The organism is Sphingomonas leidyi, from assembly GCF_011761945.1.
Taxonomy (GTDB): domain Bacteria; phylum Pseudomonadota; class Alphaproteobacteria; order Sphingomonadales; family Sphingomonadaceae; genus Sphingomonas; species Sphingomonas leidyi.
Map to the genome: position 1 here is coordinate 608,087 of NZ_JAASQV010000001.1, position 225,281 is coordinate 833,367.

209 protein-coding genes and 7 tRNA genes (1 of these 216 cut by a window edge) are annotated in these 225,281 nt (G+C 68.0%); 110 read left to right on the forward strand and 106 right to left on the reverse strand.

All coding sequences use genetic code 11. The annotated features are described in order from the left end of the window. From FHR20_RS03070 to FHR20_RS03100, 7 genes are all read right to left on the reverse strand, one after another. Positions 1–61, reverse strand: partial view of a gamma-glutamylcyclotransferase family protein gene (locus FHR20_RS03070; protein ID WP_167298164.1) — the 5' end (the start) only. The gene continues 278 nt to the left of window position 1, outside the view; the window shows 61 of its 339 coding nt (coding positions 1–61); its start codon is at positions 59–61; its stop codon lies beyond the left edge, outside the window. A gap of 13 nt (positions 62–74) precedes the next feature. Beyond that, positions 75–692, reverse strand: coding sequence for a ribosome biogenesis GTP-binding protein YihA/YsxC (gene yihA / locus FHR20_RS03075; protein ID WP_167299345.1), 618 nt, complete (start codon positions 690–692; stop codon positions 75–77). A gap of 17 nt (positions 693–709) precedes the next feature. After that, positions 710–2,413: a membrane protein insertase YidC gene (gene yidC, locus FHR20_RS03080; RefSeq protein WP_167298165.1), complete on the reverse strand. Its 1,704-nt coding sequence runs from the start codon at positions 2,411–2,413 to the stop codon at positions 710–712. Positions 2,414–2,435: 22 nt separating this feature from the next. After that, complete coding sequence (gene yidD, locus FHR20_RS03085) at positions 2,436–2,648, reverse strand: membrane protein insertion efficiency factor YidD (protein ID WP_137863464.1); 213 nt, start codon at positions 2,646–2,648, stop codon at positions 2,436–2,438. A 34-nt stretch (positions 2,649–2,682) separates the two neighbouring features. Beyond that, complete coding sequence (gene rnpA / locus FHR20_RS03090; protein WP_167298166.1) at positions 2,683–3,015, reverse strand: ribonuclease P protein component; 333 nt, start codon at positions 3,013–3,015, stop codon at positions 2,683–2,685. Positions 3,016–3,032: 17 nt separating this feature from the next. After that, on the reverse strand, positions 3,033–3,167 hold the full coding sequence (gene rpmH, locus FHR20_RS03095) for a 50S ribosomal protein L34 (RefSeq protein WP_086128886.1): 135 nt from the start codon (positions 3,165–3,167) through the stop codon (positions 3,033–3,035). A gap of 87 nt (positions 3,168–3,254) precedes the next feature. Beyond that, on the reverse strand, positions 3,255–3,578 hold the full coding sequence (locus tag FHR20_RS03100; RefSeq protein WP_208413381.1) for a hypothetical protein: 324 nt from the start codon (positions 3,576–3,578) through the stop codon (positions 3,255–3,257). Positions 3,579–3,723: 145 nt separating this feature from the next. On the opposite strand from FHR20_RS03100, the gene FHR20_RS03105 reads away from it, so the two are divergent. The 4 genes from FHR20_RS03105 to FHR20_RS03120 all read left to right on the forward strand — a co-directional run bounded on the left by FHR20_RS03105 (position 3,724) and on the right by FHR20_RS03120 (position 7,650). Then, positions 3,724–5,322 (forward strand): glycoside hydrolase family 18 protein, encoded by a 1,599-nt coding sequence (locus tag FHR20_RS03105; protein ID WP_167298167.1) that lies wholly within the window; start codon positions 3,724–3,726, stop codon positions 5,320–5,322. A gap of 98 nt (positions 5,323–5,420) precedes the next feature. After that, complete coding sequence (locus FHR20_RS03110) at positions 5,421–6,929, forward strand: YifB family Mg chelatase-like AAA ATPase (RefSeq protein WP_167298168.1); 1,509 nt, start codon at positions 5,421–5,423, stop codon at positions 6,927–6,929. Positions 6,930–7,004: 75 nt separating this feature from the next. Next, positions 7,005–7,439: a DUF805 domain-containing protein gene (locus tag FHR20_RS03115; protein ID WP_167298169.1), complete on the forward strand. Its 435-nt coding sequence runs from the start codon at positions 7,005–7,007 to the stop codon at positions 7,437–7,439. A gap of 125 nt (positions 7,440–7,564) precedes the next feature. Next, positions 7,565–7,650: transfer RNA gene (locus FHR20_RS03120), tRNA-Leu, on the forward strand. 61 nt (positions 7,651–7,711) lie between these two features. Here the strand turns inward: FHR20_RS03120 and FHR20_RS03125 are convergent. Both FHR20_RS03125 and FHR20_RS03130 read right to left on the reverse strand, forming a co-directional pair. Beyond that, on the reverse strand, positions 7,712–8,581 hold the full coding sequence (locus tag FHR20_RS03125) for a tyrosine-protein phosphatase (RefSeq protein WP_167298170.1): 870 nt from the start codon (positions 8,579–8,581) through the stop codon (positions 7,712–7,714). 12 nt (positions 8,582–8,593) lie between these two features. Further along, entirely contained in the window at positions 8,594–10,891 is a 2,298-nt protein-coding gene (locus FHR20_RS03130; RefSeq protein WP_167298171.1) for a TonB-dependent receptor, read from the reverse strand. A gap of 121 nt (positions 10,892–11,012) precedes the next feature. On the opposite strand from FHR20_RS03130, the gene FHR20_RS03135 reads away from it, so the two are divergent. Then, complete coding sequence (locus FHR20_RS03135; RefSeq protein WP_167298172.1) at positions 11,013–12,242, forward strand: TetR/AcrR family transcriptional regulator; 1,230 nt, start codon at positions 11,013–11,015, stop codon at positions 12,240–12,242. 40 nt (positions 12,243–12,282) lie between these two features. Beyond that, a complete protein-coding gene (locus FHR20_RS03140; protein ID WP_167298173.1) occupies positions 12,283–13,626 on the forward strand; it encodes an MFS transporter in 1,344 nt (447 codons plus the stop codon). A 62-nt stretch (positions 13,627–13,688) separates the two neighbouring features. On the opposite strand, the gene FHR20_RS03145 is transcribed toward FHR20_RS03140, so the two are convergent. The 3 genes from FHR20_RS03145 to FHR20_RS03155 all read right to left on the reverse strand — a co-directional run bounded on the left by FHR20_RS03145 (position 13,689) and on the right by FHR20_RS03155 (position 21,940). Beyond that, complete coding sequence (locus FHR20_RS03145) at positions 13,689–16,460, reverse strand: TonB-dependent receptor (protein WP_243857198.1); 2,772 nt, start codon at positions 16,458–16,460, stop codon at positions 13,689–13,691. A 213-nt stretch (positions 16,461–16,673) separates the two neighbouring features. Beyond that, positions 16,674–18,158, reverse strand: a complete 1,485-nt coding sequence (locus FHR20_RS03150; protein ID WP_167298175.1) for a DUF885 family protein — start codon at positions 18,156–18,158, stop codon at positions 16,674–16,676. A 14-nt stretch (positions 18,159–18,172) separates the two neighbouring features. Then, on the reverse strand, positions 18,173–21,940 hold the full coding sequence (locus FHR20_RS03155) for a LamG domain-containing protein (RefSeq protein WP_167298176.1): 3,768 nt from the start codon (positions 21,938–21,940) through the stop codon (positions 18,173–18,175). 403 nt (positions 21,941–22,343) lie between these two features. On the opposite strand from FHR20_RS03155, the gene FHR20_RS03160 reads away from it, so the two are divergent. From FHR20_RS03160 to FHR20_RS03200, 9 genes are all read left to right on the forward strand, one after another. Further along, positions 22,344–23,147, forward strand: a complete 804-nt coding sequence (locus FHR20_RS03160) for a 2-keto-4-pentenoate hydratase (protein WP_341786396.1) — start codon at positions 22,344–22,346, stop codon at positions 23,145–23,147. 44 nt (positions 23,148–23,191) lie between these two features. Further along, positions 23,192–24,502, forward strand: coding sequence for an MFS transporter (locus FHR20_RS03165; RefSeq protein WP_167298178.1), 1,311 nt, complete (start codon positions 23,192–23,194; stop codon positions 24,500–24,502). A gap of 16 nt (positions 24,503–24,518) precedes the next feature. Further along, a complete protein-coding gene (gene uxaC / locus FHR20_RS03170) occupies positions 24,519–25,967 on the forward strand; it encodes a glucuronate isomerase (RefSeq protein ID WP_167298179.1) in 1,449 nt (482 codons plus the stop codon). 15 nt (positions 25,968–25,982) lie between these two features. Next, the gene (kduI, locus tag FHR20_RS03175) at positions 25,983–26,825 is read left to right on the forward strand and encodes a 5-dehydro-4-deoxy-D-glucuronate isomerase (RefSeq protein WP_167298180.1); all 843 of its coding nucleotides are present in this window, start codon (positions 25,983–25,985) and stop codon (positions 26,823–26,825) included. Positions 26,826–26,973: 148 nt separating this feature from the next. Further along, positions 26,974–27,729, forward strand: coding sequence for a 2-dehydro-3-deoxy-D-gluconate 5-dehydrogenase KduD (gene kduD / locus FHR20_RS03180; RefSeq protein ID WP_167298181.1), 756 nt, complete (start codon positions 26,974–26,976; stop codon positions 27,727–27,729). Next, positions 27,726–28,733, forward strand: a complete 1,008-nt coding sequence (locus FHR20_RS03185; RefSeq protein ID WP_167298182.1) for a sugar kinase — start codon at positions 27,726–27,728, stop codon at positions 28,731–28,733. The genes kduD and FHR20_RS03185 overlap by 4 nt, the downstream gene beginning before the upstream one ends. A gap of 42 nt (positions 28,734–28,775) precedes the next feature. Next, entirely contained in the window at positions 28,776–30,338 is a 1,563-nt protein-coding gene (locus FHR20_RS03190) for a carboxylesterase/lipase family protein (protein ID WP_167298183.1), read from the forward strand. Between the two features lie 82 nt (positions 30,339–30,420). After that, positions 30,421–31,455, forward strand: a complete 1,035-nt coding sequence (locus FHR20_RS03195) for a LacI family DNA-binding transcriptional regulator (RefSeq protein WP_167298184.1) — start codon at positions 30,421–30,423, stop codon at positions 31,453–31,455. A 433-nt stretch (positions 31,456–31,888) separates the two neighbouring features. Then, positions 31,889–35,215 carry a TonB-dependent receptor domain-containing protein gene (locus FHR20_RS03200; protein ID WP_167298185.1) on the forward strand — a complete coding sequence of 1,109 codons (3,327 nt, stop codon included), beginning with the start codon at positions 31,889–31,891 and terminating at the stop codon, positions 35,213–35,215. A 183-nt stretch (positions 35,216–35,398) separates the two neighbouring features. On the opposite strand, the gene FHR20_RS03205 is transcribed toward FHR20_RS03200, so the two are convergent. Further along, positions 35,399–37,297, reverse strand: a complete 1,899-nt coding sequence (locus FHR20_RS03205; RefSeq protein ID WP_167298186.1) for a potassium transporter Kup — start codon at positions 37,295–37,297, stop codon at positions 35,399–35,401. Between the two features lie 193 nt (positions 37,298–37,490). On the opposite strand from FHR20_RS03205, the gene FHR20_RS03210 reads away from it, so the two are divergent. The 8 genes from FHR20_RS03210 (at position 37,491) to FHR20_RS03245 (ending at position 46,468) form a co-directional block, all read left to right on the forward strand. Next, entirely contained in the window at positions 37,491–37,784 is a 294-nt protein-coding gene (locus tag FHR20_RS03210) for a hypothetical protein (protein ID WP_167298187.1), read from the forward strand. A 108-nt stretch (positions 37,785–37,892) separates the two neighbouring features. Next, positions 37,893–37,982 carry a K(+)-transporting ATPase subunit F gene (gene kdpF / locus FHR20_RS03215; protein WP_086128909.1) on the forward strand — a complete coding sequence of 30 codons (90 nt, stop codon included), beginning with the start codon at positions 37,893–37,895 and terminating at the stop codon, positions 37,980–37,982. A 12-nt stretch (positions 37,983–37,994) separates the two neighbouring features. Next, positions 37,995–39,695, forward strand: coding sequence for a potassium-transporting ATPase subunit KdpA (gene kdpA, locus FHR20_RS03220; protein ID WP_167298188.1), 1,701 nt, complete (start codon positions 37,995–37,997; stop codon positions 39,693–39,695). Positions 39,696–39,706: 11 nt separating this feature from the next. Next, positions 39,707–41,719 carry a potassium-transporting ATPase subunit KdpB gene (gene kdpB, locus FHR20_RS03225; protein ID WP_167298189.1) on the forward strand — a complete coding sequence of 671 codons (2,013 nt, stop codon included), beginning with the start codon at positions 39,707–39,709 and terminating at the stop codon, positions 41,717–41,719. Between the two features lie 113 nt (positions 41,720–41,832). Further along, on the forward strand, positions 41,833–42,432 hold the full coding sequence (kdpC, locus tag FHR20_RS03230) for a potassium-transporting ATPase subunit KdpC (RefSeq protein WP_167298190.1): 600 nt from the start codon (positions 41,833–41,835) through the stop codon (positions 42,430–42,432). Further along, positions 42,429–45,089: a sensor histidine kinase gene (locus tag FHR20_RS03235; protein WP_167298191.1), complete on the forward strand. Its 2,661-nt coding sequence runs from the start codon at positions 42,429–42,431 to the stop codon at positions 45,087–45,089. Before kdpC ends, FHR20_RS03235 begins: the two co-directional genes overlap by 4 nt. Further along, positions 45,086–45,769 (forward strand): response regulator, encoded by a 684-nt coding sequence (locus tag FHR20_RS03240; RefSeq protein WP_167298192.1) that lies wholly within the window; start codon positions 45,086–45,088, stop codon positions 45,767–45,769. Before FHR20_RS03235 ends, FHR20_RS03240 begins: the two co-directional genes overlap by 4 nt. 51 nt (positions 45,770–45,820) lie before the next feature. Beyond that, a complete protein-coding gene (locus FHR20_RS03245) occupies positions 45,821–46,468 on the forward strand; it encodes a Crp/Fnr family transcriptional regulator (RefSeq protein WP_167298193.1) in 648 nt (215 codons plus the stop codon). Here the strand turns inward: FHR20_RS03245 and FHR20_RS03250 are convergent. The 7 genes from FHR20_RS03250 to FHR20_RS03275 all read right to left on the reverse strand — a co-directional run bounded on the left by FHR20_RS03250 (position 46,465) and on the right by FHR20_RS03275 (position 51,770). After that, the gene (locus FHR20_RS03250) at positions 46,465–48,042 is read right to left on the reverse strand and encodes a tetratricopeptide repeat-containing protein (protein WP_167298194.1); all 1,578 of its coding nucleotides are present in this window, start codon (positions 48,040–48,042) and stop codon (positions 46,465–46,467) included. The genes FHR20_RS03245 and FHR20_RS03250 overlap by 4 nt on opposite strands. 21 nt (positions 48,043–48,063) lie before the next feature. After that, a complete protein-coding gene (locus FHR20_RS03255) occupies positions 48,064–48,669 on the reverse strand; it encodes a nucleotide synthetase (RefSeq protein WP_167298195.1) in 606 nt (201 codons plus the stop codon). Continuing rightward, positions 48,666–50,234: a toll/interleukin-1 receptor domain-containing protein gene (locus tag FHR20_RS03260; protein ID WP_167298196.1), complete on the reverse strand. Its 1,569-nt coding sequence runs from the start codon at positions 50,232–50,234 to the stop codon at positions 48,666–48,668. Before FHR20_RS03260 ends, FHR20_RS03255 begins: the two co-directional genes overlap by 4 nt. A 73-nt stretch (positions 50,235–50,307) precedes the next feature. After that, a tRNA-Thr gene (locus FHR20_RS03265) sits at positions 50,308–50,383 on the reverse strand. A gap of 74 nt (positions 50,384–50,457) precedes the next feature. After that, positions 50,458–50,811 carry a YbaN family protein gene (locus FHR20_RS03270; protein ID WP_341786397.1) on the reverse strand — a complete coding sequence of 118 codons (354 nt, stop codon included), beginning with the start codon at positions 50,809–50,811 and terminating at the stop codon, positions 50,458–50,460. 37 nt (positions 50,812–50,848) lie between these two features. After that, positions 50,849–50,974, reverse strand: a complete 126-nt coding sequence (locus FHR20_RS22990) for a hypothetical protein (RefSeq protein ID WP_279589383.1) — start codon at positions 50,972–50,974, stop codon at positions 50,849–50,851. After that, the gene (locus tag FHR20_RS03275) at positions 50,958–51,770 is read right to left on the reverse strand and encodes an AraC family transcriptional regulator (RefSeq protein WP_167298197.1); all 813 of its coding nucleotides are present in this window, start codon (positions 51,768–51,770) and stop codon (positions 50,958–50,960) included. The genes FHR20_RS22990 and FHR20_RS03275 overlap by 17 nt, the downstream gene beginning before the upstream one ends. Positions 51,771–51,933: 163 nt before the next feature. On the opposite strand from FHR20_RS03275, the gene FHR20_RS03280 reads away from it, so the two are divergent. Next, positions 51,934–52,680, forward strand: coding sequence for a siderophore-interacting protein (locus tag FHR20_RS03280; protein ID WP_208413382.1), 747 nt, complete (start codon positions 51,934–51,936; stop codon positions 52,678–52,680). Between the two features lie 102 nt (positions 52,681–52,782). Here the strand turns inward: FHR20_RS03280 and FHR20_RS03285 are convergent, their stop codons facing one another. From FHR20_RS03285 to FHR20_RS03305, 5 genes are all read right to left on the reverse strand, one after another. Continuing rightward, positions 52,783–54,348 (reverse strand): serine hydrolase, encoded by a 1,566-nt coding sequence (locus tag FHR20_RS03285; RefSeq protein ID WP_167298198.1) that lies wholly within the window; start codon positions 54,346–54,348, stop codon positions 52,783–52,785. Then, on the reverse strand, positions 54,348–56,396 hold the full coding sequence (locus FHR20_RS03290; protein WP_167298199.1) for a TonB-dependent receptor plug domain-containing protein: 2,049 nt from the start codon (positions 56,394–56,396) through the stop codon (positions 54,348–54,350). Before FHR20_RS03290 ends, FHR20_RS03285 begins: the two co-directional genes overlap by 1 nt. A gap of 21 nt (positions 56,397–56,417) precedes the next feature. Beyond that, positions 56,418–57,362, reverse strand: a complete 945-nt coding sequence (locus tag FHR20_RS03295; RefSeq protein ID WP_167298200.1) for a hypothetical protein — start codon at positions 57,360–57,362, stop codon at positions 56,418–56,420. A gap of 90 nt (positions 57,363–57,452) precedes the next feature. Next, positions 57,453–59,180 carry a M56 family metallopeptidase gene (locus FHR20_RS03300; protein ID WP_167298201.1) on the reverse strand — a complete coding sequence of 576 codons (1,728 nt, stop codon included), beginning with the start codon at positions 59,178–59,180 and terminating at the stop codon, positions 57,453–57,455. Positions 59,181–59,182: 2 nt separating this feature from the next. Continuing rightward, positions 59,183–59,560: a BlaI/MecI/CopY family transcriptional regulator gene (locus FHR20_RS03305; RefSeq protein ID WP_167298202.1), complete on the reverse strand. Its 378-nt coding sequence runs from the start codon at positions 59,558–59,560 to the stop codon at positions 59,183–59,185. Between the two features lie 185 nt (positions 59,561–59,745). Between FHR20_RS03305 and FHR20_RS03310 the strand changes: the two genes are divergently transcribed. Continuing rightward, positions 59,746–60,075 (forward strand): hypothetical protein, encoded by a 330-nt coding sequence (locus tag FHR20_RS03310; RefSeq protein WP_167298203.1) that lies wholly within the window; start codon positions 59,746–59,748, stop codon positions 60,073–60,075. A gap of 60 nt (positions 60,076–60,135) precedes the next feature. Then, positions 60,136–60,786 carry a DsbA family oxidoreductase gene (locus FHR20_RS03315; RefSeq protein ID WP_167298204.1) on the forward strand — a complete coding sequence of 217 codons (651 nt, stop codon included), beginning with the start codon at positions 60,136–60,138 and terminating at the stop codon, positions 60,784–60,786. 8 nt (positions 60,787–60,794) lie between these two features. Here the strand turns inward: FHR20_RS03315 and FHR20_RS03320 are convergent, their stop codons facing one another. The 4 genes from FHR20_RS03320 to FHR20_RS03335 all read right to left on the reverse strand — a co-directional run bounded on the left by FHR20_RS03320 (position 60,795) and on the right by FHR20_RS03335 (position 63,842). Further along, a complete protein-coding gene (locus FHR20_RS03320) occupies positions 60,795–61,148 on the reverse strand; it encodes a hypothetical protein (RefSeq protein ID WP_167298205.1) in 354 nt (117 codons plus the stop codon). A 119-nt stretch (positions 61,149–61,267) separates the two neighbouring features. Then, the gene (locus FHR20_RS03325) at positions 61,268–62,131 is read right to left on the reverse strand and encodes a hypothetical protein (RefSeq protein ID WP_167298206.1); all 864 of its coding nucleotides are present in this window, start codon (positions 62,129–62,131) and stop codon (positions 61,268–61,270) included. Between the two features lie 29 nt (positions 62,132–62,160). Further along, positions 62,161–62,508 carry a hypothetical protein gene (locus FHR20_RS03330; RefSeq protein WP_167298207.1) on the reverse strand — a complete coding sequence of 116 codons (348 nt, stop codon included), beginning with the start codon at positions 62,506–62,508 and terminating at the stop codon, positions 62,161–62,163. Beyond that, positions 62,505–63,842, reverse strand: a complete 1,338-nt coding sequence (locus tag FHR20_RS03335; protein ID WP_167298208.1) for a replication-associated recombination protein A — start codon at positions 63,840–63,842, stop codon at positions 62,505–62,507. Before FHR20_RS03335 ends, FHR20_RS03330 begins: the two co-directional genes overlap by 4 nt. Before the next feature lie 252 nt (positions 63,843–64,094). Here FHR20_RS03335 and FHR20_RS03340 point away from each other — a divergent pair, with 252 nt between their 5' ends. Then, positions 64,095–64,691 (forward strand): PadR family transcriptional regulator, encoded by a 597-nt coding sequence (locus FHR20_RS03340; protein WP_243857109.1) that lies wholly within the window; start codon positions 64,095–64,097, stop codon positions 64,689–64,691. Positions 64,692–64,768: 77 nt separating this feature from the next. Continuing rightward, positions 64,769–65,086: a DUF2218 domain-containing protein gene (locus FHR20_RS03345; RefSeq protein ID WP_380926292.1), complete on the forward strand. Its 318-nt coding sequence runs from the start codon at positions 64,769–64,771 to the stop codon at positions 65,084–65,086. 45 nt (positions 65,087–65,131) lie between these two features. On the opposite strand, the gene FHR20_RS03350 is transcribed toward FHR20_RS03345, so the two are convergent. Next, on the reverse strand, positions 65,132–66,283 hold the full coding sequence (locus FHR20_RS03350; RefSeq protein WP_167298210.1) for a glycosyltransferase family 4 protein: 1,152 nt from the start codon (positions 66,281–66,283) through the stop codon (positions 65,132–65,134). A gap of 179 nt (positions 66,284–66,462) precedes the next feature. Between FHR20_RS03350 and radA the strand changes: the two genes are divergently transcribed. The 11 genes from radA to FHR20_RS03400 all read left to right on the forward strand — a co-directional run bounded on the left by radA (position 66,463) and on the right by FHR20_RS03400 (position 74,428). Beyond that, positions 66,463–67,833 (forward strand): DNA repair protein RadA, encoded by a 1,371-nt coding sequence (gene radA, locus FHR20_RS03355; protein WP_167298211.1) that lies wholly within the window; start codon positions 66,463–66,465, stop codon positions 67,831–67,833. A gap of 86 nt (positions 67,834–67,919) precedes the next feature. Further along, entirely contained in the window at positions 67,920–68,471 is a 552-nt protein-coding gene (locus FHR20_RS03360; protein WP_243857110.1) for a hypothetical protein, read from the forward strand. Between the two features lie 41 nt (positions 68,472–68,512). Next, the gene (locus FHR20_RS03365; protein ID WP_167298212.1) at positions 68,513–69,076 is read left to right on the forward strand and encodes a lipocalin family protein; all 564 of its coding nucleotides are present in this window, start codon (positions 68,513–68,515) and stop codon (positions 69,074–69,076) included. A 63-nt stretch (positions 69,077–69,139) separates the two neighbouring features. Further along, positions 69,140–69,700 (forward strand): CvpA family protein, encoded by a 561-nt coding sequence (locus FHR20_RS03370; protein WP_167298213.1) that lies wholly within the window; start codon positions 69,140–69,142, stop codon positions 69,698–69,700. Then, positions 69,697–70,173 carry a hypothetical protein gene (locus FHR20_RS03375; RefSeq protein ID WP_167298214.1) on the forward strand — a complete coding sequence of 159 codons (477 nt, stop codon included), beginning with the start codon at positions 69,697–69,699 and terminating at the stop codon, positions 70,171–70,173. Before FHR20_RS03370 ends, FHR20_RS03375 begins: the two co-directional genes overlap by 4 nt. 64 nt (positions 70,174–70,237) lie before the next feature. Then, positions 70,238–70,663, forward strand: coding sequence for an iron-sulfur cluster assembly scaffold protein (locus tag FHR20_RS03380; RefSeq protein ID WP_167298215.1), 426 nt, complete (start codon positions 70,238–70,240; stop codon positions 70,661–70,663). Next, positions 70,663–72,447 carry a monovalent cation:proton antiporter-2 (CPA2) family protein gene (locus tag FHR20_RS03385; protein ID WP_167298216.1) on the forward strand — a complete coding sequence of 595 codons (1,785 nt, stop codon included), beginning with the start codon at positions 70,663–70,665 and terminating at the stop codon, positions 72,445–72,447. Before FHR20_RS03380 ends, FHR20_RS03385 begins: the two co-directional genes overlap by 1 nt. Further along, complete coding sequence (locus FHR20_RS03390) at positions 72,444–72,821, forward strand: diacylglycerol kinase (RefSeq protein ID WP_167298217.1); 378 nt, start codon at positions 72,444–72,446, stop codon at positions 72,819–72,821. Before FHR20_RS03385 ends, FHR20_RS03390 begins: the two co-directional genes overlap by 4 nt. Further along, positions 72,818–73,153, forward strand: a complete 336-nt coding sequence (locus FHR20_RS03395) for a DUF423 domain-containing protein (RefSeq protein WP_167298218.1) — start codon at positions 72,818–72,820, stop codon at positions 73,151–73,153. Before FHR20_RS03390 ends, FHR20_RS03395 begins: the two co-directional genes overlap by 4 nt. Further along, the gene (locus FHR20_RS22760; RefSeq protein ID WP_243857111.1) at positions 73,153–73,794 is read left to right on the forward strand and encodes an energy transducer TonB; all 642 of its coding nucleotides are present in this window, start codon (positions 73,153–73,155) and stop codon (positions 73,792–73,794) included. Before FHR20_RS03395 ends, FHR20_RS22760 begins: the two co-directional genes overlap by 1 nt. A 46-nt stretch (positions 73,795–73,840) precedes the next feature. Then, positions 73,841–74,428: a class I SAM-dependent methyltransferase gene (locus FHR20_RS03400; protein WP_341786398.1), complete on the forward strand. Its 588-nt coding sequence runs from the start codon at positions 73,841–73,843 to the stop codon at positions 74,426–74,428. A 152-nt stretch (positions 74,429–74,580) separates the two neighbouring features. On the opposite strand, the gene FHR20_RS03405 is transcribed toward FHR20_RS03400, so the two are convergent. The 3 genes from FHR20_RS03405 to FHR20_RS23115 all read right to left on the reverse strand — a co-directional run bounded on the left by FHR20_RS03405 (position 74,581) and on the right by FHR20_RS23115 (position 79,487). Continuing rightward, positions 74,581–76,455 carry a M1 family metallopeptidase gene (locus tag FHR20_RS03405; protein ID WP_167298220.1) on the reverse strand — a complete coding sequence of 625 codons (1,875 nt, stop codon included), beginning with the start codon at positions 76,453–76,455 and terminating at the stop codon, positions 74,581–74,583. Between the two features lie 70 nt (positions 76,456–76,525). Then, positions 76,526–78,541 (reverse strand): hybrid sensor histidine kinase/response regulator, encoded by a 2,016-nt coding sequence (locus FHR20_RS03410; RefSeq protein ID WP_167298221.1) that lies wholly within the window; start codon positions 78,539–78,541, stop codon positions 76,526–76,528. A 103-nt stretch (positions 78,542–78,644) separates the two neighbouring features. Then, the gene (locus tag FHR20_RS23115) at positions 78,645–79,487 is read right to left on the reverse strand and encodes a LytTR family DNA-binding domain-containing protein (RefSeq protein ID WP_208413383.1); all 843 of its coding nucleotides are present in this window, start codon (positions 79,485–79,487) and stop codon (positions 78,645–78,647) included. Positions 79,488–79,626: 139 nt separating this feature from the next. On the opposite strand from FHR20_RS23115, the gene FHR20_RS03420 reads away from it, so the two are divergent. Next, positions 79,627–81,561 (forward strand): TonB-dependent siderophore receptor, encoded by a 1,935-nt coding sequence (locus FHR20_RS03420; RefSeq protein ID WP_167298223.1) that lies wholly within the window; start codon positions 79,627–79,629, stop codon positions 81,559–81,561. Positions 81,562–81,564: 3 nt separating this feature from the next. Here FHR20_RS03420 and aroB read toward each other — a convergent pair whose 3' ends face one another. Together aroB and FHR20_RS03430 are read right to left on the reverse strand one after the other, a co-directional pair. Then, positions 81,565–82,653, reverse strand: coding sequence for a 3-dehydroquinate synthase (gene aroB, locus FHR20_RS03425; RefSeq protein WP_167298224.1), 1,089 nt, complete (start codon positions 82,651–82,653; stop codon positions 81,565–81,567). After that, on the reverse strand, positions 82,650–83,189 hold the full coding sequence (locus tag FHR20_RS03430; RefSeq protein ID WP_167298225.1) for a shikimate kinase: 540 nt from the start codon (positions 83,187–83,189) through the stop codon (positions 82,650–82,652). The genes aroB and FHR20_RS03430 overlap by 4 nt, the downstream gene beginning before the upstream one ends. Before the next feature lie 75 nt (positions 83,190–83,264). On the opposite strand from FHR20_RS03430, the gene FHR20_RS03435 reads away from it, so the two are divergent. From FHR20_RS03435 to FHR20_RS03450, 5 genes are all read left to right on the forward strand, one after another. Further along, on the forward strand, positions 83,265–83,402 hold the full coding sequence (locus FHR20_RS03435; protein WP_167298226.1) for a hypothetical protein: 138 nt from the start codon (positions 83,265–83,267) through the stop codon (positions 83,400–83,402). Beyond that, positions 83,383–85,200 carry a hypothetical protein gene (locus tag FHR20_RS03440; RefSeq protein ID WP_208413384.1) on the forward strand — a complete coding sequence of 606 codons (1,818 nt, stop codon included), beginning with the start codon at positions 83,383–83,385 and terminating at the stop codon, positions 85,198–85,200. Before FHR20_RS03435 ends, FHR20_RS03440 begins: the two co-directional genes overlap by 20 nt. Then, positions 85,197–86,105 (forward strand): tyrosine-type recombinase/integrase, encoded by a 909-nt coding sequence (locus tag FHR20_RS03445; RefSeq protein ID WP_279589384.1) that lies wholly within the window; start codon positions 85,197–85,199, stop codon positions 86,103–86,105. The genes FHR20_RS03440 and FHR20_RS03445 overlap by 4 nt, the downstream gene beginning before the upstream one ends. Beyond that, on the forward strand, positions 86,105–86,230 hold the full coding sequence (locus FHR20_RS22995) for a hypothetical protein (RefSeq protein WP_279589385.1): 126 nt from the start codon (positions 86,105–86,107) through the stop codon (positions 86,228–86,230). The genes FHR20_RS03445 and FHR20_RS22995 overlap by 1 nt, the downstream gene beginning before the upstream one ends. A 72-nt stretch (positions 86,231–86,302) precedes the next feature. Next, the gene (locus FHR20_RS03450; RefSeq protein WP_167298227.1) at positions 86,303–87,250 is read left to right on the forward strand and encodes an acetyl-CoA carboxylase carboxyltransferase subunit alpha; all 948 of its coding nucleotides are present in this window, start codon (positions 86,303–86,305) and stop codon (positions 87,248–87,250) included. Positions 87,251–87,252: 2 nt separating this feature from the next. Here FHR20_RS03450 and FHR20_RS03455 read toward each other — a convergent pair whose 3' ends face one another. The 3 genes from FHR20_RS03455 to FHR20_RS03465 all read right to left on the reverse strand — a co-directional run bounded on the left by FHR20_RS03455 (position 87,253) and on the right by FHR20_RS03465 (position 88,304). Beyond that, entirely contained in the window at positions 87,253–87,405 is a 153-nt protein-coding gene (locus FHR20_RS03455; RefSeq protein ID WP_167298228.1) for a hypothetical protein, read from the reverse strand. 411 nt (positions 87,406–87,816) lie between these two features. After that, entirely contained in the window at positions 87,817–87,984 is a 168-nt protein-coding gene (locus FHR20_RS03460) for a Flp family type IVb pilin (RefSeq protein WP_086128950.1), read from the reverse strand. A 131-nt stretch (positions 87,985–88,115) separates the two neighbouring features. Continuing rightward, positions 88,116–88,304 carry a Flp family type IVb pilin gene (locus FHR20_RS03465; protein ID WP_167298229.1) on the reverse strand — a complete coding sequence of 63 codons (189 nt, stop codon included), beginning with the start codon at positions 88,302–88,304 and terminating at the stop codon, positions 88,116–88,118. Between the two features lie 61 nt (positions 88,305–88,365). On the opposite strand from FHR20_RS03465, the gene FHR20_RS03470 reads away from it, so the two are divergent. Further along, positions 88,366–88,800 carry a (deoxy)nucleoside triphosphate pyrophosphohydrolase gene (locus FHR20_RS03470; RefSeq protein WP_167298230.1) on the forward strand — a complete coding sequence of 145 codons (435 nt, stop codon included), beginning with the start codon at positions 88,366–88,368 and terminating at the stop codon, positions 88,798–88,800. On the opposite strand, the gene FHR20_RS03475 is transcribed toward FHR20_RS03470, so the two are convergent. Then, positions 88,797–90,320 (reverse strand): FAD-dependent monooxygenase, encoded by a 1,524-nt coding sequence (locus FHR20_RS03475; RefSeq protein ID WP_167298231.1) that lies wholly within the window; start codon positions 90,318–90,320, stop codon positions 88,797–88,799. The two genes, FHR20_RS03470 and FHR20_RS03475, sit on opposite strands and share 4 nt — an antisense overlap. A 226-nt stretch (positions 90,321–90,546) precedes the next feature. Then, complete coding sequence (locus tag FHR20_RS03480) at positions 90,547–91,392, reverse strand: methyltransferase domain-containing protein (RefSeq protein WP_167298232.1); 846 nt, start codon at positions 91,390–91,392, stop codon at positions 90,547–90,549. Positions 91,393–91,434: 42 nt separating this feature from the next. Here FHR20_RS03480 and FHR20_RS03485 point away from each other — a divergent pair, with 42 nt between their 5' ends. From FHR20_RS03485 to FHR20_RS03500, 4 genes are all read left to right on the forward strand, one after another. Further along, positions 91,435–92,181: a ComF family protein gene (locus FHR20_RS03485; RefSeq protein WP_167299353.1), complete on the forward strand. Its 747-nt coding sequence runs from the start codon at positions 91,435–91,437 to the stop codon at positions 92,179–92,181. A gap of 34 nt (positions 92,182–92,215) precedes the next feature. Further along, the gene (grxC, locus tag FHR20_RS03490; protein ID WP_167298233.1) at positions 92,216–92,473 is read left to right on the forward strand and encodes a glutaredoxin 3; all 258 of its coding nucleotides are present in this window, start codon (positions 92,216–92,218) and stop codon (positions 92,471–92,473) included. Between the two features lie 15 nt (positions 92,474–92,488). Then, positions 92,489–92,959: a DUF1178 family protein gene (locus FHR20_RS03495; RefSeq protein ID WP_167298234.1), complete on the forward strand. Its 471-nt coding sequence runs from the start codon at positions 92,489–92,491 to the stop codon at positions 92,957–92,959. Between the two features lie 46 nt (positions 92,960–93,005). Further along, positions 93,006–93,082 (forward strand) — tRNA-Arg (locus FHR20_RS03500). A gap of 190 nt (positions 93,083–93,272) precedes the next feature. On the opposite strand, the gene FHR20_RS03505 is transcribed toward FHR20_RS03500, so the two are convergent. From FHR20_RS03505 to FHR20_RS03525, 5 genes are all read right to left on the reverse strand, one after another. After that, complete coding sequence (locus FHR20_RS03505) at positions 93,273–94,343, reverse strand: glycosyltransferase family 2 protein (protein ID WP_167298235.1); 1,071 nt, start codon at positions 94,341–94,343, stop codon at positions 93,273–93,275. Continuing rightward, entirely contained in the window at positions 94,340–96,802 is a 2,463-nt protein-coding gene (locus FHR20_RS03510; protein ID WP_167298236.1) for a DegT/DnrJ/EryC1/StrS family aminotransferase, read from the reverse strand. The genes FHR20_RS03505 and FHR20_RS03510 overlap by 4 nt, the downstream gene beginning before the upstream one ends. Before the next feature lie 51 nt (positions 96,803–96,853). Then, positions 96,854–97,312, reverse strand: coding sequence for a YaiI/YqxD family protein (locus FHR20_RS03515; RefSeq protein ID WP_167298237.1), 459 nt, complete (start codon positions 97,310–97,312; stop codon positions 96,854–96,856). Beyond that, positions 97,309–99,009 (reverse strand): DEAD/DEAH box helicase, encoded by a 1,701-nt coding sequence (locus FHR20_RS03520; RefSeq protein WP_167298238.1) that lies wholly within the window; start codon positions 99,007–99,009, stop codon positions 97,309–97,311. The genes FHR20_RS03515 and FHR20_RS03520 overlap by 4 nt, the downstream gene beginning before the upstream one ends. A 277-nt stretch (positions 99,010–99,286) precedes the next feature. Next, entirely contained in the window at positions 99,287–100,132 is an 846-nt protein-coding gene (locus tag FHR20_RS03525; RefSeq protein ID WP_167298239.1) for an NAD(P)H-binding protein, read from the reverse strand. An 80-nt stretch (positions 100,133–100,212) separates the two neighbouring features. On the opposite strand from FHR20_RS03525, the gene FHR20_RS03530 reads away from it, so the two are divergent. Then, positions 100,213–100,605 carry a winged helix-turn-helix transcriptional regulator gene (locus tag FHR20_RS03530; RefSeq protein ID WP_167298240.1) on the forward strand — a complete coding sequence of 131 codons (393 nt, stop codon included), beginning with the start codon at positions 100,213–100,215 and terminating at the stop codon, positions 100,603–100,605. A gap of 99 nt (positions 100,606–100,704) precedes the next feature. On the opposite strand, the gene FHR20_RS03535 is transcribed toward FHR20_RS03530, so the two are convergent. From FHR20_RS03535 to FHR20_RS03550, 4 genes are all read right to left on the reverse strand, one after another. Continuing rightward, positions 100,705–102,075, reverse strand: coding sequence for a methyl-accepting chemotaxis protein (locus FHR20_RS03535; protein WP_167298241.1), 1,371 nt, complete (start codon positions 102,073–102,075; stop codon positions 100,705–100,707). Between the two features lie 248 nt (positions 102,076–102,323). Continuing rightward, on the reverse strand, positions 102,324–103,487 hold the full coding sequence (locus FHR20_RS03540; RefSeq protein WP_167298242.1) for a BaiN/RdsA family NAD(P)/FAD-dependent oxidoreductase: 1,164 nt from the start codon (positions 103,485–103,487) through the stop codon (positions 102,324–102,326). Between the two features lie 53 nt (positions 103,488–103,540). Then, positions 103,541–103,720, reverse strand: coding sequence for a hypothetical protein (locus FHR20_RS03545; protein ID WP_137862246.1), 180 nt, complete (start codon positions 103,718–103,720; stop codon positions 103,541–103,543). 85 nt (positions 103,721–103,805) lie between these two features. Continuing rightward, a complete protein-coding gene (locus FHR20_RS03550) occupies positions 103,806–104,063 on the reverse strand; it encodes an SWIB/MDM2 domain-containing protein (RefSeq protein ID WP_086128965.1) in 258 nt (85 codons plus the stop codon). Positions 104,064–104,346: 283 nt separating this feature from the next. Here FHR20_RS03550 and FHR20_RS03555 point away from each other — a divergent pair, with 283 nt between their 5' ends. The 4 genes from FHR20_RS03555 to FHR20_RS03570 all read left to right on the forward strand — a co-directional run bounded on the left by FHR20_RS03555 (position 104,347) and on the right by FHR20_RS03570 (position 107,411). Next, complete coding sequence (locus FHR20_RS03555; RefSeq protein ID WP_167298243.1) at positions 104,347–104,571, forward strand: hypothetical protein; 225 nt, start codon at positions 104,347–104,349, stop codon at positions 104,569–104,571. A gap of 164 nt (positions 104,572–104,735) precedes the next feature. Continuing rightward, positions 104,736–106,394 (forward strand): 2-isopropylmalate synthase, encoded by a 1,659-nt coding sequence (gene leuA / locus FHR20_RS03560; RefSeq protein ID WP_167298244.1) that lies wholly within the window; start codon positions 104,736–104,738, stop codon positions 106,392–106,394. 118 nt (positions 106,395–106,512) lie between these two features. Further along, positions 106,513–106,854: a hypothetical protein gene (locus FHR20_RS03565; protein ID WP_167298245.1), complete on the forward strand. Its 342-nt coding sequence runs from the start codon at positions 106,513–106,515 to the stop codon at positions 106,852–106,854. After that, positions 106,854–107,411 carry a hypothetical protein gene (locus FHR20_RS03570; RefSeq protein WP_167298246.1) on the forward strand — a complete coding sequence of 186 codons (558 nt, stop codon included), beginning with the start codon at positions 106,854–106,856 and terminating at the stop codon, positions 107,409–107,411. The genes FHR20_RS03565 and FHR20_RS03570 overlap by 1 nt, the downstream gene beginning before the upstream one ends. Here FHR20_RS03570 and FHR20_RS03575 read toward each other — a convergent pair. From FHR20_RS03575 to folE, 4 genes are all read right to left on the reverse strand, one after another. Further along, a complete protein-coding gene (locus FHR20_RS03575; protein ID WP_167298247.1) occupies positions 107,408–108,994 on the reverse strand; it encodes a hypothetical protein in 1,587 nt (528 codons plus the stop codon). The two genes, FHR20_RS03570 and FHR20_RS03575, sit on opposite strands and share 4 nt — an antisense overlap. A gap of 121 nt (positions 108,995–109,115) precedes the next feature. After that, complete coding sequence (locus tag FHR20_RS03580) at positions 109,116–109,466, reverse strand: dihydroneopterin aldolase (RefSeq protein WP_167298248.1); 351 nt, start codon at positions 109,464–109,466, stop codon at positions 109,116–109,118. Then, positions 109,459–110,223, reverse strand: a complete 765-nt coding sequence (locus tag FHR20_RS03585; protein ID WP_167298249.1) for an SDR family oxidoreductase — start codon at positions 110,221–110,223, stop codon at positions 109,459–109,461. The genes FHR20_RS03580 and FHR20_RS03585 overlap by 8 nt, the downstream gene beginning before the upstream one ends. After that, positions 110,223–110,843, reverse strand: a complete 621-nt coding sequence (folE, locus tag FHR20_RS03590) for a GTP cyclohydrolase I FolE (protein ID WP_167298250.1) — start codon at positions 110,841–110,843, stop codon at positions 110,223–110,225. Before folE ends, FHR20_RS03585 begins: the two co-directional genes overlap by 1 nt. Positions 110,844–111,073: 230 nt before the next feature. On the opposite strand from folE, the gene FHR20_RS03595 reads away from it, so the two are divergent. Beyond that, a complete protein-coding gene (locus FHR20_RS03595) occupies positions 111,074–113,752 on the forward strand; it encodes a TonB-dependent receptor domain-containing protein (protein WP_167298251.1) in 2,679 nt (892 codons plus the stop codon). Positions 113,753–113,848: 96 nt separating this feature from the next. Here FHR20_RS03595 and FHR20_RS03600 read toward each other — a convergent pair whose 3' ends face one another. The 6 genes from FHR20_RS03600 to miaA all read right to left on the reverse strand — a co-directional run bounded on the left by FHR20_RS03600 (position 113,849) and on the right by miaA (position 119,912). Then, positions 113,849–114,643, reverse strand: a complete 795-nt coding sequence (locus FHR20_RS03600) for a hypothetical protein (RefSeq protein WP_167298252.1) — start codon at positions 114,641–114,643, stop codon at positions 113,849–113,851. A 114-nt stretch (positions 114,644–114,757) separates the two neighbouring features. Further along, positions 114,758–115,360, reverse strand: coding sequence for a TMEM175 family protein (locus FHR20_RS03605; RefSeq protein ID WP_167298253.1), 603 nt, complete (start codon positions 115,358–115,360; stop codon positions 114,758–114,760). A gap of 138 nt (positions 115,361–115,498) precedes the next feature. Further along, positions 115,499–116,518: a ketol-acid reductoisomerase gene (gene ilvC / locus FHR20_RS03610; RefSeq protein ID WP_167298254.1), complete on the reverse strand. Its 1,020-nt coding sequence runs from the start codon at positions 116,516–116,518 to the stop codon at positions 115,499–115,501. A 115-nt stretch (positions 116,519–116,633) separates the two neighbouring features. Next, a complete protein-coding gene (ilvN, locus tag FHR20_RS03615; RefSeq protein WP_086128979.1) occupies positions 116,634–117,149 on the reverse strand; it encodes an acetolactate synthase small subunit in 516 nt (171 codons plus the stop codon). Between the two features lie 4 nt (positions 117,150–117,153). After that, positions 117,154–118,902, reverse strand: a complete 1,749-nt coding sequence (locus FHR20_RS03620) for an acetolactate synthase 3 large subunit (RefSeq protein WP_167298255.1) — start codon at positions 118,900–118,902, stop codon at positions 117,154–117,156. Between the two features lie 80 nt (positions 118,903–118,982). Continuing rightward, entirely contained in the window at positions 118,983–119,912 is a 930-nt protein-coding gene (gene miaA, locus FHR20_RS03625; RefSeq protein WP_167298256.1) for a tRNA (adenosine(37)-N6)-dimethylallyltransferase MiaA, read from the reverse strand. On the opposite strand from miaA, the gene serB reads away from it, so the two are divergent. Beyond that, the gene (gene serB, locus FHR20_RS03630) at positions 119,905–120,783 is read left to right on the forward strand and encodes a phosphoserine phosphatase SerB (RefSeq protein ID WP_167298257.1); all 879 of its coding nucleotides are present in this window, start codon (positions 119,905–119,907) and stop codon (positions 120,781–120,783) included. The genes miaA and serB overlap by 8 nt on opposite strands. 36 nt (positions 120,784–120,819) lie before the next feature. On the opposite strand, the gene FHR20_RS03635 is transcribed toward serB, so the two are convergent. The 4 genes from FHR20_RS03635 to FHR20_RS03650 all read right to left on the reverse strand — a co-directional run bounded on the left by FHR20_RS03635 (position 120,820) and on the right by FHR20_RS03650 (position 124,849). Then, positions 120,820–122,250 carry a glycosyl hydrolase family 28-related protein gene (locus tag FHR20_RS03635; RefSeq protein ID WP_208413385.1) on the reverse strand — a complete coding sequence of 477 codons (1,431 nt, stop codon included), beginning with the start codon at positions 122,248–122,250 and terminating at the stop codon, positions 120,820–120,822. An 84-nt stretch (positions 122,251–122,334) separates the two neighbouring features. Further along, positions 122,335–123,036 carry a DUF4336 domain-containing protein gene (locus tag FHR20_RS03640; protein WP_208413386.1) on the reverse strand — a complete coding sequence of 234 codons (702 nt, stop codon included), beginning with the start codon at positions 123,034–123,036 and terminating at the stop codon, positions 122,335–122,337. 26 nt (positions 123,037–123,062) lie between these two features. After that, complete coding sequence (locus FHR20_RS03645; RefSeq protein ID WP_167298259.1) at positions 123,063–123,857, reverse strand: MipA/OmpV family protein; 795 nt, start codon at positions 123,855–123,857, stop codon at positions 123,063–123,065. 44 nt (positions 123,858–123,901) lie between these two features. Next, entirely contained in the window at positions 123,902–124,849 is a 948-nt protein-coding gene (locus tag FHR20_RS03650) for an SPOR domain-containing protein (RefSeq protein WP_167298260.1), read from the reverse strand. Positions 124,850–125,026: 177 nt separating this feature from the next. Here FHR20_RS03650 and FHR20_RS03655 point away from each other — a divergent pair, with 177 nt between their 5' ends. The 5 genes from FHR20_RS03655 (at position 125,027) to FHR20_RS03675 (ending at position 128,406) form a co-directional block, all read left to right on the forward strand. Then, positions 125,027–125,740, forward strand: a complete 714-nt coding sequence (locus tag FHR20_RS03655; protein WP_167298261.1) for a ParA family protein — start codon at positions 125,027–125,029, stop codon at positions 125,738–125,740. After that, complete coding sequence (locus FHR20_RS03660; RefSeq protein WP_167298262.1) at positions 125,740–126,315, forward strand: hypothetical protein; 576 nt, start codon at positions 125,740–125,742, stop codon at positions 126,313–126,315. Before FHR20_RS03655 ends, FHR20_RS03660 begins: the two co-directional genes overlap by 1 nt. Before the next feature lie 11 nt (positions 126,316–126,326). Beyond that, positions 126,327–127,697 carry an SPOR domain-containing protein gene (locus FHR20_RS03665; protein WP_167298263.1) on the forward strand — a complete coding sequence of 457 codons (1,371 nt, stop codon included), beginning with the start codon at positions 126,327–126,329 and terminating at the stop codon, positions 127,695–127,697. Positions 127,698–127,837: 140 nt separating this feature from the next. Beyond that, the gene (locus tag FHR20_RS03670) at positions 127,838–128,023 is read left to right on the forward strand and encodes a hypothetical protein (protein WP_167298264.1); all 186 of its coding nucleotides are present in this window, start codon (positions 127,838–127,840) and stop codon (positions 128,021–128,023) included. Then, positions 128,020–128,406 carry a DUF1801 domain-containing protein gene (locus tag FHR20_RS03675; protein WP_167298265.1) on the forward strand — a complete coding sequence of 129 codons (387 nt, stop codon included), beginning with the start codon at positions 128,020–128,022 and terminating at the stop codon, positions 128,404–128,406. The genes FHR20_RS03670 and FHR20_RS03675 overlap by 4 nt, the downstream gene beginning before the upstream one ends. 27 nt (positions 128,407–128,433) lie before the next feature. On the opposite strand, the gene FHR20_RS03680 is transcribed toward FHR20_RS03675, so the two are convergent. Next, positions 128,434–129,624: a dihydroorotase gene (locus tag FHR20_RS03680; protein ID WP_167298266.1), complete on the reverse strand. Its 1,191-nt coding sequence runs from the start codon at positions 129,622–129,624 to the stop codon at positions 128,434–128,436. Next, on the reverse strand, positions 129,621–130,610 hold the full coding sequence (locus FHR20_RS03685; RefSeq protein ID WP_167298267.1) for an aspartate carbamoyltransferase catalytic subunit: 990 nt from the start codon (positions 130,608–130,610) through the stop codon (positions 129,621–129,623). Before FHR20_RS03685 ends, FHR20_RS03680 begins: the two co-directional genes overlap by 4 nt. A 151-nt stretch (positions 130,611–130,761) precedes the next feature. Here FHR20_RS03685 and FHR20_RS03690 point away from each other — a divergent pair, with 151 nt between their 5' ends. Beyond that, positions 130,762–131,550, forward strand: a complete 789-nt coding sequence (locus FHR20_RS03690) for a hypothetical protein (RefSeq protein ID WP_167298268.1) — start codon at positions 130,762–130,764, stop codon at positions 131,548–131,550. 31 nt (positions 131,551–131,581) lie between these two features. Here FHR20_RS03690 and ruvX read toward each other — a convergent pair whose 3' ends face one another. Together ruvX and FHR20_RS03700 are read right to left on the reverse strand one after the other, a co-directional pair. Further along, positions 131,582–132,043 (reverse strand): Holliday junction resolvase RuvX, encoded by a 462-nt coding sequence (ruvX, locus tag FHR20_RS03695; protein ID WP_167298269.1) that lies wholly within the window; start codon positions 132,041–132,043, stop codon positions 131,582–131,584. A gap of 60 nt (positions 132,044–132,103) precedes the next feature. Next, positions 132,104–133,213 (reverse strand): DUF3089 domain-containing protein, encoded by a 1,110-nt coding sequence (locus FHR20_RS03700; RefSeq protein WP_167298270.1) that lies wholly within the window; start codon positions 133,211–133,213, stop codon positions 132,104–132,106. A 172-nt stretch (positions 133,214–133,385) separates the two neighbouring features. Here FHR20_RS03700 and FHR20_RS03705 point away from each other — a divergent pair, with 172 nt between their 5' ends. The 4 genes from FHR20_RS03705 (at position 133,386) to gatB (ending at position 138,689) form a co-directional block, all read left to right on the forward strand. Next, positions 133,386–135,173, forward strand: coding sequence for a DUF4153 domain-containing protein (locus FHR20_RS03705; RefSeq protein ID WP_167298271.1), 1,788 nt, complete (start codon positions 133,386–133,388; stop codon positions 135,171–135,173). Between the two features lie 42 nt (positions 135,174–135,215). Further along, a complete protein-coding gene (gatC, locus tag FHR20_RS03710) occupies positions 135,216–135,503 on the forward strand; it encodes an Asp-tRNA(Asn)/Glu-tRNA(Gln) amidotransferase subunit GatC (RefSeq protein ID WP_167298272.1) in 288 nt (95 codons plus the stop codon). Further along, the gene (gene gatA, locus FHR20_RS03715; RefSeq protein ID WP_167298273.1) at positions 135,500–136,984 is read left to right on the forward strand and encodes an Asp-tRNA(Asn)/Glu-tRNA(Gln) amidotransferase subunit GatA; all 1,485 of its coding nucleotides are present in this window, start codon (positions 135,500–135,502) and stop codon (positions 136,982–136,984) included. The genes gatC and gatA overlap by 4 nt, the downstream gene beginning before the upstream one ends. A gap of 199 nt (positions 136,985–137,183) precedes the next feature. Beyond that, entirely contained in the window at positions 137,184–138,689 is a 1,506-nt protein-coding gene (gene gatB, locus FHR20_RS03720; RefSeq protein WP_167298274.1) for an Asp-tRNA(Asn)/Glu-tRNA(Gln) amidotransferase subunit GatB, read from the forward strand. On the opposite strand, the gene FHR20_RS03725 is transcribed toward gatB, so the two are convergent. Together FHR20_RS03725 and FHR20_RS03730 are read right to left on the reverse strand one after the other, a co-directional pair. Beyond that, positions 138,655–139,203, reverse strand: a complete 549-nt coding sequence (locus FHR20_RS03725; protein WP_167298275.1) for a hypothetical protein — start codon at positions 139,201–139,203, stop codon at positions 138,655–138,657. The genes gatB and FHR20_RS03725 overlap by 35 nt on opposite strands. After that, complete coding sequence (locus FHR20_RS03730) at positions 139,196–140,110, reverse strand: acyl-CoA desaturase (protein ID WP_167298276.1); 915 nt, start codon at positions 140,108–140,110, stop codon at positions 139,196–139,198. The genes FHR20_RS03725 and FHR20_RS03730 overlap by 8 nt, the downstream gene beginning before the upstream one ends. 85 nt (positions 140,111–140,195) lie before the next feature. Between FHR20_RS03730 and FHR20_RS03735 the strand changes: the two genes are divergently transcribed. Together FHR20_RS03735 and FHR20_RS03740 are read left to right on the forward strand one after the other, a co-directional pair. Beyond that, entirely contained in the window at positions 140,196–140,513 is a 318-nt protein-coding gene (locus FHR20_RS03735; protein WP_167298277.1) for a metalloregulator ArsR/SmtB family transcription factor, read from the forward strand. Position 140,514: 1 nt separating this feature from the next. After that, positions 140,515–141,129 (forward strand): peptidylprolyl isomerase, encoded by a 615-nt coding sequence (locus FHR20_RS03740; protein WP_167298278.1) that lies wholly within the window; start codon positions 140,515–140,517, stop codon positions 141,127–141,129. A gap of 9 nt (positions 141,130–141,138) precedes the next feature. Here the strand turns inward: FHR20_RS03740 and FHR20_RS03745 are convergent, their stop codons facing one another. Genes FHR20_RS03745 through FHR20_RS03755 form a run of 3 tightly spaced genes read right to left on the reverse strand, consistent with a single transcriptional unit; the run spans position 141,139 to position 142,236 of the window. Beyond that, positions 141,139–141,858: a Crp/Fnr family transcriptional regulator gene (locus tag FHR20_RS03745; RefSeq protein WP_167298279.1), complete on the reverse strand. Its 720-nt coding sequence runs from the start codon at positions 141,856–141,858 to the stop codon at positions 141,139–141,141. Positions 141,859–141,871: 13 nt separating this feature from the next. Next, positions 141,872–142,042 carry a hypothetical protein gene (locus FHR20_RS03750; RefSeq protein ID WP_167298280.1) on the reverse strand — a complete coding sequence of 57 codons (171 nt, stop codon included), beginning with the start codon at positions 142,040–142,042 and terminating at the stop codon, positions 141,872–141,874. Beyond that, positions 142,039–142,236 carry a hypothetical protein gene (locus FHR20_RS03755; RefSeq protein ID WP_167298281.1) on the reverse strand — a complete coding sequence of 66 codons (198 nt, stop codon included), beginning with the start codon at positions 142,234–142,236 and terminating at the stop codon, positions 142,039–142,041. The genes FHR20_RS03750 and FHR20_RS03755 overlap by 4 nt, the downstream gene beginning before the upstream one ends. A 112-nt stretch (positions 142,237–142,348) precedes the next feature. Between FHR20_RS03755 and FHR20_RS03760 the strand changes: the two genes are divergently transcribed. Continuing rightward, positions 142,349–142,433: transfer RNA gene (locus tag FHR20_RS03760), tRNA-Leu, on the forward strand. Between the two features lie 74 nt (positions 142,434–142,507). After that, positions 142,508–144,100: a trigger factor gene (tig, locus tag FHR20_RS03765; protein ID WP_167298282.1), complete on the forward strand. Its 1,593-nt coding sequence runs from the start codon at positions 142,508–142,510 to the stop codon at positions 144,098–144,100. A 62-nt stretch (positions 144,101–144,162) separates the two neighbouring features. Here tig and FHR20_RS03770 read toward each other — a convergent pair whose 3' ends face one another. After that, the gene (locus tag FHR20_RS03770; RefSeq protein ID WP_167298283.1) at positions 144,163–144,513 is read right to left on the reverse strand and encodes a hypothetical protein; all 351 of its coding nucleotides are present in this window, start codon (positions 144,511–144,513) and stop codon (positions 144,163–144,165) included. 146 nt (positions 144,514–144,659) lie between these two features. On the opposite strand from FHR20_RS03770, the gene FHR20_RS03775 reads away from it, so the two are divergent. Together FHR20_RS03775 and FHR20_RS03780 are read left to right on the forward strand one after the other, a co-directional pair. Next, entirely contained in the window at positions 144,660–145,586 is a 927-nt protein-coding gene (locus FHR20_RS03775; RefSeq protein WP_167298284.1) for a glycosyltransferase family 2 protein, read from the forward strand. Between the two features lie 320 nt (positions 145,587–145,906). Beyond that, positions 145,907–148,495, forward strand: coding sequence for a TonB-dependent receptor (locus FHR20_RS03780; RefSeq protein ID WP_208413387.1), 2,589 nt, complete (start codon positions 145,907–145,909; stop codon positions 148,493–148,495). A 77-nt stretch (positions 148,496–148,572) separates the two neighbouring features. Here FHR20_RS03780 and FHR20_RS03785 read toward each other — a convergent pair whose 3' ends face one another. The 3 genes from FHR20_RS03785 to FHR20_RS03795 form a co-directional block, all read right to left on the reverse strand. Then, positions 148,573–149,910 carry a sensor histidine kinase gene (locus FHR20_RS03785; protein ID WP_167298285.1) on the reverse strand — a complete coding sequence of 446 codons (1,338 nt, stop codon included), beginning with the start codon at positions 149,908–149,910 and terminating at the stop codon, positions 148,573–148,575. A gap of 3 nt (positions 149,911–149,913) precedes the next feature. Then, a complete protein-coding gene (locus tag FHR20_RS03790) occupies positions 149,914–150,627 on the reverse strand; it encodes a response regulator transcription factor (protein WP_425057373.1) in 714 nt (237 codons plus the stop codon). A gap of 87 nt (positions 150,628–150,714) precedes the next feature. Then, the gene (locus tag FHR20_RS03795; protein WP_341786400.1) at positions 150,715–151,773 is read right to left on the reverse strand and encodes an SDR family oxidoreductase; all 1,059 of its coding nucleotides are present in this window, start codon (positions 151,771–151,773) and stop codon (positions 150,715–150,717) included. 182 nt (positions 151,774–151,955) lie between these two features. On the opposite strand from FHR20_RS03795, the gene FHR20_RS03800 reads away from it, so the two are divergent. The 3 genes from FHR20_RS03800 to FHR20_RS03810 all read left to right on the forward strand — a co-directional run bounded on the left by FHR20_RS03800 (position 151,956) and on the right by FHR20_RS03810 (position 154,870). After that, a complete protein-coding gene (locus FHR20_RS03800) occupies positions 151,956–152,612 on the forward strand; it encodes an ATP-dependent Clp protease proteolytic subunit (RefSeq protein WP_086129007.1) in 657 nt (218 codons plus the stop codon). Between the two features lie 120 nt (positions 152,613–152,732). Beyond that, entirely contained in the window at positions 152,733–153,989 is a 1,257-nt protein-coding gene (gene clpX, locus FHR20_RS03805) for an ATP-dependent Clp protease ATP-binding subunit ClpX (RefSeq protein ID WP_137864312.1), read from the forward strand. A gap of 203 nt (positions 153,990–154,192) precedes the next feature. Further along, positions 154,193–154,870 carry a hypothetical protein gene (locus tag FHR20_RS03810; protein ID WP_167298287.1) on the forward strand — a complete coding sequence of 226 codons (678 nt, stop codon included), beginning with the start codon at positions 154,193–154,195 and terminating at the stop codon, positions 154,868–154,870. Here the strand turns inward: FHR20_RS03810 and FHR20_RS03815 are convergent. Continuing rightward, positions 154,839–156,296 (reverse strand): NCS1 family nucleobase:cation symporter-1, encoded by a 1,458-nt coding sequence (locus tag FHR20_RS03815; RefSeq protein WP_167298288.1) that lies wholly within the window; start codon positions 156,294–156,296, stop codon positions 154,839–154,841. The two genes, FHR20_RS03810 and FHR20_RS03815, sit on opposite strands and share 32 nt — an antisense overlap. Positions 156,297–156,431: 135 nt before the next feature. On the opposite strand from FHR20_RS03815, the gene FHR20_RS03820 reads away from it, so the two are divergent. Next, positions 156,432–157,055 (forward strand): hypothetical protein, encoded by a 624-nt coding sequence (locus tag FHR20_RS03820; RefSeq protein ID WP_167298289.1) that lies wholly within the window; start codon positions 156,432–156,434, stop codon positions 157,053–157,055. Positions 157,056–157,153: 98 nt separating this feature from the next. Here FHR20_RS03820 and FHR20_RS03825 read toward each other — a convergent pair whose 3' ends face one another. From FHR20_RS03825 to FHR20_RS03835, 3 genes are read right to left on the reverse strand one after another with little or no spacing between them, the layout of a single operon-like run. Then, a complete protein-coding gene (locus FHR20_RS03825; protein ID WP_243857113.1) occupies positions 157,154–157,759 on the reverse strand; it encodes a methyltransferase family protein in 606 nt (201 codons plus the stop codon). A gap of 2 nt (positions 157,760–157,761) precedes the next feature. Then, positions 157,762–159,474, reverse strand: coding sequence for a M1 family metallopeptidase (locus tag FHR20_RS03830; protein ID WP_167298290.1), 1,713 nt, complete (start codon positions 159,472–159,474; stop codon positions 157,762–157,764). 10 nt (positions 159,475–159,484) lie between these two features. Further along, positions 159,485–161,218, reverse strand: coding sequence for a M1 family metallopeptidase (locus FHR20_RS03835; RefSeq protein WP_167298291.1), 1,734 nt, complete (start codon positions 161,216–161,218; stop codon positions 159,485–159,487). 219 nt (positions 161,219–161,437) lie between these two features. Between FHR20_RS03835 and lon the strand changes: the two genes are divergently transcribed. The 5 genes from lon to FHR20_RS03860 all read left to right on the forward strand — a co-directional run bounded on the left by lon (position 161,438) and on the right by FHR20_RS03860 (position 167,120). Further along, a complete protein-coding gene (gene lon, locus FHR20_RS03840; RefSeq protein WP_167298292.1) occupies positions 161,438–163,834 on the forward strand; it encodes an endopeptidase La in 2,397 nt (798 codons plus the stop codon). Positions 163,835–164,003: 169 nt separating this feature from the next. Next, on the forward strand, positions 164,004–164,276 hold the full coding sequence (locus FHR20_RS03845) for an HU family DNA-binding protein (protein WP_086129015.1): 273 nt from the start codon (positions 164,004–164,006) through the stop codon (positions 164,274–164,276). Positions 164,277–164,360: 84 nt separating this feature from the next. Then, positions 164,361–164,435: transfer RNA gene (locus tag FHR20_RS03850), tRNA-Val, on the forward strand. A gap of 122 nt (positions 164,436–164,557) precedes the next feature. After that, positions 164,558–164,956, forward strand: a complete 399-nt coding sequence (locus FHR20_RS03855; RefSeq protein WP_167298293.1) for a hypothetical protein — start codon at positions 164,558–164,560, stop codon at positions 164,954–164,956. Positions 164,957–165,047: 91 nt separating this feature from the next. After that, on the forward strand, positions 165,048–167,120 hold the full coding sequence (locus FHR20_RS03860) for a M13 family metallopeptidase (protein WP_167298294.1): 2,073 nt from the start codon (positions 165,048–165,050) through the stop codon (positions 167,118–167,120). Between the two features lie 84 nt (positions 167,121–167,204). Here FHR20_RS03860 and bla read toward each other — a convergent pair whose 3' ends face one another. Both bla and FHR20_RS03870 read right to left on the reverse strand, forming a co-directional pair. Continuing rightward, on the reverse strand, positions 167,205–168,104 hold the full coding sequence (gene bla / locus FHR20_RS03865) for a subclass B3 metallo-beta-lactamase (RefSeq protein ID WP_167298295.1): 900 nt from the start codon (positions 168,102–168,104) through the stop codon (positions 167,205–167,207). 89 nt (positions 168,105–168,193) lie between these two features. Then, entirely contained in the window at positions 168,194–168,412 is a 219-nt protein-coding gene (locus tag FHR20_RS03870; RefSeq protein WP_167298296.1) for a hypothetical protein, read from the reverse strand. A 223-nt stretch (positions 168,413–168,635) separates the two neighbouring features. Between FHR20_RS03870 and FHR20_RS03875 the strand changes: the two genes are divergently transcribed. The 4 genes from FHR20_RS03875 to FHR20_RS03890 all read left to right on the forward strand — a co-directional run bounded on the left by FHR20_RS03875 (position 168,636) and on the right by FHR20_RS03890 (position 175,536). Then, on the forward strand, positions 168,636–169,520 hold the full coding sequence (locus FHR20_RS03875) for a DMT family transporter (protein WP_167298297.1): 885 nt from the start codon (positions 168,636–168,638) through the stop codon (positions 169,518–169,520). 71 nt (positions 169,521–169,591) lie between these two features. After that, positions 169,592–170,857, forward strand: a complete 1,266-nt coding sequence (locus FHR20_RS03880; RefSeq protein WP_167298298.1) for a metal-dependent hydrolase family protein — start codon at positions 169,592–169,594, stop codon at positions 170,855–170,857. 243 nt (positions 170,858–171,100) lie between these two features. Beyond that, complete coding sequence (locus tag FHR20_RS03885) at positions 171,101–172,699, forward strand: hypothetical protein (protein ID WP_167298299.1); 1,599 nt, start codon at positions 171,101–171,103, stop codon at positions 172,697–172,699. An 86-nt stretch (positions 172,700–172,785) separates the two neighbouring features. Then, a complete protein-coding gene (locus tag FHR20_RS03890; RefSeq protein ID WP_167298300.1) occupies positions 172,786–175,536 on the forward strand; it encodes a TonB-dependent receptor domain-containing protein in 2,751 nt (916 codons plus the stop codon). Between the two features lie 100 nt (positions 175,537–175,636). On the opposite strand, the gene FHR20_RS03895 is transcribed toward FHR20_RS03890, so the two are convergent. Continuing rightward, positions 175,637–176,308: a prolyl hydroxylase family protein gene (locus FHR20_RS03895; protein ID WP_167298301.1), complete on the reverse strand. Its 672-nt coding sequence runs from the start codon at positions 176,306–176,308 to the stop codon at positions 175,637–175,639. A gap of 155 nt (positions 176,309–176,463) precedes the next feature. Between FHR20_RS03895 and FHR20_RS03900 the strand changes: the two genes are divergently transcribed. The 13 genes from FHR20_RS03900 to FHR20_RS03950 all read left to right on the forward strand — a co-directional run bounded on the left by FHR20_RS03900 (position 176,464) and on the right by FHR20_RS03950 (position 185,936). Next, positions 176,464–177,561: a GspE/PulE family protein gene (locus FHR20_RS03900; RefSeq protein WP_167298302.1), complete on the forward strand. Its 1,098-nt coding sequence runs from the start codon at positions 176,464–176,466 to the stop codon at positions 177,559–177,561. A gap of 57 nt (positions 177,562–177,618) precedes the next feature. Continuing rightward, positions 177,619–177,695: transfer RNA gene (locus FHR20_RS03905), tRNA-His, on the forward strand. A 64-nt stretch (positions 177,696–177,759) separates the two neighbouring features. Next, positions 177,760–178,809 (forward strand): Leu/Phe/Val dehydrogenase, encoded by a 1,050-nt coding sequence (locus FHR20_RS03910; protein WP_167298303.1) that lies wholly within the window; start codon positions 177,760–177,762, stop codon positions 178,807–178,809. A 331-nt stretch (positions 178,810–179,140) separates the two neighbouring features. After that, the gene (locus FHR20_RS22660; protein WP_208413388.1) at positions 179,141–179,599 is read left to right on the forward strand and encodes a carboxymuconolactone decarboxylase family protein; all 459 of its coding nucleotides are present in this window, start codon (positions 179,141–179,143) and stop codon (positions 179,597–179,599) included. Beyond that, the gene (locus FHR20_RS03915) at positions 179,596–180,456 is read left to right on the forward strand and encodes a sigma-70 family RNA polymerase sigma factor (protein ID WP_286712951.1); all 861 of its coding nucleotides are present in this window, start codon (positions 179,596–179,598) and stop codon (positions 180,454–180,456) included. Before FHR20_RS22660 ends, FHR20_RS03915 begins: the two co-directional genes overlap by 4 nt. A 118-nt stretch (positions 180,457–180,574) precedes the next feature. Beyond that, positions 180,575–181,294 (forward strand): heme ABC transporter permease CcmC, encoded by a 720-nt coding sequence (ccmC, locus tag FHR20_RS03920; RefSeq protein WP_167298305.1) that lies wholly within the window; start codon positions 180,575–180,577, stop codon positions 181,292–181,294. Next, positions 181,291–181,425 (forward strand): hypothetical protein, encoded by a 135-nt coding sequence (locus FHR20_RS23000; protein ID WP_279589386.1) that lies wholly within the window; start codon positions 181,291–181,293, stop codon positions 181,423–181,425. Before ccmC ends, FHR20_RS23000 begins: the two co-directional genes overlap by 4 nt. Beyond that, on the forward strand, positions 181,422–181,856 hold the full coding sequence (ccmE, locus tag FHR20_RS03925) for a cytochrome c maturation protein CcmE (RefSeq protein ID WP_167298306.1): 435 nt from the start codon (positions 181,422–181,424) through the stop codon (positions 181,854–181,856). Before FHR20_RS23000 ends, ccmE begins: the two co-directional genes overlap by 4 nt. Positions 181,857–181,866: 10 nt before the next feature. Beyond that, entirely contained in the window at positions 181,867–183,792 is a 1,926-nt protein-coding gene (locus FHR20_RS03930) for a heme lyase CcmF/NrfE family subunit (protein ID WP_167298307.1), read from the forward strand. Further along, positions 183,789–184,316, forward strand: coding sequence for a DsbE family thiol:disulfide interchange protein (locus FHR20_RS03935; protein ID WP_167298308.1), 528 nt, complete (start codon positions 183,789–183,791; stop codon positions 184,314–184,316). The genes FHR20_RS03930 and FHR20_RS03935 overlap by 4 nt, the downstream gene beginning before the upstream one ends. Next, positions 184,313–184,720 (forward strand): cytochrome c-type biogenesis protein, encoded by a 408-nt coding sequence (locus FHR20_RS03940; protein ID WP_167298309.1) that lies wholly within the window; start codon positions 184,313–184,315, stop codon positions 184,718–184,720. The genes FHR20_RS03935 and FHR20_RS03940 overlap by 4 nt, the downstream gene beginning before the upstream one ends. Further along, the gene (locus FHR20_RS03945) at positions 184,720–185,382 is read left to right on the forward strand and encodes a tetratricopeptide repeat protein (RefSeq protein WP_167298310.1); all 663 of its coding nucleotides are present in this window, start codon (positions 184,720–184,722) and stop codon (positions 185,380–185,382) included. The genes FHR20_RS03940 and FHR20_RS03945 overlap by 1 nt, the downstream gene beginning before the upstream one ends. 53 nt (positions 185,383–185,435) lie before the next feature. Next, complete coding sequence (locus FHR20_RS03950) at positions 185,436–185,936, forward strand: GNAT family N-acetyltransferase (protein ID WP_167298311.1); 501 nt, start codon at positions 185,436–185,438, stop codon at positions 185,934–185,936. Between the two features lie 57 nt (positions 185,937–185,993). Here the strand turns inward: FHR20_RS03950 and ald are convergent, their stop codons facing one another. Beyond that, the gene (ald, locus tag FHR20_RS03955; RefSeq protein WP_167298312.1) at positions 185,994–187,100 is read right to left on the reverse strand and encodes an alanine dehydrogenase; all 1,107 of its coding nucleotides are present in this window, start codon (positions 187,098–187,100) and stop codon (positions 185,994–185,996) included. 137 nt (positions 187,101–187,237) lie between these two features. Here ald and FHR20_RS03960 point away from each other — a divergent pair, with 137 nt between their 5' ends. From FHR20_RS03960 to FHR20_RS03975, 4 genes are all read left to right on the forward strand, one after another. Then, positions 187,238–187,708 carry an Lrp/AsnC family transcriptional regulator gene (locus FHR20_RS03960; RefSeq protein WP_167298313.1) on the forward strand — a complete coding sequence of 157 codons (471 nt, stop codon included), beginning with the start codon at positions 187,238–187,240 and terminating at the stop codon, positions 187,706–187,708. Between the two features lie 221 nt (positions 187,709–187,929). Beyond that, positions 187,930–189,819, forward strand: a complete 1,890-nt coding sequence (locus FHR20_RS03965) for a KUP/HAK/KT family potassium transporter (RefSeq protein ID WP_167299358.1) — start codon at positions 187,930–187,932, stop codon at positions 189,817–189,819. After that, positions 189,816–190,328 carry a 2'-5' RNA ligase family protein gene (locus tag FHR20_RS03970; RefSeq protein WP_167298314.1) on the forward strand — a complete coding sequence of 171 codons (513 nt, stop codon included), beginning with the start codon at positions 189,816–189,818 and terminating at the stop codon, positions 190,326–190,328. The genes FHR20_RS03965 and FHR20_RS03970 overlap by 4 nt, the downstream gene beginning before the upstream one ends. Positions 190,329–190,382: 54 nt before the next feature. Next, a tRNA-Met gene (locus FHR20_RS03975) sits at positions 190,383–190,459 on the forward strand. 94 nt (positions 190,460–190,553) lie between these two features. On the opposite strand, the gene FHR20_RS22665 is transcribed toward FHR20_RS03975, so the two are convergent. Next, complete coding sequence (locus FHR20_RS22665) at positions 190,554–190,886, reverse strand: LytTR family DNA-binding domain-containing protein (protein ID WP_208413389.1); 333 nt, start codon at positions 190,884–190,886, stop codon at positions 190,554–190,556. Between the two features lie 419 nt (positions 190,887–191,305). On the opposite strand from FHR20_RS22665, the gene FHR20_RS03985 reads away from it, so the two are divergent. Beyond that, a complete protein-coding gene (locus FHR20_RS03985) occupies positions 191,306–193,648 on the forward strand; it encodes a TonB-dependent receptor plug domain-containing protein (RefSeq protein WP_167298316.1) in 2,343 nt (780 codons plus the stop codon). A gap of 204 nt (positions 193,649–193,852) precedes the next feature. Here FHR20_RS03985 and FHR20_RS03990 read toward each other — a convergent pair whose 3' ends face one another. From FHR20_RS03990 to FHR20_RS04055, 14 genes are all read right to left on the reverse strand, one after another. Continuing rightward, positions 193,853–194,467: a response regulator transcription factor gene (locus FHR20_RS03990; protein WP_167298317.1), complete on the reverse strand. Its 615-nt coding sequence runs from the start codon at positions 194,465–194,467 to the stop codon at positions 193,853–193,855. Further along, entirely contained in the window at positions 194,464–195,552 is a 1,089-nt protein-coding gene (locus FHR20_RS03995) for a sensor histidine kinase (RefSeq protein WP_341786401.1), read from the reverse strand. The genes FHR20_RS03990 and FHR20_RS03995 overlap by 4 nt, the downstream gene beginning before the upstream one ends. Before the next feature lie 146 nt (positions 195,553–195,698). Beyond that, a complete protein-coding gene (locus FHR20_RS04000; RefSeq protein WP_167298319.1) occupies positions 195,699–195,995 on the reverse strand; it encodes a hypothetical protein in 297 nt (98 codons plus the stop codon). Continuing rightward, positions 195,986–198,700 carry a magnesium-translocating P-type ATPase gene (gene mgtA, locus FHR20_RS04005; protein WP_167298320.1) on the reverse strand — a complete coding sequence of 905 codons (2,715 nt, stop codon included), beginning with the start codon at positions 198,698–198,700 and terminating at the stop codon, positions 195,986–195,988. Before mgtA ends, FHR20_RS04000 begins: the two co-directional genes overlap by 10 nt. Before the next feature lie 496 nt (positions 198,701–199,196). Then, on the reverse strand, positions 199,197–199,793 hold the full coding sequence (locus FHR20_RS04010) for a hypothetical protein (protein WP_167298321.1): 597 nt from the start codon (positions 199,791–199,793) through the stop codon (positions 199,197–199,199). Between the two features lie 129 nt (positions 199,794–199,922). Continuing rightward, positions 199,923–200,447, reverse strand: a complete 525-nt coding sequence (locus tag FHR20_RS04015; protein ID WP_167298322.1) for a hypothetical protein — start codon at positions 200,445–200,447, stop codon at positions 199,923–199,925. Positions 200,448–200,481: 34 nt separating this feature from the next. After that, complete coding sequence (locus tag FHR20_RS04020; protein ID WP_167298323.1) at positions 200,482–201,051, reverse strand: hypothetical protein; 570 nt, start codon at positions 201,049–201,051, stop codon at positions 200,482–200,484. A 100-nt stretch (positions 201,052–201,151) separates the two neighbouring features. Continuing rightward, entirely contained in the window at positions 201,152–201,337 is a 186-nt protein-coding gene (locus FHR20_RS04025) for a hypothetical protein (protein WP_167298324.1), read from the reverse strand. Between the two features lie 86 nt (positions 201,338–201,423). Next, on the reverse strand, positions 201,424–202,536 hold the full coding sequence (locus tag FHR20_RS04030; RefSeq protein ID WP_167298325.1) for a DUF2817 domain-containing protein: 1,113 nt from the start codon (positions 202,534–202,536) through the stop codon (positions 201,424–201,426). Positions 202,537–202,539: 3 nt separating this feature from the next. Further along, on the reverse strand, positions 202,540–203,682 hold the full coding sequence (locus FHR20_RS04035) for an MFS transporter (RefSeq protein ID WP_208413390.1): 1,143 nt from the start codon (positions 203,680–203,682) through the stop codon (positions 202,540–202,542). Position 203,683: 1 nt separating this feature from the next. Continuing rightward, positions 203,684–205,159 carry an aldehyde dehydrogenase family protein gene (locus FHR20_RS04040; protein WP_167298327.1) on the reverse strand — a complete coding sequence of 492 codons (1,476 nt, stop codon included), beginning with the start codon at positions 205,157–205,159 and terminating at the stop codon, positions 203,684–203,686. Next, positions 205,156–206,751 carry a GMC family oxidoreductase gene (locus FHR20_RS04045; protein WP_167298328.1) on the reverse strand — a complete coding sequence of 532 codons (1,596 nt, stop codon included), beginning with the start codon at positions 206,749–206,751 and terminating at the stop codon, positions 205,156–205,158. The genes FHR20_RS04040 and FHR20_RS04045 overlap by 4 nt, the downstream gene beginning before the upstream one ends. Further along, the gene (locus FHR20_RS04050; protein ID WP_167298329.1) at positions 206,748–207,944 is read right to left on the reverse strand and encodes an amidohydrolase; all 1,197 of its coding nucleotides are present in this window, start codon (positions 207,942–207,944) and stop codon (positions 206,748–206,750) included. The genes FHR20_RS04045 and FHR20_RS04050 overlap by 4 nt, the downstream gene beginning before the upstream one ends. A 156-nt stretch (positions 207,945–208,100) precedes the next feature. Further along, entirely contained in the window at positions 208,101–209,024 is a 924-nt protein-coding gene (locus FHR20_RS04055) for an AraC family transcriptional regulator (protein WP_167298330.1), read from the reverse strand. Positions 209,025–209,288: 264 nt separating this feature from the next. Here FHR20_RS04055 and FHR20_RS04060 point away from each other — a divergent pair, with 264 nt between their 5' ends. From FHR20_RS04060 to trxB, 3 genes are all read left to right on the forward strand, one after another. Further along, positions 209,289–211,625 (forward strand): TonB-dependent receptor, encoded by a 2,337-nt coding sequence (locus FHR20_RS04060; RefSeq protein ID WP_167298331.1) that lies wholly within the window; start codon positions 209,289–209,291, stop codon positions 211,623–211,625. Positions 211,626–211,643: 18 nt separating this feature from the next. After that, the gene (locus FHR20_RS04065; RefSeq protein ID WP_167298332.1) at positions 211,644–212,783 is read left to right on the forward strand and encodes a DUF3089 domain-containing protein; all 1,140 of its coding nucleotides are present in this window, start codon (positions 211,644–211,646) and stop codon (positions 212,781–212,783) included. Between the two features lie 171 nt (positions 212,784–212,954). After that, on the forward strand, positions 212,955–213,929 hold the full coding sequence (trxB, locus tag FHR20_RS04070) for a thioredoxin-disulfide reductase (RefSeq protein ID WP_167298333.1): 975 nt from the start codon (positions 212,955–212,957) through the stop codon (positions 213,927–213,929). A gap of 32 nt (positions 213,930–213,961) precedes the next feature. Here the strand turns inward: trxB and FHR20_RS04075 are convergent, their stop codons facing one another. Genes FHR20_RS04075 through FHR20_RS04085 form a run of 3 tightly spaced genes read right to left on the reverse strand, consistent with a single transcriptional unit; the run spans position 213,962 to position 215,732 of the window. Next, positions 213,962–214,747, reverse strand: coding sequence for a hydrolase 1, exosortase A system-associated (locus FHR20_RS04075; RefSeq protein ID WP_167298334.1), 786 nt, complete (start codon positions 214,745–214,747; stop codon positions 213,962–213,964). After that, positions 214,735–215,463 (reverse strand): hypothetical protein, encoded by a 729-nt coding sequence (locus tag FHR20_RS04080; RefSeq protein WP_167298335.1) that lies wholly within the window; start codon positions 215,461–215,463, stop codon positions 214,735–214,737. Before FHR20_RS04080 ends, FHR20_RS04075 begins: the two co-directional genes overlap by 13 nt. Continuing rightward, positions 215,460–215,732: an acyl carrier protein gene (locus FHR20_RS04085; RefSeq protein ID WP_086129056.1), complete on the reverse strand. Its 273-nt coding sequence runs from the start codon at positions 215,730–215,732 to the stop codon at positions 215,460–215,462. Before FHR20_RS04085 ends, FHR20_RS04080 begins: the two co-directional genes overlap by 4 nt. Before the next feature lie 71 nt (positions 215,733–215,803). On the opposite strand from FHR20_RS04085, the gene FHR20_RS04090 reads away from it, so the two are divergent. Together FHR20_RS04090 and FHR20_RS04095 are read left to right on the forward strand one after the other, a co-directional pair. Beyond that, positions 215,804–217,297: an acyl-CoA ligase (AMP-forming), exosortase A system-associated gene (locus tag FHR20_RS04090; protein WP_341786402.1), complete on the forward strand. Its 1,494-nt coding sequence runs from the start codon at positions 215,804–215,806 to the stop codon at positions 217,295–217,297. Next, entirely contained in the window at positions 217,294–218,481 is a 1,188-nt protein-coding gene (locus FHR20_RS04095) for a pyridoxal-dependent decarboxylase, exosortase A system-associated (RefSeq protein WP_167298336.1), read from the forward strand. The genes FHR20_RS04090 and FHR20_RS04095 overlap by 4 nt, the downstream gene beginning before the upstream one ends. Before the next feature lie 7 nt (positions 218,482–218,488). On the opposite strand, the gene rnk is transcribed toward FHR20_RS04095, so the two are convergent. The 4 genes from rnk to FHR20_RS04115 form a co-directional block, all read right to left on the reverse strand. Then, positions 218,489–218,887: a nucleoside diphosphate kinase regulator gene (rnk, locus tag FHR20_RS04100; RefSeq protein WP_167298337.1), complete on the reverse strand. Its 399-nt coding sequence runs from the start codon at positions 218,885–218,887 to the stop codon at positions 218,489–218,491. A 207-nt stretch (positions 218,888–219,094) separates the two neighbouring features. Beyond that, positions 219,095–220,252, reverse strand: coding sequence for an MFS transporter (locus FHR20_RS04105; RefSeq protein WP_167298338.1), 1,158 nt, complete (start codon positions 220,250–220,252; stop codon positions 219,095–219,097). A 134-nt stretch (positions 220,253–220,386) separates the two neighbouring features. Next, positions 220,387–220,944 carry a helix-turn-helix domain-containing protein gene (locus tag FHR20_RS04110; RefSeq protein ID WP_167298339.1) on the reverse strand — a complete coding sequence of 186 codons (558 nt, stop codon included), beginning with the start codon at positions 220,942–220,944 and terminating at the stop codon, positions 220,387–220,389. A 102-nt stretch (positions 220,945–221,046) separates the two neighbouring features. After that, positions 221,047–223,461: a TonB-dependent receptor plug domain-containing protein gene (locus FHR20_RS04115; protein WP_167298340.1), complete on the reverse strand. Its 2,415-nt coding sequence runs from the start codon at positions 223,459–223,461 to the stop codon at positions 221,047–221,049. Positions 223,462–223,946: 485 nt separating this feature from the next. Here FHR20_RS04115 and FHR20_RS04120 point away from each other — a divergent pair, with 485 nt between their 5' ends. Continuing rightward, positions 223,947–225,128 carry an FRG domain-containing protein gene (locus FHR20_RS04120; RefSeq protein WP_208413392.1) on the forward strand — a complete coding sequence of 394 codons (1,182 nt, stop codon included), beginning with the start codon at positions 223,947–223,949 and terminating at the stop codon, positions 225,126–225,128. Positions 225,129–225,281 lie beyond the last annotated feature (153 nt).

Sequence of the window (225,281 nt, forward strand, 5' to 3'; positions counted from 1 at the left end):
TGAGTTGCACGCTCGCCAGCTGGAGCGTGCCATAGGAGAAGAGCAGTGCGCTCCCGCTCATCCGGCGACGCCGCTCACCCGATCGCTTCGAGCACCGCGGCGCGCAGCTCGGGGATGCCCATGCCCTTCTCGCTCGACGTCGCGATGATGTCCGGATGCGCGGCAGGGCGCTTGCGGGCCTCCGCCTCGGTCCGTTCGCGGACTTCGACGAGTTCGGTCGCCTTGATCTTGTCCGTCTTGGTGAGGACGATGCGGTAGCTCACCGCGGCGCCGTCGAGCATGTCGAGGATTTCGCGATCGACTTCCTTGATCCCGTGGCGCGCGTCGATCAGCACCAGCCCGCGCTTCAGCGCCTGGCGGCCGCGCAGATAGTCGTTCACCAGATAGCGCCATTTGCGGACCATGTCCTTGGGCGCCTTGGCGAAGCCATAGCCGGGCATATCGACGAGGCGGAAGCGCAGCGGCTCGCCCACGTCGAAGAAGTTCAGCTCCTGGGTGCGGCCCGGCGTGTTCGAGGTGCGCGCCAGGGCGTTGCGCCCGGTCAGCGCGTTGAGCAGCGACGACTTGCCCACGTTCGACCGCCCCGCGAACGCGACCTCGGGCACTTCCTGGCCGGGCAGGAAGGCGAGCGTCGGCGCGGACTTCAGGAACGTGACCGGGCCGGCGAAGGTCTTTCGCGCGGCCTCGATCATATCTTCGTCGAACCCGCTCACTTCGCTGGGGATTCCTTCTTCACCGGCTGTTTCAGCACCGGGTGGCGCGAATAGAGCCATTGCTGCTGGAGGATGGTGATCACGTTGGAGGTGATCCAGTAGACCTGCAGGCCCACCGCGAACGGCGCCATCAGGAACATCAGCATCCACGGCATGATCGCAAAGACCTGCTTCTGGATCTCGTCCATCGGCGCCGGATTGAACTTCATCTGGAAGTACATCGACACGCCCAGCAGCACCGGGATCACGCCGATCGCCAGGAAGGAAGGCGGCGTGAAGTGGAGATAGCCGAACAGGTTGATGATCGTCGCGGGATCGGGCGCCGAAAGGTCGCGGATCCACAGCACGAAGGGCTGGTGGCGCATTTCGATCGTGAGCAGCAGCACCTTGTACAGCGCGAACATGATCGGGATCTGGAGCAGGATCGGGAGGCAGCCCGCCAGCGGGTTCACCTTCTCTTCCTTGTAGAGCTTCATGATCTCCTGCTGCTGGCGCTGCTTGTCGTCCTTGTAGCGTTCCTGCAGCGCCTTCATCTTCGGCTGGATGACGCGCATGCGGGCCATCGATTCGAACTGCTTGTGCGCGATCGGGAAGAGCAGGCCGCGGATGGTGATCGTCAGCAGGATGATCGCCACGCCGAAATTGCCGACCAGGCGGAACAGCATGTCGAGATAATAGAAGATCGGCTGCTCGATCACGCCGAACCAGCCCCAGTCGATCGCATAGCTGAACCGGGTGATGCCGAGCTTTTCCTGATAGGAATCGAGGAGCTTCACTTCCTTCGCGCCGGCGAAGAAGCGGCTGGAATAGCTGGTCTGCTTGCCCGGCGCGATGACGAGCGGCTGATCGAGCTGATAGTCGGCCTGATAGGCCTTGCTGGGGTTCTGGCGCTGGCCGAAGGTGACGCCCAGCCGCTGATCGGGGATCAGCGTGGTCAGCCAATAATGGTCGGTGAAGCCGGCCCAGCCGCCCTTGGTCCTGAATTCCTTGGGCGTGCCCTCGACATCGGCCCAGCCGAGATAATGGGCTTCGTCCGCGGTGGCGGCGATCGGGCCGACGCGGGCGGCCCATTGGCCGGCGTCCTTCGAACGCTCGGCGCGCGAGACCGAGGCATAGGGCGTGACCGAGACCGGCGCCTGGCCGAGATTCGCGACCGTCTGGCGGATCGTGAACATGTAATCCTGGTCGACCGCGAGATCGATGCGGAAGGTCTGGCCGGTGGCGGTCCTGGCCGTCAGCGTCACCGGGGTGGTCGGCGTCAGCCGGGTGCCGCTCGCCTGCCACACGGTATTCGCGTTGGGCGCCTGCACGCCTGCCCCCGACCAGCCGAACTCGGCGAAATAGGCGCCCTGCGTGCCATTGGGCGAGAGCAGGTGGATCGGCGGCGAGTTCTTCGCGGTGGTCTCGTCATATTTGACGAGGACGAGATCGTCGATCCGCGCGCCCTTGAGGTTGATCGAGCCCTTGAGCGAAGGCGTTTCGATTGCGACGCGCGGGCTCTCGGCCAGCACGACGGCGCGGTCGCGCAGCGCCGCGGGGGCATCCGCGGTCGGCAGTGCCTTGGCCACTTGCTTGCCGTTCACCATCTGGGTGGCGGCCGGCTGCTGCGGGAAGAACCAGTGCATGGCGTAGGGCCATGCGAACAGCAGCAGCCCCGCGATCACCGCGAACAGCAGGAAATTCTTCTGATCGTCCTTCACGTAACCGATTCCCCGGAAAAACTTATGGCACTGGGTCGTAGCCGTGCCCGCCCCATGGGTGGCAGCGGGCGATCCGCCGGATGGCGAGCCAGCTGCCTTTGACAGCCCCATAGCGGCGAAGCGCCTCGATTGCATAGGCCGAACAGCTGGGCTGGTAGCGGCAGCTGGGCGGAAGCACCGCCGACGGGCCGATCTGCCACGCCCGGGCGAGCAGGATGAGCAGCCTGGCCATCATGCCGATTCCCCAGGATGACGGACAAGGGCGCAGCTCACCGCCTTATCCTCCCCAAGGCCTTGACCAGCTCGGCCCTGAGATCCTCGAACGGGCGCTCGATGCCGCCATTGCGGCCGATCAGCACATGGTCGGCGCCGGGCAGGCCGGCTTCGGGCAGCACTTCGCGGGCGAGCGTCCTGAACCGGCGCTTCATCCGGTTGCGGATCACCGCGTTGCCGACTTTCTTGGATACGGTAATGCCGACCCGCATGACCGGATCGGCATCGTTGCGCGCATGGACGATCAGGACAAAGCCGGGCATGGGCGCCCGCTTGCCCGCGTTCGCCGCGAGATAGTCCTTGCGCTGCGTGAGCCGGCCAAGGCTCACCGCCGCACCGTCGGCGATTACGCCGACAGCTTGTTGCGGCCGCGGGCGCGGCGGGCACGGATCACGTTGCGGCCGCCCGGGGTCGCCATGCGGCTGCGGAAGCCGTGCCGGCGCGCACGCACCAGGTTGCTCGGCTGAAAGGTCCGCTTCATCGCTCATCCTCAAGTATCTAGAACGTAAAAGGGCCACCACAGGGGCGGCCGCGTGTCGGGTGCCCATAGTGGGGAGATCCGGCCGAGTCAACGCGTTCCATTCCGCAAACCGGGCAGTTCGGCCTCCGCATGCGCGATTTCCGCCGCCCCTTCGCGCAGGCGGCGCCTGCGGGCGCTGCGGCGGCGGAGCGCCATGTCGGCATAATGGCCGAATCGCGGCCAGCGCCGCTTGGCGCGACAGAAGGCCCGCTGCGCCCAGGCCGAGTTCCGCAGCACGAGGACGAGCCCGGCGGCGAAGACGAAGATCCCGCCCGGACCCGGGAGGATGCCGACCAGCGGCGAGACGGCGATCACCAGCACCCCCGCGACGAACAGGGCGGTGCGGACGATCGGGCTGCGCGCGCTTGCCATGCGATCGAAATGGGGAGTGTGTATTGCCTATACAAGACACGTCGGCCGTGGTTCATCGCTGCTTAGCCTTGTTTCGTCGCCCCCCGGTCGCCCCCGGTCGCGCGCGCGTCGCTCCCTTCGGAGGGGAATCGGCATAGGCGCGGCCATGACCCGCTCTTCCTGCCTGCTCGCCCCGATGCTGTTCCTTGCCGCCTGCAGCGGCGGGGGAGGCGATGGCGGTGTCGTCGCGCCGGTGCCCACGCCTTCGCCCAGCCCGTCTCCGTCGCCGACGCCCACGCCGAGCCCCACCTCCGCGGTGGTCGTCGAAGTCGGCCCCACGACCTTCTCGCTGCCCACCCAGGCGACTCGCCACTTCGCCTGCAACGTCACCGGCGCGACCGACACGCGCTGCACCTGGTCGGTGCAGGAGGCGAATGGCGGGGCGATGTCGGCCGACGGCATTTATGCCGCGCCGGCCAGTCCGGGTACCTATCACGTCGTGGCGACGAGCGTCGCCGATCCCGCCAGCTCCGCCAGCACGGCAGTGACGGTGACGGTCCCGGTCACCAACAAGCCCTGGGTGACCGGCTATTATCTCGGCTATTTCTCGCACACCATGTATCCGCCGGCGCAGGTCGACATGACTGCGCTCACGCATTTCGTGTTCGGCCGCGTCGCGCCGGGCGGAGGTTCGCTGGACGGCAATCCGGGCGATGTCGTGCTCGGCGGCGGCAATTCGCACGATCCCGGCCTGTCGCCCGACGGGGTGCGGAGCATCGAGGACTATCTGATCAAGAAGGCGCACGATGCCGGGCGCAAGGCGCTGCTGATGATGGGCGGCGCGGCGGACGGCGACGGCTTCCTGCTCTCTACCACCGATGGCCGCCGGAAGGACTTCGCGCGCAAGATCGTCGATTACATGGTCGCGCACGACTATGACGGGCTCGACCTTGACTGGGAGGACAAGTTCGAAGGCAGCGACGAGATCACGCCGCACGTGAGCGGCGCCGAGGCCAAGCGTCGCGCCTTCGCGCTGATTGCGGATCTCCGCGCCGAATTCGCCCGGCGGCCGCGCTATCAGGGTGCGGGCAGGGCGGCGCTGCTCACGCTGCCGGGCTACACGGTCTCGATCAACGATCTGGAGCCGGGCGGCAGGGTGGAGCAGTGGCAGGCCGATCTGGCCAACAGCGTCGACCAGTATAATCTGATGAGCTACGGCATCGGGACGACCTGGAACGGCAATGGCTGGCTGTCCTGGTTCAGCAGCCCGATCTACGGCGCCACCGGCGTCACCCCGCGCGACCTCAACACCAGCGTCGAGGCCTATGAGCGGAGCGGCGTGCCGCGTGGCAAGATCGGTGTCGGCATCGGCTTCTACGGCATCTATTTCGGCCCGACGATCACCGGGCCGCGGCAGGACACCGAGCGCAACCCGGTCTACGAGACCGATGACGTGGCGCTCAACTATGCCGACATGGTCGGGATGGGGTACATGTCCCATGGCACCTATCATTGGGACGAGATCGCGCAGGTCGGGTATCGCAGCTATCCGAATGGTGGCTATATCCCGACGGGATCGGGCCGGAATCCGGCGGGCTTCCTTTCCTATGAGGATCCCCTCTCGATCGCCGCCAAGGCGCGCTATGTCCGTCAGGCGGGGCTGGGCGGCGCGATCATCTGGGCGATCAACTATGACTATCTGCCCGACGGCACCAGCCCGCTGCTGGGTGCCGTGAAGCGCAACTTCCTCACCGCCACGCCCTGACCGTCACGCCCTGATCGATTGGTCCGTCCGGGGGCATCCCGGTGCGCACCGGGCGCCATCGCCGCTATCGTCCGGCTCCGGTTTGGGGGGAAACGGGCTTGGTCGCGAGCGTATCGACGGTTGCCTATCTGGGACTCGAGGCGCGTGCGGTGGAGGTGCAGTGCAACCTCGTCGCCGGGCTGCCCAAGTTCGTGGTGGTCGGCCTGCCCGACAAGGCTGTGGCGGAGAGCCGCGAGCGCGTCCGTGCCGCCATGGCCGCGATCGGGCTCGCATTGCCGCCCAAGCACATCATCCTCAACCTCTCGCCTGCCGACCTGCCCAAGGAAGGCTCGCATTTCGACCTGGCGGTGGCGCTGGCGCTGCTGGGGGCGATGGGGGTGGTCGATGCCGAGACGCTGTCCGGCTATGTCGTGGTCGGCGAGCTGGCGCTGGACGGACGGATCGCGCCGAGCCCCGGCGTGCTGCTTGCCGCGCTCCACGCCGCCGAGATGGGCAAGGGGCTGGTCTGCCCTGCCGCCCAGGGGCCGGAAGCGAGCTGGGCAGGGCAGGTGGACGTGGTCGCCGCGCCCGATCTCATCGCGCTGCTCAACCATTTCAAGGGCGACCAGCTGTTGCCCGCGCCCATGGCCGGCACGGTCGAACCGCCGGCTCTCGGGCCCGACCTCGCCCAGGTGAAGGGGCAGGAGACGGCGCGGCGCGCGCTCGAGATCGCGGCGGCGGGTGGGCACAATCTGCTGATGTGCGGGCCGCCCGGGGCGGGCAAGTCGCTGCTCGCCTCCTGCCTGCCGGGCATCCTGCCGCCGCTCGATGCCGCCGAGGCGCTGGAGGTGTCGATGGTCGCCTCGGTGGCGGGGACGTTGCAGGGCGGGCGGCTGACGCGGGCGCGGCCCTTCCGCAGCCCGCATCACTCGGCCTCGATGGCGGCGCTCACCGGCGGCGGGCTCAAGGTGAAGCCGGGCGAAGTGAGCCTGGCGCATCTCGGCGTGCTGTTCCTCGACGAACTGCCCGAATTCCAGCGGGCGGTGCTCGATTCGCTGCGCCAGCCGATCGAGGCGGGCGTGGTGAGCGTGGCGCGGGCGAATGCGCACGTTACCTTCCCCGCGCGGGTCCAGCTGGTCGCGGCGATGAATCCGTGCCGCTGCGGGCATCTGGGCGACCCCGCGCTCGCCTGTGCCCGGGCGCCGCGCTGCGCGGCGGACTATCAGGCCAGGGTCTCGGGTCCGCTGCTCGACCGGATCGACCTGCATGTCGAGGTGCAGCCGGTGCGTGCCGTGGATCTGGTGCTCGATCGGCCGGCAGAGGGCTCGGCGGCGGTGGCGGAGCGGGTGGCCGAGGCGCGGGCGGCGCAATCCGCGCGCTATCGCAATGTTCCCGCGCGCACCAATGCCGAGGCGGACGGCGACCTGCTCACCGATCACGCCCTGCCCGACGAGGCCGGCCGCAAGCTGCTGGCGCAGGCGGCCGAGGTGATGCGGCTCTCGGCGCGCGGCTATACCCGGGTGTTGCGTGTCGCCCGCACGATCGCGGACCTGGCGGGCGCGGATGGCGTGGGGCGCATGCACATCGCCGAGGCGCTGAGCTATCGCCGCCAGGCCCCGCGAAGCTGATCGGGATTGTATCGCGGCCGGTCTTGTGTCCTGATGCCGGCGCTTCGCTGGGGATGCGTTCAAAAGGGGGATTGCATGCGCTGGATGACGATGCCGCTCAGGCGCTATTTCGATTTTTCGGGCCGCTCGCGGCGGCTCGAATACTGGATGTTCGTGCTGTTCGTGTTCCTCGCGGCGTTCGCCTGGATAATCTTCTTGTTCCTGCTTGGCGACGTGACCGGGAGCGATTTCCGTTCGTCCCGCGTGTTGAACGGCGCGGAGACGGCCTGGGTGGTGGTGGGCTGCCTCCTCTATCTCGCGATCCTGATCCCGGCCATCGCCGTGCAGGTGCGCCGCTTCCACGATCAGGACAGGACGGGCTGGCTGTGCCTGCTCAACTTCATTCCCTATGTCGGGGGGCTGATCGTGCTGGTCTTCATGCTGCTGCCCGGCACCAGGGGCGAGAACCGCTTCGGCGACGATCCCAAGGATCCGCACGGCGCGGAGCAGGTGGCCGACGTCTTCAGCTAGGACGCATGCATGTGGCGAGCGCCTGGCCGGGCGCTCGCCACAGGGCATCTTAGTATCTGGAAATCCTGCCAGCGCCTTCCTATAGGGGGCGCCAAGTCGATCCATGGCCCCGTGCCGATCGGCATGCGGGTGTGGCGGAATGGTAGACGCAGCGGACTCAAAATCCGCCGTTGGCAACAACATGTCGGTTCGAGTCCGACCACCCGTACCATCGAAATCCCCGGGAAGTGCCGAGGGGGCCGGCGGCGCGGTGCCGCCAGCCCGGATGGCGGTCAGCGCGTATAGGCCTTGCGCAGCTGGGCCAGCTTCGCCGGGCTGAGGCCGAGCGCGTCGTTCAGATAGCCGGCAGCGCCGCCGCGATGCCTGTCCATCACCGCGAACACCGCTTCGATATAGGCGCGATCGGCGGCCATATAGGCCTTGAGCACGTCCATCGGCAGCTTGCGCCACGCCTGCGAGGCCTGGTCGTCGGCCTGCACCGCCTTGCGCGGATCGAAATATCTGTTGGTCAGCAGATAGTCCTGGATCACCGTCTCGCGCGGCACGTCGAGCGCGGTGAGGATCAGCGCGGCGGCGACGCCGGTGCGGTCCTTGCCCGCGGTGCAGTTGAACGCCAGCGGCGCCCGCCCGGCGAGCAGTTCGCCGAACATGCGGCGATACTGGCCGTTGAACTGCTTCAGCAGTTGCGGATACAGCGCGGTCATCGTCGCCTTCGCCTCGGCTGCGCTGGGCGGGCGATCCGGCCGGGGGGCGAGCGCCGCCGTGTCCATCACATAATCGTCGGCAAGCACGCGCGGCGCCTTGCCCGCCGGCCACGCCACCGGCTCGGTGCTGCGCTCGCTGGTGCTGCGGAAGTCGCAGACGGTGCGGATGCCGCGCTTGGCGAGATAGTCGAAATCCGCGCGCGTCAGGAAGTGCATCGAGCCCGAGCGATAGAGCATGCCCCAGCGCACCGTGCGGCCGGTGCGGGTGCGATAGCCGCCGAGGTCGCGGAAATTCTGCCCGCCCTGGAGCGGGAGCAGCCGCGCATTCTCGCCCTGTGCCGCCGGGGCCTGTTGCTGGAGGGCGTTCGCCGCGAGCGGCACCGCCGCGGCGGCCAGCACCGCAAGGCCGATCACGCGGAAGGAAGTGGTGATACGCATGTCGGGTTCTCCTTAGAAACGGACCGTGCCGGTAAGGCCGTAGGTGCGGGGCTCGTTGAAGATCCCGTAGGTGCCGAGCGCCGCGCTGGTGTTGCGCAGGTACAGATACTGGCTGTCGAACAGGTTGCGGGCCCAGACCGAGAGCTCGAGGCGCGCGGCGCCGTCGTCCAGCGCGATGTCCGTCAGCGCCAGGCGGCCGTTGACGATGAACGAGGGATCGCCCAGCGTCGGGTCGCTGGTCGAGCTGTACTGGCTTGAGGCATAGTTGCCGTCCAGATGCGCGACGAGCGTCGCGGCGCCCATCGGCACGCGATAGTCGATCGCGCCGCTCGCCGAATTCTTGGGCGCGAAGATCGGATAGACCGGCACCAGCGGATTGCCGGCGACGAACGGATTCGGCGCCGCGGGCAGGCGGATATGCTGGCGGGTATAGTTGCCCGACAGGGTGAGGTTGGCGACGGGCATCACCGTCAGTTCGGCCTCGAAGCCGGAGATCCGGCCCTTGCCGGCGGTGTTGGTCGTCTCCAGCGTGCCGCGGTTCGAACCGGGGATCACGGCGTTGAAGTCGATCTGCACGTCCTTGTAGGTGCCGGTATAGGCGGCGAGGTTCAGGCGGGCATGGTTGTCGAGGAAGCTGGCCTTCACGCCGCCCTCGAACACCGAGACCGATTCCGGGCCGAACCCGCGATAGGTGAGCGAACGCGAATTGGCGCCGGCCGACTTATAGCCCGTGCTCCACTTGCCGTAGAGCATCACGCCGTCGGCGACGTCGAGCGACAGGTTGACCAGCGGATCGACGCGATCCGAGGTGACGTTCATCGGCACCACTGCGGTGACGCCGTTGACCGTCGGGATCCGGCCGTTGACCTGGTCGAGCTCGCCGGTCTTCTTGTCGTGCGAATAACGGCCGCCGAGCGTCAGGTGCAGCCGGTCGCCCAGCAATGCCGGGGTGTAGGTGAACTGGCCGAACACCGCGGCGCTGTTCGTCCTGGCGATGCTGGCGCGATCGGGGAAGGGCGTGGCCGAGACCGGCGCGGGCAGCACGCTGTAACCCGTGCCGTCGGCGTTGAACTTCAGCGTGTTGGGCGCGAAGGCGTTATCGCCGACATGTTCGTTGTAATAGAAGGCACCCGCCACGAAGCTGAGGCGTGGCAGCTCGCCGAGCAGCTGCACTTCCTGGCTGAACTGGCGCTGCCCGAAATTGGCGATGCTGTAGCGCGCGAAATTGCCGTTGGGGGCGAACACCGAGAGGATCGCCGAGCCATTGTCATACTGGCTCTGGGTCAACGTGCGGTAGCTGGTGATGGAGCGGGCGCGGAGGCCGCCGCCCAGCTTCCAGTCGAGATGGAGCGACATGCCGGTGGTGTCGCCGACGCTGGGCTGGAGCGGCACGCCGACATTGCCGGCCTTGGCGCGTTCGGCCTGGAGCTTGAGGATCGGCGCGAGCGGCAGGCTGCCCTTGCGGAGCAGCTGGAGATAATTGGGCGAGCCCTCGTCATGCGAGACGTCGAACTGCCAGAGCGCGCTGAACTTGTCGCTCGGCTCCCACAGTGCGGCGACATGCGCGCCGCGGCGGTCATGGCTGTTGAAGTCGAGTTGCCCGGCCATCGGATTGTCGATCGTGCCGCCGCGCTTCTGGATCACGCCGTCGAACTTCAGGCTGATATTGCCCGCACGCGGCAGGTCGAGGTGCAGTGCGGTTTCGTAGCCGCCGAAATTGGCGATGCCGGCCGAGGCATTGAGGCGGAATTCGCCGCTCGGCTTCTTCGTCACGATGCTGATCGCGCCGCCCTCGGTATTGCGGCCGAACAGCGTGCCTTGCGGGCCCTTGAGCACTTCGATCCGCTCGATGTCGTAAAGGGCAGTGCCAAGGCCCTGGGCGCGGCCGAGATAGATGCCGTCCATATAGACGCCGACGCCCTGTTCGCGGGCCGGCTGGTTGGCATCGCCCAGGAAGCCCACGCCGCGAATGCCGATCACCAGCGCCGAAGTGCGCGAGAAGAAGGGCGCGACGCGCAGGCCCGGGACCGAGCCGTCGGCCAGGTCGGCGAGGGTCTGGATGTGACGGTTCTGGAGCGCCTCGCCGTTCAGCACCGCGATCGAGATCGGAGTCTTCTGGAGATTGGTCTCGCGGCGCTGGGCGGTGACGACGATCTCGCCGAGGCCGCCGCTCTGATCCTGTTCGTCGGCCGCGACCATGCTGGCCGTATCGGCCTGCTGGGCGAAGGCCGGCGCGGCGAGGAGCAGCGCCGAGGCGGCGGCTCCGGACAAGGCTGCCAGGCGCAGCCGGTGCTTGACGTTCCGTTTCATGATGACCCCCATCTGGCTGATGACGAGCGGGCAACTAGAACGATTGTATGTATCTTCTGTGACGCTTGTATGGAGCTGCGCATTCCGGCATTGGCTTGGGCGCGAAAAGGGGGAGGGCGGGATGTCCGGTCAAGGTATCGCAGCTGCCGGCAAGGGCAGCGGGAGTGCCGAAAAATGGATTGCGGCGGTGCTAAGTGCCTGGGAAGTGAGCGGCCAGGCCGCGGTCTCGGCGCGCGGGCTCGCGCAGGCGACCGGGCTGCCGGCGTCGTCCATTTATCACCATTTTGGCGACCTTGAACGTTTGTATGTATGCGCGCACGAACATGCCCAGGCACTGGCGGCGGAATGGTGCGGGGCGCGGCTGGATCAGCTTGCGGACGTGCCCGGGGGCGCCGAGTCGCTGCCGGCCTTGCTCGCCGCACTGATCGACGATTGGTGCGAGGGGCAGCGCGGCCTGGCCTTTGCCTGGCGCGAATGCCAGCTGCTGGTCGCGCGCGATCCGCGCTATGGGCCGGCCGCCCAGCGCTGGCGCACGCTTTGGGCGGGATTCTGGCGCCATGTCTGCGACCGGCTCGGCATCCCCGGCACCGCGACGATCACCGAACGGCTGTTCGACGGGGAGAGCTTCCTGCACATGATGCGCTGGCGCCGCTCGGTGGATCGCGCCGCGCTGGACGAACTGTGCCGCGGCTGGGGCAATTGGCTGGGCGGCACCTTGGCCGGGCCGTCGCCCTGGCGCGACATGGCGCGCGGCTGCGCCCAGCGTTCCGCGCCGCTGCCCGAGGCGCGCGACGAGACTGCGGAACGGATAGCCGAAGCGGCGGCGGCGATCGTCGCGCTGGGCGGGGTGGCCGGCGTGACGCACCGCGCGGTGGCGGCCGGGGCCGGGCTGACGCTCGGCGTGGTCTCGCACAAGTTCCGGACGAGCGCCGAGTTGCTCGGATCGGCCTTTGAAGTGATCTATCGCCACAACGTGCCGGCCGGCGAACTCGAGGCGGAACTCGCCGCGGCGACCGATGGCGACGGCCGGGCCATGCTCGACAGGCTCGGCGAGCGGCCGGGGGCGGAGGCGTTCCGCCTCGCCACTTCCGAACTGATGATGGCGGCGATGCGCGATCCGGCGCTTGCGCCCTTCGCTGCGCAACTGCGCTATCTGCGCGGGCGCACCTCGCGGCTGTTCCTGCAGGCGATGATCGGTCGCGACCGGCCGGTCGGCGCGCTCGACGCGGCGATCTTCTCGAGCTTCGCGATCGGACAGGGCAATGCGCACCGGGGCCTGCCCGACGACGAGCGCCAGGCGGCGAGCCTGGCCGAGACCGAGGCGCTGCTCTCCTTCCTGCGCGGCGGCTGACGGTCGCATATTTGTCATCCCCCTGGGCCAGAGGGGATTGGTGAGCGGGGATATCCGATCGAGTCGAACCGAGCGGCTGAGCCGGGTGGACCTGTTCGCCTTCTCCTCTCCGGTCATCCTGTTCCAGGCGATCGAGCTTGCCTGGCGAACCTATCTTCCCGCCTTCTTTGCCGCGACGCTGGGGCTGCCGATCGCGGCGGTGGGCATGCTGCTGCTTGCCGCGCGGCTGTTCGACGGGTTGATCGATCCGTGCATCGGCTGGGCAAGCGATCGGTTCCCGACGCGCTTCGGCCTGCGCCGGCCATGGATGGTGATGGGAGCGCCGCTGGTCAGCCTGGGCGCGCTCGGGCTGTTCTGGGCGGTGCCCGGCACCGGCATCGCGACGCTCGCCGCGTGGAGCCTGGTGTTCCATCTCGGCTACACGCTCATCGCCACGCCGCATGGCGGCTGGGGGCTGGAGCTGTCGCGCGACGCGCATGAGCGGGTGCGGGTGATGGGCGCGAAGATCTGGGTGGCGATGGCGGGAATGATCGTCACCCTGGTGCTGCCGAGCCTGCTCGAGCGCGGTTTCGGCCTGGGGCGGGCGGCGCAGGTGGGGGCGCTGGGCGCGGCGATCGTGCTGCTCGCGCCGATCACTGTATTGCTGGTGCTCCGCCGGATTCGGGAGCCGGATGCGCCTTCGACCACGCGCGTGGCCAATCCCTTCGCGCTCTTCGCCGGAATGCTGCGCACGCGGGAGATGCGGCGCATCCTGATCCTCTACGGCCTGGTCGGCATGGCCGATGCCGCTGCGGCCGGCACCTTCCTGTTCTTCGTCGAGCAGGCGCTCGCGCTGCCCGGCTGGGGTAGCACGCTGATGCTCGTCCAGGGCGTGGTGCCGCTCGCATTGCTGCCCTTCTGGGCGCGGATGAGCCGGCGGTTCGGCAAGCGGCGGGTGCTGCTCGCCGGCTATGGCTGGCAGGCGCTGGTGGCGCCGCTGGCGCTGCTGCTGCCCGCGGGCGGGCTGGCGCTCCTGGTCCTTTGGCTGATCGCGCGCAGCCTGGTCTTCGGGGTCGACTACATGCTGCTGCGTGCGATGGTGGGCGATATCACCCGGCGCGAAGTGGAGCAGGGGCAGCGCTGGGCATCGAGCCGCTATGCGTTGTTCAACGTGACGCTCCGGCTGGCGATGGGGCTGGGCGTCGCCGCGGCGCTGGGCGCGCTGGGCTGGGCCGGTTTCGCGCCGGACGAGGCCGGGCAGGCGGAAGTCCTGTTCGCGGTGCGCGCCGCCTATGCGCTGCCGCCGACGGTCGCGGGGCTCATTGCCTGCGCCTTGCTGTTGCGCGGCGGCGAAGCGCGCCCGGCCGGGCCGGCGGAACGGCCGGGCGCGGCCCTGGCGGCCTGATCCCCAAAGGAAAGGGCCGCCGCATCGAATGATGCGACGGCCCCTAGTGGTCGCGGAGGCGATCAGAGTTTCAGGCGCGCGCCGAACAGGATCGTGCGGCCGAAATGATTATACTCGTAGTTCCGGTTCGCGGCCGTGTCGGTGTAGCGGTCGCGATAGGCGTCGGTGAGGTTGGTGCCCTCGACCGACAGCTCGATCCAGTCGGTGAGCTTGTAGCGGACCGAGGCGTCGACATTGGTGATCGCATTATAGCCTTCAAACACGTTGCCGGTGCCCGAGCCGGCATCGACATAGGGCCCGCGATAGCTGACCGAGGCGCGCGCGCTGAACTTCTTGTCCTCATAATAGAGCGTCGCGTTGAACGCCTTTTTCGACACGCCGTAGAGCGTCGAGGTGAAGGGCCGGTTCGGCAGCGTCAGCGAGCCGTTGGCGTTCACCGCCGTGGCCGGGGCGGACTGGCTGTAGGTCGCGGTCGAATCGATGAAGGTCGCGTTCGCGATGCCGCCGAAATTCTTCAGGAACCCCGGCAGGAAGCGGAACGGAGCCTGCACCGCGATCTCTATGCCCTTGAGCGAGGCTCCGGTGCCGTTGACCGTGGTCACCACGGTCCAGATCGGCTGGGCCTGCTGCGCGGGGTTGAGGAAGGCCGGCGACGAGGCGGAGAGCACGGAGGCGGGGAGGCCGGTCGAAGTGAAGGTCTGGCCGGTCAGCGTGGCGCTGACCGGGAAGCTCTTCACGTCCTTCTTGAACACTGCGACCGAGAAGATCGACTGCGGGGCGAAATACCATTCGGCCGCAAGGTCATAGGCGGTGGCGCGATAGGGATCGAGGTTCGGGTTGCCGAACGAGACCCGGTAGTTGAAGCCGTCGGCCGAGCCGCCCGGCGTCAGGCTGCCCAGCGTCGGTCGCGTCATCACATCGGCGATGGCGCCGCGCAGGATGATCTTGTCGGTCGGGAACAGCGCGATGTTCATCGACGGCAGCCAGTCGTCATAGGTGCGCTCGAAGGTGACCGGCAGCGTCCCGTTGATGCCGGTCGAGCTCTGGCGGGTCGATGCATAGCGCATGCCGGCGTTGAGCGCGTAGCGCAGGCCGAGCAGCTCGCCCTTGGCGTCGAACTGCAGATAGCCGCCCTTCACTTCCTCGGTCACGCTGCGATTGTTGCCCACGTCGAGCAGCAGCGGGCGGTTGTAGAGGCCGGTATAGGCTGCCGCCGCGTCGATATTGGCGATCACCCAGCTCGTCGTGGTGCCTGCCGGCTGGCCGGCCTTGCCCAGGTTGACCAGCTCGGTCAGCGCCGGCGTGGCCTGGAAGCCGTACACTGCCGTCGGGCCGAAGGCCGAGGTGGGCGAGCAGGTGATCGTCTTGAGCACCAGATCGAGGCCGCCATTGCCGCACACCGCGGTGTCGCGCTGGAACGCCTTCACGTCATAGTCGAAGCGGCGGTACATCGCGCCGGACTTGATCTGGAAGCCCTCGGCCACGTCCCATTCGGTGCGCAGCTGGGCGGTACGGAACTTGTTGGTGACATTGGACGGGCGATCACGGATCTCGGCGAGCTGGAAGTTCGCCGGATCGGTCACGCTGGTGCCGAAGCTGAGCACCGGGCTGCGCATGTTGGTGTAGTCGTAGCGATAATTCTGCGCATCGCGGTCGTCGAGGACGATGGTGGTCTCGACCGGGATGTCGGCGTTCGACTTGGAGAGGCCGCCGAGCAGCGTGAAGCGGAAGCTGTCGCCCAGCTGCTGGTCCCAGGTGCCGCCGATCTGGTAGAATTCGGTGTCCGACTTGCGCAGATAATGCTCGGTGCGCACCCAGGCGTCGTTGAGCGTCGCCGAGATCATGTTGTTGTTGCCGTCGTAGACCGGATTGACGACATTGATCGAGCGCTCGTTCGAGCGCAGCAGCACCTCGAGCCACTTCTCCTCGCGCGTTTCCTTGAATCGCGAATAGAGGCCGTCGATCGAGATCTTGGTCGCGTCGCTCGGTGCCCATTGCACGCTGCCGGTGAGGCCCAGGCGCTCGCGATCGTGGCGGACGCTGCCGTAGCGCGGGATGCGCGGATGGAAGGCGAGCGCGGCCTTCGAGCAGACCGCGCTGGGGACATAGGTGCCGCCCGAATTCGCCGTGGTCCAGCAATTGGTGCCGTCGACCTGATCGAACGTCGCCTGCGCCCAGCGTACCGAGTTGTTGCCGAGCTCGAGATTGTCGGTCTTCGAATAGGCGCCCGAGACCGCGACGCCGAAGGTGCCGCTGGGCGACTTCCACGAGACCAGGCCGGCGACGCGCGGCCCCCAGTTCTTCGAGAGGTCGTTATAGCTGCCCTGAACCGATCCCACGAAAGTGAAACCGGCCTTGCCGGCGAGCGGATTGCCGGTGTTCAGATCGACCACCGCGCCGAGCGAGCCCTCGTCGAGCGATGCCTCTGCGGTCTTGTGGACGACCAGCGAGCTGAACAGCTCGGAAGCGAACACGTTGAAGTCGAACGCGCGGTCGCGATTGGCCGAGGCGCCGTCGGTTGACGTGGCGACCGTCTCGAGCCCGTTGACCCGGACGCGCGTGAACTGGGCGCCGAGGCCGCGGACGGTGATCGCGCGGCCTTCGCCTGCGTCGCGCTGGATCGAGATGCCCGGGATGCGCTGGAGCGATTCCGCGAGATTCTGGTCCGGGAACTTGGCGATGTCCTCGGCGACGACTGCGTCGACCGACGATACCGAGGCGCGCTTCACGTTGAGCGCCTTGTCGAGCGATTGGCGGAAACCGGTGACAACAATGGCGCCGTCGCTGGTCTGATCCTGTTCCTGCACGCCGGTATCGGCCGGTGCGGCGGGCATATCCTGCGCCAGCGCCGGGGTTGCGATGCCCGCACCGGCGATCACGGCCAGCGAAACGCCGGCGCACCACAGATTCCGCCTCAAAATCCCCTTACGCATCCCAATTCTCCCATGGTCAGTGTTTCCGGGGCCGCACCGTCTTCGCGGCTCGCCCGGCATTTCGGCCGGCTTGCGCCAGCTCTCTGTTGCTTCCTGGCCGGCTCTCGCCCGCCGCTATGCGATCATCGCGAAGCGTCTGCGCCCGTCGGCGAGCAGCCTGCGATGGAATTTCCTGAGCGATTCCGGTCCGTTGCGCTGCGCGATGGACCCCAGACGGGTCAGCCCGAGCCAAGTGAGCGCCTCCGCGGCGCGCATGGCGGGCTCAATGCAGATTCGCTCGATATCCTGCGCCATCGGCGCGAAATAAGCCGCCTCTCCCTGCAATGTCGCGAGCTTGCTGCTCGTCTGTGCCAGTGTTTCTTGTCCGATATGGACACCGGTGTCAACCAGTCCGCGGCCAATCCGGAACAGCAGCCAGTGCAAATGGCCGAGAAGGGCATGGTCGTCGCCCGCGAATGCGCCCCGGGCCGCCATCAGCTGCTCGGCATAGATCGCCCAGCCCTCGGCGAAGGCGGGGGCATATTCGATGCGCAGCGGATGCGGCTCCGACGCCGCCTCGATGGGCAGCTGGATCATGTGCCCGGGCAACAGCTCGTGATGGACGACGGCCGGCAGCGTCCAGGAAGGGCGATCGCGGATGCGCGCGAGGTCGGGGAAATAGGCGCCCGCCATGCCGGGGGCGGGGATGGTGCGATAGCCCTGCTTGCCCTCAGCCTCCTCCTGTGGGGGCATCCGCAACGCCGACACGTTCAGGCATTCGGGCGGCAGCGGGCCGAACAGCGCGGGCAGGTGCGGGCGGGCGGCGGCCAGCGTGGCGTTCATGTCGGCCACCGCGCGGTTCCGCCCGGCATCGTCGTCGCTGTAGAGGAAGCGGCGATCCTTGAACGCCGCGCTGATCCGGGCGCCGACGGTGCCCTGGGCATGGCCCAGGCGCTTGAGCACGGCATCGGCGCGCGCCGTGAGCGCTTCCGCCACGGCGAGCATCTGGCGATGCGCTTCGGCCGGGGCGATGGCGGCGCCGTAATGGCGCTCGAGCAGGAGGGCGAAATAGCGGGCGCCGCCGGGAAAGCGGCTGGTGCCGGGCTCCTTCGGCGCACGCGGGGCGAGGTCGGCAAGCAGCCGGGCCTGCCCGGCAAGCGCCGCCGCGGCGGGACCCGTCGCCTTGCCCGCTGCGGCGATGATGCCGGAGCGGGTCCTTTCGAGCAGCGGCGCCGGAAGGACCACGCCGTACCGGGCATCCGCGGCGATCTGCGCGTTCTCGGCTTCGATGCGCTGGGCGTCGGGTGCCTTTTCGCGCCAGGCGCCGGCATTGGGGGCGATGACATAGGGTGAGCGGCCCAGCCGGCCCACAGGCAGGCTGCGGAGCAGCTCGGCATCGACGGCGAGGCCGGCGCGCACCGTCTCCAGATCGATCCGGGCCGAGGGCGAGAGCGACGCGGGATCGAAGCCCTTCAGCCGCGCGCGCCTGGCGGCGGGCGTGTCGAGCTTCGCCAGGCCGTCGAGCGCTGCGCGAAGATCGGCATCGCGGTTCGGCACGGCCAGTGCGGCGCGGGGAAGCGCGGCGACACTGGCGGCGGCGAGGAATTGACGGCGGTGCATCGCGGCTCTCCGGTTCAGCGGGGCAGCTGCACCACATTGTTGAGCCGGGTCACTTCGGGGGCATTGCCGGGAAGCGCCACGCGGATGCGCGCCGCCCCCTTGGGGAGGTTGAGCTTCACGGTCGTGGCTCTGGGGACGAGGTCGAGCGGGGCGGCGAGGGCCGGGATCGGAGCGGTGGCGAGCGCCTTGCCCGCCGTGTCCTCGATCGTGAGCGTGCCGCCGGCCACATCCTGCGCGCCGAGGCTGTGGACGGTAACCGCCAGCTTGCCGCCCTTCACCACCACATCGTCGCTGCCGATGCCGAGGTCCGGGCGCGTGGCGACATCCTCGCCCGGCGTCTTCAGGGTGAACGCGATCTCGGTCGTCGCATGCGGCGCGAAGGTCACCCGGGTCGCGGCGCTGCGTTCGAGATGGAGCGCGGTGGTGGTGCCGTTTGTCACCATTTCCCATTCGCCGGCAGTGATATTCCACGTGCGCATCTCGGCGGTCTGCGGGGTGTCGCCGGTGTTGTAGGCGATCACCTTGAAGCGGGTCGGCGTTGCCCCAGGCACCAGGATCGCGGTCTTCAGCGCGCCTTCGGGATCGTCGAAGCGCCAGCTCACCGCATTGCCCGGCCAGGTCTGGTTGCGGCGGAGCGCGATGCCGCCAAGCCGCTCGCGCTGGAGGATCTCGTTCGGCTGGTCGACCCGGTCGGACCACCAATGGCCTTCGGTATACATGTATTGGCGCTGCGATTTGTCCGCGATCGCCGCGGCGTGGAGCGATTCCAGATATCCGGTGTCGCCGGTCGCATCCCATGCGGCCCATTGCTCGAAGGCGCCGCCTTTCTTCGCCTTGTCGGCGAGCGTCTTCGACCAATCCTTGTCGGCGCCGAGCAGCTTGATCGCGTTCTCGTTGATGTCCTGCACCGAGGCGGGGCCGCTCTTGCCCACCCGGGCAAGGATCGGGGCCAGGTATTTCGCCTCGCCGGTGAAGCGATAGGCCGCCCATGCCGCCTGGAGTGGGGTGGAGGCGCCGCCGCCATCGCCGGCGCGCTCGGCATCGGTGCGCCAGTTGATCTCGTTCGGCCAGCTCCAATTGCCGTTCGCGTCCTGCTTGCCATGGGCGAGCAGGCCGTCGGTGACGCCGGTGATCAGGCTGCGTGCATCGGGATTGCCGTTATAGAGGCCGAGCAGCGTCGGCGCGTGGAGGACGACGAAGCTATAGGGCTTCTGCCACTCGAACGGCCCCTCGCGGTACATCTTGCGCGCGCCGTACCAGTTGCTCGCGAAGTGGAGATGGCCGGCCGGGTTGGGGAGGATGACGGTCTTGAGCGCCTTCACCGTCGCCATCAGCCGCTCCACTGCGCGCGGCTCGCCCCAGTTGAGATAGAGCCGCTCGGCATCCGAGTTCATGCCTTCCTCATAGGCGTGGAGCTCGTCGGTGGTGATATGGCCCAGGCCGTTCACCATCATGCCGTTCTTGTACACCGCCTCGGACAGCGCGCGGAGCGAGCCGTTGATCTTGTCCGGGTCGACGCCCATCAGCGCCAGGCCCGGCCATTGCTGGGTCAGGTCGGTATCGTCGGAGATGCCGCCGCCGAAATCGCCATAGGGCACCTGGCGATTGTCGATCCACCAGTTCACGAACTGGCGGGTGATCTTCAGGTCCTCGAGCTGGCGGAAGGCCCAGAGCGGCACGCCGGCGGGGGCTTCCGGCTGTTTGAACGCGGGCAGGTTCTGCGGGCCATAGCTGATGTCCGCCCAATAGCGGCGCCCTTCGACATGATCGGGATCGACGCGGAGCAGGTCGCTGACGTCCGCGAAGACGCGGGCATACATGGCGGCGCGCTTCGAGGCGGTGTGCTCCTCTACCAGGAAGCCCCAATTGTCCTTCACCTGGTTGAACCGGTCGGCGACGTGCTCGGGAAGCGCGGCGGCGCGGTCCTTGAAGACCAGGCGGATGTTCATCCCGTCGAGCGATGCCGGACCGAAATCGGGAGCCGCGGAAGCGATGGCGAGATAGAGGCTGTCGTTGGTAAGGATGCGGTCGCGCAGGTCGAGCCAGAGCGTGCGCGCCTCGCCGGGGCGGACCGAGACGGACAGGTCGATCATGTCGCGACCCGGCCAGATCGGGTCCTTCACCTTGATGTTCAGCGGGATCAGCCCGTCCCTGCCGGGCGTCGCCTTGAGCGCGGGAATGTCGATCGCGATGCCGTCGAGCCCGTCGCGGCTGTTCTCCCAGCCATAGTTCCAGGCGCGGGCAAGCGCGCGGCCGGGGAAGGCGTCGCCGAAGCCCGAGGGGATCAGGATGTGGACGATCGGCATCGCCCCCGCGACATGCGTGGCGGCACCGGTCGAGGTGGCGCTGCCCGCGCCCGCGGCGGCCGATCCGGCGCCGGGGGGCAAGGCGAGCACGGTGTTGCGCTCGTCGGCGGGATAGCGGCCGCGGATGAAGCGGTTGAGCCCTTCGAGCGCGGCAAGATCGGCGGAGACCTGGGCATTCACGGTGTAGCCGAGCTTGAAACTGCCCTCGGGCTCCCTGGCGGGGCCGATATCATAGGCCCAGATCTCCTGGATCGGCTGCTCCGGCATCATATTGGTGAAGCGGAGCGCGCCGCCCTGTGCCGTGCCTAGGGAAGTGACGCTGCGAACGGCGCCCTGGGGGCGCTTCGCGAGGTTGCGGAAGCTGGAGCCGTCCGCGCTGTAGTCGAGCGCGCCATAGGCGGCGCCGCGGATCTCGACGCGGTTGAACCGCTCGCCGGCGGGAACGGTCAGCGTGTAGGTCTTGCCGCCTTCGACATAGACGTTCCAGTCGGGCAGCTCGAAATAATCGTCGCGGCCGGGGAGCCTGGAGCGATTATAGACGCCGGGCCAGGTCGTCTCGGCGATGCCGTCCACGCCCTTCCACATCCACTCCTTCAGGTCCTTCGCGTCGGCGAACTCGACCTTGCGGACGCCGGTGACCCTGTCGGCGAGCACCGGCGGGGAGGCGGCGTCCCAGCCGAAGCGATGGAGCCAGGCAGTGCGCTTGCCCGCCTGGTCGGCAGCCGGGGCGGTGGCGGGTTCGGCCTTGGCGGCGAGCGCGGCGATGCCCGCCCCGTCGAGCATGCGATCATAGACGCGGATCTCGTCCAGGTCGCTGCCGCGCATGAAATTGTAGCGGCTCTGCACCTGATGCGGTGCCATCACGCGGCCGGCCATGCCGAACTGGTCGAGCCCGGTATCGAGATCGGCCCTCTGGTCCTTGCGCGCGACTTCCTCGCCGTCGACGAAGAGCCGCACGCCGACGCTTTCGTCCCAGGCGAAGGCGATGTGCTGCCACGCATCGGGCGCGGGGTTCTGCGGCAGCTTGAACGACACCCGGATGCGCGAGAGGTTCGCATCGGTCACGAAGGCGTCGAAACCGTGGCCGTTCCAGTCGATGCGCAGGAACGCCATGTCCCAGCTGGAATGATCGGCATAGCCGACGCGGAAGATCACGAAGGGCGCCTCTCCCACCGGCTCGCGCGAGCGCCAGAAGAAGGAAAGGGTGCCGCGCTGCGCCTGGATGTTGCCCGGCGCGTTCCAGGCGATGTAGCCGTCGTCCGCCCAGCGAAAGGCGCCGCCGATCGCGCCGTCGGGCACGTTGGTCACCTTGGTCTGGAAATTGGGGACCGCGTCGCCGCCGGCCTTCTCGGCCGTGCCGCCCCTGTCGCCCGAGGCGCGGAAGAGCAGGCGCTCGTCCGTGCTCTGGGCCGCGGCGGGGTTTGCGGCGAGCGCGAGCGCCCAGGCCAGGGCGATGCTGGTGGACGTGCGGATCATGACATGCCTCTCTGAACGAACAGGACGGTCTGCGCCGCCGCTTCCGTCAAGCATGGCGACGCTTGACACCGGTGACAATAGCTTTCTCGTTTCCGTGCGATGTCGACGATTGCGTTCGAGGTGCGTTGACGCGCCGATCTGACACCGGTAGCATCGGCGCGACATCTGCGGAACCGCACAAAGCCGGACGCAGGACTTCGGAGAGGAGATCGCGCGCAAGTTACTCGACATGGCCCGGCACCGGTTCCGGCCTGTCTTCTCCCATGGCTCTTGGACCGCAGGAGGCGAGCGGTTCCCGGGCAGGCGAAGCGGGAAGGGGCGGCGTGTCGGGCGACGGCTTGCGCGTGCGCGGGCCGAACATGGCGGGCGGCCCTCACGCGACGGGAACATGGGGAATTTCAAGTTGATCGAAGGACGGGAATCGGCCGAGGCCATCGCCCAAGCATTTGTCGCGGCCCGACAGGCAGGAAATGCACTGACCGACTATCCGGGCGCGCTGCCGGGCACGCTCGAGGAAGCCTATGGCATCCAGGAACGCGCGATCGCGCTGTTCGGCGACCGGATCGCGGGATGGAAAGTGGGCAAGATCCCCGCGCCGCTCGACGCGACCTATGGCACCAACCGGCTGACCGGGCCGATCTTCGCCGATTCGGTGGTGACCGCCGCCAATGGCGAAGTGCCGGAAATGCCGGTGTTCGAGCAGGGCTTCGCCGCGGGCGAGGCCGAATATCTGCTCCGCCTGGGCGCGCTCCCCGAGGATTTCGACCGGCCGTGGACCAATGCGGAAGTCGCCGAATATGTCGATGCCATCCATGTCGGCATCGAGGTCGCCAGCTCGCCCTTTGCGGGGATCAACGCGCACGGCCCGGCCGTGACCGTCTCGGATTTCGGCAACAACAACGGCCTGGTGATCGGTGCGGAAATTCCGCGCGGCACGGATTTCCTTGAATGGCCGGTAGCGCTAACAATCGAAGATGAAGTGGCCGGCGCGGCGACCGCGAGCACCATGCTCGACGGCCCGTTCGGCGCCGTCCGCTTCCTGTTCGAGCTTGCCGCCGACCGGCAGCTGCCGCTCGCGCCGGGCCAGTGGATCTCCACCGGCGCAGTCACGGGCGTCCATCCGGTTCGCGTCGGCGAGCTGGTGGAGGCGCGGTTCGCGGATGACTACAGCGTCCGGTGCCGTATCGTCGGCATCCACGACGCCTGAGGACCGGTCGCGAAACGCGATAAAGAGAGACGAGGGAGAGGATGATGGCGAGTAAGGGAGAGGCGGCAGTCTCCGGCGCGGTTTCGCGCGTCGGGCGCTATCGCTGGGTGATCGTGGGGCTGCTCTTCGCCGCCACCGCGATCAACTATGTCGACCGGCAGATGATCGCGGTGCTCAAGCCCGACCTGTCGAAGGAGCTCGGCTGGACCGAGACCGACTATGCCAACATCGTCTTCTACTTCCAGGCCGCCTATGCGATCGGCTATCTCGCCTTCGGCAAGGTGGTCGACGCGATCGGCGCGCGCTTCGGCTATGCCATCGCGGTAGTGATCTGGACGATCGCGCACGTGGCGCATGGCGGCGTGCACACCGTCATGCAGTTCACCCTGGCCCGCTTCGGCCTGGGCATCGGCGAATCGGGCAATTTTCCGGCCGGCGTCAAGACCGTCGCGGACTGGTTCCCGGCCAAGGAGCGCGCCTTCGCGGTGGGCCTGTTCAACGCCGGATCGAACGTCGGCGCGATCCTCACGCCACTGCTGATCTGGGCGATGGTGCCCGCCTTTGGCTGGCGCATGACCTTCGTGATCACCGGCATCTTCGGCGTGATCTGGCTGGTCGCCTGGCTCGCCATCTTCCGCGACAAGCCGGCGGACCACCCCAAGGTGGGTGCGGCGGAGCTCGCCTATATCACCCAGGATCCCGCCGATCCCGAAGTGAAGGTGAAGAACCTGTGGGGCAAGCTGCTCCGCACCAGGGAGACCTGGGCCTTCGCGCTCGGCAAGTTCTTCATCGATCCGATCTGGTGGTTCTACCTGTTCTGGCTGCCGAGCTGGCTGGGCAAGGAATATGGCCTGAACCTGACCAGCTGGGATTCGCCGACCGCGGCGATCGCGCTGGGCGCGATCTATCTGATCTCCGACGTCGGCTCGGTCGCGGGCGGCTGGCTCTCGGGCAAGCTGATGAGCACCGGCATGAGCGTGAACAAGGCGCGCAAGCTCACCATGCTGATCTCGGCCTGTTTCGTGCTGCCGGTGATGTTCACCACCTTCTACGGCAATCTCTGGCTCAGCGTGTTCGTGGTCGGCGTGGCCGCGGCGGCGCACCAGAGCTTTTCGGCGACGCTCTACACCATTCCCTCGGACACGGTGCCGCGCTTCGCGGTGGGCTCGGTGATCGGGATCGGCGGCACGCTGGGCGCGGTCGGCGGCATGGTGTTCTCGAAATATGCGGGTTATGTGCTCGATGCGATCGGCAGCTATGCGCCGCTCTTCATCGTCGCGGGTGCGGCCTATTTCCTGGCGCTGCTTTCGATCCACCTGCTTTCGCCGCGCCTGGCGCGCGCCGACGTCGCGTAACGGAAAGGACTGGACGATGGCCCGGCCCCTGAAGCTCGATCCCGACCGGCTGTTCCCGGCCGAGGACCGCACGCGGGAGATCGCCCGCGCGCTCTATGCCGAAGTGGCCGGGCTGCCGATCATCAGCCCGCACGGGCACACCGATCCGGCCTGGTTCTCCACCAACGCCAACTGGTCGAACGCCACCGAATTGCTGCTCTCGCCGGATCACTATATCTATCGCATGCTCTATTCGCAGGGCGTGGCGCTGGACGCGCTGTGCGTGCCCGACAAGGCGGGCATGCCGGCGACCGATCCGCGCGGAGCCTGGCGCACCTTTGCCGAGCATACCCATCTGTTCCGCGGTACGCCCTCGGCGATGTGGCTGGGGCATGTGTTCGGCGAGGTGTTCGGCTTCGACGTGGCGCTCGATGCCGGCACCGCCGATCATTATTACGACACGATCAACGCAAAGCTGGCGACCGACGCGTTCAAGCCGCGGGCGCTGTTCGACCGCTTCAACATCGGCTTCCTCGCCACCACCGAGGGGCCGCAGGACGACCTGGCGCCGCATCACGCGATCCATGCCTCGGGCTGGGGCGGGCGCGTCGTCACCACCTATCGCCCCGATGCGGTGATCGATGTCGAGCATGAGCAGTTCCCGGGCGCGATGAAGGTCTTCGCCGAGAGGACGGGCGAGGACGTATATTCGTGGGACGGCTATCTCGCCGCCCACCGCAAGCGCCGCGCCGATTTCCGCGCCGCCGGCGCTACCGCGACCGACCATGGCCATCCGACCGCGGCGACCGCGAACCTGGGCAGGGACGAGGCCGAGCGGCTGTTCCGCACCATCCTGTCCGATCGCTGGACCCCGCAGGACGCCGAGCTGTTCCGCGCCCAGATGCTGACCGAGATGGCGGCGATGAGCGTCGAGGACGGAATGGTGATGCAGATCCATCCGGGATCCTTCCGCAACCACAATGGCGGGCTGTTCGAGAGCCATGGCCGCGACAAAGGTGCGGATATCCCGATGCGCACCGATTACGTCCACGCGCTGAAGCCGCTGCTCGACCGGTTCGGCACCTCGACCGACCTTTCGATCATCCTCTTCACGCTCGACGAGACCGTCTATTCCCGCGAGCTGGCGCCGCTGGCCGGCCATTATCCCTGCCTGAAGCTGGGTCCCAGCTGGTGGTTTCATGATTCGCCGGAGGGCATGCGCCGCTTCCGCGAGCAAGTGACCGAGACCGCCGGTTTCTACAACACCGTCGGCTTCAATGACGACACCCGCGCCTTTCTTTCGATTCCCGCCCGGCACGACGTCGCCCGGCGTGTCGACTGCGCCTTCCTCGCGCGGCTGGTCGCCGAGGGGCGGCTGCTCGACTGGGAAGCGGCCGAGCTGGCGCACGAACTTACCAACGGGCTGGTGCGCAAGGCGTACAAGCTCGATCAACCCGCGCCGGCGCCCGTCGCCGCCGCTGCCTAACCCAACGGAGTCCCCATGTTCGACCGGACCTATTACGCCACGCACCCCGACATGATGGAGTGCGTCTCGAACGAGGAACTGCGCGACCGCTATCTGATCACGGGCCTGTTCCGTGCCGGCGAGTGCGTGCTCAACTATACCCATGCCGATCGCATGGTGATCGGGGGCGTCGCGGTGGCCACGGGCGCAGTGAAGCTGCCCGACCAGACCGAGCCGGCCTCGGCGGCGGGGCACCCGTTCCTCGAGCGCCGCGAGCTGGCGGTGGTGAACATCGGCGGCGTCGAAGGCGTCGTGACCGTGGACGGCGAGGCCTTCACGCTGGGCAACAAGGACTGCCTGTACGTGACGATGGGCGCCCGGGACGTGCAGTTCTCGGGCGACGGCGCGCGCTTCTACCTGGTTTCGTGCCCGGCGCATAAGGGCTTCCAGACCCGCAAGCTCGGCATCGCCGACGCCAACCGGCTGGACCGCGGCACGCTGGAGGAATCGAACGAGCGCTCGATCTATCAGCTCGTCATCCCGGGCGTGTGCGACAGCGCGCAGCTCGTCATGGGCCTGACGGTGCTCAAGCCCGGCAGCGTGTGGAACACCATGCCGCCGCACATTCACGAGCGTCGCAGCGAGATCTATCTCTATTTCGAGCTCGACGATCTCGAGAAGGACCGCGTGTTCCATTACATGGGTGAAGGGGAGGCGACCCGGCACATCGTGATGCAGAACGAGGAGGCAGTGATCAGCCCGCCCTGGTCGATCCACATGGGCGCAGGTACGAAAGCGTACGCGTTCATCTGGGCGATGGCGGGCGAGAACCAGGACTATACCGACATGAACGTGCTGGACATCTGCCAGCTGGCGTAAGGCCGCCTCTCCCCCTCCCCGCAAGGGAGGGGGCCGGGGGTGGGTGGCGTGCTCGCGTTGCTGACGTCGCGAGCAGGACCGTCGCCGTACCGCCCGGACGCTACCCACCCCCAGCCCCTCCCTCGCCGGGAGGGGAGTGAGAAGAGCCATGACCAATCCCTTCGATCTTTCCGGCCGCGTCGCGGTCGTCACCGGCGCCAATACCGGCATCGGCCAGGGCATCGCGCTGGCGCTCGCCGCGGCCGGTGCCGATATCGCCGCGGTGGGCCGCACGCCTGCGCAGGAAACGGTGGAGAAGGTCCGTGCGCTGGGCCGCAGGGCGGAGATCGTCTCGGCCGATCTCTCGACCATCGCGCCTGTGGACAGGGTTGTGGACGAAGCTGTGGATAAGTTGGGCGGACTCGACATCCTGGTCAACAATGCCGGCATCATCCGCCGTGCCGACAGCCTCGACTTCACCGAGGCGGATTGGGACGCGGTGGTCGATACCAACCTGAAGTCGGTGTTCTTCCTCTGCCAGGCGGCGGCGAAGCACATGGTGGGGAACGGCCGGGGCAAGATCATCAACATCGCCTCGATGCTCACGTTCCAGGGCGGCATCCGCGTGCCGAGCTATACTGCGTCCAAGTCGGGCATCGGCGGGCTGACCAAGCTGCTCGCCAACGAATGGGCGGCCAAGGGCATCAACGTGAACGCGATCGCCCCCGGCTACATCGCCACCAACAACACGGCGGCGCTGCAGGCGGACGAGAACCGCAACCGTTCGATCATGGAACGCATCCCGGCCGGCCGCTGGGGCGATCCGGCGGACATGGGCGGCGCGGCGGTGTTCCTCGCCTCGGCGGCTTCGGACTATGTCCAGGGCCATATCCTGGCGGTCGATGGCGGGTGGCTGGCGCGATGAGCATTGCCTTTTTCGGCGAGCTGATGCTGCGGCTCTCGCCTCCGGGGCGCGAGCTGCTGCTCCAGACCCCGAAGTTCGAGGTGAATGTCGGCGGGGCCGAGGCGAATGTCGCGACGGGGCTGGCATGCCTCGGGCACAAGGTGCGGATGATCTCCGCCGTCTCGGACAACCCGCTCGGCGGCGCGGTGATCGGCGAGCTGCGACGGCGCGGAGTCGACACTTCGACGATCGTCTCCGAGCCCGGCCGGCTCGGCCTGTATTTCCTGACGCCCGGCGCGGGGCTGCGCGCGTCCGAAGTGGTCTATGACCGGGCGTATTCCGTGTTCGCCCGGCGCCCGGCCGATGCCTGGGACTGGGACGCGCTGCTCGACGGTGCCACGCGGCTGCACCTGTCGGGCATCACGCCGGCGCTCGGCCACAACACCGCGAGCGCGGCGATCGCCGCGGCGGAAGCGGCGGCCGCCAAGGGCATCCCGGTCTCGTTCGACGGCAACTACCGTGCGAAGCTGTGGGAGAGCTGGGACAGCGACCCCAAGGCGGTGCTGACCCGGCTGATCGGCCATGCCGACCTGCTGTTCGGCAACCATCGCGACATCTCGTTGCTGCTCGGGCGCCAATTCTCGGGCGACGGCGCCGATCGCCGGCGCGAGGCGGCGGAAGCGGCGTTCGCGGCCTTTCCGAAGCTCCAGACGATTGCCAACACCGCGCGCCATGTCGACGATGCCGACAGCCACTGCGTCTCGGCGCGGGTCGATACGCGGGCCGGCGGCTACCAGACCGACGAGGTGCTGATCGCCGGGATCGTCGATCGCATCGGCGCCGGCGATGCGTTCGCCGCGGGCGTGCTGCACGGCCTGATCGAGAGCGGCGGCGACGCGAAGGCGGCGGCGCGGGCGGGCCTGGCGCTCACGGCGCTCAAGCATTCGCTGCCCGGCGACGCGAGCCTATTCACGCGCGAGGACCTGGCGGCGTTCGACGAAGGCGGGCTCGACGTCCGCCGTTGAAGCCTCGCCCGATCCGAGGCGAGGAAATTGGGTCGGGAGAGGATGATGCAGGTTTCGAGGCGAAGCGTGCTGGCGGGTGGCGCGGCATTGGCGGCGGTGCCGCTGGCGGTGCGTGCCGCATCCGGCGAAGCGGTGGTCGCGACGCGAGCCGGGCGGTTCGAAGGCGATCGGCTGGGCGGCGGCATGCTGCGCTTCCGTGGCATCCGCTATGGCAACGCCCCGCGCTTCCGCGCGCCGACGGCCGTCGCGGCGCCCGGCGCCGTCGTGCCCGCCCATGAATATGGTCCGATCTGCCCGCAGGGCAGGGGGGATCAGCGCGCCTCCGAGGACTGCCTGTTCCTCAACATCTGGACGCCCGGTGCCGATCCCGCGGCCAGGCGCCCGGTGATGCTCTACATCCATGGCGGCGCCTATTCGAACGGCACCGTCACCGTGCCGCTGAACGACGGCGCGAGGCTGGCGGCGGCCGAGGACGTGGTGGTGGTGACGGTCAACCACCGGCTCAACGCGCTCGGCTATCTCTATCTCGCCCGCTTCGATCCGCGCTTCGCGGACAGCGGCAATCTCGGCCAGCTCGACCTGATCCTCGCGCTGCAATGGGTGCGGGACAATATCGCGGCGTTCGGGGGCGATCCGCGGCGTGTCTTCGTGTTCGGCCAGTCGGGCGGCGGCGCGAAGATCGCGACGCTGATGGGCATGCCGGCGGCCAGGGGGCTGTTCCATTCGGCGGCGACGATGAGCGGGCAGCAGGTGACCGCATCGGGGCCGCTCAACGCGACGAAGCGGGCCCAGGCCTATCTCGCCAGGCTGGGCGTGCGGGAGGGGGACCTCCAGCCCCTGCTCGATATGCCGGTCGAGAAGCTGGTCGACGCGCTGGACGCGACCGACCCGATCCTGGGCGGCGGCGTCTATTTCGGGCCGGTGCTCGACATGAAGTGGCTCACCCGCCATCCCTTCTGGCCCGACGCCAATCCGCAGGGCCTGGCGATCCCGATGATCCTGGGCAACACGCATGACGAGACACGCGCCTTCATCGATCCCAATTCGGAGAAGGTGCGGGGGCTGACCTGGGACAATGTCGCTGCGCGCATGGCGCCCGAACTGCGCATGGACCTGCTGCCCGAATGGGTGGTCGCCCAGTATCGCGCGCATTTCCCGGCCGATACGCCCGAGCAGCTCTTCTATCGCGCCACCACCGCCGGCCGGAGCTGGCCGGGCCAATGGCTCGAAGCGGATGCGCGGGCGGCGGCGGGGGCCGGGGCGACCTGGGTCTATCAGGTCGACTTCCAGTCGCCGACCAGGCCCGAGCGCGGCGCGCCGCACACGATGGACATCGCGCTGGCCTTTGGCACGCTCGATGCGCCGGGATCCTATACCGGCACCGGCCCGGCGGCGCAGAAGCTGAGCGGGCAGGTGATGGGCGCATTCGCTGCGCTCGCACGCACCGGCCGGCCGGTGGCGAGGGGCCTGCCCGCCTGGACGCCCTATGCCTTGCCGGGCCGGGCGACGATGCTGTTCGACGCGCCCAGCCGCCTGGCCAGCGATCCGCGCAAATGGGAGCGCGAGCTGTGGAGCCGGGTGCCGTACATCCAGCCGGGGAGTTGAGCCGGTAAATTGACACCGATGGCCAATTCGCCCGGCCGATAATATCGTATCGCTTTGTCCTGCAAGCCATTATGTTCGCGGGATGGAGAGAACCGGAAAGCCCACGATCAACGACGTCGCCCGTATCGCCGGCGTCTCGAAGAAGACCGTCAGCCGGGTGATCAATCGCTCGCCGTTGCTCAATGGAGACACGCGCGCGAAGGTCGAGCAGGTGATCAGCGAGCTGGGCTATGTCCCCAATGTCCAGGCGCGCGCGCTGGCGCTGCGCCGCAACTTCCTGATCGGCCTGATCCACGACAATCCCAATGCGCAGATGGTGATGAACGTCCAGGCCGGCATGCTCGAGGCGATGCGCGACACCGAGTTCGAGCTGATCGTCCGCCCGATCGACCGGGGCAGCTCGACCATGCTCGAGGACGTGCGCAACTTCCTCGAGCGCCAGCGGCTCTATGGCGTGATGTTCCTGCCGCCCGTCTCGGAGAACGAAATGGTGGCGGAGCTCTGCCGCGAGCTCGGCATCCGCTATGTCCGCATGGGATCCGCCACGCTGGACGCGTCCGAGCACATGGTCGCCTCGAACGATTGCGACGTGGTGACCGAGGCAGTGAACCATCTGATCTCGCTCGGCCATCGCCGCATCGGCCTGATCGCCGGCCCGCACGGCTTCCGTTCCGCGCGCGAGCGCCGCAAGGGCTTCGAGAATGCGCTGGAGGGGGCGGGGATCAAGCTGCCGCGCAGCCTGATCGCCGACGGCAACTACACGTTCGAGACCGGGCTGGCCGCCGCCGACCGGCTGCTCGACCTGTCGCCGCGCCCCACCGCGATCTTCGCCTCGAACGACGAGATGGCCGCCGCCACGCTCCATGCCGCGCGCCGCCGGGGCATGAGCGTGCCCGAGGACCTGTCGATCGTCGGCTTCGACGATACCGCCATCGCCTCGCACATCTGGCCGCCGCTCACCACGGTGCACTGGCCGATCATCTCGATGGCGCGCTCGGCGGCGCTGAAGCTGCTGGCGGACTTCTTCGGGGACGACGGCAATGCCGTGGAGGAGCCGTCGCTCTTCCCCTCGACGCTGATCCACCGCGCCTCGGTCGCGCCGCCGCGCGAGGGATAGATTCGAGCGCCAATCGGCAAATGCCGTCATCCCGGCGAAGGCGGGATGACGGCGGAGAATGCGAAGGGGGCGCCATCGCCCGCCGGCAACCGGCTCGAAAGGCCGCCTGAAACCCACGCTGCACGGCGGCATTTCCCCGATGTTGCTGAAATGCCGCAATCGTCCGATTGTGACATTTTGTTCAATGACACCGGTTGACACACAGGGGTGGTAGCGCGATCAATGGAGTGAACAAGCGTGGCTGAATACGCTTGCGCCCAAGTGGACGCGAAGATCCGCAAGAGGGGCGTGGGAGGGGGCAAGTCGCGACATGGCTGGATCTTGCGGAACGGCTCGCGTCGTTTTCCGCAGTGCTGCGTCGCACCCTGATTCCAGGCTCCGCCGGGCGCATCGACTCATGCTTGTCGATGAGAGGACTTTGGGGGAGGAAACCATGCTTTCTATCGCTGACACCCTTGCCGCGCGCCGTTCGGCGTTGCGCGGCACGACGGCGCTGGGTGCGCTCGGCATGGCGCTGCTGACGGCGGCGCCGGCCTGGGCACAGGCCACCGAGACCGCCGCCGCGGCGACTGTCGCCGCGCAGGACGATCCGCAAGCCGCGCCGCAGGACCAGACGGAAAGCGGCGACCTGATTGTTGTCACCGGTTTCCGCGCTTCGCTGGCCAGCTCGGTCAACATCAAGCGCAATTCGAACCAGATCGTCGACGCGATCACCGCCGAGGACATCGCCGACTTCCCGGACGCGAACCTGGCGGAATCGATCCAGCGGCTGCCCGGCGTCTCGATCGACCGCGACAATGGCGAGGGCCGCACGATCACCGTGCGCGGCCTGGGCGGCGACTTCCAGATGGTCCGCCTCAACGGCGCCGATGCGCAGAACGTCTCGGGCGGCAACCAGTCCGATGCCGGCGCGAACCGCTCGCGCGGCTTCGACTTCAACACCTTCGCTTCCGAGCTGTTCGGCGGCATCAAGGTGACCAAGTCGACTGCAGCGGAGAATGACGAAGGCTCGCTCGGCGCGATCATCGACCTGACCACCGGCCGCCCGCTTTCCTACAAGAAGAACCGCTTCGCCGTGGGGGCCGAGGCCGAGTATCGCGAGAACGGCAAGAAGTGGAACCCGCGCTTCACCGGCCTCGCCTCGGTGCGGGTGACCGACAATTTCGGCATCCTCGTCTCGGGCGCGTACCAGAAGCAGGAACAGCAGATCGACGCCTATCGCCGCAACATCGGCGTGTTCGAATATGCCTATCGCAACTCGCAGATCGCCGGCGTGACGCCGAACGTGTTCGGCTTCGCCCGCCCGAGCAACCAGGGCACCGGCGCCACCTTCGGCTCGGACCCGGCGGCCTATGCGCTGGTCACGCCGACCACGATCATCCCGGGCCTGCCCTCGGTCGGCCGCCAATATCTGGACTATGAGCGGATCGGCGCCACCGCGACGATGCAATGGAAGCCGGGCCCGGGCACCGAGATCACGCTGGACGGCGTCTTCTCGCGCTACGACCAGAACAGCAACAACACCGGCATCACGCCGATCGGCCTCAACCGCAACGGCACCAATGCGCGCGTGGTGGGGACGGGCACCAACGGGCTGCGCGCGATCGGCACCGCCAATGGCTATGCCGACCGCGTGGCACTCTATGCGAACTGCGTGCCCAGCGCGATCATCGACTGCAATGGCGATCAGGCGGGCAACGGCGTCGGCCAGGCGCCGCTCGCCGGCTATTACAACAGCCTCAACCCGAACAACCTCAATCCGTTCGACTATTACAACAATCCCGCCTCGCCGGGCTATGTCGCGACCGCCAACCAGATCGGCTATTACAACGAGCTGCTCGGCCGCCCGAACACCAAGATCCGCGAGGCGCATGTCAACAGCGCCGGCCAGGCCGATTATCTCGTCCTCGACGATGTCGACTGGCGCAGCTTCGCCGATACCCAGTTCGGCCGGACCGATTTCAAGCAGGTGACGCTGAACGTCCATCAGGAACTCGCGCCGGGCCTTTATGCCGATGCGACCGGCGGCTGGTCGAAATCGCAATTCCGCGCCTATGGCCTGCTTGCCGAGTTCAACGCGATCGACCAGGACGGCTACACGTTCGACGAGCGCGCCGGCGGGAAGATGCCGGTGTTCAAGCCGGGCTTCGACGTGGCGAACCCGAACAGCTGGACGCTGGTGAAGGGCCTGTCGACGATCCGCTACTTCACCAACACCGTGGACAACGAGTTCAAGGTGGCGCGGGTGAATTTCACCTATGAAGCGTTGCCCGAGATGTCGATCCGCTTCGGCGGGACTGCCAAGCAATTCGCCTATTCCGGCGATCAGGGCCGCCGCAACCAGTCGATCGAGGCGATCAACCCGACGCTGGCCGAGGCGCGGCTGGGCATCACCGATCTCGGCCAGACCATTGGCTTCGGCCAGGGGCTGAACGTGACGCAGGGCACGCCGACCAGCTATTATGCGCCCGATATCAAGAAGTTCATCAATCAGTTCGGCATCAACTGCAACTGCGTGAACAAATGGGGCGATTTCCGTGCCGTGGTCGACGGGCGGCAGCGCTCGGGCGTGACCGAGAACGATGTGTCGGGCTATTTCCAGGTCGACTACAACGTCAACCTGCTCGGCCGGCCGCTGCGCGGCAATATCGGCCTGCGCGTCGCCAACACCCGCGTCTCGGGTTCGGGCAATGTCGGCGGCGCCGATGGCGTGGCGGGCCTCGCGGTGACCGCGAAGAACGAATATTGGGACTGGCTGCCCGCGATGAACGCGAACTGGGAAGTCGCCGACAATTTCCTCGTCCGCTTCGCCGCCTCCAAGGTGATGTCGCGCCCGCAGCTCGCCAGCCTGACGCCGGGCACCACTGCCTTCACCACCAGCCTGAACGCGAACGGCACGGCGCCGACGCTGACGGTGGGCAATCCCTATCTCAACCCGTTCCGCGCGACCAATCTCGACCTGAGCTTCGAGAAATATTTCGCGAATAACGGCCTGATCGCGGTGAACCTGTTCAAGAAGAACATCGATACCTTCCCGCAGCAGGTCGCGCTCGAGGCGCCGCTATCGGCCGTGTTCGAGCCCGAGGTGTACCAGCAGGTGCTGACCTTCGTCACCAACCCCGCGCTGCTCGGCTACACCATGGCCGGCGGCACCTGGGGCATCCGCCAGTTCAAGGATGCGCCCGGCGGCCATATCAAGGGCGTGGAAGTCAATCTGCAGACCGACTTCTTCTTCCTGCCCGGCTTCCTGAAGCATTTCGGCGTGATCGCGAACTACACGCATATCGATTCCAGCCTGAGCTACCTGACCGGCACGGGGCTGAGCACCAGCCAGACGGTGTCGGGCACGGCGGTGAACAGCTATGCCGAGGGGCCGTTCCTCAACACCTCGCCGGACGCGTTCAACGCGACGCTCTATTACGAGGACAGCAAGTTCTCGGCGCGCGTCTCGGGGGCATGGCGGGCGCGCTACGTGAACCGCTTCCCGCTGGCGACGGGCACCTGCTCGGTGGGCACCACCACCGTGGGCGGCGGCCCGTGCAACTCGCCGGTGTTCGCGGACTTCGGCTATAACGAGAACCAGCTGAACATCGACTTCGCGATGTCCTATGCGGTGACCGACTTCGCCAAGCTGTCGCTCGAGGGCCGCAACATGACCAATACGCCGCAATATCGCACCATGTATGCGGCGAACCCGGTCAGCCAGACCTATGCCAGCACCGGGCGGATCATCACCGCCGGCCTGCGCATGAGCTTCTGATCGCGTGGGGGATGGGGCGGCGCCGCGGGGCGCTGCTCCTGCCTCGCCGCTCTTGTCTGCACCTATCCATCCCTGTTTCGTCACCCCCGATCCAGGGTTCCTTTGCCGTGTCGCTCCTGACTCTGGATCCCCGTCTGCGCGGGGATGACGGCTATCGGGCGACATAGGGCATGGGATTGCAGGCTAAATCTCCACCTGGCTGCCCAGTTCGACCACGCGGTTGGTGGGGAGCTTGAAGAACTCCATCGCGCTTTCGGCGTTGCGGACCATCCAGGCGAACAGCTTCTCGCGCCAGATCGCCATGCCGGGCCGGGCCGAGGCGATCAGCGTCTGCCGCGCGAGGAAATAGCTCGTCTCCATTGCCTTGAACTTCTCGCCCACGGCCTCGCCCAGCGCATGGAGCGCAGCGGGGATGTCGATCTCGTCCATGAAACCGTAGTGGAGGATGATCCGGTAGAAGCCCTCGCCGAGCGGCTTCACTTCGGCCCGGGCTTCGGGGGCGACGTGCGGCACCTGTTCGATCGCGACGGTGAGGATCACCACGCGATCGTGCAGCACCTTGTTGTGCTTGAGGTTGTGGAGCAGCGCGGGCGGAATGTCGTCGGTGCTGGCGAGGAACACGGCGGTGCCCGGCACGCGCTGCACCGAATGGCCGGCGGACTGGATGAAGATCTGGATCGGCATCGCCCCCTCGTGCAGCCGCGCGCGGACCAGCCGGCGCCCGGTTGCCCAGGTGGTGAGCAGCGTGAAGACGATCGCGGCGACGAGCAGGGGGAACCAGCCGCCATCGGGGATCTTGGTGACGTTCGAGGCGAAATAGAGCCCGTCGATCAGCAGGAAGCCGCCGGTGACCAGCCCGGCCACCACCGGCGGCCATTTCCATACCGCGAAGGTGAGCACGCCCAGCATGCAGGCGGTGATGAACATCGTGCCGGTCACCGCGATGCCATAGGCGGCGGCGAGGTTGCTCGAGCTGCGGAAGCCGAGGACGAGCAGGATCACCATGATCAGCAGCAGCCAGTTGGTGAGCGGGACATAGATCTGCCCCGCCGCCTTGGCGCTGGTGTGGCGGATGCGCAGGCGCGGAAGGAAGCCGAGCTGCACTGCCTGCTGCGTCACCGAGAAGGCGCCCGAGATCACGGCCTGGCTGGCGATCACCGTCGCCATGGTGGCGAGGATGACGAGCGGGAGGCGGGCCCAGTCCGGTGCCAGCAGGAAGAACGGGTTCTCCACGGCTGCCGGATTGCTCAGCAGCAGCGCCGACTGGCCGAGATAGTTGAGCATCAGGCAGGGAAAGGCGATGTAGAGCCAGGAGACCATGATCGCCTTGCGGCCGAAATGGCCCATATCGGCATAGAGCGCCTCGGCCCCGGTCACCGCCAGCACCACCGATCCCAGCGCCAGGAAGGCGAGCATGGGATCGAGCAGGAAGAAGTTGAGCGCGTACCATGGGTTGAGCGCCCACAGGATGTCGGGGCTCCGCGCGATCCCGAGCACGCCGAGCACCGCGATGACGGCGAAATAGAAGACCATCACCGGGCCGAACAGCCGCCCGACCCGCGCGGTGCCGTGCGACTGGATCATGAAGAGGCCGATCAGGATGGCGATGCTGATCGGCAGCACCAGCTGCGACAGCGAGTCCTCGACCGTGGCGAGCCCCTCCACCGCCGACAGCACGGATACGGCGGGCGTGATGATCGCGTCGCCATAGAAGAGCGCGGTGGCGATCACGCCCAATATCGTCACCCACGGCGTCCAGCGCGTCTCGCCCAGCTTGCGCGCGATCAACGCGAGCAGCGCCAGGCTGCCACCTTCGCCCTTGTTGTCCGCGCGCAGGATGATGATGACGTACTTGACCGTCACCACCAGCACCATCGTCCAGAAGACCAACGAGAGCACGCCGAAGATGTGCTCCCGGTCCACCGCCAGCGGATGATGGCCGATGAAGCTTTCCTTGAGCGAATAGAGCGGCGAGGTGCCGATATCGCCGAACACCACGCCGATCGCGCCGACGGCGAGCGTGCCGAGCCGATCCTGATGGCCGGGCGAATGGCCGGTTTCGGCGGTCTGCGTCGCGTTCAAGGCGTGCCTTTCCCTGCCGGCTCCCCCTTCGGCGCCGTCGAGCCTCGCCTAGTATTCAGAGGTTTCGGCCGCTGCCAACGATTTTATGGAATCTTTATGCGGCGCCCGAACTTCCCCGTGGAACCTTAACTGGCCTCCGCCCCACATCGCCGCTCGCGACATCCTGTCCGGGAGATTCATCGTGGGTGCGTTGATGCGCCGTCTGGAAAGCGGAGCCGGGGGCTGGCCGGCACAGGCCGGGTTGCGGCTGGGCGGCGCGCTGCTGCTCGGCGGCTGCGCGCTGGCGGTGTGGGCGCTCATCGTCTCGATCCACCGCCTGCCGCTGCACAATGCCGACCCCGCCGAGTTCGGCGAGGCCGTTTTTTCCGTCATCGCCTGGGCGCTGGGCTGGGCGCTGCTGATCGAGGGACCGGGCCTGTTCCGGCTGATCCCCGTGCCGCCCCGTCACGTCCGCTTCGACAATCGGCGCCGCGATCGCCGCCAATAGGGGAAAGAAGACCATGAACGACCTGATCTGGCTGGGAGCGCTCGCAGGGCTGTTCCTGCTCACGCTCGCCTGCGTCCGCCTTTGCGACCAGGCCTGAGGAGAATCGCCGTGCCGCTGCCGCTCGCGCTCGCCGGGCTCACCGCCCTGGGCCTGCTCATCTACCTCGTGGCCGTGCTCGTCCGGCCCGAGCGCTTCTGATCGGACTACACCATGACCGTACAAGGCTGGATGCTGATCCTCGTCTTCCTGATCCTCCTCGTCGCGCTCGCCAAGCCGATGGGGAGCTGGCTCTTCGCCATCTATGAAGGGCGGCGCACGCCGCTCCACGTCGTGCTCGGCCCGGTCGAGCGCGGCTTCTACAAGCTCGCCGGCGTCGACCCGAACGCCGAGCAGGGCTGGCGCCGCTATGCGCTGCACATGCTGGCGTTCCAGCTGGCGACCTTCGCCTTCACCTATTGCGTGCTGCGCTTCCAGGACGTGCTGCCGCTCAATCCGCGCGGGCTGGCCGGCCAGTCGCCCGACCTTGCCTTCAACACGGCGGTGAGCTTCACCACCAACACCAACTGGCAGAGCTATTCGGGCGAGAGCCTGTCGATCCTCAGCCAGATGCTCGGCCTTGCCATCCACAATTTCCTGTCGGCCGCGACCGGCATCGCGATCGCCTTCGCGCTGTTCCGCGGCTTCGCGCGGCGCCAGGCCGCGGGCATCGGCAATTTCTGGGCCGACATGACCCGGGTGACGCTCTACGTCCTGCTGCCGGCATGCATCGTCTATGCGATCTTCCTGATCGCGAGCGGCGTGCCGCAGACCTTCCTGACCTCGGTCGACGCGACGACGCTGGAAGGCGCCAGGCAGACGATCCTGATGGGGCCGGTGGCCAGCCAGGAAGCGATCAAGATGCTCGGCACCAATGGCGGCGGCTTCTTCAACGCCAATTCCGCGCATCCCTTCGAGAATCCGGGCGCGCTCACCAACTTCGTCCAGATGCTGTCGATCCTGGTGATCGGCACGGGCCTGACCCACACGTTCGGCCGGGCCGTGGGCAATACCCGCCAGGGCTGGGCGATCCTCGCCGCGATGCTGGTGATGTTCGTCGCCGGCACCACCGTCACCTATTGGCAGGAAGCCGCGGGCAACCCGGCGCTCCATCATCTCGGCCTCGCCGGGGGCAGCATGGAGGGCAAGGAAGTCCGCTTCGGCATCGCGGCCAGCGCCCTGTTCAGCGTGGTCACGACGGCTGCGTCCTGCGGCGCGGTCAATGCCATGCACGACAGCCTGACTCCGCTCGGCGGCATGATCCCGCTGTTCAACATGCAGCTGGGCGAAGTCGTGATCGGCGGCGTCGGCGCGGGCATCTACGGCTTCCTGCTCTTCGCCATCCTCGCGGTGTTCGTCGCGGGGCTGATGGTGGGCCGCACGCCCGAATATGTCGGCAAGAAGATCGAGAGCCGCGAGGTCAAGCTCGCCGTGCTGGCGATCGCGGTGCTGCCGCTGATGATCCTGGGCGGCACCGCGCTCGCCTCGGTGCTGCCGGCGGGGCTTGCTGGCCCGCTCAACAAGGGGCCGCACGGCTTCACCGAGATCCTCTATGCCTTCACCTCGGCCACGGCGAACAACGGATCGGCCTTTGGCGGCCTGAGCGCGAACACGCCCTTCTACAACGGCATGCTGGGCGCTGCGATGTGGGTCGGCCGCTTCTTCATCATCGTGCCCGCGCTCGCCATTGCCGGCAGCCTGGCCGCGAAGAAGGTGCACCCGGAAAGCGCGGGCTCGTTCCCGACCACCGGCCTGCTCTGGGTCGGCCTGCTCGTCGGCATCGTCCTGATCCTGGGCGGGCTCACCTTCCTGCCCAGCCTCGCGCTCGGTCCCATCGCCGATCATCTCGCGATGATCCACGGCCAGCTCTTCTGAGGTCCATTTCCATGACGACCGCAACCCTGTTCACGCCCGCCCTGATCGGCCCTGCCATCGGCGATGCGTTCACCAAGCTCGATCCGCGCCAGCTGGTGAAGAACCCCGTGCTCTTCACCACCGCGGTGGTCGCGCTCCTCCTCACCGTGCTGCTGTTCATCGGCGGCACCAGCCTCTCCTTGTCCTTCCAGGTCCAGCTGATCGTCTGGCTGTGGCTCACCGTGCTGTTCGGCACCTTCGCCGAGGCGCTGGCGGAGGGGCGGGGCCGCGCCCAGGCCGCGTCGCTGCGCGCCACCAAGTCGGAGCTCACCGCCCGGCTGCCGAACGGCAAGACCGTTCCGGCCTCGCAGCTGAAGAAGGGCGATATCGTCCTGGTCGAGACCGGCGACCTGATCCCGGCCGATGGCGAAGTGATCGAGGGCGTCGCCTCGGTCAACGAAAGCGCGATCACCGGCGAAAGCGCGCCGGTGATCCGCGAGGCGGGCGGCGACCGCTCGGCCGTCACGGCCGGCACCCGGGTGATCTCGGACCGGATCAGGGTGCGCGTCACCCAGGAGCCGGGCCAGGGCTTTCTCGATCGTATGATCGCGCTGGTCGAGGGCGCCGAGCGCCAGAAGACGCCGAACGAGATCGCCCTGACCATCCTGCTGGTCGGCCTGACGATCATCTTCCTGATCGCCGTCTCGACCATTCCCGGCTTCGCCGCCTATGCGGGCGGGCAGGTGCCGGTGGCGATCCTGGCGGCGCTGCTGATCACGCTGATCCCGACCACGATCGCGGCACTGCTTTCGGCGATCGGCATCGCGGGCATGGACCGGCTGGTGCGCTTCAACGTGCTCGCCAAGTCGGGCCGCGCGGTGGAAGCGGCGGGCGACATCGACGTGCTGCTGCTCGACAAGACCGGCACGATCACGATCGGCGACCGTGCCGCGAGCGAGTTCCGCCCGCTGGGCGGCGTCACCACCGACGAGCTGGCGCGCGCCGCGCTGCTCGCGAGCCTAGCCGACGAGACGCCCGAGGGCCGCTCGATCGTGACGCTGGCCCAGGGCAGATACGCCGTCGAGATCCGCAGCCTGCCCAAGACTGCCGAAGTCATTCCCTTCACTGCCCAGACTCGCATCTCGGGCGTTCGGATCGGCACCACGCTGATCCAGAAGGGCGCGGTCGACGCGGTGCTGCGCGCCAATCCGGGACTGGGCGAGACGGCGACGGGCGGCGACCTGCGCCGCATCGCCGAGGAGATCGCGCGCCAGGGGCAGACGCCGCTTGCCGTGGCCGAGGACGGCCGGCTGTTCGGCGTGATCGCGCTCAAGGACGTGGTCAAGGCCGGGGTACGCGAACGGTTCGGCGAGCTGCGTCGCATGGGCATCCGCACCGTGATGATCACCGGCGACAATCCCCTCACCGCCGCGGCGATCGCGGCCGAGGCGGGGGTGGACGATTTCCTCGCCGAGGCCACGCCCGAGGACAAGCTCGCGCTGATCCGCAAGGAGCAGCAGGGCGGCCGCCTGGTGGCGATGTGCGGCGACGGCACCAACGACGCGCCGGCGCTCGCCCAGTCCGACGTGGGCGTGGCGATGAACACCGGCACCCAGGCCGCGCGCGAGGCCGGCAACATGGTGGATCTCGACAGCGACCCGACCAAGCTCATCGAGATCGTCGGCCTGGGCAAGCAGCTGCTGATGACGCGCGGGGCGCTGACCACCTTTTCGGTCGCCAACGACATCGCGAAATATTTCGCGATCATCCCGGCGATGTTCGTCGCGCTCTATCCGTCGCTCGGCGTGCTCAACGTGATGCAGCTGTCGAGCCCGCAAAGCGCGATCCTCTCGGCGATCATCTTCAACGCGCTGATCATTCCCGCGCTGGTGCCGCTCGCGCTCAAGGGCGTGAAGTACCGCCCGATCGGGGCCGGGCCGCTGCTCGCGCGCAACCTGGCGATCTACGGCCTGGGCGGCGTGCTCGCCCCGTTCGCGGGGATCAAGCTGATCGACCTGGTCGTGGCGGGGCTGGGGCTGGCGTGACGCATTTGCCCGCCTTCCTGATTCGTCATCCCCGCCTGCGCGGGGATGACGGAAATTCCCTTGGCACTCCGACGCATTCTCCCTCCCGGCATGAGGGAAGCAAGGAACTAGAAATGTTGAACGACCTCACCACCGCTCTCCGTCCGGCCATCGTCCTGACGGTCCTGTTCGCCGCCCTGCTCGGGCTCGCCTATCCGGCAGCGCTCACCGGCGTCGGCCAGCTCGCCTTCCCGCACCAGGCGAATGGCAGCCTGATCGTCGAGAACGGCCGGGTGCGCGGCTCCGAGCTGCTCGGCCAGGGCTTTGCCGGCCCGGGCTATTTCCACGGCCGCCCCTCGGCCGCCGGCGCCAATGGGTACGACCCCACCGCTTCCTCCGGCTCCAATCTCGGCCCCACGTCGCAGGCGCTCGCCGATCGCGTCGCCAAGGATGTCGCCGCCAACCGTTCCGCACCAGGAAACTCGGTTCCCGCCGATCTGGTGACCACCTCCGCCTCGGGGCTCGACCCTGACATCAGCCCCGAGGCGGCCTTTTTCCAGGTGGATCGCGTCGCCAAGGCGCGCGGACTGAGCGTCGAGAAGATGCGGGCCATCGTGAACGCGCATGTCGAGCAGCCGCTGCTCGGCTTCCTGGGCGAACCGCATGTCAACGTGCTCGCGCTCAATCGCGATCTCGACAAGCAGGCGGCGCAGGGCGCAAAAGCCGCCGAGTGAGCGACGACGATCAGCGACCCGATCCCGATGCCCTTTTGCGCGTGGTTGCGCAGGAGGGTGTCGGCCGTCTGAAGGTATTCCTCGGCGCGGCGCCCGGAGTGGGCAAGACCTATGAGATGCTCACCGAGGCGGCGGCACGGCGCAAGGCGGGCATCGACGTCGTCATCGGTGTGGTCGAGACGCATGGCCGGATCGAGACCGAGGCGCTCGTCCAGGGGCTGGAGATCGTGCCGCGCCGCCCGGTCGAATATCATGGCCGGACCATCGCCGAGATGGACATCGACGCGATCCTCGCCCGCACGCCGCAACTGGTGCTGGTCGACGAACTCGCCCACACCAACGCGCCGGGCAGCCGGCACGACAAGCGCTACCAGGATATCGAGGAGCTGCTCGCAGCGGGGATCGACGTCTATTCCACCGTCAACATCCAGCACATCGAGAGCCTGAACGACGTCGTCGCCTCCTTCACCAAGGTGCGCGTGCGCGAGACCGTTCCCGACCGCGTGCTCGAGGCGGCGGACCTGGAGATCGTCGACCTGCCCCCCGACGAGCTGATCGAGCGGCTGCGCGAGGGCAAGGTCTATGTCCCCGAGGAAGCGACGCGGGCGCTGGGGCATTTCTTCTCCAAGTCGAACCTGACCGCGCTGCGCGAGCTGGCGCTCCGCCGTGCCGCGCAGGCAGTCGACGCGCAGATGCTCGACTATCTGCGCACGCACGCGCTGGCCGGCACCTGGGCGGCCAGCGAGCGGCTGGTGGTGGCGGTGAGCGAGCTGCCCGGCTCGGCTGAGCTGGTCCGTGCCGCCAAGCGCGTCGCCGACGGCCTGCGCGCGCCCTGGACCGCGGTGCATATCGAGACGCCGCGCACCGCCCGGCTGAGCGACGCGGAGAATGCCCAGATCGCCGCGACGCTGCACCTCGCCAGCCAGCTCGGCGGGCAGGTGGCGACGGTGCCGGCGGAATCGGTGCTGGAGGGCCTCAAGCGCTTCACCGCCGAGGCGCGCGCCACCCAGCTCATCGTCGGCAAGTCGGCGCGCTCGCGCTGGTTCGAGCTGCGGCACGGCTCGGTCGTCGACCGGCTGGTGCGCGAGACTCCCGGCATCGCGGTGCACGTGCTGCCGATGCTCGAAGCGCCTGCGCGCGGCCGGCACCTCCGCCCGCGCGGCCGATGGGGCTCCCCGGTCGACTATATCGTGTCGCTCGGCCTGGTCGTCGCGGTCACCGTGCTGGGGGCGACGATCTTCTCGCTGGGCAACATCACCAATATCGGGTTGCTCTATCTGTTGCCGGTGATGGTCGCGGCGACACGCTACGGCGTTCGCCCGGGCGTGGTGACCGGGCTGGTTTCGTCGCTCGCCTATAATTTCTTCTTCATCCCGCCGACCCGGACCTTCACCATCCAGGACCCGCAGAACATCATCACCGTGCTGGTGCTGATGGGCGTGGCAGTGGTCTCCAGCCAGCTCGCCGCGCGCGTGCGGGCACAGGCGGAGCTGGCCCAGCGCAGCGCCGCGCAGAACAGCACGCTGGCCGGCTTCGCGCGGCTGCTGACGGGGGTGAGCACGCAGGAGGACCTTGGCCAGACGCTCTGCGCCGAAGTCGCCCGGCTGCTCGACGTGAGCGCGGTGCTGCTGCTCCCCGAACATGGCCAGCTCGGGCTGCGCGCGGCCTATCCGCCCGAGGATCGCCTCGAGATGATCGAGCAGGCGGCGGCGCAATGGTCGTTCGACCACAACAGCCCGGCGGGGCGCGGGTCGGACACGCTTACCGCCTCGGAATGGCTGTTCCATCCGCTCGCGGCGGGCGGGCGCGCGCTGGGGGTATTGGGCGTCGCCCGCATCGACGCGGGCAATCCGCTCCGCTCGGATCAGCTGCCGCTGCTGCTCAGCCTGCTCGATCAGGCCGCGCTCGCCTTCGAGCGGATCGCGCTGGAGAGCGAGATGGCGATGGTCACGCAGCTCAAGGAGCGCGACCGGCTGCGTGCGGCCCTGCTCTCCTCGGTAAGCCACGACCTGCGCACGCCGCTCACCACCATCCTCGGTATGCTGGGCGAGATGCGGCCGGCGAGCGAAGGGCAGGGGGAGCAGCTGTCCGCTGCCCGCGCCGAGGCCGAACGGCTCAACCGCTTCGTCGCCAATCTGCTCGACATGGTGCGGATCGAAGCGGGGGCGCTTCACCAGTCGATCGAGCCGGTCGACCTTGCCGAGGCCGTCGCCGCCGCCGTGCACGACCTGCGGCGGGTGCTGGAGGACCATCCGGTGCGGCTCGACGTGCCGCCCGAGCTCCCCTTCGCTTCGGTCGATCCGCAACTCTTCCACCACTGCCTGATCAACCTGATCGAGAATGCCGGGAAATATGGCGATCCGGGCTCGTCGATCACGCTCACCGCGCGCCGCCAGCCGGGCAGCATGACGCTGAGCGTGATGGACGAGGGCCCCGGCCTGCCGCCGGGCGACGAGGCGCGGATCTTCGAGACCTTCACCCGGATCGAGGGATCCGACCGCAAGGGCGGCACCGGGCTCGGCCTGGCCATCGTGAAGGGATTTGCCGAGGCGATGGGGTTGAGCGTCTCCGCGGCAAACCGCACCGACCGGGGCGGGGCGATCTTCACCATCCGCTTCCCGGAAGCCCTGCTTCGGAAAGGAAATCCAGGCGAATGAGCCAGCAGGCGAAAATTCTCGTGGTGGACGACGAACCGGCGATCCGCCGCCTGCTCGGCGCGGGGCTGGGGCGTGCCGGCTACCGGGTGGTGGAGGCGGCGAGCGCGCGCGATGCGCTGAGCGCCATGCAGATCGACAAGCCCGAGGCGGTGCTGCTCGACCTCGGCCTGCCCGATCGCGACGGGCTGGAGCTGGTGCCGCTGCTCAAGGCGGCGGGCGCCTCCGTGCTCGTCGTCTCCGCGCGCGATGCGACCGAGCAGAAGGTCACGGCGCTCGACCTGGGCGCGGACGACTATGTCACCAAGCCGTTCGATACCGAGGAAGTGCTTGCCCGCGTCCGCACCGCGCTGCGCCACCGCCTTTCGGTGGAGGCCGAGATGCCGGTGGTGCGGATCGATGCGATCGAGATCGACCTGGGCGCGCGGCTGGTGCGCAAGGGCGGCGAGGAAGTGCATCTTACCCCCAAGGAATTCGGCTTTCTCGCGGAGCTTGCCAAGCATCCGGGGCGCGTGGTGACTCATGCCCAGCTGCTGCGCACCGTCTGGGGGCCGGGGCACGAGCATGACGTCGAATATCTCCGCGTCGCCGCGCGCGGCGTCCGCCGCAAGCTGGAGGATGACGCGGCGGCACCGTCGGTGATCCGCAACGAGCCGGGCGTGGGCTATCGCCTGATGGCTTGAACCCGGGGCCGGACCCGCCCAATGTGGGCGGGACGGGAACCGGGGGGTGCCTTGGCGCTTAACGACTTCATCGAGCGGGTCTTCGCCTGTTCCGCCGAGACCGCGCGGCAGATCGAGGCGCGCGCACGGCCGCGCGCCTATCCGGCGGGCAGCGCGATCGTTCGACAGGGCGAACGCTGCCACGACGTCCATCTGCTGGTCGTGGGACGGGCGCGCTCCTTCGTCATCTCGCCCGAGGGCCTGCTGATCCGCTTCTACGACTTCGCGCCCGGCGACCTGTTCGGCGCGCTGTCCGGGGCGCAGGACCATTTCAGCGAGATCTCCGCGCTGGAGGACCTCGATTCCGCCATCTTCGGCGGCGCGGACTTTCTGAGCCTGTTGGAGACGCACAGCTGTGTGGGGCTCACGCTTTCGCGGGCGCTGCTCCGCCAGCTGGCGCGGGTATCGGAGCAGATGCTGTCGCGCGCGACGCTTTCCGCCGCAGGGCGGGTGCATGAGGAACTCCTGCGCCTTGCAGGGGCGGACGGCATGACGATCGCGCCGGCACCGGTGCTCTCCGAACTGGCCGCGCGCGTCTACACCACGCGCGAGACCGTGTCGCGCACGGTCAGCGCGCTCGAACGGCGCGGCATCGTGCGGCGCGACGCGGATGCGCTGGTGATCGTCGCCCCGGCGCGGCTGGCCGACATGGTGGTCTAGGGGCCGTATCCGCCCAGGGCATGGAGAGAGAGCGTGGCGCCCGGCAGCTCGCCGATCGGCTCCAGGCGGGCGTTCTCGCCCGTCCCCGTGCTTGCGGCAAGGGCCGCACCGAGAAACTCGGAAAAATAGACTGCAGTCGAAGGGGTTACATCGAGTATCCGGTCGATGCGGCGGGCTGCGGAGCCCAGCACCAGCGTGCCTCCTCCAAAGGGGGCGGGCACGATCCGCAGGACGCCGAGATCCCCGGCGATGCGAACCGGGCCATCTTCGGCGAGTGCGGCACGGAGCCGGGTCGCATCGGCAGCGGCTTCGCGGGCCGATCCATAGTGGAGCACGACGCCGTCCGCGCGCCACGCGGGCGGGGCGATCAGGCCGATCGGCTCGGGCAGCGCCGCCAGCCGTTCGGCGACCCGATCGGCCGCGGTCTCGTCGTCCGGCCCGCAGAGGCTGATCGCGACGATGGCGACCAATTGCGGGGCGTCCGTCTCGCCGCCCGGCGTCGCGGCACCGGCGGGGACCCGGCCCGCGTCCAGCACATGTTGCGGACGGCCGGTCGCCGCCCAGCTCCGCGCGAGGCGTGCGCTGTTCGGGGCGGCCGGCGCGCCTTGCGACATCTCGCTGACGATCAGTTGCACGGCCTGTGTCTGCAGCTGGCGCGCGCGCATCACCGCGCCGCCCATGGCGAGCGCGTCGGCGAGTTCGCCCGTCAGCACAGGGTCGGCGTCGCGCTCCTCGCCGATCTCGCGCACCGTTGCCGCCTGCGCCAACAGGGCCTCGAAGCGCCCGGCGTTGCCGTCAAAGGCTTCGACCGACCGGCGGAGGAATGCCATGCGGTCGCAGGGCAGGGTGACGTGCAGCTCCGCGCCGCGCGCGAGCAGCCGCTCGGCGATCAGCATGTCGGCCCCGGCGGCCAGCGAACCATGGCCGAAGCCGATATTCTCGGCCGCCAGCACGCCGTCGATCGCGGCTGCCCGTGCGGCGTCGTCGTCGATCCGCATCTGTCCGGCATAGTGCAGCGTGCGCGGCGGGCGATAGGCATCGAGCCAGGCCGGATCGAGCGCCAGCTCGGCGAGGATCGTTGCGAACTGGCGCAGCGTGGAGGCATGATCCTCCCAGGCACGCGGCGCCAGCGCGATGGCGGCGCGGAGCGCGACCTCCGCTGCCTCGCGCTTGCCGCCGAGCAGCAGCGCTTCGGCACGGGTCGCCTCGAGATAATAGGGCGTGTCGGGCTCGCCGGTGCCGGCATCGAGCAGCGCGATCGCCGCGCCCGCCAATCGCCGGGCCGCCTCGCGGTCGCCCGCGATCAGTGACAGCGTCGCCGCGTTGATCAGCGGGTAGGTTGCCGGGCGAAGCTGCGCTGCGGCGGCATAGGCGTCCGCGGCACGGGCAGCGGCCTCGCGCCGCGCCGCGCCGGTCAGGCCCAGCGCGCGATCCTTGCGCAGCCGGCCGTGCAGGGCGAGCACGGCCGGATCGTCCCCGATCCGATCGAGCCCCGCGGAGCGGAAGAGCCGCCATGCCAGCTCCTCCGCTCCGGACCGCGCCAGTGCGGTGATCGAAAGCAGCGTCGGCGTCATCGGATGGATGCGCGCATCGGACTATCGGCCTCCGTTTCCGCGATTTTCCACATCGGGATCGATGATCACCGGCAGGCGGCGGATGACGCTGCCGTCCCGCGCGCGCTCGACGAAGTCGACATGGAGATTGAAGCCATGTTTCACGCCGGTCCCGCCCTGGTCCCACAGCCGGAGCGGCGTTCGCGCGCAGAAGGAGACTGCCGAGATCCGGCCGTCGCTGTCGCGGCTGTGCGTCCGCAGGTTGTAGTAGCGGGCATTGGCATGCTGCTGCTTGGTGGTGACGGCGTTCTCGCGCGCGAATTCCCAGAACTGCCCCTCGAGACGGATGACGACATAGCATTTGTAGACGAGCCCGAAATCCAGCGGGCCGCCCACGGGCTCTGTCGCCGGCGGGTTCCGTCCGATGAAGCCGCTTATCGCGGCCTGGATCGCTTCCGGGTTCGCGCCGACATGGGCGCCGGCGCCATCCTCGCCATCGTCATAATATTGCGGAACGAATTGCAGCGCCTGGACCACCGGCGCGATCGCGCCATCCTTGCCGGTGATTGCTTCGAGTTGAATGGATATCTTCTTGACGTGTGCGATATCGGATTCGGGATCGCCTTCCGGTAATTCGAAGAAATTCATTGTCCTTCTCCCTTTCTGGTACGCGCCTCACCGAGTTCCTGCTTCATCTCCGCCAGCGTCTGCGCGAGGCTGCGATTGGCCGGGTCTCCGGCAACGATCGCCTCCAGGTCGTGGATCGCCTGCGCCAGTCGCGTCTCGCCGCGTGCGACGGCACCCGTCTCCAGTTCGATCAGTCCGAGCGCGCGTTGCGACCAGATGCGCTTGCGGCGCAGCTGGGCATTGGCGGGGTCGGTGCGGAGCAGGTCCTCGATGATCGCCGCCTCGCGGTCGCGGTGCCGCCTCGCCGTGGCGGGGTCGTGGAGGCGGTGGAAATAGACGTCGGCGACCCAGGCGTGCCGGTTGGCGAGGCCGCGCAGCGCGTCGGCGTCACCGGGGCGCATCGCCGCGACGCGTTCCATCGCCTGCAGCGCCCGCATGCACAGGTCGAGCAATCCGTCCGTGCGGCGCATGTCGTAGCGGGCACTGCACAGGCTGCCATTGGCGAAGGCGACTTCCTGCAGGCTGCGCGCATCGTTCGGCGCGACGCGCGCCAGCCGATCGGCGAGCGCGATATAGGCCTGGAACGCGGTTTCCGCGCCGCGCAGGTCGTGGCGCTTGATTGCCAGGTCGCCGATCCAGAATTCGCTCTGCGCATGGGTGAAGAGCATCTCGGGATCGTCCGGCGTTCGCGCGAGCAGTGCGCCGGTGGTACGGCGCGCTTCGGCGAATGCCGCGGCCGCGGCCGGATCGTCCTTGCGGTCGAGATCGTCCTCGCCGATCGCGTGCAGGATGCGGGCGCGCCGGGCCAGGGCATCGGGCGGCAGCTCGGCAAGGTCCTGCGTGGAATAATAGGCCAGCGTGCGCCGGTTGGCGGCGGTGAGCACGTCGAGGCGGTTCACCGCCTTCAATCGCTCGCGGAGATCGGTTTGCATGAACTCGACCAGCCCTTCCGCGGCCTGTCGCCGCTGTTCCGCCTCGTGCCGCGCGCGAATCGCAACGACGCTCGACGCCGTCAGCGCTAGCAGGGCGATCAACGCCGCGACCGTGACGGCCGTCACGCGCCGCAGCCGGCGCTGGGCATCGCGCTGGACGAGTTCGCCGAGCGGCACGCCGGCCAGGCCGGCGAGCAGCTTGAGCAGGCCGAGCCGGCGCCCGTCGCCCCGGGCGCGGAAGTCTGCCGCCAGCGGTTCGTTGTCGCCGGCCCGGGCGAGCGCGGGAAATGCCGCATCGGGTTCACCGTCGACAAGGGCGAGCAGGAGCGGCGCCTGGGGATGCGCCGCGCGGAATGCCGCGATCTCGCGCGCGACCCAGGGCGAGGCGGCCGCGGCGGGCGAGCAGACGACGATGAGCGCTTCGGATGCCGCGATCGCCCGGGTCACGGCATCGCTGAGGCTCGTCGCTGCGGCGAACTCCTCCCGATCGCGGAAGATGGGCCCGAGCCGCGCCGGAACCGGGCCGAACGGCCCCGGCCTGCCGATCAGCCGGCGGGGGAAGCGATAGGATTCGAGCTTCCGGTGCAGCCAGCGCGCGATCTGCGCGTCCCGATGGCTGTAGCTGATGAACGCGCGATAGCGTTCCCCGGTCATGCCACGCTCCCCCTCGACCCCGCTCCCAAGCTGCCAGAGCGGGATGGCGTGTCAACGGGGGACTGGACCGTGCTGGTGCCGAGTGCAGGGATCGAACCCGCGACCTTCGGTTTACAAAACCGCTGCTCTACCAGCTGAGCTAACCCGGCACCTGCCTGAAACCCGCGGTGATCCGCAGGTCGCCCGCCCCTTGGTCGGCTTCGCCCGGGCGGTCAAGACCGAACTATGCCGGGCCGATGGGCGCGGGGCGCGTGACGATCCACAGCGCGCAGGCAGCCATCGCCGCCGCGACGCCGAGCGCCAGCCCGACATGGGGGCGCACCGAGATCCAGAACAGCACATAGCCCAGCGCGATGCCGGCACAGGCCGCGACCTTGCCGCGGCGCGGGATCGCGCCCTGCTCGCGCCATTGCCGGATCGGCGGGCCTATCCCGGGATGATCGAGCAGCCAGGCCTCGAGACGGGTGGAGCCGCGGGCGAAGCAGCCCGCCGCCAGGATCAGGAAGATCGTGGTCGGCATGACGGGCAGCAATGCGCCGATCACGCCGAGCGCGACGAAGAAGAAGCCGAGCGCCACCCAGAACAGGCGCGCCGCGCGGCTGCCGAGGCGCGGCTCAGGCGGGATGGCGGGCGACCCGGAAGGGGGCGGGGATCATGCGGTTCTCCTTGGCGGGCGGCGGCAGGGTGGCGCGCGCGGGGGCCGGCGTCCAGCCCCCGCGCGGATCAGCGCCGGCTGGCATGGCGTTCCGCCATGTAGCGGCCGGGCGACGTGCCCAGCGCCTTGCGGAACATGGTCACGAAGCTCGGTACGCTCTCATAGCCGAGATCGGCCGCGACCTGCTGGATCGAGGCGCCGCCCGCCAGCCACTTGATCGCGAGCATCACGCCCAGCTGCTGGCGCCAGCGGCCGAAGCTCATGCCGGTCTCGCGGTGGATCAGCCGGGCGAGCGTGCGCTCGCTCAGGCCGGCGCGGCGGGCCCAGGCATCGAGCGTCCCGCGCTCGGCCGGGGCGGCCATCATCAGGTCGACCACGCGGCGGAGGCGGGCATCGGCGGGCATGGGGAGGTGAAGATCCTCGATCCGGGCCGCGGCGATCTCGTCGAGCAGGACCGAGACCAGCCGGGCATTGGCGCCACTCTCCTCGTAGAGGGCGGGCAGGGCCGCGGCGCGGGCGAGCAGCTCGCGGAGCAGCGGGCTGACCGAGAGGGCGCAGCAGCTTCCGGGGAGGCCCGCCTCGGCGTCCGGGGCGATGAAGGCGTTATAGCCTTCCAGCGCACCCGTCGCCTTGACCGAATGGAGGGCGCCGCCGGGAATCCAGATGGCACTGCGCGGCGGGACGATCCACAGGCCGCCGTCCACCTCGCAGCTCAGCGCGCCGCGCTGGGCCAGGATGATCTGGCCCTTGGCATGGCGGTGCGGGGCGAGTTCGATGCTGCCGAACACCTCGGTGATGAAGCCATAGGTGACGACCGGGCGAGGCACCTCGTCCGGATCCATCCAATCGCTATCATGGCCCAGTTCGTTCAGGATCGGCATGCTTGCTTCCACGCGGATTGGCGGAATTGAATAATATTCTGTCCGTACTTCGCAATGACGACAATAATGCGAGCCATTATCAGTTGTTTTCGAACCCGTCGAGCCCGGAAGGATGGCGCAAGCGGCGGGGCCGTGACGAGGAATTCAGCGTGAGGACCATGTGATGCTGCCGATGGAATCGCCCGAACGCCCCGTAGCCAAGGCCCCCGGCCGGATCGGCCAGGCGTTGATCCGGCTGCTGATGAAGCGCGCGACCGTGACCGCCAGCGAGCGGCTCGCCCGGGACTTCCGGCTGATCACCCTGGAAGGCCCGGCGCTGGAGGGGGTCGCCTGGACGCCGGGGCAGAAGATCCAGATCGCGATGGGATCGGCGTTCACGGCGCGGACCTACACGCCGATCGAGTGGAATCCCGGGACCGGGCGCGCCTGTATTCTGGGCCATGTACATGGCGACGGGCCGGGCAGCGCCTGGGTGCGCGACGCGGCGCCGGGCGACATGTGCGACATCTTCGGGCCCCGCGGCTCGCTCGATGCCAGCCGGATGAACGGCCCGCTGGCGGTGTTCGGCGACGAGACCTCGATCGGCCTTGCCCATGCGCTTGCCTATCAGGATCCCGGGCGCATGGTTGCCGGCTATTTCGAGGTCGGCGACGTGGAGGGCAGTTGCCGGGTGGCCGAGCAGCTGGGTCTCGTCCGCGTCGCGCTGTTCGAAAGGACGGCGGACGATGCGCATGTCGGCGAGATGGAAGTGCGGCTTGCGACGCTGGCGGCCGGCGGCACCGGCTTCGTGCTGACCGGCAAGGCAGGCACCGTCCAGCGGCTTCGCCAGCGACTGAAGCGGCTGGCGGTACCGGCGAGCCGGATCGCGACCAAGGCCTATTGGGCGCCGGGCAAGACCGGGCTGGATTAGAGTTCAGCCTCGACCAAGCCCGTCATCCCCGCCTGCGCGGGGATGACGAAGGAAAACGTGAAGATGGCGCGGGAAAATCAGATACTTGTTTGAGTCCCCGCCCTACCGCTCGAGCTTCTCCAGCTGGCGCTTGGCATTGGCGTTGGTTGGATCCAGTGCGAGCGACCGCCGATAGTCGCGGATCGCGGCTTCCCGGCTGCCGGCGCGTGCATTGCCCTCGCCCAGGCTGTCCCAGGCATTGGCGTCCTGGGGATAGAGCACCGTGTTGCGCGCGAAGACGCGAACCGCATCGGCGATCTGGTTCTGGCGGAGCAGGCGGTAGCCGAGCAGGTTGAGGACCGATGGATCGTCCTTCCCGTTCCGCGTGCGGTCATATTGCGCCAGCGCCGCATCCACGCCGCGCCGGGCGGCGACGACGAGAAGCAGGTCCCCGGCGCTCGGTGGGCGGGCCGGATATCGCCAGCCCTGGGCATCGCCGACGACTTGGACGATGCGGTCGTAGATGGAACTGAAACTGTCCGAATTGCCGAGCAGGGCGATGCCCCAGCCCTTGTCGGCATCCATGAACATCAGCCCCTGAAAGCCTTCGTTCGCGCCGCTGTGGCGGAACTGGCCGGGATGGCCGCCATAGCCGACGCCGAAGCCCAGGCCGATGCCGCCGGGATTGCCGGGATCGTCGGGACAATGCGGGGTGAGCATCTCGCGCGTCATCGCCTGCGACAGGACATGGTTGGCCTTGCCTTCGCGGGAGAGCGACACTTCGATGCCCAGCCGGGCCAGGTCCTCCGCGGTGGTCCACAGGCCATCGGGGGCGAGTTCGGGATAGACATGCCATTTGCCCGGGGTGACGGCGCCGTCGGGCCCGGTGCCGCTGGCGGCGCGCGCCGCCAGTTCGGGGGGCAGGGCCTGGGCGAAGCTGCTGCTCGTCATGCCGGCGGGGCGCAGGACGCGTGCGGCCATGAAATCCTCGAACGACTGGTCCGCCGCCTCGCGGATCATCAGTCCCTCGATCGTCACGCCGCCGCCCGAATAGAGGCACTTGCTGCCGGGCTCCGCGATCACGCGGACCGCCGGGCTGTTGGCGGGTGGCTTGCCGTCGAGGATCTGCTCGATGCCCGGCACCGCGGTGCCCTGCGCATAGCCGGCAAAGCCATGGACGTTCAGGCCGGCATTGTGAGTCATCAGCCGGCGCAGCGTGACTTTCCGGGTGGCCGCGAGCGGGCTCTCGGGCAGTTTCCAGCGCTTGAGCTGGGTGTTCACATCGACGTCGAGGGAGAGCCTGCCCCGCTCGACCAGCCACAGCGCCCCCATCGCGGTGACCGGTTTGCTGATCGAGGCGGCCTGGAACAGCGTGGCCGGGGTGACCGCGGTGGTGCCACCGGTCTCGGTCACGCCGAAGCCGGCCGAGAAGGCGATGCGATTGTCCTGCACCACCGCAACGCTCATGCCCGGCACGCGAAAGGCCTGCATCAGCTCGGCCAGCGTCACGACGAGCGGCGGCTCGCCAGGCGCCATGTCGATGGTCAGCATCACCGTTTCGGGCGTGAGCAGCGGAGCCTGCCGGGCCTGAGCCTGAGCCTGGGCCTGAGCGGGGGCGGTCGTCGCGAGAAGGGCCAGGGCAGCGCCGGGGATTGCGACGGAGCACAGGGCTCGGTCTATCAATTGCATCAGAAGCTCCCGCGTATGGTGAAGGTGAAGATCGGCCCGATCAGCTGGTCGTTATGTTGCCGGAACACCAGCGGAGTCGCATTGCGTCGCCCGGCATAGACCTGGCGATCATAATAGTGCCTGCCGTTGAGGACATTGCCCACCTGCGCGCGCACGGTGAGGCCGAACACGTCCTTGTGCTCGACAAAGACGTTGGCGAACCAGGGGCCTTCGTTCTCGCGGTTCACTTCGGTGAGATAATAATAGGCTGTATTGTGATTGAGGCCGGCCGTGGCGCCCCAGGCGAAATCGCTGTTCGGCAGGTCGTGGCGGAAATCGAGTTCGGCCCAGCGATCCTGCGTCCCGCTGATCGGGCGCATCTCGCCGGTGAGCGGATCGCGGACCCGGGCGATCTCGAAGCCCAACGTGGCGTCGAGCCGGGCGCCGGGCAGGCCCAGGGGCGCGAACTGGATCGTGCTGGTGCTCTCCATTCCGAAGCGCGTCGCCCGCGGCAGATTGCCGACGCCCTCGCCATCCGCGCCGATCGGCACGATGTCGACGATATCCTCGACTGCGTAATAATAGGCGCGCAGCCGGGTCTTGCCCGCGTCACCCAGCGTGCGGCCGACCTCCATTTCCGCTTCCCAGCTCTGCGGCGGGACGAGTTCCGCGTTGCCGGCATTCTGCCGCTCGGACTTGAGGTTGGGCTGGGCCAGGAAGTCGTAGAAGCTGATCTGGCCGACCCGGCGGCGCAGCTTGAGGCTGAGATCCCACTGCTTGTCCGGCCGCCACCCGAGCGTGACGCTGCCCTTGGGCCGGAAGAAGTGCCGTGCGGGCAAGTCGCCATCGACTCGCTCGAGCGTGCTGAACTCGCCGCCGCCGGCGACCTGGAGGCTGATTCCCGCGCCGAGCGGGCGGCTGAACGTCACCATGCCCTCGTGGCGGACTTCGCGCACGATCCCGCTGCCGCCGGGGAAGGGAACCGGCACGAAGCTCCCCTGCGGATCGAGCTTCGCGAGCGAGCCGCGCTGATCGAGGCCGTTGGCCGCGCGTTCGAGCGACACTTGCCAGTCGCTCCCTCCCATCTTCCACCCATATTCGGCACGGGCGATGGTTTCGGTGATGTACGAGTTGCGCCCGAAACGGGTGCCCTGATCGGGCGCGCCGCTCGCGAAGCTGTCCACCTGGGTGGAAATGAGCGGCTCATGGTCGAAATGGCGCAGGCCGATGATCTTGAACCGGCCGGGCCCGAGCGGGAATTCATAATCCGCGTTGACGTCGTACATCCAGCCGTCGAGCCGGTTCAGGCGCAGGCGGGTGCCGTCATTGCCGTCGGCACGATAGCGCCGCTCGAAATCATAGACCGGGCCCCAATAGGGCGAATAGTTGAGGATGAGATGGCCCTTGGCACCGCCCGGCCCGTCGAAGCCGAGCCTGAGCTTGGCGACGAGCGTGTCCGATTCCGAATGATACACTTCCTCGCGGCGCTCGATCAGCGATCCGTCGGCGGCATGGAACAGCTCCGGCCCGCCGAGCCCGCCGCGCCCGGTCTGGTCCTCGAGCGATAGCGTATAGTCGATCCCGCGCGCCCTGCCCGTGTAGCTGACATTGCCACGGAACAGATTGGGGCGCGAATAATGGGCGCGGAAGTCCGGCCGCCATTCGAACTGGCCGCCGGCCTTGCGGGCCTGTTTGAGGATGATGTTGGCGACCTGGCCGGCAAGCCCGGCGATGCCGAGGGTGGAGGCGTCGACGATCTCGATCCGCTCGACATTGGCGGCGACGATGCGCTGGAGCTCGGCGATCGCGCCACCGGTCTTGTTGGCGATGCGCTCGCCGTTGATCAGCACATTCTCCGACGCCTGGCCGAGGCCGCGCTCCTGGTCCGCGCTGCGGATGGTGAAGCCGGGGACCCGGACGAGCATGTCATAGGCGGTCCGGGGAACGAAATGGGCGAAGTCCTCGGGAGCGAAGACCTGTTTGGCGACGGGCGGCGCGGTGGTGGTCTGGGCAGCCGCGCTCACGGGGAGGAGCGCGGCGCCGGCGAGAAGCAGCGCAGCTGGACGCATGTGGGGGAAGCTGCGCGGCGATCAGTTGCGCAGTGTGCGCAGCTGGACGAGCTGATCGGGCGTGGGCTGCGTGATCCCGATCTTGCGGGCGCGGCGCACGTCCTCGGCGGTGACGCCCACCGCCTTCATCTCGACCAGCCGGTTCGCCGGCAGATCGGCGTAGCCGATCGCGGCCAGTTCGCGAACATAGGCGGGCGTGACGCCGATCGCCTTGAGCTGCACGGCCTGGTCGGCGGTGAGGTTGCGCAGCCCCGCGCCCGCCATGTCCGAGAGAAACTCGGGCGAGACGCCGAGTGCCTTGAGTTCGATCAGGTTCCTGCCGCGGAGCTTGCCCAGCCCGGCGCGCAGCATCTTGCCGGCATAGTCGGCATCGATGCCGAGCGCGGCGAAAGCGGTTAGGTCTTCGAGATTGTCGGGGCGGAAACCCTGGTGCGCAAGGTCGGCGACATAGGCCGGAGTGACGCGAAGTGCGGAAAGGGCGACGAGCTGGTTGATCGTCGGCTTGGGATAATCGGCCTGGGCCAGCGCTTCGACCAGCGCCTTGTTGGCGCCGACGAGCGTCAGGTCGAGCGATTCCTTGAAGCTCGGTTGGCCGATGCCGCGGCCGGCGAGATAGCGCGCGAATTCGGCGGCGGGCGTGAAGGTGCAGTTGCCGGTGGCGATCCGCTTGTCGGCATCGCCGGCACAGTCGAGCCGGCCGGGCTCGCGGGCCATGGCGAAGCGGACCGGGCCATTGGCTTCGAGCGCGCGGCCGTCGAGCCCGAGCTGTTCGTGGCTGACCTGGGTGTTCATGTTGCTGCGCGGGCCGAAGGTAAGGCGCAGCTCGAAACGGGTGCCGCTGGCTTCGAGCTGGAGCTTGAAGCCGATCGGCGTGGACGCAGTGACCGGGTCGCGGGCACGATCGCCGGCGATGGCGGTGGTGGCGAGCAGGGTAACGGAGGCGATGACGGCAAGAACGCGGTTCATGGCATTTCTCCTAGTGCAACGGGCAAGCCGGGGGCGTCCGCCCCGGACGGGGCGTTGGCGCTTCGGCAATGGGCAGGTGAAAGGGCGGGCTTAGTTGTCGGGATTGGGGTCCGGATCGGGATGCGGATTCGGATTGGGCCGCGGATTGGGGTTGGGACCGCGCTTGCGGCCGTTGCGGGTGAGAGCGAGCGTGTCGATCTCGACCGGCATGCCGGCGCTGCGCAGGCGGCGGACATCGTCGGCGCTCACGCCCATGCCGGCGAGCGCGACATAATCGTCCAGCTGGCCGCGGAAGCCGGCCGACACCAGGCTGCGGACATAGTCGGGATTCACGCCCACCGCCCGGGCCGAGACGATGTCGTCGAACGATCGGATGCGCAGGCCGGTGGACATCATCGCCTGGACATATTCCGGCGTCACGCCGACGGCGCGCATGCTGGTCGCGTCGTCGAGGCTGATCGGGCCGAGCTGCGGCGCGGCGCGGCGGATCGCCTCGATATATTCGGGCGTGACGCCGACCGCGCGGGCGCCGATGATCGCATGGAGTTCGCGGTCGCGGCCGTCGTCGTTCCGGGCGTCGCGATCCTGGCGGGGATCGGCCTGGGCGAGGGCGGCTACCGGCGTGGGAGTGGCCGCGGCAAGGGCGGGCGCGCGTTCGGTGGCCGCCGGAGCCGGGGTCGGGGCCGCATGGGCGGCAGGCGACGTGGCGGGCGCGGCGACCGGGCTCGCCGCCAGGCGCGTGCCGGCATTGCTCTCCCGTACGGGCTTGGCGGCGTCGTGGCTTTCGGCGGCGCCGACGGTCAGCGCGGCAAGCGGGGCGGCCATCACCAGCATGCCCGCGCCGAAGCCGGCGATCCACGAGCCCTGGGCGCGGCCGCGCGGCAGCGTTGCGTCGAGGACGCGGCCGACACGGCGCTTGAGGCTGCCCTTGCCGGGCGCGACGCCATGCGCGCCGAGCAGCAGTCCCTTGCTCTCGTGCCGGGCGACGCGGACGAGCAGCTGGGCATAGTCGGGCGCATCGATGTTCGCCGCGAGCACGGCATCGTCGGCGGCTTCCTCGCGCAGCTGGTGCGCTTCGCGTGCCAGCCGCCAGGCGAGCGGGTTGAACCAGTGGATTGCGGTGGCGACGCGGGCGAGCATCAGCTTGGCCCAGTCGAGCGCGGAGACGTGCGCCAGCTCGTGCGCGATGATCGCTTCGGCCTCGTCGGTGGCGGCGAGCGCGTCGGCGCTGAGCAGGATGGTGGGGCGGGCAAGGCCCCAGGAGATGGGCGAGGGCAGGGCATCGCTCACCAGCAGCGCGGTGCCGCTCTTCATCCCCATGCGGCGCTGGGCATGGGCGAGCGCGCTCAGCCAGACCGGGTCGACAAGGACTTCGGCATCGGCGCGTAGGCGGACGAGGCGGAGCAGCGCGACGATGGTGAGCAGCAGCAGCGCCAGCACGGGCAGGGCATAGGCATAGCGCTCCCAGCCCTGCGGCAGCGTGAGCCAGGGCTGAGCGGCGGCAGGGGCCCCGGCGGCGCTGGTGGGGGACGACGGCAATGCGGCAGGCGCCCCGTCGGCGATCGACGGCTTCGCGGCCAGCGGGCGCGTGACCTGGGCGGCCGGCGCCTCGAATCCGCTCTGGACAAATTCGGGCATCGGCAGGCGCATGGACGGCAGCACCAGCGTGGCCAGCGGCAGGATCACCAACCCGGCCAGGCCAAGATGCGCGATCAGCGAGCGTTCCGCCGCCGAACGGCTGCGGGTGAGGCGGAGCAGGATCAGGGTGATGCCGGCGATCACCAGCGACTTGAGCACGAGGCCGAGCAACGCGGTCATGGTCAGGCTCCCTTCTTGGCGCGCGCCGCGGCGATCATCGCCTCCAGCTCGTCGAGATCGTTTTCGTCCAGCTTCCCGCTCATGCCGAGCAGGGCGCTGGCGGCATGGGTGGTCGAACCGTTGAAGAAGGTGCGCACGACATGACCGAGCGCATTGACGCTCGCCTTGCTCTCGGCCTCGACGGGCGAGAACAGATAGCCGCGCTCGCTCTGTTCGCGCCGCACCGCGCCCTTCTGCTCGAGCCGGGTCAGCATCGCGCGGACCGCCGAGGCGGAGAGCTTGTCGGGCAGGGCGTCGCAGACGTCGGACACCGCCATCGCACCCCGCTCGTAGAGCAGGTCGACGATCTGGCGTTCGCGGGGCGGCAGGTTGTTCAGCATGAGAATCCCTTTACGCTACATTTGTAGTCTACGCTACATTTGTAGTGCATGCAAGCCCCTTCGGCGACATGCGCAGGGTGCCGGGATATGCGATGGAATGGCGCCCCCGAGCGACCATTGCTGCCCGGAAACCTTCGCTTTTGCGCAAGGTCTCGTAGAATTGCATTCGCGCAGCGGGGACAGCGATGAACAAGCAGCACGACTATTACCAGGCCCGCGCGGCGCTCCAGCGCGAAATGGCGGCGGAACTGACGGGTTCCGCTCGCGAACAGCACCTGACCCTGGCGGCGATGTACGAGGCGCTGGCCACCGAGCCGAAGCGCGGGGCCGTGGCCGAACTGCCGGCGAAGGTGGCGGAGCCGGAAGTGGCGGAGGATGAGCGCGCCTATCTGCAGCGCCGGGCGCGGGAGGAGCGCGCGCGGGCAGCCGACAGCGACGATCCCGGCGTACGGCGCATCCGCTTCGAGATGGCGGACGAATATCTCCGGCGGGCGGACGCGCTGAAGCGGGGCTGACATTGGCATCGGGACGCCCGGCTCCCATCTTGGCGGAACATGCCGACACAAGGATTGCCGATGCCCCGCTCCCTAAAGATCGATTTCGTCTCCGACGTCTCCTGCCCCTGGTGCGTCATCGGCCTGAAGGGCCTGGAAGAAGCCCTGGCCCGGACCGGCGACCTGGTCGCCGCGCAGATCCGGTTCCAGCCGTTCGAGCTCAACCCGGACATGGCGCCCGAGGGCGAGAATATCGGCGAGCACATCGCGCGGAAATATGGCTCCACGCCCAAGCAATCGGCGGCGAACCGCCAGATGATCCGCGACCGCGCGGCGGCGCTGGGCTTCACGATGAACGGTTCGGCCGACAGCCGCATCTACAACACGTTCGATGCGCACCGGCTGCTCCACTGGGCGGCGATCGAGGGCGGCCAGGCGGCGCTGAAGCATGCGCTGTTCGAAGCCTATTTCACCGACCAGCGCGACCCGTCGGACCATGACGTGCTCGTTGCCGCGGCGGAGAAGGCCGGGCTGGACGGCGCGGCCGCGCGTGAGGTGCTCGCTTCGGGCCGCTATGCCGCGGAGGTTCGCCAGGCCGAGCAGCTCTGGCAGGGACGTGGCATTCACTCGGTGCCCGCGATCGTCATCGACGACCGATGGCTGATCTCGGGCGGCCAGCCGCCCGAGGCTTTCGAGCAGGCGCTCCGCCAGATCGCGGCCGAGCCCGTCTAGGCGGGCGCCTATGAGCCGGGTGCGCCCGGCGGGTTCTGGCCGCGTGCGCGGAACTGCGCGGCGGTCATCCGCAGCCGCACCACATCGCCGTCCAGCCAGGCCTCGCGGGCATAGATGCGCCGTTCCATGAACGGCCGCTCCTGCGCGGTGAAGAAGCTGGCGTTGGGCTCGTAGAAGCCGACAGGCGAGGGAATGTGCGCCGTCTCCGCGACGAGCACGCCGTCCGACGAATAGACCTTCATGCCGGTGCGCAGCTTGAGCACGGTCGGGGCGGGCGGCGTCTTGGCGGCCGGTTGCGCCGGTCTGGCCGCCTGTTGCGGCGCCGCCGCGAGGCAGGAGAGGATGAGGAGGACGGCCTGCATGCAAATGCTCCCTGGAGAACGGCCCCGCGACGGGTGCCCTTTGGGGGACGCTGCTGGCTCGGCGGCGCACGCACATCGCCCATGCGACGAAAATGCGCCTGGCCGCGATCAATGACGGCTCAGGGGACGCCGAAGGTCCAGCCTTCGGTGCGGGCCAGTTCCGGCGTCAGGCCGGCAGGCGTCCAGAGTTCCGGCCGGCCGGCGACATGCCGCAGCCAGGCCGCGCCGAGCATCGCATCGGTGGCGTGATCGTCATAGCGGGTGAGCGGCGCATGGGCTCGGGAGCCGAGCGCGGCCAGCATCCCGTCCAGCGTCGCGGCGTCGCGGATCTTGGAGATGCCCTTGCGCATGCCTGCGGCCCGGGCCGCGAGCGCGGTGTAGATTTCCACCAGCACCGGGCCTGTCTCCGGCAGCGGATCGAAGGGCCAGATCGGCACCTGCCCGCGGAGGCGGTGCAGCACGCGCATGCCCGTCAGGCTCGACTTCCCGACCTGGCTCGCGCCGACCAGGTTGAAGCAGCTATAGGGCGATAGCCGCATCGCGGCCTGGCCATGCTCGCACACCCGAAAACGGCCGCGGCCGGGCGGGAAGAGGTCGCCGCAATCGCCCTTCCGGCGGAAATGGCGGCGCGCCTCCGGGTGGCTCACGAAGCTGCTGGCGGCAAGGTGCGGGTCTTCGGCGGAGAGTTGGTCGACCAGCTTCCACAAGGCGGGTCCGTCGGGCGGGGAGCGTTCCCAGCCGGGAAAATACGCGCCTTCGTCGACCAGCGGGAAGGCGGGGGACAGGTCGAGCCCGATCAGCGCCCGCGTGCCGCCGTCCGCCAGTTCGGCGAGCCAGTCGGCAGTGTCCTGGCGCGACCAGGCGCGCTCGACCAGTTCGGGCGGACCGGCGCCGGCCCCGGCGCGCGCCACGGCGAGCCCCCTGGGCCGCTCGACTGCCTGGCCCGACCAGTCGATCGCGATGAAATCGGTGAAAGCGGGCACCTAGTTCCTCGGAAGGAAAGGAGGAGCGCTCATGGCCGCTCCGCCATTCCGGCCGCGATGCGCTGGGGCTTCTTCGCGCGGTCCCACCAGGCGCGCTGGATATAGAGTTCGATCCGCTCGCGACTGTCGGTTCCGTAGCGCACGAGCAGCATCGGATAATTGGCGTAGTGAGCGGTCTGCCAGAAGGTCTCCGGATCGGTTTCGAACAGGATCTCCTTCTCGGGGCTGGTGACCATCAGCCCGAAGCTGCCCTGCTCGCGCCCGGGCGACATGAAGCCCTTGCCGTTGATCTTGGGGCAGGGCGTGCCCCACCATTTCTCCATCACCACGTCGGGCAGCGTGAGGGCATAGGCAGTGGCGTCTTCCCAGTCCTTCATTCGCCCGATTTCCTTCCGTCGTCCCGCCGCCGCTCGCGCATCTCGTTCCACCAGGCGATGCGTTCGGCGATGCGTTTCTCATGGCCGCGATCGGTGGGGGTGTAGAAGGTCTGCGGCGCCATCTCCTCGGGCCAGTAATCGTCGCCCGAGAAGCCGCCCTCGGCGTCGTGATCATAGGTATAGCCCTTGCCATAGCCGATGTCCTTCATCAGCCGGGTGGGGGCGTTGAGGATGTTCTGCGGCGGCATCAGCGAGCCGGTCTCCTTCGCCGCGCGCCACGCCGCCTTCTGCGCGGTATAGGCCGCGTTCGATTTGGGCGCGGTGGCGACATAGAGACAGGCCTGGGCGATCGCCAGCTCGCCTTCGGGAGAGCCGAGGAATTCATAGGTGTCCTTGGCCGCGAGGCACTGGACCAGCGCGTTGGGATCGGCGAGGCCGATATCCTCCACCGCCATGCGCACCAGCCGGCGCAGCACGTAGAGCGGTTCCTCGCCGGCAGTGAGCATGCGGGCGAGATAATAGAGCGCCGCCTGGGGATCGCTGCCGCGCACCGATTTGTGCAGCGCGGAGATCAGGTTGTAATGCCCCTCGCGATCCTTGTCGTAGACCGCGACGCGGCGCTGGAGGAAGTTCGACAGGCCGGCGGGATCGAGCGGCGCCTCGAACCGTACCGAGAACAGAGTCTCGGCCTGGTTGAGCAGGAAGCGCCCGTCGCCGTCCGCGCTTGCCACCAGCGCGTCGCGCGCTTCGGGGGTCAGGGGCAGGGGGCGCGCCTCCAGCGCCTCGCCGCGATCGAGCAGCAGCGTGAGCGCCTCATGGTCGAGCCTGCGGAGGATCAGCACCTGCGCGCGGCTGAGCAACGCCGCGTTCAGCTCGAACGACGGGTTCTCGGTGGTCGCGCCGACCAGGGTGACGGTGCCGTCCTCGACATAGGGCAGGAAGCCGTCCTGCTGCGAGCGGTTGAACCGGTGGATCTCGTCCACGAACAGAAGCGTGCGCCGGCCGAGCCGGGCATATTCCTTCGCCTCGGCGAACACCTTTTTGAGATCGGCGACGCCCGAGAAGACCGCGCTGATCGCGACGAAGCGCAGGCCCACCGCATCGGCGAGCAGGCGCGCGATCGTGGTCTTGCCGGTGCCGGGCGGGCCCCAGAGGATGATCGACGAGAGCTTGCCCGCCGCGACCATCCGCCCGATCGCGCCTTCGGGACCGGTCAGATGCTCCTGCCCCACGACATCCTCGAGCCGTTGCGGGCGCAGCCTGTCGGCCAGCGGGCCGGCGGCACTTTCGGGGGCGTGCGGCGCCTGTTCCTCGGTCGCGAAAAGATCAGCCATCGTCGGCACAGATAGGCCCGGCGGGCCCGTTTTCCCACTGCGGATATCGGCGCCGGAAAGTCACGAAAGCCCCGACATCATCGCGCGCGGCTCGGCGCTTCCCTGTCTTCCCGCGCAGGGCGGTCGCGGGGAAGGAAAGGTTGACAGGCATAACGGAACAATACGGGAACAAGCAGGATTGTCAACGTCGAGGCTTGTAAAGAGTGATTTAAGATATATCTTAGAGCAATCACGAGTCGTACAGGAGATATTATGCGACATCATCATTGCGGCCATCGCGGCATGCATTTCGGCCGCCGCGGCGGCTTTGGCGGCGGCGCGCCGGACTTCATCATCGGATGGGGCATGGGGCGCGGCGGCTTTGGCGAGCGCGGGGAACGGGGCGGTCGACGCCGCATGTTCGACGGCACCGAGCTGCGCCTCATCCTCCTCAAGCTGATCGAGGAACAGCCGCGCCATGGCTATGACCTGATCCGCGAGATCGAGGAGCGTTCGGGCGGCGCCTATGCCCCCAGCCCGGGCGTGGTCTATCCGACCCTCACCATGCTCGACGACATGGGCCTGATCGAGGAGAGCAAGAGCGAAGGCGCCAAGAAGCAGTTCGCGATCACCGAGGCGGGCACGGCGCATCTCGCCGAGCGGACCGAGGAAGTGGCGGCGCTGTTCGAGCGGCTCCAGCAACTGGCGGGGCTGCGCGAGCGGTCCCATGGCGGCCCGATCCGCCGCGCGATGGGCAATCTGCGTGCCGTGCTGCAGGAACGTCTTGCGGGTGAAAGCGTCGATGCCGACATGCTGCACGGCGTCGCGGAGATCCTCGACGAGGCGGCGCGGAAGATCGAGCGGCTCTGAGCCCGGTGCCGCGGATTGAAATGCTGAGGCGGCGGCTCGGGATCGTGCCGCCGCCGATGGAGACGAAGCGCATGACCATGACTCTGTTTTCGGCCGAGACGCTGGCCCCCACCGCACATGCCAGCCGCTATCTGCAGCAGCTGTGCAAGCATTGGGAGCACAGCCTTCAGGTGGAGTTCACGCCGGAGAACGGCACGGTGATCTTCCCGAAGGATGCGCGCGGCGCGGACCATCCCGGCGACGCGGTGGTGACCTTCAACGTCGCCGAGACCGGGCTCGACATCCGCATCGACGCCAGCTCGCCCGAGCAGCTCGAGGGGCTGAAGGGGGCGGTGGAGCGCCATCTCGACCGGTTCGCCTTTCGCGAGGACGGGCTGCGATATGCGTGGAAGTGACGCCTGAGGCGGGGACTCGCATCGCTTCCGCGTCCCCGCACTTTCTCACCCTCGCCGCGCGATCGCCTCGAGATAGGCGTCGAGCACCTTCTGGTTGATCGCGTCCCATTGATAGGTCTCGGCGATCGCATGCCCGGCCGCGCCCGCGGCTTTCCGCGCGGCATGGTTCTCGCAATAATGCTGGATCGCATCGGCATAGCGGCCCACCGCGCCCTTGCCGGGATCGACCAGCAGGCCGCTCACATTCTCCTCCACCATGCCGACCGGACCGACCGCGTTGGCGGCGACCACGGCCACGCCGGCGGCCATTGCCTCCAGCGTGACGTTGCCGAAGCTCTCGGTGAGGGAGGGGTTGAAGAAGACGTCCATCGAAGCGACCGCACGCCCCAGATCGTCGCCCGCCTGGAAGCCGGCGAACACCGCGTCGGGCACGCGATCGGCGAACCATTGCTGCGCGGGGCCCTTGCCGATCACCAGCACGCGATGCTTCACGCCGCGCCGCTGCAACTCGCCGACCACTTCGGCGAAGATGTCGAGCCCCTTTTCCAGCACCAGCCGGCCGAGGAAGCTCACGGCGACTTCGTCATCCGCGATGCCGAGGGCGCGCCGCCATTCGAGGCTGCGCCGGCCCGGATTGAAGCGATCGTGATTCACGCCGCGCGACCAGATCTGCATCGGCCGCTCGACGCCCCAGCTGCGCAGCAGCTCCTCCATGCCGCGCCCCGTGGGCATCACGGTGTCGAACCGGTTGTAGAAGCGCGTGAGCGTCCAGATCAGCAGCGGCGTGACGAAGCCGATATGATAATAAGCGGGATAGGTCTCGAACCGGGTATGGACCGAGGCGACCGAAGCGATGTTGTTCCGGCGCGCCCAGGTGACTGCGCGGTGGCCGAGTATCTCGGGCGCGGAGACATGGACGAGATTGGGGGCGAAGGCCTCTAGGTCGGGCAGCACCGCCTTGATGCCCTTGGCGAACTTGTACTCGTCGCGCCCGCCCGGCACGGGCAGCGCGGGCACGCTCACCAGATCGCCCGTCGGCGGGAAGGCGGGCGTGTCGGTGGTCGGCGAATAGACGCGGACCTTCACGCCCTGATCGAGCAGATAGCCGACGAGCAGGTTGAGCGCCTGGTTCGCACCGTCGCGGACGTAGTTATAGTTGCCGCTGAACAGCGCGACGCGGAGGTCGGTAGGCTTCATGGCGCGCGCGATACCGCCCGCGGGCCCGGGGGGCAACCTTGGCGCATAGTTCTCCCTTGTGGAGGAGGGGTGGAGAAACCGTCGGTATTGCGTGCAGGGTCCCGGCCCCGCCCCCGTCGCCCGGCGAACGGGCGTTTCCAGGCTTGTTCCTATCTTGTTCTCTCGCTAGTCTCGCGGGCATGGCGAAACTCAAGAAGCGTTATGTCTGCCAGGCCTGCGGCTCGGTCTCCTCGCAATGGGCGGGGCAATGCGGCGATTGCGGCGAGTGGAACCAGATGGTGGAGGATGCCGGGGCGGTGGTGACGCCGTTCCAGGCCCGCCACAACCTCCAGTCCGGCGGGCGGGCGATCCAGCTGACCGGGCTCAACACCGATATCGCGCTGCCCGAGCGCACCTCGACCGGCATCGCCGAGTTCGACCGCGCGCTGGGCGGCGGCTTCGTCGAGGGCTCCGCCACGTTGATCGGCGGCGATCCCGGCATCGGCAAGTCGACGCTGCTGCTCCAGGCGGCGGCCAAGATCGCTTCGCGGGGGCTCTCCGTCGCCTATGTCTCGGGAGAGGAAGCGGCCGACCAGGTGCGGCTGCGCGCGCGGCGGCTGGGCCTGGGCAAGGCGCCGGTGATGCTCGCCGCGGCGACTTCGGTGCGCGACATCCTGACCACGCTGGGCGAGGGCGCGCCGCCCGCGCTGCTGATCATCGATTCGATCCAGACGATGCATTCGGACCTGATCGAAGGCGCACCGGGCACGGTGAGCCAGGTGCGTGCCGCCTCGGGCGAACTGATCCGCTTCGCCAAGGAGCGCGGCACCGCGCTGGTGCTGGTCGGCCATGTCACCAAGGACGGCAGCATCGCCGGCCCGCGCGTGCTCGAGCACATGGTCGACACGGTGCTGGCGTTCGAGGGCGAGCGCAGCCACCAGTACCGCATCCTGCGCGCGGTGAAGAACCGCTTCGGCGGCACCGACGAGATCGGCGTATTCGCGATGCAGACCGAGGGGCTGGAGGAAGTCTCCAACCCCTCGTCGCTGTTCCTCACGTCGCGCAACGAGAATGTGACCGGCACGGTGGTGTTCCCCGCGCTGGAGGGAACCCGGCCGGTGCTGATCGAAGTGCAGGCGCTCACCGTGCGGCTGGCGAGCGGCGCGACGCCGCGGCGCGCGGTGGTCGGCTGGGACAGCGGGCGGCTGGCGATGATCCTCGCGGTGCTGGAGGCGCGCTGCGGGCTCAGCTTCTCGACCTGCGAAGTCTATCTCAACATCGCCGGCGGCTACCGGGTGCAGGACCCGGCGGCGGATCTGGCGGTGGCGGCGGCGCTCGTCTCGGCGCTGGCCGAACGGCCGATCGCGGCGGACGCCGTGGTGTTCGGCGAGATCGCGCTGTCGGGCGAAGTGCGCCCCGTGGCACATGGCGCGCTGCGCTGCCGCGAGGCGGCGAAGCTGGGCTTCGGCCGCGCGCTCGCCCCCGCCGTGCAGGCGAAGGACAAGGGAGGGCTGCAACTGGCGGGGTTCAAGTCGCTCGGCCAGTGCGTCGATCATCTGCTGGGGCGTTAGGGCGCGGCTCCGTCAATTGCCAAGGGGTTGCAATCGCTTGCCAGGCTATAGAATATCGTATCGCAAGCAGATTGGCGGGGCGATCGATGTTGCGAGAATTGGCCGGCGAATGGGCGCGCCCCGGGATGCTGGTGCCGACATCCTGCGCCGTGGCGCTGATGGGGGCGATCCTGTGGGCAGGCGCCGAGCCCGCCCGCACCCCGCCGCCATCGCTTGCGTTCGAAGGCTTGCCGGTGAGCGGCAGTGCGGCGGATGCGCGGCGCGCCGGCTTCACCGAATGCGTCAAGATCGACGCGTTCCGCGCGCGCTGCCGCCGCGCGGGGCTGATGGTGGCGGGCGAAGGCCCCTATGACGCGGCCATCGACCTGATCGGCAGCGACGGGCGCGGCGGCTTCGACCACCTGACCCTGTGGCGGAACGGGGACCAGAAGGAGATCTACAAGCTGGTCGAGGCACTGCAGCGGCGGGGCTGGATGCATTGCGAGACCGGCAACGAGCGATGGGGCGACCAGGACATCTACACCCGCAAGGGCGTGCCGGTGCGCGTGTCGATGGACCTCAGCTATTACGGCAAGCGCCGGGTGCGGATCATCCCGCCGTGGAACCAGAGGGAGCGGAGCTGCACGCCCTATCATTGAGAGGGCTATCCTTTCCGCGCCTTACGCCCCACATTGACGGAATGAAGCGAAGCACTGCCATTTCCATCGCCTCGGGAGTCGCGGTCGCCGCGATCGGCGGCCTCTTCCTCTATTCGCGCGCCACCCGCCCGCCGGTGATCAACAAGAAGGTGCCCGAGCCGGCGCGGCCGGTCGATCTCACGCGCTATCTCGGCAAATGGTACGAGCTGGCGCGGCACGAGAACCGCTTCGAGAAGGGCCTGGACGCCGTGACCGCCGAATATGCGCTGCTCGAGGACGGCAAGATCAGCGTGACCAACAGCGGCACCCAGGGCTGGCCGGCCGGCGACCGCAGCGTCTCCGAGGGCAAGGCCGTCGTCGCCGACGAGGCGACCAACGCCAAGCTCAAGGTCTCGTTCTTCGGTCCGCTCTACACCGGCGACTATTGGATCCTCGATCATGACGAGGAGTATGCATGGTCGATCGTCGGCGAACCGAGCGGGCGCTATCTATGGGTGCTGTGCCGCGAGGCGGTGCCCTCCTCGGCGCTGGCGCAGGCGATCATGAAGCGCGTCGAGGAGCTCGGCTATGACCGCTGGGCGCTGCGGATCACCCGGCAGGGCTGATTTCCTCTCCCGTTTCCCATCCATCCTCCGCTATAGGCCGTCCCCGGGGAGGGACGTGTTCCAATGACTTTGACCGGGCTCGACATCATCGTGCTGTTCGCGATCGGCGGCGCCGCCGTGCTGGGCTTCCTGCGCGGCTTCGTCACCGAAGTGCTGGCGCTGGTCGCGTGGCTGCTGATCGTGCTCGCGCTCAAGCTGTTCCACACGCCGCTCGCCGCGGCGCTGGCCGGGGTGGTCGGCACCGAGCAGGGCGGGGCGGTGCTCGCCTTCGTGATCCTGACCGGCGTCACCTATTTCGGCGGACGGCTGCTCGCCCGCGCGATCGGCTCGCGAACCCGCGAGAGCTTCCTTGGCCCGATCGACCGTGCCCTGGGCCTGGGTTTCGGCGCGCTCAAGGGCCTGATCCTGGTCAGCATCGGCTTCCTGCTGATCGTGCTGCTGTTCGACACGGTGAGCGGCGGCCCGGCCAATCGGCCGCAATGGATCACGAAATCGACCACCTATCCGCTGCTCAACGCCACCAGCGCCAGCATCGCCGATTTCGTCGATCGGCGCCGCAAGGGCGAGCCGGTGTTCGGGGATGAGGTCGACAACGGCACCGGAGCCGCCGGCAACGCGCAATGAGCCGGCGGGCGGCCGCGGCGCTGGCGCTGCTGGCGCTCGCTGGCTGCGACTCGCCGCTCGATTTCTGCCGGGCGTGCATCAGGACTCCGCCGGCCGACGAAGTGGCCGATGCGGATCGCGCGCGTATCCGCTTCACCGGCCCCGGCACGCTGCCGGCGGATGCCCGGCACCTTCATTACTACGAGCAATGCGGCGTCGATTGCCGGCACTGGATGCGTTTCGAGCTGCCCGAGGCGGAAGCCCGGCGGTTTGCCGCCACGGTGCTGGGTGGAGGGACGCTGCGGCCGGGACGCGATCCATTCGACGGGAGCGCAGGCGGCCCCTTGTCGCCGCCCATGCCGTGGTGGCCGGCCCATCTGCCGACCGATGCCGAGGGCACGAAGATCGAGACGCAGGAGGCGCGCGGCGGAGCGCTGGTGCTGCGGGCGGAGAAGGGGCTGGCCACGGTCTGGTTCTTCGAATTCGACATGTGAACCGGGCGAATTCCATGCATCAGGGGGTCGCACTTCGCGCGCCTCTCCCCTAAGTCGGAACGAGATGAACGCGCCGCTCTACAACACCGAGATATTGCGCCTGGCGGCTTCCGTGCCGTTCGAGGCGCGGCTGGAAGGCGCGATGGCGTCGTCCGAGAAACGCTCCCCGGTCTGCGGGAGCCGCGTCACCGTCGACGTGAACCTGGACGAGGACGGGCGGATTGCCGCGATCGGCATGGTAGTGCGCGCCTGTGCGCTCGGCCAGGCATCGGCGGCGCTGATGGAGGCGCATGCCGTCGGCCGTTCGCCGCAGGAGCTCGAAACCGCGCGCGACGATCTTGCCGGCTGGCTGTCCGGCGCACGCGCCACGCCGCCCGACTGGCCGGGGCTCGACCTGTTCGCGCCGGCACTGGAGCATCGCGGGCGCCATCCGGCGATCCTGCTCGCTTTCGAGGCGGCGGCCGAGGCCGCCCGGCGGGCGCGCGGCTGATGGAGCACGCCAACGAGGCTTCGCTGCTCGGCGAATATGTGCCGCTGCTCGGTTTCGCGCTGGTCTTCGTGCTGGTGTTCCGCCGGTTCGGGCTTGGCGCCACGCTGGGCTATCTGGTCGCCGGTGCGATCGTCGGGCCGCAGGTGCTCGGGCTGGTCGGCGATGCCGAGAGCAAGATGGGCATCGCCGAACTGGGCATCGCGCTGCTGCTCTTCCTGGTCGGCCTGGAACTCAGCCCCTCGCGATTGTGGCGGATGCGGCGCGACATCTTCGGGCTCGGCCTGCTCCAGGTGGTGATCTGCGGCCTGGTGATCGCGGGCATGGTGTGGCTGGCTACGGGCAGTTCGATCGGCGCGGCGCTCGCGCTCGGCCTGCCGCTGGCGCTGTCCTCGACCGCGCAGGTGCTGCCGATGCTGCAATCGGCGGGGCGCCTGCGCACCCCGCTCGGCGAGCGCGCCTTCGCGATCCTGCTGTTCCAGGACCTCTCGATCGTCCCGCTGATCACCATCGTGGCTGCGCTCTCGCGCAACCCGCAACATCAGAGCAGCACCCCCGGCTGGCTGCTCGGCGTCTATACCGTGCTGGCGATCATCGGCCTGATCCTGGCCGGCCGCTATCTGTTGCGCCCGCTGTTCCGGCTGATCGGCAATCTCGGCGAGCGCGAGATGTTCATCTTCGCCGGGCTGTTCACGGTGATCGCGGCCGCGGCGATCATGGAGGCGCTGGGGCTTTCCGCGGCGCTGGGCGCATTCATCGCGGGCGTGATGCTGGCCGATTCGCCCTATCGCCACGAGCTGGAGGCGGATGTCGAGCCGTTCCGCTCGATCCTGCTCGGGTTGTTCTTCCTCGCCGTGGGCATGACGCTGAACCTCCACGCGATCGCCGAGCGGCCGTTCTTCGTCGTCGGCATGGCACTGGCGCTGATTGCCGCCAAGGCCGCGATCATCATGGGGCTGGGCATGGCGTTCGGCATGCCGCGGCGCCAGGCCTTCGCATTGGGCGTCCTGCTCAGCCAGGGCGGCGAGTTCGGCTTCGTCCTGTTCGCCCAGGCCCAGTCGGCGATGCTGATCGAGGGGCAGGCGGCGAGCATCTTCGGCGCGATCGTGACCCTGTCGATGGCGACCACGCCGTTCCTGATGATGGCGACCAAGCGGCTGCGGACCGAGCCCGCGCCGAGCGTGGAAGGCGTCGAGGGGCCGCAGCACGAGGGCGCCAATGCCGTGGTGGTGGGCTATGGCCGTTTCGGCCAGACGGTGGCGCAGATGCTGCTCTCGCAGGACATCCCCGTCACCATCATCGACACCGATGTGGAGATGATCCAGACCGCAAATGATTTCGGCATGAAGGTCTATTATGGCGACGGCCTGCGCATCGACATGTTGCGCCAGGCGGGCGCGGCCGAGGCGGAGCTGGTGCTGTTCTGCAACGATGGCGACAAGATCGACACCGAGTTCCTCGAAGCGGTCCATTACGCCTTCCCCAGGGCGACGGTGTTCGTGCGGGCCTATGACCGGCGCAGCGTGATCAAGATGAAGGGCGCGCCGGTGGGCGGCGTGGTGCGCGAAGTGCTCGAGAGCGCCGTGATGATGGCGCGCCAGGCGATGCAGGCGGTGGGCGTCGACCAGATGGAGATCGACAGGACCGAGGCGGAATATCGCCGCCGCGACAATGCCCGGCTGGACGTGCAGCGCGAGACCGGCGACCTGCGGGCCGGAATCGACGGCATGGTCACCCATGCGAGCAGGGCGGCCGCGATCGAGATCGACCTCGAGTCCTCGGGATGAAGGGGCGGCCCTTCCGCGCGCGGATGGGGTTCGCGCTGGCCGGCATCCGCGCCGGCTGGGCGCGCGAGGCGAGCTTTCGCAGCCAGGCGCGCCTCGCGGCGATGGCCCTGCTCGCGCTGCTCCTGCTCAGGCCGGCGCCCGTCTGGTGGGCGCTGGTCGCGGTCTGCTGCGCGATCGTGCTGGCATTGGAGCTGGTCAATTCGGCGATGGAAGCGGTGATCGACCTGCTGCATCCCGGCGTCCATCCGTCGATCAAGGCCGCGAAGGACATGCTGGCGGGCGCGGTGCTGGTGATGAGCGCCGCGGCGCTCGCCGTGGCGGTGGCGATGGTGGCGGCGAGCGGGCCGCATTTCCTGGAGGAGATCGGGCTGTGAGGATCGTGACGGTGCTGGCGGCGCTTTCGGGCGCGGCGGCGGTGGCGGCGGGGGCGTTCGGCGCGCACGGCGCGAGCGGCGAGGCGGCGGAATGGCTCAAGACCGGCGGGCATTACCAGCTGGTCCATGCAGTGGCGGCGCTGGTCGCGGTGCGGATGGGCGAGCGGATCTCGCCCTGGCTGTTCGTGATCGGCGGCGCGGTGTTCGCGGGGACGCTCTACCTGATGGCGCTGGGCGGTCCGCGCTGGCTGGGCGCGGTGACGCCGCTTGGCGGCGCGGCGCTGATCGCGGGGTGGCTCTGCCTGGCCGCGGGCGCGTGGAGGGCACGCTGATGGCATTGCTGCTGATCCTGGCGCTGGGCGCGGCCGATCCCGGGCCGCTGGTGATCGATGCAGGCGCGGATCTCTATCCCGCCGACGCACTGGCACAGAAGCTCGAAGGCGATGTGGCGGTGAAGCTGAGCGTCTCGGCGGATGGCGCGCTCCGATGCAGCGCGCCGGGCGGCGGAGCGATGGCGCCGCTGAAGCGGGCCAGCTGCGAGCTTGTCGCGGCGCGCGACATCTTTCCACCGCGAGTCGAGAAGGGCCAGGCAGTGTCGGCCGACTATTCGGTGATCGTGCGCTGGAAGCTGGGGTCCTCCAACCGGCAGTTCGGCGGTGCCGTGCCGATTGGGCGTGCCGGCTGGATCCGCTATTCGGACTATCCGCCGATCGCCTGGAGGCAGGTGAACACCGGCAAGGTGCGCATCGCCTATGACATCACGGCGCAGGGCCGGCCGCAGAATTGCCGGATCGAGAGCACCAACACCACCCAGGCCCTGGCCGGCAACATGTGCCCGCTGTTCGTGGAGCGCGCGATCTTTCTTCCCGCGCTCGATCCCGGCGGCAAGCCACGCCCGACCCGCGGCTGGTTCAATCTCGACTGGCGCTGGTGCGAGACCGCACGCTGTCCGGCGCCCGACACTGGCGAATAGGAAGACCCGCCTGAACCCGAGCGATTTCATCCGGGCACGCCTCCCCGTGCTGCCGGTGCCGGGCATTGCAGGGATCGCGCTGCACAAGGCGGTGCCCGCCAGCGGGCTTGGCCGGCTGGCGGCGGCGGATCGGGACTTCGGCTCGCCCTATTGGGCCTATTACTGGCTGGGCGGGCTGGCGCTGGCGCGGTTCGTGCTCGACCGGCCGGAGGTCGTGGCCGGGCGGCGGGTGCTCGACCTGGGCTGCGGCTCGGGGCTGGTGGCGATCGCGGCGGCGAAGGCCGGGGCGGCGAAGGTGCTGGCGGTGGACATCGACCCCTATGCGCTGGCGGCCGCTGCGCTGAATGCGGCGGCGAACGGCGTGGCAGTCGAGACGGTGCACGCCGATCTGACCGGGGGGGCGGCGCCGGAGGTGGATGTCGTGTTGGCCGGGGACGTGTTCTACGATCCCGAGCCGGCGTCGCGGGTGGAGCCCTTCCTTGCCCGCTGCCGGGCGGCTGGGGCGGAGGTGCTGGTGGGCGATCCCCGCCGCGCGCCATTGCCGCTGGAACGGCTGCGGGCACTGGCGGAATATCGATTCGCCGAGACGGATAGCGGCGCGATGCGGATCACCGAGGTGTTCGCGTTCGACTGACGCTCGACCGTCCTCCCGGCCTTGCGCGGGGATCCGCCGGAAGGCGGGCCATGGACAAGGCGCGGCAAGTCGGTGGGCGCGGCACCGTCGACCCCGGCACGGCCAGGGTGACAGGCCGGGGCAACGGATTTGCATCAGGATAGTGGCGGAGGCTATTCCGCCCCGACGATCTTCGCCACGCCCGCTGCCGCATTCGGGTGATAGCCTGCCTTGGCACCTTCGTAGAAGCGCAGGGCGATCGGCTTGCCCCAGTCGCCCTGGGCCATCAGGTCCTTGTAGATCGGGTAGATCAGCAGGCCACGGCCGACCCGCTTCACGAATTCCTCGATCCCGGGGAGTGCCGGCTCGTAGCGATTGGCAATGGCCAGTTCGGCCCAGGCCGACCGGACATAGGCATTGTTCGAGGTGGAGAGGCCGAGCGCTCCATCGAGTTCCGCAAGGCGCGCGGGCGGCTGCTGGCGCGGGAGGCCGTTCAGGAAGCGCAGCCATTGCTGGGTCGCCCAGCCGGCGGGCTGCACCGCGCTCGCCGGGCCGCCGGCGTTGAACGCCGCGAGCTTCGCGTCGACGGCGGCAAGCGTTGCCGAAGTCACGTGCACGGCATTGTCGGGCAGCCCCGGGCGATAGGCCCAGCGATCGAGCTCCAGCTTCGCCTCGAGCGCCTTGTCGCCCCTGATCAGGTTGGCGCGCAGGTCCGCCAGGAAGCCGGCGGTGGTCTGCGGCTGGAAGGCGTGGCGATCGAAATAGGCGCGCAGATAGGCGTCCCATTTCGCCCGGCCCACCGCCGCCTCGATCGTGCGCAGGAAGGTGGAGCCCTTGAAATAGTCGAGCTGGCCGAAGGTCGCGCCCGGATCGCCGTGGAGGCGCGTGGTGGCCGCGTCGCCGCCGCCGGCATCGCGGATGTCGCGCTGCAGCCCGTCCCAGTCGAGATCGGCGTACATGGCGGCGCGCTCCTTGCCATAGACCGCCTCCATGATCCGATTCTCGAAATAGGTGGTGAAGCCTTCGTTGAGCCAGCTGTCCGACCAGGTCGCGTTGGTGACGAGATTGCCCGACCAGCTGTGCGCCAGTTCGTGCGCGACGACGTCGGTGTTCGAGCGGTCGCCGGTGATGATCGTCGGCGTCAGGAAGGTGAGGGTGGGGTTCTCCATGCCGCCATAGGGGAAGCTGGGCGGCAGCACGAGCATGTCGTAGCGGCCCCAGCGATAGGGGCCGTAAAGTGCCTGTGCCGCGTCGATCATCTTCTCGACATCGCCGACCTCATGCGCCGCGGCATCGAGCATCGAAGGCTCGGTCCACACGCCCGATCGCTTGCCGGTCGCCTTGAAGGCGAGGTCGCCCACGGCCATCGCGACGAGATAGGGCGGCACCGGCTTGTCCATCCGGAAGCGGAACCTGCGCCTGCCGTCCGGCGCGGCCTGGCCCTTCTCGCCGTCGAGCCGGTCGCCGCTCATCACCGCGACGAAGCCGGCGGGCACGGTGAGCGTGGCCGACCAGGTCTGGCGGATGCCCGGGCTGTCCTGGGTGGGAATCCAGCTGCGGTTGTTGATCGGCTGGCCCTGGCTGAACAGATAGGGCTTGCGCTTCCCGGCGGTGAGCTCCGGTGCGAGCCACTGGAGCGCCGATGCGCCCGGCCGCGTCTTGTAGCGGATCAGGATCTGCTTGTTGCCCTCGAGCTGCACCGTGAGCGCCGAGCCCAGTTCCTTGTCGCGCGGGCCGATCGCGAAGGGGAGCGGCTTACCCTTGGGGCACGTGACCGAGATCACGTCGAGGTCGTCGACGTCCAGCACGATCTCCTTCGCGCCCGCAGCGGCGAGCACGTCGAGCGTCGCGACGCCGGACAGCGTCTTGCCGGCGAAATCGACGTCGAGGTTCAGATCGACATGCGTGACTCGCGCCACTTCGGGCACGGCATGGGTCCACGCGTCCTTCGCTTCGGGCGCGGTCAGGATCGGGGCGGGCTTGCCGGTCTGGGCGGCGGCGGGCGCGGCGATCACGATCGCGGCGGCGAGAGCGGGGAGGATGCGCATGCCGATGTGCTAGGCGGATCGGGGACGAACGGCAACCGACGCGCAGCACCTCTCCCTTTCATGCGGGGAGTCACTGGTCGAGCATCTCGCGAACCTTTGCCGCCAGGTCGGTATAGGTGAAGGGCTTGGGCAGCAGCTGCACGCCGGGATCGAGCCGGCCGTGATGGACGATCGCGTTGCGGGCATAGCCGGTAGTGAAGAGGATCTTGAGATCCGGCCGCTTCGCATGCGCCTCGCTGGCGAGCACCGCGCCGGTCATGCCGCGGGGAAGCACGACGTCGGTGAACAGCAGGTCGATCGATTCCGGCGCGGCGTCGATCGCGGCGAGCGCGGTGGGGCCGTCCCCCGCCTCGATCACGCGATAGCCCAGCTCGCGCAGCACCTCGACCGTATAGGCCCGGACATTCTCGTCGTCCTCGCACACCAGGATCGTCTCATGGGCATTGCCCTGCGGTGCGGAGGGGGCCGGGGCACGGGCCGCCGTGTCGCGCGCCGTGCCGTGGAAGCGGGGCAGGTAGATCCGCACGGCCGTGCCGTCGCCGCACGCCGAATGGATGCGGACATGCCCGCCCGACTGCTTGATGAAGCCATAGACCATCGACAGGCCCAGGCCCGTGCCGCGTCCCACTTCCTTGGTGGTGAAGAAGGGCTCGAAGGCATGGGCGAGCGTTTCCTCATCCATGCCGGTGCCGGTGTCGGATACGCAGATCAGCACATATTGGCCGGGCGACACCTCGGCATCGAGCGCGGCATAGTGGCTGTCGAGATGGGTATTTGCAGTCTCGATCGTCAGCTTGCCGCCCTGCGGCATCGCGTCGCGCGCGTTGATCGCCAGGTTGAGCAGCGCATTCTCCAGCTGGTTCGCATCCACTTCCGCCGGCCAGACGCGCGCGGCCTGCACGATCTCCACTTCGATCCTCTCGCCCAGGCTGCGGTGGAGCAGGTCGGACATGCCGGCGATCAGCCGGTTCGGATCGATCCGCTTCGGCGCGAGCGGCTGGCGGCGCGAGAATGCCAGCAGGCGCTGGGTGAGCACCGCGGCGCGCTGCGCCCCGTTCATCGCCGCGCCGACTGCGCGCACCAGCCGCGGTTGCTCGGGCGGCAGGTTGCGCTGGAGAATGTCGAGATTGCCGGTGACGATCTGAAGCAGGTTGTTGAAATCGTGCGCGACGCCGCCGGTCAGCTGGCCCACCGTCTCCATCTTCTGGGACTGGCGCAGCGCCGCCTCGGCCGCGGCAAGGGCCTCGGCCGCCTGGCGCTCGGCAGTGATGTCGCGAGCCACGCAATAGAGCAGGTCGCCTTCGGGCACTGCGGTCCAGCTGAACCAGCGATAGTCGCCGTCCTTGCCGCGGAAGCGGTTCTCGAAGCGCAGCGTGGGTGCGCCCTGCTGCAGCCCGGTCAGCTCCGCGCGGGTGCGTTTGCGGTCGTCGGGATGCTCCATCCATTCCGAGGTGCGGCCGACCAGCTCGTCGGCGTTCCAGCCGAGAATTTCGGTCCAGGCGGGGCTGACGTTGCGCCATACGCCGTGGCTGTCCGCGATCAGGAACGGGTCGCGCGCCAGCGTCCATAGCCGGTTGCGATCGGCGATCGCCTCGCGTTCGGCGAGTACGCGGGCCGTCGTCTCGCTGACGATGCACAGCACGCCGCCCACCGTCCCGTCGTCGTCGAACACCGGTGAATAGCTGATGTCGAAATAGGTGGTCTCGCCGCGCCCCTGGTCGCGCTCGATATAGAAGGGGCGGTCCTTGGCCCAGAAGGTCTCGCCGGTGTCGCGCACGCCCTGAAGCAGCGGGCCGAGATCGTCCCAGAGCTCGCCCCACCATATCAGCGCCGACTGGCCGAGCGCGCGCGGATGCTTGTCGCCGATCGTCGGTGCATAGGCCTCGTTGTAGAGTGCGCAGAATTCGGGGCCCCAGAACATCACGATCTCGGCGCGCGCGGGGAGCATCATGCGCAGCGAGGCGAGGAGCGCGTTCGACCAGCCGGCGGCGGGCCCCAGCGGCGATTCGTCGCCGATCGCGGCCGTCAGTCGGCCCAATTCTCCAAAGGCTGCTAGCGAAGTGGCTGGAGAGATCGCGGTGGCCATCCGTCCCCCGGAGAGTGTCTGTTTCGTTGCGCGAACGAAATCGCCGTCCGCCGTCAAGTCAACGCGGCAGGCGCCATTCGGCTCCCGAAAAGCTGGGGATGATTCACTGCGCGAAAGCGGCGAGGGCAGTGCGATAGCTGCGGCCGAGCGGGACGATGGCGCCGCAGCTGAGCTGCACGGCGAGCCGGCCGCTCGCCTCGCGATAGATTTGCGAGACGTGGTGCTGGTTCACGACGATCTGGCGATGCACGCGGATGAACCCGAACGCCGCGAAGCGCCCCGCCAGCTCGGACAGCGGCGCGCGCACGAGGTGCACGCGGCCATGGGCGAGGATCTCGCTATAGTTCCCCGCCGAGCGGATCTGCGCGACGTCGCAGGCGCGCACGCGCAGGAAGGGTGCCTCGGGCAGGCTGAGCCATTGTTCGGCGCTCGCCGGTGCGGGCGGCGCCGGCGGCTGCTCGGCGAACGGCGCGTCCGCCGCATCGGGATCGTGCCGGTTGGCGAGGTGGCGTCTCCAGGCCATCAGCGACAGCCATGCAGTCGAGCCCAGCGCGATCGCGCGGGGAAGGAAATTGTCGACCGGTACCGGCGGCGGTCCGTTGGGCCCGCAAAGCTGATAGGGAGAAATGGCGATCGCGAAGCGCGATGCGGCCAGTTCCGTGAGCATTACCGGCACGAAGGCGAATGCGCCGAGCAGCAGGGGCGATCGCTTCGGCGCCTGCAATATCTCCTCCATCGGCTTGCGGCTCGCCCAGGCGATGGTGAGCATGGCGCCCCAGACGAGCAGCCGCGCCAGCCGTGCCTCGTCCGGATGCTCCGCGGCGAAGCTGCCCGTATTCGCTTCCAGCCCGCCTATCCCATAGCCGAGCAGGAAGGCGAACAGCGCGAACGCGGTCGCCGCGCTCAACGGGATCCTGATGTTCCAGATCGACTCGCGCGCCGTCACTTCCATGCATGCACGATAGCCCGCGAACGCGCGCGCGCGAACTGCCGTTCGTCACGCCCGCGATCCATTCGTCCCAGCCCGCTCCACGCGCCGCAGCCGCGCCGGCCAATCCGGCCGGGTTGGGAAGAGGGTTCGTGTCATGCGTCATTCGATATTCTGCCTGCCGCTTCTGGCGGCGCCCGCCGCCCATGCGCAGACGGTGCGGGCACCGCAGCCGCCGGCGAGCGGCGATGTGGTCAGCGCCGCCGACGATGCGTTCGGCCGGCGGATCGGGATCGAGGAAGTGGGGCTCTATTCGGAGAGCGAGGTGCGCGGGTTCGACCTGCAGGCCGCCGGCAACTACCGGATCGAGGACCATTATTATGTTCGCGTGGCCGGCATGCTCCAGCCGCTGAACGGCGGCACCGCGATCCGTGTCGGCGCCAACGGCCTGCGGACCGATTTCGCCGCTCCCTCCGGCGTGGTGCAATATACGATGCCCGGCGCCGCGCCCGGCGTGCGCGCTTCGATCGAGGCGGGCTGGTGGGGCGGTTCGGGGCCGGTGGCGATGCTGCGCGGCGCGGCGGGCACGGCCGACGGACGCTGGTCGTTGGCGGGCGCCCTCCAGCTCACGCCCGCCCAGCAATATACCGACGGCACGACCGGCGACTTCACTGCGATCGGCCTCGTTCCGCGCTGGTCGCCGGCGCCGGGCGTGCGGATCACCGGCGTGTGGAGCCACAACTGGTTCCCGCGCGAAGGCGATACCTATTATGCCAATCCGGCCGGCGCGCCCCGCGAAGTGAAGCGCTGGACCAACCGCACCCAGAGCTGGATGGACGCGCGCAACGAATCCGACCTGATCGGCGCCTTTGCGGATGTGGATGCGGGCAAGGATTGGCGGTTCGGCGCCTCGCTGTTCTACAATGCGCTACCCTATGACCATAGCGCCTACAGCGTGCTGCGCTTCACCGGCAATGGCCGCGAGGCGGTGGCGAGCGGCCTGTTGTTCGGCGCGGAGACGCGCCACTCGATCTCGGCCGAAGTCACCGCGGCCAAGCAGTTCGTCACGGGAAATCTCACCCACCGCATCATCGCCATGGCCCGCCGGCGGGATTCGATGGTGGAGAGCGATCCCGGCGTGCCCTTTGCGCTCGGCACCTATGCCGATGTGAACGACCGGCCGCGTATCGCCCGGCCTGCGGTCGCGCTCGGCACGGCCCGCAAGCGCGACGATGTCGGGCAATGGACCGGCGGCCTTGGCTATCGCCTGTCGATCGGCTCGCTGGCGGAACTGCGCCTGGACGCGCAACGGGTCGAATATGCCAAGCGCGTCCGGGCACTCGACGGCACGGTGACCGAGCAGACGACCCGGCCCTGGCTCTATGGCGGCGCGCTGTCGGTGGGGATCACTTCCCGGCTCACCGGCTTTGCCAGCTATGCGCGCGGGCTGGAGGAAGCGGGCGTGGCGCCCGCCAATGCCAGCAATCGCGGCGCCGTGCTTCCCGCCGCCATCTCGCGCCAGGCCGAGCTGGGGCTGAAATACGGCTTTGCCGGCGGGCCGACGCTGATCGCCGGCCTGTTCGACCTGTCCAAGCCGACGCCCGGCATCGATGCCGCGGGCGCGTTCGATTTCGTCGGCACGGTGCGCCATCGCGGCGTGGAGCTGTCGCTGGCCGGGCCGCTCACGTCGCGGCTGAATGCGGTGCTGGGCGCGACCTGGCTCGATGCCAGGATCGACGGCGAGCTGGTGGATCGCGGCGTGATCGGCGTCCGCCCGATCGGCCGGCCGCGCGTGACCGCGCTCGCCAACCTCACCTGGCGCGTGCCCGGCGTGGAGGGGCTGACGGTGGATGGCGGCGTGAACGTCCGCGGCGCGCGCTATGCCGATCGCGAGAACAGCGTCGCGCTGCCCGGCTATGCGCTGTTCAACCTGGGGCTCCGCCAGGCCTTCGCGGTTGGCGGCCATCCGGTGACGCTGCGCGCGCGCGTGACCAACCTGACCGATCGCTTCGCCTGGAACCCGGCCAGTTCGGGGCTGATCACGCCGATCGCTCCGCGCACGCTGACCTTGACGCTGACCAGTGCGCTCTAGGGCCTAGCGGGGCTGGGCGTCGAGGAATGCCGCCACCTCGCCAAGGTCGACATTCCTGTCGAGATATGTCTGCCCGATCCCGCGCGCGAGCAGGAAGGGCAGGGCGCCCCCACTCATCTTCTTGTCGTGGAGCATGTGCTCCACGAGCCGCGCACCGGAGGCGGTGATCCCCGCCGCCTTCAGCCCATTGGGCAGGCCCGCAGCAGCCAGGTGCGCGGCAACCCTTTCCGCTTCCTGGCCGGGGCAGATGCCCTTGGCGGCGGAGAAGCCGAAGGCGAGCGCCATGCCCGCAGCCACGCCCTCGCCGTGCAGCAGCCGGTCGGAGAAGCCGGCCTCGGCCTCCAGCGCATGGCCGAAGGTGTGGCCGAGGTTGAGCAGCGCGCGCATGCCGCTGGTCTCGCGCTCGTCGGCCGCGACGATCCGCGCCTTGGCCGCCACCGAATGGGCGATGGCATGTTCGCGCGCGGCCGGGTCGCCCGCGAGCAGCGCGGCGGCATTGGCCTCGCACCATTCGAAAAAGGCGAAATCGTCGATCAGCCCGTATTTCACCACTTCGGCATAGCCGGCGCGCAGGTCGCGGGCCGGCAGCGTGTCGAGCACCCGCGGATCGATCAGCACCGCGGCCGGCTGGTGGAAGGTGCCGACCAGGTTCTTGCCGGCGCGCGTATTGATCGCGGTCTTGCCGCCCACCGAGCTGTCGACCTGGGCGAGCAGGGTGGTGGGGATCTGGACGAAGCCGCAGCCGCGCTTGAGCACCGAAGTGGCGAAACCGACCAGGTCGCCGATCACCCCGCCGCCGAGGGCGATCACATGGTCGCCGCGCTCGACGCCCAGTTCGAGCAGCCGGTCGAGCAACGCTTCGAGCTGCTCCCAGCTCTTCGTGCCTTCGCCGGGCGGCAGGACGATCGCCTCGCTCGCGCCCAGGCTAGCCTGCAGCGTGGCGAGGTGCGGCAGGAGGTTCCGGTCGGTCACGACGACGCGGCGTCGACCCTTGTCGAAGGGGGCGAGCGCTTCGTCGGCGCGGCCGAGGAGCCCCGCTTCGATGCGGATGTCGTAGCTGCGGTCGCCAAGCGCGACGGGAACGATTGTCACGGGTGCAGGGCCTTCAGGATCGCGTCGACGGTGGTGTCGTGCGGCGCTGCTATGCTGGGCACCCGGATCGGCGCAAGCGCGTAATAGGGATTGCGGATCGCGGCGAGCTCGGCGAGCACCGCCTCGGGGTCGCGCCCACGCAGCAGGGGGCGGGTGTCGCGGCGGCGGACCCGGTCGGCCAGCACCGCCGGTTCGGCATCGAGCCACACCGCGATCGCATGTTCGAGGATCAGCGCGCGCGTGCTCTCGTTCATGAACGCGCCGCCGCCCGTGGCGATGATCTTGGGGGCGCCATCGACCAGCCGGGCGATCACCCGGCGCTCCCCGTCGCGGAAATGCGCTTCGCCGAAACGCTCGAAGATGTCGGCCACGGTCATGCCGGCGGCCGCCTCGATCTCGTGATCGGCGTCGACGAAGGGCAGGCGCATGCGCTGCGCCAGGCGCCGGCCGACCGTGGTCTTGCCCGCACCCATGAGGCCGATCAGGACGATGGCCTTGCCCGTCCACGCGGTATTCGCTGCCTGCGTTTGTAACATGTTCGGAAGGGCTATACAGCGAGGGCGGGTCTCGGGCAAAAGGCCCGCGAAGTCACAATTTCCGGACCCGTTTTCATGTCCCGCTTGATCGTTGCGCTGATCGTCATTCTCGTCGTCCTGGTTGGCGGCCTCTTCTTCCTCGCGGGCCGCGAGACGAAGAAGGAGCCGGTGCGCATGGAGAAGGTGGTCCCGCTTGACAATCTCGCGAATTAAGCGCCGCCACATCGCCCTCGGGGCGTTGCTGCTGGCCGGCGCGGCGGTGCCTGCGCTGGGGCAGCAGGACAAGCCCGAATCGCTGCTGCCGCCGGGCTTCGACGAGCCGGCGCCCACGCCGGCGCCGCGTCCCGCGCCTGCTCCGTCCGCAACGGCGCCCGCCGCGACGGCTCCCGGCGCGTCCGGCACCGCGCCGATCCCGAGCGTACCCATGCCTGGCGGCGACACGTCGCTCTCCAATGTCAGCGCGGCCGAGGAAGTGGCGGCCACCGGCCCGGTCGATCTCTCGCGCTACGAACTGCCCGACTTCGCGAAACATTCGCTGAACCGCGTCGGCGTGCTCGCCGCGGGCAATACGCCGTTCCCCGCCAAGGGCTTCGGCAATGCCGACGGCCGCACCCTCGCGGTGCTGATGCAGCGCCTGCGCGCGCCGGTGGCCTCGCGCTGGGCGTCGATCGCGCTCCGCCGCGCGCTGATGTCGCCGCTCGACACGCCGCGGCATGTCAACGGCGCCGATTTCGCCGCCGAACGCGCCTGGCTGCTGCTGCGCATGGGCGAGGCCAATGCCGCGCGCGCCGTGGTGAACGACGTCGATGGCGACAATTACACGACTCGCCTGCTCCAGGTGGCGATGCAGGTTTCGCTCGCCACCGCCGACCCGGGCGGCATCTGCCCGATCGCCGAGCGCGGCAATCAATATATCCAGCAGCGCGGCTGGGCGCTCGCCCGGGCGATGTGCGCCGGGCTCGCCGGCAAGCCCAACGAGGCGGGCCAGTTGCTCGACCAGGCGCGCGGCGGCACGCCGGCCAGCGATATCGACAATCTTCTGGCCGAGAAGGTGCTCGGCACCGGCGCGCAGGGGCGCCGCGCGGTCACGCTCGAATGGGGCGGCATCACTCGGCTGACCGCCTGGCGCTGGGGCCTCGCCACTGCGACTGGCCAGGAAGTCCCCGCTTCGCTTTACGGCACCGCCGGCCCGCAGGTCCGCTATTGGCAGGCGCTTGCCCCGCAGCTTTCGCCGCGCCAGCGCGCCGCCGCCGCCGAGCTGGCCGCCACTGCCGGCGTCTTCTCCAGTGCCGGCCTCGTCGATCTCTACAGCGAGATCGCGGAGGGCGATGATGCGAACACCACCGAGGGCGGCGTCGCCCGCGACTTGCGCACTGCCTATACCGACGGTGACGTGGGGGACCGGATCAAGGCGATCCGCACGCTCTGGGCCGAGGCCAGCACGCCGCGCACCCAATATGCCCGGCTGATCCTCACCGCGCGCGCAGCCTCCTGGATCCCGGCCGACGCCAAGGTGGAGGAACCCGAGAAGCTGATCGCCTCGATGCTTTCCGCCGGCTATGAATCGAAGGCGATGGAGTGGCGCCAGGTGGTGCCGCGCGGCAGCGTCGCATGGGGCCTGCTCGCGCTTGGCGATCCGGGGGCGCAGGGGCCGGTCGCCTATGGCGATTTCGATGCGTTCAAGGATGCCGCCGGCCAGCGCCGCGCGCAGCTGGCCTTTGCCGGCCTCGCCGGCCTCGGCCGTTTCGAGAGCAGCGACGCGCGCCGCGGGGCCCAGGCGCTCGAAGTGCAGATCGGTGCGCAGAACGACTGGACCCGTGCGATCGACGCCGCCGGCCGGCGCGGCGATTCGGCGATGGTCGCGCTGCTCGCCGCAGTCGGCATGCAGTCGCGCGTCTGGGACAATGTGACTCCCGAGGCGCTGTTCCACATCGTCGCGGCGATGCGCGCCGCGGGAATGACCAGCTATGCGCGGATGATCGCCGTGGAGGCGGTCACGCGGTCGGCTTGAGCGCCTCCGAAGATCGGGCGCTGATCGAGCGCTTCCTCGAGATGATGCAGGCGGAGATGGGCGCCGCCGCCAACACCATCGCCGCCTATGGCACCGATCTGCGCCTGGCATCGGAGTTCCTCGGTGGCGGGCTCGGGGGCGCGGAACGGCCGGAGCTGGAGCGGCTCGGCGCCGAGTGGCAGCCGCTCGCGCGCGCCACCGTTGCCCGCAAATCGGCGGCACTGCGCCGCTTCTATGCCTTTCTTGCCGATGAGGGCCTGCGCCGGGACGATCCCTCGGCCGCGTTGCCGCGCCCCGGCACTGCCCGGGCATTGCCCAAGGTGCTCAGCATCGAGGATGTCGACCGGATGTTCGCCGCGATCGCCGCGCGCATCGCCCGGGTGCCGCCCGATCCCAACGACTTGCGGCTGCTGGCGCTGATCGAGTTGCTCTACGGCTCGGGCCTGCGCGCTACCGAACTGGTGTCGCTTCCTCGCAATGCCGTGTCGCCGGACCGGCCCTATCTGATCCTCAAGGGCAAGGGCGGGCGCGAGCGGCTCGTGCCGATCTCGGACCGCGCCCGCGCCGCCGTCGCCGCCTGGCGCGCGCATGTCGCGCCGGACCGGCCCTTCCTCTTCCCTTCGGGCAAGGGGCATCTCTCGCGCGTTCGGCTCTACCAGCTCGTGCGCGCATTGGCGGGGGAGGCGGGCATCCCGCCCGACCGCGTCAGCCCCCATGTCCTGCGCCACGCCTTCGCCACGCATCTGCTCGAGGGCGGCGCCGATCTGCGGGCGCTGCAGGCGATGCTCGGGCATGCGGACATCGCGACGACCGAGATCTACACCCATGTCGACAGCCGCCGGCTGGTCGAACTGGTCAACCAGCGGCATCCTCTGGGCGAGGCGCTGGGGAAACGAGGCCAATGATGCGACTGACCGGCCCGCTGGCTTGCGCGGTACTGCTCGGCGGCGGCGTCTCTGCGATCGTGTACAAGCGCGGCGCCGACGGCCGATGGCGGCTGGTTGAACGGGACATGCTGGCGATCAGCTGAAGCACGGCCCGTGCGCCCTTGCCGCGCCGCCCTCGTTGACGCGGGCAGCCTACAAGGTTAGCCCGCGCAGCGATGACCACTTTCCTCGACTTCGAGAAGCCGATCGCCGAGCTTCAGACTCGCATCGACGAACTGCGCCAGACCGCAGAGGGCGGCGCCGTCGATATCGATGCGGAGATCGCTCCGCTCCAGGCCAAGGCCGAGAAGCTCCTCAAGGACACTTATGCCAGGCTCACGCCGTGGCAGAAGACCCAGGTCGCCCGCCACCCCGAGCGCCCGCACTTCAAGCATTATGTCGCCGGGCTGATCGAGGAGTTCATGCCGCTGGGCGGCGACCGCGCCTTTGCCGACGACAATGCGATCCAGGGCGGCCTGGGCCGCTTCCGCGGGCGCCGCGTGATGGTGATCGGCCATGAGAAGGGCGACGACACCGCCAGCCGGCTCAAGCATAATTTCGGCATGGGCAAGCCGGAGGGCTATCGCAAGGCCATTCGCCTGATGGCGCTTGCCGACAAGTTCCATCTGCCGGTGATCACCCTGGTCGACACTTCGGGCGCCTTTCCGGGCGTGCAGGCCGAGGAGCGCGGCCAGGCCGAGGCGATCGCCCGTTCGACCGAGGCATGCCTCAACCTGGGCGTGCCGCTGGTCGCGTCGATCCTGGGCGAGGGCGGCTCGGGCGGCGCGATCGCGCTCGCCGCGGGCAACACCGTGCTGATGATGGAGCATGCGGTCTATTCGGTGATCTCGCCCGAAGGCTGCGCCTCGATCCTGTGGCGCACCGCCGACAAGGCGGCCGAGGCGGCGGAGGCGATGAAGGTCACCGCGCAGCATCTGAAGGAGCTGAAGGTGATCGACCGGATCGTCAGCGAGCCGCTGGGCGGCGCGCACCGCGAGCCCGGGGCAGCCATCCATGCGCTGGGGGATGCGATCGAGGAATCGCTGAAGAAGCTCGACGGCATGTCGCCCGAGAGCCTGCGCCAGGCCCGCCGCGCCAAGTTCCTGGCGATGGGCCGGATCTGACGCTAGCGGACCGGGGCGATGTGTTCGGCGGCGGCCATGCTCGCGCCGATCATGCCCAGGCCCTGGACGACCGCCAGCACCGCGCAGAGCGCCAGGAACGCGACCACCGCGACCTCGATCGCCGTCACTGCCTTTTTGGAGGAAAGCTGCTTCATTCCTTCCTTATAGGAGAGTCGGCTGTACGCCGGGTGAAGCGGCCCGTTTGCCGGGGTTCAGGAAATCTACCGGGGTGCGCCCGAAGGTGGCGGCCCCGAACCCGTCGGGGTTCGCAAGCGCGAACGCGCGCCCGAGCTTATGCGAGGCTCTGGTTCAGGAAGTCTACCAGGGTGCGCCCGAAAGTGGCGGCCCCGAACCCGTCAGGGTTCGCAAGCGCGAACGCGCGCCCGAGCTTATGCGAGGCTCTGGTTCAGGAAATCTACCGGGGTGCGCCCGAAGGTGGCGGCCTCGAACCCGTCAGGGTTCACAAGCGCGAACGCGCGCCCGAGCTTATGCGAGGTTCTTCTAGCAAGAAAAGAGCGGCGGAACCGAGGTTCCGCCGCCCGTTTTCGTTCGCTTCGGCAGAAGGCTTACGAGACCTTCATGCTCGCCGAAACGTTGGTGAAGGTCGACTTCAGCGAGTTGCCGAGGCCCTGCATGGCGGCAATCGCGGCGACGGCGATCAGAGCGGCGATCAGGCCGTACTCGATGGCGGTCGCACCCTTCGAATTCTTCAGGAAGTTGCGAATCTTCTGCATAACCGGTCTCCAGTGTTCAAGGATTGCTTCATTCACCCGGCCTCACCGGAGACTCCGGTTCGGCAGCTTGAAACTACGGAGGGGAAGTAAAGAAACGGCTAAGACCGAGTGTTACGATTCCGTAACCAAGATCAGGATTGCGTGGCTGCCTGCACCTTGTTGGTGACGTTGCTCCACATGTCCGTGGTGGTGTTGGCAACGCTCATCAGGCTGGCCATCATTGCGATGACGATGAGCGCGAGGATGAAGCCATATTCCACTGCGGTCGCTGCGCGGCGGTCATGCATCACATCGCGGATCGCTCGTACAAGGGCTCGCATTGTGGGCGCTTCTTCTCCAATGATGGCAACAATCTAGCCGAAGAGGCTTAACGAAAAGCTGATGATCGCTTCCGATATGTTGTTCGTCGTGGCGGCCGCCCTGATCGATGATCGCGGCCGCGTGCTCCTCCAGCAGCGCCCGCCGGGCAAGCCGATGGCGGGCCTCTGGGAGTTTCCGGGCGGCAAGGTCGAGCCCGGCGAACGCCCCGAAGCGGCGCTGGCGCGCGAACTCCACGAGGAGCTGGGGATCTCGCTCGACCCGTCCGGCCTGAAGCCGCTTGCCTTTGCCAGCGAGCCATTGGAAGGGCGGCACCTGCTGTTGCTGCTCTACACGCTGCGGGCATGGGAGGGCGAACCGGCGGCCCATCACGCAACCGCGCTGCGCTGGGTGACGCCGGCGGAGATGCGGGGAATGGCGATGCCGCCGGCCGACGTGCCGCTGGTGGAGGCGCTGGCAGGGGTGGGTAGCGTCGCGAGCGCATCCGGGACGGCCTAGCCGAACCATCGCTCCGCGGCCCGCGCCGCCTCGCTCTCGTCCGGCGTGTCTTCGCTCGCCCAGGCGACGACGCCGTCGGGCCGCACCAGCACTGCGCTCAGGCCGAGCCGCTCCCGCACATCGCATGCCGTATAGCCGATCCGCCCGTCCCAGCGCGCCGCCACCGCGCGCAGCGATGGGCGCGTATCGAAGTCCAGCAACAGGCCCGCGCTCCCGCGCAGCAGTTCGCCGGCCCGCCGCCCGTCGACGAGCGCGAAGTCCGGAAGGCTTCGGCCGGTCAGTGGATGCGCGCCGCCCAGCGCGTAGCGCAGCGAGACGCCGGATACGCGCTCGGCGAAATAGGTGGCGCCGTCGCGGGTCGCGGTCAGGTCGCGGACGATGGCCGCAAGTGCGCGGGTGCCGGGGGAGGGCCGCATGAGGGCCACTTGCGCCCGCGACCAGTCGAGCACCTGCGCGCCCACCGGGCGGCGCTCGGCCTCGTAGCTGTCGAGCAGGCCGGCGGGTGCCGTGCCCCGGATCGTGGCGGCCAGTTTCCAACCCAGGTTCATCGCGTCGCCGATCCCGAGGTTCAGTCCTTGCCCGCCCAGCGGCGAATGGATGTGCGCGGCGTCGCCCGCGAGCAATATGCGCCCCTTGCGATAGGCGGTCGCCTGATGGGCGCGGTCCGTCCAGCTGGTGGCGAGCCGAAGCGCGCGCAGCGTCACCGTCGTGCCGGTCACCCGGCGCAGCACCGCTTCCACATGTTCGCGCGTGATGGGCCGGGTGCGGTAGAAGGCGCCTCCGTCGAAATCGACCATCGCGATCGTGCCCGGCAGCGCATAGGTGTACATGCCGGCCGCAGTATAGTGCCGGCCGGGCGGCAGCGCTTCCGCATCGGCCATTTCGACTTCCACCGAATAGCCCGTGAACTCGGGATCGGTGCCGGGGAAGTCGAATCCGGCGGCCTTGCGCACCGCGCTGCGCCCGCCATCGCAGCCGATGAGCCAGCGCGTACGGAACGTCTCGCCGCCGGCATGGACCGCCACTTCATCCTCGGACGGAGCAAGTCCCTCGACGCTGCAGCCGCGCCGGATGCAAACGCCCATCGCGCTTGCCCGTGCCGCCAATACGGTCTCGAACGCCTCCAGCGTCACCGCCATGCCGGTGCCGGCGGGACTTGGCAGATGCCAGGGCCAGGCCGCCGGGTCGACATCGTCCTGATAGAATTGGATGCCGGCGAAATGCCCCGCCGGCCGGCGCGGCTGCTGCGCCCAATGCGCGGCGGCAGGGGACGCGGCATCGGCGCGCTGCGCCGCGACGACATCGTCCAGCAGGCCGCGCCGATAGAGCGCCTCGAGCGTCGGCGCCGACAAGCCGCGCATCCCGAAGGGGAGCTGCTTCAGCGGAGAATGCGGGTCCTCCGCCTGCTCCAGCACCAGGACGGACAGGCCGGCCAGGCGCAGCTCGCAGGCGAGGAACAGGCCGACGGGCCCGGCTCCGGCAATGATGGCATCATGAAGGGCGATATGGCGGTGCGGCATGTACTGCTCCCAAGTCGATGATTCGACCGGAGCGTTTCTCGCGCTTGAGAACCACACGGACGAACCGCGGAGCGCCCGGTGGCGTCCGATGTTCGTCGTGGGGATCCCGGGCACGAGGCCAAAGACCAGAGCTTTCGTTACCGAAAGGACTTGGGCTTACCAAACCAAGTCTGCCTTTTCCGACGCGGGCGCCCTTAGCGCCTTGGCCGCGAAACTGCAACCGCGCTCATTGCTTCGGGCGCAAGGCCTCGGCCAGGCTCGTCGTCGCGCTGCCGCGCCGTGCCGGCCTGGGCTGCGATTCGTCCGGTGCCCAGCCGGTCAGGTAGACGATCTCGAAGCGTTCCGCCGTCCTGCCGTCCGGATCGGCGCGCTCGGCAAAGGCCTCGGCGGCCCGGGCCAGCGTATCGCGCGTGAGGGGCGGCGTGCCGGGCAGCAGGTTGGTCGCCGCCATGCCGCGCAGGTCGTGGAGCAGCGAGAACATGCTGCCATAGCGCACCGTCAGCGTCTCGACATCGGCGACCGGCAGCGCGAAGCCGGCACGGGTGAGCAGATCCCCGGCGGCGCGCACGTCGATCTGCGGGTGGAAGCGCGCGGCCGGCCGCTCCGCTTCGGCCTTGAGGAAGGCGCCGCGCAGAGTCGCCAGCGTGCCCGCGCCCAGGAATGCGCCGAGGAACAGTCCGTCGGGCCGGAGCGCCCGGCGCGCAAGGGCGAGTGCACCCGGCACGTCGTTGATCTGATCGAGCACGCCCACGCTCACGACCAGGTCGAAGCTCGCCTCGGGAAAGGGGTGGCGGTCCTCATCGGCCTGGATGCCGCCCGCCATCGTTGCGAAACGCGCGCCGGCATCGATCCGGGTGATGCGCGCGCCCGGCAGCGCGAAGCCGCCGCCGAAGCTGCCCAGGTCGAGCACGTCGCCGAACGCGCGCGTCACCGCCGCAAGCCGGTCCTGGATCCCTTCGAGCATGTGCTCGCGCACGAACCCCTCATAGCGGCGGGCGGCGCGGTCCCGGCGCTTGCGGCGCAGGGCGCGGTCGAAAATCTCGGAGGAATCGCTGGGTCCATTATGGGGCATGGCGCGCTTGTGCGCCGCCGTGCCGCCGGGGACAAGGCGGGCATGGCCCGGTTCCGCGACTATTGCGCTCCCATGCGCCACATCGCGGATCTCGCGCTGCCGCCGCGTTGCCCGGGCTGCGGCACGATCACGCCGGCGGACCACCGCTTCTGTGCCGCCTGCTGGGCCAGCCTCCGTTTTCTCGGCCCGCCCTGGTGTGCTGCCTGCCACGCACCCTTCGATCACGACCGGGGCGAAGGCGCACGCTGTGCCGCCTGCATCGCCGATCCGCCGCGGCATGACGGCGTCCGCGCCGCAGTCGCCTATGGCGAGGTGGCGCGGGCGATCGCGCTCAAGCTCAAATATTCGGGACGGCTCGCCTGTGCCGCCACCATGGCGCGCGCCATGGCCCGGCTGATGCCGGCAGAGGCCGAACTGCTGGTCCCGGTGCCGCTCCATCGCTGGCGGCTCTGGTCGCGCGGCTACAACCAGGCCGGGCTGATCGCCGCCTCCCTCTCCCGTGCGCATGGCGTGCCGTTCGCCCCCGATCTGCTGCGCCGGACAAGGGCCACGCCGGTGCTGCGCGGCCTCGGCGGGGCGGCCCGTGCAAGGGCGGTCGCCGGTGCCTTCGCGCTCGCGCCGGATGCCCGCGCGCGCCTTGCCGGCAGAATGATAGTGCTGGTCGACGACGTCCATACCAGCGGCGCCACTGCCGATGCCTGTGTCCGGGCGCTCAAGCGCGGCGGCGCGGCGCGGGTGATCCTTCTGTGCTGGGCGCGCGTTCTGGCAGACGGAGAGGGTGCGGATTGACAAGCGCCCGGCACGACCACAGGTGTATTCCGCAATGCCCAAGATCGAAATCTATACCAAGGCGTTCTGCCCTTATTGCTACCGCGCCAAGGCGCTGCTCGACGGCAAGCACGCGGAATATGAGGAGATCGACATCTCGATGGGCGGCCCGCGCCGCGCCGAGATGGTCGATCGCGCCCAGGGCCGCACGACCGTCCCCCAGATCTTCATTGCCGGCAAGCATATCGGCGGATCCGACGACCTGGCGGCGCTCGACGCGCGCGGCGGGCTCGATCCGCTGCTCGCTGCCTGACGCGATCGGGCGGCCATGATCGTCTTCGACCTCAAATGCGGTGCCGGCCATGTCTTCGAGGCATGGTTCGGATCGAGCGCGGCCTATGAAGGCCAGCGCGCCGCCGGGCTGGTCGCCTGCCCGATGTGCGGGAGCGCGGAAGTCGCCAAGGCAGTGATGGCGCCCAATGTCGGCGCCAAGGGCAATCGGGTGCCGATGCCAGCGCCGGCATCCGCGCCGGCCGCACAGGGGCAACCGGCACTTTCGCCCGAGATGCTCAAGGCCGCGATGGCTGCGCTGGCGGGCGCGCAGGCGAAGCTGCTCGAGGGCTCGCAATGGGTCGGCACCGCCTTTGCCGACAAGGCGCGCGCGATGCATCTGGGCGAGGCGCCCGCCGCTCCGATCCACGGCCAGGCCTCCCGCGCCGAAGCCGAGGCGCTGATCGAGGAGGGCGTCCCCGTCGCCCCGCTGCCGCTGCCGGTGGTCCCGCCCGAAGCGTGCAATTGACCGGCCGCGCGGGGCCCGATACGACGCGCCTCCGAAACCCAATTGTGCCCCGGTAGCTCAGCAGGACAGAGCAACGGTTTCCTAAACCGCAGGTCGGGAGTTCGAGTCTCTCCCGGGGCACCATTCCTCTCACCGATCCGACTCGGCGGTCCGCCAGCGACGGGACCGGCACATTGCGCTTGCGATGTCGGATCCGGCCGCCCTTCTCGCCCGTCGCCGGGGCGGGAATATTCTCCAGCATGGTGGCTGTGCGGGGAGGGCAAGGAGCGCCCCATACCCTGAGCGTCGCCGACTTCCGCGCTCCGGAGCTGCCCTACAGCGCCACGCCGAGCCCGCGTCCGATCGCCCGCACCCGGCCGATCAGCGGCGAGATCAGCCGGTCCGGGTCCTTGGCTGGCAGGCTCACGCTCTCGGGCAGCACGCCCATCGCTTCGCGCAGCGTCACCGCGCCCTGGCGGAGCGCGGGGCGGGCGACCAGCCACCAGAGGCGGGCATGTTCGCCGTCCACTTCGATCCGCTCCTGCCGGGTGAGCGGCGTGCGAGCGACATGGTCGGCATGGAGCGTGGCAAGGATGCGCGAGAGGCGGCTCAGCGTGCCGAGGTCGGGCACCGGCTCGCGCGCCATGAAATAGCGCACCACCAGCTCGGCATTGGCCTGCACCGCATCGGGTTCGAACACGCCGGCATAGCGCCCGGCGAGCACGCGCGCGGCGCTGGCGGCCATCATCTCGGCATAGCGTTTCGAGGCGCCGCCGGGATGGCAGCGATAGAGAAGCTGGGCCGCGTCGAGCCGGGCGATCTGCCCGAAGCGGCCGAGCCGGTGATAGAGGTCGAAATCCTCGGCGTAGCGCACCTGCGGGCGCTCGAACGGTTCGAGCAGCCGCGCGGCCTCCGCGCGGAACATGACGGTGGACCAGACCAGCGGGTTCTGGGTGAGGAGCAGCCAGTCGATGGTCGCCGGGGTGAGCGGTCGATCGCCCGGCCAGGGCGTGAGACGGCCGTCCTCGAGCAGTTCGGCCGCGGTGGCGACGAGCACGGTGCCGGGATTGGCGTCGAGATGGGCGACCTGCGCGGCGAAGCGGCCGGGCTTGCACAGATCGTCCTGGTCGAGCCCGGCGATGTAGCGCCCACGCGCCGCGGCGAAGGCCTGGTTGCGGGCGAGGACGGGGCCGCCATTGGCCTCGGCATGGAGGATGGTGATGCGCGGATCGGCGAAGCTGGCGAGCAGGGCGCGGGTGTCGTCGGTCGAGCAGTCGTCGACGATCACCAGTTCCCAGTCGGCAAAGTCCTGTGCCAGCACGGAGTCGATCGTCGCGCCGATCCATGGCGCACCGTTATAGGCCGGCATGATGACCGAGATTGCGGGGGCGGGCAGGCCGTTCATGCCGCGAGACTCACGGCCTGGCCGAGCAGCTGGTCGACGATCAGCTGGCCGACATCGTTCTGCCATTGCCACAGGCCGTTGGCCTTGCCCTTGAAGCTCTTCTCGCCGCCCAGCCGGCCTTCGGGGACGAAGCCGGCGGCGAGGCCGATGCCATAGGCGCCGGGCAGCGGCTGTCCCTCCGCGTCGCTGACGCGGCAGAGCTGGTCGGCCAGGCGCGGGCGGCCCGGCGCATGGGCGGCAAGGGCGATACGCTGGCCTGCCGCGTCGAGCAGCGGCAGGGCGTGCGGGCGATAGCCGAGCGCGGCGACGATGACATCGGCTTCGGCAAGGATGCGGGCGGCGTTGGAATCCGGGCCGGCGAGCCGGTGGAGCCGGACGCGCGGATCGGGGGTGCGGCCGCCGATGCGGAGCATGCGCAGCACCAGCTCGCGCGCTTCGAGCCGGAAGCCGGCCAGGCGATAGACGAAACCCGAAAGCGGGCAGATGTCGTCGGGGCCGAAATCGGTGAAGCCGTCGGCATGGGCAGCCTCGGCATTGGGATACCAGGGGCGCAGCGCCTCGCGATGGAGCAGGCTCAGGCTCTCGGCGCCGAACGGGATGTCGGATTTGAGGAGGAGGACCGCGGAGGCGATTGCCGAGGTGGATGCGCCGATGATCGCGATGCGCGGCGCCCGGCTATGGGCGATGCGGGCGCGCAGCCGCTCCATGCCGCCCGTGCGCAGCATGTCGTCGCACAGCATCAGCCGTTCGCCGGCCTGCTCGCCCAGTTGCGCGCCGGCGACGGTGGCGGCGGCAATGTCGCTGGCCGACTGATAGCCGCCGGTGGCAAGGACGATGTTCTCGGAGAGCAGTTCGTGTTGCGCCCCGCTGGCGAGGTCGCGGATGCGGGTCTGCCACAGCCCGGCGGCGGTGCGGCGGCTGTCGAGCACTTCATGGCCGGTGTGCACGCGGCCGCCGCTCTCGGCCAGGATCGCGCCGACGCGCTGGCCCATCGCTTCGAGGAAGGGGCCGGTGCGATGGAGGGGGACGCCGAGCTTGCCGGCATAGCGGGCGATCTCGCGGGCGGCGGGGTGATCGATCAGCGCGGCGATGCCCGGTTCGGGATTGTCCTTCACTGCACTGAGGAAGGTCTCGGCCGTGCTGTCCGAGGTGATGGCGTAGTTGGGCAGCTGGCCGGCGCCGAGGCTCGGCCCGCGCTCGATCACGGCGAGGCCGGCGCCGAGTTCGCGCAGCTTGCCTCGCTTGCTCGCCGAGATGAGGAAGGCGATGCCGGCCGGGCCGCCGCCGACCAGGACCGTGGAAAGAATCCGGGGCTGCGGGGCCGGGACGACGATGTGCGGCTTGCGGAGCGCGGCATGGAGGGCGCCGCAGACGGTGGCGACATCGGCTTCGGTCATGGCGTCGGTGACCGGAAGCGAGAGCATCCGGGCGGCGAGATCGTCTGCAACAGGCGTGGGATACAGCAGGCTCTCGCGCTGGAAATAGGGCTGCTGGGCGAGGTGCGGTGCGAAATAATGGCCGCTGCCGATGCCCTTGCCGGCGAGCTCCGCGATCACCGCGGCACGGTCGATGCCCCGGGGCAGGAGCATCGGCATGAACTGTGCGACCTGGCGGACGGCGCTGGTCGCCTGCAGCGTGACGGCGTCGCCGAGACAGGCGCGATAGGCGCGGTCGAGCGCGGCGCGATGCTCGGCAACCGCGTCGATTTCGTCGAGCTTGGCGAGCGCGAGCAGGCCAAGCACTTCAGGCAGCTTGGCGTTGGTGCCCGGCTCGGTCGCCGAGCGGGGGAGGCCGAAGCCGAAATTGTGCATGCGGCGAAGCGCATCGATCCGCTCGGCATCGGCGCTATAGATGAGCCCGCCCTCGGCCGTCGCGAAGGTCTTGGTCGCGTGCATCGAGAAGACGGCGGCGAAAGGGGCGCCGGTGCCGAAGCCGCGGCCGGCGGCGTCGATGCTGCCGAGCGAGGCGGCGCCATCGACCACGACGCCGACGCCATGCTGTTCCGAAAGCCGGGCGTAGCGGGCCAGATCGGTGCAGGTGCCGAAGGTGTCGTACGGGACGAGCACCGCGATCTCGCCGGCATGGCGGGCGAGCATAGCCTCCTCGGCTTCGGCGCTTGCCGCCCAGTCGGTGGGGGCGCTGTCGATGAGGATCGGCGTCAGCCCGGCCCAGATGGCGGCATGCGCGGTGGCGGCGAACGTGAAGCTCGGGATCAGGGCGTATTTGCCCCTGCGGCCTTCCGCCGCCTGGCGGATCGCCAGGATCAGGCCGATCGTGGCGTTGTTGACCGCCAGCGCGGCGCCCTGGCCGCCGAACAGTTCCGCGACTGCGCGGCTCTCGAATTCACGGACGACGGGGCCGCCATTGCTGTAGACGCCGCGTGCCTCGATGGATCGCAGCGCCTCGGTCAGCTTGCTCAGCCGCGGTGGCCGCGGTGCGATCAGCGGAAATTCGTGCATGTCCCCGGCAAGGTCCCTCATCCCGATGCCGAAACTATGCGCGATGGTCTCCTAATATTGCGTAAGGGCCCGCTTCAGCGCCACCAGCTCGCGATCGAGCGCTTGGAGAAAGGCCGAGCGGTCGGCGGGGGAGAAGGGCCGGGGGCCACCGATCTGGTCGCCGCCGGCGCGCAGATCGGCCATGATCGCCCGGGTCGCGATCGCCGCGCCGATGGAGCTGGTGGTGAACGGCTTGCCGTTCGGGGCCAGCACCTTCGATCCCGCCTTGAGCGCGCGGTCGGCCAGCAGGATATCGGCAGTGATCACCACCGTGTCCGCGCCAGCCTGTTCGGCGATCCAGTCGTCAGCGGCATCGAAGCCGTCGCTCACGACCTGGCGGCTGACGAGCGGGTGCTGGGGCACGCGCAGCCAGGCATTGCTCACGATCACCACCGGCACCGCGTGCCGCCAGGCGACCTTGTAGACCTCGTCCTTCACCGGGCAGGCATCGGCGTCGACGAGGACCCTCACCTGGGCGCGTGACCCCGGGGCGGGCCCTTGCGGTGCGGTTTGGCCTGATAGTTGGGACGGTTCGGGCCGTTGCGCTGCGGCCGGGCGCCCTGCACCGGACCTTCCGACGGCTCGATGCGGACATCGTCGTCACCCTCGGCGGAACGGGCGACGGCGCTGAGGAACTTGGCCGCGAGCGCCCGCGGTATCTGGAAGGCGGTTTCGTTCGGCCCGATCCGGATCGCGCCCACTTCGGCCTTGGTGATGTGGCCGCGGCGGCAGATCAGCGGCAATATCCAGCGCGGATCGGCGTTCTGGCGGCGGCCGATATCCATGCGGAACCAGGCGACGTCGTCGAAGCCGGGGCGGTGCTGGCCGGCCTGGCGCTCCTCGCGCCTGTCCGAATGGCTGCGGTCGCTGAGTTCCTCGGGCGCGGGCAGCGCGGCGCGATGGGCGCGCACCAGCGCGGCGGCGAGTTCCTCGGGGCTGCGCTCGGCGAGCAGGCGCTCGGCGATGGCGGCATCCTCTTCCTCGATCTCCACGGGTGCGAGCAGCGCGGCGATCAGCCGCTCGCGATCCTGCGCGCGGATCGCCTCGGCACTCGGCACCTCGACCCATTCGACCGGGATGCGCGCGCCCTTGAGCATCATCTCCACGCGGCGCCGGCGCGGATAGGGGACGATGAGCACCGCGGTGCCCTTCTTGCCGGCGCGGCCGGTGCGGCCCGAGCGGTGCTGGAGCGTCTCGGCATCGCGCGGCAGCTCGACATGCACCACCAGAGTGAGCGTGGGCAGGTCGATGCCGCGCGCCGCCACGTCGGTGGCGACGCAGACGCGCGCGCGCTGGTCGCGCAGCGCCTGGAGCGCGTGGTTGCGCTCGTTCTGGCTATGCTCGCCCGACAGCGCCACGGCGGCGAAACCGCGCTCGACCAGGCTGGCATGGAGATGGCGGACATTGTCGCGCGTCGCGCAGAACAGGATCGCCGTCTCCGCCTCGTGGAAGCGCAGCAGGTTGATCACCGCATGCTCGATGTCCGAGGGGCTGACGGTCATCGCCTGATAGCTGATGTCGCCATGGCCGCGATCCTCGCCCACGGTCGAGATGCGCAGCGCGTCCTTCTGGTAGCGCCTGGCGAGCGCCACGATCGGCTTGGGCATGGTCGCCGAGAAGAGCAGGGTGCGGCGCGTCTCGGGCGTGCCGTCGAGGATCGCCTCCAGATCGTCGCGAAAGCCCATGTCGAGCATCTCGTCGGCTTCGTCGAGCACCACCGCGCGCAGCGCCGAGAGATCGAGCGCGCCGCGTTCGAGATGATCGCGCAGGCGGCCCGGGGTGCCGACGACGACATGGGCGCCATAGCTCAGCTGGCGGCGTTCCTTCGAGGCGTCCATCCCGCCTACGCAGGTGGCGATGCGCGCGCCGGTGGGGCCGTAGAGCCAGACGAGCTCGCGGCTCACCTGGAGCGCCAGCTCGCGGGTAGGGGCGATGATCAGTGCATGCGGCTCGCGGGTCGGCTCGATGCGGCCATCCTCGCCGAGCAGTTCGGGATGCATGGCGAGGCCGAAGGCGACGGTCTTGCCCGATCCCGTCTGGGCGGAAACGATGAGGTCGCGGCCCGCGGCCTCGGGAGCGATGACGGCGGCCTGGACGGCCGTGGGCGCGGCATAACCACGCGCTGCGAGCGCTTCGGCGAGAAGCGCAGGAAGATCGGCAAATGACATGAGGCCCCGCACATGGGCTCGCCGGGCCCGCATCGCAAGGGAAAAGAGGGTTGATCTCCGGCGGCGTCCTATTGTGTCGTTCAACCGCGTGGTTGAGCAACTAAATGGCGGATTTCGCCGGATCTCGGTTGCGGCTCGTAAATTCGTTGCGGCGAAAACATTGCCTTCGCTGAATCGCCCGCACGTGCGTGGAGCACCGGCGAAGGCACCGGAGTCGGGATTGTCTCGCCGACATTGCCGCTCTTTGCTCCCCTCCCGAAGAGGGGAGCAAACGCGGTCAGCCGATCAGTGCCCGCACGCCGTCCGCCAGGCCGGTGGTAGGCCGGCCGATCAGCTGCGAGAGCTGGCGGCTGTCGTCGAACAGCGCGCCGTTCGCGGTATCGATGTCCCAGGCGGCGAGCATTTCGGCGAAGGGCGCGGGGACGCCCGCGCCGGCGAGCGCGGCGGCATAATCGGCCTGGGCAAGGTCATGATAGGGAATGGCGCGGCCGGCCTGGCGCGAGACTTCGGCGGCGAGCCCGGCAAGGGTGAAAATGGTGTCGCCGGCCAGCTCATAGGTCTTGCCGTCATGTCCGGTGCCGAGCAGCACCGCGACTGCGGCGTCGGCATAGTCCGCGCGGGACGCGGCGGCGATGCGGCCTTCCCCGGCGGCACCGATCAGCGTGCCGTGCGCCAGGGCACCCTGTACCGAGGCGGCATAGTTTTCGAGATACCAGCCGTTGCGCAGGAAGGTGTGCGGGATGCCCGAGGCGGCGATCGCCCGCTCGGTCTCGGCGTGCTCTATGCCCAGGCTCAGCGGCGTGGTGTCGGCCCGCAACAGGCTGGTATAGACGATGCGGCCGACGCCGGCTTGCCGGGCCGCCGCGACGATTGCCGCATGCTGCGGCGCGCGCTTGCCGACTTCGCTCGACGAGATGAGCAGCAACGTGTCGACGCCGGCGAGCGCGGGAGCGAGCGCCTCCGGCCGGTCATAGTCGAAGCGGCGCGCCTCGACGCCGAGATCGCCGGCCCTTTCCGGATTGCGGGCGAGCGCGACGATCTCGCTGGCGGGCAGCTTCTCCTTGAGCTTTTCGACGACGATGCGGCCGAGCTGGCCGGTGGCTCCGGTGATGGCGATGGTCATTGGATCCGTTCCTTCCTTGGGGACGGACATCCAGATATTGGCCTTGCTTACTAATCGTAAGTACATACATAAATGTAAGTATGGAAAATCCTGCAGAACCCTTCTCGGTCCGCGTGCGGCGCGGCGACCTGATGTCGCCCGATTGCCCTTCGCGCGAGGTGCTGCGGCACCTGACCAGCCAATGGGGCGTGCTGATCCTGATCGCGCTGGAAGGCGGCACGCATCGCTTCAGCGAACTGCGCCGCAAGGTGGGCGGGGTGAGCGAGCGGATGCTGGCGCAGACGCTGCAATGGCTGGAGGGCGACGGACTGGTCGATCGCGTCGCCTATCCGGTGGTGCCGCCGCACGTCGAATACAGCCTGACGCCGATGGGGCGCGAGGCGGCGGCGCATGTGCGCGGCCTGGCCGATTGGATCGAGGCGAGCATGCCCCGTATCGCGCAGCGGCGCGGGGCGCGGCTGGCGGCGGAATAGTCCCTGCGACCGAACGAGGGCGGCGGGCGGGTCTCGTCGCCGGACGATGTGGGGCCGGCAGGGGCGAGGGCGCCGAGTGCGGGCGCCCTCGCGGCTGGATCAGAAGCTCGCCCAATCCTTGGCAGGCGCTGCCGGCGCCGGCCTGGTGGGCACGCCGCCGGTACGCGGCTTCGGCTGCGCCCGGGGACGCGCGGGCAGGCCGGCGCGCGGCGAGGCGCCGACGTCGAACTTCGCCGCTTGTTCGCCGAGCGCGCCGACTTCGCCGGTGAGCTTGCGCGCCGCCGCCGAGGTCTGCTCGACCATCGCGGCATTCTGCTGGGTGCCGCGATCCATGTCGCCGATCGCGGTGCTGATCTGGGTGATCGCGGCCGCCTGGGCCTGATTGTCGCCGGCCATCTGGCCGAGCAGCGCATGGACCTCGCCCACATCGCCCGAAATGTCGGCGAGCGCGCCGTCGACCCTGCGGACCATCCCGACGGCGGTGCCGATATCGGCCTGGGTGGCGGTCAGCTGGTCGCGGGCGCGGCCGGCTTCCTCCTCGGCGCGCATCGCGAGCGCCGAGACCAGATCGGCGACCACCGCGAAGCCGCGGCCCGCCTCGCCGGCGCGGCCCGCTTCCACCGCGGCGTTCATCGCGAGCACCCGCGTCTGGAAGGCGATCTTGTCCAGGCCCTCGATCACGCTGTCGATGCCCTTGGCGCTGTCGCTGACGCGCGTCATCGCCTGCACCGCCTCGTCGGCGATCGCACGGCCGCCCGCCACGGTGGCGGTGGCGTCGTCGGCGCGCGCGACGGTGCGGCCGGCGGCTTCGGCGGTGGTCTTGAGCCGCACATCCATCTGGCCGACCGCGGCCGAGGTCTCCTCCAGGCTGGCGGCATTGGCTTCGGTGCGACGGGCGAGATCCTCCGCGGCCTGGGCGATCTCGCTCGAGCCGGTCTGGATCGTCGCGGCGCTTTCCATCACCGCGCCGATCAGGCCGCGCAATGCGGCGAGCGCGTCGTTGAAGTTGGTCTTCAGCTCGGCATAGCCCGTGGGGAAGCCCTCACCGATCTCGGCGGTGAGGTCGCCGCGGGTAAGGCGCGCAAGGCTGGCGCCGAGATGGGTGACCGCGATCGACTGTTCCTCGGCCTGGCGGGCCTGTTCGAATGCGTTGTCGCGAAAGACCCCCATCGCCTTGGTCATGCGGCCGACGCAGTCCTGATAGTCGCCGAACAGGATCGGGCTGGCGAGGTCACCGGCGGCGAGCGCTTCCATGCGGACCACGGTGGAGACATAGGGGTCGGCGATCGCGGCGCGATAGCGGGCGCACTGGATCGCGGCGCCGCCGATCAGCAGCACCGAGATCGGCACCGCCGCCAGAGGCGGCGCGAGGAAGGCGACGAGCGCGATCAGCGCCATGACGCCGATCAGCGAGCCGAAGGCGACGTACAGCTTGAGACGGATAGGCGCGATGGCCTGGAACCAGTGCATCGAGAATCCTCCTACACGGCCTCCGGGCGATACGGCCCGGGAAGCCAGTTGCTCGGCCGGCCGCGCGGGAAGCGGGATCGGACAAGCCCTTTGTAGGAGACACATGATGGAAACATTATTTTGCTTGTGAAATTCGACATGGGGAGTGTTGTAATATTTCCGACCTGGTCGACGAGATCATGCGTCGCGTGCCGGGTGTGCCGGGAAATCATGTCCGGGCGGGTTTCCGGCAGCGCCTGAACCGGACCCTAGAGCGCGAGCCCCGCGGCGCGGCCGCTCGCCCAGGCCCATTGGAAATTGTAGCCGCCGAGCCAGCCGGTTACGTCCACTGCTTCGCCGATCGCGTAGAGGCCGGGCACCTTGCGGGCTTCCATCGTCTGCGAGCTGAGTTCCGCGGTGCTGATGCCGCCGATGGTGACTTCGGCTTTCGCAAAGCCTTCGGTGCCGCCGGGCGCGAAGCGCCAGTCGGCGAGGCGGCGGGCCGCGTCCTCGAGCTTGCGATCGGGCGTGTTGGCGAGTTCGGCGGGCAGGGCGAGCTTCTCGGCCAGCGCCTCGGCCAGGCGCGTGGGCAGCGCCTCGCCGAGCAGCTTGCGCAGGGTGGCGCGGGGGCGGGCGCGCTTGGCGGCGGGCAGCCAGCCCGGCCCGGCATCGGGCAGGAAATCGACGCCGATGCTCTCGCCGTGGCGCCAATAGCTCGAGATCTGGAGGATCGCGGGCCCGGACAGGCCGCGATGGGTAAACAGCGCGGCCTCGCGGAAGCGTGCCTTGCCGGCGCTGGCGGTGACTTCGGTCGAGACGCCCGAAAGCTCGCGGAACAGCGCTTCCTCGCCGCTCAGCGTGAGCGGGACGAGGGCGGGGCGAGGCTCGACGACCTTGAGGCCGAAGCGGCGGGCGAAGTCATAGGCGAAGCCGGTCGCCCCCAGCTTGGGGATCGAGGGGCCGCCGGTGGCGAGCACCAGCGCGGGCGCCGTGGCGATGCGCCTGCCGCAGGCGATTTGCCAGCGGGCATCGGCGTGCTCGACCCGCGGCGCGTCGCCCAGCCAGATCTCCACCTGGCCGCGGGCGCATTCGTCGAGCAGCATGTCGACGATCTGGCGCGCGGAGCCGTCGCAGAAGAGCTGGCCCAGCGTCTTCTCGTGCCAGGCGATGCGGTGACGCTCGACCAGGTCGAGGAAATCCTGCGCGGTGTAGCGGCCGAGCGCGGACTTCATGAAATGCGGGTTCTGCGAGAGGTAGCGATCGGGCGCGGTGCCGAGATTGGTGAAGTTGCAGCGGCCACCGCCCGAGATCAGGATCTTCTTGCCCGGCGCATCGGCATGATCGACGAGGAGCACGCGCTTGCCCCGCTGGCCGGCAGTGAGCGCACACATGAGCCCCGCGGCGCCGGCTCCCAGGATGATCGCGTCGTACATTGCGGCGGGCCTAGCAGGTGTTCGGCCTGCGGCAAGCGGCAGCGCTCCCCGGGCTAGTGCAGCTTGGCGATGCTGAGCCCGTCCAGCTTCGCGCGCTCCTTCACCGATTCCTCGCTGCGGGTGAGCGCCTTGGCGATGGCCTTCAGCGCCATGCCCTTCTTTGCCAGCGTGTGGAGCTTCTGGACTTCGTCGGGGCGCCAGGGCTGGCGATGGCGTTCGAAACGTTCGGCCATTGGTATCTCCTGAAGCAAAAGGGCGGGCTCCCTCGGGAACCCGCCCTTCGCATGTTCAGCGGCAGGGCCCATGGCCCCGGCCGGCTTACTTGACGTGCTTCGCGATGTGCTTGTTCATCTCGAACATCGTCACCTTGTCGGTGCCGAAGATCGGACGCAGCGTGTCATCGGCGAGGATCTCGCGCTTGTTCGCCGGGTTCTGCAGGTTGTTCTTCTTGATATAGTCCCACAGCTTGCTGACGACTTCGCTGCGCGGAAGGTCCGCGGAGCCGGTGATCTTGGCCAGCTCGGGCGAGGGGGTCACCGGCTTGGCGATACCGCCGCGTGCTTTGGTCTCGGCCATAAAGTCTTCTCCTGTTCCTGCCCTGGACGGGCTATGCCTTCGTGGGCGCCAGCGGCGTGTGCGAACCCTTTCGCCGCTTTTCGTGCCTACGATGTACCGCGGTGAGAGCATTCGTCCTCACCTGCAACCCTTTGATCGTGACAAAACGCGTCTGTCTAGAGAGCAGATGCGCCGAGACGGGCTCCGAGAGCGATATTTCGGGGATAACTGGGGTTAAACGGCCGGTAGGAGAGGGGAATTTGCCGTGCTATCGTGCGATTTCATGGCGAAAGGGGAGAGCGGGATGCGCGGTCTGGTGCTCGGCGGGTTGCTGATTCTGGCGGGCTGCGGCGGCGGCGGAACCACCGGCACCAACTATTCCGATCCGCCGCCCATGGCCGAGATCGTCGCCACGCCGAGCCCGAGGGCGAGCGAGACGCCCGAACCGGTGGTGGTGAGCAACAATGTTACGGATGAGGCTCCCGCGGCGACGGAAAACGAAAATACGGCAGCGACAAACGCAATGTAAGGTGGACAAGGCCGCGCGGGCTTGTCTAAGGGGAACCCATCATGACGGCTCGCGCGCTTCTCGGACTGCGACTTATCCGCCCTTAGGGGCCGGACGCGCACGCGCACGCCCCTAAGGGCAATTCACAGGTCTGAACCCAAGTCTCCAGCCGAGAGAGAGCTGTCATGCTGCGCGATCCGAGTATCAAATATCGTCCGTTCCCCCAGGTAAACCTGCCCGGCCGCCAATGGCCGAGCCGCACCATCACCAAGGCGCCCCGCTGGCTGTCGACCGACATGCGCGACGGCAACCAGGCGCTGATCGACCCGATGGATGCCGAGAAGAAGACCCGCTTCTTCGAGCTGCTCTGCAAGGTGGGCGTGAAGGAGATCGAAGTCGGCTTTCCGAGCGCGGGTGCCACCGAGTTCGATTTCATCTCGAGCCTGGTCCGGCAGGACAGGATCCCCGACGACGTGATCGTCCAGGTGCTCACCCAGTCGCGCCAGGACCTGATCGAGACCAGCTTCCAGAGCCTGAAGGGCGCGAAACAGGCGATCGTTCATCTCTACAATGCCGTCTCGCCGGCATGGCGCCGCATCGTGTTCGGCATGAGCCGCGAGGAGATCAAGGGCATCGCGATCGCCGGCGCCAAGGTGCTGCGCGACGAGGCCGCCAAGCAGCCCGATACCGACTGGCATTTCGAGTATAGCCCGGAGACCTTCTCGACCGCCGAGCTCGATTTCTCGGTCGAGGTCTGCGAGGCGGTGATGGACATCCTGCGCCCGACCACCGAGCGCCCGCTGATCCTCAACCTGCCGGCCACGGTCGAGGCGGCGACGCCCAACATATATGCCGACCAGATCGAGTGGTTCTGCCGAAACATCCGAAGCCGCGAGACGGTGGTGATCAGCCTCCACACCCACAATGATCGCGGCACCGGCGTCGCCGCGTCCGAACTGGGGCTGCTGGCGGGCGCGGACCGTGTCGAGGGCTGCCTGTTCGGAAACGGCGAGCGCACCGGCAATGTCGACATCGTCACGCTGGCGCTCAACATGTACACGCAAGGCGTTGATCCGGGGCTGGATTTCTCGAACATCGACGAGGTGATCCAGACAGTCGAATACTGCAATCAGATCCCCGTCCATCCGCGGCATCCTTATGCGGGCGACCTGGTGTTCACGGCATTCTCCGGTAGCCATCAGGACGCGATCAAAAAGGGTTTCGCCGCACAGGAAGCGCGCAACGACGAGATCTGGGACGTGCCCTATCTGCCGATCGATCCCAAGGATCTGGGGCGCGATTACGAGGCGGTGATCCGGGTCAATTCGCAATCGGGCAAGGGTGGCGTCGCCTGGGTGCTCGAGCAGGACAAGGGGCTGAAGCTCCCCAAGCGGATGCAGGCCGATTTCTCGCGTCACGTCCAGGCGCTGGCCGACGAGACCAGCCGCGAGCTCAATGCCGCCGACATCTGGGGCCGCTTCGAGCAGACCTATCTGCCGGGCGCCGGGGATCGCTTCGCGCTGGTCGATTACGAGGAGACCGGCGCCGCCGGGCAGCGCGTGTTCGTCGGCCGGATCGCGGTGGACGGGGAAGCGCGCTCGATCTCCGGCCGCGGCAACGGCCTGATCTCGGGCGTGATCGACGCGCTGGCGGGCACGACCGGGCCGGCGCTCGACGTCGTCGACTATAGCGAGCATGCGATCGGCCATGGTGCCGATGCGCAGGCGGCCGCCTATGTCGAATGCCGTACCGCCGAGGGGCGCACGGTGTTCGGCGTAGGCATCGATGCCGACATCGCGACGGCTTCGGTGCGCGCGGTGCTCAGCGCGGCGAACCGAGCCTGAGCGCGCCCGGCAGCGGCACCTTGCGGCGCCGGGATTCGTTCCGAATCGGCAACGGTTTGCGATTGTCCCGAATCGCGCGGCGGACCTAGGATGCGGGCAGCGATCGCAGGGGGGATGCATGATCCTGACGTTGATTGTTGCCCTGATGGGCGACGGCGAGCCGGTTGTTCAGCGCCGTGCCCAGCCGGTGCTGCTCGAGCGCCGCGCCTATCGGTGCCTGATGCGGCATCTGGACGAGGTGCGCCTGGCCTCCGGAAAGGTGGTGATCGACCTCACCACCTGCCCGCCCTCGCTGGTGCAGGGTTCCTATCCCGTGCCGCCGGGCGAGCGCATCCTGCCCTTGACCGTTCCCGAGCTGAAGTGCCTCCGGCAGGCGAGCAGGCCGAATATGGGGATCGCTGACTTCTCGCGGCCAGGTAAGGTTGCGCTCTATCTCTCGCCCTGTGGGGGGCGCCGCTGATGACGACTCCGGCGACCGGCGCGATGCATGCCCCGCCTGCACGGCGAGGCTGGGCGCCGGTGATCGACTGGATCCGGATCGGTGCCGACATCGCCGTGGTGGTGACGGTCGCCGTGATGGTCTGGATCTATTTCGCGGGGCGAAGCGATGCCGAGCATATGCGGCGCCAGGAAATGACCGCGTCGCTGCTGGCGATGAAATATGACGAAGCCCTGCGGGGTCCGCAGCAGCGCGTGAACAAATACTTCACCGACGCGCGGGGCATTTACGACAAGGCGTATATCGCACGCATCGCCGGCAAGCCCTATCCGGCCCAGGACATCCCACCGGAGATTCGCGCGGATCTGCAGAAGCTGACCGACTATTATGCCGACATCGCGAGTTGCGCGGCCAACAATCTCTGCGATGCGCAGATGGTCGAACTCTGGTTCAAGAACGATATCCACGCCTTTGCCTGCCATGTTTATCTGGTCGGCCTGCCCGAGCTGCGACAGAGCCTGGGCGACAGCTATGGCGCGGCGCTGGTGGCCTATGCCGGGAAATGCGGCCCGAATTAATTCGCGGTCCAGCCGAACTCCTTCACTTGCGACGCGATCGAGGAATTGCGGAGCTCGACACAGGCAGCGGCGCGATCGGCACCGACCATGGCGGGATTGATGGCCACGAAGGGCTTCATCATCCTCTCGGGGTCGCCGCATCCCTCCGCGATGATCCGGGCCAGCGAGAAGCTGAGCGCCGCCATCACCACTCCCATGGCGGCCAGATCCTTGTTGGCGACGCCAACCCTGGCCATTTCCAGGACAGGCCCGTCCAGGGGCAGATATCGCTGCGCGACGTTGAAGCGGGCCACCAGTTCGCGGGCATTGGCCACCGCGCTCGTTCCGGCGGGCTGGCTCATGTACCGGGACATCGCGCGCAAGAAAGCGAGAGCCGCATAGTTGTTGGGCGCGAGGCTGGTCAGGTCGACCTTGCCGAACAGGGGTTCCATCTTCGCAAGATACTGGCGCCCGCCTGCCAAATCGAAGGAGCCGGTCATCGATCCGCGCATCGCGCTCATGAACAGCATGACGGTCTTCCATTTCATCCCGTCGGGCGTGCCCGGGGAGAATGCATCCAGCGCCGCGGCGAGGTCGTAGGGGGTGCCGGCATTGACTGCCTCGACGGATCGCTTGGATATCACCAGCAGGGCATCCAGGTCCCGCTCCATCGCATCGAAGCGCCCGGGCGAATAGGTCGTGCACTGCCCGGCGGGAGCCATCAGCAGGCTGGTGGAGTCGCTGAGATCGGAATTGGCCTGCGCGGCCCGGAACTTCTCCGGCTTGATCAGCGCCACGGACAATAGCAGCACCTTGGGCAGCAGGCGCTTGGTGAGTTGCTGCGAGCGCAGGGCGCGGCAGGCGCTCGATCCATGAAGATCGGCCGATACCACCTCGTCGATCAGGGAAGTGGTGGCGAAGCCCGACAACAGGCCGATCGGCAAGGTGCCGTTGCTGATCATCGATTGGAGCCCGAGCAGATCGGCTTCCAGCTCGGCGCTCTCGCCCTGCTTCGGCAGCACGAGATGGGCTGCTTCGTGCGCCATGAGGAACTGTACGCTCAGCCAGGGCGCGTTGGCGAGGAACTGTTCGATCGTCAATCCATCGGCATCGCTCGGTTCCCAGGGCACTGGGCTGGCCTGTGCGAGATGGGCGGTCACCGCTGCATCGAGGCAGCTGGCCCATCCTCCGCCACGGCGGATACAGGCCTGGGCGGCGGGTTTTACCTTCTCTTCGCCACGCGTGTTGCCGGACAGGTGATAGGCCTGAAGGAGCAGCATTCGGCACTGCCGGGGAAGGAAGGCCGCCGGGACGATGATCTTGGGCGCTCCCTGTCCGCCCATCGGGGCGCCTGCCTGCGGTCCCAGCAGATATTCATTGACCGTCTCTTCGATCCGGACCCTGGAAAGCGTATCGAAATAGCGGACGGGGAAGCTCTCGGTCAGCGCCTGTTTCAGTCGCCATTTTTCCTGCTCGCCCAGATGCTGGGGCAACTGGTTGCAGAGTTCGAGCTGCGGATTGCCTGCTGCATGCGCGGGGCTTGCCGACAGGAGCGACAGGGCGGCCGCGATCGGCGGCAAAGCCAGCTTGCACCAGGATAGCATTGCGATTCCCCCTTGCGGACCGCCGGTGACGGCCAGCGCAATGGAGACTATCAAAGCGCACGGGATCGCGAAACGGAGAGGTTCCGGAAATTGGGTCCAGAACGAGGCTATCCGCGGGGGGCTAGCGTGTCCGGACGATCTCGCAGCCGATGCGCGCATCGGGATAGATGTCGAGCTTCATCGAGCGGACAGTGACGCGGATCACCCGCGGATCCTTCAGCGCCAGGGCTGCGACCTGCTCGCAAAGCGTCTCCTGCAGCTCGAAATGCCGCGATTCCACAAGCTTGCGGATGCCGGTTCGCAGGAAGTCGTAATCCACCACCGCGTCGATCCGGTCCTCCGGCGGCGCGGGATAGCGGCAGGTCATCGCGACGTGCAGCGTCACGCGCTGGGGGGCGGCCCGTTCCTCGGGATGGATGCCCAGGCCCATCGCCACTTCGAGCCCGTCGAGCAGGATGGCATACTCAGCCATGCGGGCGCTCCCGCCCCTCGAACATCACGTCGCCGTCGCGCTGCAGGAAGCGCTGGCCGCAATCGACGAAGACATTCTGGCCGGTGATGCTCCGGGCGGTGAGCAGATGCTCGACCGTGGCGGCGATGTCGGCCAGCGCGACGGGGCGCTGGAGCAGGTTCTGGCGGGCATGCCCGGCGAATTCCTCGGCAGTCTGGTCGAGGCTGGGGAGCGTGAGGCCCGGCGAGACCGCGTTCACCCGGATGCGCGGCGCGAGGCCGCGGGCGAGCAGTTCGGTCGCAGTGGCGAGCGCTGCCTTGCTGAGCGTGTAGGTCAGGAAATCGGGATTGAGGTTGGCGAGCTTCTGGTCGAGCAGGTTGACCACGGCGCCCTCATCGAGATCGTCCTGCGCCGCCAGCGCCGAGGCGAGCGCGACGGGAGCGCCGCAATTGACGCGCATGTGCCGGTCGAGCAGCGCGAAATCGGTGAGGGGCAGGGCGTCCCAGGCGAATTGGGAGGCGTTGTTGACCAGCCCCTCCACCGCACCGCCCAGCCCGTTCCGCGCCGCCGCGATCAATGCGGGGGCGGTCTCCGCCTCGGCCAGTTCGCCGCTCACTACGCAGGCGGTGCCGCCCTCGGCTTCGATCTGCGCGCGCAGCGCCGCGGCCTCGCCGGGGGCATGGTGATGGTGGATCGCCACGGCATGGCCGCGCAGCGCCAGCCGGCGGGCGATCGCCGCGCCGATCCGTCTTGCCCCGCCGGTGACCAATATCCGCATCAATAGCCCATCAGCTTGAGCACTTCCTGGCGGCTGCGCTCGTCGTCGCGGAACACGCCCATCATCCGGCTGGTGACCATGCCGACGCCAGGCGTGCGCACGCCGCGCGCGGTCATGCAGCCATGCGTCGCCTCGATCACGACGGCGACGCCCTGGGGCCGCAGCTTGTCCCAGATGCAGTCCGCCACCTGCGCGGTGAGCCGTTCCTGCACCTGGAGCCGGCTGGCGAAGCCGTGGAGCACGCGCGCCAGCTTGGAAATGCCGACGACCCGGTCCTTGGGCAGATAGGCGATCGACGCCTTGCCGGTGATCGGCGCCATGTGATGTTCGCAATGCGACTGGAACGGAATGCCGTTCAGCAGGACGATATCGTCATAGCCGCCCACTTCCTCGAACACGCGGCCCAGGTGATGCGCGGGGTCCTCGTCATAGCCCTGGCAATATTCCTTCCAGGCGCGGGCGACGCGCTGCGGCGTGTCGAGCAGCCCCTCGCGCCCGGGATCGTCGCCGGCCCAGCGGATCAGCGTGCGGATCGCGTCCGAGACTTCGGCGGGGACCGGAATTTTGGCCGACGGCGCAACGATGTCGCCATCTTCGGGCCCCTCGTGATCATGCACCATTTTCTTCTCTTCCTCGCGACTTTCGGTCTTTACGCTACGGCATCTGCGGTTCTTGCAGAAACCGAGTGTGGCTCAACTGTATCTCATCGAGAAAAACGGCGGGAAACTGCGGAGTTCCGGCCCTTATCCCCGTTGACGGGCTGAAAAATGCAGCGTTAGTTTCGCTGGCGATAAAAGCAACGCCGTGACCGGTAGGAGCCGGCCGGCGCCCAAGGAGGGGGATGCACCCGATGAAGAAGCTCGACCTGCTCGCGGCGACTGCGCTCACGCTGTTCCTCGCGACGCCCGCCTTTGCCCAGCAGAAGACGACGACCGCACCCGCCGCGGACGACAGCCAGGAATACACCTCCGCCAACGAGATCGTCGTCACGGCCACCCGCCGCAACGAGACCGTGCAGGACGTGCCGATCGCGATCACCGCCATCGGCGCCGCGGAGCTGCAGAATGCCGGCGTCGACAATATCCGCGACCTCGAGCAGCTCGCGCCGTCGATCCAGAGCTCGACCGGCCAGTCCTCGGCCACCGGCACCACCATCTATCTGCGCGGCATCACCACGGGCGGCGACAATCCGGGCTTCGAGCCGGCGGTCGGCGTGTTCATCGACGGCGTGTTCCGCGCCCGTGCCGGCGTGGCCATCTCCGAGCTGCCCGAGCTGGAGCGCGTCGAAGTGCTGCGCGGCCCGCAGGGCACGCTGTTCGGCCGCAACACCTCGGCCGGCGCGCTCAGCATCTACACTGCGCTGCCGCAGTTCGAGACCCATGGCTATGTCGAGGGCACCTACGGCAACTACAATGCCTATGGCGTCAAGGGCGCGATCACGGGCCCGGTGAGCGAGGGCCTCGCCCTGCGCCTCGACGGCAGCTACCGGAAGCGCGACGGCTATATCAAGGACGCCAATAGCGACCGCCGTTTCAACGACATCGATCGCTGGGCGCTGCGCGGCCAGGCGCTGCTCGACAAGGGCGACGTGACCTTCCGTCTGATCGCCGATTATTACCAGACCGACGAAGTCTGCTGCGCCACCGTCTCGGTGGTGCGTGGCGGCCTTGCCCAGGTGATCAACGGGATCGCGGCGTCGCAGGGCCGGGTCGGCATCTATACCGGCCAGCCCAGCGACCGCATCCAGGCCGCTTCGCCCAATCGCAACTATGGCGAGAAGGTGAAGGACTGGGGCCTTTCGGGCGAGCTCAACTGGGATCTGGGCGGCGCCAAGCTGACTTCGATCACCGCCTATCGCGACTGGCGCGCACTCCGCAGCCAGGACATCGACTTCTCGGGCATCGATCGCGCCTATCGCGATGGCTACAAGACCCGGCTGAAGGACTTCACCCAGGAAGTCCGCCTCCAGGGCTCGGCGTTCGGCGGCGTGCTCGACTGGCTCGTCGGCGGCTTCTACCTGCACGAGCAGAACGACCTGACCGACACGGTGCGCGTCGGCAACGACGCCAATCTGTACGTCGATTCGGTGTTCAATGCGCTTGCCGGCCCGTCCTTCGGCGGCAAGGTGCAGTTCTACGGCTCGCTCGGCCCGGCGGTACCGACGCCGGGCGCCGTGTTCCTCAATCCGGCGGTGCCCAATTCGCTGCCGGCGCTCCAGGCAGTCTATGGCGCCACGCTCGCGCCGCTGGTGGGCTGCTTCCGCGCCCAGGCCGGCACGGCGCCGGGGAGCCTCTGCGTGATTCCGGGCTTCCCCTCCACGCCGATCCCGGGCCTTGCCGCGCTGGCCGCGTCGCCGCTGCCGGGCGCCGTTGCCGGTCAGGGCAACAACAACGACCAGTTCGGCGTGAAGACCGATGCCTTCGCGCTGTTCACGCACAACATCATCAATATCAGCGACAATTTCTCGCTGACCCTCGGCGCGCGCTGGAACCATGAGCGCAAGGCGATGAACGCGTCGATCAACAACAACACCGGCAGCTGCACCTTCTTCAACCAAGTGCGCGCGGGCAATCCCGCGGCGACCGCCTATGCCAACCTGCTCAAGCAGCTCGGTATCTTCAACAACCTGTACCTGCTGAGCTGCAACCCGGCGATCAACACCGAGTTCAACGGCAACTACGCCGACAGCTTCACCGACGACAAGATCACCGGCACCGTGAAGCTCGCCTACAAGCTTTCGAACAAGCTGCTGATCTATGGAAGCTATGATCACGGCTACAAGTCGGGCGGCTATAACCTCGACCAGGCGACCTTCGACTCGGTGCTGCTCGGCGGCAACGGCCCGCAGGGCCGCGACCTGCGCTTCGGCGCGGAGACCAACGACGCATTCGAGATCGGCACCAAGTTCAGCCCGAACCGTGCTTTCTCGCTGAACATCGCTGCCTTCTACATGAACTTCTACAACCTGCAGTCGCTGGTGTTCTCGGGCAACAATTTCGTCGTCCAGAACGTGCCCAAGAGCGTTTCGAAGGGTGTGGAGATCGAATCGACGATCCGGCCGTCCAAGAACCTGACCTTCCAGCTGGGCTACAGCTATATCGACGCCCAATATTCCAAGTCGAACAACTTCACCGGCACGCCGCTGCAGGGCCAGGAGGGCCGCCAGTTCCAGAACCAGCCGAAGCACACGGTGACCGGTTCGGTGACCTGGGAGCCGCAGATCACGAGCGGGCTCAAGGGCCTGATCCATATGGATGCGCGCTACAACAGCGAAGTCGACATCCCCTCGAGCAACCCCGATCCGGTGACCGGCCACACGGCGATCCGCAACGAAGGCTATGGGTTGATCAACGGTTCGATCGGCCTGCAGTCGAACGACGGGAAGATCCGCGGCGAGGTGTTCGTCGAGAACCTGACCAACACCTTCTACTTCATTTCGGGCTTTGCGGTGCCGGAGCAGACCGGCAACTATAACGGCTATCCGGGCTATCCGCGCTTCTATGGCGCGCGGCTGCGCTTCGGCTTCTAGAAGTCAGGCTTCGGCCAGGGATGGGGGCGCTCCGGGAGACCGGGGCGCCCCTTTCGTATGCGGCACCGGGTGGGCGCCTCGAAGCCGCATGCCCCTTCAATGGGTAGCGTGCGGCCTGACCGGGCTGTACGCGCCGCTCTCCTGTCCGAAGATCACCCGAATGTCCTGCGGATCGCCCTTGCGATCGCAATCGAGCACCACGGCCCGTTCGCCGGTCCAGAGAACGCGTCCGACGCAATCCGGCATGGCGGGCATGCGATAGAGCGGAACCGTCCCGGAATAGCCGCCGACCTGGTATTTCTGCACGGTATAGGCGATGGTCTGGAAGAGCGTGAACGCTGCGAGCGCGAGCGTTGCCGCGGCGGTGATTCCCGCGCGCGCAGTCCGGTTCCGTCGAACGCGCAGCGCGGCCTGGCTGAGCAAGCCCACGATCACGACGCCGCCCGTCGAAGCCGCCGCTGCCGCGCCCTGGTCCGCCTGAGCCCGCGACAGACCCCAGATGCCGAGGACGAACACGAAGCCGGCCAGGCCGAGCGCGATGCGCCACAGCCAGCGCAGCCGCCCCTGGAAGCCGCCCACGAACCATGCCGCAAGGAACGCGATGGCGAGGGGAATGGTGAAGAACAGAAGCGACAGGCCCGACATCGCGACATCGGCGAATGTCGCGAGCTGGAGGAAGTTCAAGCCCCAGCGATCGAAGACCGCCTGGTTCGCGAGGATCGACAGCGCGAAGGAAGCGGCTGTCACGACGGAGAAATACTCGGTCAGCCGCTTGCCCAGCCGAATGCCTTCGGGCCTTGCGGGCGCGGTGTCGAGGGCGGATCCCGCTTCGATATCGTCCAGCCGCTTCGCTGGAGGCGCGGCGCGGCGTCGGCGTGCTTGTTCCGTCATGAATCCCCCGAAATAAGTCGAGACCCCTAGCCGGAAGCGCGGGTGCGGGTGAAGCCTTGCATCGGGATCGCCTACCCGCCTCGAAGATGCGCTACCCGGCGTTCCTTGGGCCCCTCACTCCCCGAACAGCGCGTCGATCGGGCTCTTCGGCAGGAACCACAGCACCGCCACCAGCGCCGCGCAGGCGAGCCCCGCCCAGGGAGAGGCGAAAGTGAGGGCAATGCCGCTCGCATAGATGGCGGAGGCCACCGCGCCCTTGCGCAAGGTGCGGTGGTGATAGGCCTGCGCCGCCTCGTCCTGCCGGCCCGTGCGGCGGATCACCGCCTGGAGCCAGACATAGGCAAAGCTCGGCAGCATCATCACGCACATATAGACGAGCGCCGCGTCGTGCGTGAAATGCTGCTCGCCCAGATAGGCGGTGGCGAAGGGCACCAGCGAGAGCGTGAAGAGCAGGGCGATATTGGCCCAGAGCAGATCGTTGGTGATTCGGGTGGCATGGGCGAACATGCGGTGGTGGTTCACCCAGTAGATCGCGACATAGGCATAGCTGAGCACATAGGCGGTGAAGACCGGCCACAATGCCCAGAGACGTTCCAGGCCATGTTCCTCCGGCGCCTTCATCTCGAGCACCATGATCGTGATGATGATCGCGATCACGCCGTCGGAGAACGCCTCCACCCGGTTCACGCCGCCACGGCCCTCGTCGGTATCGCTCATGCTGTGCCCTCATGAAAAAACCCTCTCCCGCATGCGGGAGAGGGTTGGGGGAAGGCAATCCCGGCCCGCGCACCATGCGGCCCGTCATGCCCTCCGGATCCTTGCCCTCCCCGCGGACGGGAAGGGACCAAGATTGCCTTAGTTCTTTTCCTTGTCGACCAGCTTGTTGGCGCCGATCCACGGCATCATCGCCCGCAGCTCGCTGCCGACCTGCTCGATCGGGTGGCGCTTGGCGGCGATGCGGCTGGCCTTGAGCTCGGGCTGGCCGGCGCGGTTGTCGAGCACGAAGTCCTTGACGAAGCGGCCCGACTGGATGTCGGCCAGCACCCGCTTCATCTCCTTCTTGGTCTCTTCGGTGATGATGCGCGGGCCGGTCTTGATGTCGCCATATTCGGCGGTGTTCGAGATCGAGTAGCGCATGTTGGCGATGCCGCCCTCATACATCAGGTCGACGATCAGCTTGAGCTCGTGGAGGCACTCGAAATAGGCCATTTCCGGCGCATAGCCGGCCTCGACCAGCGTCTCGAAGCCGGCCTGGACCAGCGCGGTGGCACCGCCGCAGAGCACCGCCTGCTCGCCGAACAGGTCGGTCTCGCATTCCTCGCGGAAATTGGTCTCGATGATGCCCGAGCGGCCGCCGCCCACGCCCGAGGCATAGGCGAGCGCCAGGTCGTGCGCGTTGCCCGAGGCGTCCTGGTGGATCGCGATCAGGCAGGGCACGCCGCCGCCGCGGACATATTCCGATCGCACGGTGTGGCCCGGCCCCTTGGGCGCGATCATGATCACGTCGATGTCCGCCGGCGCCTCGATCAGGCCGAAATGGATGTTGAGGCCGTGCGCGAAGGCGAGGGCGGCGCCGGGGCGCAGATTGCCCTTGATGTCGTTCTCCCAGATCGCGGCCTGATGCTCGTCGGGCGCGAGGATCATCAGGATGTCGGCCCATTCGGCCGCTTCCTTGTTCGGCAGCACCTTGAAGCCGGCGCCCTCCGCCTTGGCGGCCGAAGCCGAGCCGGGGCGGAGCGCGATGGCAACTTCCTTCACGCCGCTGTCACGCAGGTTCTGCGCATGGGCATGGCCCTGCGAGCCATAGCCGAGGATGGCGATCTTCTTGCCGGAGATCAGGTTCAGATCGGCGTCGCGATCGTAATAGACACGCATTTCTCTTCTCTTCCCTTTGTGATCGTCATCCCCGGCGAAGGCCGGGATCCAGGGCAACAGGCAGAACCGCTCGTGACTCTGGCCCCCGCCTGCGCGGGGTGACGGAATGAAAACCTCAGGCCGCCTCGGCCCCTCTCGCGATCGCGACGATGCCGGTGCGCGCCACCTCGACCAGGCCGAGGTCGCGCATCAGCTCGACGAACTTGTCCAGCTTCTCGGAGCCGCCCGTCACTTCGAAGACGAAGCTCGACGTGGTCGCGTCGACCACCCGGGCGCGGTACACCTCGGCCAGGCGCAGCGCCTCGATCCGGTGCTCGCCGGTGCCTGCCACCTTCACCAGCGCCAGCTCGCGCTCGACATGCGGGCCGAAAGCGGTGAGGTCGGTCACCTTGTGCACCGGCACCAGCCGCTCGAGCTGGGCGATGATCTGCTCCATCACCGGGGCCGAGGCCTCGGTGACGATGGTGATCCGGCTGATCAGGTCGTCGTCGCTGATTTCCGACACGGTGAGCGAGGAGATGTTGTAGCCCCGTGCCGTGAACAGGCCGGCGATCCGGGCGAGGATCCCCGGCTCGTTGTCGACGATGACGGCGAGCGTGTGCCGCTCGACTGCTTCTTCCTTGATGTGCATGGGATCAGACCAGCGCCTTGGCTTCGTCGTCCATTTCGCCCGAGACTTCGGCCGATTGGAGCAGCATTTCGGTATGGGCGGCGCCCGACGGGATCATCGGGAAGCAGTTGGCGAGCTTGGCCACCCTGCAATCCACCAGCACCGGCCCGTCATGCGCGAGCATCTCGGCGATGCCGGCATCGAGCTGGTCGCGCGTCTCGATGCGGACGCCCTTCCAGCCATAAGCCTCCGCGAGCTTCACGAAATCGGGCAGCGCGTCGCTGTAGCTCTCCGAATAGCGCGACTGATAGGTCAGCTGCTGCCACTGGCGGACCATGCCCATATATTCGTTGTTCAGGATGAAGATCTTGACCGGCAGGCGATACTGGGTCGCCGTCGCCAGCTCCTGGATGTTCATCTGGATCGAGGCTTCGCCGGCGATGTCGATCACCAGCGCGTCCGGATGGCCCAACTGGGCGCCGATCGCGGCCGGCAGGCCATAGCCCATCGTCCCCAGGCCGCCCGAAGTCAGCCATTTGTTGGGGTCCTCGAAGTCGAAATGCTGGGCGGCCCACATCTGGTGCTGGCCGACTTCGGTGGTGACGATCGGCGCCCTGTCCTTCGTGGCTTCCCACAACGCCCGGATGGCACGTTGCGGCATGATGACCTTCGGATCGGCCTCCTGGAAATCCAGGCAGTGGGTCTGGCGCCAGCCCAGGATGCGGTTCCACCATTCGGACAGGTCCGGACGGGGGTGCTTCCGGCGTTGATACGCATCGATCATCGCCTGGATCGCCCGGCCGACGTCCGCCACGATGGGCAGGTCGACGCGGACGTTCTTGTTGATGCTCGACCGGTCGATATCGACATGGATCTTCGCGCTGTTCGGCGAAAAGGCATCGAGGCGGCCGGTGACGCGGTCGTCGAAACGGGCACCCAGGGCGATGATCAGATCGGCCTTGTTCATCGCCATATTGGCTTCGTAGGTGCCGTGCATTCCCAGCATTCCCAGCCACTTCTCATCCGAGGCGGGGAAGGCGCCGAGGCCCATCAGCGTCGAGGTGACCGGCGCGCCGGTGATCTCCGCGAGCTGGCGCAGCAGGCGCGCGGCTTCGGGGCCCGAATTGATGATCCCGCCGCCGGTGTAGAAGATCGGGCGCTCGGCCGCAGCCAGCATGTCGACCGCCCTCTCGATCGCCGCCGCATCGGGCTCGACCTGCGGGCGATAGGTCTTGTGCGAGATCGGGGCGTTCTCGCCGCGCCGCGCAGTCGCGACCTGGACGTCCTTGGGGATGTCGATCACCACCGGGCCCGGGCGGCCCGAAGTGGCGATGTAGAAGGCCTCGCGGATCGTCGGCTCGAGCCGGGCGGGGTCCTTCACCAGATAATTATGCTTCGAGCAGTGGCGCGTGATGCCGACTGTGTCCGCTTCCTGGAAGGCATCGGTGCCGATCAGGCCCGTCGGGACCTGGCCGGTGATGACGACCATCGGGATCGAATCCATCAGCGCATCGGTGATGCCGGTGACGGCGTTGGTCGCGCCCGGGCCCGAAGTGACGAGGACGACCCCCGGCTTGCCGGTGGCGCGGGCATAGCCCTCGGCCGCATGGGTCGCCGCCTGTTCGTGGCGGACAAGAATATGTTTGATGCGATCCTGCTTGAAGATGGCATCGTAGATCGGAAGCACCGCGCCGCCGGGATAGCCGAACACGACTTCCACACCGAGATCGCACAGCGTCTCGATCAGGATGTCTGCTCCACTCTTCTCGGTCACATCGGCCTCCGTTGGTTGCAGTGCAAAACGCACCGCCGAAGGGCGCTGCTACCTGCACGAAAACTACGCGTCAAGCCGCATTATAGCAATTTTGTTTCGAATCGCTCAACGAGTCTGTTCGTTTGTGTCTCTCCCGTGCGTTCCCATTCGGGTGGGGGCTGGCGGCGGAACCAGGTGTACTGGCGCTTGGCGTACTGGCGGGTGGCGAGCGAGCCGGCGAAATGCGCCTCGTCCATGTTGCTCTCGCCCTGGAGCGCCAGGCCGATCTCGCGCACCCCGATCGCGCGCAGCACCGGTGCGTCGTCCGGCACGTCGGTGCGGGCGAGCAGCGCCTCGACCTCTCGCTGCGCCACCTGGACCATGTGGCGGAAGCGGCGGTCGATCCGGTCGGCAAGCCAGGTCTTGTCGGGCAGCAGGATCAGCGCGGCGATGCGCACCTCGCCGCCGATGCCGCCGTGACGCTGCGCCTGCCATGCGCCGAGCGACTTGCCGGTGGAGCGGACGACTTCGAGCGCGCGCGACACGCGGGCGGTATCGGCGGGCTTGAGCCGTGCGGCGGTCTCGGGGTCGAGCCGCGACAGCTCGGCATGCGCATCGGCGACGGCCATGGCGCGGACCGCGGCGCGGACTTCCGGATCGATCTCGGGCACCGGCGCGATCCCTTCGATCAGGGTGCGCAGATACATGCCGGTGCCGCCGACCAGGATGGGGAGGCGGCCCGCCGCATGCGCCTCCGCGATCGCGCCGCGCGCCTCGGCCGCCCAGCGCGCGGCGGAATAGGCATCGGCGCCATCGACATGGCCGAACAGGCGGTGCGGCGCGCGCTTCTCCTCCTCGGCGGTGGGGCGGGCGGTGAGCACGCGCAGATCCGCATAGACCTGCATCGAATCCGCGTTGATCACGATGCCGCGATGCTTCTCGGCCAGCGCCAGCGCGAGCGCGGACTTGCCGCTCGCGGTCGGCCCTGCGATGAGCGCCACCAAAGGCAGGTCAGGGGATCCGATGTTCATTGCGACGCTTATAGCAGAGGGTTTGACCGCGGGGCAGCTTTCCGAGGCGGGTGACCGGCTGGCGGCGGTGGGCTGCGCCCCGGGGGCGTCGCGCTGGATCGACGAGGGGCGCGCGGCGGACCTCGAATTCGCCATGCATCCCGATGCCGCGCGCGCCGCGCTGGAAGGCGCGTTCCCCGCTTGCGACGTGGCGGTGCAGCCGATTGCCGGGCGGGAGAAGAAGCTGCTGGTCGCCGACATGGATTCGACGATGATCACCGTGGAGTGTATCGACGAGCTGGCCGACTATGCCGGGATCAAGCCGCAGATCGCCGAAGTGACCGAGCGGGCGATGCGCGGCGAGCTGGATTTCGGCGCGGCGCTCGATGCGCGGGTGGCGCTGCTGATGGGGCTGTCCGAAGGGGCGATCGAGCAATGCCTGGCGGAGCGGGTGAAGCTGATGCCGGGCGCGAAGGCGCTGGTGCGGACGATGCGCGCACGCGGCGCGACTTGCGTGCTGGTCTCGGGCGGGTTCACGCGTTTCGCCGAGCCGGTGGGGGCGGAGATCGGCTTTCACCGGGTGATCGCCAATCGGCTGGGGATCGCGGACGGCGCGCTGGACGGCACGGTCGAGCGGCCGATCGTCGACAGCAACACCAAGCTGGAGACGCTGGTGGCGGTGCGCGGCGAGTTGGGGCTGGCCGCGGCGGAGACGCTGGCGGTGGGCGACGGCGCCAACGACCTGGCGATGATCCGCGAGGCCGGGCTGGGCGTGGCCTATCACGCCAAGCCGATCGTCGCGGCGGCGGCGGGGGTGCGGATCGACCATGGCGACCTGACCGCGCTGCTCTATACCCAGGGGATCGCGGCGAAGGATTGGGTTCGAGGCTGAGGCTCCCGCGCCAGAAGGCACGGGAGCCGGGCAGGATCAGCCGTTCTTGGCCGATACGTACAGGAACTGCGGATCGGCCTGGGCGAGCGGGCCGCCGGCATCGATATAGGTATAGAAGCGCGCATTCGCTTCGGTCTGGCTGCCGAGCGTGATCGAGCCCGGATGGCCGGAGCTATTGGTGTTGAGCGATGCCGAAAGCGCATAGTCGTCGCTGCGGAACGGCTTGTCCCAGTTGACCAGATAGTCGCCCACGCCGACGCGGATCACCGAGGCGCCCTGGCCGCCGTCGATCACCACCTGGGTGCCGTCCCAATGGAACTTCACCCAGGGCTCGGCATGTGCGCCGTCATAGAGCGTGAAGGCCGGGCCGAACGAAGCCTTGGACGTTTCCACCGGCGGCGTGGCCGGATCATCGTCATGGTCGGTGAACTGCGGTTCGGCTTCGTATCCGGTCATGATGTTCCTCCGCCCATTGTCCACCATCTGCGCGGCGAGCGACGCATAGGCGAAATAGGGAAGCGCGATCCGGTTGTTGTGCGAGCTGGTGCCGAGATAGAGGAGATAGTCGAGCTGGGGCACGTTGCCCGTCCAGTCCTGGCCCTCGATATAGCCATCGGCCAGTTGATTGTTGTAGCCCTCGACGCGGAGCAGGAAGCTGGAATTGGCGTTGCCGGCCTGCTTGACTACGGCCTGCAGGGTGTTGCCGCGCCATGCATTGCCGGTGGCATAGGGGCTCTCCTGGACGAGGATGTGGTGGCCCGCCTGAAGGTCGCAAGTGTCGATGGTCGTCGCATGCGCCGCGGAGAGCGGGCAGAGATCGCCATCATCCTGCGTGATGAGCTTGTACGCCCCCCAGACCGCGCAGTTGCGGATCGTGTTCACTTCCCCGCCGGCATAGGGCTTCAGCTTGTCCGGCCCGGGCAGCGTGACGCCGCTGCTGATATTGCCGATCACCATGCCGTAACCCTGGACGTCATATGCGTAATTGGGCGTCTTGGGCTTGGTCAGAACACCGTTTTCGGGCGCGAGATTGCCGACATGCACGCGCTCGACGATCGAGCGGGTGATGTTGCGCAGATCGATGCCGATCTGGATCTGCGTGGTGGTGATGCCGTTGTCCGGATGGGTCAGGACGACGCCGAAGTCGCGCAGCACCACATCGGTGACATAGGCGTTCGTGCTGTTCGGGTTGAAGGACCGGCGGATGATCGAGCCGCCGCCATAGCCGGCGAGCTGGGCGATGGAGCCGCCGCCGGGCAAGGCCTGCAGGATGGTGGCGCCGCGGCCCTCGCCGACGATCTGACTGCCCGTCCGCAGCACCAGGCCGACCGATGGATCGATCCGATAGATGCCGGCGGGAATGAAGATCCGGTGGTGATCGTTCAGCGCCGCCTGGATCGCGGCAGTGTCGTCGGTCACCCCGTCGCCCATGGCGGAATAGGGGGCATCCTTCACATTGACTGTCATGAATCTGGTCCTCGTTGCTCGACGGGTCATGTCGTCGAACAAAGCAAGAACATGTGGATTTCCTACATTGCAAGCGCTGGTCGGCTAGACCCCCAGCCAGCGAAAGGCGCGCGCGACCACTGCATGCGCGTCATGCGCGATCGGGGGTCCGTGCGCGATCACCAGCCGTTCCGCCGGCCACGCCAATACGCGCCGCATCGCGGCCCGGGCGGCGGGGCGATCGGAAAAGGCGTAGCGAAACTTGCGCGGGACCCGCGGCTCGGGCGCAGTCATCCCGTCGAGCCGGGCGACGATCGCGCGCCAGCCGGTGAACCAGCTCGGGGGGAGGTGCTGGATCAGGTCGGTGAACAGCAGCGTGCGGCTTGGGCGGTGGAAGAAGGCCAGCTCGGTCGCGATCCGGTTGCCCGGGATCTCGACCTGGTCGATCTGGCCGTCCCAGGCGAAGCCGGGGCTGTCCGCCAGGTCGCGGCCGAAGCGCAGATCGGGGTGTCGGGCGGCCAGGCCGGGCGGGGCGTGCAGAGTCGCTTGCGGAAAGGCATGCTGCCATTCGCCCAGGAAGCGATCGTGCAGCGTGTTGGGCGCGACGAGATGGCGGACCTCGCCCAGCGCCGCGACTGCGCCGCGCAGGCCATCGGAAAGTCCGATCGGCGACCAGAGGAAGAGTGCGCCGCCCGGCAGCCGCATCACCGCCATCCGCGTCGGGTAGCGAAAGCCGGCGACCGCCACGACCGGGCCGTCCGCCAGCCAGATATCCTCGCCAAAGGGATGCAGCGTGCCTTCCGTCACCACGGGTCCCTTCCGGTTTGAATGGCTCAGCGCACGCCCTTGCCGAAGGTGAAGCTGAGGCCCAGGCCGCCGGAAAGCTGGTCGCGGCTGCCGATCGGCCCGCGCGAAAGGGGCGAGTCGGCGCCGTCGCCCACCAGGCGATCATAGCGGGCATAGCTGTACAGGCCCCAGCGGCGCGAGAATTGCCAGGTCGCGGTCGAGCTGATGCCGAGCGCCTGCACCGCGCTGCCATCGGCCCGATAGACCGGCAGGCCGGTGCGGGCGGCGACGGCGGGTGTGACTTCGAAATAGGCGCGGCGATATTTCGCATCGGACAGCGTGATGCGCGGCCCGATCGAGACCAGCCATTTGTCGCCGTCGCGCGCGACATAGTCGAGCCCGACGCCGCCGATCAGGCCCTTATGGCCGTTGATCCCCTTGCGCAGCTCGGTGTGGAGGCGCAGCGACTTGGCGAGCCAATATTGCGCATAGCCGCCCAGCTCGATCGTGGTGCCGACCTCGTCGACCGGGGCGCCGGCTTCGCTGCGGCGCCGCGAGCCTTGGAAATTGGCGGCGGGGCCGATCTCGAACCCGCCGCCCTCGAATGCAGCGAAGCCGAAGCTGTCGTCCGCTGCGACGAAGGGAAAGGGCGCGTCGCCGCGCGCGATGGCAACGTCGACCATCGGGGTGAGCTGCAGCTTGTCCGCCCCGGGATAATTGGGGGTGAGCTGGGGGCCGAGCGAGACGCGGTAACGGCGCGGCGGCTTGGGCTCGTCATCCTGCGCATGCGCGGGCAGGGCGATGGCGAGCAGGGGCGCGAGCGCGAGGAAACGGATCATCATGCTCGAACGCCCCTACACGCATCTCTGTTGCAGGCGCGATATGACTATTGGCTCACCGGCACGCAAGGGCTCACGCCGCGGCAGGCGCTCGCCGCCTCGCCGCGGTTGGCAAAGGGGCCGACCAGCACCTTGGTGAGGGTGCCAGCCTTCACATAGTAAACCTGCCGGCCCGGGAAACGCGCGCCGACCTGGCCCCAGAGCTTGCGGGCATTGCCGGGGTCGCCGAACGCGCCGAGCTGGAGGCGCCAGCCGCCGTCGCGCATCGCCGCGGGAGGCGGCGCTGCCGTGGCGACCTTGACCGGGACGGGCGGCGGGGTGGCGCTGCCGGTGCGCGGCGGAGTGCGGACGGGCGTGGTGCGCGGCGGCGCCGTGCCCGCGACTTCTGCCGGGGGCGATGCCTTGCCGGGCAGGGGCGCGCGGTTCGCCTCTTCCTCATATTTGCGCGCCAGGCTCAGGCCCGCCTGGCGGTCCTGCACCGTCATGTACTTGTCCATCTGCGCAAGCGCGCTCGAGGCTTCGGCCAGGCCGGACTGCGAGGCGCGCGTGACCAGCGCATAGGCGCGTACCCAGTCCTTCTGGACCGCGTCGCCGTTGAAATACATCGTGCCCAGGACGTACTGCGCACGCGGATCGCCGCGGCCGGCGGCGCGCTGGAGCCAGGGGGCGGCCTTGTCACGCTTGCCGTTGGCGAAGAGGGCAAGGCCGTAGCTCGCCTCGGCCTGCTCATGGCCCTGCGCGGCTGCCTTGCCGTACCAGAGCTCGGCCTGGTTCAGATCGGCGGTGACGCCGCGGCCGAGCTTATAGGCCTGGCCGAGGTTGAACTGCGCATCGGCATCGCCCTTCATCGCCGGGCTGCGCCAGCGATCGACCGCGCCCTTATAGTCGCCGCGCTCCCATGCCTCGACCCCGGCCTTGACCGGATTCTCCTGCGCGAGCGCAAGCGGGGCGGCGAGCGCCATCCCGGCAACAGCGATCAACCCGAGAAGCTTCATGCGACCTTCGACTCCCGCCCCGGCAAGATTGGATAAATGCCAGTTAACCATCGTTTGTGAAAGAAATCCTTACCCGGCCGCACGTACGGAGAATCCCGGGGCGGAACGCCGTTAACGCATTCTTAGACGCCGGCATGGCATCCCCACCCTCGGGTAACTGGTATTTCGAGGGGGTTCATGCGCGTTCTCGCGATGGCATCGCAGAAGGGCGGATCCGGCAAGACGACCTTGTCGGGCCATCTCGCCGTGCAGGCGGAACGGGCCGGGTGCGGCCCGGTCGTGCTGATCGACATCGATCCGCAGGGCTCGCTCGCCGATTGGTGGAACGAGCGCGAGACGGATCTTCCGGCCTTTGCGCAGACCACGGTTGCGCGGCTGGCCTCGGACCTCGAGATCCTGCGCCAGCAGGGCTTCAAGCTCGCGGTGATCGACACGCCGCCGGCCATCACCATGGCGATCCAGAGCGTGATCGCGGTGGCCGAGCTGATCGTGATCCCGACGCGCCCGTCGCCGCACGACCTGCGTGCCGTGGGCGCCACGGTCGATCTGTGCGACCGCGCGGGCAAGCCGCTGATCTTCGTCGTCAACGCCGCCACGCCCAAGGCCCGGATCACCAGCGAGGCCGCGGTGGCGCTGTCGCAGCATGGCACCGTCGCGCCGATCACGCTGCATCACCGCACCGATTTCGCCGCCTCGATGATCGACGGGCGCACCGTGATGGAAGTCGATCCGAACGGCCGCTCGGCCGGTGAGGTCGCCGCGCTGTGGACCTATATCAACGACCGGCTGGAGAAGAATTTCCGCCGTACCGTCTTCGCTGCGCCGACCGCGGTCAATCAATTCGGCGTGCCGCGCCCGGCTGGCGGCTTCGGCCGCAGGGTGGTGAGCTGATGTTCGGCACTCCCAAGCCCACTGCCTCGCTCTCCTCGAGCCTGCTCGCCCGCAAGGGCCAGGCACGCCCGGCGATGCGCCCGCAGGGTTTCGTCGGCCTCAATCCGGCGACCGCCCAGGAGGATCTCGGCTGGAACGATATGGGTGACGATCACGCCCATGCGCACCATGCTCAGCAATTCGCGCCCGAGCCGGCGCCGATGCCGGCACCCAAGCCGCAGGTACTGCGCCAGATCGAGCAGCTCGACGAACGGTTCAGTGCGCCCGAGCCGGTTGCCGCTCCGCCGGTACCGGCGCCCGTGGCCGCGACCGCGCCGTCGTCCGCTCCGGTCGCGCCGCGCGCCGCGCTGGCTCCGGCTGCCGCCGAACGGCTCGCCCGCGAAGTGGCGCGGAAATCCAAGGCGGCGTTCACGCTCCGTCTCGACAATGACCGGCATCTGCGCCTGCGCCTCGCATCGGCGGTCACCAATCGTTCGGCGCAACAGCTCGTGACCGAGGCGCTCGACGCCTTTCTCGAATCGCTGACCGAGGTCGAGACGCTCGCGCGTCAGGTCGACCCGGCCGGGAACCGTTGAAGGAACGGATGATGAAGACCCGTAGCAAGCTCGTGATCGGCCTCTCGGCGCTCGCGGCCGGCGGCACGCTGGCAGCCGGCATCGCGACCCAGGGCTTCGTGCTCTCGGCCTTCGCGACCGACGCGCCCAATGCGAAGAAGGCGGCGCAGGAAGCCGGCCAGGCGCGCAAGGCGATCGCCCGGCGCAAGGCCGGCGACGCGGTTGCGCACGCCGAGGCGGCGGTGGCCAATGATCCGCAGAATGCCGAGTATCGCGCGCTGCTGGGCCAGGCCTATCTGCTCTCCGGCCGCTTCGCCTCTGCGAACCAGGCGCTGGGCGACGCCCTGACGCTCAACCCCGGCGACGGCCGGGTGGCGCTCAACCTCGTTCTCGCCAAGATCGCGGGCGGCGACTGGCCGGGCGCGCGTGCGATGCTGCAGGCGCATGAAGGTACGATCCCCGCCGCCGATCGCGGCCTTGCCTTCGCGCTGGCCGGCGATCCGGTGAAGGCGGTCGAGATACTGGAGCCCGCCGCCCGGGCCGAGGACGCCACTGCCAAGACCCGCCAGAATCTAGCGCTCGCGCTGGCGCTCTCGGGCCGTTGGGCCGAAGCCAAGCAAGTCGCCGCGGTCGACGTGGCGCCCGACCAGATCGGTGCGCGCATGATGCAATGGGTGAACTTCGCCCGCCCGACCAACGCCTATGACCAGGTTGCGTCGTTGCTCGGCGTGACGCCGGTGCAGGACGCCGGCCAGCCGGTCCGCCTCGCGCTCGCCCAGCAGAACGTGATGCTCGCCGCCGCCGCGACTCAGCCGGTGCAGACCGTGCCGGCGCAGGACGCGGTCGACAGCTACATGCCGGGCGTTCCGGCCAATGCCCAGGCAGTCGCAGTCGAGACCGGCGGCGCCGCCGCGGCCGCTTCCGTAACCGCGACGGCCGCGGTCGAGGTCGCGCCGGTCGCCGGCACCAATGGCGGCGTCGTATTCGGCCCGCGCGAGGAAGTGGTGCAGGCGGTTCCCGCCGCCGCGGTCCGCGCGCCCGTCGCCATCGCATCGCCGAGTGCGCGCGCACCGGCGATCGAGAAGGTCGCGTCGGCCAGGCCGTCGCGCGGCAATTTCTTCGTCCAGCTCGGCGCCTATGCGAACCCGGCGGTAGCCCGCGACGCGTGGAGCCGCTTCGGGGCCCGGGTGCCGGCGCTTTCGGGCCAGACGCCCTATGGCGCCAAGGTCTCGACCCGGGCCGGCAGCTTCTATCGCCTGTCGGTGGGCGGCTATGGCCGCGGCGACGCCGAGGCGCTGTGCCGCCAGGTGAAGGCGAGTGGCCAGACCTGCTTCGTGCGCGCCGGCGCGGGCGACGCGCTGGCGGCCTGGGCCAAGTCGGGCACGCGCCTGGCTTCGCGCTGAACGAGTTTCCCTCTCCCATCGGGAAAAGAGAGGCCGGGGCGGCAACGCCTCGGCCTTTTTCTCGCGCTTGACGAACGGATAACCTGATGGTTATGAGAAATGCATAGCCGAATGGTTATGTATTTTACGGAGAGGCAGTCATGATCCGCCAGATTCATCGTTGGACCGGAATCGTCTTCAGCATCGCTGCGATCGTGAACATCGTCGCGGTGATCATGGGGAGCAATGCGATGTGGCTCGGGCTGGTCGCGGTGATCCCGCTGCTGGTGCTGCTGCCGACGGGGCTCTACATGTTCGCCCGGCCCTATCTCGCGAGGAACGCATGAGCGAAGACAAGACCGCCGCCGAGCAGATCGACGCCCGCATCGCCGCCCTGGACGACTGGCGCGGCGCGACATTGGCACGGGTGCGGGCAATCATCCGCGAAGCCGATCCCGAGGTGGAAGAGGCGTGGAAGTGGCGCGGCGTGCCGGTGTGGGAACATGCCGGCATTCTCTGCACCGGCGAGACCTACAAGGCAGCGGTGAAGCTGACCTTCGCCAAGGGCGCGGCCCTGGCGGATCCCGGGGGGCTGTTCAATGCGAGCCTGGACGGGAATGTCCGCCGCGCGATCGACATCCATGAGGGCGAGACGATCGATGCGGAGGCGCTCAAGGCGCTGATCCGCGAGGCGGTGGCGGCGAACCTGGCCAGGCCGGCGAGGGGGTGACGGTCCAGGAGCGGGGCTCCGGCGCCTCTATTCGATCTCCCGCCCGCCCTTGAAGACGCGGCGGACCTTGCCCTGCACCGGCAGTCCGTCGAACGGCGTGTTGCCGGCGCGCGCCTTCATCTGCGTGGCGTCGATTGCCCAGGGTGCTTCGGGATCGAACAGGATGAAGTCGGCCGGCTTGCCGGCGTCCAGCGTGCCGACGTCCAGGCCGAGGATGCGTGCCGGGTTGGCGGCGAGCAGCTCGAAGAGGCGTTCCAGCGTAAGCACTTCGTCGCGGACCAGGCCGAGCGACAGGGCGAGCAGCGTCTCGGCACCCGACATGCCTTCTTCGGCATCGGCGAAGGGAAGGCGCTTGCCCTCGGGCCCGCGCGGATCATGGCCCGAGGCGATCACGTCGATCGTGCCGTCGGCGAGCGCGGCGCGAACCGCCTGACGGTCGCCATCGCCGCGCAGCGGCGGCGAGAGGCGGGCATAGGTGCGATAGTCGCTGACGTCGATGTCCGAGAGCAGCCAGTGCGCCGGAGTGACGCCGCAGGTGACCTTCACGCCGCGGCGCTTGGCCTGGCGGACCAGGTCGAGCCCGGCGGCGGTGGTGACCTGGCGGAAATGGATGCGGGCGCCGGTGTCTTCGGCGAGCATCGTGTCGCGCGCGATCGCCAGTGCCTCGGCAATAGCGGGGGCGGCGGCAAGGCCCAGGAGCGTGGCGGTGAGGCCTTCGGTCGCGACCGCGTCGCCCGCGAGCCCGCCATCCTCGGCATGGGCGATGACGGCAAGGCCGCAATCGCGGGCATAGGCGAGCACCTTGCGCATCACGCCCGCGTCCGCGATCCAGCGGCGGCCGGTGGCGACGGCCCTGGCGCCCGCCGACGCGTTGATCGCCATCTCGGCCAGGTCGGCACCCTGGAGGCCGCGCGTGGCAGCGGCGAGCGGATGGACCCACAGGTCAGGCTTCCCCATCAGCGCGGCGCGGCGGATGATGCCGGGATCGTCGAGGATCGGCGACTGATCGGGCATCAGCCCGACTCGAGTGATGCCGCCGGCCCGGCAGGCGGCGCGGTCCACGGCGAACACGCCCAGGTCGACGATGCCGGGGGCGAGGGTGAGGCCCTTGCCGTCGATGGTCTCGGCGCCGGCAGTTTCGGTGGCGACGGTTTCGCCGTCAAAGGCGAAGCTGGCGCCGCCGCCAAGGACTTTGACGTTCTCGAACACCCGGCTCATGCCCAGCCCTCCACGCCGCGCTCGGCTCTGGTGAGGACGTCCAGACAGGCCATGCGGACGGCCACGCCCATCTCCACCTGCTCGGTGATCGCGCTGCGCTCCGGATGGTCGGCGATCGCGCTGTCGATCTCTACGCCGCGGTTCATCGGGCCCGGATGCATTACCAGCGCATCGGGCCTGGCCAGGGCGAGCCGCTCGGGCGTGAGGCCATAGCGGGCATGGAACTCGCGGGTGGAGGGGATGAAGCCGCCGGCCATCCGCTCGTTCTGGACGCGGAGCATCATCACGACATCGGCGCCTTCCAGCGCGGCGTCGAAATCGACGAAGGGCGTGACGTAGAGTCCTTCGATCGCCGGGGGCATCAGCGTGGAGGGTGCGACCACGCGGACCTCCGCGCCCAATGCGGTCAGCGCCAACATGTTCGAGCGGGCGACACGGCTGTGGAGCAGGTCGCCGCAGATCACCACGCGCTGGCCGGCGACCGCGCCGCGGCGGCGGCGGATGGTGAGCGCGTCGAGCAGCGCCTGGGTCGGGTGCTCGTGCCAGCCGTCGCCGGCGTTGAGCACCGGGCAATCGACCTTGTCGGCGATCAGCTGCACCGCGCCCGAGGCCATGTGGCGGATCACGATCACATCGGCGCGCATCGCGTTGAGCGTGACGGCGGTGTCGATCAGGGTCTCGCCCTTCTTCACCGAGCTTTGCGCTGCGTGCATGTTGACCACGTCTGCCCCCAGGCGCTTGCCGGCGATCTCGAAGGAGAGGAGCGTGCGAGTGGAATTCTCGAAGAAGGCGTTGATCTGGGTGATGCCCTCGAGCCGCCGGTCGCTGCGCGCGCGGGTGCGGTTCGCTTCGATCCACTGCTCGGCCTCGTCGAGCAGGAACATGATCTCATGGGGCTGGAGGCCCGCAATCCCGGTGAGGTGCCGGTGCGGGAAGACGGCGCGGCCCTTTATCTGGGCTGCGGGGCGATGATCGGAGGCTTGCATTAAAGCCGTCGCCTAGACCCGCCGGGCCGGCGAGGCAAGCCGCGAGGCGGCGGAGTCTCGCATCTGCCGCAAATGCCGGATAGGAAGTCCGCCGCGTTGCGTTTCGGGGGGAGCGTTCGTGCAGGGCTGGTGGGCTGTCTTTGTTGGTTGGATGACGCGCGATCCCGCGTGGCTGGCGGCGTTCCAGGCCGGGGCGTTCTTCTTCGTGCTGGGGCTGGTGCTCGTTCTCGTGCTGCTGCCCTGGTGGCTGGCGCGGGTCGAGCGGGCGCGCTGGCGGCCGCTGCGGCGGATGCTGGCGCTGGCCGCGTTGCAGGCGCATCGCGATTGCGGGGAGAATGTCGTGGCGCTGTCCCGCCAGTTCTTCCGCGAGAATGCCGGGGCGCCGCTCGATCGGCTGATCCGCGCGCGGCGGGCGATCGAACGGCAGCAATCGGACGGCGCGCGTTTCGCCCGGATGGTGTCGGTCTATGCGCCGGCAGTGGACGCGCGCCACGCCGCGCTGCTCGCCGATACCGCGGCGCTGGCCGAACTGGCCGAGCATACGCTCGCGGGGCTGACCCGGCTCTATCTCGGCCAGGCGACGGTGCGCGTGGGCGCCAATGCCGTGCATGGCGACGATCAGCTCGGCTATGCGTCCGCGCAGCTCGTCTCGCTGTCCTATATTGCCGAGATGGAGGCGCTGGCGGACGGCTTTGCCGATGCGGCGGCGGAGCATCGCGGGCGGATGGAAGGCGCGCTCGGGCGCAAGGCGCGCAAGGCGGCCCGCGCGGATCTCGACCGGATCGGCGCGGACGTGGCGATGCTGGGCGCGGACGTGCGCCGGTTCTGCGGCAGGCTGCAGGCGGCGGACGCCGGGGATTCGACTTACAAGACGCGGGAACGCGGCGAGCGCGGTGCGCGCACGCTGGACGGGCTGATCGCGCGGTTCGACCGGGGCTGAGTCGCCCTCCCCTCCGGAGAGGGGAAGCCGGTCAGGCGTTCACCAGCGCGTCGATCGCCGCCTGGAGGATATGGGCGGCGGCCATGTTGTCGATCATTTCCGCACGACGGGCGCGGCTGAAATCCTGCTCGATCAGCGTACGCTCCACTGCGACGGTGGACCAGCGCTCGTCCCAGAGCAGGATGGGGAAGCCCAGATCGGCCATGTTGCGGGCAAAGGCGCGGGTGGACTGGGTGCGGGGGCTGTCGGTGCCGTCGAGGTTGAGGGGCAGGCCGATGACGATGCCCTTCACCTGCTGCACGGCGATCAGCGCCTGGAGCGCGGTCTTGTCCTTGGAGAATTTCGTGCGGCGGACCAGCTCCGCCGGGCTCGCGAAGCTCCAGCCGGCATCGCAGAGGGCGGTGCCGATCGTCTTGGTGCCGACGTCGAGGCCGATCAGGCGGCCGCCGGCGGGGAGGGTGGCGCGAAAGTCGGCGGGGGCGGTGGTGATCATCGGGCCGTTCTAACCAGAATCGTCATTCCCGCGAAGGCAGGGATGACGGGACAGGGGACTTTAGAACGGCCAGAGCTTGCGCCGGGCCTTCAATCGCCGCTCGGCATCGGCGCGGACGTTCGCCCAGAACAGGCTGTAGTCGAACACGTGATAATTGTTGCCCGGCAGCACATAGGGACCCAGTTCGGGCGGGCTGTTGCCGATCATCAGGAAGCCGCGCCCGTCGCAGCGCGCGGGAACGAGGTTCTTCTGGAGCACGGCGCTGCTCAGGTCCCTGCTCGGCAGCAGGCCGCCCAGATTGGCCTCCATTGGCGCGCCGTCGTTGGGCTTGCCGGTGAGCGGATTGGTGCAGACCATCGGCGTGCCCTTGCGCGGCTGGCCGGTGAAGCCGTTCGTCTGGTCGAAGGTATCCAGGATCAGCGAGGGATCGGCGGGTTCGGCGAAGCTCTGCCAGGAGAGGATGCAGCCGGTCTCGTCCGGGCCGGAACATGCGGGCAGGCCCATCTTCGGCAGGTCGGCGGTGATCGAGACCGGCCAGCCGACCACATAGGCGGCGACGATTCGTTTCGCCAGCGGCTTGCCCGCGACGCGGTCGACGAGCAGGCGGCTGAGGTGGAGCGCGCCCTGGCTGTGGCCGGCGAGGATGATCGGGCGGTTGCCGGCTTCCTTGAGGAACTGGTCGAACGCCGCGAGCACGTCGCGATAGGCGAAGTCGAGCGCCTGCTGCGCCTGCGCCTTGCTGGTGAGGAAGGCGCCGAAGGTCGCCTGGCGGTATCGCGGCGCCCAGACCAGGCCCGAGGAATTGAAGGCGCTCGCCTGGCCGCGCAGGAACAGTTCGGCCCGGGCATTGGCGGCGACGTCGTTCAGCGGGGCGTTCCACTGCGTGCGATCGAGGAACGAAGTCGGGTGGACGAAGAATACCGCGGCGGGCGGGTTCTCCGCCGGCTGGAAGCCGTCCGGAGTCCATAGCGCCGGATTGCCGGGCTTGTCCGGCCGGGCGAGCCAGAGATCGGCCCTGCCATAGTCGCCGGGCGCGGAGAGCCGCGCCACTTCCGCGCTGGGCACCAATGCCTGGCGGAGCAGCTCGATGCCCCAGAATCGATAGGCGAAGTTGGCAGCCAGTGCGAGCACGATGAGTCCTACTACGAGATAGAGAAACTTCCGGGCCAAGCCCATCTCCATTGTGCAATGCAGCATAGAGCCGATTTGTTGCAATCGCATTCCCGTGGGGCACGATTGCCGGGGATGCAACCTTGCATGCGCGATGCAGCCATTCTGCACCGGAAATCCACTTTACCGCCTCGGCCGGATGCGGGAGCATCGTCGGCGAGGGGAGAGGGGTATGGACGAGATCGAGACGCGGGCGGAGTTCGGGGAGGCGGCGGCGCCGGAAGGCTGGGCGGCGCGGCCCTTGCTGCTGGCCGGGCTGGGGCTGGCGACCGGCGTCGCCGCGCACCTGATCCTGGGCGGCAGCCTGAACTACCGCATGGAATGGAGCGCGCTGCAGGCGGCGGCGCTGATCGGCGTGACGCTGTTCGCGGCGATGATCGGCTTCACGATCGAGCGGCGGCTGTGGTGGACCTCGATCGCGTTCGGGGCGGTGATCGGCGTGGCGGCGGGTTTCGTCACCTGGTGGAACGGCGCGCCGGGCGGGTGGAGCGCGAGCGAGGGCTGGCGCACGATGAGCCTGTTGCTCGCCGTGGCCGTCGCCGCGCCGCTGTTCCAGGCCGCGCGCGATGAAGGTGCGCCACGCACCCCCTATGCCGCGGTCCATGACTATGCCTGGCAGAATGTGGTGCTGTGGTTCGCCTGCTGGCTGTTCGTGGCGATCGTGTGGGTCATGGCCTGGCTCCTCGCCAGCCTGTTCCAGCTCATCAAGATCGAGCTGCTCCACGAACTGCTGATGAAGAACTGGTTCGTCCGCGCGCTGATCGGCCTGGCGTTCGGAGCGGCGCTGGGGCTGCTGCGCGAGCATGACGCCGTGGTGCGGCTGCTCCAGCGCGTCGTCGCCACGGTGCTCGCGGTGCTGGCGCCGGTGCTCGCGATCGGGCTGGGGCTGTTCCTGCTCGCGTTACCCTTTACCGGCCTCCAGGCGCTGTGGGACGCGACTTCGGCGACCACGCCGCTGCTGCTGAGTTGCGCGGTGGGGGCGCTGATCCTCGCCAATGCGGTGATCGGCAACCGGCCGGAGGAGGAACGGCGCAACCGGCTGCTCCGCTATGGTGCGATGCTGCTGGCGATGGTGATCCTGCCGCTCGCGGTGTTGGCGGCGGTGGCGACGGGACTTCGTGTCGGCCAATATGGCTATACGCCCGAGCGGCTCTGGGCGATCGTGTTCGTGGGGATCGCGATCCTCTATGGCGCGGCCTATCTGGGCTCGCTGGTGCTGGGGCGGCTGGCCTGGACCGTGCGCGTCCGGCCGGCGAACCTGGCGCTTGCCTTCCTGCTCTGCGGCCTGGGGTTGCTGCTTGCCACGCCGCTGATCAACTTCAACCGGATATCGACCGACGACCAGGTCGGGCGGCTCGAATCGGGCAGGATCTCGGCGGCGAAGTTCGACTGGCGGGCGCTGGCGTTCGACTTCGGCAAGCCCGGGCGCGATGCGCTGGAACGGCTGCGCAGGTCGAAGAATGCCGGGATCCGGGGCAAGGCGGCGGAAGCCGCCAAGGCGGAGAGCCGCTGGGATCTCGAAATGGGCGATGTGAAGAGCTCGCCGCGTTCGGGCCCGAAATCCGCAGTGCTCGACAATGCCCGCGTCCTGCCGGAGGGGGCGAGCGTGCCCCGGGGGCTGATCGATCTGCTCGCCGACAAATATCAATGCCGCCAAGGCAATCTGTGCACGATACTCGTCGCGAACCCGGCCGAGGCCGTGGTGTTCGCCGACAGTTGCTATGCGGGAATGCTGGACAAGGACGGCAAGGCCCGGAGAATCGTCACCTATTGCGGCGGCGGCGATCGTTTCGTGCTCGCGGACGGCGCGTGGAAGGATGCCGCCGATCGCTTCGTGCCGAGCGCGGAGCAGCGCGCGCAGATCGCGGCCGGCTATCCGGCGGGGAGAGTCGAGATTCGCCCCGTCGAGCGGCGCCAGGTCTTTGTCGGCGGCGTGCCCGTGGGCGAGCCCTTCGAATAAGCGGCGCTTGAAGGCGGGAGGCGCGGCTGTTAGGCGCCTCCCATGTCCGTCGATACCGCAACCGTGAAGAAGGTGGCGAGCCTCGCACGCATCGCGATCAGCGATGCCGATGCCGAGCGTCTCGCGCCCGAGCTCAACAACATTCTGGGCTGGATCGAGCAGCTCGGCGAGGTCGACACCTCGTCGGTCGAGCCGATGACCGCCGTTATCCCCAATGTGCTGCGCCTGCGCGAGGATGTGGTGACCGAGGGCAACCAGCGCGACGCCGTTCTCCGGAATGCGCCGCAGGGCGAACACGGCTTCTTCACCGTGCCGAAGGTGGTCGAATGAGCGACATCACCGATCTGGGCGTCGCGAGCCTTCGCGACGGCATCCGCACCGGCAAGTTCTCGGCACGCGAAGTCGCCGACGCGTTCATCGTCAAGGTGAGCAAGGGCAAGGCGCTCAACGCCTTCATCGTCGAGACTCCCGAGCACGCGCTGGCCGCCGCCAAGGCTGCCGACGAAGCGATCGCCAGGGGCGAGCCGCTCAAGCCGCTTTCCGGCGTGCCGCTGGGCATGAAGGACCTGTTCGCGACCAAGGGCGTGCAGACCACGGCCGCCAGCCACATCCTGGAGGGCTTCGAACCCGTCTATGAATCGACGGTCTCGCAGAAATTGTGGGACGCGGGCGCCGGCATGCTGGGCAAGCTCAACATGGACCAGTTCGCGATGGGTTCGTCGAACGAGACGAGCTATTTCGGCAACGTGATCTCGCCCTGGCGGCGCGGCGGCGGCGACAATGCCCCGCTGGCTCCCGGCGGTTCCTCGGGCGGCAGCTCAGCGGCGATCGCCGCGCGGCTCGTGCCCGGCGCGACCGGCACCGACACCGGCGGCTCGATCCGCCAGCCCGCTGCCTTCACCGGCATCAGCGGCATCAAGCCCACCTATGGCCGCTGCTCGCGCTATGGCGTGGTCGCCTTCGCCTCGTCGCTCGACCAGGCGGGACCGATGGCGCGCGACGTGCGCGACTGCGCGATCCTGCTCGAGAACATGGCGGGCTTCGATCCGCGCGATTCGACCTCGCTCCAGCTGCCGGTGCCGAAATGGGAGGAGCATCTCTCCGGGGACCTGAGCGGCAAGAAGATCGGCATCCCGGCCGAGTATCTGATCGACGGCACGCCGACCGAGATCGCCAAGCTCTGGGAAGCGGGCATCGCCTGGGTGAAGGACGCCGGCGCCGAGGTGGTGGAAGTGTCGCTGCCCCACACCAAATATGCGCTGCCGGCCTATTACATCATCGCGCCGGCCGAAGCTTCGTCGAACCTCGCCCGCTATGACGGCGTGCGCTACGGCCTGCGCGAACTGGCCGAGGGGCAGAACCTGCAGGAAATGTACGCGGCGACGCGTGCGGCGGGCTTTGGCGACGAAGTGAAGCGGCGTATCCTGATCGGCACCTATGTGCTCTCGGCGGGCTTCTACGATGCCTATTACACGCAGGCGCAGAAGGTCCGCGCGCTGATCGCGCGCGACTTCGAGAACGTCTTCAGCATGTGCGACCTGCTGCTGACGCCGACCGCGCCGAGCGCCGCGTTCGCGCTGGGCGAGAAATCGGCCGATCCGATCGCCATGTACCTCAACGACGTGTTCACCGTGCCTTCGAGCCTCGCCGGCTTGCCGGCGATGAGCGTGCCGGGGGGGCTCGACGCGGGTGGCCTTCCGCTCGGATTGCAGATCATCGGCCGTCCGCTCGACGAGCAGGGCGTGCTGAATGCCGGCCTGGCGATCGAGCAGCGCGCGGGATTCGCAGCGCGGCCCGAGGCATGGTGGTGAGCGTGGCGGCCGGCGTCGATTATCTCGAGGTCGGCCGAAAGGCGCATGAGCTGGAGACGCGGCACGGTATGGACGGAGCCCTTCGCTACGCTCGGAAGATTTCGGAATAGGCCCTGGCCGACGGGGATTTGGACGACCATCAATTTTGGAAAGCCGTCGCAGCCATGCTGACGCCGCGCTGAGCCTGAGAAGAAGCAACATGACTGATTCCACCTACCGCATCCAGGGCGAAACCGGCGAATGGGAGGTCGTGATCGGCCTCGAAGTCCATGCGCAGGTCACTTCCAACGCCAAGCTCTTCTCGGGCGCGGCGACCACGTTCGGCGCGGAGCCGAACAGCCAGGTGAGCCTGATCGATGCGGCGATGCCGGGCATGCTGCCCACGCCGAACAAGGAGTGCATCCGCCAGGCGGTGCGCACCGGCATGGCGATCGGCGCGGTGATCAACAAATGGTCGCGCTTCGACCGCAAGAACTATTTCTACGCCGATCTGCCGCAGGGCTATCAGATCAGCCAGCTCTTCCACCCGCTGGTGGGCGAGGGGCAGATCGAGATCAGCCTGGACGACAAGGATCCCGAGGCTGCGGTCAAGACGATCGGCATCGAGCGCATCCATGTCGAGCAGGACGCCGGCAAGCTGATGCACGACCAGCATCCGTCGCGCTCCTATGTCGATCTCAACCGTGCCGGCGTGGCGCTGATGGAGATCGTGTCCAAGCCCGACATGCGCTCGCCGCAGGAAGCCGGAGCATATCTGAGCAAGCTGCGCGCGATCCTGCGCTATGTGGGCAGCTGCGACGGCAATATGGACCAGGGCTCGATGCGCGCGGATGTGAACGTCAGCGTCCGCAAACCGGGCGCCGAGTTCGGCACGCGCACCGAGACCAAGAACGTCAACTCGGTCCGCTTCGTCATGCAGACGGTGGAAGTCGAGGCGCGCCGCCAGGTCGAGGTGCTGGAGAGCGGCGGCCGGATCGTCCAGGAGACCCGGCTGTTCGATCCCGATCGCGGCGAGACCCGTTCGATGCGCTCGAAGGAAGATGCGCACGACTATCGCTATTTCCCCGATCCCGACCTGCTGCCGCTGGAGCTGGACGATGCGTTCCTGGCGGAATGCCGCGCCAGCCTGCCCGAGCTGCCCGACGCCAAGCGCCGTCGCTACGAGCAGGCGCTGGGGCTGAGCGCCTATAATGCCGCGACGCTGACTGCCGATGCGGACACCGCGCGCTGGTTCGAGGCGCTGCTCGCCGAAAGCGCACGGGTGCAGAAGAAGGGCGAGAACGAAGTCGCGCGCGCCGCGGCCAACTGGCTGCTCTCGGATCTCTATGGCGCGCTCAACCGGCTCGGCAAGGATCTGGACGCGAGCCCGGTCAGCCCCGAACAGGGCGCCGAGCTGCTCGCGCTTGCCGCGGACGGCACGCTTTCCGGGCCGCTCGCCAAGCAGGTGTTCGAGATCATGCTCGAGACGGGCGAGCCGGCAGGCAGGATCGTCGAGGAGCGCGGGCTGAAGCAGACCAGCGACACCGGCGCGATCGAGGCGGTGATCGCCGAGGTGCTGGCGAAGAATCCCGGCCAGCTCGAGCAGTATCGCGGCGGCAAGGAGGCCCTGTTCGGCTTCTTCGTCGGCCAGACGATGAAGGCGATGGGCGGCAAGGCCAATCCGGCAGTGGTCAACGAACTGCTGAAGAAGGCGCTGGCGGGGTAGGCGGGAGGTCGTATCTCGCCTTCTCGGCGGGATTGACCGCATAGCCTGACGGTGTGCGGATCAGGTCGGCGGGAAGCGGGATCGCTCCCGTTGGCATTATCGGGAGCGATAGCGTTCCCGGCCAGCGCCGAGCCACGCTTTGCATCAGGTGCTGCCGGAACCGGGCGAAACCTTTCGGATCTTCGCCTTTGGCGAAGCTGATCCAGATTCGGCCGAGATTATCGCGATAGTCCATGGCCGAGGCAACGATCTCCCGGTCCTCCTTTCCCCGCCAGATCGTCGCGTTCAGGGTGATCGGCGATACTTCGGACAAGCGCTGAAGCTCTTCCGGCGTGGCGGCGTCGAGGTGAAACCCGCTTGCTTCGGCCTCGTGGCGCAGCAGGGCCAGAAACGCATCTCGTTCGGCGGCATCGGGCAGCGGGACCTCGAACGCCGCGACGGTGCGCCTGCTTTCGCGCTGAGGCGCAGTATCGCAGGCGGCGCACGCCAAGAAGAGCATTATGATGTTACGCATGCAGCTTCTCCTGGCGCAGCAGCTTGTTGCTGCGTTCCGGCGCGAACTCGGGCGTCCGCACGTCCCAGGCCAGGCCGGCGCGCTCCAGCAGGCGGATGAAGGCGTAGCCGAGGTCACTCTGGCCCGGATAGAGCCCGATCTTCGCCGAGCCGGGGAAGGCGTGGTGGTTGTTGTGCCAGGCCTCGCCCATCGTGATCAGCCCGGCCCAGGGCACGTCGTGCGCCTGGACGCCGGCATCCGCAACGATCCAGCGCTGCGGCCCGCGATTATGGGCCAGATGGCCGACCAGCCAATGGCCGTGCACGCACACGAAGACGCGGGCACAGACGCCCCACACGACGAAGCTCCAGCCGCCCGCCCAATAGAGCAAGGCCGCGACGGGCAGCTGCTGCGCCATCCAGCTGGCTTCGAGGAAGCGGTAGAAGGGATCGCGGCCGATGCGGCCAAGATCGAAGCGTGGCGGCGAATCGAGCTCCAGGCGGCAATGGAGCTGCCACCAGGCATCTCTTGCTGGGCGGCTGGCGTGGCTGAGATAGGGGTGGCAATCGGCGCGGCGCTGCGCCCAGTCGCGCAAATCGTGCGTGCGGATGATCGCGAACGGGCCGCTCATGCCGACCAGCGCGCCGAACCAGACGAGCAGGCGCTCGAGCCAGGGCGCGCAGCCGAAGCTCTTGTGGATCAGCCGCCGGTGATAGCCGACCGAATGGCCGAGCAGCAGCGTGGCGCCGGTCGTGCCGATGAACACCGCCAGCGCGGCGGGCGAGCAGGTAAGGGGGGCTAGGACGAGCGTCGTTGCCGCCATTCCGCCGTTCCACAGCGACTGGACCGGCGCCCAGCGCACGCGCCCCTCCACGGGATCGGCTCCCGGCGTCTCGACGAGATGGTTCACTGCATGCGGATCCGTCATGGCGCGACTCAAAGGTATTTAAGCAACTACTTTATTATCGCCTTTGGACTGGCAGGCAATGAAGAAATTTCTTAAATACCTTCCCATGCAACGCGTCTTCGAAGCCCTGTCGTCCACCGTGCGCCGCAAGATCCTGGCCTATCTGGCCCATGCCGAACTGACTGCCGGAGAGATCGCGGCGCGGTTCGAGATATCCAAGCCGGCGGTGTCGCAGCATCTTGCGGTGCTGGAGAATGCGGGGCTGGTCACCAGCGAGAAGCGCGGACAATATGTCCATTACCGGCTGGTGCGCGAGCACCTGGCCAATGTGCTGAACGACTATGTGCAGGAAGTCTGCCCGGTATCGCGCCCGCTCAAGCGGGAGAGCGTGGCGCTGGGGGAGGGTTCGGAGGAGAAGGAATAGGATGCGCTGGATCGCCGCTTGCCTGCTGAGCCTGGTCGCCCTGCCCGTCCTTGCGCAGACCGCGCCCGCGCCGAGTCCCGCGGCGCCGCTGCCGCGCGTGGCGCTGACCACTGCCGCGGGCACGATCGTCGTCGAGGTCGACACCGTCCACGCGCCGATCAGCGGCAACAACTTCCTGCGCTATATCGATCAGAAGCGGCTCGACGGCGCCCCCTTCTACCGGGTGGTGAAGGTGCAGGACCATTTCGGCTTCGTGCAGTTCGGAGTGAACAATGCGCGGGGCAAGGTGTTGCCGCCGATCAAGCATGAACCGACCACGCTCACCGGCATCAAACACACGGATTTCACGCTTTCGACGCCCCGCCGCGCGCCCGGCACCGCCGCCGGCGATTTCACCATCCTGCTGGGCGACCAGCCTTCGTTCGACGCCGATCCGACCAAGCCCGGCGACAATCTCGGCTATGCGGCCTTTGCCCATGTCGTCGACGGCAAGGACGTGGTGCTCAAGGTCTTCGACGCCCCCAATTCGCCCACCGCCACGCTGGGCGGCTATTTCAAGGGCGAGATTCCGGCAGCGCCGGTGAAGATCCTGACGGCGCGCCGGGTTGCGAACTAGAGGCGGACGCTAGTTCGCCGGCCGGTCGAGATACAAATAGAGCGGGTCGAACTCGGCAAGCGATTCCAGCCTGGGCCGGTCGTGGATCGTCACCCGCCCGCTGCGAAAATCGGCCAGGCCCGCCTCGCGCAACTCGCGCAGCACGCGGTTCACATGCACCCCGGTGAGGCCGAGGCACTCGGCGAACTGGTTCTGCGTGATCGGCAGGCCGAAGCCGTTGCCTTCCGCCGCGCCGACGGCGAGCAGCCGCGACTGCAGCTCGCAGAGCAGGTGCGCGGCACGCTCGATGGCGTTGCGCCGGCCGAGCGAGACTTCCCATTCGCGGTGGATGCTTGCGTCGAGATTGGTCGAGAACCAGAAGGCACGGGCAAGGTTCGGGAAGCGGCCGGTGATCTCCGTCACCTTGGCGTGCGGCGCGCGGGCGATCCGGCAGGGGGTGAGGGTGATCACATTGTGATCGAGATAGCCCAGCGTATAGCCGTGCAGGTCGGCGAAATCGCCGGGCACGTGCAGGTGCGTGATCTGGCGCTGGCCGTTGCTGAGGTCCTTGTACCGCGCGAGCAGGCCGTCGAGCAGCAGGATCGAGCTGTTCAGCCGCTCGCCGCGGCGCACGATCACCTGCTCCGCCGCATGGACGAACGGACCCTGCACCGCGGCACGCAGCGCTTCCTCCTCCGGAGCGCTGATTTCGCAGCGCAGCCGGAGCCTTTTCAAATGTCTGTCGATCATGGATGGCCGGGGTTTACTGCTGATCCAAGTCCTGGTGCCGCACGTCGCCGGTACGGCCCGATAGCGCTAGGGGCTCCGGCGGCGCATGACCGTTGCCGGTTTCGCCCGGTTTGACGGCGTCGGCGCGGGGTTCGCCGATCCGCGTGCGATCGGAGCGCGGGTCTTCACGATCATTGTCGTTCATCCTCTCTCTCCCTGTCGGGCAATCGGCTGGCCGGGCGCGGGCACCGTCGGCGTGGCCGGTTGCGGTGCGGGCACATCGATGTCCGGCACCGGCGGATCAAGTTCGGGAGGCGGGCTCGCCGGCTGGCCCGGAAGCGGCGCGGGAGGCTGCTCGGCGGGCGGCACGGTGGGCTGGACGGGCGGCTCAACGGGCACGAACGGTCTCCTTGTTTCGGTAGACCAACGCTTCGTGTCGCGATGAAGTTGCCTGCGCCCTTGCGATGAAGGCCCCGACTGTTATAGAGCCCGCCGACCGGCGGTGCCCTGTGCGGGCGTGGCGGAACTGGTAGACGCGCCAGATTTAGGTTCTGGTATCGAAAGGTGTGGGGGTTCGAGTCCCTTCGCCCGCACCAGCATCGCCGCTCGTTTGCCCGCGTCACCGGACGCCTGCCAATTCCTTTTCTTGAAGTTTGGAAGCCTGAGAAAAATGCAGACTGTCGAGACGTTGAACGAGGGCCTGAAGCGCGCCTACACGCTCAAGATCACTGCCAAGGACATCGACAAGAAGGTCGATGCCGAGGTCAAGCGGGTTGCCCCGCAGGTCCGCATGCCGGGCTTCCGTCCGGGCAAGGTGCCGACCAACCTGATCCGCAAGATGCATGGCGAGGCGATCGCGCAGGACGCGCTCAACAGCTCGATCCAGGAAGGCGTGCAGAAGCTGATCGCCGACAACAAGCTGCGCCCGGCCGTGTCGCCGTCGGTGAGCCTGGAAGGCGAATATGCGCCCGGCGGCGATGCCGAGATCAAGGTCGAGCTGGAGGTCCTGCCGGACGTCCCGACTCCCGCGATCGACGGCCTGAAGCTCGAGCGCCTGACCGTGCCGGTGAGCGATGACGAAGTGAACGTCCAGCTCAAGCAGCTCGCCGGCCAGCAAAAGGCCTGGACCGATGCGCCGGCCAAGCACAAGGCCGCCGAGGGCGACCAGGTGACCATGGACTTCGCCGGCAGCGTCGACGGCGTCGCATTCGACGGCGGCACCGGCACCGACATGTCGGTCGAGATCGGCACCGGCCGCCTGATCCCCGGCTTCGAGGACCAGCTCGTCGGCGTGAAGTCCGGCGACGAGAAGACGATCGACGTCACCTTCCCGGCCGATTATGGCGTGCCCGACCTGGCCGGCAAGCTGGCGCAGTTCGCCCTCAAGATCACCGCCGTGAAGACTGCCGGCGAGACCGTGATCGACGATGATTTCGCCAAGACGCTGGGCCTGCAGAGCCTCGAGCAGCTCACCGGCCTGCTCAAGGGCCAGCTCGAGCAGCAGCTGAACGGCCTGACCCGCACCTATATGAAGCGCAAGCTGCTCGATCAGCTCGCCGCGGGTCATGACTTCGAGGTTCCGCCCTCGATGGTCGATGCCGAGTTCGAGCAGATCTGGCACCAGCTCCAGCACGAAGCCGAGCATGAGGCGGACCCCGAGGCGGCCAAGGCCGAGCTCGAGGCCGAGCGCGCCGATTATGTGAAGATCGCCGAGCGCCGCGTGCGCCTGGGCCTGCTGCTCTCGGAGATCGGCACCGCCAACGGCGTCGAGGTCACGCCCAACGAGATGAACCAGCTGATCACCCAGGCGGCGGCGCAATATTCGCCGAACGATCGCGAGCGCTTCTACCAGTATGTCCGCAACGAGCCGATGGCCGCCGCCCAGCTGCGCGCGCCGCTGTTCGAGGACAAGGTGGTCGATTTCCTGTTCGACAAGGCCGACATCTCGGACCGCGAAGTGACTCGCGAGGCGCTGGAAGCCGCGATCGAGAGCGATGACGGCTTCGACACCGGCACGCACACCCACGACCACGACAACCACAAGCCGCGCAAGTCGAAGAAGGCGGAAGCCGGCGAGGGCGAGGCCAAGGCCGAGAAGAAGCCTGCCGCCAAGGCGAAGAAGGCAGACGCCGAGCCGGCGGAAGCCGAGGCCGAGCCCGCCAAGAAGCCGGCCGCCAAAAAGGCTCCGGCCAAGAAGGCGGAGGGCGACGAGGCCGAAGCCAAGCCCGCCAAGAAGGCGCCCGCGAAGAAGAAGGCCGACTGAGGCTTTCTCCTTCGGGACAAGTTCAGGCCCTCGTTCCTTGTGGAGCGGGGGCCTTTGCTTTGTCAGCTGAAGATGTCGGTGAGCGCCGGGCCGCGCTGCGCGGCCTGGGCGCGGGCGATCCTCCACAGCATCGGGATGACGGTGGCGGCGAGGGCGATGCCCGTCACCGACTGGATCCAGATGATCGTCATCAGCGCGAACGGGCCGGCGAACACGCCCAGGATGATCAAGTCGAAGAAGCTGAAGAGCCACAGGTCCCACGAGGCGAAGACGCACATCGTGAGGAGCGTCGGGATCAGCATGTCCATCCTGACCTCGACGGAGGCCAGCTCGGCAAGGGCGTGCAACTCATAGAGGTCGGGCCACAGGTGATAGGCGATCAGCAGCACTGGGTTGGTGGCGGCATCGATCATCACCCTTGCGATGGTTGCCGATGTCAGTGGTCAGAGCCTGTGCGTTTTCATTCTCGCTCTCCCGCCGGGAAGCATGCTCGGGGCACCAATCCCCGCCAAGTGAAATTGATATCGAACCGTAACCGTTTCGGCCCTATGGCTGGCGCATGAGCAAGCCGACCGTCGCCGTGATCCTGCCCTGCTACAATGAAGAAGCCGCGATCGCGCAGACGATCGAGGGGTTCCGCAAGGTGCTGCCGGATGCGGCCATCTACGTCTATGACAACAACAGCCGCGACCGGACGATCGAAGTCGCGCGAGCGGCCGGTGCCGTGGTCCGCAGCGAACGGATGCAGGGCAAGGGCAATGTCGTCCGCCGGATGTTCGCCGATGTCGAGGCCGACATCTATGTGATGGCGGACGGCGATGCGACCTATGATCCGGCCTCGGCCCCCGCCATGGTGGCGCGCGTGGCGGAGGAGGGGCTCGACATGATCGTCGGCACCCGCGTGCACGAGGCGGCGGAGGCGTATCGCCGCGGGCATGTGCTCGGCAACCGGATGATGACCGGCATCCTCGCCAAGCTGTTCGGCCGCAGCTTCACGGACATCTTCTCGGGCTACCGCGTCTTCTCGCGCCGCTTCGTGAAGAGCTTCCCGGTGCTTTCCGCCGGCTTCGAGATCGAGACCGAGATCAGCGTTCATGCGCTGGAGCTGAAGATGCCGGTGGGCGAGGTGGAGACGCGCTATTTCGCCAGGCCCGAGGGATCGGAGTCCAAGCTAAGCACCTATCGCGACGGCTGGCGCATCCTGAAGACGATCGCGGTGCTCTACCGGATCGAGCGGCCGATGCTGTTCTTCGGCTGGATCGCCACCGTGTTCGCCGCGCTGGCGGTGGGGCTCAGCATCCCGCTCGCCGTCACCTGGTTCGAGACCGGCCTCGTGCCGCGTTTCCCCACGGCGATCCTGGCGACGGGATTGATGATCCTCTCCTTCCTGAACCTGTTCACCGGGCTGATCCTCGACACGGTGGTGCGCGGGCGGCGCGAGGTGCGGCGGCTCGCCTATCTGGCGCAACCTGGGCCGCTCAAATAGGCGGTCGCCGCGAATCGAGGCTTGCAGCGTTGCTCGAATATTCGATCTGATAAGGTCTACCTTGTCGGATCGGCCATCCATGGGCGTATGTCTTCAAAGGTTCGCTCGATCGAAAAAGAAACTTCGATCATCACTGCCCGATGATCGGGTATGATTATTGAAGATTTCATAGACTTTACTGAATTCATTGTTTGATTCTCGTTAAATGAAACGAAAATGAAATAAGCATTACTTATATGCTGCTATCGTTGTAACAATAATGCCAACTGCAATGCGTAGGGGCGCCTCGATCAGGAATAAACCTGAAGGGGGTTACCCATATGCAGAATGTTTCCCGCTTCCGTCTGTCGCTGCTCGCGGGCGCGACCTTGTTCGCGTTGTCCGCGATGCCCGCGCTGGCGCAGGACCAGACGGCGACGACGACGTCCGCCCAGGCCGACGGCAATGATCAGGGTGGCCTCGGCGAGATCATCGTCACGGCGCAGCGTCGCGAGACCAATCTGCAGCAAACGCCGATCTCGATTTCGGTGCTGAGCACCGAGGCGCTGCAGGATCGCCACGTCCAGAGCCTGTTCAACCTGGCCGACGGTACGGTGCCGTCGCTGCGCGTCGCCACGTTCGAGGCACGCCAGTCGGCGCTGACCATCGGCATCCGCGGCATCGTCCCCTATGACCAGAACCAGACGGCCCGCGACGGCGGCGTCAGCGTCTATATCGACGGCGTCGCCCTCGGCAAGACTCAGGGCCTCAACGCCGCGCTGTTCGACATCGAGCGCATCGAAGTGCTGAAGGGCCCCCAGGGCACGTTGTTCGGCCGCAACACCGAAGGCGGCGCGCTCTCGATGGTCACCAAGGCGCCCACCGGCGAGTTCGGCGCGCGCATGACCGCCGGCATCGGCAATTATGGCAGCCGCAACGCGGACATCCATCTCGACCTGCCGGCGTTCTTCAACATCGCGCTGAAGTTCGACGGGGTGTACCAGCATCAGGATCCGACGGTGAAGGATCCGCTCGCGGGCTCGGTCGGCTGGAACTATTACGATCGCAAGGGCGGCCGCGCGGCGGCGCGCTGGACCCCGTTCGAGGGCCTGACCGCGGACTTCTCCTATGATTATGCGAAGGACGAGAACACCCCGCAGTTCAGCCAGCTGATCAACTACAATCCGAACAACTACACCGTCGGCACCTATACGCCGGCGGGCGGTACGATCGGCACCACCCTGTATCTGCCGGGCACCGCTACCGCTTGCGGCGGCACCATCACCGCGGCCCAGGCCGCGGCTGGCCGTCTTCCCTGCGTTGCGCCGCTTGCGCCCGCGGTCGGCGTGCACCCGGAGCGTCAGAAGGTCGCCGATGTCGGCGTGCCGCAGCAGCCGAGCGTCGACATCACGCACGGCTTCACGTCGAACCTGAAGTACAAGGTCGCCCCGGGCCTCGAACTGCGCTCGATCACCGCCTGGCGCGGCGTCAGCACCGATCAGTGGGACAATTCGGGCGGTCCGGAGCGCAGCACCTATGCGCCGAACGCCAATTTCAGCCGCTACAGCCTCTCGTTCCTGAAGCAGCACCAGTTCAGCCAGGAATTCCAGGCGGTGGGCAGCTTCGATCAGTTCGATTTCGTCCTCGGCGCCTATTATTTCACCGAGCATGCGACCGAATATGCCGCGACGCCGCTCAGCAACCTGTGGAACGCGGACGGCACGGCCTACACCATCCGCAGCCCCATCGTCACCGGCACCGTCACCAGCGCGAATTCGGGCTACCAGCCCTATGCCGCCTCCTGCGTGAACACCCTGGCGGCCACCGTCCCGCAGTTCACGAACAGCTGCCAGTTCATCACGCGCGCCAGCAAGGCCTGGGACCACAACTACTCGGCGTTCGGCAACCTGACCTTCTCGCCGGAAGGCACCGGGCTGCACTTCACCGCCGGCGGCCGCTTCACCAAGGACAAGCGCCACGGCGCGCTCTACGTGGTGAACAACGCGGTGCAGGGCTTCACCTTCGAGAACAGCATCAGCCGCTTCGATCCGATGTTCAACATCGCATATGACGCGACGCAGGACGTCCATCTCTACGCCAAATATTCGACCGGCTTCCGCGCCGGCGGCGCCAACGACCGTTCGCAGAGCTTCAACGCCTTTGGTCCGGAATCGGTGAAGTCGTACGAGATCGGGGCGAAGATGGACTTCTTCGACCATCATGCCCGCTTCAACATTGCCGGCTACATCATGGATCGCAGCAACACGCAGTTCGACTTCGACCTGTTCGACACTGCCGCGACCATCACGCTGCCCAACGGCACCGCGGTTCCGAACCCGACCAACGGCGCGCACATCGAACAGACCCAGAATGCCGGCAACACCAAGATCCGCGGCATCGAAGCCGATCTGACGGTGAAGCCGACGGCCGGCCTGACGTTGTCGGCTTCCTATGCCTATACCTATTGGAAGGCGCCTTCGGCAGTGAACCCGTTCACCGGCGGCCTGCCGCAGCAGCTCTACATCGTCTACACGCCGAAGAACGCAGCGTCGGGCGCGATCGACTATGTGCTGCCGCTCACCATCGCGAACGGCGCCAATCTGCGCCTGCACCTCGATGCCAACTATGCCAGCAGCCAGTACAGCTTCCAGCTCGAGCCGACCAAGACGGATCCGAGCTTCGTCGTGAACGGCCGCATCGCGCTGGCGGATATCAAGATGAACGACAGCGCGCAGGTGACTCTGTCGCTGTGGGCGCGCAACCTGTTCGACAACACCTATATCTATCGCCGGTCGAATGCGAACTCGTCGCCGGTGTACAACTATAATGGCGCCACCCTGGTCTCGACCAACTATGGCGGCATCCTGGGCGACTATGCCAATTTCAACCCGCCGCGCACCTTCGGCGCGGAAGCCAGCGTCAAGTTCTGATCCCCGGTCCCCGGCGGCGAGCCGGGGAGCGGATCGCGGGAATGGCGGCCCGGACGGTCATCCGTCCGGGCCGTTTCTCATGGGGCGAGCGGCAGGCGGACGCGGACGCGCAGGCCCGGCCGGTTGTCCACCAGCTCGAGCGCGCCGCGATGGAGCGCGGCGATCGCCTGGACCAGGGGCAGGCCGAGGCCGTGCCCCGGGCGGTTCCGGCTATGTTCGAGCCGGCCGAAGCGGCGGAGCGCGAGCGCATGCTCGGCCGGGGCGATGCCGGGGCCGTCATCGGCGACGGTGAGGACGGCACCGTCGCTCTCTCGCGTCACCGACACCGCGAGGGTCGAGCCCGGCGGAGTGTGGTTGACCGCATTCTCGATCAGGTTGACGACGAGTTGGGTGAGCAGCCGCGCGTCCCCCTCGATCGGTGCGGAGTCCCAGGGGCCGAGGCGCAGCTTCTGTCCCTTCTCGTCCGCCAGGGCCTCGATCGCCTCGGCAGCGCCGGCGGCGATCTCGGCCAGGTCCAGCCGGCGGAACATCGCCCGGCGATCGCCACCCTCCACTTCGGTGATGCGCAGGATCGCGGCGAACATCGCCAATATCTCCTCGCTCTGCGCCATCGCTTCCTCGACCTGGGGGCGGAGCGCATCGGCGCCGGGCTCGGCAGCGAGCCGAGCCAGCTGGCCGTGGAGCCGGGCCAGCGGCGTGCGCAGGTCATGCGCGATGTCGTTGGATATCTGGGAGAGGCTGGTCATCAGCGCCTCGATCCGGTCGAGCATGTGATTGAAGGCCTCCGCCTGCCGGCCAAAGGCGGAGCCCGCCCGCTCGACCGGCACGCGCGCGCGCAGGTCGCCGTCGACGATCGCCTCCGCCGCATGGCGTACCGCGCCGATGTTGCGCCGGATGGCAAGGCCGAGGGCCAGCGTGCCCAGCGCCACGAGCAGCAGGATCGTGCCGAAGCCCGATGCGAGGATCAGCATGCGATGCGAATCGTGATGATCGATCGGCTCGCTCTCTGCCGCCAATGCCAGCGTCAGGCCGTTCGGCAACGCGTGCACCAGCGCCCGCCCGCGCGTGAGGCCGTGGATGCCGGCACTCCGATCGATCGTCGAGAGGCCCTGGGGAAAGCCGTGCGCGGGCGCGATGTTGCCGGCCAGGTGCCGGCCTCGTGCATCGATCAGCAGGAAGCCGATGTCGCCGCTGTCGCGTCGCCGCGTTTCCTGCGCGATCCGGTGCATCAGCAGCGGCTGGTCCGGATTGTCGGCGAGCAGTTCGGCGGCTTGTCCCTGCAGCCGCTTGTCCACTTGCCGGTCGATCGCGCCGACGAGCGCCAGATAGACACCGGCGCAAGTCAGCACCGTGGCAAGCGCTATGGCGGTGAGGAAGGCGAGCGCGATCGCCCGTAGCGAGCGAGGCGACGTCATGGCTCAGGCGCGGAACATGTAGCCGACTCCGCGCACGGTCACGATCGGATCGGGCAGGCCGGGCAGCTCGAGCCGCTGGCGCAGGCGCCGGATATAGGCGTCGACGATGTTGGTGGTGGGAACGAAATCATAGCCCCAGACGCGCTCGAGCAGCAGCGGCCGGGTGAGCACCGTGCCCGCCTCGCGGACGAGCTCGGCGAGCAGCTTGATCTCTGTCTTGTGCAGCTCGATCGGCTGGCCCGCGCGCGTGACCCGGTGCCGCGCGACGCTCACCGTGACGTCACCCGCCGTCACCGTCGCGCTATCGGTGCCATTGGCCTGGCGGCGGCGGAGCAGGGCGCGGATGCGGGCGTGGAGCTCGTCGGTCTCGAACGGCTTGACGACATAGTCGTCGGCGCCGGCCTCCAGCCCTTCCACCCGCTCGGGGAGGCGGCCCAGCGCGGTCAGCAGGATCACCGGCGTCAGCACTTCCTGCTCGCGCAGCCAGCGCAGCACGTCGACTCCGTCGACGAAGGGAAGCATCCGATCGAGGATCACGATGTCGAACGGATCGTCGCCGATCGCCGCGATCGCCGCGCGCCCATCGGCAACCGCCTGGACGGCATAGCCCCGTTCGCTCAGCTGGTCGCCCAGCAGGCGGCGCAGCGGTTCGTCATCTTCGACGAGGAGGAGGCGCACGGGGTCGTCGGACATCGATTGGCTGGCCAAGGTTCGCATCCAGGCAAGGTTCGTGCCCCTGTAAGGGGAAGGCAGGCAAAGGTCGATCCGAAACAATGGGGCCGCGAGCGTTCGGGCCCGGAGCGCTCAGGCCCGGGTCTCCACCAATCCCAGCGCGATCAGGCTGTGCGCAGTGGCGAGGATCGCCTCCGCATTGCCGCGGGGCTGCCAGTCGAGCAGCTTGCGTGCCTTGACGTTGCTGGCATTGGCCCGGATGCCGAGCCGCGGCGCCGCCTCGCGCGCCATCGGATTGAAGAGGGCGAGGATCCGCACCAGCCAGCTCGGGATGCGGCGGCGCGTGATGTTGCCGGCCGCGTCGCCCAGATCGGCGCGCAGGATATCGGCCATTTCGGGAATCGAGACTGCCTTGCCCGCCACGGCGAGGAATCGCTCGCCCGCCGCGCCGGCATGCGTCATCGTCTCGATCTGCAGGCTGGCCACGTCGCGCACGTCGACCACGCCGAACCACAGGTCGGGCAGGCCGGGCATCCTGCCCTCGATCATCGACTTCACCAGCCAGATCGAAGTGGAAAGATCGTCGTTGAGCGCCGGGCCGAAGATGCCGACGGGATTGACCACCGCCAGCTCGAGGCCGTTGCCCTCGGCCGCGATGAAGTCCCATGCCGCGCGCTCGGCGAGGGTCTTGGACTTCATATAGGGCTGGACGGCGGGGCCGTTCACATCGGTCCAGTCGGCCTCGGTATAGTCGCTGTGGCGCTGGCCATGGCCATAGCCGATCGCGGCGAAGCTGGAAGTGAGCACCACGCGCTTCACGCCCGCGTCGCGCGCCGCCCGCAGCACCCGGAGCGTGCCGTCCACGGCCGGGCGGATCAGTTCCTGTTCGTCGGCGGGCTGGCTCTGCGGGAAGGGGGAGGCGACGTGCTGGACATAGTCGCAGCCGGCCACGGCCTCGGCCCAGCCTTCGTCCCTTTCCAGATCCGCGGCGACGAAGCTCAGGCGGCGCGTATCGGCGCCGGCCCGCTCGAGCGTCGCGCGGACCTGTGGCTCGCGCGCGAGGCTGCGGACCGTGGTGCGGACATCGTGCCCCGCCGCCAGCAACTGGAGGATGACATGGCTGCCCACGAAGCCGGAGCCGCCGGTGACCAGGACCTTGTGCGTCGTCATGATGCCATCATGGGGCAGCACCGTTGCGCCTTCAAGGCAGCGCGGGCGTGGAGGGCGTGCAGCCCTGGCCGGCCATCCGCGCGTTCCCGGGCGGCGGCCCTCCGTGAAAGCCCTTGTCGCGACTAACCATAACCAAGGCTTGAACTCCGCTCGCCAAGCGCCGATGTTGGGTCGGGCAAACAGACATAACGAGATTTTCACCCATGCATCCGCTTTCCGGTCAGATGACCATTGACCCCGTCACCGGCGGTCTCGTCCCCATCGTCATCGAGCAGTCGAGCCGCGGCGAGCGCAGCTTCGACATCTATTCGCGCCTGCTGCGCGAGCGCATCGTTTTCGTGACCGGCCCTGTCGAGGACCATATGGCCTCGCTGATCACCGCCCAGTTGCTCTTCCTCGAGTCCGAGAACCCGAAGAAGGACATCTGGATGTACATCAACTCGCCGGGTGGCGTGGTGACCGCCGGCATGGCGATCCACGATACCATGCAGTATATCCGCCCGCGCGTCGGCACGGTCTGCATCGGCCAGGCGGCGTCGATGGGCAGCTTCCTGCTCGCTTCGGGCGAGCCGGGCCTGCGCGTGGCGCTCACCAATGCCCGGATCATGATCCACCAGCCTTCGGGCGGCGCCCAGGGCATGGCCTCGGACATCGAGATCCAGGCCAAGGAGATCCTGCGGATTCGTGCGCGGATGAACGATCTCTACGTGAAGTACACCGGCCAGCCGCTCGACAAGATCGAGCGCGCGATGGACCGCGACACCTTCCTGGAGGCGAACGAGGCCAAGGAATTCGGCCTGGTCGACGAAGTGTACGAGAAGCGGCCGATGCCGACCGACGGCGAGGCTGCGGCCGCCTGATCGTCAGGAGCTGTTTAAGGAGTCTGGCGTAATAGCCAGATTCCGGGTTTGCCGGATAATCTCCCGCGTGTAGGATGGCGGGTGGCGTAACGTGCGCGCGGCGCACCAAGGATGGATTGAATGACCAAGCTCAGCGGCGGTGACTCGAAGAGCACGCTCTATTGTTCGTTCTGCGGCAAGTCGCAGCACGAAGTGCGCAAGCTCATCGCGGGCCCGACCGTGTTCATCTGCGACGAGTGCGTGGAGCTCTGCAACGACATCATTCGCGAAGAGACCAAGTCCGCGCTCGTCAGCAAGAAGGACGGCGGGGTCCCGACGCCGCAGGAGATCTGCGACGTCCTCGACGATTATGTGATCGGCCAGAAGCGCGCCAAGCGCGTGCTCTCGGTGGCGGTGCACAACCACTACAAGCGGCTGAACCACGGCGCCAAGGGCGCGGACGTCGAGCTTTCGAAGTCGAACATCCTGCTCGTCGGCCCCACTGGCTGCGGCAAGACGCTGCTGGCGCAGACGCTGGCGCGCATCCTCGACGTGCCGTTCACCATGGCGGACGCCACCACCCTCACCGAAGCCGGCTATGTCGGCGAGGACGTGGAGAACATCATCCTCAAACTGCTCCAGGCCTCCGACTATAATGTCGAGCGGGCGCAGCGCGGCATCGTCTATATCGACGAGATCGACAAGATCAGCCGCAAGGCCGAGAACCCGTCGATCACGCGCGACGTGTCGGGCGAGGGCGTGCAGCAGGCGCTGCTCAAGCTGATGGAAGGCACCACGGCGAGCGTTCCGCCGCAGGGCGGGCGCAAGCATCCGCAGCAGGAATTCCTGCAGGTGGACACCACCAACATCCTGTTCATCTGCGGCGGCGCCTTTTCGGGGCTGGAGAAGATCATCGGCGATCGCCTGCAGGGCAAGTCGATCGGCTTCGGCGCGCATGTCGCCGCACCGGACGAGCGCCGCACCGGCGAGATGCTCAAGCAGGTCGAGCCGGAGGATCTCCTCAAGTTCGGCCTGATCCCCGAGTTCGTCGGCCGCCTGCCGGTGATCGCGACGCTCGAGGACCTCGACGTCGAGGCGCTGATCAAGATCCTCACCGAGCCGAAGAACGCGCTGGTCAAGCAGTATCAGAAGCTGTTCGACATGGAGGGCGTGAAGCTGGGCTTCAACGACGACGCGCTCACCGCCGTTTCGAAGAAGGCCATCGAGCGCAAGACCGGCGCGCGCGGCCTCCGCTCGATCCTGGAGGGCATCCTGCTCGACACGATGTTCGACCTGCCTTCGATGGACGGGGTGGACGAAGTCGTGGTCGACAAGGACGTGGTCGGCGGCACCAAGGAGCCGGTGCGCGTCTATGCCAAGAAGGAAAAGGCGGGCTGAGCGCAGCGCGCCGGCTCCGGCTGGATTTCAGGAGGCCCTTTCCGCGAGCGCGGGGAGGGCCTTCTGCTTTTCGGCACCCTCGAGCCAGCAATCGTCATTCCCGCGAAGCCGGGGATCCAGCGGCATGAAGGCGAACCCCCTGCCGCTCCGGACCTCGCCTTGGCGGGGATGACGCGCAAGGGATGCTCTGCCATCATTCCCCGATGCGGGGGGCAAGGAGCAGAACGGACAGACTCGCCGCCGCGCAGGCGCGCCGCCGGCATGTCCGTTTCCGGCACGCCCTTATCTGGCTGCTGGTCGGCGCGGTCGTCTATGCGGTGGCGCTGGCGCTTGCGATCCTGCTTCATCCCGATCCGAAGGTCGTGCTGGCGCCGGTGATCGGCCCCAGCCTGTACCTCACGCCGCTGTTCGGCATGCCCTATCTCTTCGCCAGCGCGCGGCAGCGCGGATGGGCGCGCCGGCTATTCTATTTCACCGCGGTGCTCACCTTCGTCCATGTCGCGGCCAATTATCTCGCCTGGCGGCACGCCTCGATCAGCTTTGCGCTCGAGCCCGATCCCCAGGCCTATGTCCAGGATCTGGGCACCGGCGCGGTGGGCGGTTTCGCGGGCGGGGCGCTGGCGCTGATGCTGCTGGTGCCGCTGCGCCTGGCGCCTTTCCACGCGGGCAGTCGCGCGATCATCCTGCTCGGCATCGCCGCGCTCACCCTGCTCGGCGCGCTCGGCATGGCGCAGGGGCTGCTGCTCACCGGCGCCCATGGCTACCAGTTGAAATCGGCGGGCTTCGTCTTCTGGCTGGAGTGCGTGCACTTGCCCTGGCAGGCGTGCCTGGCGTTCTTCCTGGCCTGGCTCATGCGGCTCGGGCGGCGACCCGCGGGCTGAGCCGCATCAGCGCGAGATAGACCAGCAGCGCAACGGCCAGGCCGACGAACCAGGCCCAGGTATAGATCGCCATCCATACGGGCCCGGCGGCGAAGGCACCGGGCGCGGCGGTGGCGAGGAAGCCGGGCAGGTTGGGCAGCACGCCGGCCGCGAAGGCGATCAGCGCCGCCGGGTTCCAGCCGCGGCGATAGGCATAGGCGCCGTCCGCGCGATAGAGGTCGTCGACCTGCAGCCGCGTGCGGCGGATCAGCCAGTAATCGGCGATCAGGATGCCGGCGATCGGCCCGAGCAGCGCCGAATAGCCGGCAAGCCAGACGAAGATATAGCCGCCGGTGGAGGCGAGCAGCTTCCACGGCATCATCAGGATCGCGATCGCCGCGGTGATCATGCCGCCGGTCCGGTAGCTGATCCGCGCCGGCCACAGCGAGGAGAAATCATAGGAAGCGGAAACGAGGTTCGCGGCGATGTTGCACGAGATGGTGTCGACGCTGATCACGATCAGCCCGAGCAGCACCAGCGGCCCCTCGAACCGGCCGGAAAGCGCGACCGGGTCCCAGATCGCCTCGCCATAGATCACGACCGTGGCGCTGGTGGTGATCACGCTGGCGAGCGCGATCAGCCCCATCATCGGGGGCAGGCCGAGGGACTGGCCGATCAGCTGGTCGCGCTGCGAACGGGCGAAGCGCGTGAAGTCGGGAATGTTGAGCGCGAGCGTCGCCCAATAGCCGATCATCGCGGTGAGCGCGGGCCAGAACACGGCCCAGAACTGCCCGGCCTTCGGGCCGCCCGGCACGAAGGCGGAGGGCGCGTGGAAGATGGGGCCGAGCCCGCCTGCCGCCTCCACCGCCCACCAGACCAGCGCGATGCAGACCAGGATCTTCGCCGGCGCGGTCCAGGTCTCCAGCCGGCGAATGGTAAGCAGCCCCTTGCGCACGAAGAAGAGCTGGAGCGACCAGAAGAGGAGGAAGGCGACCAGCTGCCCGCTCCCGATGTCGAGCATCGGGAGCGGGGCGCCGCGCAGGTCGGCGCGGACCAGCACGCCGAACAGGGTGAGCAGTGCCTCGCCGCCGATCCAGGTCTGGATGCCGTACCAGCCGCAGGCCACCAGCGCCCGGGCCAGGGCGGGCAGCCGCGCGCCCGCGGTGCCGAACGAAGCGCGCACCAGCACCGCATAGGGAATGCCGTGCCGGGCGCCGGCATGGCCGATCAGCAGCATCGGCACGAGGACGATGCCGTTGCCCAGCAGCACGGTGAACGCCGCCTGGCCGGCGGACATGCCCTGTTCGACCAGCCCCGCGGCGAGCATCCAGGCCGGCACCGCGACGATCATGCCGCTCCACAGCGCGGTATAATGATACCATGCCCAGCTGCGCTGCCCGGGCCCGGTCGGCGCGAGGTCGGTGTTCCAGAGCGCTTCGTCCGCCATGCTTCCCCCCAAGATGCCGGCCCAACGGATTGGAATGTCGCGCGAAGCCGGCGGCGCCGCAAGGCCGACTTTGTGTTGACGCGACTCAAGATGAGGCGCACCCTAGGTGTATTGGCCGGATAGAGGAGTGTTCCTATGTCTGATGCTGCTATCCTCGCGGATGAAGATCCCCGCGAGTATCATTCGTCGTTCAATCTTGCCCTCGATTCCGCCGCGGGCACGGCATTCAAGTGGCTTATCCTCGGCCACCTGTTCTTCATCGCCGGGTTGTGCGTGCTGACCCTGGCGAATGTCGCCAACGCGGCCGTGTGGCTTACGCCTCTGCTTACCTTGCCTCTGGTCTGGGCCGGGCGGGGCCACAAGCTGGCGATGAAGGTCGCCGTGCTGATCGTCGGCCTCACCTTTGCGCACTGGGCGGGCGCCCAGCTGGCGAACCAGGTCAATGCCTCCACGGATCCGATGCGGTTCGGCCTGATCGGCGGCGGCGTGGGAGCGGGCCTCGCCCTGCTGTTCGTTCTGGGCAGTGGGCTTGGCCGTCGCGGGATCGCGCCGGTGATCTTCGCCGTGTTCGGCACGGCGATGCTGGCGGGCCTCGGCGCGCTGGTCGTCTATCTCTACATAACGACCGGTTCGACCAGCGAGACCTTCCCGGGCAACTGGGTCCAGCTGCTCAAGATCTACACGCCCTGGCAGATCGGTTTCGCCTTCGTGCTCGCCAAGGTGCTGCGGCCGGACGGCGCGGTGATCGAGGAGGAATAGGGCTGCGTGCCGGGGGCAGTCCCCCGGCACCTGCTCCAGGGGCGTTCGTCTTCCCTGCCTGCGCGGGGAGGACGGGGCTTGCCGATTGCGGCTCGACCCTAGATCAGCCCCGGCACGAAGCGCTTCACGCGCGCGGCATAGGCGTCATAGGCGGTGCCGAACTGCGCGCGGAGGAGCCTCTCTTCGCGGCGCACGCGCATCCAGGTGCCGACCCAGTAGAGCGGCACCCCCAGGATCAGTCCGCGCCAATGGCCGAGCGCCAGCGCCATCACGAGTATCCAGACGAACAGCGCGACATAGATGGGATTGCGGACCACCGCGAAGGGGCCCCAGGTGACGAGCTGATGGTCTTCGCGCGTGCGCGCGACGATCGCCCAGTTTCGCCCCATGGCGCGCGAAGAGGCGACGAACAGCCCGATCACCCCGGCCATCAGCACCAGGACGGCGGCAAGCTGGCCGATCGCGGCTGGGTCCGGTGCTCCCACGACCATCTCGAGCGGGCCGAATCCCACCGCAAGGAACCCGAGCGCCTGCACGGCGACGCCGATCATCGAGCCCGAATCGCGCTTGCTGGTCACTTCGGTACCTGCCGTGCCGCGCCTGGCCTTGGCGGCGAGCAGCACCGCGACCCAGACGATCATGCTGCCGCAAAGCGCGGCGACCGCATAGACGCTGGTGGGTTCGGGATGGACGAGTGCGATCATGATCACCTCCGATAGGCATTGGCCTGATAGGCCTCGACGGCAGCCGAATATTTGAGAACCCGCGCGTTCGGATCGACGACGACATGCGCGTCGGCGGGCACGTTCACCGTTGCGATGCCGCCCGGCATCTCGACCAAGCGCACCTTGCCGTCGACCGAGACTTCCACCGGCAGCGGGAACGGCTTGTCGTTCGCCACCTTCCAGCGCAGCGTCAGCGTGTCGCCCTGGCGCGCCTCGACCAGTTCCGGCAGCGGTGCCTGGTAGAGATAGACGTCGAAGAACCATTGCATGTCGCGGCCGGTCACCTCGTTCACGATCTTGATGAAATCCGGCGTGGTGGCGAAGCGCGGGGTGAAATTGCCCGGCCTGGGATCGGGGCGACCATAGACCAGCCGGCGCGTCGCATCGAAGAACCTGTCGTCGCCGATCAGGTTGCGCAGCGTGTGGAGGATCCAGGCGCCCTTGACGTAGATGTCCTGGCCCGGGCCGCCCTTCTCCTCCTCATACACCTGCTCCTCGGTGCGGATCTTGCCGGAGACGATCGGCGCATGGTTGGTGATCTGGAGGCGGAACTCGTCCATCATCACCGCATAGCGCGCGTCGCCCTCGCGCCAGCGGCCGTAGAGCGGCTGCATGTACTGCGCGAAGCCCTCGTGCAGCCAGTAATCGTCCCAATTGCTGGCGGACATCTGGTTGCCGAACCATTCATGGCCCAGCTCATGCTGGAAGATCTCGTCGAAGCCCGAGGGATATTGCTTGTAGTTGTTGCCATAGGCGTTGATCGTCTGGTGCTCCATGCCGAGATGCGGGGTCTCGGCCACGCCCATCTTCTCGTCGCTCCAGGGATAGGGTCCGATCACCCGCTCGTAGAAATCGAGCGCGGGGGCGAATTCGGCGAACAGCGTCCGCGCCTTCTCGTCGCGGCCCGGAATGTACCAATATTCCATCGGGATCACGTTGCCGAAGCGGCTTTTATAGTCGGCCTGGATCAGCTTGTAGGGGGCGATTTGCAGCGTCACCGAATAGGGATTGGGGCTGCGTGCACGCCAATGCCAGGTCGAGCGGCCGTCGGGCAGCGTGTCGGTGCCGACCAGCTTGCCGTTGCCCGCGACCTTCAGGTCCTTGGGCACCGTGACGTGCAGGTCGACCATGTCGGGCTCGCCCCTGGGGAAGTCGAGACAGGGCCAGAACAGGTCGCAGCCATAGCCTTCGGCAGTGCTGGCGATCCAGGGCTGGCGATCGGGCCCCGGCGTCCTGGCCCAGACCATGCCGTCGTCCCAGGGCGGGCGGACCGCGACGTGCGGCGTGCCGCCATAGCTGATCGTCACCACCGCCTTGCCGCCGGCCGCGAGCGGGCGGGGCAGGGCGACCGTCAGCCGGCCCTCGGGGTTCGACCAGTCGACCGGTGCCAGCGCCTTGCCGTCGACGCTGATCGCAGTGACCGGCAGGTTGCGGTCGAGATCGATCTGGAGCGCCTTCTGCGCGATCGCGCTGGTGATGGTCAGCGTCGCGATGGCGGCGATGCGCTGCGTCGCCGGGAACACTTCGATGGCGAGGTCGGCATGGTCGAGGTGCAGCGCGGCGCGCTCGGGGCTGATCGGGCCGCCCGATTCCTGCGTCGTGGGCGTGAGCGGCGGCTCGCCGGGCTTGACCTGGGCCTGGGCGGTGGTGGCCGAAAGAGCGAGGGCGGAGGCTGCGAGGAGATATTGGTGCATCGGAACCTCCCTAGCGCGATGTCTGGGCCGCGCGCCACGCCTGGAACGCGTCGATATCGGCGGAGCGCTTCAGGATCTTCGACCAGGGATCGACGACGTAATGCGCACCCGCCGGCAGGTCGATCGTGTCGCTGCCGTCGCGCATCGCCAGCGTGACCAGCCTGTCGCCCAGCTGCACTTCCACCGGCATCGGAAAGGGCCTGTCTCCGGGCGCCTTCCACCTGAGCGTCAGCCGATCGCCCGTCTGCTCGGTCAGCAGTTCGGGCAGCGCCGCCTCGTACAGATAGACATCGAAGAACCATTGCAGCTTGCGGCCCGAAGTCTGCTCCATGAAGGCGATGAACTCGGGCGTGCTCCGGTAGAGCGGTTTGAAATTGCCGGGCCTGGGATCGGTGCGGCCATATATCGCCAGGCGCAGCCCGTCGAAAAAGGCCTTGTCGCCGATCAGGTTGCGCAGCGTGTGCAGCGTCCAGCTGCCCTTGGTGTAGATGTCGCCGCCGCGCCCGTTCCTGTCCTCATAGACGTCCTCGGCCGATTGCGGCTTGCCGCTGACGATGGCCGACCTGGCGCGGATGCCGATGCGCTCCTGGAGCAGCATCGCGGTATAATCGCCCTTGCCGCCTCGCCATTCGGCATAGAGCGGCTGCATATAGGTGCCGGTGCCCTCGTGCAGCCAGAAATCGTCCCAGTTGCCCGCGGTCAGCTGGTTGGCGAACCATTCATGGGCGAATTCGTGCTGGAACAGGTCGTCATAGCCCCAGGGGGTCTTGGCGTATTTGTTGCCATAGGCGTTGACCGTCATGTGCTCCATGCCCTTGTGCGGCGTCTCGACCACGCCGAGCTTCTGGTCGCCAAAGGGATAGGGGCCGATCATGGTCTCGAAGAAGTCGAGCGTCGGGGCGAATTCCGCGAACAGGCCCTTCGCCTGCCGTTCCTCGCCGGGCAGGTACCAATAGAACATCGGGATCGTGTTGCCGAAGCGGCTCTTATAGTCGCCCGAGATCACCTCATAGGGTCCGACATTGAGCGCGATGCCGTAGAGCGTCGGGTTGGTGACGTGCCAGTTCCAGGTCGAGCGGCCGTCGGCCAGCGTGTCGGTGCCCTTGAGCACGCCGTTGGAGATCGCCTTCAACCCCTTGGGCACGGTGATGTGCAGGTCGATGAAATCGGGTTCGTAGGTGGGATAGTCGATGCACGGCCAGAACAGGTCGCAGCCCTCCATCTGCACCGCGGTTGCCACCCAGGGCTGGCCCTGCGGCGTCTTCGTCCAGACGAATCCGCCGTCCCAGGGCGCCCGCACCGCGACGTGCGGCGTGCCGCCATAGGTGATCGCCGCGGTCACCGTGCCGCCGGCGCGCACCGTCTTGCCGAGCTGGATGGTCATCCGGCCCTCGGGATTGCTCCAGGCTCCGGACCGGAGCGGCCTGCCGTCGATCGCGATCGCGCTGACCGGCAGGTTGCGATCGAGGTCGATCACCAGCGTCCGGATCGGCGCGGTGGCGGCGAAGCGCAGCGTGCCCACGCCCTTGATCGACTGGCTGTCGGGCAGCACTTCGATCCTGAGGTCGGCGCTCTGGAAGCGCACCAGCTTCTGCACCGGATCGAGCGGGCCGCCCGAGCTGCTCGTCTGCGCGGTCAGCGGCGGTTCGCCCGGCTTGATCGTCTGCGCGGCGGCGGGAGCCGTGGCGAGGGCCAGGGCCGAAGCGGCGAGGAACGGGGACGTGCGGATGCGGGCCTCCTTCATGCGGTGAGCGCGCCGGGCGCGATGCGGAATTGAACTGGCCCTGGAGCGCGGCGGCAAGGGAAATCCGTGGCGCGGCGGACCGATGCGGTCGCAAAAACCCTTGTCCGTGCCGCATTGGGAAGCAACACTCCACAACCTAACCGCGTTCGGCGATTGATGCAGGCAGCCCGGCCCCCATATAATGGTGCTGAGGAGCCCTGTGCGGGCTCAGGAGTATCCATGAAGCATTCCTACCCCGTTCTTCCCCTCCGGGACATCGTCGTCTTCCCGCACATGATCGTGCCGCTGTTCGTGGGCCGCGACAAGTCGGTCGCTGCGCTCGAGGCAGCAATGGCCGACGACAAGGAGATCTTCCTCGTCGCCCAGCTCGATCCGGCCGAGGACGATCCGGGCCGCGAGGATCTGTACGATACCGGCGTCTCCGCCGAGGTTCTCCAGCTGCTCAAGCTGCCCGACGGCACCGTGCGCGTGCTCGTCGCCGGCAAGGAGCGCGGCGTGCTCGTCTCGATGGAGGAGGGCGGCGCCTATCTGACGGCGAACGTCGCGCCGGTCGAGGACGATGCCGCCGAAGGTGCCGAGATCCAGGCGCTGATGCGCTCGGTGGTCGACCAGTTCGAGAATTACGCCAAGCTCAACCGCAAGCTGCCGGCGGAGACCGCGGTGCAGCTCGCCGAGCTGGAGGACGCCTCGCGCCTTGCCGACGCGGTTGCCGCCAACATTGCGGTCAAGGTCGCCGAGAAGCAGTCGCTGCTCGTCGAGACCAATCCGATGAAGCGCCTCGAGATGGTGTTCGCCTTCATGGAGGGCGAACTGGGCGTGCTGCAGGTCGAGAAGAAGATCCGCAGCCGCGTGAAGCGCCAGATGGAGAAGACGCAGCGCGAATATTATCTGAACGAGCAGCTCAAGGCGATCCAGCGCGAGCTGGGCAATGAGGGCGAGGAAGGCGATGGCGACGAAGTCGCCGAGCTGACCCAGAAGATCGCCACGCTGAAGCTCAGCAAGGAAGCGCGCGCCAAGGCCCAGGGCGAGCTCAAGAAGCTCAAGACCATGGCGCCGATGAGCGCCGAGGCGACGGTGGTGCGCAACTATCTCGACGTGCTGCTGGGCCTGCCCTGGGGCAAGAAGTCGAAGCTGAAGAAGGACATCGCCGAGGCGCAGAACGTGCTCGACGAGGACCATTACGCGCTCGAGAAGGTCAAGGACCGGATCGTCGAATATCTTGCGGTCCAGGCGCGCACCAACAAGCTGAAGGGGCCGATCCTGTGCCTGGTCGGCCCGCCGGGCGTGGGCAAGACCTCGCTGGGCAAGAGCATCGCCAAGGCGACGGGGCGCGAGTTCATCCGCCAGTCGCTGGGCGGCGTGCGCGACGAGGCCGAGATCCGCGGCCATCGCCGCACCTATATCGGCTCGCTGCCGGGCAAGATCGTGTCGAACCTGAAAAAGGCCGGCACCTCGAACCCGCTGTTCCTGCTCGACGAGATCGACAAGCTCGGCCAGGATTTCCGCGGCGACCCCGCCTCGGCGCTGCTCGAGGTGTTGGATCCGGAGCAGAACAACAAGTTCAACGACCATTATCTGGAGATCGACATCGATCTCTCGGACGTGATGTTCGTGTGCACCGCGAACTCGCTGAACCTGCCGCAGCCGCTGCTCGACCGCATGGAGATCATCCGGCTCGAAGGCTATACCGAGGACGAGAAGGTCGAGATCGCCGAGCGCCACCTGATCGAGAAGCAGATCGAGGCGCACGGCCTGAAGGAAGGCGAATTCACCCTCGCGCCCGAGGGCCTGCGCGCGCTGATCCAGAAATACACGCGCGAGGCGGGCGTGCGCACGCTCGAGCGCGAGATCGCCAAGCTTGCCCGCAAGGCGCTGCGCAAGATCCTGGAGGGCAAGGCCGAGAGCGTGACGATCACGCCGGACAATCTCTCCGAGTTCGCCGGCGTGCCCAAATATCGCCACGAGCTTGGCGAGGAGGAGAACCAGATCGGTGCGGTCACCGGCCTGGCCTGGACCGAGGTGGGCGGCGAGCTGCTGACCATCGAGAGCGTCACCGTGCCCGGCAAGGGCATGATCAAGACGACCGGCAAGCTGGGCGACGTGATGAAGGAATCGGTCGAGGCCGCGTTCAGCTTCGTCAGGGCGCGCAGCCCCGCCTATGGGATCAAGCCCAGCCTGTTCGGGCGCAAGGACATCCATGTCCACTTGCCCGAGGGCGCGGTGCCCAAGGACGGCCCGTCGGCGGGCATCGGCCTGGTGACGGCGATCGTCTCGACGATGACCGGCGTGCCGGTGCGGCGCGACATCGCGATGACCGGCGAAGTGACCCTTCGCGGACGCGTGCTGCCGATCGGCGGGCTCAAGGAGAAGCTGCTCGCGGCGCTGCGCGGCGGCATCAAGACGGTGCTGATCCCGGAGGAGAACCAGAAGGACCTCGCCGAGATTCCCCAGAACATTCGCGACGGGCTCGAGATCGTGCCGGTCAAGCATGTCGACGAAGTGCTGCGCCTGGCGCTGACCGAGGCGCTTACGCCGATCGACTGGAGCGAGGCCGACGAGCTGGCAACCCAGCCTCCCGCCGGCAGCACGGGCAGGGGAGATGCCGTCCATCATTGATGGGCGGCACCATCCTTAACGCGCCAGTCATCGTAACCTTTTCGTCATTTCGAGGGAAAAGCGGGCTGAATCGTTTTGACAGCGCGGGCGGGGGCGTGCTGACGTGATCGCTCGGCCCGCCGCCGCGACTCGCGCATTTCTGCGTATTCATGAGGGGGAAAATCACGAAATGAACAAGCAAGAGCTGATCGGTCAGGTCGCCGACACCTCCGGGCTGGGCAAGGGCGATGCGAGCAAGGCCGTGGAGGCCGTGTTCGATGCCATCCAGGCCGCGCTCAAGAAGGGCGACGAAGTTCGCCTGGTCGGCTTCGGCACCTTCTCGGTCAGCAAGCGCAAGGCGTCGACGGGCCGCAACCCGCGCACCCGCGAACCGATGACCATCAAGGCGTCGAACCAGCCGAAGTTCAAGGCAGGCAAAGGCCTGAAGGATGCGGTGAACTAAGCCGTATCTAATGGGTCTTTGGGGCTGGACAGCAGGGGCTGCGCCGCCTAAAGGCCCGCTTCCCATTTTGGCCGAACGGCCAATGGGCGCGTAGCTCAGTGGTAGAGCACACCCTTCACACGGGTGGGGTCGTAGGTTCAATCCCTACCGCGCCCACCATTGCAAAGGCCCGTCGGTCCCGGTGACCGGCGGGCCTTTTGGTTCGCTTCGGCCGAACGGGGACGAAGCCTGCATCATGGCTGCATTTGCGCGTGCCATTTCCTTTCCGGCCGGGGAGGGGGATGTCCGTGTTTCACCGTTTCGTCATGATGGCTGTGCCGCTCGTGCCGCTGATGGCCTGCTCCGATGACTGCGGGAACCGGATCGTCTCCAGGATCGATGCGCCCGGCGGCGCCCGGAGCGCGGTGCTGTTCCAGCGCGACTGCGGCGCGACCACCGGCTTCTCCACCCAGGTCTCGATCCTGTCCGGGGGCCAGGCGCCGGCAGGAAGGGGCAATGCCTTCATCGCGGATGCCGATCACGGCGCAGCGAGGCGGGGTGCCTGGGGCGGCCCATGGGCCGAGATCCGATGGCTGCGCGCGGATCATCTCGAGGTCCGATACGCACCCGGATCGCGCATCTTCCTGAAACGCGAAACAGTGTCCGGCGTGCGGGTCAGCTATCGGCCGGCGAACGAATGATATGCGCTCGCGCAAGGATGTTGCGCGGCTGCCGGTGTCGTGACACACCATCCCCCGACGCGCCTAACGTCTCGATATCGGGGGACCTCCATTGAAGAAATATCTGCTGCTCGCATCGGCCGTGGCCGTGCTCGCCGTACCTGCGATCGGTTTCAGCCAGCAATCCGCGGCACCCGTCGCTGCCGGCGCCACCGCCGATGCAGGCGCGACCCGCTACGGCGCCTGGGGCTTCGACCTCACCGGCATGGACAAGAGCGTGAAGCCGGGCGACGACTGGTATCGCTTCGTCAACGGCGCCTGGACGGATCGCACGGCGATCCCCGCCGACCGCTCCTCCTATGGCGCCTTTGCCGTATTGCGCGATCTTTCCGAAGTGCGGATGCGCAGCCTGATCTCGGGCTATAGCGCCACCGACGCCGCGCACCCGGACCGGATGAAGGCGGCGATCCTCTATTCCGGTTTCATGGACGAGGCGCTGGCCGAGAAGCTCGATGCCCAGCCGCTGGTCGAGCGTCTGGCGCCGGTGAAGGCGGCGGCGAGCAAGGACGACCTGGCCAGGCTGATGGGCGCCTCGGTCGGCGGCTTCGGCAGCAGTTTCTTCGGCGTGGGCGTGAACGATGACGCCAAGAACCCGGACGTCTATGCGCTCTATCTGCGCCAGTCGGGCCTGGGCCTGGGCGATCGCGACCTGTATCTCGACGCCAAGTTCGCGCCGCAGGTGGCGCGCTATCAGCAATATGTCGCGCAGCTGCTCGGCATGGCCGGCTGGGCGGATGCCGATGCGGCGGCAGCCAGGGTGGTCGCGATGGAGACCCAGATCGCCAAGGCGCACTGGACGCGCGCGCAGAGCCGCGACCGCGACAAGACCTATAACCCCACCGGCATCGCCGAGCTCAAGGCACAGGCGCCGGGCTTCGGCTGGGACGCGTTCTGGGCGGCCGCGGGCCTCGGCAAGGCCGATCGGGTGATCGTCGCGCAGAACACCGCGATCCCGGCGATCGCCAAGATCTTCGCCGACACCGATCTCGATACGCTCAAGGCCTGGCAGGCCTTCCGCACCACCGATGATATCGCGCCGCTGCTCTCGAAGCGCTTCGTCGATGCGCAGTTCGAGTTCCGCGCGAAGTTCCTCAACGGCCAGCCCCAACAGCGCGAGCGCTGGAAGCGCGGCGTGGCGTTCGTCGAGCGCGGCGTGGGCGAGGGCGTGGGCCGCGACTATGTCGCGCTCTATTTCCCGCCGGCTTCCAAGGCGAAGATGGATACGCTGGTGGCGAACCTGCGCGTCGCGCTCGCCGGGCGGATCGACAAGCTCGCCTGGATGAGCCCCGCCACCAAGGCCCAGGCCCAGGCCAAGCTCAAGGGCTTCACCGTCAAGATCGGCTATCCGGACAAATGGCGCGACTATTCCGCGCTGGAAGTGAAGCCGGGCGATCTGGTGGGCAATGCCGAGCGTTCCGGCCGCTTCGAATGGGACTATCGCCGCAACCGCCTGGGCGGACCGGTCGACAAGGCCGAATGGGGCATGACCCCGCAGACGGTGAATGCCTATTACAACTCGGTGAAGAACGAGATCGTCTTCCCGGCCGCGATCCTGCAGGCGCCCTTCTTCGATCCCCAGGCCGACGATGCGGTGAACTATGGCGGCATCGGCGGCGTGATCGGCCACGAGATCAGCCACGGTTTCGACGATCAGGGCCGCAAGTCCGACGGCAACGGCGTGCTGCGCGACTGGTGGACGGCGGAGGATGCCGCCAAGTTCGAGGCGCAGGCCTCGCGGCTCGGCGCGCAATATGAAGCGTACAGCTTCGACGGGCTCCCCGGCGTCCATATCAACGGCCGCGCCTCGATGGGCGAGAATATCGGCGATCTGGGCGGCGTGCTGATCGCGCTCGATGCCTATCACCAGTCGCTGGGCGGCAAGAAGGCGAAGCTGATCGACGGCTATACCGGCGACCAGCGCTTCTTCCTCGGCTGGGGCCAGGTCTGGCGCACGCTGTTCCGCACCGAGGCGTTGCGTCAGCAGCTGGTCAGCGATCCGCACTCTCCGGGCCAGATCCGCGCGGTGAACCCGTTGCGCAACGTCGATGCCTGGTATGCGGCGTGGAAGATCGGGCCGGACCAGAAGCAATATGTCGCACCGGCGGAGCGGGTGCGCATCTGGTGAGGTGATCCGCGAGGATCGCAGAGAATATTGCATGAGGGCCCGCTGGTCACCTGACCGGCGGGCCCCTTCATGCGCACCGGGCGGCTAGCGTGCCTTCCCTGCCTTCTCGTCGGCCAGCCGCTTGGCGAGCGCCGTCTCCGATCGGGCGGCATAGGCGCGACAGGCACCGGGATCGATATAGGGGTTCGGCCGCGCGCCCTTGGCGAAGCGCGCATATTTCTCGACGCCGCCCGAATTGTCGGGATGCGCGCTGAACATGATGTCGCAGGGCATGGCGCGGAACCTGGCCTGAGAGGCGCGGAAGCTCGCGACCACTTCGGGATGGCGGGTGAAGCGATAGCCGTCGGCGGCGACCGGGTTGAGGCTGGCGGCGAAGACCATCGTCCTGCACGCGCGGCCCTCGCAGCTTCGCCAGGTCCAGCTCATGCTTCCCGGCGTGTGGCCCGGCGTGGCGCGCGCGGTGACGGTGACGTTGCCCAGCCGGATCGCCTCGCCATCCCGCACCACCCGCACCCGGGAGACGGCGGGGAAGGGCACCAGCCAGGCCACTTGCGGATCGTCCGCGCTGCTCATGCCGCGCTTGAGCGATGCCGCGGCCCAGGCGCTCGCCAATATCGTGGCGCCGCTGTCGCGCGCCAGGGCGGCCAGCCCGCCGGCATGATCGAAATGCGGCTCGGTGCTGAGGATCAGCTTCACGTCCTCGATACGATAGCCGAGCGTCTTCAGGTTCGCCTCGATCGCACGGACCGATTGCGGCACCGCGCCGTCGATCAGGATCAGCCCCTTGCCGGTGTCGATCAGGCCGACATTCATCCCCTGGAAGCCGACCAGATAGCTGTTGCCATGAACCCGGATCGGCGCTTGCGGACCGATCCACTTGGCGGCGGCCTGGGGTTCGATCGGGCGCGTGAGGGGATCGTCCTGCTGCTGCGGCGCGGGCGCGGCGGCGAGCAGGGCGAGCGCGGCGAGGTGGATCGGCTTCATCCTGGGCTCCTTGGTTTGATGCCCGGCGAAATGATCCGCCGGGCACCGCGCGCGCAAACCACCATTTCTCGGAAGAGCCATTAGCTGGATTAATGGATGAAGGCTCGGAGCCATTTCCCGATCATTGCCATCCCGGCCCTTGCGAGGACGACGGGAGAGGGCGAGGCGGCACGAAGCGAGCGGGCCGGGCGGGGCAGGCGCTTGCCTTGGGCAGTGGCGACCGTGGCGGCGGCGGCGGGATTCTGCTGCTGCGGCGGCGCGGGCGCTGCGGCGAGCAGGGCGAGCGCGGCGAGATGGATCGGCTTCATCCTGGGCTCCTTGGTTCGATACCCGGCGAAATGATCCGTCGGGCAGCGTGCCCGCAAGCCATCATTTCTTTTGAAGAACGATTGGCTGGATTGATGGCTGAAGACCTGACCCCGCTTGCAGGCCATCGCCATCGCCATCCCGGCCGTGGCGAGAATGCGGTTCGCGAGGGTGCGGGAAGCGGGTAAGGCGGCGCGAATCTAGGGGATCGGGTGGAGTAGGCGCGTGCTCTGGGCGGTGGCGACGGTGGCGGCGGCGGCATTTCAGGTGGGCCGCAACGCGCTTCAGCGCGGCATGATGTCGAACACCGGCCCCTGGGGCGCGACGCTCGTGCGTTTCCTGTTCGGCCTGCCCTTCTCGCTCGCTTTCACCGCGATCGCGGTGGCGGTCACGCCGCATGTCGCCCCCCAGTTCGGCTGGGCGTTCTGGTGGCCGGCGCTCGCCGGGGCATTGGCGCAGGTGATCGCCACCGCCGCGCTGCTGCTTGCGATGCACCATGCCGGCTTCGCGGTGGGCACTGCGCTACAGCAAAGCTCGGTCCCGCTTGCCGCCACCGTCGGCCTGCTCGTCTTCGGCGACAATCTTTCCGCGCTCGGCTGGTCGGGCGTGGCGGTGACGACGCTGGGGCTCGCGGTGCTGGTCTGGCCGAAGCGAGTCGAGGGCGCGCATCATCCGGTGCTCGGCATTGCGTTCGGCGTCGCCTCGGGCCTGTTGTTCGGTTTCGCGCTCAACGCGTTCCGCCACGCCGGGCTGCGGCTGGAGCCGCATCACCCCTTCTTCTCGGCGATGGCCTGTGTCGCGATCGTCCAGGCGGTGCAGGCGGCGGGGCTGGGGGCCTATCTCGCGCTGCGCGATCGGGCCGCGCTCGTCGCGGTGGTCGCCGGCTGGCGCGGGTCGCTGGGCGCCGGCCTGTTCGGCGCGCTTGCCTCCTCGGGCTGGTTCCTCGCGCTCAATCTGGCGCCGGCCGCCGCGGTGCGCGCGCTCGGCGTGATCGAGATGCCCATCGCCGCGGCCGCCGGCCACCGGCTGTTTCGCGAGGCGCTGAGCGTGCGTCAGGGGCTCGGCGTGATCCTGATCACCGCGGGCGTGGCGATGACGGCAATGTACTGAAGGCCCTCCTCTCCGGGGAAGGGCCGAAGGAAGGGCTGGCGCGGGCCTGCCGCCTTTGCCAGTCTCGTGGCATGACCAAGCCCTGCCGCCTGCTCGCCGCGCTTCTGCTGCTCGTTCCCGGGATTGCCTTCGCGCAGAAGGCGGCGGTGCTGCTCGTCCCCGACCGCGTCTTCACGGCAACCGATCGCGCGATGCACGAGGGCTGGAAGGTCCTTGTCGCCGACGGCAGGATCGTGGCGGTCGGCCCCGATGTCGCCGCGCCTGCCGGGGCCGAGACGCGGGCGCTGCCCGGCACGACGCTGCTGCCCGGCCTGATCGATCTCCACGTCCATCTCTTCCTCCATCCGTATGACGAGACGAGCTGGAACGACCAGGTGATGAAGGAGCCGCTGGCGCTCCGCACCGCCCGGGCCGTCGCGCATGCCCGCGCGACGCTGATGGCAGGCTTCACCACGGTCCGGGATCTCGGCACCGAAGGCGCGGGGGAGGCGGATGCCGGCCTCAAACAGGCGATCCAGCAGGGGATCGTGCCCGGCCCGCGCCTGTTCATCGCGGGTCGGGCGCTGGTCGCCACCGGCGCCTATGGTCCCAAGGGCTATGCCTATGACGTTCCGCAGGGCGCCGAGGAAGCGAGCGGAGAGGGGATAGTCGCGGCGGTCCGCCGGCAGATTGCGCATGGCGCGGACTGGGTGAAATTCTACGCCGATTATCGCTGGGGCCCGGGCGAGCCCAGCCGCGCGACCTTCAGCATCGACGAACTCGCGGCCGGCATCGCCGCCGCGCACGACGCCGGGCGCAAGGTCGCGGTGCATGCCAGCACGCCCGAGGGAATGCGCCGCGCGATCCTGGCCGGGGCCGACACGATCGAGCACGGCAATGACGCCACGCCGGCGGTGTTCGCCCTGATGAAGGCGCGCAATGTGGCTTTCTGTCCCACGCTTGCCGCCACCGACGCAATTGCCCGTTATGGCGGCTGGAGCGGGGGCGCGCCCGAGCCCGAGCCGGTCCGCGCCAAGCGCGCCAGCTATGCCGCCGCGCTCGAATCGGGCGTGAGGATGTGCGTCGGGGGCGACACGGGCGTGTTCGCGCACGGCGCAAACGCGCGCGAGATCGCGCTGATGGCCGCATGGGGGATGAAGCCGCTCGACGCGCTCTGGACGGCGACGGCCGGGAACGCGGCGCTGCTCGAGCTGGGCGACGAGATCGGCGCCATCGCCCCCGGGCGAATCGCCGATCTGGTTGCCGTCACCGGCGATCCCGCCCGGGACATCGGCGCGCTCGAACGGGTGGCCATGGTGATGCAGCGCGGCCATCTTGTCCGGGCGCCCGGCGAGTGACATGATGCTTTCATCAGCACTTCATGAAACGGAAGTGCGAGCGTTCGGTCCTCGACGCATCGCCTGGCCGGCATTGCCGGGTATGTCGTAATATTATTGTCGTTTTTCTGTAATCAAACAGACGCTCATGACTCATGTACGTGTCATTATCCCGGCCTAACCCCGGCCCGGGCGCAAAGGGGGCAATCGTTTCGATAGCCGCGCGCCCGGATCAGCAACGATACGACCGGGAGTTTTTGCGCGATGGCGAGCTTCAAGCGCTTCGGCCTCATTCTCATGACGACAGCCGCCTCTGCGGCACTCTCCGCGTGTAACGGCGCGGGCAATGTGGCATCCCCGGGCGCCGGCAGCGTCGTCATCGTGACGCCGACGCCGACTCCGCCGGCGACGCCCACGCCGACGCCGACGGCGCCGATCACCGCGGCCCAGTTCGCGGCGGTCACGACGCAGAACGGCCTCAGCGTCACGGCGCAGGAGCAGCTCGACATCGTCAATGCGGGCTCGAACAACAACGTCAACGGCACCAACCAGCTGAACGGCATCTTCCCGGTCAGCGCGACGTCGCTGACGCCGGCCTTCAACCCGGCTACGCTCAACCCCTTCTTCGTCAGCACCAATTATGTCGGGGCGCTCAACGGCCCGACCGACACGGCGTTCGACGGCTGGACCTGCAACTCCACCACGGCCAATTTCGGTGCGACCAGCGCCAATTGCACCGCCGTTCCCGCGATCGGCAGCGGCGGCTCGAGCGCCGTGTGCCCGGCCGGCACCACCGATGACGGCCTGACCCAGACCTTCCGCCTGTGCCGCCTGCCCCAGGCGATCACCACCGATCTGACGCTGCCGAAGATCGCCGGCGTGGTCTATCGCCTGCGCGGCCAGACCGAAGTCGGCACCGATCAGGGCGCGACCGGCGGCGCGGGCGTGACGCTCACCATCGCGGCCGGCGTCGTCATCGCGGCCGACTCGACCGAGCCGACCAACGACCTGCTGCTCGTCAATCGCGGCTCGAAGATCCAGGCCGTCGGCACGGTCACCCAGCCGATCATCTTCACCTCGCAGCAGAACCTCGCCAACAACGGCGTCAGCGACGTGACCCAGGGCCAGTGGGGCGGCATCATCCTGCTCGGCCGCTCGACCACCGCGGTCTGCGCCTCGGGCACCGGCGGCAGCAGCGGCACGCCCTGCCAGCAGGCGATCGAGGGCGTGACGGGTCGCTTCTATGGCGGCACCAACGAAGCCGACAGCAGCGGCCAGATGTCCTTTGTCCAGATCCGCTATACCGGCATCGCCATTTCCGATGGCAACGAGCTCCAGGGCCTGACCCTGGGCGGCACCGGCTCGGGCACGATCATCGACCATGTCCAGAGCCACAATTCGGCGGATGACGGCGTCGAGATCTTCGGCGGCACCACCAACCTGAAATATTTCGCGGTGACCGGCGCCGACGACGACGGCTTCGACGTCGACAATGGCTGGCGCGGCTTCATGCAGTTCATCATCGCCGCGCAGAAGGTGTCGGGCGCGACCGCCGACTCCTTCTCGACCGAGATCGACTCGAACGGCGCCGAGGACCTGCTGCCCCGCACCTGGGGCCGCTACGCCAACTTCACCTTCATCCAGACCGCGCTGGCGCCGGCTGCCATCCGCATCCGCGGCGGCGCCGACTTCAACTTCGTCAACGGCATCGTGAAGACTCCGGCCAACGTGGCCTGCGTCAACATGGTCGCGGGCGAGACCAGCGCCAGCGATCGCTCGACGATCCGCCCGGCCAACCCGGCGCTCCAGGATCAGGGCCCGCCGGTGTTCAACTCGGTCTATTTCAGCTGCAACGGCCGCTGAGGCCCCTGCAGCTCGTGCGGAAACTGTCGGGGCGGCGAAATCCGCTGCCCCGACATTGCTCATAAATTCTACTGGGTGACACGGCCATGCAGCGACGCCTTGCTTACGCCACGCTTCTTCTCCTGACGTCTCAACTCGTCTCTCCGGCCGCGCTCGCCCAGACGACGGGGCAAACGGCGCCCGCGCCGTCCACCACCGATGCGCAGGCGGAGCAGAAGACCCCCGAGGTCTCCGCGCCGGGCGTGGACATGGACGTGACCGACATCGTCGTGGTCGGGCGCCATATCCCGAACGTCGTGCGCGCCACCCCGCAAGTGGTGTCGGTGCTGTCGAGCGAGGACATCGCGCGCACGGGCGAGGGCGATATCGCCGGCGCGCTGACTCGCGTCACCGGCCTCAGCGTCGTGGGCGGCGGCTTCGTCTATGTCCGCGGCCTCGGCGATCGCTATTCCTCGTCGCTGCTCAACGGTTCGGCCCTGCCGAGCCCCGAGCCGCTGCGCCGCTCGGTGCCGCTCGACATCTTCCCGACCTCGATCGTCGGATCCGCGCTCGTCCAGAAGACCTATTCGGTCAACTATCCGGGCGAATTCGGCGGCGGCGTCATCAACCTCACCACCAAGGCGATTCCCGACAAGGACTTCGTGACGATCGGCGGGTCGATCTCGGCCGACACGGCGACGACGAGCGAACTCGGCTATACCTATTTCGGCAGCAAGACCGACTGGCTGGGCTTCGACAAGGGCACGCGCAGCGTGCCCGATTTCATCCGCAACGCCCCGGCCGGCTCGGGCCTGATCCCCGCCGGGCAGGTGCTCCAGCTTTCCAATGCCTCGACCACGCTGCTCCAGCGCAACGATCATCTTCCGGCCAATTGGTCGGGGGAGATCAGCACGGGCATGGCGTTCGATCTGGGGTCGGACCGGCTCGGCGTGATCACCTCGGTCGGCTACAGCAATACCTTCCGGACCCGTTCGATCCGCCAGCAGGACAGCGTGACCGAGAATGGCGCGATCCGGAACGACTTCCACACATTGATCACCGACAATCGCATCATCGGCAACGCGCTGCTCGGGCTCGGCTATTCGTTCGGCGACAGCACCATCCGCTGGACCAACGTCTATATCCGCGACGTGCTGAAGCAGGGCCGCGGCTCGGCGGCGACGATCTACAACAATGCCAGCGGGCTGCGATTCCAGCAGAACACCAACTGGTTCGAACGCCAGCTGTTCGAGAGCCAGCTGGTGGGCGAGCTTCGCTTCTCGCCCGCGCTCAGGCTCGATCTGCGCGGCGCCTATGCCAATTCGAAGCGGAACGCGCCCTATGAGCGCCAGTTCGACTATCTCTGCTCGCCGACGACCACGACCGGGGCTCCGGCCAAATATGACGGCGGCAATGGCATCGGCGGCTTCCAGTGCGATGGCGTGTACCAGGTCACGCAGCGCTTCTCGCCCTTCGCCTCGATCATCTTCTCGGATCTGAACGAGGATCTTTGGACCGGCCAGGCGGATCTGGTCTACAAGCTCGATCCGATCCCGCTCACCCTGTCGGCGGGTTATTTCTATTCGGATACCAGTCGCTTCTCGCGGCGCCTGCAGTTCAACTACCAGACCAGCGCCGGTGGCGGCACCGCGCCGGGCTATCCGTACAATCTGCTGCGTCCGGACTATCTGCTCAGCCCCGATGTGGTGAACAACGCCTGCCCGCAGGTCGGCCGCGGCGCCTGCACCATCGAGATGCAGTTCAACACGCCGCTCGGCGCCTATGCCTATGATGCGAAGCTGCGCATCAACGCGGGCTATTTCCAGGCCGAGACCGAGGCGCTGGACGGGCTGCGCGCAGTGGCGGGCGTCCGCTACGAGAAGGCCGAGCAGAGCGTCACGCCGGTCGGCACGATCGGCAAGCGCCTGAACAACGACTATTTCCTGCCGGCGATCACGGTCACCTGGAACTTCGCGGAGAACATGCAGCTGCGCAACAGCTTCTCGAAGACCATCTCGCGCCCGCAGTTCCGCGAACTGGCGCCGCAGCAGTTCCGCGATCCGGACTCGGATCGCCTCTTCTTCGGCAACCCGCTGCTGCGCGACTCGGAACTCTATAATTTCGAGACGCGCTTCGAGTGGTTCTTCGCGCGCGACCAGCGCTTCACGCTGGCGGGCTTCTACAAGCGGATCTCGAATCCGATCGAGCAGGTGGGCTTCTACACCGGTGCCGACGATCGCTTGCAGACCGGCTTCACCAACCTGCCCAAGGCGAAGCTCTATGGCGGCGAAGTCGAGGTGCAGAAATATTTCCCGCTCGATACGCTGGGCGGCTTCTTCAGTACCCGTCGCGCGCTGGTGATCGCGAACTACACCTATACCCATTCGTCGATCACCGCCGACAGCAGCTGCGCGCCCAACGTGCTGAACCAGACGCTGGCGGGTTGCCCCACCGGCTTTGGCCCGGCCAGCCTGCAGTTCCGCGACGGGGCGCCGCTCACCGGCCAGTCGGACCATCTGGTCAACCTGCAGCTCGGCATCGAGGACACGCAGAGCCTGTCGCAGCTTACGTTCCTGTTCAACTATGCGAGCGACCGCGTGACCAATCGCGGCCCGTCGAACCTGTCGGGCAACGGGTTCCAGCCCGACATCATCGAGCGTCCGGGCATCCGGCTAGACATCGTCGCGCGTCAGGGCTTCGAACTGGCCGGCGGCAAGTTCGAGCTCAAGCTGGAGGGGCGCAACCTTACCCGCACCCGCTTCGACGAGCGGCAGACGTTCCCGAACGGCAATGTCGTGCTGGTGAATCGCTACAATCTGGGCCGGGTCTTCACGCTCGGCGTCAGCACGACCTTCTGATCCGAAGTCCGGAAACGAAGCGGCCGGCGGGGTGCGAGCCCCGCCGGCCGTTCCTCACTCCGCGTCTCTCGACTCCCTTCGAAGCGCGGCGCCGTGCGGCTCACCAGCCCCAGGGGCGCTCGCGATACCATTGGGTGACGACATATTTCAGGCCCGCGCGCACCTTCATCGCATGGTGGAGAGTGGAGGGGTTGGGCGTGCCGTCCGGGCGCAGATTGTTCCAGGCGATCACCTTGCCGGTCTCGGGCTGGATGATCTTGTCGATTGCCTTGAACCGCGTTGCGCCGCCGGCTTCGACTTCGTTGAGATAGAGCATCACCGTCCAGGTCCGCTGCCCGGCAACCGCGCAATATTTCTCGAAATCGCGGCCCTGTGGCTCGAAATAGTCGGTGTGCGCCTTGAACTCCTGACCGATGTCGTAGCGCTGGCCCTGCATCGGCTCGCCATGGGTGGGATCGAGCCCGGTGAACGCCGTCATGCGCCGTTTCAGCTCCATCACCACCGGATCGTTCGAATTGAAGTCGCAGGTCTCGCTGGTGCGGAAGGCATAGTCGTCGTTCGCGTCGGCAATGGTCGAAGGGCGCCGCTCCGCATCGATCTTGATCATGAGGAGCTGGCAGAGCTCGGGTTCGAGGAAGTTCTTGGCGATGAACATCGCGATCTTGGGATGCGGCACGCGCTGTACGCCGGGCCAGCGCATGATATGTTCGACGACCGGCTCGGACGGGTGGCCGGCGCCGAGATTGAGGAGCGGGGAGGCGGCATCTTGCATCGCGGCTTTCTGCCAAAAGCCATGCCGCGGCGCCAGTATCATGCCGCGGCGCCAGTATCATGCCCTGGCGCTAGTATGACGCGAAATCGTCATAAAAGCGCAAGCGTCATGTCACATGATATGCCTAGCGCATGACGCTTCGCAGTGGGGACCCTATGGACATGGAAACCGAAGCGCCGGTGCCGGTGGCGGATACGCCCCAGCCGCCGGTCTTTCCGGCCCCCCATGCCGAATCTCCGGCGGAAGCGCTGATCGCCGAGGGGCGCCGCCGCCGCGCCTCGCACATCCATCTCGAGATCGGTCCCGCCGGCGCCACGGTGCGCATGCGCGTTGCCGGCCAACTCACCGAGCCGCGCCGCCATCACGCCGATCGCACGCTCGCCGCCGCGCTCCGCAGCCTTGCGGAGGTGTCGGTGCTGGCGCAGGGCGAAGCGGAACGCTTCGTGCTGCGGCTGGACGGCGGCGAGCGGCGCGAGCGGGCGTTCGAGGCGATCGGGATGAGCCGCGCACTCGTCGACACGCTGCTGCCGGCACTGCGCCGGGGCGGCCTGGTGCTCGTCGCGGGGCCGGCGGGCTCGGGCCGCAGCACCACGATCGCGACGTTGCTCAAGCATTTCTCGGGCTCGACTCGCCACATCGCGACGATCGGCACCTTGCCCGTCGAAGGCGCGACGCGCATCGAGGGGTGCGCCGGCGCCGCCGCGATCCGCGCCGCGCTGGAGCAGGATCCGGACGTGATCGCGCTCGACGGCCTCGACGGGCGCGAAGCCGCCGCCGCGGCGGCCGAAGCGGCGGAGGCCGGGCATCTCGTCCTCGCTGCGATCGATGCGCCCGATGCCGTTTCGGCGATCCGGCGAATGCGCGACTGGCGCGTCGAGCCGTTCCGCCTCGCTTCCACCGTCGCCGCGGTGCTCGCCCAGCGCCTGGTGCAGCGGCTTTGCCCGGATTGCCGCCGCCCGGTGCAGGCCCAGGGATCGGTTTCGGCGCTGCTCGGTTTCGATTCGGGCGCGATCGTCTATGCGCCGGTGGGTTGCGAGAGCTGCGAGGGCACGGGCTTCGCGGGCGAGACCGGCGTGTTCGAGGCCATCGTCGCGGATGGCGCGATCCGTCGGCTGATCAACGACGGCGGAGACGAGGCCATTCTCGCGCGGCATGCCTTCCTGCGCGCGCCCAACCTCGGATCGGCGGCGCGGGCGCTGGTGCGCGAGGGGCTGACCACGCCGGAAGAGGCCGTGCGAATTTCACGCGGATAATTGCCCGCAATTATCTTGCGCTTCGCATCGGCCCCCGCTAAGCGCGCCTTCTTCACGGCGGTTGTAGCTCAGTTGGTTAGAGCATCGGTTTGTGGTACCGAGGGTCGCGGGTTCAAGTCCCGTCATCCGCCCCATTTCTTCCCCTCGTGACCGCGCGCGGCACATAGACGTGCGGCACTCTCCGCAGGAATGTAGCGCGTGATCACCGACTGGGGCTTCCCCGATTTCGACGACCATGAGGGCGTCCACCTGTTCAGCGACCGCGAGTCGGGGCTGAGCGCAATCATTGCGGTCCACTCGACCAAGCTTGGCCCCGCGGCCGGCGGGGTGCGTTTCTGGCATTATGCCGACACCCGCGCCGCGATCACCGACGCGCTGCGCCTGTCGCGCGGCATGAGCTACAAGAATGCGATGGCGAATCTGCCGCTCGGCGGCGGCAAGGGCGTGATCCTGGCGAGCCAGCCCGGCGCGACCGTAACCACGGCGCAGCTCGAGGCGTTCGGTCGCGCGGTCGAATCGCTGGGCGGCCGCTATGTCACTGCCGAGGATGTCGGCATGTCCGAGGCGCGGATGAAGGTCGTCGCGACTCAGACCCGCCACGTCTCCGGCCTGCCCGTTGCGGAAGGCGGGGCAGGCGGCGATCCCGGTCCGATCACTGCGCGCGGCGTCTATCTGGGCGTGAAGGCGGCGGCGAAGCGCGGCCTCGGCGCCGATTCGATGGCCGGGGTGCGCGTGGCGATCCAGGGCGTCGGCTCGGTGGGCGGCGGCGTCGCCCGGCTGCTCGCCAAGGAGGGCGCGAAGCTGACCCTCGCCGACGTCAATGCCGAGCGTGCCAAGGCGCTTGCGGCGGAACTCGGCGGCACGGCGATCGACGCGGCGGACATTCTCGGTATCGAGACCGACATCCTCAGCCCCAACGCGCTCGGCGCGATCTTCACCGAACAGTCGATCGCGGCGTTGAAGACCACCGTGGTGGCCGGCGGCGCGAACAACCAGCTCGCCACGCGGGCGGACGGCCAGCGGCTTCATGATCGCGGCATCCTCTATGCCCCCGATTATGTGATCAACGCGGGCGGCATCATCAATGTCGGCCTCGAATATCTGGGGCAGGGCAACATGGCCGAAGTGATGGCGCGCGTGGAGAAGATCCCCGAGCGCCTGGTCGAAGTGTGGGACGAGAGCGCCCGCACCGGCGACCCGCAGAGCGAAGTGGCCGATCGCATCGCCCAGCGGCTGATCGGGCGCTAGGGCGCAACCCGGACGGCGAATATCGGCGTTCCCGCAGGCGGGGATCCAGGGCAATATCGGAAGGCGATGCCATCGCGCGAACGCCTTCCGGAGCGGGTGTGACGTGCCACGCCCGCTCGGCGCTTGGCCCTGGACGCTCGCCTGCGCGGGGACGACGAAGGAAATCGAGGGCCAGGCCGGGTTTTGATCCCGGTCCAGCCGCCGCCTCGGCGAACGCCCGGATCGCGGTCCGGCCGGGATGATTTTTCCCCGGGGCCAGAAAAATGGCATGGGCATGTCACATCCGGAGCGCCCGTCTCGTCATGCATGCGTCCAACCAAGGAGATGCATGATGACTGCCCGACTCGACCTGTTCGCCGCCGCCCCCGCCGAGATGAAGGCGTGGTACGAGATGTCGCTCAAGATCGCGCCCAAGCTCGAGCATGGCCTGCTCGAACTGGTGAAGATCCGGGCGTCGCAGATCAATGGCTGCGCCAATTGCCTCAACATGCACGTTGCCGATGCGCGCAAGGCCGGTGAGACCGAGCAGCGCATCTATCTGCTCAGCGCCTGGCATGAGGCGCCATGCTATACGCCGCGCGAGCGCGCCGCGCTGGCATGGACCGATGCGCTCACGCTGGTATCCACGGCGCGGGCGCCCGAGGATCTCTATCGGGAGCTCGCCTTCGAATTCAACGAGGAGGAGCAGGTGCAATTGACCTTGATGATCAACGCGATCAACGGCTGGAACCGGCTCGCGGTGGCCTTCAACCTCTTCTACGAGGGCAAGCCCGCGGTGGCGGCGGCGTGAGCGGCGCGGACGCAGCGGCGAGCTTCGATCCGCTGCGTCCGCGGCTGGCGCGCATCGCCTATCGCATGCTCGGCTCGGTCGCGGACGCGGAAGACGTGGTGCAGGATGCGTTCCTGCGCTGGCTCGCCACCGATCGCGACGAGATCCGCGAGCCCGAGGCGTTCCTCCGCCGCGTGGTGACGCGCCTGTGCCTCGATCAGCTCAAGTCCGCCCGTGCCCGGCGTGAAACCTATGTCGGCCCCTGGCTGCCCGAACCCGTCGTCGAGGCGGAGGAGGAAGTGGAGGATGTGACGCTGCCGCTGCTGATGGCGCTGGAGCGCCTCTCGCCGCTGGAGCGCGCGGCCTTTCTTCTCCACGACGTGTTCGGCGTGAATTTCGACGAGGTGGGCGAGACGATCGGCCGGGATCCCGCCGCCGCGCGCCAGCTCGCCAGCCGGGCGCGCACCCATGTCCGCGCCGCCCGGCCGCGCTACGATCTGCCGAAGGAGAAGGGGCTGGAGATCGCCGCCGCCTTCTTCGCCGCGTCGCGCAGCGGCGACATGGGGGCGCTGCGCGGCCTGCTGGCGGCCGATGTGTCGCTCTGGTCGGATGGCGGCGGCAAGGTGCCGGCGGGCCTGAAGCCGATCCATGGCATCGAGGACATGATCAAGCTCCACAGCTCGCTCGCACGCTTCTTCGCCAAGGAGATGTCGCGCGTGGTGCGCTACGGCAGGATCAACGGCCTGCCGGGCTTCGTCACGATCGAGCCGGGCGGCGTGCTCCAGACGACGGCGCTGGCGATCGAGGACGGCCGGATCACGGGCATCTACGTGATGCGCAACCCGGACAAGCTGGGGCATCTGGGCGCGGTGCACTAGGTCGATCCCATCCCGCTCCAGGTGCGGTATTTGCGACCCCTCGCGCGGCCGGCGGGATCCTGTCGCTGGATATCGCGAGGCCATGGATTCCCGCCCGGAACCTCGCTAGTCATCGCGCGTGCCCGTCTTGCATGCCTTTGCCAATCCCGCGCGCTTCCTCAAGATTGCGCGGCCGCTGACGCCGATCCTGTTCTGGCTCGGCGTGGCGCTGGTGGCGTTCGGCTGCTGGGCCGGGCTCACGCTTACGCCACCCGACGCGGTGCAGAAGGAAAGCGCGCGCATCCTCTACATCCATGTGCCCAGCGCCTGGCTGGGCATGGGCGGGTGGAGCGGGCTGGCGATCGCGTGCCTGAGCTATCTCGTCTGGCGGCATCCGCTGGCGAGCGTCGCGGCGCGGGCGATCGCCCCGGCGGGGGCCACTTTCGCGGCGCTCTGCCTGCTCACCGGCTCGATCTGGGGGCGTCCGACCTGGGGCACCTGGTGGGAGTGGGACGGACGGCTGACGAGCATGCTGCTGCTCTTCTTCGTCTACATTGCCTGGATCGCGCTGGATCGCGCCGATGCCGAGCGATCGGGCGACGGGCGGGTGCCGGCGCTGTTCGGCGTGGCGGGCAGCGCGCTGCTCCCCATCGTCCATTATTCGGTGATCTGGTGGAACACGCTCCACCAGGGCGAAAGCGTGCTGGCGGGCAAGATCCACCCCTCGCTGCTCTGGCCGCTCTTCTTCACGCTGGGCGGCTTCACCCTGGTCTTCGCCGGGGTGGTGCTGATGCGGATGCGGGCTATCCTGGCGGCGCAGAAGGTCGAGGCGCGGCTGCGGCGGATGGCGGCGGCATGAACCATTGGCCCTTCATCACTGCCGCCTATCTGCTGGTGCTGCTCGGCACCGGCGGGCTGGCGGCGTTCAGCTATGCCGCGATGCGCCGCGCCGAGGCGGCGGCCGCGGCGCTGCGGGGCGGCCGCGAATGAAGCCCAAGCATCAGCGGCTGGTGCTCGTGCTGCTCGCGCTGGGGGCGATCCTCGGCGCGTCGGCGCTCGCCATGTCTGCGCTCCGCGACCAGGCGGCGTTCTTCTATGCGCCGGGCGACGTGAAGGGAAAGCCGCTGCCGCTCGACCGGCATGTCCGCCTGGGCGGCATGGTCGAGAAGGGTTCGATCCGGCGTGCGGCCGACGGCGTTTCGATCCGGTTCGCGGTGACCGACGGCCAGGCGGTGGTCCCGGTCGCGTTCCGCGGAGTGACGCCGGACCTGTTCAAGGAGGGATCGGGCGTGGTGGCGGAAGGGCGGTTCCAGCCGGACGGCAGCTTCGTCGCCGACAATATTCTTGCCAAGCATGACGAGCGCTACATGCCGCCCCAGGCCGCCGGCAACATGCACGAGACGAAGACGCTAGCCCAATGAGGATGTGGCAATGATCGCCGAAGCCGGCCTTGCCGCGCTGTGGCTCGCGACGGGCTTCGCGCTCGTGCAGGTGCTGCTCGCCTGGGGCGCGGCCAAGGGCGCCGACCAGGCCGGCGGGCCGATGGTGATGGCGGCGCTTCGCCGCGTCGCGATCGTCCAGGGCCTGCTGGCGCTCGCCGCCTTCTTGCTGCTGGTCACGCTGTTCGTGCAGTCGGACATGTCGGTGCTGCTCGTCGTCGAGAACAGCCATTCGATGAAGCCGCTGATCTACAAGATCGCCGGTGCCTGGGGGAATCACGAGGGCTCGATGCTCCTGTGGGTCACCGTGCTGGCGATATCGGGGGCGGGCGTGGCGCTGTTCGAGAAGCGGCTGCCCCGCGGCACGCTCGCCGCGACGCTGGGTGCCCAGGCGGCGATCGCGATCGGCTTCTATGCCTTTCTCGCCTTTGCCTCCAACCCGTTCGTCCGGGTGAGCCCGCCGCCGCTCGACGGGCAGGGGCTCAACCCGCTGCTGCAGGATCCTGGGCTCGCCTTCCACCCGCCGACGCTCTATCTCGGCTATGTCGGCCTGTCGGTGGCGTTCAGCTTCGCGGTGGGCGCCCTGCTGATGCGCGACGTTGGCCCCGCCTTTGCCCGGGCGATGCGGCCCTGGGTGCTGGCGGCCTGGATATTCCTCACCATCGGCATCACCGCCGGCAGCTATTGGGCCTATTACGAGCTCGGCTGGGGCGGCTGGTGGTTCTGGGACCCGGTGGAGAATGCCTCGCTGATGCCGTGGCTGGCGGCGACGGCGCTGCTCCATTCGGTGAGCGTGCTCGCCACCCGCGACGGCCTGCGCGCCTGGACGGTAATGCTGGCGGTGGTCGCCTTCTCGATGTCGATGATCGGCACCTTCCTGGTTCGTTCGGGCATCCTGATCAGCGTCCATGCCTTTGCGGTCGATCCCACCCGGGGCGGCTTCATCCTCGCCCTGCTCGGCCTCTATATCGGCGGGGCGCTGGCGCTGTTCGGCGCGCGGATCGGCACGGTGAAGCAGGGCGCCACCTTCGAGCTGGTCAGCCGCGAAGGTGCGCTGGTGCTCAACAACCTGCTGCTCTCGGTGATCCTCGGCGTCGTCTTCATCGGTACGCTCTACCCGCTCGTCGCCCAGGCTGCCGGCGTCCAGCTCTCGATCGGCGCGCCCTTCTTCGAGAAGGCGGCGGTGCCGGTCGGTCTCGCGCTCGTCGCCGCCACCGCGGCGGGGCCGCTGCTCAAATGGCGCCGCGACCAGTGGAACGCGCTGTTCGGCAAGCTGCTCGTGCCCGTCGGCGTGGCGGGCATCGCCTTCGCCCTGGTCTTCGCGCTGGGCGGGGCGCAGTGGCTGCCGGCGCTGGTGCTCGGACTGGCCGCCGGCCTGGCCGTTGCCAGCGTCCTCCCGCTCATCCGTCGCAACCTGCGCCGCACGCCGCTGCACCTCTACGGGATGGCCGTCGCGCATCTCGGCATCGCGGTGAGCATCGCCGGCATGGCCGCGGACGGTGCGTTCAAGGTCGAGCGGCTGGCGGCGATCGCGGTTGGGCAGAACGTCTCCGTCGGCCCATATCGCGTCGAGCTGCTCGGGGTGCGGCCCGCGGTGGGGCCCAACTGGTCGGCGCTCGAGGCGCATCTCAAGGCGACGCGCATCGGGAGTGCGCCCTTCGACCTCTTCCCGCAGCAGCGCTTCTTCGCCAACCCGCCGACCAACACCAACGAGGCCGCGATCGCGACCGAGCTGGACGGCCAGCTCTACACCGTGATCGGCCAGGGCGACGGCGAGGGGCGCTGGCAGATCCGGGCGTGGTGGAAGCCCTTCGTCACGCTGATCTGGGCGGGCGGGGCGATGATCGCGCTGGGCGGGCTGCTCTCGCTGATCGGGCGAGTGCGGCGGGAACGGCGCGATGCGGAGGAGGCGGCATGAGGCGATTGCTGATCTGGGCACCGCTGGCGCTGTTCGCCCTGATCTTCGGGCTGGTCGCGGCCGGGCTGATCAAGCCGGCGGACCGGACGATCCGCTCGGGGATGATCGGCAAGCCGCTGCCCGAGCTCGCGATGAAGCCGCTGCTTCCCGGGCGGCCCGGCATCGCCACTGCCGACTTCGCTACCGGCAAGCCGCGCCTGCTCAATGTGTTCGCCAGCTGGTGCATCCCCTGCATCGCCGAGGCGCCGCAGCTGCTGAAGCTCAAACAGGCCGGGTTGGAGATCGATGCGATCGCGATCCGCGACACGCCGGACGCGGTGCGGGCCTTTCTCGCGCGGAACGGCGATCCCTATGCCCGGATCGGCGATGACCCCACCGGCAAGGCCCAGATCGCGCTCGGCTCGTCGGGGGTGCCCGAGACTTTCCTGATCAACGGCCGGGGCGAGATCGTCGACCAGCATATCGGCGATATCCGGGCGGACGATATTCCAGCGATACTGCGCAAGCTCGAGGCGGCGAAATGAGGCTTGCGGCCTTCCTTCTGGCGCTGCTCCTGGCGGCCCCCGCGGCGGCGGATTCGAACCGGCCGCCGGCGGCGCTGGCCTATACCCAGCTGCCCGACGCGGCGCAGGAGGCCAGGGCCAGGGCGCTGATGGAGACGCTGCGCTGCCTCGTCTGCCAGGGCCAGTCGATCGCCGATAGCGATGCCGAGATGGCCGGAGACATGCGCGCGCTGGTTCGCGAGCGTATCGCCAGGGGCGAGCAACCTGCGGCAATCCGCGGATACCTGATCCAGCGCTACGGCGACTATGTCACCTATGATCCGCCATTCAGCTGGGTGACCGCACCCCTCTGGATGGCGCCGGTGCTGCTGCTGGTCATCGGCCTGTTGCTGGCGCGGCGCCTGTTCCGCAGAAGGGGGGCGTGATGGGCTGGGCGATGCTCGCCTCGATGGCCGTCGTCGCGGTGCTGGCGCTCGTGCTGCTGCGCTATCCGCGCAAGCTGTGGACCGTCCCCGCCACGGCGCTCATGCTCGGCGCCGCAGGCTATGCCTGGCAGGGCAGTCCGGGCCTTCCCGGCCATCCCGTCGTGCCCGGCGGGCAGCGGGTCGCGGTCGACCAGGGGCTGATCGACTTGCGGGACGCGATGTTCGGCAAATACGGCACCTATGCCTGGAGCTATGGCAATCTGGCCGACGGCATGCTCCGCCAGGGCGATCGGGAGCGGGCAGTGAAGGTGTGGCAGGGCGCCGTGCGGCAGGTGCCCGGGGATGTCGCGCTATGGACCGGCTTCGGTTCGGCGCTCGCCGAATATGATGGCAACCAGATATCGCCGGCCGCGCAATTCGCCTTTGACAAGGCGCTGGCGCTGAGCCCCGAGCATCCGGGGCCGCCCTTCTTCTACGGGCTCGCGCTGATCCGTGCGAATCGCTTCGCCGAAGCCGAGCCCTGGTGGGAGAAGGCCGTGGCGCTGACGCCGGAAAAGGCAAGCTACCGTCCGGCGCTGGTGGCGCGGCTGCTTACGCTGGAGATGTTCCTGCAGGAGCAGGCCCGGCGAGAAGGGCGGCCGGCGGCCGGTCCGGCCCGCTAGGACATCAAGGGCTCGATCCCGGTTCCGGACCGGGCTAGCTGGCCGCTATGAATATGATCCAGCCCATCCGGATTCGCCGCGCGCATGCAGGGGATGCGCCGCGCCTGAAGGCCATCTTGCAGGACAGTTTCGAGAGCACCTGGCTACCGGTTCTGACGCCGGCCGCCGCGGCGAGCTATCGCATCGAGGCGCGCGGGGCACGCTATGTCGAGGACAGCCTTGAGGCGTTCCGGGTTGCGGAGGTCGAAGATGTCGTCGCCGGCTTCGTACATTGGCAGGACGATTTCGTCGAAGGCCTCCATGTTCATGGGGACCATCGGCGACAAGGAGTCGGCAGGCTTCTGATGGATTGCGCCGAGCGGGCGATGGCCCTGGAGGGTTTCGCGGCGGCGCGCCTAGAGACCGACAGCTTCAATGTTGCCAGCCAGGCATTCTATCTCGGCCGCGGTTATGCCGAGCAGGCGCGCTATCCCGACGAGGAATGGGACAGCGGCTTCACGACCATCCTCTACGTCAAGCGGCTCGATCGCGGTCGGGACCCCGGGGCCGAATGAAACGAGCCGGGAAACGACGATCGTTCCCCGGCTCCGTGATCCTGTCCGAAGGCGCGATCAGCCCGCCCAGGCCTGGTAGGGCAGGTCGAGATCGTCGGCGACCGCCTTGAACGCGATCTTGCCCTTGTAGACGTTGAGGCCGTTGGCGAGATGCTTGTCGGCCTTCATCGCGCCCTCGGCGCCGAGGTTCGCCAGCTTGAGCACGAACGGCAACGTCGCGTTGTTGAGCGCGAAGGCCGAGGTGCGGGCGACTGCGCCCGGCATGTTGGCGACGCAATAATGGATCACGCCGTCGACTTCATAAACCGGGTTGTCGTGCGTGGTGGCATGGCTGGTCTCGAAGCAGCCGCCCTGGTCGATCGCGATGTCGACCAGAACCGAGCCGCGCATCATCGTCTTGAGCATGTCCTTCGTCACCAGCTTCGGCGCCGCGGCGCCCGGCACGAGCACCGCGCCGATCACGACCTGCGCGGTCTTCACCGCCTCGGCGATCGCGGCCTTGCTGGCATAGGCGGTCTTGATCTGGCTGCCGAAATGCATGTCGAGCTCGGCCAGCCGCTCGTTGTTGATGTCGTAGATCGTCACGTCGGCGCGCTGGCCGGTGGCCATCTGCGCCGCGTTGATGCCCGATACGCCGCCGCCCAGGATCGCGACCTTGCACGGCGCCACGCCCGGCACGCCGCCGAGCAGTTCGCCGCGGCCGCCCTGTTCCTTCTCGAGATAGTGCGAGGCGACCTGGATCGACATGCGGCCGGCAACTTCGCTCATCGGCTTGAGCAGCGGCAGCGCGCCCGAATTCGACGTCACCGTCTCATAGGCGATGCAGGTCGCGCCCGAGGCCATGAGGCCCTCGGCCTGGGGCTTGTCGGCAGCCAGATGGAGATAGGTGAAGAGGATGTGGCGCGGCTCGAGCAGCGCGATTTCCTGGGCCTGCGGCTCCTTGACCTTCACGATCATGTCCGAGCCCGCGAACACCGCGGCGGCGTCCGGCGCGATCTTCGCACCGACCCTGATATAGGCTTCGTCGTCGAAATCGATGCCGGTGCCGGCCTTGGTCTCGACCAGCACTTCGTGGCCGGCATGAACCAGTTCGGCCACGGAAGCCGGGGTCAGGCCGACGCGATATTCGTGATTCTTGATTTCCTTGGGAACGCCGATGCGCATGGGAACCTCTCCATGAATGCTATTGGCGCGCAGAATATAGCATGGCGAGCGGGGAATCCCTGCAAAGATATGACAGGGATGTGCGTTGCGTGCATGGAATTGCTGCAACGGGCATGGAAATCGGCTATCCATGCAACATGGACAGGATCGACGCAGCTATCCTCAAGTCGCTGGCCGCCGATGCGCGAGCGCCGGTGAGCGCCGTCGCCGCACAGGTGGGGCTGTCGCAATCGGCCTGCACGCGCCGGATCCAGGCACTGGAGGCGTCGGGCCATGTCCAGGGCTATGGGGCCCGCCTGGGGCATCGCCGGCTCGGCTTCCGGATCACCGCGCTGGTCGACATCACGCTGGGCACGCAGGTGGAGGAGGACCTGGCGCGGTTCGAGGCGGCGGTGGCGCAGATCGACGGGGTGGTGGAATGCGCACTGGTTTCGGGCGGGCAGGACTATCGGCTGAAGATCCTGGCGCGCGACCTGGACGATTATGAGCGGCTGCACCGCGAGCATCTGGGGAGACTGCCCGGCGTGGTGACGATCAATTCGAGCTTCGTGCTGCGCGCGGTGCCGACGCGCAGCGAGGCGGAGGCGCTGTTCGGGGGCGGGCGGTAGCCGGCTTGCGAGAGTCCTCCGCCCGGGAACCCTTCAACCCCTTGCGCGCCCGCCTGCGCGTAACGACATTCGTTGATTGCCGATGCTGCGCGTGCTAACCGCCCGCGCACTTTGAAGATCGAGAACGCAGGTCGCATGACCAGGTCCGTTTCCTCTCTGACGCGACACCCGCGCCCGTGAACACCCCTTCCGAGGGAGCCGCCGAGTCGGCTCCGGCACAGATCGACGCGCCCGCCGCGCATGCCCACAGCCATGACGCGACGTGGAAGCTCGCGATCGGCGCGATCGGCATCGTCTTCGGCGATATCGGCACGAGCCCGCTCTACGCCTTTCGCGAGACGTTCGACGGCCATCACAAGCTGGCGCTCGACACGCTCCACATCATGGGCGTGATCAGCCTGATGTTCTGGTCGATGATGGTGGTGGTGACGCTGAAGTACGTCACGATCATCATGCGGGCGGACAACAAGGGCGAGGGCGGCAGCCTGGCGCTGCTGGCGCTGATCTCGCGCAGCAGCGGCAATCCCAAGCGCTGGACGCAGGGCATCGTGCTGCTCGGCGTGTTCGCCACCGCGCTCTTCTATGGCGATTCGATGATCACCCCGGCGGTGTCGGTACTTTCGGCGGTGGAGGGACTCGCCGTCGCCGCGCCGGGATTCGGCAGGCTGGTGCTGCCGATCGCGGTGGTGATCCTGGTGCTGCTCTTCTCGATCCAGCGGACCGGCACCTCGCGGGTCGGCACGTTGTTCGGGCCGATCATGCTCCTCTATTTCCTGACGATCGCGACGCTCGGCACGCTCAGCCTGGTCCAGACGCCGACGATCCTCAACGCGCTTCTCCCGCACCATGCCTTCCTGTTCTTCGCCGAGGATCCGGTGCGGGCCTTCCTGGCGCTCGGCTCGGTCGTGCTGGCGGTGACCGGCGCCGAGGCGCTCTACGCCGATATGGGCCATTTCGGACGCAAGCCGATCCGCATCTCCTGGCTGTGGTTCGTGCTGCCGGCGCTCATCCTCAACTATATGGGGCAGGGCGCGCTGCTGATGCGCGAGGGCCATGCGGCGCTGCGCAGCCCGTTCTACATGCTCGCGCCCGAGGTGCTGCAGTTCCCGCTCGTCATCCTGGCGACGATGGCCGCGGTCATCGCGTCGCAGGCGGTGATCTCGGGTGCCTTCTCCGTCACCCAGCAGGCGATCCAGCTGGGCTTCGTGCCGCGCCTGCGCATCGAGCATACCAGCGCCTCCACCGCCGGCCAGATCTACATCCCGCTCATCAACTGGGCGCTGATGATCATGGTGATCCTGCTGGTGCTGGTGTTCCAGACCTCGTCGAACCTCACCGCGGCCTATGGCATCGCCGTCACCGGTGCGATGTTCATCGACAATTGCCTGCTCGCGGTCGTGCTGTTCGGGCTGTGGAAGTGGAAGAAGCGCTATGCGATTCCGCTGCTCGCGGTGTTCTTCACCGTCGACCTGGCCTATTTCGCCGCGAACCTGACCAAGGTGCCCGATGGCGGCTGGTTCCCGCTTTTCGTCGGCTTCGTCGTGTTCACGCTGCTGACGACCTGGTCGAAGGGCCGCCAGCTGATGATCAATCGCCTCCGCGAGAGCGCGATGCCGATCAAGATCTTCATCACCTCCGCCGCCACCACGGCCACCCGGGTGCCCGGCACCGCGGTGTTCATGACCTCCACGCCCGAAGGCGTGCCGCATGCGCTGCTCCACAACCTCAAGCACAACAAGGTGCTGCACGACCGGGTGATCCTGCTCACCGTGAAGATCAAGGACGTGCCCTATGTCTCCGACGAGAACCGGATGATGATCGAGGATCTGGGCAAGGGTTTCCACCGCATGATCCTGGCCTATGGCTTCATGCAGGAGGCGGATGTTCCCGCGGCGCTCAAGTCGGTCAACGCCTGCGGCGCCGAGTTCAAGATGATGGAGACCAGCTTCTTCCTCGCGCGCCAGACGCTGCTGCCCTCCGCCCGGCCGGGGATGATGATCTGGCGCGAGAAGCTGTTCGCCTGGATGCTGCGCAACGCCGAAAGCGCGATGGAGTTCTTCCGTTTGCCCACCAACCGCGTGGTCGAGCTGGGCAGCCAGGTGGAGATTTGAGCGAGAGGCCGGCGCCGCTGGTCGTCACCGCGCTGTTCGGGCGCCAGGATCAGGCCTGGTTCAACGCGTTGCGCCGCGCGCATTATCCGCCCGAGCGTAACGTGCTCGATGCGCATCTGACGTTGTTCCACCAGCTGCCGCCTTCGGCGGCGGAGGAGCTCAAGCACCGGCTTTCGGTGGAGACCCGCGGCGTGCGCGCGCCGCGGGCCAAGGTGATCGGGCTGATGTCGCTGGGCGGCGGCGTCGCCTATCGAATCGAGGCCCCCGAGCTGGTCGCGATCCGAGAGGGGCTGGTCGATGCGTTCACCGGGCTGCTGACGCCCCAGGATGCCGGCCGCTGGCGACCGCACGTCACCATCCAGAACAAGGTGCGGCCAGTGCTGGCCAAGGCGGTGCTGGCCGCGCTGGCGCGCGATTTCACGGCCCGCGAGGTGGAAATCGCGGGGCTGGCGAGCTGGCATTATCGCGGCGGACCGTGGGAAATGCATTCGCGTCACATGTTCGCTTGACCTGCGATGAGGGCGGACCTATTGGGCCCCCTCGCTTCGGCGACAGCCTCTTGGGGCGGAGTAGCTCAGCTGGTTAGAGCAGCGGAATCATAATCCGCGTGTCGGGGGTTCAAGTCCCTCCTCCGCTACCATTCTTGGTAAGTCATTGAAAATAAATGACTTCATTCGTCGCGGCGGCTGCTGCGGCATATCCGGCGATATGCTTAAGTACCTGAAATACGGCGGCTATTGGGTGGGAAGCGGTCGTTCGGTGCCCGGCTTGCCGAGCGCCCTCAGGCGCTCCAGCGCCTGGGGAAAGCGGCGCGACAGCGGCACGGTCAGGGCGTCGATCTCGACTGCATAGTCGCCGGAGCCTTCCGGCCTCAGCCCCGTAACCTGCGCTGCGTTGACGACCCAGGATCGATGGGTGCGCACGAAGCCGCGTGAGCCAAGCTCTTCCTCGAGGACCGAGCGCGGCGAGCGCATCATCAACCTGCATCCGTCGCGCAGGATGACGAAGTTGCGCGGGTCGCCCGATAGCGCAGCTATACCATCGTAGCGTTGAACCATACCGATCATCCGGAATAGTCCGCGGTGCAGGACAGGGACGGTCGAACGGCTCGCCTCCTGCCTGTGCAACCAAGGGGATCTGATGAACCCGCGAACCGGCAACCCGTCGGACGATTGCGAGGGCAAGCCTATGCCTTGCCCCGCGTCGCCCGGCCCCGACCATGTTCGGGATGGCGGCAGATCGAGAAACCTCGACGCGGCGGTGCCGGCGGCGAGCTGATCGCTGTCGCCTCCCGGGCTGCTCCCGAGGAGGCAAGGATGAATCCCTGACCATTCGATCGGCCGCCCGGGACGGCGCGCCGACGATATCCGCACGGACCGCGCAGCCGGGCCGTTGCCGAGCAAGAAACATTCTCGACCGCGCGCCACCTCCCGCTGCTTCGCCGGCGGGAACGGTGCAGCGCGCCCGTCTTCAGAAAGCGATTCCCGTGATCCAGTTCCCGAAATTCCATGTCGGCTGCACCACATCCGCGCTCGCCATGGCCCTGTTTGCCGGCATGGCCGTGCCGCCTGCCCGCGCGCAAACTTCCGATACCGCCGCCACGCCAGACACGGAAACGCCGCCGGCCGCGGAAATCGTCGTCACGGCGGCCCGCCGGGAGCCTGCCGGCGCCCTGCATCCGCTCGACACCGGCGGCTATGCGCTGACCAGAAGCGACTGGTCCGACGTGCTTTCGGGAACCAGCGCGCTGGCGCTGGTGAAGAACCTCCCCGGCGTCACCTTCACTTCCACCGATGCCTATGGCCTCGATCTCTCGGACGGGTTCCTGCTGGTACGCGGTTTCCGTCAGAACGAACTTGCGATCACCTTCGAGGGCATTCCGCTCAACGATGGCAGCTATGGCAGCGTGACCGGCACCGCCCCGCTCAACATCGGCGTCGCGACCGACATCGCTTCGGTCAACATCTCGCCCGGCTCGGCGAGCGTGAGCACCTTTTCGAACACGGTGAACGGCGGCGAGATGCGCTATGCGATCGCCGATCCCAAGCCGCAATTCGCGCTGGATGTCACCCAGGGTTTCGGCGCCAACAACAGTTTCGTGACCAGCGCCACCGTCAACACCGGCCGGATTGGCGAGGCGGGGCCGCGCATGCTGTTCGGCATCGAGCGGATTTCGAAGGACAAATATACCGGCGCGGGCACGCAATACATGCTGCGCGCGAACGCAAAGCTGGTTCAGGACGTCCCATGGGGTGATTTCACCGCATTCCTCTCCTTCGCCCGTGCGGAGATCTGGGGCTACAACAACACCTCGTTCGACATGCTGTCCAAGCTCGGCTGGAACGGCACCGACATCTCCTATCCCGATTATGCGCGCGCGGTGTTCGTCGCATCGCCCGAAAATGCCGGTCGTTCCTGCGGCGCCTATAGCTGCGGCGAGCTGGCATCGCTCATCCCCTATGACACGGGCCAGGCGACCGACGATTTCGTCGGCAATGTCACGCACCACTTCAATCTGACCGACCGGCTCTCGGGCAGCGTGATGGGCTATGCCGCGATCAGCAAATCGAACATCGAGATTGCCGATGTCTCGACGCCCTCGCAAACCGGCGCCCCCTTTTCCGCGCAGGTATGGCAAACACGGCCACGGCGTTTCGGGGGGACGATCGAACTGACCTGGAAGGGGGACCGCCACACCCTTTCCGCCGGCGCGTGGATCGAGCGCATCTCGTCGACCTCGCGCTTTGCGTCGTATAACGAGCCGATGCCGGGGCAAGGCGCGCCGCTCAGGGCGATCGGACCGTATGATGTCTACGGGGCGGCTTTCCAGATCGCCAATGATTCGCGCTGGAGGACCCATTCGCTCCAGGCCTATGTTCGCGACGTCTTCAAGCCGAGCGAGACGCTGACGATCGACGCCGGGTTCAAGGCGGTGGACTTTTCGACCGACGGCGGCGGCATCGGCCCCGATCGCGCGCCGAGCGGGCGGCTGGCGACCACCGATCTGTTCCTGCCGCGGCTGTCGATCGACTGGCGGCCGAACGCGCGCACCGCCCTCTACCTCGATATTGCCAAGACGGCGGTGGGCTATCGCGTTTCCTCGCGCGGCAATATCGGCCCGGTGTCATCGGCCTGGGCGGCGGATAGCCAGGAATTGTTCGACGCTGCGCTCGGTACGCTGAAGCCGGAGAAGGACTGGAACTTCACCGTCGGCGGCTATCGCCGTTTCGGCCCGTTCAGCATCAATCTCGACGCCTATTACGGGATCATCCTCAATCGCCTGCTGAATGGAACGAGCGGGCCGCAATTCAATCCGGTGCGCACCGTCGGGATCGTGCCGCGATCGGAGTTGATCGGCGCGGACGCGATCATCGGCTGGAAGCCCTTCGCGTGGTTGGATATTTCGCAATCGGTTTCGGTCAGCAAGCTTCGCTACCAGAGCGATCTCGTCCTGGCCGGGGACGTCACGCCGCTGAAGGGCCATTTCCAGCCGGGCTATCCGGGCGTCTCGCTGGTCACCCAGATCGGCGTGAAGCACGGCCGGTTCGACGCGGGCGCGACGAGCACGCTCTATCTCGACAATCCCTTCACCTATGGCAACGACATCTATGTACCCAATTACTGGCAGGTGAACGCGCACGCTTCCTATCGCCTGCCGAAATTCGGGCGCATGCCGGAACTAACTTTCCGTATCGACGCCAACAATGCGTTGAACCGCAACAATATCGGGTCGGTGGGAATCGGCGGCTATTCGGTTTCCGGGGACTATCAGACCTTCATGCGGTCAGCTCCCCGTCAATTCCTGCTCAGCATCAGCGCCAGAATCTGATCCTTGGAGGAAAATGATGTCACCGAATCATTCCCATGCCTCCATCCGACTGTGGCTTCGTCTATATTTGCGGCTGCTCACGCGGCTGGAGGCGGCGCTCCCCCGTCGCCGAAACCATATGGTCGCGGCGAAGGTGCAGGCATGGATCGACGCCGAACACGCCCGCATCCATCGCGCGGTCCATCGCGACGAGAATGGCCGGTCCTAGGCGTGGATGCGATCAAAGGCGCGGACGAGATCGGGCAGCGTCCGCGCCTCCATCTTGCGCATCATGTTGCCGCGACGGACCTTTACGGTGATCTCGCTCAGTCCGAGCTCGGCGGCGACCTGCTTGTTGAGCAATCCGCGCACCACCAGCCGCGCCACTTCGCGCTCGCCCGGGGAGAGCGCTTCCCACAATTGCCGCACATGCCGGGTTTCCGCCGCCGCCGCACGGCGCGCGCGATCGATCTCGATGCCGCGATTGACCGCGTCGAGCAGATCCTGGTCGCGAAACGGCTTGGTGAGAAACTCGATCGCGCCATCCTTCATCGCACGGACGCTCATCGCGATGTCGCCATGGCCGGTGATCATCACCGTCGGCAGGGCGATGCTGCCCTCCGCCATATGGGCGAGAAACGCCATCCCGCTATGCCCCGGCATCCGCACGTCGAGCACGAGGCAGGACGGGGCATCCGCGTGTGCCGCGCCCACGAATTCCTGCACCGAGGCGAACGACCGTGAGCCCAGCGCGACGGAGGAAAGCAGATCCTCCAGCGCCTCACGCACGGCGCCGTCGTCGTCGACGATATAGACGATCGGGGATTCGGGATCGGTCATGCTCCGGTTTCCTCTTCACCGTCGACAGGCGCGACCGGCAAGGTGAACAACAGGGCCGCACCGTCCAGCTCGCTTTCCTCGGCCCAGATACGGCCGCCATTGGCCTCGACGATCGCACGGCTGATGGTGAGGCCGAGCCCGATGCCGTCCTGCTTGGTCGTCCAGAAGGCATCGAACAGCCGCTCCGCTTCCTGCTCGCGAAAGCCGACGCCGGAATCGGCAACCTCGAGCGCAACGCTCGACCCGTCCTGGGTGAGGGAAGCGATCACCTCAATCTCATGCCCGCGGGCCGGATCCGCCATCACGGCATCGATGGCGTTGAGCAGCAGATTGCCGATGACCTGGCCGATCTGCACCCGATCGCCAAAGACCCGCGGCAGGTCTTCCGGCAGGTAAAGCCGCAGCAATATGTCGTTGCGATCGATCTGTCCGCGCGCCAGCCCGACGATCTCTTCCACCAAAGTGCCGAGATCGAATGCTGCCCGTATCGGCGACTTGCCGCTGGCAAGGCCCCGCACCCGCGCTATCACCTCGCTGGCGCGGCTGGCTTCCGCGGCGATCCGCTCGGCGGCGCGCTCGGCCTTCTCGATATTGGGTGGGTCGGTGGCCAGCCAGCGCCGGCAGGCCCCTGCGCTCGTCATCACCGCGGCGAGCGGCTGGTTCACTTCGTGCGCGATCGAGGCAGTGAGCTCCCCGAGGCTGGTGACCCGCGCGATGCGCGTGAGCCGCTCGCGCGCGTCATGGATCGCGGCCTCCGCCGCGACCAGCTTGAGCGAGAGATAGGTGGTCACCGCGATCGCGACGAGGCTGATGCCGGTATTGATGATGCCCACCTCGTACAGCCCGGAATGGGTGAGCGTGAAGCTGATCACCGTCAGCGTCCCGCAGGCCGATGCCAGGATGACGACCGACCGGGGGCGCATCCAGCGCGTGGCGAGCAGGATCACCGCGACGTAGAATACCGCCGCCGCAATGGCGTAGTTGGTCACGGTATCGACGGCGAAGATCGCGGCGATGGCGGCGACCAGCAGGGCGATCCTGGGCGCCTGTCCGCGCTCCAGGCCGTTGCCGAGCCGCCGCGTCACGACATTGTGCCTGAGTTCATCGCGAAGCCTTCGGGTATGCCTGTGTCGTGCGTGCCGACTTCCCTCCCTATGCCGCGCGGATCGCCTGCCGTCGATCATTCTGCGCTGCCCGCTGCGGCGGCGCCCTGGAAAGCCCGCTCGCATGTTCATCCGCTCCTGCGCAGGATGCCGAGCGCCGCCCGCTGGAGGCGATGGCAGAGCCGCGAGGCATATAGCCATTGCCGCCGGGAGATCGCTCCGTGCCGGGCGAGCATCGCGGCCATCGCGAGCAGGCGCATCGCGCCGGTGGCCATCGCCCAGGCGACCAGCCGCGCCAGAAACACCCGCCACGAGGGCTCGGGCGGAGGGCTGGCTCCCTCGGGTGGTCTGCCCCTGCCATCGCCGTGCCAGCCTTCCGGCGGGGACGGCGGCAGGAACGCCAATGCGTCGCGCTTCAGAACCATTGCCCGAACCGCCGGATGTAGAGCGTCTTGATCGATTGGGCGACGACGCAATAGCTCAGCAGGATGCCGGCCAGCCAGGGGAAATACTGCCAGGGCAGCGGCTGGAATCCCACCATCGGTCCGAGCGGGGAGAAGGGTAGAAACACGCCGAGCGCGCAGATCAGCGCCGTCATCGCCAGCACCGCCGGCGCCGCGACGCTCTGGAGGAAGGGGATGCGCTGGGTGCGTAGCATGTGCACCACCAGCGTCTGGGACAGCAGTCCCTCGACGAACCATCCCGACTGGAACAGCGACTGGTGCTCGGGGGAATTGGCGCCGAATACGAACCACAGGAGCGCGAAGGTGGTCACGTCGAAGATCGAGGAGGTCGGCCCGATCCAGATCATGAAGCGCCCGATGTTGCGCGCATCCCATTTGCGCGGGCGCATGAGGAATTCGCGGTCCATCCTGTCCCACGGCAGCGCGAGCTGCGACACGTCGTACATCAGATTCTGGATCAGGATCTGAATCGCCAGCATCGGAAGGAAGGGGATGACGGCACTGGCGAGCAGCACCGAGAAGACGTTCCCGAAATTCGAGCTGGCCGTCATGTTGAGATATTTGATGATGTTGCCGAAGGTCTCCCGCCCTTTCAGCACGCCTTCCTCCAACACCATCAGGCTCTTTTCGAGCAGGATGATATCGGCCGATTCCTTCGCGATATCGGTGCCGCTGTCGACCGAGATGCCGACATCGGCGTCCCGCAGTGCCGGGGCGTCGTTGATCCCGTCGCCGAGGAAGCCGACGGTATGGCCATTCGCCTGCAATGCCTTGAGCACCCGCGATTTCTGAAGCGGGGTGAGCTTGGCGAAGATCGTCCGCTCGTCGACCAGCCCGCGCAGCCGCGCATCGTCGAGCGCTTCGATCTCGCGCCCGAGCAGGGGCTGCCCCGGCTCGAGCCCCACTTCGCGGCAGATGCGCGCGGTGACCACCTCGTTGTCGCCGGTCAGCACCTTCACGGCCACGCCATGCGCGGCGAGCGCGGCGAGCGCCGGGGCCGCGCTTTCCTTCGGCGGGTCGAGGAAGGTGAGGAAGCCCTCGACGATCAGATCCCGCTCGTCGGCGATCCCGTAGAGAGGCTTGCGCGCATCCCCCGTCACCGTCCGCGTCGCAACCACCAGCACGCGAAACCCTTCCGCATTCATGGCGCGGGCGCGGGCGACCAGCGCATGGCGCTCCGCATCGCCGAGCGGATGCACCGTGCCGCCATCGCGGATGGCGTGGGCAATGCCGAGCATTTCCTCCACCGCGCCCTTGCAGACGATCAACTGCCGGCCCGCGGCATCCTCGACTACCACCGAGAGGCGGCGGCGGACGAAATCGAACGGCAGCTCGTCGATCTTGCGATAGCCTTCGACCGGGCGAATCACTTCCGGCAATTCGCTGGCGAAGCGGACCACCGCCTGATCCATCAGGTTGCGCACGCCGCTCTGATGGTGGCTGTTGATCCAGGCATAGCGCAGCACGGCGTCGTCGCGCTCGCCATGGATATCGAGATGCTGCTCGAGGATGATGCGATCCTGCGTCAGCGTGCCCGTCTTGTCGGTGCACAGCACGTCCATCGCGCCGAAATTCTGGATCGCGTTGAGCCGCTTCACCACTACCTTGCGGCGCGCCATCGCCACCGCGCCCTTGGCGAGATTCGACGAGACGATCATCGGCAACATCTCGGGCGTGAGGCCGACCGCGACCGCGAGCGCGAACAGGAAGGCGTTGGTCCAGTCGCCCTTGGTGAATCCGTTGATCAGCAGCACCACCGGCACCATCACGAGCATGAATCGGATCAGGAGCCAGCTGACCGAATTCACGCCGCGATCGAACGCGGTTTCCGCGCGCGAGCCCATGATCGCCTTGGCCAGCGAGCCGAAATAGGTCCTGGCGCCGGTCGCGACGACGATTGCGGTGGCGGTGCCGCTAACGACATTGGTGCCCATGAAGCAGATCGTCGGCAGGTCGAGCGCATTGGCGTCATCGTTGGTCGCCGCGGTGGCCGATTTGCCGGCCACTGCGCCCAGGGTGTCATATTTCTCGACCGGCAGCGCTTCCCCGGTCAGCGCCGCCTGGCTGACGAATAGATCGCGCGATTCGAGCAGGCGTATATCGGCGGGAACCATGTCGCCGGCCGAAAGCTGGACGATATCGCCGACAACGATCTCCGCCATGGGAATCTCGCCGGTGCGTGGCGCGGCATCGTCGTCCCTGCGCCGCCGCACCGTGGCAGTGGTGCGCACCATCGCCTTCAATGCATCGGCCGCCTTGCCGGAGCGATACTCCTGCCAGAAGCGCAGCAACGCGCTCAGCATCACCATCGTCACGATGATGACGACGCCGGTATAGTCCGCAGTCTCGCTCTCGCGCAGCGGAATGATGATATCGGTTATCGACGAAATCGCCGCCAGGGTCATCAGCACCGCAATGAATGGATTGGCGAAGGCATGCAGCAGTTGGAGGGATATGGGCGGGCGGCGATCGTGCGCGACTTCGTTCGGCCCATCCTTGGCCAGGCGGGCTGCCGCTTCCGCCTCGGTCAGGCCGTCACCGCTGGCGCGGAAGTTGGTGAGGGTCGTCCCAACGCTGTTCCGCGCCTCGCGGATTGCGCGCACCGACAGCGTGAGGTCGCGGGAGCGCTTGGGAGCGGCTGGTATAGCCTTGGTCATCGGGTTCATGTCGCTTCTTCCGGATAGGATCGGAGACGGGGCCGCGATCAGCGCGGGGCCCTTTGCTGGCGTTCGGTGGTCGGCGCCGGACTCTCTGCCGCCGACGCGATCCCGCGGCCTGCAACCCAGGGAATGTTCCCGTGGATGGAGCGACGGAGCAGTGGCGTTCGGGATTGCGTCTTTTCTGGGCGGCGGGATGGCGGCGCGTGATATTGCGCTTCTGTCGGTATAGTCATGGTGTACCTCGCTGCAGCGCCGCCGCGCTGTCAGCGAGAAGCCGGAAGGTCAGCTTCTGTTGAACAGCGATGGCGACGCGGATTCTCGACTACTGTCGCATGGCATGTTCGTTGGCTCCTCAAGCAACCGAGGGCGGTTGGCTCTGAAGTTTCTGAAGTCTTCCTAGATCAACGGAAGGGTTTCGACATCGATACGTCCGTTTCCGTCGACATATCCTGGTATCTTCTGCATATACGAAGGTATGCGCCGGCCGTGGAGCGGCCCGGCCTCAGTCCGCCTGGGGCAGCGCATCGAGCTGCGCCTGATAGTTCGCGATCAGCGCGGGATCGGCGTCGTTGCGGCGCTTGGCGATGAATGCCGCCAGCGCGCGCCGATATTCCGCGATAAAGGCCTTGTTGTTCGGGCTGGCCGCGAATTGCGCCGCGGCCTTCTCTACCGGCCTGCGATCCTCCTCGAGGAGATACTCTTTCCCATAGGGCGACAGGTCGCGCATGATCACGAAATTGCGCGGAAGCCCCGGAATATATCGGATCGCGAACATCTCGCCCTTGGGTGGGATCATGATGGCGTTCGTGATGGGATAGATGCTGGCGGACATGGTATCGAAGCGCGTTACCACGTCGTTGCCCTCCGCCGTCTTCACCACCGCGTCATAGGCCCAGATACTCTGATCGTTCAGGGTGGAGCTGGTTTCCTCGGACTGGGTGATGACCGCCGTTCCATCGACTCCGAATGCTTCCAGAAACAGTGCATTGAAGATATGCGCGGTGAAGAGGTTGATCGGGCCATAGATGAAGAAGACCAGGATCAGCCCGTACCAGCCGCCGCTTCCGCGCCATTTTGCCAGCAGATGGGCCAGCAGCACCCCGATGAGGACGAGGACCAGCTAGGACCAGAAGGGGTGATGGGTGAGAAAATATGAAATTGCCGAGAGGATGACCATGGCGGACCTTGTCGGGGGAAGGGAGCCGGTGCCGTACGTCGTGCGGCAGCGCTATGGGGTGCGCGACTTCTCGTAGCGATCGAGCGCTTCCTGATCGGCCTTGAGGACGAACTCGCACATGAGCAGCGTCTTGCCGGGCAGTGAAGGGCTCTCGCGCGCGACGATCGAAACAATGCCCAGATCGGGCTGCGGCTGCTGATCCTGGGGCAATGCGCGGGAATAGCCCTTGGTCGCGGTGCCGAGCAGCGTGGAGCGCTCCTTCGTCAACCGATAGCGCTCGGCCAGCGCATCGGCCTGGAGCCCTTCGATCAGAACGCCCACAGCAGTGCCCGCGAAGATGACCTCGCTGCTCCTGAAGCCGTCCTGCCCGAGTGCGTGCGGCAGCTTGTAGACATAGGCGCCCAGCATCGAGCCATCGGGCTTGGCAAGCTTCTCGGCGGCCTCATAGAGTGCCGTGGCCGTGTCCGTCGTATAGGGCGGCTTGCAGAGCGCGGCGTCGTAGAACGGGTCCGCCGATGCGGGCGTGGCGAGGAGGGCTCCCCACAGGATCGGGGCGGCGAAAAGGGTGCGAAGCATCGATACTCCCATGCTTGATACGGGGTTGAGGGCGTCATTTCGGCCAGGGATTCGGCTCTGCCGGGCAGGCATGCTGTCTCACCTCGAGCCGGACGATGTCGTTGTGCCCGCGCATGTCGTCCCGGACATAGCCGACCCGGACCCAGGAATCGGCATGGACCAGGCCGCCGCTCGGCTCGACCCGATGATAGCCGAGCCGAACCTCGTCTGCGGCATAGAGGAATTCCTGTCCCGCGACACTCCAGTGCTCGAGGCCGGAATCCGCTTCGCTCGGGTTTGCCAGTCCCGGATGGAACCGATCGAGGCACCCTTCGACGCTGGCGAACTGGCCGCTCCGGACCAGGGCTCTCACGGCCTGGGTGTGCCGGATATCGTGCCAGGTCATCCACGCCGCCCCGGCCGCCCAGGCCAGTGCGATCGGCAGGTAGAACAGCATCCGCCATGGCCTGCGCCAGCAGACGTACAGCACTATCCCGACCAGGCTCAGGCCGGCCGTCAGGAAGAGCAGGTCGAAGGCATAGGCCGGCTGGATCAGATCGGGCTGCCTGGTCAGATCGAAAACGTCCAGAACCCCCCATCTCCCCTGCGGCGCCGCGGCAGCCATCGGTCCCAGCCCATATGAAATCGCGACGCGGCGATCGGTTGCAGGCGACGGCCAAAAAACCGACGCTCCCGGATTTGGCCCGCGGGGAGGGAGCGGCTGCCTATAGCAATGCCTCCAATGCCTGGATGATCGGCCGGTCGCCGAGGCGCGGTCTGTCGCCATAGCCGGCGACCGCACGCTGCAAGACCCGCTCGTGGAGACCTGGATCGGTCTCCCGCAGCTCCGCGACCAGCGCGCGCAGATAGGCATAGGCAGCCAGGCCGTAGGTTTCCGGGGCGTGCGACATGGGCGGTCTTCCATCGGCTCTGAAAGGGGACGGGGATCGGTAATGCCGATGCGAGCCATTGTCGAAGCCCGTCGCGACGGGCCGGCCTAGGCTTCGGCACGCGCTTCCCTTTGCCATGCGCGCAGGCCGCGCAACGCGGCGACGTGCATCGAACGGCCGATCTCCACTACCTGCGCGCGCCATGCCGGATCCGCCGGATCATAGGCCGCGCGCAATCTCGCCCGCAGCGCCGAACGCAGATCCGCACTCCCCAGTTCGAGCCCCAGGCGCAGCCACCGGTCGATCATCACCGCTTCGAATGCCTCGAAATTCGAGACGGTGCCGATCTCGATCGGCGCGCCTGCGATCTCGATATGCGGTGCCAGCCGGCGCAGGCCCGGCAGGAGCAGCCCGGACCAATCCGGCGTCTCGCCCGAATCGAAGGCCTCGTCCTCGCCTTGCAGCCCCTGATCGGCCCACCAGCGCGCCATCCGGTTTCGCGGCGCCGTGCGGGGCGCATCGAGCGCGACGACCAGCGGGCGGCCATAGTCGCCGAAGCCGGTGTGCCATTCGAGATAGGCCATGCGGCGACAGGCGGAGAGTTCGCTCTCGACGATCCGCGCGAATGCCGCGTGCGACGGCGACGGCCGGACGCCGCCAAAGCCGATGCCGTTCGGATGGCTGTGCTGCCCGCCGGTGAACGCCGTCAGCGCCGCCGCCGCGCCCAGTTCCTCGGTCATCGACTGGAACAATGCCCCGACCCGGCTCGACAGGCCGTCGTCCCAGCGATCGGGACAGATGGTGTCGTGCACGCGGGCGTAATGGGGGTTGGATCGCAGCGGCGCATCGAAATCGCAGAAGTTGCGTGAGAGATCGACATTGTCGGCATCGGTCCGGTGGCCATGCGAAACGCCCCAGGGGTTGAGCGCGTGGATCATCACCAGGTTGCAATCCTCCCCCAGCTCGCGCGGATCGAACATCGCGGCAAAGGCGCGCTGCGCGGCGGACCCGGCATGGCCTTCCGCCCCGTGCACTCCCGAGATCGACAACAAGGTGCCGGACGCGCCCGCCGGCCCGACGACCGCCCAGTCGACGCTCAGCGCTTCGCCCTGGGCGCCGACCCCGGGGAGGGATGCGGACCCCAGCCGCCCGCCCAGTCGCTTCATCGCGGCCCGGAAGGCGCGCCGTGCCTCCGCATAGCTCTCGGCGAACAGCGCCATGGCTCAGCGCGGCGCCGCGGATCGATCGGCAGCGAACAGCGGCACGGTGAACAGGAAGCTCATCAGATACAGGCCGGCCGCGAGGAAGCCGATCATGTGCGCGCCATAGCCGGCCAGGGTGGCGCCGATCGCCGGCCCGATCGCGGAGCCCAGCGCGAGCAGGGCGGCTCCCATGCTGCTCCAGCGGCCGCTGCGGTCGAGCCGGGCCAGTGCGCCCAGGATGAAGGGCAGGCCGAAGAACCAGGCGGTCTTGACGATGATCGCGCCTGCCACATAGGCGGCCATCAGCGGCATCGCGAGCAGCAGCGCCGAGGCGATCAGGCCGGCAAAGGCCAGGGCATTCGGCCCGCGCTGGCCGAAGCGGTGCCCGGCCGCCATCGACAGCAAGGCGCCGGCGATCGCGCCGAGCACCGAAATGCCGAGCAGCACGCCCACCTGGCTGCGATCGAGACCGACCGTCAGCCCCATCCGCTCCTGGAACGACCATAAGGTGGTATGGCCGGCATAGAGGCAGAGCAGCGCCAGCGCGCCGCAACTGGCTGGAACGTTGATGGTCAGGCCGCGCGCGATGGGGCCGGCATGCGCCTCTTGCGCCGGGCGGGGCGGTGGCGGGATCAACCGCGTGCAGGCGAGGCCGATCGCCGCGACGACCGCCAGGATCGCGACGATGCCCGTCAGGCCGAAGGTCTGGGCGATCCATCCCGACAGGGCGAGGAGCAGGGCGGCATAGGCCAGGTTGACGAAGGTGGCTATCGCCCAGACCCGCTGCGGATCGGCACGCCCGGCATAGGCGGCGAACACCGTCGATGCAGTGAAGCCCATCGCCAGGCCAAAGGCAGCGCGGATCGCCAGCAACGGCACGAAGCCGCCCGCCCTGGCGGTCAACAGGCTGGTGACGATCATGACCGCGAGCCCGATCGCGGCGAGCATCGGGCGCCGCGCCCGGTGCAGGACGAGGTAGAAGAGCAGCAGCCCCAGCGCATAGGCGCCGTTCTCCGCGGCCAGCGCCAGGCTCGCCTGCGAGGCAGTGAGGCGAAGTTCGTCGATATAGAGGCCCAGCATCACCGGGCTCAGCGTGGCGCTGGTCATCGCGCCGGTGCCGATGACGATCAATGCGGCCAGGCTGGTCCGCGATTCCCTGGGCATGTCAGACTGCATGCGCGATCGCCTGGGGCGTGGTGAAGGCGGCGAGGCCGGCGAGCCCGCCCTCGACTCCGAAACCGGATTGCTTGCGCGGCTCGAACGGAGTGCCCAGCGCCACGCCCGGCCGTGCTCCGGCCGTGGCGATCACGTCCACCGATCCCACCCGCAGACCGGCGGATATCCGCGCGGCCGCGTCCCGATCCGCGCCCCAGATGGTCGCCGCAAGGCCATAGGGGCCATCGTCCGCAAGCCCGATCGCTTCGTCCAGATCGGCATATTCCTGCAGCGTAAGCAGCGGGCCGAATATCTCCTGCTGGACCAGCGCGCCATCCTGTGGCGGGCCCAGCACCAGTTCGGGCGCGGCATGGAAGCCGTTCGCCGGCAGGCCCTCGGGCACGGTCGACAGCGGCACCACCCGGGCCGTGCGGCGCGCAATCTCCCGAAAGCCCTGGACGGTGTCATATTGCTTGCGGCTGGCGAGCGGCCCCAGCCGCGTCGCCGGATCGCGCGGGTCGCCCACCGGCCAGTCGGCAGCCGCAGCGCGCAGCCCTTCCACCGCGGCGTCCAGGCCGCCCCTGGGCACCAGCAGCCGGGTCCGCGCCGAACACCATTGGCCGGTGTTCCAGAAGGCGGCGGCAAAGACGCCCGGCCAGATCTCGGGCCGGTCGATCATGTCGGGCAACACCAGCTGGGGCGACTTGCCGCCGCATTCCATCGTCAGCGGCTTGAGCGACCGCGATGCCGATGCCCGGATGATCGCCTGGCCCGTCGATGTCGAACCGGTAAAGGCGATCATGTCGACGCCGGGATGCGCCGCGAGCGTCGCGCCGGTCGTGTGTCCGGCCCCCGGCACCACGTTGAATACGCCGGGCGGCAGGCCCGCTGCGCTTGCCAGCTGGGCGAGCAGGACGGCGGACCGCGGCGACAGTTCCGACGGCTTGAGGACGAGCGTATTGCCGGCCGCCAGGATGGGGACCGCGCGGATCAGCACATTGGCGGTGGGGAAATTCCACGGGGTGATCGCCCCGATCACTCCGCGCGGTCGCCGGATCGCGCCCTCGGCGATCTCCTCGAGCGCGGGGATCATGCTGGCATAATGGCCGATCAGCAGCGGCCCCTGTGCGATCAAGGTCCTGGCATCGGCCACCGGACGACCGACTTCCAGCGTTTCCAGCCAGGCGAGCTGCTCGACTTCCTGGGCAATGCGCGCGGCCCAGGCCAGCAGCAGCGCGGCGCGCTCGGCGCCGTCGATCCTGCCCCAATCCCCCCGCAAGGCGGCGCGCGCCGCGACCACCGCCGCTTCGACCGCGGGCGCGCCGCCATCGCTGAAGTCTCCGGACACCGCGCCGGTCGTCGGATCGACGCTGACGATCGGATTCCCGCCAAATGCCCGGGCCTCGCCCCGGATCCAGGCGTGACCCAGCGCTTTCGGCAGGGGCGTATCCCATGCCGGGATATTCCGGGCGGCCGGAGAATTCATGAAGACGTTCCGATCAGGTCTGCGGCCTTGTCGCCGATCATCATGGCGGCGGCCTGGGTGTTCCCGCTGATATGGCGGGGCATGATGGAGGCATCGGCGACGAAGAGCCCCTCGACGCCGCGGACCCTGAGCGCCGGATCGACCACCGAGCCGGCATCCGATCCCATCCGGCAGGTGCCGACCGGATGATAGAGCGGTGTCGCGAGGCCGCGGATCTGGCGCTCGGCCTCGGCATCGTCGGCATTCAGGTCGGGCCAGCCGATCCGTTCCTCGACATAGTCGCGGAATGCCGGCGCATCGACGATCCGGCTGCACAGCGCCACGCCGCGACGCAGGGTCGCGACATCCTCGGGCGCGTCGAGCAACCGGGGAAAGATCAGCGGTGCGGCGGTAGGGTCGCTGCTCGCCAGGTCGATCCGGCCCTTGCTTAGCGGATGGTTCACGCTGGCGACGACGCTGACCATCGGAAACGGCGCCAGCTTGCGTTCGGCGTCGCGGCCGAACGGCGTGAAGTGGATCTGGATGTCCGGCGACGACAGCCTGGCCAGGGTTCGCGCGAAGCCGACCGCCTGGGCCGTCGGTGCGGCGGCAGGGCCCTTTCCCGCCAGCCAGAGCAGCAGCGCGCGTGCCATTCCAGCCAGATTGGCCTGCTGGTTGAGGGTGGGGACCGATACCCTGAGCCCCATCCAGATGCCGGCATGCTCCATCAAGTTGCCGCCGACCTGGGGCGCGTCGACAAGCACGGGAATGCCGAGCGCGCGCAGCCGGGCGGCCGGGCCGATTCCCGACAGCATCAGCAGTTGCGGCGTATGGATCGCGCCACCGGACAGAATGACCGCCCTGCGCGCGAAGACGCTGCGGACCATGCCGCCCTGTTCGAACTCCACGCCGATCGCCCGGCCATTCTCGAAGATCACCCGCCGCGCCCGTGCCCCTTCCAGCATCCTGGCGGCGCCGCTCGAAATCGCGGGCTTCAGAAAAGCCGTGTAGCTGTCGTGGCGGCGGCCCCTCCTGGCCGAGCTCTGCACATGGCCGATGCCGTCCTGCCGCACGCCATTGGTGTCGGGATTGAACGGCAGGCCCGCTTCGCCGGCCGCTTCGATGAAGCGCGGCGTCAATGCATGGACATAGGGCAGGGGAGACACGTGCAGCGGCCCGGTGGCGCCGCGAACCTGGGATTCGGCATCGCCAACGGTTTCGATGCGCCGGAAATAGGGCAGCAGGTCGCGATAGCCCCAGCCTGGCGCGCCGAGATCGCGCCAGGCATCGAAATCCTCGGGCGCGCCGCGGACGAAGATCATCCCGTTGATCCGCGTGCTGCCGCCCGGGCCGAGCCCCCGGGGCCAATCCTCGGCCCGGTCGAGGCGGCTTGGATCCGGCTGGGAAACCAGCTTCCAGTCGTAGAAGGGGTGGCCGTTGGTATGGATCGTCGCGGCGGGGATCGCTTCGATCCGCAGCCGGCCGGCGCGCCCCGCCTCCAGCACCGCGATCCTGGTTCCCGGCAGGTTCGCCAGCCGCCCGGCCACGGCGCAACCGCTCGCGCCGGCGCCGACCACGACATAGTCGAAATGCTCCCCCGCGGCCTCGGTCATGCCGGTTCGCGGCGCGTGCGGAGCTTGAGGTCGACCAGCTTGAGGAAGAAGCTGGCGCCGATCGGCAGCAGCCGATCCTCGAAGTCATAGTCCGGGCTGTGGAGCATCGGCGTGTCCTTGGTACCGCCGGTGCCGAGCAGCACATAGGCGCCGGGCAGGCGCTCCAGCATATAGGCGAAATCCTCCGAGCCGGTGACCGGCGGCATATCGCGGATCACTGCGGCATGGCCCAGCATCTCGCTCAGCGCTGCCGCGGCGATCCCGGCCTCGCCGGCATGGTTGACGGTCGGCGGGAACAATATCTCGAAGCGCATGTCGCAGGTCACGTCGTGCGCCCGGTCCACGCCCGCGCAGCAGCGGCGGATCTCCGCCTCCAGCGCCTGCATCGTCGCTCCGTCGAACGCGCGCGCGGTTCCGGTGAGGGTCACGGCATCGGGGACGACGTTGAACGCGTCGCCGCCATTGATCGAGCCGATGGTGACCACCGCCATGCCGCTTGCCTGGATCCGGCGCGCCGGTATCGCCTCGATCAGCGGCACTAGCGCCGCCGCGGCCGATATCGGGCTGGCCGTGAGATGCGGCGTCGCCGCATGGCCGCCCCGTCCGCGCACCTCCACCTGGAAGCGTGCGGCGCCGGCGCAGGCCGGCCCCGCATGCACTGCCGCCGTGCCGAGCGGCAGCGGTGGCGCATTGTGCAGCGCGAACACCGCGTCGCAGGGAAAACGCTCGAACAGGCCCGCGTCGATCATCGCCCGCGCGCCGCCCAGGCCCTCTTCCGCCGGCTGGAAGATCAGATTGACCGTTCCGGCGAAGTCGCGCCGCCCGGCCAGTATCCGTGCCGCTCCGAGCAGCATGGCGGTGTGGCCGTCATGCCCGCAGGCATGCATCAGCCCGGGCCGGGCCGAGCGATGCGGCGCCTGGCCCCGCTCCTCGATCGGCAGCGCATCCATATCGGCGCGCAGCCCGATGCTCGGCGCGGCGGCGCCTGGAGCGGGCTCCTCGCCCCGGATCACGCCCACCACGCCGGTACCGCCCAGCCCGACATGGGTTTCGATGCCCCAGGCGCGCAGCCGGTCGGCGACGAAGGCCGCGGTTTCCACTTCTTCGAAGCCCAGCTCCGGATGCTGGTGAAAGTGCCGCCGCCAGGCCGTCATCTCGGCCACGAGCGGGGCGATCTCTCGATCCAGAAGCATGGCCGGGTTCATGATGGCTCCAATCGTCGAACCTCCGCCTGTGGGAAGGCACGATGCGACCCTAGGCCCGAATGGCGGCGGCATGCTTATGGCGGCGGCGGATGGATTATGCCGGGCGCACTATTTATGCGGCACTGCCTTCATGCCGTACTGCCTTCATGCCGTACTGCCGCGCGCGACCGACGGGCTCATTCCGAAATAGGCCTTGTAGGCGAGCGAGAAGTTGCTGAGATGGCCATAGCCGCATCGCTCCGCGATCTCGCTGATCGACAGCGTATCCTCGCCCAGCAGGAAGCGGGCGCTTTCCATTCGTTCCTTCTGCAGCGCCTGGCCGATCGTCTCGCCATAATAGGCGCGGAACGCGGTGTTCAGCCGGGTCCGGTTGGTGCCGACCGCCCTGGCAAGTTCCGCGACGCCGAGCGGCCGGTCGAGATGCTCGGCGATGATCGCGCGAACCTGCTGCACGCGGCGGACTTCGCGCTCGGTGAGGCCGTGATTGTCGGGATGGTTGAACTGGCTGATGAAGAAATCGAGCAGCAGGCAGGTCAATTCGTCGATCTTGGCGCGCTTGAACCGTTCCTGCGTCCAGGGCGAGCGGCGGGCGTCGAGGATCTCGGCGGCACAGAGCGCGGCGGCGCGCGGCAGCTGATAGCGCCGGAACAGCAGGCGCTGGGCCAGGAACGCACTGGCGGCCCGGACTTCCCGTGCTTCGTCGTCGAAGCCCGCGATCCGGCCATTGTCCAGGCGGGGAAGGAACAGAGTCACCGAGCGTTCCTCGGTATCGTCGAGAATGATCTGCCGCTTGACGACGCCCAGGGGCTGGTGCGCGATCACCAGGCACTCCCCGGCGATCTCCGAGGCCGGCGCGTCGTTGAACTGATATTGTCCCGCGCCGGTCAGCTGCACCTTGAAGGTCAGCCGGCCGTCGCCGACCAGCTGCTCGTCGATCCGGCCGCGGGAACGGCCGTCGATCACCACGCCACTGATCTCGTCGTCGCGGAGGAATTGTTCGAAGCGCCCATTTACATAGTGCGGAACCTTTCCCGGCGGTTGTGCTCCTTGCAGCTCTGCGGTCGCCATGGTCTTGCCTCGATTGGCGGCATGCCAATGCCCAGCTTCGCACGGAAGCCGGTTCCTGCCAAATCGGACCGATCGCGCATGGGGCGCGTCGCTCCCGGTCGATTTTCTGCGCGCGCCATAAGCGATCCGGGTCCGCGCATAACAACGTCTCGTCAAAAGGGGTGAAGAGTGATCGGGTTGATTTCCCATAGAGGCGACGCGACCCCCAACAAGGCGCGGCGCGCAGGGCAGGGGACGCCCGGTTGGGAGGGAGGGTAGGACATAATGCGACATCATCTCCACGGCACTGCCTGGACGGCACTAGCGCTCGCGACGATCGGCAGCGCCATCCCCTTGGCATCGGCGCGGGCGCAGGCGCACCTGCCGGAGCAATCCAGGCCCCAGGAAGAGGGGGCCGCGCCGCCCGACGAGATCGTGGTCACCGCCAGGAAGCGCAACGAGCGCCTGCAGGATGCGCCGCTCTCCGTGAACGCCGTTTCGGCGGCGGAACTGCGCCAGGGCAATGCCCGCGACTTCAAGGACGTCCTGCGCAAGGTGCCCGGCGTGTCCTTCTCGGGCGCCGAGCTGGGCCAGAGCCGGTACAGCATCCGCGGCGTCAGCACGACGTCGCCAAGCCCCACCGTCGGCATCTATCTCGACGACATATCGCTGCTCGGGGCGACCAATGCCTTCAGCGGCGCGGCCGACCCCGTGTTCTTCGATTTCGGCCGGGTGGAGATCCTCAAGGGGCCGCAGGGGACGCTCTATGGCGGCAGCGCAATGGGGGGCGCGATCAAATATGTCAGCCGCGCGCCGGAACCGGGCAACACCACGCTGGATACCGCGGCGGGCATTTCGAGCACTGCGCATGGCGGCATCTCCTATCAGGGCGAGGCGGTGCTCAATCTGCCGCTGTCCGACAAGCTCGTGCTGCGCACCGGGGCCCTGTATCGCGACAATGCCGGCTTTATCGACAATGTGGCGAACGGAGCCGCCGTCGATGTGCGGACCAGCACGACGGCGCCGCCCGCCGCGCTGACGCCGCTCGTGCGTCCCTCGCTGAGCATGCTGGCCGACAGGAACCAGAATTCCGACCATGTGCTGGCCGTGAAGGCGGCGCTGCTCTGGCAACCCGATCCGTCGCTGGACATCACGCCGGCATTGTTCCGCCAGGCCTATCGGCAGAAGAATAGCGGCGTCTTCTGGACCAATCTTCCCGATCTGCAGAGCTCGTTCCGCCTCGCGCAGCCGACCGACGACGATCTCGGCGTCTATTCGCTGAACATGGTCAAGCATCTGGGCGAGGTCGATATCACTTCGCTCACCGCCTATGTCGATCGGTCGGTCCGCTTCGACCGGGACTATTCCTTCTATATCGCGACGCTGGTTCCCGCGCTGTACGACGTCAACTCGCCCAACGCGTCGAACAGCAGCACCAGGACGTTCAGCCAGGAGCTGCGGGCGGCGTCGGCCAATCCCGCGGCGCGACTGCGCTGGACCGCCGGCCTCTATTATGCGCGGCAGCGCGACGAACTCGACCAGACCGTCAATTCGATCGGAGTGGGCGCGCTGCTCGGGACCGGCACCGACAAGGTCTATCACGGCAATACCGTCAGCAAGCTGACTCAGTTCGCGGCCTTTGCCGACCTCACCTTCGAGATCCTGCCCGGCCTGGATGCCACCGCCGCGTTGCGCTATTTCAACCTCAGGCAGACGATCGACACCCGCGGCGACGGCGTGCTGAACGGCGGGGATACCCACGGGGCGGCCAGCACGCGCGAAAGCGGCGTCAATCCGAAGTTCGGGCTCGCCTATCGCGCTAGCCGCGACAATCTGATCTATGCGAGCGCGGCCAAGGGTTTCCGCCCCGGCGGCGGCAACCCGTTCGCGGTGGCGCCGGGCCAGTGCCAGGCCGATCTGGCCAATCTCGGCCTGTCCGCGGTGCCGGTCAGCTTTCGTTCGGACTCGCTATGGACCTATGAAGTCGGCAGCAAGAACCAGTTCCTCGGCCGCCGCCTGACCCTGAACGGCGCCGCCTTCTATACCGACTGGAAGAATATCCAGCAGAACGTCTTCCTGCCGGGATGCGGATTCTCGTTCAGCGGCAATGTCGGCGGCGCGGAGATCAAGGGAGCGGAACTGGCGGCCCAGTTCGCGACGGGCGGCCTGACGCTCGGCGCCGCCGCGAGCTATACCGATGCCAAGATATCCAGGAGCGCGCCCGGGGTTTCGGCCAAGGTGGGCCAGCCGGTCCTCGATACGCCGAAATGGATCGCCAATGCCAACATGGCTTATCGCGTCGCGCTTGGCGGCGGCGTCAGTGCGACGGCGCGGGCCGACTATCAGTATCGCAGTTCGAGCCTGCGGGGGTTCGAGGACAGCTTCATCGTCAACACGCCGGCCGGCCCGGTCGCGGCCAACAACTTCACCCGGCGGCAAAGGGCCTATGACCTCGTCAATCTCGGCCTGCTGATCGATACCGGCGCATGGCAGGTCGATCTGTTCGTCAACAACCTGCTCGATAAGGCGCCGCTGCTCGACCATAATGTCGTGAGCGGGATCGAGGCGGCCATCACCCTGCGGCCCAGGACGATCGGCATGAGCGTGCGCCGGCAATTCTAGGTGCGTCGGAGGCTGCTCTTGAAGCGGGCGGCGCTGCTCGCGCTGGCCGGGTGCGGGGCGATCGTTCTGCTGGGGCTGCTGGGCCTGGGTCCGGTCGCCACCGTCATCGCGACCTTCGGATCGCCGTCGCGGCCCTTCGATGCCGCGCAGGTGCCGCCCGAACCCGATTATGCCAAGGCCGATGCCTGGCTGGCGTTTCCGGGCCGCAACGGGCTGGAGCGCTCGACGCCGCCGGGGATGGCCGCGGTGGAGGAGGGCGCGGCGCCGGCCGATGTCTTCTTCATCCACCCGACGACCTATCAGCAGAGCGATGTCTGGAACGTCGCCTATACCGTGCCGTCCGAATTCGACCCCGCCGTCCTCCTCGGCCAGGCCAGTGCGTTCAACGGCTGCTGCCGCATCTTCGCCCCGCATTATCGCCAGGCCTCGCTGCGTGCGCTGGAGAAGAGCCGCCCGGCGGTGGCGCTCGCCTATGCCGATGTCGCGCGGGCCTTTCGCCATTTCATCGCACATGAGAATCACGGGCGGCCGTTCCTGATCGCCGCGCACAGCCAGGGCGCGATGCACGCGGTGCGGCTCCTTCAGGCGGAAATACTGGGCACGCCGCTCCAGGCCCGGCTGGTCGCTGCCTATGTGATCGGGGCCTATGCGCCGTCGGATTTCGGAGCGATCGGCCTGCCGGTCTGCGACGATGCCCGCCAGACCGGCTGCATCCTGTCCTGGAACACCAGCCAGAAGGGCCGGACCGGCGCGTTTCGCCTGGTGCGCGACCAGACCTATTGGTGGCGCGGCCGCGAGAAGGACAAGGGCCAGCCGCCGGCGATCTGCGTCAATCCATTGACCTGGCGCCGCGAAGGCGCGGCCCCCGCTGTCGCCAATCCCGGCAGCCTGCCTTTCCCCACGGAGCGGGCCGGCGCGCCGGGGAGGACCCTGGCGGCACTGACGCCGCATCTCACCGGCGCGGCGTGCGCGGCTGGGCTGCTCGACGTCGATATCCCATGGTCCGCGCCGCGCGGCTTCCAGGATGTCCTGAGCGTCCTCTTCGGCAGCTATCACCTTGGCGACTATGGCATCTTCTACGCGGCGATCCGGCGCAACGCGGCGGAACGCGTCGACGCCTGGAGGGTGGCGCACCCGGATCGCGTCGCCGGAAGCTAGGCCAGGCGCGCCGGGAGGCGCGTCTCCCGCGGTCGCCCGGTACTAGCCGGGCTTTGGGCCGCCGAGCCAAAGCTGTTGTCCACAGCCATTGCGGACGGTGCGACACTACCCATGTTGCCTCGACCCTCGCCGAGCCCCTAGATGCGGGGCTCAGCCATTTCGGAAACCATGATGACCGCCACCCATTCGACTCGCATGCTGATCCTCGGCTCCGGCCCCGCCGGCCTGACCGCCGCCATCTATGGCGCGCGCGCCGGCCTGTCGCCGATCGTGGTGCAGGGCATCCAGCCGGGCGGCCAGCTGATGACCACCACCGATGTCGAGAATTATCCCGGCTTCCGCGACGTGATCCAGGGGCCCTGGCTGATGCAGGAGATGCAGGCCCAGGCCGAGCATGTCGGCGCGCAGATGATGTGGGACACGATCGTCGAGGTCGATGTCTCGCAGCGGCCGTTCCGCATGGTGGGCGACAGCGGCACCGTCTATCTGGGCGATGTGCTGGTGATCGCCACCGGCGCCCAGGCCAAATGGCTGGGCCTCGATTCGGAGCGGCTGCTCCAGGGCAAGGGCGTGAGCGCCTGCGCGACCTGCGACGGCTTCTTCTTCCGCGGCAAGAAGGTGGCGGTGATCGGCGGCGGCAACACCGCGGTGGAAGAGGCGCTCTACCTCACCAATCACAGCCATGACGTGACGGTGATCCACCGTCGCGATTCGTTCCGCGCCGAGAAGATCCTGCAGCAGCGCCTGCTCGCCAACGAGCGGATCAGCGTGCTGTGGAACAAGAAGGTCGAGCGCTTCATCGCAGGCGGCCAGCCCGAAGGGCTGGTGGGGATCGAGCTGAAGGACATGGAGACCGGCGAGCTGTCGCAGATCGAAGTCGATGGCGGCTTCGTCGCGATCGGCCATCATCCGGCGACGGAGCTGTTCCGCGGCCATATCGACCTCGATGACGATGGCTATATCCGGGTCGAGACCGGCACCACCAAGACCAGCGTGCCCGGCGTGTTCGCCTGTGGCGACGTGATGGACAAGCATTATCGCCAGGCGGTGACCGCCGCAGGGACCGGCTGCATGGCCGCGCTCGACGCGGAGCGCTTCCTGGCCGAGGCGGACTTCGAGACGGTGGTGCAGCACGCGGCGGAGTGAGTTCCCGTTCCCCTCCCTGGACGGGAGGGGAATCAGAGCGCCTTCAGCACCTTCTCCAGCAGCCAGTGCTTGTCGGCCGCGCTCGCGAAGCTGTGGCTGGCGCTGTCCAGCTGCTCGATCGTCACCTTGCCCCGCGCCGCATCGAATGCCGGATCCCTGAAGGCATCGGCAAAGGCGATCGCGGTATTGTCGCCCTTCGCCAGCAGGATCGTCACCGGCACCTGCGCCTCGGGCAGCGCGGCGGCGAGGCGACTGGCGAGCGAGGCCGCGGGCCGCGGCGGGCGCTTCGAGATCTTGGCGAGGCCCCTGGCCAGCTTGGCGATATCTACCCCGCCCCGAGCGGCGCGAAGCCATTCCCGGGGGTCGCGCAGCCTGGCGGCATAGTGCGAGCGGATCGCGGCGGCCGGCGGCATCTCGTCGCTCGGCTCGACGGCCCAGGGGTTGGCGAGGATCAGGGCATCGATGCCTGCCTGGGCGTGGAAGAAGGCGAGGGCAGTCGCGGCGTCGCAATTGCCATAGGCGACGATCCGCTCGACGCCGGTCTCGCGAAAGGCGGCGGCGGCGGCGGCGATGTCTTCGGCGCTCGACTCGAACCCGCGATTCTCGCCGGTGGAATCGCCGATGCCGCGGCGATCGAAGCGCAGGACCGGATAGTCGGCCCGGGCGACACGCTCGGCCAGCAGCGCCATGCCGCGATGCGCGCCGATGCGAATCTCATTGCCGCCGGAAACGATGAGCAGCCCGGTAGTCCCGGCGGCATCGTCGAGCGTGCCGACCAGAGTCTCGCCGGCGCAGGGGAATGCGATCAGCTTTCGCATGTGCGGACCCAGGTGGCGATATCGTCGGCGAGCAGGGCGGTCAGCGCGGGATCGTTGCCGGGCTCGGCGCGGCGCCAGAGCGGGGCGGCATCCACCTTGCGGTCGGCCGGATTGGGGTCGGTATCGAGGCGCACCACGCGGCGTGGAATGCCGGGCTCGTCGAAGGGCGTCTTCACCTGCAGATCCGTCAGCAGGTCGGTCGAGATCGGCGTGCCGGCAATCTCGACGGGCGGGTCCCCCGCCTCTTCGGGCAGGGCATTGTCGAAATACCAGGAGTCACCGAGCGGCCTGCCGCCCAGCTCGACCTGCTTGATCCGCGTGAGCTCGCGGAAAAGTTGCGGCCCGTCCTGTGGCGCCAAATGCCAACGCCCGACAGCAAGGGCCAGCGCATCGAGCAAGGCGCCGCTGCGCAGCCCGATGGCATAGCAGTTGCGCCCCTCGCGATCGAACTTGTCGCATGCGAAGCCGAACGCGTCCTGCATCTTGAGGATGGAGGTCTTGTGCGTGGGAATCAGGCTCTCGCCCTGGCCCGGCAGATCGGGCAGGGCGCCGGCGATGCCGCGCGCGGCGAGCAGGCGCAGGATCGTCACCACGAAGGCGCGGGTGCGGTTGGCTTCCTCGAACAGCGGGAGCGCGGCGACCACGACCGGGCCGGTGGCGGGGCCGAAGCGCAGCATCGCCTCCCGCCCGCCGGCCCAGTCATAGTGATCGATCACCGGAGCGCCTTGGCCGCCGCGAAGCGCGTGAGGGCGCCGAAGCTCTCGAGCATCTCGCCATCCACCTCGTCATCCTCGATCAGGATACCGAGCCGGTCCTCCAGCTCGGTGAGGACGCCCGCCACGGCGAGCGAATCGAGCTCGGGCAGCGCGCCGAAAAGCGGCGTGTCCGCACGGAAATCGGCCACGCGCTCCGCGCTCAGGCCCAGCACGTCGCGGAGTACGCCGCGGACGGTATCTTCGACTTGGAGCGACCCATCGGGCTGCAATGCACTTCCCCTGCCGGTTTTTCGCTCCCGTAAGGGTTGGCGCGGGCGCTGCCAAGTATAAGGGTGTGCGGGTGATAGCGCTCGACCCCGTTCCCCGGCCTCTCGATGCCCTGCCGTCGCGCGGGAAGCCCCAGGCCGTGGCGCTGGAGGACAAGGCGGGCACGCTCACCTATGCCCAGCTGGAGGCGGCAGTGGGCGGCATGGCCCATGCCCTGCGGGCGCTGGGGCTGGAGCCCGGCGACCGGGTGGCCAGCTGGCTGCCCAAGACGCGGACCGCCTGCCTGATGCCGCTGGCCGCAGCGCGGGCGGGGCTGGTGCATGTGCCCGTGAACCCGGTGCTCAAACGGGCCCAGCTGGCACATATCCTGGCCGATTCGGGCGCGCGGGCGCTGGTTTCCCAACAGGCGCGTCTTGCTGTCCTCGAAGCTGGCGATGTCGGTGCCGACTGCCGGGTGGTGGACGAGGGCGCGCTCGCCTCGGAGCGGACGCTTCCGCCCTCCGAAGCGGACACCGATGCGCTCGCGGCGATCCTCTATACCTCGGGATCGACCGGCAGGCCGAAGGGCGTGATGCTGAGTCATGCCAATTTATGGCTGGGGGCCATAAGCGTAGCCCATTATCTTGAGATTGAATCTGAAGATCGCGTGCTCGGCGTGCTGCCGCTCAGCTTCGATTATGGGCAGAACCAGCTCCTTTCCACCTGGGCCGCAGGCGCCCGGGTGGTGCCGCTCGACTATCTGACCGCGCGCGACGTCATAAAGGCAGTCGAACGCTTCGGCATCACCAGCCTGGCCGGGGTCCCGCCGCTATGGGTGCAACTGCTCGAGGCGGAATGGCCAGTTGAGATCGCATCGAAGCTTCGTCGGCTAACCAATTCGGGGGGCGCGCTTACTCCCAGGATGGTACGTGACCTGCGGGCGCGTTTCCCCAATGCCGACCTCTATCCGATGTACGGGCTGACCGAGGCGTTCCGATCGACCTATCTCCATCCTGCACTGGTCGATGCGCACCCCGATTCGATCGGAACGGCCATTCCGTTTGCCGAGATCGTCGTGGTCGGCCCGGACGGTGCGCGCGCCGCTCGGGGCGAACTGGTCCATGCGGGCCCGCTCGTCGCCCAGGGCTATTGGCGCGACCCCGAGCGGACGGCGCAGCGCTTCCGTCCCGCGCCGGCCTTTGCCGAGAGCGGCGGCATGGCGGTGTGGTCGGGCGACACCGTGCGGCTGGGCGATGACGGGCTGCTCCGCTTCGTCGGCCGCGACGACGAGATGATCAAATCGGCGGGCAACCGGATCAGCCCCACCGAAATCGAGGAAGCCGTGCTCTCGGGCGGCGAGACCGGCGAGGCGGTGGCGTTCGGGGTGGCGGACGAAAGGCTGGGCCAGGCGATCCTGGTGATTGCGCGCGGCGACGGCAGCCGCGAGACCGCGCTGCGCGAGCGGCTGCGGCGCGAACTGCCGAGCTTCATGCAGCCGGCGCGCTACGATTGGCGCCCGGAGCTCCCGCGCAACGCCAATGGCAAGCTGGACCGGACGGCGCTCAGGGCGAGCTTGGGGGACAAATGACCGTTACCGCGAAACCGCATGGCCCGATCCCGCCCGAATTTGCGGCATTGCGCGCACTTCCATGGCCGGACGTCCAGACTCCAGCCTATGTCTACGACTTCACGGTGGTGGCGGCGCGCATCGCCCGCCTGCGCGCGGCGCTGCCTGCCAATATCGGCGTCCATTATGCCATCAAGGCCAATCCGTTCCCGCCGCTGCTCGAACGCATTGCGCCGCTGGTGGACGGGATGGACGTGGCCTCGGCGGGCGAGCTGGCCCGGGCGCGTGACGTCATGGCGGCGGCGGACATCAGCTTCGCAGGGCCCGGCAAGCGCGATACCGAGCTGGAAGCGGCGCTGGGCGCGGGTGTGACGCTGAATCTCGAATCGGAGGCCGAGGCCGAGCGCGCCTTCGCGATCGCGGGCCGGCTGGGCGTGACGCCGCGGCTCGCGGTGCGGGTGAATCCGGATTTCGAGTTGCGCGGATCGGGAATGAAGATGGGCGGGCGCGCCTCGCCCTTCGGCGTCGATGCGCGCCGGGCGGCGGCGCTGGTGCGGCGCGTGATCGAAGCCGGCGCGGAGTGGCGCGGTTTCCACATCTTCGCCGGATCGCAGGCGCTGGACGCCGCCTCGGTGATCGAGACCCAGGCGGCCACGGTGGCGCTCGCCGCGCGGCTGGCGGACGAGGCCGGCGCGCGGCCGCCGCTGGTGAACCTGGGAGGCGGCTTCGGCATTCCCTATTTCCCCGGCGACGCGCCGCTCGATGTGGCGGCGGTGGGCACGGCGCTGGGCGCGGCGATCCAGGGGCTGGACACCGAATATGCCGTGGAGCTCGGCCGCTGGCTGGTGGGCGAGGCGGGCGTGTACCTCGCCCGCGTGATCGACCGGAAGGAGAGCCAGGGGGAGACTTTCCTGGTGGTCGAGGGCGGCCTGAACCATCACCTCGCCGCCACCGGCAATTTCGGCACGGTGGTGCGCCGCAACTATCCCGTGGCGGTGGCGCACCGGATGCAGGATCCGGCGGAGGAAGTGGTGACGATCGTCGGCCCGCTCTGCACGCCGCTGGACCGGCTGGCTGACCGCGTGGCGCTGCCCCGCGCCGAGGTGGGGGACAGGATCGCGGTGTTCGCCTCCGGGGCCTATGGCGCCAGCGCGAGCCCCAGCGCGTTCCTGGGGCATCCGCCGGCGGCCGAATTGCTGGTTTGAGCCGGGGTCAGCCCGGTCCGGCCCGGCGCACCTGCAGCACGGTGAGGTGGCGATCGGGCCACAGGATCGACTGGCCCGTCCGCAACCCGATCAGCGCCGCGCCGACGGGCGTGAGGATCGAGATTCGTCCCCGGGAGATATCCGCGTCGGGCGGATAGACGAGCGTGACGGTGCGCCGCGTGCCGTTGCTGTCGTCGACGAACTCCACCGTGGAGCCCATCGTCACCGTGTCGGGTGAGATGGCGGCCGCGCTGTGCAGCCTTGCGCGTTCGGTCTCGCGGAGCAGCAGCGCGCTGACCGCGGGGAAGCGGCGCTCGACGCTGAGCGCCAGGCCGGCGAGCCGTTCGGCTTCGGAATCGATCATGTCGATCGGCGGCCGGCTGGCCGCCTTGCGGGTCTTGCTCATCCTTTGGAACTCCCAGGCAAAGGCGGCGATGCCGCCGGGGCGCCGAACGGCGCGCTGCTTGGCCCCGGATCTCCGGGACATGCCTGAGGAGAACCCGGGGCTAGTTGCCTGCCAGGGACTGTCCCGCATGAATGCGGTATCGCAGCATGGGCACGCGAAACGTCATGGTGGGAGGATGGGGCCTGGGCCGGGTGTTGTCAAACCGCGTCAGAGGCTTTCGGCGACCAGCAGGCAGGCCAGCATCGCCAGGACCAGCGCGATCAGCGCGATGCCGAGCGCCGGCCAGCCCCAGGTGGCGACGACCATGCCGGCCAGTGGCGGGCCGAGCAGCGCACCGCCCGCGCCGAACTGGGTGATCAGGCCGTTCGCCGCCGCGATCCGCGGATCGTCGGGCGTGGTGGCGCCGGCCTGGGCCGGCAGGCGGGCGAACATCAGCGGGGGAACGAGGCCGCTGACGAGCGTGGCGCCGACGGCGAGGACACCGCTTTCGACCAGGCTCGCCCCGGCACCCCGATAGAGCCAGAGGACCAGCGGCAGCGTGGCGAGCAGGGCAAGCGTCGAGACGAGCATCATCCGGCGCCGGCCAAGCGCACCGCCCCGCATCATCCACATGGCGGCGGCCGAGCCGGGCAGGGCGGCGAGCGAAGCCAGAGCGGTGATCAGCCCGACCTGCTCGATCGGGGCGCCGCTGCGCTCGACCAGGAAACTCGGCAGCAGCATGAGCAGCGCGCACACGAACAGCGTGTAGAGCCCGAAGGCGAAAGTGGAGATCCAGGCGGCAGGGGCGGGAAGCCTGATCCGCCGGCTGCTCGCGCCGGGGAGCGGGAAGCGCGTGAGCAGCGCCGTGATCGCGGCCAGTGCCGCCGCCCAGACCAGCATCACGCCGCGCGGCCCCGCCAGCGTGACCAGCGAGGCGGTGACCGCGCTGCCCAATGCCAGGCCGACGGGCACGAATGTGCTCCACAGGGCGAGCGCGCGGCCGCGGCTCCGGTCGGTGGCGAGGGCGGCGATGGCGGTGGGCGCGACGATGACCATCAGCAGATAGCCCACACCCTCCACCGCGCGGGCGGAGAACAGGATGGCGGGATTGGGCGCGATCGCCTCGACCAGGCTGGTGCCGGCGAGCGTCGCGCCGCCGAGCAGCAGGAACGCGCGCATGCCGAAGCGGGCAAGGCCCAGGCCGGCGACGAAGCCGAACAGGGCACCGCCCACTTCGAGGAGCGAGATGAGCAGGGCGATCTGGGGAAGCGACAAATGGAAGCTCTCGCGCAGGATCGGCGCGATGGCGGAGATCTTGGCCAGCTGCGCCGCGGCGAGGATTCCGACCAGCCAGAGCGTGATGATTCGGGGCCAGGGCGTGCGCATGCGGCCCTGCTAGGGGCGGTGGCGGCCGATGGCCACGAATAGATTATACGGGCCCCGGGGTGCTGACCTCCATTCGATCCTCCGTCATCCCCGCCTGTGCGGGGATCACGGGATCTTCCGATCGGGGCGTGGCCCTATGCCGGATCGCACGCGATCGTGGTGGTGATGCGGCCGACCCGGCCATCGGCGAGCGGCACGGTCTCCCAGCGCATCGTGCCCGGCAGCACGGCGATCACCGCGCTGCCGTTATGCCCGGTGTGGAACTCCAGCCGCTGGAACGGGCGATCATACCAGCCGCGACCGGCGAGCCCCTCTTCGGCGGCGACGATCTCGGGGCTGGCAAAGGCCCAGAGCGAGCGGTTCAGGAAGCTGTCGGCGCTGTCCGCCCACGCTATCGCCCGGGCGGGTGAGGCGGCGAGCAGGCGATGGGTGGCATCGCAGACGAGATGCACCGGGGCGCTCGACGTTTCGATCAGGCGCTTCAGCGCCGCGTCCGCGTCGTTGCCGGCACTGGCGGCGATCATCGCCAGGATGCGCTCGCGCATCGCCGTCTCCGGCTCGTGCATGCCGCTTTCCCAGCGCGACACGCTCGCCTGGGTCACCGCCAGGTGCTCGGCGACATGACCCTGCTTGATCCCGTTCAGGATACGGAAGCGGCGCAGGGCCCTGCCCACGGGGAGATCGTGCAGCATGGGGTGGAAAATAGTCCCCCCGGACCTGGGGTCAATGCGAGGCCCGCTTGCGGGCGGCGGCGGCAGCGGGAGCGGCCGGGCGGCCGCTCCCCCGGAGGTGGTTCACCAGCTCAGGCCGAGCCGCGCATAGACGTAGCGCCCGCCAAAGCCGAAGGGCGAGTAATAGGGGAAGCCGACCACGCCGGTGCTGTTGTTCGCAGCGATGGTATAGTCCGGATACACGTCGAACAGATTGTTAACGCCGAGTGCGAACTGTGCACCCTTAAGCGCTTGATAACGCAGCTCTAGATCAGTGATGGTGTGGCGGCCGCTATGGATGTCCGCCGCCGGCGTGGTGCCCGGCTGGTTGACGTCGCCATAATAGCTCGCCCGCGCGGTGATCGCGAGCTTGTCCAGCGACCAGTCGATCGAGCCCGTCACCTTCTGGCCCGGCGTGCCCTGCTCGATCGTGAGGATGCGGCTGCGGGCGAACAGGACCGGCGCGGGGTTGATCGTGCCGGTCGAGGTGGGGATGCTGCTGCGGTCGACCTTGGTCTGGTTGAGATTGCCCGCGATCGTGAAGTCGAACGTGCCGGCATCGCCGGTGGGCAGGCGGTAATGCGCCACCGCATCGATGCCGCGGACGCGCGAGCGCAGGCCGTTGATGAAGAAGCGCGCGGCCTGGGCGCCGGTATTGGTGCTGGCGAGCAGTGCCGCGACCTGGGGACTGAAGCTCGCCTGGATATTCTCCGAAAGCGCGAGCTGGTTGCGCAGGCGGATCTGATAGGCATCGATCGTCAGGTCGAACCCGCCCGAACGGATCACCGTGCCGACCGAGAGGTTGGTGGAGCGTTCGGGCTCGAGCGGCAGGCCGCCCAGCGCGGCGCCGACGACGCTTACCGAGGGGAAGGTGCCGGTGAGGACCGGCGACCCGTTCTGGACCACCGAGGCGATCGACGTGAAATATTGCTGCTGCAGGCTCGGCGCGCGGAAGCCGGTCGAGGCGGTGCCGCGCAGCGCGAACCAGGGCGCGATGTCGTAGCGCAGCGAGACCTTGCCGGTCGCCGTGTCGCCGAAATCGGTATAATGTTCGCCGCGGCCGGCCAGGCCGATCAGCAGCTTGTCGGTGATCTGGGCCTCGATATCGAGATAGCCCGAGACGTTCTTGCGGCTGCGCTCGATGGCGTTGAGCGGGGAGAAGCCGCCAAAGCCCTGCGCACCCGGCGCCTGGCCCGGCACGGCGCCGGTGGCGGGATAATTCCAGGAAGCCGGCTCGCCCGGCGTGATCTTGAAGCCCTCGCGGCGCCCTTCGATGCCGAAGGCGACGTTCAGCGACTGGAACACGTCGAACTTGCGCGACACGTCGAGCCCGGCCACCCACTGGTCGTAGATCAGCGCGCCGTCATAGAAGCTGGTCGGCGAGGCGTTGCCATAGGCATAGTTCGCCGAATTGCGAGTGTAATAGGCGATCTTGTTGCGGCCATATGCGACGTTGAGATCGACATCCCAGCCGGCGAGGTCGCCCTTGATGCCGAGCGCGCCGTTCGCGTTGGTCGACTTGGTGTTGATGATCGGCAGGAAGCCGTTCGGGTAGATGCCCGAGACGGCGCCGGCGGCGGCGGGCAGGCGCGGGAAGGCGGCGCTGCGGCTGTCGCGGTCCTGATAGCCGAACCAGCCATAGAGCTTGAAATTGTCGCCGATGCCGGTGCCGGCGTTGATATAGCCGGTATATTGCTCGACCGCGGGATCGCCGAAGCGGCCGGTGACGCGGCTTGGGGTGACGCGCGGATCGAAATCGGCGCGATTGGTCGCCTCGCGGTTGAGATACTCGCCCGAGAGCGTGACATAGCCGTCCTCGCCGAAGCCGATGCCCTGCCAGGCCGAGGCAGTGAAGGCAGGTTCGCCGGTGACCGAGCGGCTGCCGCGCGCAGTGTCGATGTCGGTGGCGTAGAAGCCATAGGTGGCGGTGGCGCCGCCGCCCGAGCGCGCCTCGCGCAGGCGGACGTTGATCACGCCGGCGATCGCGTCCGAGCCATATTGCGCCGAGGCGCCGTCGCGCAGCACTTCGATCCGCTCGAGCGCGGTGGCGGGGATGGTGTTGAGGTCGACGGCGGCGGCGCCGCGCCCGACCGAGCCGTTGATGTTGAGCAGCGCCGAGGCGTTGGCGCGCACGCCGTTGATCAGGACCAGCGTCTGGTCGGGCGAAAGGCCGCGCAAGGTGGCGGGGCGGATCGCGTCGGTGCCGTCCACCGCCGAGGGGCGCGGGAAGTCGATCGAGGGGGCGATGGCGGCAAGGGCGGCGCCGAGCTCGGTCGTGCCCTGGTTGCGCAGCGCGGTGCCGCTCAGCACGTCGACCGGCGAGGCGGTGTCGAGCCGCGAGCGGCCCTGGGCGCGGGTGCCGGTGACCACGATCTGCGTGTCTTCGGGCGGCGGTGCCTGATCGGCCTGCGGCTCGGCGGTATCCTGCGCGAAGGCAGGCGGCACGGCGAACGCCAGGGTGGTGGCGATGGCGAGGAGCGACGAGGAACGGAAACGCATGGGATGCCCACCTTTTCTTATGGTGTGCAAAATCTCTACCAACTCACTGGGAATTGATACAAAGGAAAGCTTGGCGCAGGCAAAAATGGAGTTGCGTGTTGTTGCGTCAGTGCAACATATCCCGCCCCGGAACGCGCCGTTGCGGAAATGGTTCCGCGGTCGCCGGCGCATCCGTTCATTCCGGTCCAAAAATTCCCCGTGGCGGCCATTGCCGCGACTCCGACGGCCATGGTTAGGCGGGGCAACGCCTGGGCAGAGTAAATATGTCGGATAACTTCAATTACATAGCTTTCGGTAACCCCGATTATGTCGAGGGGAAGATCAAGACGATCGGGATGAACCGGGCGCGCATGTTCGAATATACGCCCACCGACATCGAGGAGCGGCTTGGCGATCTGGACGCAAGCGCCGTCGCCTTCCTGGAGAAGCTGCCCACTTTCCTCTGCAGCGAGGTCATCCGCAAGGGCAGGGGCGAAGGCGTCTCGATGCTCGTCAAATATGGCCGGATCGACGAGACCGAGGCGGGGCGGAGGGAAGTGTCCACCCGGTTCGAGACGCTCATCGATTTCGGCGAGGTCGACTTTGCCGACCTCGACCAGGCCCGTGACCTGTTCGGCGCCGATGCCTATCAGCTCTTTCGCACGCATTGGGCCGTCAGGGCGGGGGATGCGCAGGCGATCTTGGCCGAGTTGGCGAAACTGAAGCCGGGCCTCAAACCTGTTCTCGCGAAACTGGTCGCGCAGCAAGTCGAGCCGGGGGCCGCGGCACCGCCGCCGCGTATCCGGGAGACGCTCGGCGTCGCCGGCAGCGTCGAGGCCTTCCTGCAACTGCTGTACAAGCTGTCCGGCGATGGGCAGGCCGACGGCGAGCCGTCCAGCGACGAAGACACCGAAAGCTTCTTTCGCGGGCATGACGATGCGCGCTTCGAGCTGACGCCGTCTCTCTTGCGGAAATCGGCGGATGGCGCCTGGCAGTTCATGCCGAACGAGGACCGGCTCTGCAAAGAGTTGCTCATTGCCCATTATGACGAGTTCCAGGCCGATCAATATTGCTTCGACCGCCTGGTCCGCATGCAGCATTACGGGCTGCCGACCCGGCTCCTGGATATTTCGAGCAATCCGCTGGTTGCGCTGTTCTTCGCCTGTCACGGGAGGGACGGGCCGAGCGACGTCGACGGTGAAGTCATCGTCTTTCGCGTGCGATCGGACGACGTGAAATATTACGACTCCGATACGGTGAGCTGCCTGGCCAACATCTCCAACCTGACGTTCGAGCAGAAGAACGCCATGAACTTGAACCTCGCTATGGAGGCGTTCAACAGAACCGAGGTCGCCGGGAAGCTGTTGCATCACATCAAGTCGGAAAAGGGCTTCTTCGAGCCTCGCATGGTCCCCGACGATCTCAGGTCGATCGTTTGCGTGAAGGCGAAGCGAACCAACACGCGGATCAAGTCGCAGGCGGGAGCCTTCCTGCTCTACGGGCATGACGCGACGCTTTCCGAGGATGGCCAGGAGGGCATGGCGATTTCCCGGATCACGATCACCGACAAGGCGCACATCCTGCGCCAGCTCGACAGCATCAACGTCAATGCGACTACCGTGTATCCGAGCATCGACCAGACGACCGTTCATCTTCGGGAGCGATATCGGGGAGGGCGTTGCGCCTGAGCGGGCGCGGTCCCGCTCCGGGAATGCGTGCCCCAACGGGATAAGGCGACGAACGGTCCGCAAGGCCTAACCCGATATTTACCTCTCGCCCCCATAGCTGAGCGTGATCCTGTGCGGGTTGCTGCCGAGACGTCGGCGGCGCGTCTGCCCGCC

Bases quoted from the DNA above. Each gene is read 5' to 3' on its own strand.
- yihA (WP_167299345.1), bottom strand. From the start codon at position 692: ATGATCGAGGCCGCGCGAAAGACCTTCGCCGGCCCGGTCACGTTCCTG.
- yidD (WP_137863464.1), bottom strand. From the start codon at position 2,648: ATGATGGCCAGGCTGCTCATCCTGCTCGCCCGGGCGTGGCAGATCGGC.
- rpmH (WP_086128886.1), bottom strand. From the start codon at position 3,167: ATGAAGCGGACCTTTCAGCCGAGCAACCTGGTGCGTGCGCGCCGGCAC.
- FHR20_RS03100 (WP_208413381.1), bottom strand. From the start codon at position 3,578: ATGGCAAGCGCGCGCAGCCCGATCGTCCGCACCGCCCTGTTCGTCGCG.
- FHR20_RS03105 (WP_167298167.1), top strand. From the start codon at position 3,724: ATGACCCGCTCTTCCTGCCTGCTCGCCCCGATGCTGTTCCTTGCCGCC.
- FHR20_RS03115 (WP_167298169.1), top strand. From the start codon at position 7,005: ATGCGCTGGATGACGATGCCGCTCAGGCGCTATTTCGATTTTTCGGGC.
- FHR20_RS03125 (WP_167298170.1), bottom strand. From the start codon at position 8,581: ATGCGTATCACCACTTCCTTCCGCGTGATCGGCCTTGCGGTGCTGGCC.
- FHR20_RS03130 (WP_167298171.1), bottom strand. From the start codon at position 10,891: ATGAAACGGAACGTCAAGCACCGGCTGCGCCTGGCAGCCTTGTCCGGA.
- FHR20_RS03135 (WP_167298172.1), top strand. From the start codon at position 11,013: ATGTCCGGTCAAGGTATCGCAGCTGCCGGCAAGGGCAGCGGGAGTGCC.
- FHR20_RS03145 (WP_243857198.1), bottom strand. From the start codon at position 16,460: ATGCCCGCCGCACCGGCCGATACCGGCGTGCAGGAACAGGATCAGACC.
- FHR20_RS03150 (WP_167298175.1), bottom strand. From the start codon at position 18,158: ATGCACCGCCGTCAATTCCTCGCCGCCGCCAGTGTCGCCGCGCTTCCC.
- FHR20_RS03155 (WP_167298176.1), bottom strand. From the start codon at position 21,940: ATGATCCGCACGTCCACCAGCATCGCCCTGGCCTGGGCGCTCGCGCTC.
- FHR20_RS03165 (WP_167298178.1), top strand. From the start codon at position 23,192: ATGGCGAGTAAGGGAGAGGCGGCAGTCTCCGGCGCGGTTTCGCGCGTC.
- uxaC (WP_167298179.1), top strand. From the start codon at position 24,519: ATGGCCCGGCCCCTGAAGCTCGATCCCGACCGGCTGTTCCCGGCCGAG.
- kduI (WP_167298180.1), top strand. From the start codon at position 25,983: ATGTTCGACCGGACCTATTACGCCACGCACCCCGACATGATGGAGTGC.
- kduD (WP_167298181.1), top strand. From the start codon at position 26,974: ATGACCAATCCCTTCGATCTTTCCGGCCGCGTCGCGGTCGTCACCGGC.
- FHR20_RS03185 (WP_167298182.1), top strand. From the start codon at position 27,726: ATGAGCATTGCCTTTTTCGGCGAGCTGATGCTGCGGCTCTCGCCTCCG.
- FHR20_RS03190 (WP_167298183.1), top strand. From the start codon at position 28,776: ATGATGCAGGTTTCGAGGCGAAGCGTGCTGGCGGGTGGCGCGGCATTG.
- FHR20_RS03195 (WP_167298184.1), top strand. From the start codon at position 30,421: ATGGAGAGAACCGGAAAGCCCACGATCAACGACGTCGCCCGTATCGCC.
- FHR20_RS03200 (WP_167298185.1), top strand. From the start codon at position 31,889: ATGCTTTCTATCGCTGACACCCTTGCCGCGCGCCGTTCGGCGTTGCGC.
- FHR20_RS03210 (WP_167298187.1), top strand. From the start codon at position 37,491: ATGCGCCGTCTGGAAAGCGGAGCCGGGGGCTGGCCGGCACAGGCCGGG.
- kdpA (WP_167298188.1), top strand. From the start codon at position 37,995: ATGACCGTACAAGGCTGGATGCTGATCCTCGTCTTCCTGATCCTCCTC.
- kdpB (WP_167298189.1), top strand. From the start codon at position 39,707: ATGACGACCGCAACCCTGTTCACGCCCGCCCTGATCGGCCCTGCCATC.
- kdpC (WP_167298190.1), top strand. From the start codon at position 41,833: ATGTTGAACGACCTCACCACCGCTCTCCGTCCGGCCATCGTCCTGACG.
- FHR20_RS03240 (WP_167298192.1), top strand. From the start codon at position 45,086: ATGAGCCAGCAGGCGAAAATTCTCGTGGTGGACGACGAACCGGCGATC.
- FHR20_RS03250 (WP_167298194.1), bottom strand. From the start codon at position 48,042: ATGACGCCGACGCTGCTTTCGATCACCGCACTGGCGCGGTCCGGAGCG.
- FHR20_RS03255 (WP_167298195.1), bottom strand. From the start codon at position 48,669: ATGAATTTCTTCGAATTACCGGAAGGCGATCCCGAATCCGATATCGCA.
- FHR20_RS03260 (WP_167298196.1), bottom strand. From the start codon at position 50,234: ATGACCGGGGAACGCTATCGCGCGTTCATCAGCTACAGCCATCGGGAC.
- FHR20_RS22990 (WP_279589383.1), bottom strand. From the start codon at position 50,974: ATGCCAGCCGGCGCTGATCCGCGCGGGGGCTGGACGCCGGCCCCCGCG.
- FHR20_RS03275 (WP_167298197.1), bottom strand. From the start codon at position 51,770: ATGCCGATCCTGAACGAACTGGGCCATGATAGCGATTGGATGGATCCG.
- FHR20_RS03280 (WP_208413382.1), top strand. From the start codon at position 51,934: ATGCTGCCGATGGAATCGCCCGAACGCCCCGTAGCCAAGGCCCCCGGC.
- FHR20_RS03285 (WP_167298198.1), bottom strand. From the start codon at position 54,348: ATGCAATTGATAGACCGAGCCCTGTGCTCCGTCGCAATCCCCGGCGCT.
- FHR20_RS03290 (WP_167298199.1), bottom strand. From the start codon at position 56,396: ATGCGTCCAGCTGCGCTGCTTCTCGCCGGCGCCGCGCTCCTCCCCGTG.
- FHR20_RS03295 (WP_167298200.1), bottom strand. From the start codon at position 57,362: ATGAACCGCGTTCTTGCCGTCATCGCCTCCGTTACCCTGCTCGCCACC.
- FHR20_RS03300 (WP_167298201.1), bottom strand. From the start codon at position 59,180: ATGACCGCGTTGCTCGGCCTCGTGCTCAAGTCGCTGGTGATCGCCGGC.
- FHR20_RS03305 (WP_167298202.1), bottom strand. From the start codon at position 59,560: ATGCTGAACAACCTGCCGCCCCGCGAACGCCAGATCGTCGACCTGCTC.
- FHR20_RS03310 (WP_167298203.1), top strand. From the start codon at position 59,746: ATGAACAAGCAGCACGACTATTACCAGGCCCGCGCGGCGCTCCAGCGC.
- FHR20_RS03315 (WP_167298204.1), top strand. From the start codon at position 60,136: ATGCCCCGCTCCCTAAAGATCGATTTCGTCTCCGACGTCTCCTGCCCC.
- FHR20_RS03320 (WP_167298205.1), bottom strand. From the start codon at position 61,148: ATGCAGGCCGTCCTCCTCATCCTCTCCTGCCTCGCGGCGGCGCCGCAA.
- FHR20_RS03330 (WP_167298207.1), bottom strand. From the start codon at position 62,508: ATGAAGGACTGGGAAGACGCCACTGCCTATGCCCTCACGCTGCCCGAC.
- FHR20_RS03335 (WP_167298208.1), bottom strand. From the start codon at position 63,842: ATGGCTGATCTTTTCGCGACCGAGGAACAGGCGCCGCACGCCCCCGAA.
- FHR20_RS03340 (WP_243857109.1), top strand. From the start codon at position 64,095: ATGCGACATCATCATTGCGGCCATCGCGGCATGCATTTCGGCCGCCGC.
- FHR20_RS03345 (WP_380926292.1), top strand. From the start codon at position 64,769: ATGACTCTGTTTTCGGCCGAGACGCTGGCCCCCACCGCACATGCCAGC.
- FHR20_RS03350 (WP_167298210.1), bottom strand. From the start codon at position 66,283: ATGAAGCCTACCGACCTCCGCGTCGCGCTGTTCAGCGGCAACTATAAC.
- radA (WP_167298211.1), top strand. From the start codon at position 66,463: ATGGCGAAACTCAAGAAGCGTTATGTCTGCCAGGCCTGCGGCTCGGTC.
- FHR20_RS03360 (WP_243857110.1), top strand. From the start codon at position 67,920: ATGTTGCGAGAATTGGCCGGCGAATGGGCGCGCCCCGGGATGCTGGTG.
- FHR20_RS03365 (WP_167298212.1), top strand. From the start codon at position 68,513: ATGAAGCGAAGCACTGCCATTTCCATCGCCTCGGGAGTCGCGGTCGCC.
- FHR20_RS03370 (WP_167298213.1), top strand. From the start codon at position 69,140: ATGACTTTGACCGGGCTCGACATCATCGTGCTGTTCGCGATCGGCGGC.
- FHR20_RS03375 (WP_167298214.1), top strand. From the start codon at position 69,697: ATGAGCCGGCGGGCGGCCGCGGCGCTGGCGCTGCTGGCGCTCGCTGGC.
- FHR20_RS03380 (WP_167298215.1), top strand. From the start codon at position 70,238: ATGAACGCGCCGCTCTACAACACCGAGATATTGCGCCTGGCGGCTTCC.
- FHR20_RS03385 (WP_167298216.1), top strand. From the start codon at position 70,663: ATGGAGCACGCCAACGAGGCTTCGCTGCTCGGCGAATATGTGCCGCTG.
- FHR20_RS03390 (WP_167298217.1), top strand. From the start codon at position 72,444: ATGAAGGGGCGGCCCTTCCGCGCGCGGATGGGGTTCGCGCTGGCCGGC.
- FHR20_RS22760 (WP_243857111.1), top strand. From the start codon at position 73,153: ATGGCATTGCTGCTGATCCTGGCGCTGGGCGCGGCCGATCCCGGGCCG.
- FHR20_RS03405 (WP_167298220.1), bottom strand. From the start codon at position 76,455: ATGCGCATCCTCCCCGCTCTCGCCGCCGCGATCGTGATCGCCGCGCCC.
- FHR20_RS03410 (WP_167298221.1), bottom strand. From the start codon at position 78,541: ATGGCCACCGCGATCTCTCCAGCCACTTCGCTAGCAGCCTTTGGAGAA.
- FHR20_RS03420 (WP_167298223.1), top strand. From the start codon at position 79,627: ATGCGTCATTCGATATTCTGCCTGCCGCTTCTGGCGGCGCCCGCCGCC.
- FHR20_RS03430 (WP_167298225.1), bottom strand. From the start codon at position 83,189: ATGTTACAAACGCAGGCAGCGAATACCGCGTGGACGGGCAAGGCCATC.
- FHR20_RS03435 (WP_167298226.1), top strand. From the start codon at position 83,265: ATGTCCCGCTTGATCGTTGCGCTGATCGTCATTCTCGTCGTCCTGGTT.
- FHR20_RS22995 (WP_279589385.1), top strand. From the start codon at position 86,105: ATGCGACTGACCGGCCCGCTGGCTTGCGCGGTACTGCTCGGCGGCGGC.
- FHR20_RS03450 (WP_167298227.1), top strand. From the start codon at position 86,303: ATGACCACTTTCCTCGACTTCGAGAAGCCGATCGCCGAGCTTCAGACT.
- FHR20_RS03455 (WP_167298228.1), bottom strand. From the start codon at position 87,405: ATGAAGCAGCTTTCCTCCAAAAAGGCAGTGACGGCGATCGAGGTCGCG.
- FHR20_RS03460 (WP_086128950.1), bottom strand. From the start codon at position 87,984: ATGCAGAAGATTCGCAACTTCCTGAAGAATTCGAAGGGTGCGACCGCC.
- FHR20_RS03465 (WP_167298229.1), bottom strand. From the start codon at position 88,304: ATGCGAGCCCTTGTACGAGCGATCCGCGATGTGATGCATGACCGCCGC.
- FHR20_RS03470 (WP_167298230.1), top strand. From the start codon at position 88,366: ATGATCGCTTCCGATATGTTGTTCGTCGTGGCGGCCGCCCTGATCGAT.
- FHR20_RS03475 (WP_167298231.1), bottom strand. From the start codon at position 90,320: ATGCCGCACCGCCATATCGCCCTTCATGATGCCATCATTGCCGGAGCC.
- FHR20_RS03480 (WP_167298232.1), bottom strand. From the start codon at position 91,392: ATGCCCCATAATGGACCCAGCGATTCCTCCGAGATTTTCGACCGCGCC.
- FHR20_RS03485 (WP_167299353.1), top strand. From the start codon at position 91,435: ATGGCCCGGTTCCGCGACTATTGCGCTCCCATGCGCCACATCGCGGAT.
- grxC (WP_167298233.1), top strand. From the start codon at position 92,216: ATGCCCAAGATCGAAATCTATACCAAGGCGTTCTGCCCTTATTGCTAC.
- FHR20_RS03495 (WP_167298234.1), top strand. From the start codon at position 92,489: ATGATCGTCTTCGACCTCAAATGCGGTGCCGGCCATGTCTTCGAGGCA.
- FHR20_RS03505 (WP_167298235.1), bottom strand. From the start codon at position 94,343: ATGAACGGCCTGCCCGCCCCCGCAATCTCGGTCATCATGCCGGCCTAT.
- FHR20_RS03510 (WP_167298236.1), bottom strand. From the start codon at position 96,802: ATGCACGAATTTCCGCTGATCGCACCGCGGCCACCGCGGCTGAGCAAG.
- FHR20_RS03520 (WP_167298238.1), bottom strand. From the start codon at position 99,009: ATGTCATTTGCCGATCTTCCTGCGCTTCTCGCCGAAGCGCTCGCAGCG.
- FHR20_RS03525 (WP_167298239.1), bottom strand. From the start codon at position 100,132: ATGACCATCGCCATCACCGGAGCCACCGGCCAGCTCGGCCGCATCGTC.
- FHR20_RS03530 (WP_167298240.1), top strand. From the start codon at position 100,213: ATGGAAAATCCTGCAGAACCCTTCTCGGTCCGCGTGCGGCGCGGCGAC.
- FHR20_RS03535 (WP_167298241.1), bottom strand. From the start codon at position 102,075: ATGCACTGGTTCCAGGCCATCGCGCCTATCCGTCTCAAGCTGTACGTC.
- FHR20_RS03540 (WP_167298242.1), bottom strand. From the start codon at position 103,487: ATGTACGACGCGATCATCCTGGGAGCCGGCGCCGCGGGGCTCATGTGT.
- FHR20_RS03545 (WP_137862246.1), bottom strand. From the start codon at position 103,720: ATGGCCGAACGTTTCGAACGCCATCGCCAGCCCTGGCGCCCCGACGAA.
- FHR20_RS03550 (WP_086128965.1), bottom strand. From the start codon at position 104,063: ATGGCCGAGACCAAAGCACGCGGCGGTATCGCCAAGCCGGTGACCCCC.
- FHR20_RS03555 (WP_167298243.1), top strand. From the start codon at position 104,347: ATGCGCGGTCTGGTGCTCGGCGGGTTGCTGATTCTGGCGGGCTGCGGC.
- leuA (WP_167298244.1), top strand. From the start codon at position 104,736: ATGCTGCGCGATCCGAGTATCAAATATCGTCCGTTCCCCCAGGTAAAC.
- FHR20_RS03565 (WP_167298245.1), top strand. From the start codon at position 106,513: ATGATCCTGACGTTGATTGTTGCCCTGATGGGCGACGGCGAGCCGGTT.
- FHR20_RS03570 (WP_167298246.1), top strand. From the start codon at position 106,854: ATGACGACTCCGGCGACCGGCGCGATGCATGCCCCGCCTGCACGGCGA.
- FHR20_RS03575 (WP_167298247.1), bottom strand. From the start codon at position 108,994: ATGCTATCCTGGTGCAAGCTGGCTTTGCCGCCGATCGCGGCCGCCCTG.
- FHR20_RS03580 (WP_167298248.1), bottom strand. From the start codon at position 109,466: ATGGCTGAGTATGCCATCCTGCTCGACGGGCTCGAAGTGGCGATGGGC.
- FHR20_RS03585 (WP_167298249.1), bottom strand. From the start codon at position 110,223: ATGCGGATATTGGTCACCGGCGGGGCAAGACGGATCGGCGCGGCGATC.
- folE (WP_167298250.1), bottom strand. From the start codon at position 110,843: ATGGTGCATGATCACGAGGGGCCCGAAGATGGCGACATCGTTGCGCCG.
- FHR20_RS03595 (WP_167298251.1), top strand. From the start codon at position 111,074: ATGAAGAAGCTCGACCTGCTCGCGGCGACTGCGCTCACGCTGTTCCTC.
- FHR20_RS03600 (WP_167298252.1), bottom strand. From the start codon at position 114,643: ATGACGGAACAAGCACGCCGACGCCGCGCCGCGCCTCCAGCGAAGCGG.
- FHR20_RS03605 (WP_167298253.1), bottom strand. From the start codon at position 115,360: ATGAGCGATACCGACGAGGGCCGTGGCGGCGTGAACCGGGTGGAGGCG.
- ilvC (WP_167298254.1), bottom strand. From the start codon at position 116,518: ATGCGTGTCTATTACGATCGCGACGCCGATCTGAACCTGATCTCCGGC.
- ilvN (WP_086128979.1), bottom strand. From the start codon at position 117,149: ATGCACATCAAGGAAGAAGCAGTCGAGCGGCACACGCTCGCCGTCATC.
- serB (WP_167298257.1), top strand. From the start codon at position 119,905: ATGTTCATTGCGACGCTTATAGCAGAGGGTTTGACCGCGGGGCAGCTT.
- miaA (WP_167298256.1), bottom strand. From the start codon at position 119,912: ATGAACATCGGATCCCCTGACCTGCCTTTGGTGGCGCTCATCGCAGGG.
- FHR20_RS03635 (WP_208413385.1), bottom strand. From the start codon at position 122,250: ATGACAGTCAATGTGAAGGATGCCCCCTATTCCGCCATGGGCGACGGG.
- FHR20_RS03645 (WP_167298259.1), bottom strand. From the start codon at position 123,857: ATGATGATCCGTTTCCTCGCGCTCGCGCCCCTGCTCGCCATCGCCCTG.
- FHR20_RS03650 (WP_167298260.1), bottom strand. From the start codon at position 124,849: ATGAAGCTTCTCGGGTTGATCGCTGTTGCCGGGATGGCGCTCGCCGCC.
- FHR20_RS03655 (WP_167298261.1), top strand. From the start codon at position 125,027: ATGCGCGTTCTCGCGATGGCATCGCAGAAGGGCGGATCCGGCAAGACG.
- FHR20_RS03660 (WP_167298262.1), top strand. From the start codon at position 125,740: ATGTTCGGCACTCCCAAGCCCACTGCCTCGCTCTCCTCGAGCCTGCTC.
- FHR20_RS03665 (WP_167298263.1), top strand. From the start codon at position 126,327: ATGAAGACCCGTAGCAAGCTCGTGATCGGCCTCTCGGCGCTCGCGGCC.
- FHR20_RS03670 (WP_167298264.1), top strand. From the start codon at position 127,838: ATGATCCGCCAGATTCATCGTTGGACCGGAATCGTCTTCAGCATCGCT.
- FHR20_RS03675 (WP_167298265.1), top strand. From the start codon at position 128,020: ATGAGCGAAGACAAGACCGCCGCCGAGCAGATCGACGCCCGCATCGCC.
- FHR20_RS03680 (WP_167298266.1), bottom strand. From the start codon at position 129,624: ATGAGCCGGGTGTTCGAGAACGTCAAAGTCCTTGGCGGCGGCGCCAGC.
- FHR20_RS03685 (WP_167298267.1), bottom strand. From the start codon at position 130,610: ATGCAAGCCTCCGATCATCGCCCCGCAGCCCAGATAAAGGGCCGCGCC.
- FHR20_RS03690 (WP_167298268.1), top strand. From the start codon at position 130,762: ATGACGCGCGATCCCGCGTGGCTGGCGGCGTTCCAGGCCGGGGCGTTC.
- ruvX (WP_167298269.1), bottom strand. From the start codon at position 132,043: ATGATCACCACCGCCCCCGCCGACTTTCGCGCCACCCTCCCCGCCGGC.
- FHR20_RS03705 (WP_167298271.1), top strand. From the start codon at position 133,386: ATGGACGAGATCGAGACGCGGGCGGAGTTCGGGGAGGCGGCGGCGCCG.
- gatC (WP_167298272.1), top strand. From the start codon at position 135,216: ATGTCCGTCGATACCGCAACCGTGAAGAAGGTGGCGAGCCTCGCACGC.
- gatA (WP_167298273.1), top strand. From the start codon at position 135,500: ATGAGCGACATCACCGATCTGGGCGTCGCGAGCCTTCGCGACGGCATC.
- gatB (WP_167298274.1), top strand. From the start codon at position 137,184: ATGACTGATTCCACCTACCGCATCCAGGGCGAAACCGGCGAATGGGAG.
- FHR20_RS03725 (WP_167298275.1), bottom strand. From the start codon at position 139,203: ATGCGTAACATCATAATGCTCTTCTTGGCGTGCGCCGCCTGCGATACT.
- FHR20_RS03730 (WP_167298276.1), bottom strand. From the start codon at position 140,110: ATGACGGATCCGCATGCAGTGAACCATCTCGTCGAGACGCCGGGAGCC.
- FHR20_RS03735 (WP_167298277.1), top strand. From the start codon at position 140,196: ATGCAACGCGTCTTCGAAGCCCTGTCGTCCACCGTGCGCCGCAAGATC.
- FHR20_RS03740 (WP_167298278.1), top strand. From the start codon at position 140,515: ATGCGCTGGATCGCCGCTTGCCTGCTGAGCCTGGTCGCCCTGCCCGTC.
- FHR20_RS03745 (WP_167298279.1), bottom strand. From the start codon at position 141,858: ATGATCGACAGACATTTGAAAAGGCTCCGGCTGCGCTGCGAAATCAGC.
- FHR20_RS03750 (WP_167298280.1), bottom strand. From the start codon at position 142,042: ATGAACGACAATGATCGTGAAGACCCGCGCTCCGATCGCACGCGGATC.
- tig (WP_167298282.1), top strand. From the start codon at position 142,508: ATGCAGACTGTCGAGACGTTGAACGAGGGCCTGAAGCGCGCCTACACG.
- FHR20_RS03770 (WP_167298283.1), bottom strand. From the start codon at position 144,513: ATGATCGATGCCGCCACCAACCCAGTGCTGCTGATCGCCTATCACCTG.
- FHR20_RS03775 (WP_167298284.1), top strand. From the start codon at position 144,660: ATGAGCAAGCCGACCGTCGCCGTGATCCTGCCCTGCTACAATGAAGAA.
- FHR20_RS03780 (WP_208413387.1), top strand. From the start codon at position 145,907: ATGCAGAATGTTTCCCGCTTCCGTCTGTCGCTGCTCGCGGGCGCGACC.
- FHR20_RS03785 (WP_167298285.1), bottom strand. From the start codon at position 149,910: ATGACGTCGCCTCGCTCGCTACGGGCGATCGCGCTCGCCTTCCTCACC.
- FHR20_RS03790 (WP_425057373.1), bottom strand. From the start codon at position 150,627: ATGCGAACCTTGGCCAGCCAATCGATGTCCGACGACCCCGTGCGCCTC.
- FHR20_RS03800 (WP_086129007.1), top strand. From the start codon at position 151,956: ATGCATCCGCTTTCCGGTCAGATGACCATTGACCCCGTCACCGGCGGT.
- clpX (WP_137864312.1), top strand. From the start codon at position 152,733: ATGACCAAGCTCAGCGGCGGTGACTCGAAGAGCACGCTCTATTGTTCG.
- FHR20_RS03810 (WP_167298287.1), top strand. From the start codon at position 154,193: ATGCGGGGGGCAAGGAGCAGAACGGACAGACTCGCCGCCGCGCAGGCG.
- FHR20_RS03815 (WP_167298288.1), bottom strand. From the start codon at position 156,296: ATGGCGGACGAAGCGCTCTGGAACACCGACCTCGCGCCGACCGGGCCC.
- FHR20_RS03820 (WP_167298289.1), top strand. From the start codon at position 156,432: ATGTCTGATGCTGCTATCCTCGCGGATGAAGATCCCCGCGAGTATCAT.
- FHR20_RS03825 (WP_243857113.1), bottom strand. From the start codon at position 157,759: ATGATCGCACTCGTCCATCCCGAACCCACCAGCGTCTATGCGGTCGCC.
- FHR20_RS03830 (WP_167298290.1), bottom strand. From the start codon at position 159,474: ATGCACCAATATCTCCTCGCAGCCTCCGCCCTCGCTCTTTCGGCCACC.
- FHR20_RS03835 (WP_167298291.1), bottom strand. From the start codon at position 161,218: ATGAAGGAGGCCCGCATCCGCACGTCCCCGTTCCTCGCCGCTTCGGCC.
- lon (WP_167298292.1), top strand. From the start codon at position 161,438: ATGAAGCATTCCTACCCCGTTCTTCCCCTCCGGGACATCGTCGTCTTC.
- FHR20_RS03845 (WP_086129015.1), top strand. From the start codon at position 164,004: ATGAACAAGCAAGAGCTGATCGGTCAGGTCGCCGACACCTCCGGGCTG.
- FHR20_RS03855 (WP_167298293.1), top strand. From the start codon at position 164,558: ATGTCCGTGTTTCACCGTTTCGTCATGATGGCTGTGCCGCTCGTGCCG.
- bla (WP_167298295.1), bottom strand. From the start codon at position 168,104: ATGAAGCCGATCCACCTCGCCGCGCTCGCCCTGCTCGCCGCCGCGCCC.
- FHR20_RS03870 (WP_167298296.1), bottom strand. From the start codon at position 168,412: ATGAAGCCGATCCATCTCGCCGCGCTCGCCCTGCTCGCCGCAGCGCCC.
- FHR20_RS03880 (WP_167298298.1), top strand. From the start codon at position 169,592: ATGACCAAGCCCTGCCGCCTGCTCGCCGCGCTTCTGCTGCTCGTTCCC.
- FHR20_RS03885 (WP_167298299.1), top strand. From the start codon at position 171,101: ATGGCGAGCTTCAAGCGCTTCGGCCTCATTCTCATGACGACAGCCGCC.
- FHR20_RS03890 (WP_167298300.1), top strand. From the start codon at position 172,786: ATGCAGCGACGCCTTGCTTACGCCACGCTTCTTCTCCTGACGTCTCAA.
- FHR20_RS03895 (WP_167298301.1), bottom strand. From the start codon at position 176,308: ATGCAAGATGCCGCCTCCCCGCTCCTCAATCTCGGCGCCGGCCACCCG.
- FHR20_RS03900 (WP_167298302.1), top strand. From the start codon at position 176,464: ATGGACATGGAAACCGAAGCGCCGGTGCCGGTGGCGGATACGCCCCAG.
- FHR20_RS22660 (WP_208413388.1), top strand. From the start codon at position 179,141: ATGACTGCCCGACTCGACCTGTTCGCCGCCGCCCCCGCCGAGATGAAG.
- FHR20_RS23000 (WP_279589386.1), top strand. From the start codon at position 181,291: ATGAACCATTGGCCCTTCATCACTGCCGCCTATCTGCTGGTGCTGCTC.
- ccmE (WP_167298306.1), top strand. From the start codon at position 181,422: ATGAAGCCCAAGCATCAGCGGCTGGTGCTCGTGCTGCTCGCGCTGGGG.
- FHR20_RS03930 (WP_167298307.1), top strand. From the start codon at position 181,867: ATGATCGCCGAAGCCGGCCTTGCCGCGCTGTGGCTCGCGACGGGCTTC.
- FHR20_RS03935 (WP_167298308.1), top strand. From the start codon at position 183,789: ATGAGGCGATTGCTGATCTGGGCACCGCTGGCGCTGTTCGCCCTGATC.
- FHR20_RS03940 (WP_167298309.1), top strand. From the start codon at position 184,313: ATGAGGCTTGCGGCCTTCCTTCTGGCGCTGCTCCTGGCGGCCCCCGCG.
- FHR20_RS03945 (WP_167298310.1), top strand. From the start codon at position 184,720: ATGGGCTGGGCGATGCTCGCCTCGATGGCCGTCGTCGCGGTGCTGGCG.
- FHR20_RS03950 (WP_167298311.1), top strand. From the start codon at position 185,436: ATGATCCAGCCCATCCGGATTCGCCGCGCGCATGCAGGGGATGCGCCG.
- ald (WP_167298312.1), bottom strand. From the start codon at position 187,100: ATGCGCATCGGCGTTCCCAAGGAAATCAAGAATCACGAATATCGCGTC.
- FHR20_RS03960 (WP_167298313.1), top strand. From the start codon at position 187,238: ATGGACAGGATCGACGCAGCTATCCTCAAGTCGCTGGCCGCCGATGCG.
- FHR20_RS22665 (WP_208413389.1), bottom strand. From the start codon at position 190,886: ATGATCGGTATGGTTCAACGCTACGATGGTATAGCTGCGCTATCGGGC.
- FHR20_RS03990 (WP_167298317.1), bottom strand. From the start codon at position 194,467: ATGACCGATCCCGAATCCCCGATCGTCTATATCGTCGACGACGACGGC.
- FHR20_RS04000 (WP_167298319.1), bottom strand. From the start codon at position 195,995: ATGGTTCTGAAGCGCGACGCATTGGCGTTCCTGCCGCCGTCCCCGCCG.
- mgtA (WP_167298320.1), bottom strand. From the start codon at position 198,700: ATGAACCCGATGACCAAGGCTATACCAGCCGCTCCCAAGCGCTCCCGC.
- FHR20_RS04015 (WP_167298322.1), bottom strand. From the start codon at position 200,447: ATGCTTCGCACCCTTTTCGCCGCCCCGATCCTGTGGGGAGCCCTCCTC.
- FHR20_RS04020 (WP_167298323.1), bottom strand. From the start codon at position 201,051: ATGGCTGCCGCGGCGCCGCAGGGGAGATGGGGGGTTCTGGACGTTTTC.
- FHR20_RS04025 (WP_167298324.1), bottom strand. From the start codon at position 201,337: ATGTCGCACGCCCCGGAAACCTACGGCCTGGCTGCCTATGCCTATCTG.
- FHR20_RS04030 (WP_167298325.1), bottom strand. From the start codon at position 202,536: ATGGCGCTGTTCGCCGAGAGCTATGCGGAGGCACGGCGCGCCTTCCGG.
- FHR20_RS04035 (WP_208413390.1), bottom strand. From the start codon at position 203,682: ATGCCCAGGGAATCGCGGACCAGCCTGGCCGCATTGATCGTCATCGGC.
- FHR20_RS04040 (WP_167298327.1), bottom strand. From the start codon at position 205,159: ATGAATTCTCCGGCCGCCCGGAATATCCCGGCATGGGATACGCCCCTG.
- FHR20_RS04045 (WP_167298328.1), bottom strand. From the start codon at position 206,751: ATGACCGAGGCCGCGGGGGAGCATTTCGACTATGTCGTGGTCGGCGCC.
- FHR20_RS04050 (WP_167298329.1), bottom strand. From the start codon at position 207,944: ATGCTTCTGGATCGAGAGATCGCCCCGCTCGTGGCCGAGATGACGGCC.
- FHR20_RS04055 (WP_167298330.1), bottom strand. From the start codon at position 209,024: ATGGCGACCGCAGAGCTGCAAGGAGCACAACCGCCGGGAAAGGTTCCG.
- FHR20_RS04060 (WP_167298331.1), top strand. From the start codon at position 209,289: ATGCGACATCATCTCCACGGCACTGCCTGGACGGCACTAGCGCTCGCG.
- trxB (WP_167298333.1), top strand. From the start codon at position 212,955: ATGACCGCCACCCATTCGACTCGCATGCTGATCCTCGGCTCCGGCCCC.
- FHR20_RS04075 (WP_167298334.1), bottom strand. From the start codon at position 214,747: ATGCGAAAGCTGATCGCATTCCCCTGCGCCGGCGAGACTCTGGTCGGC.
- FHR20_RS04095 (WP_167298336.1), top strand. From the start codon at position 217,294: ATGACCGTTACCGCGAAACCGCATGGCCCGATCCCGCCCGAATTTGCG.
- rnk (WP_167298337.1), bottom strand. From the start codon at position 218,887: ATGAGCAAGACCCGCAAGGCGGCCAGCCGGCCGCCGATCGACATGATC.
- FHR20_RS04105 (WP_167298338.1), bottom strand. From the start codon at position 220,252: ATGCGCACGCCCTGGCCCCGAATCATCACGCTCTGGCTGGTCGGAATC.
- FHR20_RS04110 (WP_167298339.1), bottom strand. From the start codon at position 220,944: ATGCTGCACGATCTCCCCGTGGGCAGGGCCCTGCGCCGCTTCCGTATC.
- FHR20_RS04115 (WP_167298340.1), bottom strand. From the start codon at position 223,461: ATGCGTTTCCGTTCCTCGTCGCTCCTCGCCATCGCCACCACCCTGGCG.
- FHR20_RS04120 (WP_208413392.1), top strand. From the start codon at position 223,947: ATGCTCGTCAAATATGGCCGGATCGACGAGACCGAGGCGGGGCGGAGG.